This window comes from Klebsiella grimontii, assembly GCF_900200035.1.
GTDB classification, from domain to species: domain Bacteria; phylum Pseudomonadota; class Gammaproteobacteria; order Enterobacterales; family Enterobacteriaceae; genus Klebsiella; species Klebsiella grimontii.
Genome location: NZ_FZTC01000012.1, coordinates 1 through 230686 on the forward strand (window position 1 = coordinate 1; position 230686 = coordinate 230686).

Here is a 230686-nt window from a genome sequence, read left to right on the forward strand (position 1 = left end):
TTTAATTTCGCTTTTCTCTGCCGGTATTCATCGCTGAAGCCCGCTGACCCTGCGGCTTGCGTGCCGTTGTTCCGTGTCAGTGGAGGCGCATTATAGGGAGTAATTCTGAAGTGGCAAGGGGAATTTTAAAAAAAAACCTCACCTGCTTAATTTTCGGCCAAAATATCGGCTGAGATTAAATTATTGCCTGGTTTTTAAACAAAAACGAGCCCAGGGGGCCCGTTTTTGCTGTTTTGTGATTTACTGCACTGCCACTATCCGGTCATTTTTCACGACCAGCTGCACTTCTTTACCTGGTATCAGCTCACCGGAAAGAATCTGCTGTGCCAGGGGGTTTTCGATCTGCTGCTGAATAGCACGTTTCAGAGGACGTGCGCCATAAACCGGATCGTACCCATTTTCGCTCAGCAGCTTCAGCGCCTCATCAGAGAGGTGGACTTCGTAGCCGCGCTCCTCCAGTCGTTTATACAACCGCTGCAGCTGAATCTGCGCAATAGAAGCAATGTGTTTTTCACCTAACGGGTGGAAGACAACCACTTCATCAATACGGTTGATAAACTCCGGGCGGAAGCTTTGACTAACCACACCCAGCACCAGATCTTTCATGTGACTGTAATCCAGCGCACCAAAACGTTCCTGAATGAGATCCGAACCGAGGTTGGAGGTCATAATGACAACCGTATTGCGGAAGTCGACCGTTCTCCCCTGCCCGTCAGTCAAACGTCCATCGTCCAGTACCTGCAGCAGAATGTTAAAGACATCCGGATGCGCTTTTTCCACTTCATCCAGCAGGATGACGGAATAAGGACGACGGCGGACCGCCTCAGTGAGATAGCCACCTTCTTCATAACCGACGTATCCCGGAGGCGCCCCAACCAGACGTGAAACGGAATGTTTCTCCATAAACTCTGACATGTCGATACGTACCATTGCATCGTCGCTGTCAAACATAAAGTTAGCCAGCGCTTTACAGAGTTCTGTTTTACCTACCCCAGTAGGACCGAGGAACAGGAACGAGCCAATCGGACGGTTAGGATCGGATAACCCGGCACGACTACGGCGGATCGCATTCGATACCGCTTCAACCGCTTCGTTCTGACCAATAACGCGGCTATGCAGCTCCTGCTCCATACGCAGCAGCTTCTCACGTTCGCCTTCGAGCATTCTCGCAACCGGAATCCCCGTCCAACGAGCCAACACTTCCGCGATTTCCGCATCCGTGACTTTATTCCGCAGCAGGCGCATCGTCTTGCCTTCAGACTGCGTTGCCGCCGCCAGCTGTTTTTCCAGTTCCGGGATCTTGCCGTACTGCAGCTCGGACATCCGCGCCAGATCGCCGACGCGACGCGCCTGCTCAATCGCGATTTTAGCCTGTTCCAGCTCGGCCTTAATCGTCTGGGTGCCGGAGAGCGACGCTTTTTCAGCCTTCCACTCTTCTTCTAAGACTGAATATTGACGCTCTTTATCCGCCAGTTCCTCATTCAGCATATCCAACCGCTTAATGCTGGCTTCATCAGACTCTTTCTTCAGCGCCTGCTGTTCCAGCTTGAGCTGAATGATGCGTCGATCGAGTCTGTCCAGCTCTTCCGGTTTTGAGTCAATCTGCATACGGATACTGGATGCAGCTTCATCGATCAGGTCAATAGCTTTGTCCGGCAGCTGTCGGTCAGCGATATAACGGTGGGACAGCGTAGCCGCCGCTACAATCGCCGGGTCAGTGATCTGCACGTGGTGGTGCAGTTCATAACGTTCTTTCAGACCACGCAAAATCGCAATGGTATCTTCAACCGTCGGTTCCGCAACGAACACTTTCTGGAAACGACGCTCCAGCGCGGCGTCTTTCTCAATGTACTGGCGATATTCATCCAGCGTCGTGGCGCCCACGCAGTGCAGCTCACCACGCGCCAGCGCCGGTTTCAGCATATTCCCGGCGTCCATGGCACCGTCTGCTTTACCTGCGCCCACCATCGTGTGCAGCTCATCGATAAACAGGATGACGTTGCCTTCCTGCTTGGCGAGATCGTTTAGCACGCCTTTTAAGCGTTCTTCAAACTCACCGCGATACTTGGCACCCGCCACTAGCGCGCCCATATCGAGCGCCAGGACCCGACGCCCCTTCAATCCTTCCGGTACTTCACCATTGACGATCCGCTGCGCCAGTCCTTCAACAATGGCCGTTTTACCTACGCCGGGTTCACCAATAAGCACCGGGTTATTTTTGGTACGACGCTGCAGAACCTGAATCGTTCGACGAATTTCTTCATCACGGCCAATCACCGGGTCAAGCTTACCCTGCTCGGCACGTTCGGTTAGATCGACGGTAAATTTTTTCAAAGCCTGACGTTGGTCTTCGGCTCCCTGATCGTTCACGCTTTCACCTCCGCGCATTTGTTCAATCGCCTGACTCACGTTAGCGGTTGTGGCTCCGGCGGATTTTAAAAGGTCGGTCAGCGTGCCGCGGGATTCAAGTACCGCCAGAACGAACAGTTCTGACGAAATAAAGTTGTCCTTTCTCTTTTGCGCCAGCTTGTCGCAAAGGTTAAGGATACGCACTAAATCCTGGGACGGTTGAACATCGCCACCGGTACCTTCCACCTGCGGCAATCGGCTCAACGCCTGTTCAATATTGGTGCGTAACTCTCCGGCGTTAATGCCAGCCGAAGTTAATAAAGGACGTACCGATCCCCCTTCCTGATTCAGCAAGGCGCTCATTAGATGAAGAGGTTCGATGAATTGGTTGTCGTGCCCAAGCGCAAGAGACTGGGCATCGGCAAGAGCAAGCTGGAATTTATTGGTAAGACGATCCAGACGCATAACTCCTCCCATAACAGGTCAAATTTGCTACTGGAGATTAAATGAGGTCATCCCTCAATTATTCAAGGTTAAAGACCTGAACTATGCAAAAATAAGTTTGCCTTCTGGATCGTCTTAGCTCGGCAGGTTATATCAGCCAGATGAAACTTGCCATACGACCCGTCGTCTTGTCGCGACGATAAGAGAAAAAATCATCTTTTTCGCTGAGGGTGCAGCGGTCGCCGCCAAAAATCTGCTCAACGCCAACGCCCGTCAGACGCTGACGAGCAAGCTGATAGATATCAGCAAAATACTTCTCACCCGCAGGGCGAAATGCGCGCTCCGCTTGAGCATCTTTTGTCACAAAGGCTTCGCGCACTTCCGGGCCGACCTCAAACGCATCCGGCCCGATGGCGGGGCCAAGCCAGGCCATAATGTTTTCCGGGCTATCGGCAAAACAGGCAACGGTTTCTTCCAGCACGCCTTCGCAAAGACCTCGCCAGCCGGCATGAGCAGCCGCAACTTCCGTACCCGCGCGGTTACAAAAAAGCACCGGCAGGCAATCTGCGGTCATTACCGCGCATACCGTACCCGGCACATTGCAGTATGACGCATCCGCGCGCTTTGAAGCGTACGGCCCGCCGTCGAGTTTCAACACTGCCGTACCGTGAACCTGTTCCAGCCACACCGGGTATGACGGCAGACCGCCGGCGGCGAACATGCGCCGACGATTCTCTTCTACGTGCTGCAGATTGTCTCCGCAATGAGCGCCGAGGTTAAGTGAATCGTATGGCGATAAACTCACCCCGCCAACGCGCGTGGAACTACAGGCAGCCACGCCTTCCGGCATCGGCCATTGCGGTACAATCACTTTAGTCATAACCAGTCGATATCGTCTTTATGAGTTTCAAAATCAGCGCGCATGGCATCGATCAAATCAACCATATCCTGCGGAATTGGCGCATGCCATTCCATCTCAATACCGCTGATCGGATGGTATAAGCGCAGCATCGTGGCGTGGAGAGCCTGGCGGTCGAACTTACGCAGAGCAGTGATGAACTCTTCCGACGCACCTTTAGGCGGACGCGGGCGTCCCCCATAAACCTGATCGCCCACCAGCGGATGGGTGATGTGCGCCATGTGCACGCGAATCTGGTGCGTACGACCGGTCTCGAGGCGCAAACGCAAACGAGTATGAATGCGAAAATGCTCCATGATCCGATAGTGCGTCACCGCCGGTTTCCCCATGGGATGTACCGCCATATGCGTACGCTTGGTCGGGTGACGGCTAATCGGTTCTTCAACCGTTCCGCCAGCCGTCATATGACCAATCGCCACCGCTTCATATTCACGGGTAATTTCACGCAGCTGCAGGGATTCCACCAGCCGGGTTTGCGCTGGGATAGTCTTTGCTACCACCATTAAACCGGTGGTGTCTTTATCAAGACGGTGCACGATCCCCGCCCGCGGCACGTCAGCAATGGCCGGATAGTAGTGCAACAGCGCATTCAGCACAGTACCGTCAGGGTTGCCCGCGCCGGGGTGCACAACTAAATCGCGCGGTTTATTAATTACGAGGATGTCATCATCTTCATAAACGATATTGAGCGGAATATCCTGCGGTTGGAAACGGACTTCTTCTTCGATTTCAACATCGATAGCAATCGTCTCTCCCCCCAGCACTTTCTCTTTCGGCTTGTCGCTGACGCAGCCGTTTACCAGCACTCTCTGGTCAAGGATCCATTCTTTTATGCGCGAACGCGAATAATCCGGGAACAATTCGGCCAAAGCCTGATCTAAGCGTTGTCCGAGTTGATTTTCGGACACCGTTGCGTTGAGTTGTACTCGTTGTGCCATATACAGCTTCTTCGTTTTAACGTTGGGTTTTACGGCTTTGCCGTTTAATATAGTGTGCTATTGTAGCTGGTCTTAATCGGGAGCAGGAACAGAGATTCTCCCGCATAAACATTTTGAGGAAGTCAAAACGTCATGACGCGCATGAAATACCTGGTGGCAGCAGCCACACTGAGCCTGGCTTTGGTGGGTTGCTCTGGCTCAAAGGAGGAGGTGCCCGATAATCCGCCGAATGAGATCTACGCGACCGCTCAGCAAAAGCTGCAGGACGGTAACTGGAAACAGGCAATAACGCAACTGGAAGCGTTGGATAACCGTTATCCCTTTGGACCTTATTCCCAACAGGTACAGTTGGACCTGATTTATGCGTACTACAAAAACGCCGATCTACCGCTGGCTCAGGCCGCTATCGATCGCTTTGTGCGCCTGAACCCGACCCATCCTAACATTGATTACGTTATTTATATGCGTGGTCTGACAAATATGGCGTTGGATGACAGTGCGCTGCAGGGCTTCTTCGGCGTCGACCGTTCTGACCGCGACCCGCAACACGCGCGCGATGCCTTTAACGACTTCTCCAAACTGGTTCGTGGCTATCCCAACAGCCAGTACTCTACTGACGCCTATAAACGTATGGTGTTCCTGAAGGATCGTCTGGCGAAGTACGAGCTGTCGGTAGTGGATTACTACACCGATCGTGGCGCATGGGTTGCGGTAGTTAACCGCGTAGACGGCATGCTGCGTAACTATCCGGATACGCAGGCCACCCGCGATGCGCTGCCGAAGATGGAAAACGCCTACCGTCAGATGCAGATGAACGCGCAGGCTGACAAGGTTGCGAAAATTATTGCGGCCAACAGCAAGAACACCTGATAGTCCTTAGATAAGCAAAACGGCAGCCAAATGGCTGCCGTTTTTTTATTCGTTAAATAGCTCAGCTGAAGCGGTTTAGCGCCGAGTTAACTCATCAAATATGGCTCTCTTTCTTCCTTTCCACAAGTAAAATCTCACCTGTTCCTGTCCTGTCTCACAAAACAGATTTGTTGACAAAAAGTGACAATAAAATGTGATTTAAATCACGCATTTTGACATTGGGCGAGGTATGCTGAGTTCACCAAGACGGGAAAGACAAGAGGTAAAATTTATGACAATGAACATTACCAGTAAACAAATGGAAATTACTCCGGCAATCCGCCAGCACGTCGCAGACCGTCTCGCCAAACTGGATAAATGGCAAACCCACTTAATTAACCCGCACATCATCCTCTCTAAGGAGCCGCAGGGTTTTGTCGCTGACGCCACCATCAATACGCCAAACGGGCATCTGGTTGCCAGCGCGCGGCACGAAGACATGTATGCCGCAATCAACGAATTGATCAACAAGCTGGAACGGCAGCTCAATAAAGTGCAGCACAAAGGGGAAGCCCGCCGCGCCGCCACATCGGTGAAAGAGGCAGGCTTTGTGGAAGAAGAAGAGTAATCCTTAACTTAAGCTTGTGTCATGCCACGCGCCTCCGGGCGCGTTTTTTATTGACAGAGTGAAAACAGTACAGGTACTGTAATCCCCACTAACTCAAGGAATTCATCATGCAACCGAACCTGTTCTTCTTCGCATTCTTTTTTACCTTCCCCTGAATGGGAGGCAATTCGTCGTGTGATAAAGAATGCGAAGACGAACAACAAGGCCTCCCAAACGGGAGGCCTTTTTTATTGATAATCAATAACAAGAAAGGCAACACATATGACCGAGGAAAACCCATTACTGGCGCTACGCGATAAGATCAGCGCTCTGGATGAGAAGCTGCTGGCGCTGCTGGCGGAACGCCGCGGCCTGGCCGTAGAGGTAGGAAAAGCCAAGCTGGCATCGCATCGCCCGGTGCGGGATATCGACCGCGAGCGGGACCTGCTGGAACGCCTGATGACGTTGGGAAAAAAACATCATCTCGATGCCCACTACATCACGCGCCTGTTCCAGCTGATCATTGAAGACTCGGTCCTTACCCAACAAACGCTACTGCAGCAGCACCTCAATAAAATCAATCCGCACTCCGCCCGCGTGGCGTTTCTCGGACCGAAAGGTTCATATTCGCATCTTGCGGCCCGCCAGTATGCCGCCCGCCACTTTGAACAGTTTATCGAAAGCGGCTGTGCGAAATTCGCCGATATCTTTGAGCAAGTGGAGACGGGCCAGGCCGACTATGCCGTGGTCCCTATTGAAAATACCAGCTCCGGCGGCATCAATGATGTTTACGATCTTCTGCAGCACACTACTTTATCTATCGTCGGCGAGCTGACTCTGCCTATCGATCACTGCGTGCTGGTTTCAACATCCACCGACGCGCAACAGATTACGACGGTCTACAGCCATCCGCAGCCGTTCCAGCAGTGCAGCCAGTACCTCAGCCGCTATCCGCACTGGAATATTGAATATACCGATAGCACCTCCTCAGCGATGGAAAAAGTCGCTCAGGCTAATTCGCCGACCGTGGCCGCCCTGGGCAGCGAAGCAGGCGGAGCGCTGCACGGTTTGCAGGTACTGGAACATTGTCAGGCTAACCAAACGCAAAATATCACCCGCTTCCTGGTTCTGGCGCGTAAAGCGGTGGAAGTCTCCGATCAGGTTCCCGCAAAAACCACGCTGTTGATGGCCACCGGCCAGCAAGCCGGGGCCCTGGTAGAAGCGCTGCTGGTGCTGCGAAACCATAACCTGATTATGACCAAGCTGGAGTCGCGTCCCATTCACGGTAATCCGTGGGAAGAGATGTTTTATCTGGATATCCAGGCCAACCTGGAATCACTGCCCATGCGTAAAGCCTTAAAAGAGCTGGCCGAGATAACCCGTTCCATGAAGGTGCTGGGCTGTTATGCCAGCGAAAACGTGGTACCGGTCGATCCGGTTTAACGCTCTATAAACGGCAATTTCTTCATCCCTGCCACGCTAACCGGCAGGGTGAAGATGGCCCCGGAAAGCGGATATTTCGCCACTTCCTCAGCATCCATATTCTCCCGCGTGGTGGTGATATAGAGCGTCTTCATATCCGTTCCGCCAAAACAGACCATCGTCGGGCAACGCACCGGTAAACGATGCTCCTCCAGCTGCTCGCCCGTCGGTGAAAAGCGGGCAATACGCCAACCGTCAAACATCGCGCTCCAGTAGCAACCTTCAGCATCGATGGCCGCGCCATCAGGAATTCCCTCACCCGGATGAAAACGGCGAAAGACCTCGCGTTTCCCCGCCTCGCCCCGCTTATCGAGAGGTGTTCGATAGATAACGGCATTCGGCGTATCCGAGGTATACATCCAACGCTTGTCTTCGCTAAACGCCAGACCGTTAGCGCCGTGAATATCGCACTGGATAACCTGCGGGGAGAGATCGCTATCGATGCGCATCAAGAGCGCGCCGTTAAAATCGCCCGGCCCCCAGAAAGTTCCGGCATAAAAACGGCCGTCGCGATCGGTTCCGCCATCATTAAAGCGTGCTAATTGCGGATTGCTGGGGTTATCGCAGACTTTTCGCTGCAGCAGGCCATGCGCATCCGTGAGCCAGATACCGCTACGTAAAGCGACGATAAAACCGCCCTTCGCGCGCAGGGCAAAACAACCGGGCTCCTCGGGAAACTGTAATACCTGATGTTCACCCGTCCGCACGTCGTAACGATGAATCTCGCACTCCATAATATCGGCCCAGTACAAGGCCTGTTCGGCTTCGCTCCAGGTCGGACACTCCGGTAAATGCCCGGTATAATCAAACAGCGGTTGTGGTTCAGCCATCGTTTTCATCCCTATAAAAAAGCCAGCGGGTCACCCCTCTGGCTTTATTGTATACGCGTTTTACGCCTTACTGCCGATTATCATTCGCCTGGCGCAGCAACGTCCGGCTTTCGCTCTGGAAGCGCTGGGCATAGTCCCCGAACCAGTGTTCAACCTTACGGAAGCTATCGATAAACGCCTGTTTATCCCCCTGCTCCAGCAGGCCGATAGCTTCACCGAAACGCTGGTAGTATCGCTTAATCAGCGCCAGGTTATTTTCCGAGGACATAATAATGTCAGCGTAGAGCTGCGGATCCTGGGCAAACAGTCGGCCAACCATCGCCAGCTCCAGACGATAAATTGGCGACGAGAGCGCTAAAAGTTGCTCAAGACGCACGTTCTCTTCGGCCAGATGCAGGCCATAAGCGAAGGTAGCAAAGTGGCGCAACGCCTGAATAAAGGCCATGTTCTGGTCGTGTTCGACGGCGCTGATACGATGCAACCGAGCGCCCCAGACCTGAATTTGCTCAAGAAACCACTGGTAGGCCTCAGGCTGGCGGCCATCGCAATACACCACTACCTGCTTCGCCAGGCTGCCGCTATCAGGACCAAACATAGGATGCAGACCCAATACCGGACCTTTATGCGCAGCCAGCATCGCCTGCAGCGGTTCCGCTTTCACCGAAGCCAAATCGACCAGGATGCAGTCCGCCGGCAGCGGAGGCAGCTGAGCAATCGTCGCCGCCGTGATATGAATCGGCACGCTGACGATAACCATACCGGCATCGGCGACAATCTCGTCCGCCCGCGACCAGTCGTCTTTCTCCAGGATACGAACCTGATATCCGGAAAGCGTCAGCATTTTCTCAAACAGACGCCCCATTTGCCCGCCGCCGCCGACAATAACGACCGGACGCAGGTTCGGATAAAGCGTTTTAAAACCTTTATCGTTTTCGCTGGAATAAGACTCACGCATGACGCGACGCAGGACATCTTCGATAAGATCCGGCGGAACCCCAAGCGCAGCAGCCTCCTCACGGCGGGAGGCCAGCATCGCCGATTCACGCTCAGGGACGTAAATCGGCAGGCCATAATGGCTTTTAACCTCTCCGACTTGCGCTACCAGCTCCAGGCGCTTCGCCAGCAGCTCCAGCAGCGCTTTATCGACTTCATCAATTTGATCGCGTAACGCGGTCAGTTCAGCAACCATACAATCCTCTTACGCCAGACGAGCCGCCAGATGGCCTCGCAGATCCTTATCAAGTTCGCGGAGCAGCGCATCGGTGGTTTCCCAACTAATGCAGGCATCGGTCACCGAGACGCCGTATTTCATATCGCAACGCGGCTGCTCAGAGGACTGATTACCTTCGTGGATATTGCTCTCAATCATCAGACCAATAATGGAACGGTTACCATCTTTGATCTGCGCGACCACGGATTCCGCAACCGCGGGCTGACGGCGGTAGTCTTTATTCGAATTCCCATGGCTGCAATCTACCATCAGGGAAGGCTTCAGTCCCGCCTGAGTCATCTCTTTTTCGCACTTCGCGACGTCTTCCGGGCCATAGTTTGGCGCTTTCCCACCGCGCAAAATGACGTGACCGTTCGGGTTGCCCTGGGTTTGCAGCAGGCACACCTGTCCAGCCTGGTTGATGCCGACGAAACGGTGCGGCATTGCGGCAGCGCGCATCGCGTTAATGGCGGTGGCAAGGCTACCGTCGGTGCCGTTTTTAAACCCAACCGGCATCGACAGGCCTGAAGCCATTTCGCGGTGAGTCTGGGATTCCGTCGTACGCGCGCCGATAGCGGACCAGCTAAACAGATCGCCGAGGTACTGAGGACTATTTGGATCCAACGCTTCCGTCGCCAACGGTAGCCCCATATTGACCAGTTCAACCAGCAGATGACGCGCAATCTTCAGGCCGCCTTCCACATCAAAAGAACCATCCATATGCGGATCGTTAATCAGCCCTTTCCAGCCAACGGTGGTACGGGGTTTTTCAAAATAGACGCGCATGACCAGATAGAGGCTATCGCTGACCTCTGCGGCAAGAGCTTTAAAACGACGAGCGTACTCAATGGCGGTTTCAGGATCGTGAATTGAGCAAGGACCACACACCACCAGCAAGCGCGGATCGCGACCGGCGATGATGTCAGAGATGGTCTGCCGAGAGTGCGCGATCTGCGCTTCCTGCTCAACGCTCAAAGGGAATTCAGCTTTTAACTGATCCGGAGTGATCAAAACCTGTTCATCGGTAATATGTACGTTGTTCAGCGCGTCTTTTTGCATGATTGCGATCCTGTATAGCTCGTTTGCGATAGTTATTGCCTCAGCGAGGATGACGTAACGATACCACACAAAGTAAAGATTTCAATCCATATTCCGTAAATTTTACTTTACACGTGGAAATTAAATCGCGCTAAACTCCCTTTTTATTGTACATTATTATTTACACATGGCGATTTAACGCCCGTTACTCCCTTTTTAAAAGCGATTCTTTTACGAAAAATCCTGGTGAGAATTATCTTAAAGCGGCGAGGCTGGCTAATGACGCTTTTCATCAATAATGCTATTCTTCGCCCGGGTTTCAGCAATCTGCATCCCCCACGCAATGACAACCTGACGGAACCGTAATGACTGTTCTTCACCGTCTCTTTTTGACTTTAGTACTATCACTCGTGGGTATCTCTGCTGTTGCCTCCGGACCGTCTGAAAATGTTCGGACGATCGTTTCGGGGATCGTGACTTATACACGCTGGCCGCAATTATCAGGTCCTCCAAGGCTATGTATTTTTTCGACATCACGTTATATCCATAGCCTGGCCGAAGAAGCACCGGAAATATTGCCTTATAAACCCGTGATTGTTCGTAATACAGAAGAAGCCTTACAGACGACCTGCGATGGTTTTTATTTTGGCAGTGAATCACCGATCCAACAGTCTGAATTTACGGCCAAATATGGAAACCGGCCCCTATTACTTATTGCGGAACAAAACACCGATTGCTCTATTGGCAGCGCTTTTTGCCTGCTTATAAACAATGAGAGAGTCAGATTTTCCGTAAATCTGGATGTACTGACGCACAGCGGCGTTCGGGTTAATCCCGAGGTGCTGATGCTTGCCCGGAAAACATCACATGAATAAGGATTTTTCTCAGGCCCCGCGCCCCACATTTAAAAGAGCGCTGCGCCGTATCAGCATGATAAGCGTGGTGATCTCTATGACACTGGTCTGGCTGTTACTCTGCGCCGCTTCCATATTCACACTTAAGCAATACGCACAAAAAAACCTGGAGCTTACCGCCGCTACCATGGGCCGCAGCCTGGAAGCCGCGCTCGTTTTTGGCGATAGCGCAGCGGCTGAAGATACGCTGGCCACGCTGGGAAGACAGGGGCAATTCTCCAAAGCCATTCTGGTCGATGGCCGACAAAAGCCCTTCGCCTCATGGCATAACGAGCGGCTGGTCAGGCAGGATAAAATCAGCGACGTTATCAGCAAATGGCTATTCCCTGACCCCACGGTACAGCCTATCTGGCACCAGGGGAAAATCATCGGTGAACTCCGTCTGACCGCGCTGGACCGGCTGATTAGCTATTTTCTTGGCATCTCAATTATTGTGCTCACCGGCAGCATTTTTCTTGCTTCCTGCATCGCCTTGCTCCTGACCCACTCGCTGCACCGCGGCATTGTGGCTGCGTTACAGAGCATTACCGAAGTGGTGCATGACATTCGCGAAAATCGCCATTTTTCTCGCCGGGTCCCCGAAGAACGCATTGAAGAATTCCACCTGTTTGCCCAGGACTTTAATAGCCTATTGGGCGAAATGGAGGACTGGCAGCGGCAGCTTCAGGCTAAAAATGCCCAGCTCCTGCGCAGTTCATTGCACGATCCGTTAACCGGTCTGGCTAACAGAGCGGCTTTCCGTAATGTCATTAATGAGCTGATGAAAGACGAAACCGTCCACAGTAGTTCCGCGCTGTTATTTCTTGATGGCGATAACTTCAAGCTTATTAACGATAACTGGGGCCACGCAGCTGGCGATAAAGTGTTAATTGAAGTCGCGAGCCGCCTGATGGCCTTTGTCGGCAAACAGCATCAGGCGTGGCGTCTCGGCGGCGATGAATTTGCCATTCTGCTACGCGATGTGCATTCAGAGACCGAAGTTCAGGCCCTGTGCCGTGCGTTGTCCGAACAGTTTATCCAGCCATTTAATCTCCACAATGGCCACACCACCAGTCTGTCACTGAGTATTGGATACGCTTTAACCTGGGAACATGCCTCCGCGGAAAATCTGCAAGAGCTTGCCGATCAAAATATGTATCGGATGAAACACCAGCGCTTGCAGCAAACGCAAAAATAAAAGGAATCACCATGATTGGGAAATATTTTGCACCTGCTTTACTTGCCGCAATTTTTCTTAGCGGCTGCCAGGCTCCGCAAGGAAAATTCTCTGCAGAACAAATTGCAGCAATGAAGTCATACGGCTTTACTGAAACCAACGGCGACTGGTCATTAGGAATATCTGATACCATCTTATTTGATAAAAATGATTACCACCTGCGTGCCGATAGCAAGCAGCAAATCCGCACGATGGCTTCACGCCTGGCCACCACCGGTATTACCCACAGCCGCCTCGAAGGCCATACTGATAATTACGGCGAAGATGGCTACAACGAAATGTTATCGCTTAAGCGCGCCAACAGCGTTGCGGATGCATGGGCCGAAGGGGCGAATATTCCGCGCGCCAATTTGACTACTCGCGGACTCGGGAAAAAGTATCCGATAGCCAGTAACGATACCGCGAAAGGACGCGCTGAAAACCGCCGCGTCACGGTGGTTATCAGCACGCCTTAAACAACCTATTCGACTGATTTAGCCTCTAACATCGCCGTTGCTGCGCGCCAGCGCAGATAATCAACGGCGAGACATAGCGCGAGACTGCCCCCCATTAACGGCAGCGCTACCCCCAACAACACCGCAATAACGGCAGTCAGCAGACGAGCGGGCCATGCTAATCCAAACCACGCCTGTATCAACGTATTGGCCGGGTTAGCCGCCGCGCGCGCCGGGCGGCGGATCCACCACAAGCGGTATCCCACCACTATCATCACGCAGAGTGCGGTTCCGAACGCGATAAGCAATAGCTGATTAACAAGGCCGAACAAAATTCCCATATGGAAATCAACCCCCCAGCGGGTCAGCTTGGCCATGAGCGGAAAGTCGGAAAAATGCGTACGGTCCACGATCCGCATCGTTGACCCCTCGATCGCGACAGCATCAACCTGGGTTGGCCAGCTTCTGTCGATTTCATTTACCGTCCACGCGCGCCCGGGGCCCGACGGCGGTCGAATCTCCAGCTTGCCGGCATCCAACCCCGCAGCGCGTGCGGCCAGCAGAATCTTGTCAAACTCCTCTACGCGCAGCGGCGATGCCGCCTCGCCCATCATCTTGCTTCCCATATGATGTTCCGCATGCGAATCGTGAACTGCCGGAACGGCGCTTTCCAGCTGCGTATTCACCTGTGGCGTCAGCCAACCAAAGGCGGCGCGCATCTTATCGACGTTACCACCGGCCCATTGTGACCAGGTTAAACCGGTCGCAGAGAATATGAGCATACCGACCAGCAATGCCCATCCGAGAGAGACATGCAGGCGGCGGCTATTCTGCATCTTATTGTTAATGCGACGACGCGGGCGGGTCATCGACCACAGCGCGATCCCACCGAGAGCGGCAACCCACATCCAGGACGCAGCGAGCTCGCTGTACAGGCGGCCAACGCTCCCCAGGAGCAATGAGCGGTGGGCATAATCAATCCACTGACGCAGCGGCAAAATACCGCTGGTACCGTAAACCGGCAGATCTCCTTTCACGCTTAACGTCACCGGATCGACAAAAATTGCCCGCGTTTCCGACTCGCCAAGGTTCGGGTCAATAAACATCACTCGGGTAGTATCGCCAGCCAGTATCCCCGGGCGTACCGCATGCAGGCGCAGGTTTCCCTGTATAGCCTCTGTTGCTACGGTAATTTGCGCGCTGAGCGGCTGTTTTTCTCCACTGAGCGTACCGCGAAGCGCATTCTGATAGAGCCAGCTTTCCAGCTGTGGAGTGGCGACATATAGCGTACCGGTCAGAGCCGCCGCAAAAATAAACGGTCCAATAAACAGTCCGATATAGAAATGAAGACGCCGCAGCAGGTTCAGCCATGCCGCGCGCGAGGTGCAGGTAGTCATACTTTTCCTTTTTTAAAAGCAAAAGAGAACGTTGCGCAGTGCGCAGGTTATTTTTTATGTAAGGGGGAAAGCAGACGGACGCGGCGGCGCTCGGGTAAGAGGATAAAGCCAGGGAAAGTAATGCCAGTGTTTGTGTACTGGTCGGCTAACAGGGACCCGCTGGCGTCGAAGCACCATGACAAGCAGCAGCATCAGCGCGAAAATCAGGCCTGGCACGTGAGCTAACAGCACGCAGTAGCCACAGGCTTCAGCATGATCGAGCGGTACGCCGTGCGAGCGTTGCGGCGTCGAAGCGTCGGCGTGCATCATCGCCATCTGATGTAATGGCGCATCTTCCGCCATCGTCATCATTGCGTGGTGCATCCCGCTCATCGGATCTTTTTGCAAAGCGACTGAGATCAACGGCGCCACCACGATCAGCGCGATCGCAAACAGCGCCAGCCATGCGGCCCGCCGTTGAGATGCTGATTGATGAAGAATATCGCTGACCACCGCCCCTCCGAATAAGGGCCGTATTGTAAATGATTCACAATAAAATGGTTAAAATAAAGATAAAAAAAGGGCCAGCCCATCAGGCCAGCCCTCTCATTCAGGATGTCGCGAAAGCGAATCTTAGTTAAGACGCTCTTTGATACGAGCAGACTTACCGGTACGCTCACGCAGGTAGTACAGTTTAGCTTTACGTACAGCACCACGACGTTTGACAGAAATGCTGTCAACTACCGGAGAGTGAGTCTGGAAGACACGCTCAACGCCTTCGCCGTTGGAAATTTTACGAACAGTGAATGCAGAGTGCAGACCGCGGTTACGAATAGCGATAACCACGCCCTCGAATGCCTGCAGACGTTTTTTGGAACCTTCAACAACCCATACTTTCACTTCCACGGTATCACCCGGACGGAAGGAAGGTACGTCCTGCTTCATCTGTTCTTGTTCAAGTTGCTTAATAATGTTGCTCATAATTTAATCTCTTATCCTGGGTAAACTGATATTGGGGGCTTACGCCATCCCATCATGTTTATGCTGCTGTTGCGCGAGTTCCTTTTTGAACTCCGCCAGCAACCTTGCTTGCTCTTCAGTCAGAGCCAGGTTTTCCAAAAGTTCAGGTCTTCTAAGCCAGGTCCGGCCCAGCGACTGCTTCAGACGCCAGCGACGTATCTCAGCGTGGTTTCCCGACAGCAATACCGGCGGTACTTCCATACCTTCTAACACTTCAGGCCGCGTATAGTGCGGGCAATCCAGCAATCCTTCAGCAAAAGAGTCCTCGATTGCTGAAGCTTCATGACCCAGAACCCCCGGAATAAACCGGGAAACGGAGTCAATCAGCGTCATTGCCGGTAGCTCGCCACCGCTGAGAACGTAATCGCCGATTGACCATTCTTCATCAATCTCGGTCTGAATTACGCGCTCATCTACGCCTTCGTAGCGACCGCATACCAAAATCAGCTTCTGATTGGTTGCCAGTTCGCTGACGCCCGCTTGATCAAGCTTGCGTCCCTGAGGTGAAAGATAAATCACCTTTGCGCCTTCACCTGCCGCGGCTTTTGCTGCATGAATGGCATCCCGTAAAGGTTGCACCATCATTAACATCCCCGGTCCGCCGCCGTAAGGACGATCGTCCACGGTACGGTGCCGGTCATGAGCGAAATCACGAGGACTCCAGCTCTGGATGCTCAGCAGGCCATTTTTTACTGCCCGGCCAGTTACCCCGTAATCGGTAATTGCGCGGAACATTTCAGGAAACAGGCTAACGATACCTATAAACACAAGCCAATCCCCATAGCGCCGTTTTTTTACCGTTTATCCGGAGAATTTAAAAACCAGGATCCCAATCTACTTCGATAGTACGAGTAGCGAGATCGACTTTCTTGATAACCTGCCCATCGAGGAACGGAACCAGCCGCTCCTTGATACCAAATGCATCTTTCAGGTTTGCCTTGATGACGAGAACGTCATTAGATCCAGTTTCCATCATATCGATGACTTTACCGAGACCATAGCCTTCAGTGGTCACTACCTGGCAGCCCATCAGGTCTTTCCAGTAATAGTCACCCTCTTCAAGCGCAGGCAGCTGCGATGAATCCACGACAATTTCGCAATTAGTCAAAAGATTCGCTGCATCGCGATCGTCAATGCCTTTCAGCTTAATGACGATATCCTGATTGTGGTGGCGCCAGCTTTCCAGCTCAACAACCTGCCACTGACCCGCCTTCTGGATAAACCAGGGCTGATAGTCAAAAATGCTTTCGGCGTCTTCGGTGGAGGAAAACACTCTGAGCCAACCACGGATACCGTAGGAAGAACCCATCTTGCCTAATACAATCGGTTCAACAGGTGCTTGTGCGGTGTGTTGCTTGCTCATCATGACCACCGTGACAGATTAAGCTGCTTTGTTAGCGGCTTTGATCAGCGCAGCTACGCGATCGGAAACAGTAGCGCCCAGGCCAACCCAGTGAGCGATACGATCCAGATCCAGACGAGTTCCTTCTTCGGTCGCAGAAGCGATCGGGTTGAAGAAACCAACGCGCTCAATGAAGCGACCGTTGCGTGCATTACGGCTGTCGGTAACAACAACCTGGTAGAACGGACGCTTTTTCGCGCCGTGACGTGCTAAACGAATAGTAACCATAACATCCTCTTGTGTGAATAAAACACCGGGCCCCATCGAGGAACGGAGCCCGGTGTCATATTAAAAGCCCGAAAATTTTACTGATTTCTGGGGAAATTGCAATCAGCAGTTATAAACTCTGCCGTGGAAGGCCCCCTAAATGGGGTAACTGAGCCAGAGCGCGCCAACAATGGATAAAAAAAGAAGCGCGCCCGACAGCAAAATAGCGACGATACTATCGCCCCCCGGGGAACCCAGGCGGCATCATACCTTTCATTCCGCGCATCATCTTCATCATGCCGCCTTTCGACTTCATCTTCTTCATCATGCGCTGCATATCGTCAAACTGTTTGAGCAGACGGTTCACATCCTGCACCTGCATTCCGCAGCCTGCGGCGATGCGGCGCTTGCGCGAACCTTTAATAATTTCCGGTTTCGCGCGCTCTTTCAGCGTCATCGAGTTGATGATGGCTTCCATACGCACCAGCACCTTATCGTCCATCTGCGATTTAACGTTGTCCGGTATCTGTCCCATGCCCGGCAGCTTGCCCATCAGGCTGGCCATACCGCCCATGTTTTTCATCTGCCGCAGCTGTTCAAGGAAATCGGTGAGATCAAAACCGTCGCCTTTTTTCAGTTTGGAAGCCAGCTTTTCAGCCTGCGCACGGTCAACCTTACTTTCGATATCTTCGATCAGCGACAGAACGTCGCCCATGCCGAGAATACGGGAAGCGATACGGTCCGGGTGGAACGGCTCCAGCGCTTCGGTTTTCTCGCCAACGCCAAGGAATTTAATCGGCTTGCCGGTGATATGACGAATCGACAGCGCCGCACCGCCGCGGGCGTCGCCGTCCACTTTGGTCAGCACGACCCCGGTCAACGGCAGGGCCTCGTTAAACGCTTTCGCCGTGTTCGCCGCATCCTGGCCGGTCATCGCATCGACAACAAACAGGGTTTCTACTGGATTGAGAGACGCATGAACCTGCTTAATCTCATCCATCATCGCTTCATCAACGTGCAGACGACCGGCGGTATCCACCAGCAGCACGTCGTAGAATTTGAGCTTCGCTTCCTTCAGCGCGGCATTAACGATATCAACCGGCTTCTGACCTACGTCAGACGGGAAGAAATCAACGCTAACCTGCTCGGCCAGCGTTTCCAGCTGCTTGATCGCCGCAGGGCGATAGACGTCAGCGGAAACCACCAGCACTTTCTTCTTGTGCTTTTCACGCAGGAACTTACCCAGCTTCGCGACGCTGGTGGTTTTACCCGCCCCCTGCAAACCGGCCATCAGCACCACGGCTGGCGGTTGCGCGGCTAAATCCAGCGCCTGGTTCTCTTCGCCCATCGCGGCAACCAGTTCGTTGCGCACGATTTTGACGAACTCCTGGCCCGGGGTCAGGCTTTTGTTGACTTCATGACCTACCGCGCTTTCTTTTACGCGGTTGATGAAGTCACGTACCACAGGCAGAGCAACGTCCGCCTCCAGCAGCGCCATACGCACTTCGCGCAGGGTATCTTTAATATTGTCTTCAGTAAGGCGTCCGCGGCCGCTAATGTTGCGCAGCGTACGCGACAAACGATCGGTTAAATTATCAAACATTGTCTCTCGCCTGAGGTGGAAACGGTCGGTCGCCGCAGCGACACAAAAACGGAATGGGCGCAGTATAACACGACATAAACGCGAATGTGCTGCAACGGTTGGAGCCAGAGTCGCGTGACGCTATACTGCTTCTCTTTACTATTTAGTCAACAGTCGACGCCCATATGCCTGTTTTTGCTCTACTCGCTCTTGTCGCCTACTCCATCAGCCTCGCGCTGATCGTCCCTGGCCTGCTGCAAAAAAACAGCAGCTGGCGGCGGATGGCGATTCTTTCCGCAACTATTGCGTTGATTTGTCACGCCTTCGCGCTAGAGTCACGCATTTTTCCCGGCGGCGAAAGCGGGCAGAACCTCAGTCTATTAAACGTGGGATCGCTGGTCAGCCTGATGATCTGTACGGTGATGACCATCGTCGCTTCGCGTAATCGCGGCTGGCTATTGCTGCCCATTGTCTACACCTTCGCCTTAATCAACCTCGCGTTCGCGACCTTTATGCCGAACGAGTACATCACGCATCTGGAAACCACGCCGGGGATGTTGGTCCATATCGGCCTGTCGCTCTTTTCTTATGCTACGCTGATTATCGCTGCGCTTTACGCTCTGCAGCTGGCGTGGATTGATTATCAGTTGAAGAATAAAAAGTTGACCTTCAGTAGCGAAATGCCGCCGCTGATGAGCATTGAACGTAAAATGTTCCATATCACCCAGATAGGCGTGGTGCTATTAACCCTGACGCTGTGCACCGGGTTGTTTTATATGCACAACCTGTTTAGCGCGGAAAACATTGATAAAGCAGTACTGTCTATTATTGCGTGGTTCGTTTATATCGTCCTGCTTTGGGGCCACTATCATGAAGGGTGGCGCGGACGCCGGGTCGTCTGGTTTAACGTGACTGGCGCAGGGCTGCTGACGCTGGCCTACTTTGGTAGCCGCGTATTGCAACAGTTCATGAGCTAAGTCTTTAAGGAAGCCCAAGTGGAACATATCTCCACCACCACGCTGATCGTGACGCTGATCGTCATGGTGGTTATCTCCGCCTATTTCTCCGGTTCAGAAACCGGCATGATGACGCTAAACCGCTATCGCCTGCGTCATATGGCCAAGCAGGGCAATCGTCAGGCAAAACGCGTCGAAAAGCTCCTGCGTAAGCCTGACCGTCTCATTAGCCTGGTTCTCATTGGCAATAACCTCGTCAACATTCTTGCCTCGGCGTTGGGCACCATTGTGGGCATGCGCCTGTACGGCGATGCCGGCGTCGCCATTGCCACCGGCGTCCTGACGTTTGTGGTGCTGGTGTTTGCCGAAGTGCTGCCAAAAACCATTGCGGCGCTCTATCCGGAAAAGGTCGCCTATCCCAGCAGCCTCCTGCTTGCGCCGCTGCAAATACTGATGATGCCGCTGGTGTGGTTGCTCAACACGATTACCCGCATTCTGATGCGCATGATGGGCATTAAAACCGACATTGTCATTAGCGGGGCATTAAGCAAAGATGAGCTGCGTACTATCGTTAATGAATCACGTTCGCAGATCTCCCGCCGCAATCAGGACATGCTGCTCTCCGTGCTGGACCTCGAGAAAGTCAGCGTTGACGACATCATGGTCCCGCGCAACGATATTGTCGGTATCAATATTAACGACGACTGGAAATCCATTGTCCGCCAGCTGACTCACTCTCCGCACGGGCGCATCGTGCTGTACCGCGACACGCTGGACGATGCCATCAGCATGCTGCGGGTACGCGAAGCTTATCGCCTGATGACCGAGAAAAAAGAGTTCACAAAAGAAGTCATGCTGCGCGCCGCCGATGAAATTTACTTCGTGCCGGAAGGAACGCCGCTCAGTACGCAGCTGGTGAAATTCCAGCGCAATAAAAAGAAAGTGGGTCTGGTCGTTGATGAATATGGCGACATTCAGGGACTGGTTACGGTTGAGGATATCCTCGAAGAGATCGTCGGCGATTTTACGACTTCAATGTCGCCTACGCTTGCTGAAGAGGTGACGCCGCTTAATGATGGCTCAGTGATTATCGATGGAACCGCCAACGTACGGGAAATCAACAAGGCATTTAACTGGCATCTCCCGGAAGATGAAGCGCGAACCATTAACGGTATCATCCTCGAAGCACTCGAAGAGATCCCCGCTCCGGGTACCCGCGTACGCATTGAACAGTATGATATCGATATTCTTGATGTTCAGGAGAATATGATTAAACGGGTGAAGGTGATGCCGGTTAAACCCATTCGCGAGAGCGTGGCTGAGTCATAGCCCCCCCTGCGGACTGGCAGAAGGGAATAGAAAAACGGCCACCTCGCGGTAGCCGTTTCGCTTATTTACTTCGCTTTCGCGACGGTGACCATCGCCGCGCGAATAGTACGACCGTTCAGGGTATAACCCTTTTGCATAACGCCCAGCACGTTGCCTGGCGCGACGTCTTCGGACTCAACCATCGCAATGGCCTGATGGACGTTCGGATCCAGCGGCACGTTCGTATCGCCAATCACTTCCACGCCGAACTTACGTACCACGTCGAGCATGGACTTCAGCGTCAGTTCGATGCCTTCAACCATCGGCGCCATATCCGGGTTAGCTTTATCAGCGACTTCCAGCGCGCGATCCAGGCTGTCGATGACCGGCAGCAGCTCGTTGACGAATTTCTCCAGCGCAAACTTATGCGCTTTTTCGATATCCAGCTCGGTACGGCGGCGCAGGTTATCTTCATCAGCTTTCGCACGCAGCAATACTTCACGTTCGCGCTTCTGCGCTTCAGCAAGCTGAGCTTCCAGATTCGCAATTTTTTCATCGCGCGGATCCACCTGCTCAGCCGAAACCTCAGGCTCTACCGCCTCAACGTCGTCGTGCTGCTCCGTGATAATTTCTTCCGGGGCTTGCCCCTCAGGCGTTTTCTGTTCTTTACTACTCATGAATTTCTCCGCGTTTTTTTCGCATTCATCTCGCTAACTTCGCTTATTATGGGGATCAGTTTCCTGGTTTCAAGGGAACGCGGCCAGATTGTCACTATTCATTTAACGCAAGGACATCCAGATCATGAAGAACCACTTCAAGTGTATAGGCATTGTGGGACACCCTCGTCACCCAACCGCGCTGACCACACATGAAATGCTCTGGCGCTGGCTGTCCAGCAAAGGTTATGAAGTGCTGGTTGAGCAGCAAATCGCGCATGAACTGCAGCTCAGCAATGTGAAGACCGGGACGCTGGCCGAAATTGGCCAACAGGCAGACCTGGCCGTCGTGGTTGGCGGCGATGGCAATATGCTCGGCGCAGCGCGTACGCTGGCGCGCTACGACATTAACGTTATTGGGATTAACCGCGGCAACCTCGGTTTTCTGACCGATCTCGACCCGGATAACGCGCTACAGCAGCTCGCCGATGTGCTCGAAGGCCACTATATCGCCGAAAAACGCTTTCTGCTGGAAGCTCAGGTGTGTCAGCAGGATTGCCAGAAGCGCATCAGCACGGCAATTAATGAAGTTGTCCTGCACCCCGGCAAAGTGGCGCATATGATTGAGTTTGAAGTTTACATTGATGAGGTGTTTGCTTTCTCTCAGCGCTCCGATGGCCTGATTATCTCCACGCCCACCGGCTCCACGGCTTATTCACTCTCTGCCGGAGGGCCGATTCTCACGCCTTCACTGGATGCTATCACCCTGGTCCCCATGTTCCCGCATACGCTCTCGGCACGCCCGCTGGTGATCAATGGTGACAGCACCATTCGCCTGCGCTTTTCTCAACGCTGTAGCGACCTCGAAATTAGCTGCGATAGCCAGATAGCGCTTCCAATTCAGGATGGTGAAGATGTGCTGATCCGCCGCTGTGATTATCACCTTAATCTCATCCATCCAAAAGATTACAGCTATTTCAATACATTAAGCACCAAGCTTGGCTGGTCGAAAAAATTGTTCTGATTTTATAGCCAGCCCCTTTACTGGATAAAAAACCAGATTATACTGTACGAAAACACAGTAATGGTTTTTCATACAGGAAGGCAGCTATGTTGGCACAACTCACTATTAGTAATTTTGCTATTGTTCGTGAGCTTGAAATCGATTTTCACAGCGGTATGACCGCCATTACCGGCGAGACCGGCGCCGGTAAATCGATCGCTATCGACGCGCTGGGGCTGTGCCTCGGTGGTCGGGCGGAAGCCGATATGGTGCGCAGAGGCGCCAACCGGGCTGATCTATGCGCCCGCTTCTCCCTGAAAGACACACCTGCCGCTCAGCGCTGGCTGGAACAGAACCAGCTGGAAAACGGGCGTGAGTGTTTACTTCGCCGCGTCATCAGCGCAGACGGCCGCTCTCGCGGTTTTATTAACGGCACGGCTGTCCCTTTATCCCAGCTTCGCGATCTGGGTCAACTGCTTATCCAGATCCACGGCCAGCATGCCCACCAGCTGCTGACTAAACCCGAACACCAGAAGACGCTGCTTGATGGCTATACCGGTGAGTATGCGCTTACTCAGATAATGGCAGAGCGCTATCGTCAGTGGCATAAAAGCTGTCGCGATCTGGCGCAGCATCAGCAGCAAAGCCAGGAGCGCGCAGCCCGTGCGGACCTGCTGCAATATCAATTAAAAGAGCTAAACGAGTTCAACCCGCAGTCGGGTGAATTCGAACAAATTGACGAAGAGTACAAACGTCTGGCTAACAGCGGTCAGCTGCTGACGACCTGCCAGCATGCGCTGACGGTACTGGCGGACGGCGAAGAATCCAACCTGCAGAGTCAACTGTACGCCGCGAAGCAGCTGGTCAGCGAGCTGGCAGGTATGGACAGTAACCTCTCCGGGGTACTCGATATGCTTGAAGAGGCGTCTATCCAGCTTAGCGAAGCAACGGACGAACTGCGCCATTATCACGATCGCCTCGATCTCGATCCGAACCGCCTGTTTGAGCTGGAGCAGCGTATCTCCCGACAGATCGCCCTGGCGCGGAAGCACCAAATCACGCCCGAAGAGCTTCCTGACCTTTACCAATCACTACTGGAAGAGCAGCGTATGCTGGATGATAGCGCCGGTTCTCTGGAATCTCTTAGCCAACTGGTCGTTGAGCATCATCAGCTGGCGCTGGATACGGCAAAGCAGCTGCATACCCTGCGCCAAAATAGCGCCGATGAATTGACTCGGCTAATTACGGAGAGTATGCACTCACTCTCGATGCCGCACGGTGTGTTCGGCATTGATGTCGCGTTTGATGAACGCCACCTTACGGCTGAAGGCGCGGACCATATCGAATTCCGCGTCACCACTAACCCGGGTCAGCCGCTGCAGCCGATTGCTAAAGTTGCCTCCGGAGGCGAGCTGTCACGTATTGCGCTGGCGATTCAGGTCATCACCGCGCGTAAGATGGAAACTCCGGCGTTGATTTTCGATGAAGTGGATGTCGGCATCAGCGGCCCTACGGCGGCGGTCGTCGGTAAACTGCTGCGTCAATTAGGCGAATCAACCCAGGTGATGTGCGTCACCCACTTACCGCAGGTTGCCGGTTGTGGACATCACCATTTCTTCGTCTGCAAGGAAACGGACGGTGAAATGACCGAGACGCACATGCACCCTCTGGATAAACGCGCTCGTTTGCAGGAACTGGCCCGCCTGCTGGGCGGTAGTGAAGTCACTCGTAATACCCTGGCAAACGCGAAAGAGTTGCTTGCCGCCTAAACTTTTTGATTTTCACAGAGTCATAGTGAACAGCAAATTGCCGATAGACCTGCAGCCGAAGGTTCCCAACCGGGCAAAGGTCTATTATCATCGGCATATTACAGATGAGCCACGTACTGCTCGGGCCCAAAAAGGAATCAAATCACTATGCGCTGTAAAATGCTGACTGCTGCCGCAGCGGTTCTTCTTATGTTGACCGCAGGCTGTTCCACTCTGGAACGAGTGGTTTACCGTCCTGACATCAACCAGGGTAACTATCTGGCACCAACCGACGTAGCAAAAATTCGTGTCGGCATGACGCAACAACAGGTTGCCTATGCTCTTGGTACCCCGATGATGTCGGATCCGTTTGGCACCAATACCTGGTTCTACGTTTTCCGTCAGCAGCCTGGGCATGAAAAAGTTACCCAACAGACGCTTACCCTGACCTTCAACAGCAGCGGTGTGCTGACCAACATTGATAACAAACCTGCCCTGACGGCGGAGTAAGGCTATCAATATGCAAAAAGCGCTCAATGAGCGCTTTTTTTATCTCTGAGCTTTGCGCGAAACGGTTACTTTCCCGCGCTCTTCTCAGCCCGCTGGCGACGCAGCTCTTTCGGGTCTGCAATCAGCGGCCGATAGATCTCTACCCGATCGCCATCGTGGACCCGATCCTGAAGCTTCGCCGGGCGGCTATAAATACCCACCTTGTTCTTCGCCAGATCGATATCATCACGCAGCGCCAGAAGACCGCTGGCCACGATCGCCTGCTCGACCGTCGCGCCCTCTTCCAGCTTAACGCTTTGCAGATACTGCTTTTCCGGCAGCGCGTAGGCTACTTCAACGACGATGTTAGCCAGCACTGTAGACCTCTTTTGCCCGCGTCGTGAACGCCTGCACCATATTCATGGCCAGCTCTTTGAAAATGCGACCAAACGCCATTTCAATCAGCTTATTGGTGAATTCAAAATCGAGATGAAACTCAATTTTGCACGCTTCCGGGCTTAGGGGGATAAATTTCCAACCGCCAATCAGCTTCTTAAACGGACCATCGACCAGACTCATGAGAATACTTTGGTTACTGGTCAGCGTATTTCGCGTTGTGAAGGTCTTGCTGATACCCGCTTTGGATACGTCAACCGCCGCGGTCATCTGCGTCGGCCCGAGCTCCAAAACCCGGCTACCGGTACAGCCCGGCAGAAAATCAGGGTAGGACTTCACATCATTTACCAGTTGATACATCTGTTCCGCACTGAACGGCACCAGGGCGGTACGGCTAATCTGAGGCATAGCAGGTTCCACATATAAACACGGTGCAAATAATATCATTTATCTGCTGCTAAAAAAAACGCTGTACCGCAACTCGTGCTAAGATAGCCCATTACGCCTCGCGGGAAGATTGAGGTACGACTGTTTTAAGACGATGACTTCAGGATATTATGACTAAGAAAAAAGCCCACAAACCTGGATCAGCCACCATAGCGCTGAATAAACGCGCCCGTCATGAATACTTTATCGAAGATGAATACGAGGCTGGTCTTGCCCTGCAGGGATGGGAAGTAAAATCTCTCCGCGCAGGTAAAGCCAACATAGGTGATAGCTATGTCATTTTGAAAGATGGCGAAGCCTATCTGTTTGGCGCCAACTTTACGCCAATGGCCGTTGCTTCCACTCACTACGTCTGCGACCCGACGCGTACCCGCAAGCTCCTGCTCAACCAGCGTGAACTGGATACCCTGTACGGGCGTATCAACCGCGAAGGTTACACTGTGGTCGCTCTTTCGCTGTACTGGAAGAACGCCTGGTGCAAAGTCAAAATCGGCGTAGCGAAAGGTAAAAAGCAGCACGACAAGCGTACCGATATCAAAGACCGCGAGTGGGCGGTAGATAAAGCCCGAATTATGAAGCACGCGGGTCGTTAATTCCCCTTTCCATCAGGGTCAGTTTTGCTGACCCTGACGCTATATCATTGTTGATGCTGATTTTTCACCCAACCTGACGCCATAATCCTCGAAACGAGGGCTGGTAAGCGCATTCATAAATCTGTTATACTCAACGTACACATTGGGGCTGATTCTGGATTCGACGGGATTTGCGAAACCCAAGGTGCATGCCGAGGGGCGGTTGGCCTCGTAAAAAGCCGCAAAAAAATAGTCGCAAACGACGAAAACTACGCTTTAGCAGCTTAATAACCTGCTCTGAGCCCTCTCTCCCTAGCTTCCGCTCTTAAGACGGGGATCAAAGAGAGGTCAAACCCAAAAGAGATCGCGTGGAGGCCCTGCCTGGGGTTGAAGCGTTAAAACTAATCAGGCTAGTCTGGTAGTGGCGTGTCTGTCCGCAGGTGCCAGGCGAATGTAAAGACTGACTAAGCATGTAGTACCGAGGATGTAGGAATTTCGGACGCGGGTTCAACTCCCGCCAGCTCCACCAAAATTCTCCATCGGTGATTACCAGAGTCATCCGATGAAGTCCTGAGAGCCCGCACGGCGCAAGCCCTGCGGGCTTTTTTGTATCTTCAATTCGTCCCGCAAAATCTCAAGAAAACTAATTTAATCTGAACCTTTTAGGCACCTTGTTAGGCACCTCATAAAGCTTTATTGTTTTTGAGGTGCCTAAAACTATGGAAAACCGGCAATGGCAAGACAAACTAAACCCCTATCCGTTAAAGAAATTGAATCCGCTAAACCCAGGGAAGCGGACTACATTCTCTATGATGGTGATGGCCTTGAGTTACTCATCAAATCCAGCGGCAGTAAAATCTGGCAGTTTCGCTACATTCGTCCTGTCACCAAGAAACGTGCGAAGAAGAGCATTGGCCCCTACCCGGCAGTTACCCTTGCCGATGCCAGAAACTATCAGGCAGAGTCTCGTTCTCTTCTAGCGAAACAAATCGATCCTCAGGAACATCAGCAAGAACAACTGCGCAGTTCACTAGAAGCTAAAACAAATACTTTCCAGCTCGTAGCTGAACGTTGGTGGAATGTGAAGAAAGCTAGTGTGACCCAAGACTACGCAGAGGATATCTGGCGTTCTCTTGAGAGAGATGTCTTTCCTGCGATTGGTGACGTGAGCGTTACAGATATTAAAGCCCATACATTGGTTCAGGCGGTACAACCGGTACAGGCCAGAGGCGCGTTAGAAACGGTCCGTCGCCTTTGCCAGCGCATCAATGAAGTCATGATTTACGCGCAGAACACAGGTCTGATTGATGCTGTTCCCAGCGTCAATATTGGCAAAGCCTTCGAGAAGCCCCAGAAGAAGAACATGCCAAGCATTCGTCCCGAGCAGTTACCGCAACTGATGCAGACTATGCGCACCGCCAGCATTAATCTGTCAACCCGGTGCCTGTTTATGTGGCAGCTTCTCACTATTACCCGCCCTGCCGAAGCCGCTGAAGCTCGTTGGGATGAAATAGACTTTGATGCTAACGAATGGAAAATTCCAGCAGCCAGAATGAAGATGAACCGGGATCATACCATTCCGTTGTCCGATGAAGCTCTTGCCATCCTGGAAATGATGAAGCCACTTAGCGGCAACAGGGAATTTATCTTCCCCAGCCGTATAAAACCGAAACAGCCTATGAACAGCCAAACGGTAAATGCTGCGCTCAAACGTGCTGGATTTAGCGGTGTGCTTGTCTCACATGGATTGCGCTCAATTGCCAGTACCGCCCTTAATGAACAAGGATTTCCGCCTGATGTCATTGAAGCCGCGCTTGCGCATGTCGATAAAAACGAGGTACGACGCGCCTATAACCGCAGTGATTATCTTGAGCAACGTCGCCCAATGATGCAATGGTGGGCCGATTTTATTAAAGCAGCAGATAGTGGGAGCATTATTGATGGTGGAAAAAAGGGGTTACGCCTTATTGGGTAACCCCCACCGCTTGGCTACCGGATTAATGGTTATCATTCTAATTGTCAATTCACAGCGTTATTTCATTATGACCTCATTAAAAGCAGCTTTGATCATTTCATCATTTCTTGACCAGTCAGAAATCCTTCTCTGCATTTTATCCCAGGCAGCATAATATTTGAGTTTTTTTCCAGGTCTATACGATTCCAATTCTTGCTGTTCATTTTCCATAAACTTATTAATATCATTCTCGAGAGCATTTATAGCCGATGCTTTACTTTTCCAGCCACCTTTAGGGACTTTTTCTTTAAGAAGTTCAACTATTTTTAGCTTTAGCGGGATATAATTCTCAGCTCGACCTTTCCCTCCCAACTGAGCAGCCTCAATTAGACTTCTTTTATTATTCTCGAACATTCTATTAATATTTAGAACCTTACATCCGCCTATCCATAGGCTTATATAATTTAAAGCATCAAACAAATATTTGCGTCCTTCATATTGCTCATCGTTCTGGTCAAGATTACTTTTATACATCCCCCATCTATGACATATTAAAGATAATCTCAAATACACATCAATATCTATTTTATTGATGTCATACTGCCTTTTTAATAAATCAACGAAATTGAATTTTTCAATCCAATAATGAATATAATCTTGCATTGTGAACTGAGAGTAATTGGCGACCATCTTTTTTAAACTTCTTCGTTTATATTGCTGACTTCCCTTATATTCTATAACATTTCCATTATCATCTATAAGTTCTCCATTGCTATTTATTCGCATACCCTCATAATTTATATTTTCATTATTTTCATTTATATAATCACCTTCGGAGTTTGTTAGCCTCCCATTATTACTTACATATACTCCATTAATAAAATACCTAATAAGCTCTTCTGCATCTTCACGATACTCTTCCAGGGTTGATGCTGAGATATACCCAGAAGTTGCTACATCCTTTACGCGCTCCTCAAACGCTCTATCTAATTCTTCAACCAAAAAATTAAATTCATTATTTTTCATATCTTTACCAAAAAAGTGAATGTGAAGTGCCTTCCGTAAAAAAGTACTCCAGGCACATGGATTGTCGGAAAAATCATACTGTTGTACCTTCTGACGACCCCTTAGCCAATGCGAGAATTTATAATGTCCACACAACCAATTACGATCATACGTTTACCCGGTGTTCTAAAGAGAATCGGTATCGGGCGCTCCACCATTTACGACTGGATGAATCCTAAATCGCCCCGTTACGACCCAACATTCCCCAGACCGATTCAACTCGGTCAAAAAGCTGTTGGTTGGCGCGAGTCTGATTTGAATCACTGGTTATCGTCACGCTGCAATACTGTACATTAAAACCCAAGCCTCCTGGGGGCATTCCCCCAGGGGGCGTTGATAAAAGTCAAATTAATCAATAGATAAATATCAATTCAACTCTCTAATCAGGAATAACGAAAATGACTACGACATGCCCAGAATGCGGTTCTGATCGTGTAAGTGAACGACATATAGGCAGGAAGACGGGAGGTATTGCCGGAGGCGTGGCTGGTGCTCTCAGTGGCGCAGGAGTAGGGGCAGCTATTGGCTCGGTTGTGCCTGTAGTGGGAACAGCTACAGGAACGGTTATTGGTGCTCTATTGGGAAGGTTTGTCGCTGGAGCAACTGCCGGAGCTGTTACCGGTTCGGCTATGGATGGGGTGCTGTTTGACAGGTATGTATGTCGGGAGTGTGAGCATACATTCGACTGATTATACTAATATTTATTATCTTTTCCTCCCTCAGTAATACATCTTTCACGTTCACATTTCTTATGAAGCTCCTTCACTGATTGATCTGTGCCGTCGATCGGTTCAAGCTTTTTAATAGTTAATACTGATTATTAAATTGATTTCGATCGGATTTATCTATTGATATAAACGATCAATTTTTGATTTTCGATCGGTATTAACAATTTTACACATCTTCGTCTTCCTGAAAAGATCACAAAAACCTGCCTTTAATCAGGTTATTCCTACGGGATACCGCTAACCCATTCAGGATTTTTGTAGTGTTGACTGGTCAGCGAAGAGAGAGGGAGTAAATGGAAAACAAAGGCAAGTGGTAACGCCATAGAAGAGGTTGTGAACATTTTTATGGGAGGGTTAGAAAAAATCAATCGGTAGGCGTATGAGCTGTTTGCTATGACATAAACAGAATTCGGAAAAATTCAATTTTTAAGGGATTACAAATGAACATTAATTTTATAGAAAGTATTTACTCAAGGAAGGGGCTTATTGCCTCTATTGCTCTTATCACAGTGATGCTTACTGGTTGCGATTCGCCAGAGAAAAGACAATTTATGACCGGGTGTAAAATTGCAACCCGTAACGGTTCTGTATGTGCTTGTGCCTGGGAGAAAATGAGTGATATTTATCCGCCAAAGTTACTAAAGGCGATTGGCGATCAACAAACAGCGCCCCCCTCCGGCTTTCAGCAAAATATGAGAAATTCCTTACAGCAATGTATACGTGAAGAATGAATTGAATCTCTCGATTAGACACATTTGAGTTATTAAAAAGAGGCATGAAAGTATGCAACATATAGCAATGAAATATTTTATTGTCGCATTCGTACTATCACTGATCATTGTAATTTTTAATCTATTTTCAGCAACAGGAAAGATTTATGGTTTTTGGCATGGTGTAAAAATTTTGTTCTGGCTGACGATTGGCCCTGGAATTGGAATGTTAATAGGTGCTTTTATTCGGCAGTGGTTGATGCCTGATGCTATATATACTCGTGAGGGTGCTATTGGAATATTTAAAGCAAAAATATTCTGGACAGTTGGGCCACAGGCAATCGGCTGGTTACTTGGAACCTTGGCAGTTGCAGAACAATTATATTAGCCCCCCGTAAATTGAGTTTTCCCAAAGGAGATAAAAATGAAAAAATTAAGTAGTACTATTATATTCCTCTCCGGATTTTTATTCGCTACCTCTTCATTCGCAAATGAAACGTATGATTTAAAATGTACGCTCGATGATGGTGATCAGATGATGGTTAGTCATGTCAGCGATACGGTTTACATCGCATTTTTGGCTCCCGGAGACGATCCTGATGAAGGCGGTTCGGTCATTAAACTCGATGTTTCATCAGGTGGTGTTAAGCAAGAATTAACAGAGCCGGGTATGAAATATCCATATTTTACACTAACCGGAACAGATGAAGAGATCGATGGGAAGATCATTGTTGATTATAACACTGATGAAAACTCTAAAATCTCAGCTTCCTTTGCACAAATCGATAGTAAAGGGAATAACATCGCGAAAAATTACTGCAAACCGGACACTATTAAAGCAAGGAATGGACTAACTGAAAAAGGTATTATTGCTGTCAAAAATTCCGCTGATACCGCCAGCACCAATGTCTCCTCCAAAGATTTATTCAAATTATCTGTGTCTCAGAAGTATCGCGACTACAGTTCAGTAAGAGTATATTTCTGGAAGTACCAATTAATTAGCAATGTTGACGATCTTAAAATTCAAAAAATTACCGTTAACAGAGGCCATTGCTTGATTAATGAAAAGAAAATCACTTATACCACAAGAGTTCAAGATCAGAACACTCTTAACCGTATTGTTAATGGTAGAAAAGCCAAACAGATTACGGAGGACAACGAAGTTCCAAGAACCAGTTGGGATCTTAATTATAGCGATGTTTACTACTTTACGGTTACGACTGATAGCGATTATGGAAGATGCAGGCCTCAAGAGGTTGTGATTGAAACTAATAAAGGTAGTTCGAGTTTTACTTGGGATATTTAATCCAGTAAATATTTATCAGTTATGAGAAATTAAGAACGTTCTTGTGCGCTACCTGCCTCCATTGGCAGGTAGCGATGTCTATTAATTATTATTTAATAAAACATATAATCCCTCATCACTTCATAATAAAAAATGCTAGTAGAGACCGCAAATTAATCATTATATATACTTAGATCAGGTTGCTTTACAACACATGTAAGCACTCAAGTTGAGATAACCCTAGAGACCTTTCTAAGTAGTGAAGCCCCTTCTCAGCAAAGATCGAACTTTACACTCTGGCACAATAACCGTAGGGGGAATATCATACCCAAAACATTTGGTGATGCTTACGCATCAGGATGATGTTGTGTCCTCCGAAAGGGAATAATTTATGAGTATTGCAGGCATACGTTCCAATCGCGGTGATGGATATCAAACCTTAGTGGCGTTTGATTGGGCCTTGAAGGTTTTATCAGATCCAGACTTTCTATGGCTGGAAGTCGATTCGATAAGCTACTCCGTTGATGATGTCGTCGTAGGAAAAGCGGATGGAAGCGTGATCGTCTGTCAATGCAAAAAAAATCAAACCGATTTTAAGGCCTGGACGATAGCTGATCTTGGCGATGAGCTGGATAAGGCCTTTCATCTGCTAGCGAACACTCCTACAGCTAATGTTCGTTTCATTTCCCGAAATAACTTTGGCGACCTTGCAAAACTCAAAGAACACAGCTCTTCTCAACCAGACGAAAAGAGTTACCGACTAAGCCTAGGAAAAGCACAACAGCAATTGGATGAAACTTTGTCGAGCCAACTTGCGAAAATTACCTCAAGGCTTTCAACATTTGAATTCTTGCGTCGAACAAATTTTGTGGTTACTGATGAATTAGATCAGATGGAGCAGGAACTGCGGGGACAGTTACGACGTGTAGTGAGTAACCCAGACACTGCTTTCAATGCACTCTGGGTAAGCCTAGATAGGTTGGGTGCGCGTATGGAAGGTCCGAGTGTATCTACTGCTGCGCAACATCGTTTAACGAAAAAAGATCTCCATGCCCTTATCCAGCAAGCTGGGTCTATGCTAGTTCCCCCCATGAATCTTACAGAAGTACTTCGTTCTTTTTCCAGTACTTCTGCTATAGGTAGGTCCTGGCGACGAGATATTGCAGGACAGCGGCTCGCTAACCCTATTCTGGATGAATTATTAGCTGCGATTGATGCCAAAACACGTTCAATCCTACTTACAGGCCTCCCCGGTTCAGGGAAAACCTGTGTGATGCTTGCATTACAAGAAGCATTGGAAAAGCGCGCAATAAGCCGTTCAGATATTGTCCCTTTATTTATTCAGTCACGCGAATTCGCCAGTCTGGCAACATCAGAGGAGCGCCAAGCTCAGGGTTTAGCACAACAATGGGTAGAAAAAGCAGCAAGACTGGCTGAAGACACTCATGTAATAGTACTCATTGATTCTTTAGATGTACTGTCTATAGCTCGTGAACATCGGGTTTTGCAGTACTTTCTTGCACAGATCGACCGTCTGCTCTTGATCCCTAATATTACTATAGTTACCGCTTGCCGCGACTTCGACAGACATTACGACAAACAAATTGCCGAACGGCATTGGGATTGTGAATTAAAGTGCCGACCATTGAATTGGGATACAGAGATTGCACCTTTACTTGATGTACATGGAATTACAACTAATACTATAGACGCTGTTACACGCGAGTTGATACGCAATCCCCGAGAGTTAGCGCTGTTTGTCGAACTGGCCCAACGAGGCGGCAGTTTCAATGTCGTGACCAGCCAGGAATTGGCTCAACGCTATCTTGATACGATTGTGCTTGCTAATGATGAACTAGGGGATGTTGCTATACAAGCGATTGAGGCGATTGCCTCTGAAATGTTGCGCATACGAAGCCTGGTAGTGCCACATCAACGTTTCTCTGCCTCTCAAGATATACAGAGGAAGCTATGTAGCCTTAATGTATTACAGGAAACTCAAGATGGGAAACTAACGTTTGGTCATCAAACTTTATTGGACGTACTTGTCATAAGTAAGGCTATGCGTAATGGCATTACATTGAATGATTTCATAAGCGATTTATCACCAGTTCCATTTGTACGTCCGAGCATACGTAGTTTTATCGCTCAACTAGCGCTGGGAGAACGCCGTGAGTTCAGAAAACAACTCAGGGCTGTATTAACAGGGAACACCGCATTTCACATTAAACGTCTAATAGCCGAGTCTTTTGCAGAACAAAAACCCCAGAATGAAGACTGGCCATTTATTCGCGATTTGCGTGAGAAACAGTATGATGTTTTCCAGGTGATTTACACTGCTGGGCGTTCTATCGAATGGCATCATTTCTGGCTTGACTTCCTTATTCCCCATTTAAAAATGATCAAAGATGCCGAGGGGATGAGGAGGCATGCCTACCGTATTAATCAATGGAACAATATTGACACTAGTGGCGTAGTCTCATTTTGGATAGAAGTACTAGACTTTGATTGGCTTGGTGAAAATGGAATTGCGGATCAACTGTCGATGCGACTGTCAGACATTAATCCTGAGAATATGGCTATTATCATTCCATTATTAGAAAAATTACTTAAAATGCCACGTTCTGAACATAATTCTCTTGGTTGGGTCGTTGCAAACAGTGTAATAGCAGGAGCTGTGGATGATGATTTTCTCTGGAGCTATATTGCGGGCGATATCGAAGATGAGGATGTATTAGAATTTAGATTCAATGGCAAACTACGTTGCCAGCCTCATAAATTTGGGAATGGAAATGAAAAGTTTCTAAATCAGCGCATGGAACAATCCGGTGCTTTACTGGACTTAGCCTTAGGATCTATTGAGCACTGGAGCCAAGTACGCACATCCCGTTACGATAAATCACGATTAAGTTATAGAAATGGGTTTCTAAACAAAACCTCTTACGAAACTACTCATAGCCAGCGAGATATGTACCATACAGACAGTACAGAGGCATTATTTAATGCTGTTGAGGCAGGTATTATTCATCACGCAATAAAAAATTCAGACTGGTGGAGAAAAAACCGTGAACGTCTTTGTTTTAACCACGAAGGTGCATTACTCTACTTCGGTATTATTGCCTGTACGATTGCACCTGACGCTAATATTGATTTAATAGGTCGTATGTTATGCGATCACGATATGCTAGAGTTCAAGCTTTCTTTTGAACTAGGTAAGTTAATACAGTCGGCATTTAATTCCCTACCTACCCGGGTTCAAGATTCAATCATGGATAATATATTAACCATTAGAAATGAATATGTTTCCGGTAAGCCTAGATTATGGAAATTAAGGGCGCAAGCTGAATTTATTGTATCGATACCTTGCTATCTACGTTCCAGTGAATTACAGAAAAGATTGGATGAATATGAAAAAATAACTGGGACGTTCACACGTGAGCCTCATATCCATTCACAAGGTGGTTGGGTTAGAGCCCCCTTCTCATATGATGTTTTTATAGGTGTCAGCAACAAGGCGATACTGAAACTGCTATCTCATTATGCTGGACATACTCAACGAGAATGGGATGACTTTCTTATTGGAGGAGAAGAAGAAGTGGGCGGGGAATTGCGGGAGGCATCGTCACGCCAGCCCTTACGCTTCCTTAACTTTTTATCCAGCTACTGGATTGATATTTCAATAAAATTCCGCGATAACATAATGAGTGGAGTTGCGAATTATCTGGCATATCGCTATGGAAATTTAAATCCCAATAAAACATGGGAGCCTCTTGAAGAACCTAATGCATCACTTCTTGCAAGCAAGATTCTGGATGAATTGGAAAGACATCAAAGACATTGGCGATGCAATGCCTTTGCAGCTAAAGCGCTAGAAGCCTGCGCCAATGTCATACAAGACATACAAGAGGCAGAACGACTAATCTTCCTGACTATTGGCTTTGCAGGACTTAATGAGGTCGACCCAATTGAGGGAGATTCTGTTGATTTGATTGCACTTGGAATTAATATGGTGAAAGGGGACATCACCGAAGCCTTGATGATTCTGGCAAATAATTTTTTAGAGCAAGGAAAAAAACTACCAAAATTGCTAGTTCCTACGTTAAAACGGTTTGCTGGCGATGAGCATCCTGCTATTCGTGCTTTAGTTTTGCAGCATTTACCATTTATGCAAAGCAAGTCTTTTGATCTTGGCTGGAATTTGTTCCACTTAGCGATAAAAGATTTTAGTGGTCTTTGGAGTGTCGCTGAGAGATGTCTTTATTATTCTTACCATGCTCATTTTGAAATTGTTCAACCATTATTGGTTAGTATATACAATGATGGAGATGATAAGGATGTTGAAACATGGGGTCGTATTTCGGCTTTATCAGCAATGACAGGACATACTAATTTTGATAAATTCATAAAAGACCTGAATACTTTAGACAAAAAAGAAGCCTGGTTGGGTGCGGCTCATGTTTGGACAAATAGAGAAAATATTCGTCAACATAATGAGCAGTGCCTAAAAGGAATTGAAGCAGGTTTAAAAACAAATAGTCCACACGCCATCGAGGTAGCGAAGCAATTAGATCATATATTTGATGATAGCGAAGGAGTAATCTATGTACCATTAGAAATAGTAGATCTCTGTTTTTCTGTTTTTAAAAATAATAGTAACACTGATGAGAGCAAACAATATCAGTTCTATAGGTTTCATGAATGGCTTAATGCAATTTCACTACACGATCCAGAACTAGCCTTGTCAGCCACGGAAAAATATCTAACCTTTTCCCGTCATAGCAGACAATATCTGTATGATCACCATAACAGCCTTACTCAGTTGATGACCCGACTTTTCGCTGAAGCAGAAGAACGCGAAGAATCAGATCAAGGAATAATGTTAGAACGCGTAGTGGCAGTACAAGACATACTTCTTGCTCTAGGTGTAGAAGGTGTAGCAGATTGGTTAAAGGCGGCGGAGCGACCATGATGTTAATGGTGCATATTAGAACTCAAATATACACCTGTAAATTGTATTAGCTCAGATTTTACCTAACACAGCTATGGCACAGATCTAAACCTAATCTGACAGGCAGCTCAGTGCCAGGAGCGGAAGTTAACAGGACTGGATCGTAGTAGAGTCACATTAGTAGCAATATTCACTTTTAAAACATGATTTAGCGGAATAACGTGAAAAGGAGTTGTTGATAAAAGCAGAACTGATTAACTATATAAGGGCGGATTGCCTATAGGAAAATATAGTGCACTGAAAAATATTGCCGATGGAATTCTCGCAATTCTCTGTCAGGAAAGGATGATAGAGGATCTTCATAGAGATCAATTAATTAGTTCAAAAAAAGCTATTACTACAGATATTACTTCATCAATCTGCTGATGCCTAGTTAAAATTTGGCAGGGCTTGGAGTAACAAAAAAATGAACACTCTCAAGAATGTTCATAATTCTGCTGCTCGCTATACCCTCGAGTCTGACTACCTTTGCCAAACATTAACTTCGGATGAAACCACTACATTGAAACGAGGAATAGAGCTAAAATATCTCAAAGGATTACGTTTATCGTACATCAATTAGACATTAATTCATCAACTGTGAAGTCGGGGTTATCTTCAAAGTCATCATTATTAATACTTTCTGAATCAATAGCATATTGATTACTATCAATCTCAATATAAAATGCTTGAAATGTATTTACATCACCAGTAGGACTGTTATCATCATCCCAAATTATTTTAAGTGGTGGTTTGTTCTTTGGATTGTATTCATATATAACCCTTGATAGATCATCTATTTTTTCCGAACCCAATGGAATTGCGCCAAAATAATTTTTATAATGTTGTTCTAATGTAACCATTTTTGAATCTTTAACAATTCTATCGATGGCTGACAATGTTAGGCGTTTAACTACCTCCATCTCCTTATCTTCATGTTTCATTATTAATTTGTCATGTTTTCTAACTTTGTATTCACCGACCCTTGAAGGCATATCAAAATATGAACGAAGATTAAGGTTAGGTTGAGTTATTGTATTTAACTCATCAAGATATTGCATATAAAAACGCAGAAGGGTATGCCTACCTGTTGATCTCGAGTACGAAAGATCATTATATTCTTGTGGTAAATCATACTGATTGAAATCTTTTCTAATCCGGCTATTAGGCCCTACAATCCCTAAACCGAGAACTACAACGAAATCCGGTCTCAGATTAATATCATCTAACTCCCTATCTAACTCCTTGACTTGTTTAGCAATAGCTTCGAGACTTCTGTTCGATGCATAGGCAAATATTGCAGTTACAGGAACTACTGGGTGCAAACCTACTCTCATGCCTGGTGATGGCGAATTAGAAAAGCCTTTTGTGGGAACCATTTTTTTCAAACTTGCAATGTTTTTATATGCATCTCTTAACTCTTCGCTATCAAGATGAGATTTCATGCTAATTGCCCCAAAGACACTTTCCCTGGGATATATAGAATGGGAGTCAGATTTTAAAAATAATGGGCAGTGATCCTTGTCAAAAATCACAATATCTAACTCTCCACTTATTTCATTTTCAGGTGAAATAACTTCACCTCGTCCTATACCATACTTTCCGGGAAGATATTCTTTGAGAAAACCTACAAAGGCATCTTCTCTATTATCACCTTTACCGCCATTATGTTTTATTTGAATTGTCTTTTGGAATTTAGCTGATAACTCCAAGCTTATAGCTTCAAATATTTTTCGTATGTCCATGTATAACTCCATAAATTTCGATGAAAGTATTTCATACAGCTATCAAAAATTAAAAATATTGATTCTCTCAAAAACAAAATTATACTCCTCTAATTATTTCATCATAGCCATTTTCAATGTGTAATCCAATTATTTCTTCATGAAAATGGAAGCTAGGGCTAAAAATGAATATCAACATAATGAGAAACGGATTGTAGATACCCAATCCTGGCTCTGTTCCAAGATGCATCGCCAGCACATGTACGATAGCTTTATCCCAGCGGCAAGTTTTTGAACCAGCAGGAGTGTACACCGTTTTTAAGTGGTAAGGTTGCCCCTGAGTAGTGGGTATAAGACCTTCGTTTGTACGTACCTGTAATCCGGCCTCGATCAGTTTTTTATTTACTTCTTGTGCAGATATGTAACCGAAGTAACATCCAATATCGGATGCAGAAAAAAATAGCTTATTTTCCAAGTACGTTTTGTGATCAAACTGATAGAGAGAATCTATATAATTATCTCTCTCTTTCATTGCCTTTTCTTCGGCCTGTTGTATTTTAGTTATGATAGCCAACAGGATTTCGCATTTACCTACGATATCGTAATCGTGCAAAACCATAGCCATTGGCTTAATTTTTTCTATGAAATGTTCGGATGACCATACTGAATAATGAGGTTCTTCGTTTTGCTCTTGTGTCTCAAAGTCGTTATCAAGATCAGTCCCCAAGTTATCATCATCGCTAACGTAATTAGCGTATTCCTTTTCATGGTAGGAGATGAGTTTTGTAAGCTCATGGTCTAGCTGTTGCCTGTAATCCATAGTGATAGTCTTTCTCTATATGTTATCTATCGAATATGAGCATTATGCCAAAGCCAGTAGCAGTTTTGCTATACAATATCAGCCAGTATCGATGCATTTTTCGGTTTGCTCGGCCTGCTGACGGTTGTATCTAATACTGGGGGGCTGGTCACAGCCGCCAGTGCCTTGAGTTTCTTTTCGTTCATAATTTACCTGTTTCGTTGTTGAACTGAACATATCAAAAACAGGCAGATACACAATTTAAATTACAGTCTCTGCTTTAATTCCCAAATTCCAATCCTCCCTGCTATTTACTGCTATTAATAGCAGTAAATAGCAGCTTCCAACTCCCTGAAAAAATCAACTCCGATTTATCTCTATGATCTGATGAACACTCCCATTTACATTCCTCTCCTTGCAAATAGTAATATTCCCATACTCCTCTAGAATCTTTAAAGCCTTATTAAAACGCACACCATCTCTAAGCTGATATGGAGCATAGCGTCTGACATGTGTTTTAGCGACTCGGGTACACATGCCTCTTTGATTTATCGGTCCATTCAATAACCATTGATAGAGATTCCTTGCATCTTCTTCTCCTTTATCCATTCGTACCGTGAGTACTTTAACGACCTGATTATAATAATACTTAATAGCCTGAATGATATGTTCAAGCGTACCCTGACCTATTTCATCACCTTCAAACTCATAAAAGAAATGAATCAGCGTTGCCATTCTGACCGCATTCTCTGGAATTTTAGAAAGTATTCCTGCTAAGGCTGAATGTTTATTTCTGTCTACGACTATTAGATTTTCAATTTCATTCTGAAAGATAGAAAATTTTTTCTCTGCCTCGGGTGAAAAACAAAGTGTCCTCGGTGATGCATTGCTGATAGTTAATTCTAATAGTTCGCTAATTCGTTGATGGAATTTATCTAGATTTAGGTTATCACACTTTATCCCGGAAGATTGCTGACGCTGTCCTTGAGTGGTTGTTGTGACTGACCACAAGCATCGAGCAAAAAATCCATTGCCAATGGCACGCTCACCTCTTTTTTTGAGAAAACCATTCAATTCATTTAACTGTGTTAAAACAAGAATAACAAAGCGGCTGTCATCGATAATCAAGCGATGGTCCTTGCGTTCAACGTCAAAAGGAACACCATCCCACAATTGATTAAATAACGGGGAATTACTCATCGCTCTTCCGTTTAATACTCCACCACCTTCATCAGATACCAGTCCAGCAGACCCAATGTTTTCTGATAGACCTTTGAGTATGGCCTCATGGGTTGCATCGTTGTAAATCAGCTTAGGTAATTTAGGTGGCACTGGTTTCTCCAGGTAATGCTCCCGAAGCCTTTCTTGCTCACAGGTATTGTCTTTCCCTTGTTCTTCCTTCCTTCTGATAAGATTAAGTATTGATTTATTGATTGCCTGCCAGCCCAACAAGTTGGCCTCATACTCCTTGACCTTGTCGGAATACGCTTTCAAAGACTGCTTTTCAAACTTCAGTATGGGCTTCATGACCTGGTTGAAAACCGCCGTTTTTCGTTCTCCTGATTCTGCGATAATCACGTTATACAGGGAGACAGGACTTCTTCGTTCATCCTGATACTGAAACGCCACCAGAGCCTGAGATGCCAGTGACATAGCACTCAGACATGTTCCCATGATCAACTCGACTGGTGCCTGCGTTCTGTCGTAAATGGCTTGCACAGCGTTGTTGAGTTGTCTGGGGAAATGTTGTAGTGGATATTCACTATTTACAGAGGTATTATACATATTAATCTCCTGTTCAATTAATCGACATAAAAAGCGACAGGAGCAACTTACTTTTATTTTTTTACTTTGAGAAGGGCATAACCTTCAATTAGATTTCTTCGGACTTAATTAGTTTCATATTATAATTTCCAGCCTACTGACGTCTCGAATTTTATATAATCCTATCAGTATTGACTACAACCAAAACTACGCTGCCCATCCGAATAGTCTTTTGTGATATTTTTAGCGAGATAACGCAATCTATCGAGAACTAATGGATAGCTTGAAATAAAACTTAGCTGATTCTTATTGAGGTGGAAGTAAAAGTTATCTGCAAAGTTGATGAGCCAGTAATGTTTCTGATAATCGACATCCTTATCGAGTCTCAGTGTTCTTATCCAGGCGTCCATAATCATCAGAGATAAATTATGCGTATACTTACCTTTTTTATCAGGATAGTACGTCCCAGGAAAAGCATAAGTATCTTTATTAATAAATAAAGCCACGTGGTAGTGTTTGCGCCCATCCTGATGGAACTCCCTTACCCATACAAAACGTAAAGTACATGGATGAACACGTACCCCATTATTACTGCGTTTTTGTATATCTGCTGCTATCTGCGCATCAAGGGATGCAATAAATCTGGTCATCAGCGTTGAATCTGGGTTATAGATAGCATCTGGAATACAAAGTTCTATTTTTAACACCAGTGTTCTTGGGTGCTCTTTAAGTGCTTTATTAAGCGTGTCCTTTATCCTCTGTTTGTATCGTTTATTTTCAGTCCATTCAGCATGTTTATCTTTTACCAGATAATCGTTAGTTATCTTTTCATTCATGATGTTTTCCTGAGTTAATCTCTCAGTGATAAGTACGCTATGTTCGCCTATAACATTTATCCTTTTCATTAAATCTAACCCTCTGTATTATTAACCTTATTTTTGGTTATACTATATTATTATAAAACCATTCCGACATGATGAATGCTTTAAAAAAACAAACTGCAATAGAAGAAGGTTTTATCTGAAATCGAGAACTTATTGTGTTATTACATATAATACCAACTCTGAAGTTATTTTATCAGATTGACACTGACTATTACAGACCAGCATTTAACACACACTTTAAAATAGCCAAATATTATCACCGTGAATAGTTAAAACTATTTCAGTTGTTTCATCTGAATCTAAAAACAGCCATTTTATTTTCGTAACTAAACGAAAGACCATGCGCCAAAATGGTGCATGGTCTTTTTATTTATATCCCCTGATAAGGAATTATCCATGAGATTAGCCAGCCGCTTTGGTCGGGTAAACCAGATCCGTCGTGACCGCCCATTAACCCATGAAGAACTGATGCGCCATGTTCCCAGCGTTTTCAGTGAAGATAAACACGAATCCCGCAGTGACCGTTATACCTACATCCCCACTATTACTTTGCTTGATAATCTTCAGCGGGAAGGCTTCCGGCCTTTTTTTGCCTGTCAGACTCACGTTCGTGACGTATCAAAACGTGAACATACGAAACACATGCTGCGCTTGCGCCGCGAGGGGCAAATTACGGGTAAACAGGTGCCGGAAATTATTCTGCTGAACAGCCATGATGGTTCCAGTAGCTATCAGATGCTGCCGGGCTTGTTCAGAGCTATTTGTTGCAACGGGTTAGTTTGCGGTGAGTCTTTTGGCGAAGTTCGCGTACCGCATAAAGGCAACGTTGTTGAAAGGGTAATTGAAGGGGCTTATGAGGTGCTTGGCATTTTCGATAAGGTTGAAGAAAAGCGCGATGCCATGCAGTCGCTAATGTTACCGCCACCAGCACAACAGGCACTGGCTAAAGCGGCGCTGACGTACCGTTTTGGTGAAGATCATCAACCTGTTACCGAAACACAGCTACTGGCTCCCCGACGCTGGCAGGATGAATCCGGGGATCTCTGGACAACCTATCAGCGTATTCAGGAAAACCTGATTAAAGGTGGCTTATCCGGTCGCTCTGCACAGGGTAAACGCGCCAGAACCCGCGCCATTAGCGGTATCGATGGAGATTTGAAGCTCAATCGGGCGTTATGGGTAATGGCTGAAAATATGCTGCAACTTGCATCGTAAATCCCTTTGCTTATCCCACTTCATTTGTCGTGGTGTTTTGTTTTCAAAGGAGTAGTCATGTCTGAGTTTAATTTAACCTCTGCCTTCCCGATAAATGAACAGCGTATTATACGCCGCGCAATGCGTCTGCTGGAGAAATACCAGCGTCAACCTGGCGAGCAGTTTATTGCCACCGGCTTCACTAGAAATTGGCTGCAACTACGTCTTGCCCGACAGGAACGGGAAATATTTATGGCGCTGTATCTCGATAACCAGAACCGTCTGCTGGTGCATGAAACGCTGTTCCTCGGCACGATTAACAATACCGAAGTACATCCTCGCGAGGTTGTTAAATCGGCACTGCGCCACAACGCGGCTGCGGTGATCCTCGCCCATAACCATCCGTCAGGCGTTACAGATGCCAGCAAAGCAGACCGCACTATAACTGACCGGATCGTAAATGCCCTGAATCTGGTAGAAGTACGGGTACTGGATCATTTCATTATCGGTGATGGCGATACGTTGTCTTTTGCTGAGATGGGCTGGCTGTAGCTTCAACCCCACATATTTATCTGCACTGAACAGGAATCTTTATGGAAAAACACGATAACCCTGAATGGGGGCTTCTGTGCGAGGCAATACCTCGCTTTAGCGCAAGGCTGGTACAGGAAGGCAACTGGCTACATTATTTAGCTGACCGTGCCGGGATAACTGGTGCTTTCAATGAGGAAGAGTGCAACCAACTGAATACCGCATTTCCGCACTTTATTGAACAGATGGAGCTGATGCTGCTTTCTGGTGAGCTTAACCCCCGCCATGCACATTGTGTAACGCTGTACCACAACGAACTGACCTGTGAAGCGGATACCCTCGGTTCGCACGGCTACGTTTATATAGCGATTTATCCCACTCAACGTTAATTTCATTTTCCAACGAGAAACTATATGAAAACTCTTCCTGCAAATCAGCGGGTGGCGAAGCCATGCCTGCCACCTGTGCTTGTCTGGCAAACGCTACTTACACACCTGCTGGAGCAACACTATGGCCTGACGCTGGACGACACGCCTTTCAGTGATGAGAACGTTATCCAGCACCATATTGATGCAGCGATACCGCTGGCTGACGCGTTAAACTTTATAGTTGAGAAATATGAACTGGAACGAACAGATTGTGTTAGCTTCAGCACTCAGGAGAAATCGCCGTTCATTACTCAACTTGATCTACTGAGAGCCAGAAAAGCTACAGGCCTAATAAAACAGCCATAACAAGCATTACTTATATGTACTGTTAATCATAAGAATCCTGCCCTACCGCTACCACCAATGGCTTTATCACAATGCTCTCAGGGATGGTTTTATTTTTAGGCCCCTTAATAGGCCCCTTAGAAAAGCCGAACCGCTAATAAAGCTAAATAAAACAATGAATTAAAAGACCAATTCAGACTCCGCCAGCCCACCAAAATTCTCCATTGGTGATTACCAGAGTCATCCGATGAAGTCCTAAGAGCCCGCACGGCGCAAGCCCTGCGGGCTTTTTTGTGCCTTGAATTTGTCCCGCGAAGTCTGATGCCAACTAATTAAATCTGAACCTTTTAATCCCATTGGTAGGCCCAACGCAAAGCTCTATTGTTTTCGTTGGGCCTAAACGCATGGAGACTCCCCATGGCAAGAAAACCAAGCCGTTAACTGATACGGAAACCAAAGCCGCCAAACCTAAATATGATGATTAGCAGCAGTATGATGGTGACGGAATTACCCTATTAATCAAGTCCAGCGGTAGTAAGCTCTGGCAGTTCCGCTACTACCGACTTCTGACCAAACAACAAACCAAACAGAGCTTCGGTGCCTACCCTAACGCCTTTGACTCAAACCTCATATATCTGATGGATTTACTGCAGTTGGAAGCGACCGGTTAAATGCGCGCTGGGTAATAATCTGCCCGCCAGGCGATTGTTACAGAAGCAATATCCGTCCCAGGCGCGTGACTGCAAACATTTCGTATACGGGCAATGACTTTGCGGATGCGTAAATCCGGCCGGAACTCGCTATTTATCGTTTAGGGCATTAACTCGAAGGTGATGGAGATTAAAGTATCAGGATTCACGTCAGCCGGCGTGGTGCTATATAATGAGCCGGCCTGACCATACAGCGTCACCGTTCCGCCTTTAAAACCGGATGATAATACCTTAGCCAGCAGCGGATCGGTTTGTTTATCGTACACCATCGTTGAATTCATCGTATTAAGTATCGGCGTACCATCCAACTTTTTCTCCAGAATATTCAAGGATAAAGTCTCATTCTGCTTATACGGAGCTTTCCCCTTTTTATCAATCACAAAATAGACGCCATTAGGCAAAACCTCATATTTTTTGTTTTTGATTTTAGCCATGATTCTTTTTTCCATATCAACGTACTTAGACGATAGTTTTTCGTTAAGCATGTTGACGATGCTTTCAATTTCGTTTTCCTGCATTCTAAGTTTTTTATTATAGGCATCGTTAAACCCGGAAACCAACGCTGAAGGTGTCAGTTTGACATCATTGTCGGCCATTTTATTCACATCGGATAGCGCCTGAGTCAGGTAGAAAACACCCAGCGCATAGGCATTTTTGTTGCTTTTATCCGCCAGGTTTACATCGCTTTGCTTGATGGCCAGGCTATCGAGCGTAGACTGTAATTCTTTATTTTTATCATTCAACGCAGCGACTGAAGCATCATATTTTTTCTGCGCCGTTTCAGCCGCCGCGATGAGCTCAGCGTTCTTTTTCGACAGCGCGTCAAGAGCGGTTTTTTGCTGGCTTTCGCCCTGCGTGTTCTCAGTTTTCAGCGCGGCAATCTGCGCCGATAGCGTGCGGGTGGTCTCATCCAGCTTTTTCTGCGCCGCGGTTGCTGCTGCGCGAAGTTCCAGATTCTTTCCCATCAGCGTATCAATGGTGGTTTTTTGCAGGCTCTCCCCCTGCTCCTTCTGGGTTTGCAGCGCGGCGATTTGCACCGACATCGTGCGGGTCGTGTCATCGAGCTTTTTCTGCGCGGCAGCAGCAGCAGCGGCCAGCTCGGCGTTCTTTTTCGTTAGCGCATCAAGCGCGGTTTTCTGCCCGCTTTCGCGCTGCGCATACTGAGCCTTCAATGCGCTAATTTGCGCCGACAGGTCGCGGGTCGTGTCATCCAGCTTTTTTTGCGCCGCGTCGGCGGCGGCGGTCAGCTCGGCGTTTTTCTTCATCAGCGCGCTAGCGGCGGCAGGAGCGCCGCTCTCTTGCTGCCCACGCTGCGCTTTCAGCGCGGCAATCTGCGCCGACAGCTGGCGCGTCGTTTCATCGAGCTTTTTCTCCGCCGCTTTGGCCGCAGCGCTCAGCTCCGCATTCTTTTTCCGCAAAGCGCTAAGCGTACTTTCAGTTTTCGTCTGATTCACTCTCTTTCTGACGACGTCCTGCTTTTGCGGTGCTTTTTCATCACGGCTATCGTTATGTTGATTAGCCGACGCCGACTCCCCGCTGGCGGCATCTGAGGCCGGCGGATTGTTGATTTCGAGTTTCGATATATTATCAAGGAAATCTCCTCTCTCAGCACGAGCGGGAGACATCATAATAAGGGTAAAGAGAGACAATAAAATCGCAAGACCGCGAAGATTATATATATTCAATTCCCCCTTATGGTACATCATCTGGCCAGCCCATTCTTAAGTTCGGCTTTTCTTGCCCGGCTTTCGAACTCTTTAATTAATTTCTGCGAAATACTATTACACTTATCATTTATCTTGTATTCAAAAAGTGGAGTAATCGTTGACTTTACGCTGGCCGACGTTTGGCTTGAAACAGAAGCATAAAACTTAGCGTCGTTGATTAAACCATACAGCTCGTTTGAATCCTGCTGAAACTTTTTATCGAGCTTAACTAAAGCATCAACATCCTGGATACACTGCTGTAAGGCAGGAATCTGAGCCGGCTGTTCATTTTGCATCACATCTTTTTTTATTAGCGCGCTCTGTGGTTTTTTAACATTAGCGCACCCCTGTAATAAACCGACAGAAATGCACACCAATGCTAATAATCTATTTCTTATCATTTTCCCATCCATTAGAAAAAAAAGTTCAAAAAATATATTTATCGATTCCAGCAGAAAAAATTTTAACAAACAACGCCAGGCGTTAGATTTGCCATTAATTCAGAAAAAACACACAAAAAGGCTATTTTTTAACCAATTAATAGATGGGAATTATCCTGGTACCTAGCGATATTTTTATCTGAGATTTTACTCAAATCCATATTTTTAATAGCAAACCGCAGTTTATATGCCTGATATTCAACGGGCGTTTGCCAAATCAAATCAGGCATAAGTTTTTTCTAAATCCAGACCAAAAGATCACTCACTCCACTTCGGTCTGGCCACCGTATTCTTCTTCAGAAGATTGCGAAACTCCTTCAGGTAAGGTTCATTGCTGCGCCCGCGTTTGCATATCGCTGAGAAGGGAGATTGAAAGCCAAACTCATTGGGCAGCAGCACGCGCAGGCGATTCTCCTTAATCCAAGGCCAGGCGTAGTGCTCGGGAAGGTAGCCGATATATTTCCCGGACAGGATCAACAGCAGCTGCGCATCGACGGTTTCAACGGTCGCGCTGCCCTTGCTGAAGCCGCGCCGCCGCAGATCGCTGGTATTCCAGTAGCTGCGCGTCACCAGCGGACACTGGCTGATCAGCTCTTTATCGAGCTGTCGGCTAAAGAACATAGGATGCAGGTCGCTGCAGTAGAGCCAGTGCTGCTCGCGGTAGAGCGGTTCGCTAATGATGTTATGCACCCGCGAGTTGTAGCTGCCGATAGCGAGATCGATATGGTTATTCAGTACGCCGTTTAGCTGTTCCGCCGGGGTACGGATAATCAGCTTGATATGCACATTGGGAAACTTATCGCTAAAGCTGCGCAGCACCACCGGCAGCGACAGCGCGGTTTCCGTTTCGATGGAATCAAGCGTTGAGATACAAATCGTACCGCTATGCTCGCCTTTCAGCAGCGCCGACTGGCGCTCCAGCTCGTTCAGTTCACTCAGCACGCGGATCGCCTGCTGTAAAAAATGCTGCCCTTTTTCGGTCAGCGCAAAGCCGCCGCGCCCGCGCTGGCACAGGCTAAAGCCAAGCTGGCCTTCCAGCTGCGACATCGCATTGCTGATTGCGGAAACGGAAATCCCCAGCTCCTGCTGGGCCCGGCCATAGCTCTCAAGACGGGCCACCGCCTCAAAAACCTGGAGCTGTCGAATGTTAAGCGTCGCGTCGTTAAGCATGGCGTTTTAGTTCACTAATAAATGAACTAAGTATTTGCGGCAGACGATTTAAAGTCCAGCGCATCTTTCGCACTATCCCAGTTGTTGAGTTTTGTTGGTCAGATTCAGGAGCTGAAATGGATAACGTCTTTCATCAACCGCAGGGTGGCAACGAAATGCCGCGTTTTGGCGGCCGCGCCACAATGATGCGCCTGCCATTTATTGATAACTTACAGGGACTTGATGCAGCATTTGTCGGCATCCCGCTGGATATCGGGACCTCACAACGTTCCGGAACGCGCTACGGGCCGCGCTACATTCGTACCGAATCGGTGATGATTCGTCCGTACAATATGGCCACCGGCGCCGCGCCTTTTGATTCTCTGTCGGTAGCGGATATCGGCGACGTACCGATTAACACCTACAATCTGCTCAAATCGGTGCAAATTATCGAAGATTACTACACCGGTTTGAATAGTTTTCCGCTTATCCCCCTGACTCTCGGGGGCGATCACACCATTACCCTGCCCATACTGCGCGCGCTAACCAAAAAGCACGGTCCGGTTGGGCTGATTCACATCGATGCCCACACCGATACCAACGATGAAATGTTCGGCGAAAAGATCGCCCACGGCACCACCTTCCGCCGCGCCGTCGAAGAGGGGCTGCTGGACCTCAAACGCGTCGTTCAGATAGGCCAACGCGCGCAGGGCTACGCCGCCGGCGACTTCCAGTGGGGCGTCGATCGCGGCTTTCGTCTGGTCCAGGCGGAGCAGTGCTGGCACAAATCCCTGGCCCCGCTGATGGCCGAGGTTCGCCAGCAGATGGGAGATGGCCCGGTTTATCTCAGCTTTGATATCGATAGCCTCGACCCCATCTGGGCACCCGGCACCGGCACTCCGGAAGTCGGCGGCCTGACATCGATTCAGGCGCTGGAAATCGTGCGCGGCTGCCGCGGCCTGAACCTGATAGGCTGCGACCTGGTCGAGGTCTCGCCTCCCTACGACGTCAGCGGCAACACATCCCAGCTGGCCGCCAACCTGCTGTATGAAATGCTCTGCGTTCTCCCCGGCGTGAAATACCCATAGAGGAAAAACCATGCAGCTTAACGTCTTTCGTACGCTGTGGGGCGTCACCACCCCGTGGCAGCAAACGGTCAACGAACTCAAAAGCGTCGGCTGCTGCGGCATTGAAGCGCGGGTTCCGCTGACGGTGGAAGAGCAGCGGACGCTGGCCCAACGCATCGACGCGTCCGCGCTGGAGTATATCGCCATTGCCTTCAGCGGCGGCGGCGTCATTCCGGCTCAGAGCGAAACGCCCGCGCAGCACCTGGAGCGCTTAAAAGAACGTTTTGCGGCGGCAAAAGCGCTTAATCCGCGCTTCGTAAACCTGCTGGCCGGTAACGACCGCTGGCCGCTGGCGCAGCAGGTGGATTTTCTCGGCAGGGCGCATGAGCTCGCCGCCGAATATGAGCTGTTCTGCAGCTTTGAAACCCATCGCGCCACGTCGCTGTATAGCCCGTGGCTGACGCTGGAGATCGTTCAACAGCTGCCGCAGCTGCGCTTTACCGCCGATATCAGCCACTGGATCGTGGTAAGCGAGCGCCTGCTGGATGACCCCTGCGATGACTTCAGCGCTTTTATCGAACGGGTTCACCATATTCAGGCCCGCGTCGGCTACGACCAGGGACCGCAGGTGCCGCACCCCGCCGCGCCGGAATATCAGTCAGCCCTGCAGTTTCAACAGCGCTTCTGGGAACAGATCTGGCAATCGCAGCGCCGGCGCGGCTACCAGCAAACCACCCTTACGCCGGAGTTTGGCCCCGATGGCTACCTGCATCACCTGCCGTTTACTAACGTTCCGGTCGCCGACCTGTGGTCGCTGAATGCCTGGATGGCCCAGCGTGAACAGCGGCATTTTGTTGAATTCACCTCGCTAACTGAATAAGGAACTGGAGAAATGACCGCTGCAAAAAGTTCTTTTACTGAATTACCGACCATCAATATCAGCGACCTGACCTGCGACGATCTCGCCCGACGCCAGGCGGTGGCCGACGCTATCGGCCAGGCGGCCCGCGAAGTCGGCTTTTTCTACATTACCGGCCACGGCATCGCGCCTGAACTGATTGCCGGGGTCCGCGCGGCGGCCAAAGAGATTTTCGCCCTGCCGATGGAGCGCAAGATGGCGTACTACATCGGACAGTCGAAAAGCCATAAAGGCTACGTTCCGGAAGGCGAAGAGATTTACGGCTCCGGCAAGCCGGATCACAAAGAAGCGTTCGATATCGGCTTTCAGGCCACTGACGACCACCCGTACGTCATGGCGAAAACGCCGCTGATTGGCGCCAACGAGTGGCCGGACGTGCCGGCGTTTAAATCCCGGGTGCTGGCCTACTATGAGGCGGTCTTCGCCCTTGGACATCGCCTGTTTGATGCCTTCGCTCTCGCCCTTGGCCTGCCGGAAGGCTATTTCAGGTCGATGGTCACCTGCCCGCCGTCGAAGCTGCGCCTGATCCACTACCCCTTTGACGCCAGCGCCGAAGACGTTCCCGGTATTGGTGCACATACCGACTATGAGTGCTTCACTCTGCTGCTCGCCGACCAGCCGGGTCTTGAAGTGCTGAACGAAGATAGCGACTGGATCGACGCCCCGCCGCTGAAGAACGCGACCGGAGAAGAGGCTTTCGTGATTAATATCGGCGACATGCTCGAAGTCCTGAGCGCTGGCACATTTGTTGCAACTGCACACCGCGTACGCAAGGTGCCGCAGGAGCGCTACTCCTTCCCGCTGTTCTTCGCCTGCGACTACCACACGCTGATCCGCCCGCTGCCGGGCTTCCTTGAGGCAGGCGAAGCCAGCGAGTATCAAGAACTGAGCATTGGTGAGCATATGTGGAGCCAGGCGTTACAGACCTATCGCTACCTGCGCGAGAAAGTCACCCGAGGCGAGCTCCAGCTCCCTGAACGCGCCCGCGGCACTAACACCTTTGGTCATCTGAAAAAACAAGCACAGCAAAAAACCGTAAATAACCCGTGAGGATAAATGATGAACAAAACGCTAAAAAAACTCTCGCGCCGTGTGGCTTTATCCATCGCCGTCACCGCTTGTTTTTCACCGCTGGCTCAGGCCGCAGAGCTGCTGACCGAGGGCGTATTTAAAGTGGGGATGGAGGTGACCTATCCGCCCTTTGAGTCCTACGACAGCAATAACAACATTGTCGGTATCGACCCGGAGTTCGCGGCGCTGATCGCCGAGCATCTGAAGGCCAAACCGCAGCTTATCGACACGAAGTTCACCAGTCTGATCTTAGGCATCGGTAAAAAATACGATGCGGTGATCTCCGGTATGTACGTGACGCCCGAGCGCCAGAAGCAGGCGGACGCTATCCCTTATGCCCTGTCCGGCGCGTCAATCATTGCGCTAAAAAACAGCACTATTCAGCCGAAAACGGAAGACGAACTGTGCGGCGTGAAGGTGGGACTGCAGGCGGGTACCGCCTGGGTTTCGAGCCTGAAAACGCACTCCGACGAGTACTGTCTGAAAAACGGCAAACCGGCCATTAGTATTCAGGAATTCCCGACCGCGCCGGAAGCCTCCCAGGCCCTGCTGTCGAAAAATATCAACGCCCAGTTAGAAATCGCCCCGGCGGCGCAAATTATCGTCGAAAAAAGCCGCGGTCGCCTGGCCATTAGCTCAAACCGCCTGGTCTATCCGCTGCCGCTGGGAATTTACGTCGCCAAAGGCAATACCGAGTTGGCCGAGGCCATTAAATCAACGTTAGCCACCCTTAAAGCCAACGGCAAATACGACGCCATCATCAAGAAATACAACTTAGAAAGTATCAACTAATACAATAATGAAACGGGAGTCGGTATGGAGTTCGATTGGGGATACTTTTTCTCATTATTTAGCGTTGGGGCATTCTGGCAGGCGTGTGTCACCGTAGTTGTCGTCAGTTCATTGTCCTGGTTTATTGGTCTGATATTAGGTTTTCTTTTAGCCTGCGCTAAGCTCTCCGGCCCGCGCTGGCTGAAGGTTCCCGTCGAACTCTATATTTGGTTTTTCCGCAGCGTGCCGCTGATGGTCCTGCTGGTCTTTGTCTATAACCTGCCGCAGCTGTTTCCGGCCACCCAACCGCTGCTCGGCATTCCGTTTATTGCCGGGCTGGTATCGATGACGGTGACCGAAGCGGCCTATATGGCGGAAATCCATCGCGGCGGACTGCTTTCGGTCGCCAAAGGGCAAAGCGAAGCCGGCCATGCCTTAAGCTTTAGTTTTATCGGCGTTCAGCGCTTAATTATTATCCCGCAGGCGTTTCGTATTTCCCTGCCCACCCTGATTAACGAATACATCACCATCATCAAACTCAGCTCGATTCTGTCGGTGATTTCGCTGCCGGAACTGCTGCTGACCGGCCAGCGCCTGTATGCGCAGAATTTCCTCGTCATGGAGACGCTGCTGGCGGTCGCCGTTTATTACGTCATGGTGGTGACGGTGTTTACCTGGCTGTTCAGGGGGCTGGAAAACCTGCTGGATATTCAACGTAAGCGTCCGCAAACGCTCAATGAGAGTGAATGCGCAACCCTGCGCCAGAACCTGAAGCCGCCGGTACAGATGCAAAAAGCGCAGGCCGCCAGCGGCAACCCGCCGGCGCTGGATCTCCATGCCATCGAAAAATCCTGGGGCCAGCACCACGTGCTGAAAGGCATCGACCTGAAAGTGGAAAACGGCGAGGTGATCAGCATCATCGGCCCGTCCGGCTCCGGCAAGACCACCCTGATCCGCACGATTAACGCCCTTGAGAGCATCGACGGCGGCGAGATCATTCTTTACGGCGAGGATTATCTGAAAGGCGCATCCGTTGTCGATAAACAGCAAATGCGCGCGGGCGTACGCCGCATCGGCATGGTGTTCCAGGGCTTCAACCTGTTTCCCCACCGCACGGTGCTGGATAACGTGATGCTCGCCCCGCTCTATCACAAGCTGCTTGACCGCGCCGCCGCCAGGGAGCAGGCGCTGTGGCTGCTGGATCGCGTCGGTCTGCTGGCGCACGCCGAAAAGTACCCGTACCAGCTCTCCGGCGGCCAGCAGCAGCGCGTAGCCATTGCCCGCGCCCTGGCGCTGAAACCGGACATCATGCTGTTTGATGAACCCACGTCGGCGCTGGACCCTGAACTGGTTGGCGAAGTGCTGAAGGTCATTCAGTCCCTCGCCCGCGAAGGCATGACGATGATTATCGTGACCCACGAGATGGACTTCGCCTTATCAATTTCTGACCGGGTGGTGATGATGGAAAACGGCGTCGTGCAGAGCGATATGCCGCCGCAGCGCATTCGTAACGATGTCGCCGATCCGTCGCTGACCCGCATTCGTGAATTTATGGGAGTGCAATAAATGGCAACTGAACGGGAACTACGCCAGCAGCTGGCCGCCGCCTATCGTCTGGCGGCGCTCTTCGGCTGGGAAGACACGCTGTATACCCACTTTTCCGTACGCCTGCCCGGCGACGGCGAGCCGCGGTTTTTGATTAACCCCTTCGGCATGATGTTTGACGAAGTCACCGCCAGCAATTTAATCGTGGTCGATATGCAGGGTAAGGTCGTCGAAGGCAGCGCCCCGGCGAACTCGGCGGGCTTTACGATTCATAGCGCGGTCCATATGGCCCGCGAAGACGCCCACTGCGTGATCCACACCCATACGCTGCCGGGGATGGCGGTTGCCGCCTGCGCAGACGGGCTGCTGCAGCTTAACCAAATCAGCACCGAATTTTATCAACGCGTCGGCTACCATCCTTATGAAGGCGTGGCGTTCGATCTCGATGAACGGGTGCGGATCCAACGCTCGCTCGGCGAGAACATCGCCATGATCCTGCAAAGCCACGGCCTGCTGTCGGTCGGGCGCACCGTCGCCGATGCGTTTTATATCATGTACTACCTGAACCGCGCCTGCGAGATCCAGATGGCCGCCGCGCAGCTGGCACCGCTCAGCCCCATTCATACGATACCTGAGCCGCTGAGCCGACACGCCTGCGAGCAGCTGATGGGGGTTGAACATGAACGCCAGCTGGTGTGGCAGGCGTGGCTACGCCGCCTCGATCGTCTTGATACTTCTTATAAAAGCTAATGCCTATGACTCAGTTAACCATCGTCGTGGATTGTAACGATCCTCAGTACAGCGAGGAAATTTGCGCCGCGCTCGCGCTGTTTCCGCAAGTGAAAGCGGTTCTGCCAGAGGACCCCGCCGCCCGCGAGGCGCAATACGCCTGCTGCTGGTTTCCCGACCCGCAGCTGCTGGCGCGCTCGCCTCAGCTGAAGCTGATCCAGGCCGCGTCCGCCGGCGTCGACCATTTGCCCGCCAGCGTTTTCGCCAGCGATGTTCCGCTCTGTCGGGTGGTGGATGAAGATTTTCGTCACGGTATGTTTGAATACGCGCTGTGGGGCGTGCTGTGGTTTCAGCGGCGCTTTGACCGGGCGCTGGCCCACCAGCGCGAGCGCGTCTGGAAAATGTATCCACAGCGAGCGGCAGCCGATTATCACGTTGGCGTCATGGGCCTCGGCGAAATTGGCGGCTATATCGCCTCGCAGCTGGCCGGGCTGGGGTATCGGGTTTCCGGCTGGGCGCGTAGCGAAAAAGCCCTTACCGACGTGCGCTGCTACCACGGGGAGGCGCAGGCCGGCGAATTCCTTGGCCAACTGGATGCGCTGATCAACGTCCTGCCGTTAACCGAGCAGACGCGAGGCATCCTCGCCCATCCTTTACTGCAGCAGTTGCCCGACGGCGCGGCGCTGATTAACTGCGGCCGCGGCGAGCATATGGTGAATCGGGACGTGCTCGAGGCGCTGGATAGCGGCAAGCTCTCCGGCGCGCTGCTTGACGTCTTCCCCGTCGAGCCGCTGCCCCAGCAAGACCCGCTATGGCAACATCCGCAGGTGGTTATCACTCCGCATATGGCCTCCATCGCGCAGACGGAGGTGATTGCCCGCCAGCTGCTGGACAACATCCAGCGGCTGCGGCAGGCGCTGCCGCTGAAAAACCTGGTGAACAAACAGAGCGGTTATTAAGCCCGAAAACGTCAATAGTCTCATATCCGCTGCTACGCTTAATGGTCTGTCCGACAAAAAATAAGGCTGTCAGCATGAATATTGATTTATCGGGGAAAGTCGCACTGGTCACCGCCTCTACCGGCGGTATTGGTTTCGCCATCGCCAAAGGTCTGGCGGCCAGCGGCGCGGAAGTGATAATTAATGGTCGCAGCGAGCGTAGCGTGAGCGCGGCCCTCGCCCGTTTGCAAAATGCGGTTCCCGGCGCAACAACGCGTCCGGCGATCGCCGACTTAAGCAGCGCTGAAGGCGTCAATTTGCTGGTGCAGGCGGTGAGCGGGGTCGACATTCTGGTGAATAACGCCGGTATTTACGGCCCGCAGGATTTCTATGAAACCGATGATGCAACCTGGGAAAACTACTGGCAAACCAACGTGATGTCCGGAGTGCGTCTTTCCCGTGCCCTGCTACCGGCTATGGTGCAGCAAGGCTGGGGTCGGGTGGTGTTTATCTCTTCGGAATCGGCACGTAATATTCCGGCGGATATGATTCATTACGGCGTGACTAAAACCGCTCAGCTGTCGCTGGCCCGCGGGCTGGCGAAGTTTGTCGCCGGAAGCGGCGTCACGGTCAATAGCGTGCTGCCGGGGCCAACTATCTCTGATGGCTTTGCTGAGATGATGAAAGATGAAGTCGCGAAAACCGGGAAATCGCTGGAACAGCTGGCAAAAGAGTTCGTGATGGCGAACCGCCCAAGCTCGGTGATTCAGCGCGCGGCCACGGTGGAAGAAGTTGCCAATATGGTGGTTTACGTCTGCTCGACACAGGCTTCAGCGACGTCAGGTGCGGCGCTACGCGTTGATGGCGGCGTGGTGGATGATATTGTCTGATAAGCTGCGCACCATAATATTGGCCCCGGTTTTGGCATAGGGGATCGCATCCGCCTGCCGGGTACGCTCCGGTGTGATATAGCGCGCCGAGGATTAAGCTGCTGAATTTGGTATCCGCCAGCTGTAGCGTCAGGGTGGCGTCCGCCGCATTGGCCGCCGGGACAAGTCCCGATGCCAGAACCAGCGTAGTGGCGAGATAGCGCAATGAGAGATTTCTTTTCATCATAAGGCTCCCTCGTTATTTATAGAGAAATGCGCCAATGATGGGCGTCGGCAAGCTGGCACAAGAGTTCAAACATCATGGTCGCGCCGGTCAGGCTGGTGAGATTGCCCTGATCAAAGGGCGGCGAGACTTCCACTACGTCGGCACCAATCAGATTCAATCCCGCAAGCTGACGAACGCAGCGCTGCGCCTGCAGCGTGGTCATACCGCCAATTTCCGGCGTTCCGGTACCTGGCGCATAGACCGGATCCAGGACATCGATATCGAAGCTGATATAGGTAGGCTGCTCGCCGACAATCGCGCGCGCCCGCTGCATCACCTTGTCAATACCCAGCTCGTCCACCTGCTCCATGCGAATGATGGTGATGCCGTTTTCCTCCGCCCAGCAGTGTTCATCTGCGGAAAACAGCGCGCCGCGAATACCAATTTGTACCGTACGCCGTGGATCGAGAACCCCCTCTTCTACCGCACGACGAAACGGGGTACCGTGGGTAAAGCGCTCGCCGCCGAAATAACTGTCGTTGGTATCCGAGTGGGCATCAAAATGGATCATTCCCAGCGGTTTATCCCGTCCGAGCGCGCGTAAAATCGGCAACGTGGTGAGATGGTCGCCGCCAGCGGTTAAAGGCATCACCTGCTGTTCAGCCAGGGCGCGATACCAGGCCTCAATGCGCGCCAGGCTATCCTGCATATCAACCGGATTGATACGCACATCCCCCAGGTCACCAACGCGGGCGTAATCATAGGGAGAACGGCGGGTAGTCTGGTGGATCCGACGCACCAGGCTTGAGGCATTGCGTAGCTCGCGTGGCCCGTGGCGAGTTCCCGCACGGTTTGTTGTTCCGCCGTCCCACGGCACGCCTACGATGCCGATATCCAGCTCAGCGGCCTGCGGTGCGAAAGGGAGGCGGAAAAAAGTCGGCAATCCGCTAAAGCGCGGGATTTCACCGTCCTGCGGCTGCGGATAGTTTTTTTCTGTTGCGGTAGTCATTGCGGTGTCTCCATGGCTTATTGGGCGATGAAGACATACTGCTGAACGGGGAATAGAGAAAAAATAGTCAAAGCCAAAAAATTAGTTTAGAAAAATAACAACAAAACCGGAGCTTACAGCGGAGTATCCCCTTTATGTCAGTTGGAAAATTTCCCAATCTGCGGCTGTTACACGTGTTTATTACCGTAGCGAAATACCAGGGCTACGCCAATGCGCAGCAGGAGCTCAACCTGACAGTTTCGGCTATCAGCAACTATATGAGCGAACTGGAAGAGAAACTTGGGATCATCCTCTGCCGTCGCGGCAGGGGCGGTTTTTCTCTGACCGAAAAAGGGGAAACCGTACTCCAGCAAAGCATCGACCTGCTGAATTCAATGGAGGATTTTGAGCGCAATACGGCGACGCTACGCGGCGAACAAACCGGGATCTTTAACTTTGGAGTGATCGATTCAACAATTACCGACCCGATGCTGCCGATGAGCGACATCATCGCCACATTTAGCGAACGTTTCCCGCGGGTGCATATCAATTTACAGGTCAAAAGCCCGAACGCGCTTTTGCAGGGCGTACTGAACAATGAACTGGATATTGCCATCGGTACCTTCTCGTTGCAGGCTAATAGCGTGGTGTCCCATCCGCTCTATCGCGAACAAAACTGGCTCTATTGCGGCGACAAACACTCGCTATTTACCCTTAAACATCCGACGGAAGCACTGATTTCCGAGATGCGAATGGTCACCCGCAGCTACTGGAGCAGCAGCGATTTAGGGCGTAAGGGATTTAAGCGGAGCGTCGCAAGCGCGGAAAGTATGGAAGCGCAGCTGATGCTGATTCTGTCCGGCAAATACGTCGGCTATCTGCCGGAACACTACGCTTTGCCATGGGTGCAATCGCATAAGCTGCGCGCACTGCTGCCGACGGAATATGGCTATCAAGCGCCTTTTTCGCTGATTTTCCGCCGCGGCCGCAGCAAAGAACCCCTGATTCGCGCCATGCGCGATATCGTGCGCTTGCGCGTTAAATCACGCAAAAGTTAGACCCTCTGGGCTGCCCTTCCCCCCACCAGTACCGCCGCCAGCGCAACCACAACCGGCGCCAGCGAACCCCACAGCACGGCATTCCAGCCGAAGAGATTCATCAATGCGCCGGAGGAAAACGAGCCAATCATCATGACCCCGAAGACAATAAAATCGTTCAGCGATTGCACCTGAGTTTTCTCTTCCGGGCGGTGAAAATCCATAATCTGCGCCGACGCGCCGGTAAAGCCGAAGTTCCAGCCAATGCCGAGCAGGATGAGCGACAGCCAGTAGTGCATAACGTCGATACCGGCGAGGCCAACCATCACCGACAGCACCAGCAGAATCAACCCTGCGGCGTTAATACGCCGGGCGCCGAAGCGATTAATCAACTTGCCGGTAAAAAATCCGGGGCCGTACATGGCGATCACGTGCCACTGAATGCCCAGATTCGACGCCTGCTGCGAGATACCGTGCATGTGCATGGAAAGCGGCGCGGCGGTCATCAGAAAGTTCATCACCATATAGGAGATTGCGCCGCTGAAGACCGTCCGGGAAAACCCCGGCTGGCGTACGATTTCGCCCAGTGGACGCCCGCCAGATTGGGTCTGCGCCACCGGCGCGGCGGTTTTTACCCCCAGCAAGACCAGCGCCGATAGCGCCGCCACCAGTCCCTGAGCGATAAAGGTCATTGCGAAGGTGTGCGGTGGCCACAGATTCATGGTGCCGGTCACCAGCATCGGGCCGATAACCCCCGCCGCCACGCCGCCCCCCATGACCAGGGAGAGCGCCCGGGCGCGCCGCTCGCCGCTGACGCCGTCGGTGGCGGCAAAGCGGAAAGAAACCGCCACCGCCGCATAGGCGCCGCCGAAAAAGGCCGCGATACAGAATAGCCAGAACGAACCGAGCACCACCGCCAGCGCAGCCAGTACTCCCGTCAACACGCCGGCCCCGGTGCCGGTCATAAAGACCGTTTTGCGTCCGCGCCTTCTGGCCAGTGCGCCAAACGGCAGTATGCAGGCGGCCATGCCCAGCACAAAAATGGTCACAGGCAGCGTTGCCAGCGTCGGAGAGGGCGCGATGGCGTTGCCAACAATCGCGCCGGTGGCGTAAAACACCACCGAGTTTGCCCCCGCCAGCGCCTGTGCCGTCGCCAGGCGAATAATATTCTGGTTTTGCTGCCCGACGGGCAGCGTTATCTCAGCGCTCATGGACTCTTTTTATCCTGAATTCGTTTTCGTTATGCCAATACCCTGACTGACATAATGAACGTAATCAGGCATTCCGACCAGCCATCACGCCGCCATCAATATCCCAAACCGCGCCGGTCACCCAGCGGGTGCTCTCGCTGAGGAGAAAAGCGACGGTCTGCGCGATATCATCAGGCGTGCCGACGCGGCCAATGGGATGGAAGCCGTCAAAGCTATTCATCACCGCCTTCACATCCTCTTCAGGAATAAAGCCTTCATAGATTGGCGTATGCACCACCGCCGGGGATACCGCATTGACGCGAATACCGCTGCCGCCCAGCTCAATCGCCAGGTTTTTCGTCAGCGCATGCAGCCCCGCCTTCGCCATGGAGTATGCCGAGGACGGCGTCGCGCCGATGGCCTGCTGCGCCCACATCGACCCGATATTCACAATCGAGCCTTTGATGCCGTTGGCCAGCATATTGCGCACCACCTCGCGGGTGATAAAAAACGTCGCGCGGTTGAGATGCATATACCGATCGTAATCGGCCATTTCATGTTCGATAAACGGCTTCGGGAAGAAGACGCCGGCGGCGTTGACCAGCAGGCTGATATCCTGATGCTCTGCATTGATGTTCGCCATTACCTGCTGCATACCGGCCTCGCTCGTCAGGTCAGCGACGATAACATCTACCTTCCCCGCTGCCGCCAGCGCCTGGCGCGCCCGTTCGGCCTTTTCCCGGCGATTGCCCACCAGCACCACGCTGCCGCCATTCTCCACCACCCGTTTGGCCGTCGCCAGCCCCATACCGCTGGTTCCGCCAACCACGAGCAGTTTTTTTCCCATAAACGTCGTATTCATCATTCACCTCTTCACGTTTGCTTGTATGGCCTCAGCATGCCTGTCCACAACCGCGCTGACGAATGAGAAGAAATAGTCCTGCAGCAAAGAAAATCTATCTTGATAGCCTATACTGGGGCGAAATTTGACTGAGGGATATCCAGCATGCGATCGCTTAACCGACTGAAATGGCTTCACGCTTTTGAAGCCGCCGCCCGCCACGGCAGCTTTACCGGCGCGGCGCGCGAGCTGGGGGTCACCCCCGCCGCCGTCGGGCAACTGGTCAGGGCGCTGGAAGAGTGGGTCGGCCATCCGCTGCTGCACCGCACCCGTGCCGGTAAAGCGCGTCTGACCCTGGTGAGCGAGGCCCAGGAAGCGCTGCAGGATATTACGCAGGGACTGGATAAGCTGGAGAGCGGGCTGAATAAGCTTCGCGGCCGCCGGGCGCGTTCGGTGGTGGTGATCACCGCCTCGCAGGTGCTGATGATGAACTGGCTGATGGAGCGCTTAAATCGCTTCTCCGCCGCCCATGAAAATATCGACCTGCGCCTCAACGTTACGGAAAAGCTGATGGATGTGGCCCACGGCGAAGCGGATTTAGGCATTCGCTGCGGCCGCGGCGACTGGCCCGGGGTCGATAAAACCTGGCTGATGGATGAGGAGGCGGTGCTGGTGTGCAGCCCGCTTATCGTCCCGGCAGAAAAAATCGCCTGCGGCGACTGGCTGGCGGCGCAAAAGCTAATTCATGATGATACGCCGCATCCCGGCGCCAGCTTTCCCTCATGGGAGGATGTGCTGACCGCGGCTCAGGCCCCGACGGCGCGCGATAGCGGACTGCATATCGACTTAACGTCGGCGGTTATCCTTGCCGCCCTCAGCGGGCGCGGCGTCGCCCTCGTCCGCCGGGCGCTGGTAAAACAGCTCCTCGCCACGGGGCAGCTCGTCCAGCTACAGCCCGCCCGCCGCTGGCCGCTCACCTGGTCCTACTACATCGTGACGCCGCAGCATGCGGTCATGCGTCCGGAAGTGACGGTGTTTTATGACTGGCTGCTTCACGATGTGCTGGCGGAAAACCCGATGCGCTGATTATCTTCCGCCAAACCCGCATAGAAAACCTTTATTGCACTATGGTTTTACCTGGTCATGAATGCGCCACTTCTGCTTAAGCACATTTTTATCCTGGCTGGCCAGCCACTGGTTTACCTTCTCCAGCAGCTGCGGGTTATCTTTATTCATCATGTAGACTTTAAAGCTGGCGGTGCCCGGGAACGGCGTCTCGTTAGCCACGCAGAATACGCCCGGTTCATTGCTCTGGTAATAGACGCCTTCAATCAGGTCGGTCACCATCATATCCGCCGTTTTCTGCCGCAGCGCTTCAAGGTTATCGATATTGTTTTTCACCCGGATAATTTGCGCATGCTTGATATGTTCATCGACAAAGCTTTGGTTGGTTCCCCCCGGATTCACTACCACCTTCACGTTCGGCTGGTCGATTTTTTCCAGGCTACCGAGGGCTGGCGCCGACGCGCAGTTAGCCAGCGCAATCTTGCCGTTCGGCACCACCGGCTGGCTTAACGCGAAATCCTTCGCCCGCGCCGCGGTTTCCGTCACCCCGCCCATGGCGATATCAAACTTATCGGCCTGCAGATCGGCGGAGAGCGTTGGCCAACTGGTCGGCACGAAGCGCACCTTCAGGCCAAGCCGCTTGCCGAGATCTTTCGCCATATCCACATCGTAGCCCAGCAGTTCTCCGGCTTTATTGTGAAACGCCAGCGGCGCGTAGTCTCCCGGCACACCGACTTTAAGTTCGCCGCTTTGTTGGATGCTGTTCATGTCGCGCGCCTGGGCGCCAAAGGCGATGGCGGCAATGATGAAAGCAAGACCTGACTTCAACTTCATCTTTATATCCTTGTCCTAATGTGAACCGCTTTTGATTAAACCGCGCTGCGCAGCGGGTTCTGTTTATTCGCCATAAAATCTTTAATCATGGTCGCCGTCAATACCGGCGGCGAAAAAGCGGACAGCGTCCCTTCGGCGGCGCGCCCGGCGAGCAGCTCGCAAAAGCGTTCAACCTGATTAACCGGACAAGCGGCAATATCCTGGGCAGAGTAACGCCACCAGCGTAGCGCCAGCAGCTGCGCGATAATCGCCTCGCTAAAGCGCATGCGGATGACCTTCGCCGGATTACCACCGACGATAGCGTACGGCGCGACGTCTTTGACCACCAGCGCGTTGGCGGCAATAACGGCCCCATCGCCAATCGTGATGCCCTGCGCCAGGGTGACATTCTGACCAATCCACACATCGTTGCCGATGGTGATTGGCCGGGGTGTTTTCTCAAAAGGGTAAAACTGGTTGGGCCTGCCGCTGTCGGCCGCCAGCGTCGCCATAACGCCGGAGTGATGGGCATAAAAAACCGGGCTGGCGCTGGCCCACTCCAGCGGATGCCGGTCGCCCAGCACCTGGAGCCGATCGGCAATCGAGGTGTAGCGCCCTACCCTGATGAGCGCCGGCAGCAGGGTTCGCGTATAGCTAAAAGCGCCCAGTGAGGCCAGCCGTTCGCCGCAGCGCCCCCAGTAGGTGGTATAGGCCTCGGTAGCTAAATTTTCCGGTACGTCGATCGGCAGATCATCACGGTAAAAGGCGTGGGCGCAGACCAGCTTCTGCCCGCCGACAAAAACGCGCTGCGCCTGCAATAGAGGCTTAAGATCACCAAAGGCGATTTTCATTTTCGATTTTCCCGCACAAAAGTACTCCCGGCCAGCCGCTTAATCTCTCGATCATTGATAGCGTACCGATCCGCTCACCGTGCGAAAAATCGTTATGACATCTCTTTTTTGTGAGCCACAGCGCGAAAGCGACGGTCAGTTATACTCCAGCGCAAACGTCACCATGCTATTGGCGGTGCCGGCGGTTACCGCGTCATCCGTCTGTACGTACTGGGCGTTGAAGTTGATATTTTCCGCCGCGCCGGCGCTGCTGGCGGTAATCCGCTTGAGCACAGGTAAGTTGCTGGCCTCGTTAATTTTGACGCCGGTTCCGGCTGCCGGCGCCGGGGCGCTGTTATTGCCGTAGGTGAGCCTGACGCCCACCCCGCTCGCGGAGGCATTGTCTTTGCTGAGCGCCAGGGTATCCGTTCCCCCGCTTTGCGTCGTCACGCCAAAAAAACCAATACGGATATCGGTCGGCGTGGAGCAGAAGACCGGAATGGAGAAGCTCCTGGCGCTGCCGCCGACGGTATTTTTGCCTTTAAACTCCGCTTTATTTACCGCGCCGAGGCTGACGTGAATATTCGCGGTTGAGACCTGACAGCTGCCGCTGCTGCCGATATCGACATTCAGCGCGGCCATATCGAGAGTGACCGGCGGGCTGGCGACAAAAGCGGCACTGCTGTCGGCCTGCTGCTGAATAGTCAGTTCGCCAATCTGCGGCTGCGCCGGAACGTTAGCGTGGTTACCGCTGGCCAGGGCGACCTCGCCGGTCTTATAAAACGTCACGAAGACTTTCACCACAATCTGCTGCTGCGTCAGCAGGTTAGCTATTTCATTGCTGTCGCAAACCGTCACGGACTCCGCGCTACCGGCCGCATGGCTGCCATCAATCACGCGAATGGCGCCGCCGCTGCACTGAAAACCCAACGTGTAGCCCATGCCGTCCAGCGCGGAGGGAAAAACGTGCTGGCCGCCGATCGACAGGGGCGATGAGGCGGTTTTAAGCTGCCGATACACCAGACGTTTAGCCGCCGCTTTCGGCAGCTGAAGATCGCAGGTGAAATGAATTCCGCTGCCGTTATCCGCCATCACGCTGGTCATCTGCGTATTCAGCGGCAGCGTAGGCAGGTACTTGATATTCTGGACGTTAACGGTCATCTGACCGATATCCACTTTGCAGGTTTCCGCCCACCCGCCGTGGCTATAAATCCCGGCCATTAGCAGCAATAAAAACGATACTATGCGCAAAATCACCTCTGTGCTGACCTACTGGCAGACGCCAGAGACGGTTTTTACCGGACTCTGCCCCTGCTGTACGGTATCGGTAAGATGGAAATGCAGCGCGCATTTCCGCGAGATATTGTCGGCGTTCCAGGCGACATCAAGCGTCCCTTCTTGCGGGATACCGCTCAGATAGACCTGCCCGCCATCGGCCACCATGCCGCCCGGAGCCGCGCCTTGCTCGTCTTCAGCCTTATGCAGGCGAACGCTGGCACCAAACGGCAGCGGGCCGCGGCTGTCGCTGAGCGTAAACAGTACGCGGTTGCCGATATGGGTCTGATAGTTTGCCTGCACCACCGCCCCGCCGCCGGGGATCACCGTCTGTCCTTCCAGCTCAACATCGGCATCGTCGGCCAGCGATTCGGTATCGAGCGTAATGGTGTTTTTGCGATACGCCGTCAGCGAGGGCACCACCGCATACCCCCGCCAGTCGGTGTGCACGTTGCTGCCGTTTTGAATCGCCACATCGGCGGCTCCCGGCGCGCGTACGATGGCAAAGCTTTCGCCGACGGTCTGCCCCAGCGTCACGCCATGAGGATGGGCGACGATGGAGCCCGATGCGCCCCAGGTCAGCTGATGGCTTGCGCTATCCTGGCGATAGCCGAGCTGCGCGGTTCCGTAGCCGCCATGGTAATCTAGCGATGCGCTGCTGTTACTCCCCTGGCCGCCGTTAGCGTAGCCCTGCTGCAGGGAATAATAGAGATTGGGATTACGCGGAATCGAACCATACAGCGACGCCTGCTGCGAGGTGCGTCCGTTATTGCCGGAGGTAGTGCTGTAGCTAATCGCGCTCTCGGCAAGCGGGCCGCCAAGCGGAATGCTCAGGTTGAAGGACCACGAGCGATCGGCTTTTTGGCGATCGGAAGACTGGGTGTAGTAATAACCCACGCCCCACGAAACGCCTCGCCAGGCGCTGTAGAATCCGAGATGGATTGTTTCATCGCGGCTTTGGCGGTGCCAGTATTCCTGCGACCAGGCGGAAATCGCCAGGCTGCTCATACCGCCAAACGCCTGCGATACAGAGATTTCCTCGCGGCTGCGCTTGTTGTCCACGAGACCATTGCGGCTCTCAAGCGCGTTGGCCTCGCTAAAGTCGTAATAACCGCCAGAAGAGTAGCGATAGCTGGCGAGGCTAAATGAGGTGCCGGTTCCGGCAAAATCCTTCTGGTACTGCACGCGCAGCGAGTGGCCCGCCGAGCGCTTTCCCGACGGCGTCGTGGTGTTGGCCCATGTCGCATCGCCCCCAAGCGAGCCCAGCTCGCCAAAGCCGCGTCCGACGCCGAGCGCCCAGGACTGGTAATCCTGCGCCAGCTGGCTACCGCCGTAGAGCGTGAACTCAGCCGGCAGCCCATAAAATAGCGTCCCCTGTAAAAACGTCGGCGATGGCGTCCGGCTCTGCCCCGAATGGTAGCGCCCGGCGCTCAGGCTGAATTTCACCCGTCCTTCGCGCAGCATAAACGGTACGGCTGAAAAGGGTTGGGTAAAGGTCCGCACCGAACCGTCGCTCTCTTTTACCTGGACTTCGAGGTCGCCGCTTTGCGCCGTCGGATAGAGATCGCTTATGGCGAACGCCCCCGGCGAAACGAACGTTTCATAGATAACGTAGCCATGCTGGGAGATGGTGACTTTCGCATTGCTGTGCGCCATCCCGCGGATCGTCGGGGCGAAGCCGCGCTGGCTATCCGGCAGCATTTCATCATCGGACATCAGCTGGACGCCGCGAAACTGCACGCTGTCGAAAACGTCGCCGCTCGTAAAGGTATCGCCCATCCGCAGCAGGCTTTTGAGTGACTTCAGGTCGCGCTGCAGCCAGGTGCTCTGTGAATTCCAGCGCCGGGTCCGGTCATACTCCATCGACGAGACGTTACGCAGTCGCCAGGCGCCAAAGTTCACTCCGCTGCGTAAATTCAGATAGCTGGAGCGGCTGTTGTCATCCGACTGCCGGGTTTGCGACCCGGTCAGGTTGTAGTTAACAAACGCCGCCGGAATCCCCTCATCCCAGCGCGCCGGATCGACGTACCCGCGGCTTTGCACGTTCATTGCCGCCTGGGGAATGCTTAAGTTCAGGCGCTGAGTGGCAAAGTCAAAACGGCTGCTGGCATCGGGGATATAGCGTTCGATGTGGGTGAACGGCTCTCCCTCATGCAGGGTATTAAACGCCGGGAAAGCGCTGACGTTGACGCCATATTCCGCCAGCTGCGCCGGGGTTAACTGCGGCTGCAGCGCGCCGTTGCTGTCGACAAATGTCACCTCGCTCTGGGCTATTTCCTGGTTATTTACCCAGATGCTGACCGGATATGTCCCGGGCTGCTGGCCGCCTGATTTAGCAAAATAGTGTAAATCAGCGGTCTTTTGCTGCGGATTGGCAAATTCTAATGCCGCCGGATCAAAGTAGTCCTCCGCCCGCGCGATACCGCTTTGGCACAGCAGAAAAATCGCCGTCGGCAATAAGAAAATCCCGCCGGTTGGCGCCGCGATCGCCGAATAAACGGAAGTCATATCAGAAGTGTTATTTTTCACAATATCCCGACCAGGCGAAGCAAAATAATTACTGTTGCGCGTAATCCGTAATACCACCGAAGTCATTAATAGCGCGCCATTTAACTACCCCGGAATGAGTAATCGGCCACTCTTTATGGTCAAGGGGGCCAATCATGCCGGGTTCAGGAATGTCTGTCGCGCCAACCGAAATAACAAAAAAGGAGACAAAATAGGGCGTCGGGTTTTGGGCAACCAGTCTGGAACCTTCGATTTTAAACGTCACCTTGCGCCATGCATCGGCAGGCTCCCCCGGGAGACCATTCGGACGATAGAAAATCTTAAATTTTGATTTAATATTAACCTGAAGCTTATTCGCTTCATCTTTTTTCGTGGGCGCAATGCTTTTTACGTTGAGCCAAAAAACGGATTCGCGATCGGTGGGCAGCGTTCCGCCAATATAGTTAATACGCAATACGTTCTGCTGTTCGGGATCGAGACGGAAAAGCGGCGGCGTCACAATAAAAGGCACGCGGCTTTTATTGTTTTCCGCATAGTTTTCCACCCACGATTGCACCAGATAAGGTGAATGAGTATCCGCGTTGGTGACCGATATTGCGGCTTCACGTTTCCCTTCCTGATAAACAACACGGGTTCCTCCCATGACAATACCGGCCTGTGCCGCAGTTGATAGCAATAAAAAGGCTATCGCGGCGATCGTTCGTTTCATAATGACTACCGTCCGGGAATAATAAAAGCGGGTATCACGACCTGAAGCTGATAAAAAATTTGCAGTAATGCTGCAGCCCGTATTTCAGCCAGGCGGCGGCTCGGTCTGGGAAGCCATGAATAACCGCAGCTTTACCCGCTTTTAGGGTATTAGTTGTAAACCATATTGAAGTTGGCCGTACCGTTGGCAGAACCGGCGGAAACCGCGCTGGTTGAGACATAGTCGGCAAAGAATTCCAGATCGGCGGTACCTGTCGCCGCCCCGCTCGCGCCAGCGGTAACGCTGTGGCCGCGTGACACGGCGCCGAGATCAACCGGCGTTGACTTGTCGTCTTCGTAAAGCTTTATCGCCACCCCGCTTGCGGTACCGTTAATCGCCAGCAGATCGCTATTGTTGGTATCGCGGGTACCGTCAAACAGTACCGAGACGGTGGTAACGGTGGAAGGACAATCTTTTACTTTGATGTGGAAGGCGGTTTTCGTCGTTTCAGAACCAGCGCCGGTAAAATAGCTGCTCGCCCATTTCCCCAGATCGACGCTTTGGTTCGCGCTGGTGCTATCGACATTACAGGAGGAGTCAGTAATGGAGCCGGTAAATTCTACCTGGCCGCCCGTGCCCTGGGTTCCCGCATTAGAACCGGGGTTAACGGTCATTGCTGAACTGGCCGGTTGTGAAGGACTGGATAATGCGCTAGCGGAAGCCAGAGCACCGACAAACATTGCCATAATACGAAATTGCGTTTTCATTATTCATCTCATCTCTAACTTATATTTTCGGCAGATTGAGCGCGAGGGCTTAAGCCTCGTACAAATCTGCGTACAGATCCTCCATGTTAATAATATTCGCGTTCCGTCCGCAGGATAGCAGGCAGCAAAAAATCTGAGCTGCTTATTTGACTCTTTTATTAAAAAGAAAGTTACTTCGGCGTAATTGATAAACCATTCATTAAGGGAACAAATAAATACTATCCTTACCCATTACAATTCGCAATATTTTGTTATGTTAATGAAATGCTGTTTTATTTTACATATGAAAATAATATTCAAAACATTGCTCTGTTTGTTAATTAACGCAACCAAAAATCACGAGACAACAACATTAAAAATCAACATCAGACAGTGTAATTTAACAATCACACTTAAATTTACCGCGATTTTTCGGCAATCATTCTGTGAGCGGACCGTGAATTTACACAATATTAGGATAAATCCTAGATTGGTTTTAATCTTATTTTCGTAACCAAATAAACAATAATCACCTGAGTAATTATATATAGGGGATATCAATGGCAAGGGTATTTCATGTGAAAGTAAGGAAGGCAAAACGAATAACAGCACTTTCTTTGTGGAATAATAAACCCGCAATCCGTGCTGAAGATTGCGGGTTTTCCTAAAATAAATAGCTGACGGCGCCGATCAGAACAGACCCAGCGGCGCCGTGCCGTAGCTCACCAGCAGGTTCTTCGTCTGCTGATAGGCGTTAAGCGCCATCTTATGGGTTTCGCGCCCTACGCCGGACTGTTTGTAACCGCCGAACGCGGCGTGCGCAGGGTAAATATGATAGCAGTTGGTCCACACTCGGCCGGCCTTAATGCCGCGCCCCATGCGATAGGCCAGATTGGTATCCCGCGTCCACACCCCGGCCCCAAGGCCAAACTGGGTCTGGTTAGCAATAGACAGCGCCTCGGCTTCATCTTTAAAGGTGGTGACGCCGATAACCGGGCCAAAGATCTCCTCCTGGAAGCTGCGCATATCGTTGCGCCCCTGAATCAGCGTCGGCTGAATATAGAAACCGTTATCCAGTTCGGCAGAGATACTGGCGCGTTCGCCGCCGGTCAGGATCTTACCGCCTTCATCGCGGGCGATCTTAATATAGGAAAGGATCTTATCGAACTGCTGACGCGACGCCTGCGCGCCGATCATCGTGTCGGTATCAAAGGGGTCGCCGCGGCGAATTTGCGCTACCTTATCCATGACCCGCGCCATAAAGGGCTCGTAGATAGACTCCTGAATCAGCGCGCGGGACGGGCAGGTGCAGACCTCGCCCTGGTTAAAGAAGCCCAGCACCAGGCCCTCTACCGCCTTCTCGATATACTCTTCTTCGCCTTCCATCACGTCGGCAAAATAGATATTCGGCGACTTCCCGCCCAGCTCAACGGTACAGGGGATAATATTTTCCGCCGCGCAGGCCATAATATGCCGGCCTACCGGCGTGGAGCCGGTAAAGGCGATTTTGGCGATGCGTTTACTGGTTGCCAGCGCTTCGCCCGCCTCTTTGCCAAAACCCTGCACCACGTTAAGCACGCCCGCCGGGAACAGATCGCCAATAATCTCCAGCAGCAGCGTAATGCTAAGCGGCGTCTGCTCCGCCGGTTTAAGTACCACGCAGTTGCCAGCCGCCAGCGCCGGAGCCAGCTTCCAGGCGGCCATCAGCAGCGGGAAGTTCCACGGAATTATTTGCCCGACCACGCCGAGAGGCTCATGGAAATGGTAAGCCACCGTCGTTTCATCAATCTCCGCCGTGCTTCCCTCCTGCGCGCGCAGGCAGCCGGCGAAATAGCGGAAGTGATCGACCGCCAGCGGCAGATCGGCGTTAAGGGTTTCGCGGATCGGCTTGCCGTTATCCCAGCTCTCCGCCACCGCCAGATATTCCAGATTGGCTTCAATACGGTCGGCAACCTGCAGCAGCAGATTCGCGCGATGCTGAGCCGACGTTTTACCCCAGGCGTCGGCGGCCCGGTGCGCCGCATCAAGGGCGAAGTCGATATCTTTGGCATCAGAACGCGGAAACTGCCCGATGTTGCTACCGTCGACCGGGGAGGTATTCATAAAGAATTCACCGCCGATCGGTTCGACAAATTTACCGTCAATAAAGTTACCGTAGGCTGACTTCAGTGCAACCAAAGCGCCCGGCGTGCCAGGATGTGCATAACGCATCGCGAATCTCCTTCATGTAGGGTTGAAGCGCAGCGGCGTATTAGTTTTGTACGGCTGCTCGCTGCGCCTCTCCTCCATTGCAGGGGTTATGCCATTTTTCCAGGTTTAAAATAATTATTTATTTTCAATTACTTAATAAATTCACTTTTCGTTCTGTCGCACGGAATGTCTCTTATGTGTCGCAAATCGCAACACTACAAAAACCTTATAGCTACAATATTGCAACACAAATAAAACCACGAGGTGTCCCGTGCCAGGAAATCCGTTTGCCCTGACGCCAGAGATCGAAGCGAGTCCGCTGCTGAGCGACTCCTGGTGCCGCAGCCAGCGCTATGGCCTCGACCCCGCCACGGATGACTTCCCTCGCCTGCACGCCAGCGAACTGGCCGAGAGGCTCGCCAGCCACAGCCGCCTGCAAACGCTGGCCCAGCCGGTCGTCAATGCGCTTTCCCGCAAAGTCAACGACCTGCAATCCGTCGTGGTTCTCTCCGACGCCAGCGGTCTGGTTTTGCAAACCTTTGGCGATACGCACGCCATGCAGAAAGCGCAGCGCTTCGCTTTAGCGCCGGGCAATCTGTGGAGCGAAAGCGGACGCGGAACCAACGCCATTGGCACCGCGCTGGCGATTGACGACAGCTGCGAAATCGATGGCCGCCAGCATTTCCTGACCAGCAACCGGGGACTTTATTGCGCCGCCGTGCCGCTGCAAAGCCCCGATGGCAATATCGCCGGGGTGCTGGATATCTCCGGCCCGGCGCACTATCCGCACGCGCGAACGCTGGCGTGGGTGAAAGGCGCCGCGAAGCAAATAGAATATCTGTGGTTTAAGCAGAGTCTGCATCCGCAGCAGTGGCTGATGAGCCTGCATCCTCAGCCGGAGAAACTCGACGGCGTCGACGAACTGCTGCTGGTGTTTACGGACACGGTTCTGACGGCCGCCAACCGGCTGGCGATGCGCGAATTCTCGCTCAACGCAGAACAGTTCGGCCATCTCACCTTCCAGCAGCTTTTTCCACGGCTGCGGCAAACCGCCGTCAGCATACCGCTGCCGCTCGCCGCCGGGGATCGGCACTACTATTACCGTCTGCGCGCGCCCGCTACCGCAAGCGTCGCGGTGACCCCACGCCCAGGTATCGATCTGCCCTTCTCCAGCCAGCGCGAAGGGGAGAAGCTGCTGCGTCTGCTTAACGCCGGGATCGGTTTGTGTATCGAAGGCGAAACCGGCTGCGGCAAAGAGTACGTCAGCCGCACCCTGCACCGGCACAGCCGCTGGAGCGGCGGCAAGTTCGTCGCCATCAACTGCGCCGCCATTCCGGAATCGCTGATTGAATCCGAGCTGTTTGGCTACCAGCCCGGGGCGTTTACCGGCGCAAACAAAAACGGCTATATCGGCAAAATTCGCGAGGCCGACGGCGGCGTGCTGTTTCTTGACGAGATCGGCGATATGCCGTTAACGCTGCAGACCCGGCTGCTGAGGATCTTACAGGAGAAAGAGGTCACGCCGCTTGGCGCCAGCCGGAGCTCGCCGGTTAACTTCGCTGTGATTTGCGCCACCCACCGCAACCTGGCGCAGCGCGTCGCGGAAGGTACCTTCCGCGAAGATCTGCTCTACCGCCTGCGCGAGTTTGCTCTGACGCTGCCGCCGCTGCGCGAGTGGCCTGAACTCCCGGCGTTTATCCAGCGATTGTGGCGCGATCTTGGCGGAGAAAAGCGTCGCGTCGCGCTGGGCCCGGCGCTTGTGCAACACCTGGCGACTCAGCCCTGGCCAGGCAACGTCCGCCAGCTGCAAAGCCTGATGAGGGTACTGCTGGCGCTCGCCGAAGAGGGTGAAACGCTGACAGTGGGTGATTTGCCCCAGGAATACCGAAGTTCGCCCGCCCCCCGCCCGCCGCGTGGGCTTCAGCAGCACGATGCGCAGCTGATTGCCGATACGCTGGCAAGCTATAACGGCAATATCAGTAAGGCCGCGCAGGCTTTAGGCGTCGCGCGCAGCACGCTGTATCGCCGCGCCGCTCGTCGCGGAAGCCGCTTCTGATTCGCTCGCGGCGTGAAGCGCAGCGGCCATATTACCGTCATTACCGTTACCAGGTTTCAGCCGCGCCATTTTGTCACTGCAGCATTCAGTGCTGGCGCACTGCGGCTTTTTATTTTAGACTTCACTAAATTTAGAAAAGACTAAAATAAATGAATACACCCGAACAGCTACAGGCCAGCGCCGGGGAAGCCGCCGCGCTGCTGAAAGCCATGAGCCACCCCAGTAGGCTATTGATTCTGTGCATGCTATGCGATGCGCCGGGCACCAGCGCCGGCGAACTGGCGCGCATCACCGGGCTGAGCCCCTCCGCAACCTCCCAGCATCTGGCGCGAATGCGCGATGAAGGCCTGATCGGCTGCGAACGTCAGGCGCAGCGCATCCACTACTTCATTACCCGGCCAGCGGTTCGGCACATCGTCACCACGCTGAAGTCAATCTATTGCCCTTAAGGAGCGTTTATGACTATTGCTACTCTTTCTCCTGCCGAAGCCCGGGCCCTCATCGACCACGGCGCGCGGCTGATCGATATCCGCGATGCCGATGAATACGCCCGCGAGCATATTCCCGGCGCGGAACTCGTGCCGCTGGCAACCCTGACGAATGGCGCGGCGCTGCGCGCCAGCCCTGAAGAGACGATCGTTTTTCACTGTCAGGCGGGTTCGCGCACGCAGAATAATGCCGCCCGTCTGGCGCAGGCCGCCGCACCGGCGCAGGCAAAGCTGCTGGCTGGCGGAATTCAGGCGTGGAAAGCGGCGGGTCTGCCGGTGAAAGAGGATAAATCTCAGCCGCTGCCGCTGATGCGCCAGGTCCAGATCGTCGCCGGGGTTCTGATCTTGCTTGGCGTCGCTTTAGGTTACGCTTTTAACAGCGGCTTTTTTCTGCTTAGCGCCTTCGTCGGCACCGGATTAACCTTCGCCGGGATCACCGGTTTTTGCGGTATGGCGCGTCTTTTGGCTTTGATGCCGTGGAACCGCCTCTAGCCTCTACCTCTTTTGCTCAGTTGTTGGTAACGCTTTTGCTGAGCTATGGTTATTGTCAGCGAAAGATTTATCAGCACACAGGAGAAGCAGTATGTTTTCAGTCGGTGACCTGGTACAACCGCGCGCGGGTGGGCCAAAACTTAAAGTCGTTGAAGTCGAGGACGATCGCATTATTGCCGTTCAGGCAAGCAACGAGCAGGGCGAGAAATATACGCTGAAGGCAGCCGATGTGACGGCATATAAAGAAGACGGCGATTTTGGCGTATGCTGATTAAGCCGGGTAACGATAACGGTGGGTTTCCCCACCGTTTTAACGATTAGATCAGGAAACTATCAAGGGATTTTCCCTCAGCCACCGCTTTCGCAAGCGGCTTCGGCATACGTCCCTGCCCGGTCCACGTTTTCTCGGCGCCGGTATGATCGGTAAAACGATATTTAGGCGGACGCGGCTGGCGCTTTTTGTTGCCTTTCGAGGAAGCGCTATTGTGGCCCACTAATTGTTCAGGCGTAATACCATCAGCAATCATTAATTCCAGCCAGGTATTTAGTTTCTCCTGATGTTCTGCCCGCAGTGCCTGAGCAGCCTGCTCTTCAGCACGTTTTTCTTCAGTGACGGTCCTTAGCTTTGCCAGCATATCTTCAAGCACGTCAATGGAGAATTCACGGGACATGGCGCGGAGTGAACGGATATTATTCAATTTCTCTAATAGTAATGACATATAATTCAAAAAATTCCCAAATAGCAAATGAAACAAAGATTACGGCGCTAGTTTAATTGATACGATTATTTATTTCCAGCCTTTCACTAATTGCGGATATAGCATCCGCTATATTTGACAATAAATAAGATAAACAAATCGATAAAAGCGAAATTTCACGCAGTGAATAAACCTGGGCGAAAAGAAAAATATCAACCAGCCACTACCTTTAGCTTATTTCCTGCATGCTCAGCAGGTTATCCGTATATCCACGCCAGGCCATCACAAGGCGGCACTGACGCTGGCGGAATAGTCATGCAAAAAATCTGAATGCTCACCCAGCGAATAAATCAGCATATCATGCTGACATTTTGCTTTTTGACGAGTAAAAAATGCCAAAAGTGACGCTACGCCCGCCGCGACGCGATTCTGTCGCGCAATCGCCCTCTCTCGCCCCGGCCTCCCGCCGATCCCTACGGCGCACAAATCAACTATCTATTTGAAATGTATTATAAAAATAAACAATGGCAACAAAAGTAGCGTAACGAACAAAAAACAGCCTGAAGCAGAGTATTTTATCGACCAAAAGCCTTTAAATAAAAATTTATAGCTAGTTGCCTCTTTTAATGCAGAGATATAATCTACGCACATCAAAACAGGCACCCAAAAACGCTGATTTCCCGCCAATCTTCTGGCATTATCGACTTCATTTTCGAGGAGCACACCGATGTTCTCTGCGCAGTCCCGCTTGCGTCATGCGGTAGCAGACACCTTTGCGATGGTGGTTTACTGCACCGTTGTAAACATGATGATCGAAATTTTTCTCTCCGGAATGACTTTTCAGCAGTCGTTATCTTCGCGACTGGTGGCGATTCCGGTGAACATTATTATTGCGGTGCCTTACGGCTTTTATCGCGATTTCGCGATGCGCCAGGCGCGTCGCATCAGCGCGTCCGGCTGGATGAAGAACATTGCCGATGTGGTGGCCTATGTGACGTTCCAGTCACCGGTATACGTGGCGATTCTGCTGGTTGTCGGCGCCGACTGGCATCAGATAGCCGCGGCGGTGAGTTCCAATATCGTGGTATCAATGATGATGGGCGCCGCGTACGGCTATTTCCTCGACTACTGCCGTCGCCTGTTCCGCGTCAGCCCCCTGCCCGCAGGCCAAAGCCTGAGTTGATGCAAAAAAGCGACTGGTTCCGCCAGCCGCTTTTTGTCAGCTATACTGCGTTTCGCCAAACAGGCCGCTCAGAAAACGCTCAAGCGCCATTCGCGAACTGAACCCGTGTGGAATACCATAATGCTGTTGAGCATCCCCCGCTAAATAGAGCGGGAACTGCTCATAATGATCGCAGGTTTTGATATCCGACGCGGGCTCCGCAAGCGTTGTGCTGCGCTCTTTTAAAGCCGGATGAATAATTAACGCGGTACGCCCCATACGAGCTTCACGGTTCACATAAACATAATTATCGCCACGGCGATAGCCGTACGCTTTTTGCGTCACAACATCCATGGTGAAGCCGGCTTTTTCAAGAACACGCGCCACCTCATCGGGTCTTAAATACATACTCATTCCTCATTATCTTTTACCGCACGTTAACCTTACCTTATTCATTAAAGGCAACGCTTTCGGAATATTCCATAAAGGGCTATTTACAGCATAATTCAAAATCTTGTCCTACACTTATAGACTCAATGGAATTAAGGGAGAAACCAATGGCCAACCGAGCAAACCGCAACAACGTAGAAGAGAGCGCTGAAGATATCCATAACGATGTCAGCCAATTAGCGGATACGCTGGAAGAGGTGCTGAAATCGTGGGGCAGCGACGCCAAAGACGAAGCGGAGGCCGCGCGCAAAAAAGCGCAGGCGCTGCTGAAAGAGACCCGCGCCCGGCTTAACGGCAACAACCGCGTCCAGCAGGCGGCGTGCGACGCCATGGGCTGCGCTGACAGCTACGTGCGCGACAAACCGTGGCAAAGCGTCGGCGCCGCAGCAGCCGTTGGGGTATTTATTGGCGTATTACTGAATTTACGTCGATAATAAAACTGCCAGACCCATGAAGATAACAAATACGCGTCGACCCCTGCTCTGCAGGGGTTTTTGTTATCTCTTCGCGTAAAGCGCGGCATCAAGCTTACGCACGGCCTCGTTGGCCATTTCCGCCGACGTCAGATTAGTGAAGCTCATGATCAGCCCCCCATCTCCCCGACTCTCCATCCGCCAGTCGCTCAGCGCCTGGACGGCCAGACCGGCCCGCCTGGCGCGCTGCGCCAGAAGGCGATCGTCACCGGCCACCCTGACCACCATCTGGATCCCCCCCGCTTGAGGCACCACGGTAAAGCCCTGCGCGCGTAGCGCCGACTCAAGCCACAGGCGGCGCTGGGCATAGCTGGCGCGCATTTTCTTCAGATGTCGCCAGAAGTGGCCTTCGCGAATAAAATCCGCCAGCGTCTGCTGCCACAGCGTCGGCACGCTACAGCTCATTAGCGCGGCCTGTTCACGAAACTGCGCCACCAGCGGTTCAGGCACCACCAGCCAGGCAGCGCGCAATGCCGGAAACAAAGACTTGCTGAACGCCCCGGCATAGATGACCCGCTGCGGGGCGTCGAGGCTTTTCAGCGGCGGCAGCGGCTTACCGTGATAGCGGAATTCGCTATCGTAATCATCTTCGATAATCCACGCGTTATTCTGCGCCGCCCATAGCAGGAGCTGTCTGCGCCTGGACAGCGAGAGCGCCACGCCGAGCGGGCTCTGATGAGCCGGGGTCAGCAGCGCGAAATGGGCAGTCGGGTAATGCCGCTGCGCCCAGGCAATATCCATCCCGTCGTCGTCGACCGGAACGGGGTTGATCGCTACCCCCTCGTCGTTCACTACCGGGCGGATCAGCGGAAACCCCGGATCTTCCATCCACATTTGCTGGCCAGGCCGCGCCAGCGTGCGCAATATAAGGCGCATCGAGGCCGCGTAGCTACCGGTGATCAAGACCTGCTCAGGCCGACATTCAATGCTGCGCGACAGGCGCAAATAATCGGCGATCGCCCGGCGAAGCGTCAGTTCTCCGCAGGGATCGCCTGGCGCAAGGTCAAAACGCGTTTGCGTACGCAGACGCCGCCCCATCACGCGCGCCCACAGGCCGCGTGGAAACAGATCCAGCGCGGGCAGCCCCAGCTGAAACGGCAGCGGCGCCGCGGGCTCATCGCCCGCGACGGGCTGAACGGGCGCGTTTTGCTGCGGAATAAGCCGCTCGCTAACAAAGGTCCCCGCCTGTCCGCGCCGCTCCAGCCACCCCTGCGCCACCAGCTCGCCCCAGGCGTTCTCAACCGTCGCCCGCGATACGCCAAGCTCCTGAGCATATACCCGGCTCGCAGGCAGCCTGCTGCCGGGAGCCAGCTCGCCGCGCTCAATCGCCTGCTTAAGCTGCCTGGCAATGCGTCGGTAATGGGGGATTTTTTGGGCGTCCATCATGGTCTGCTTTTTTCATCACAATATGGCTATCTTATGCAGTCCATTATAGTGCTATTTTCCTCGCGTCTTAATGAGGAGAGTAAAATGAACACACTACGTCAGCCGTACAATGAACTGAGCCCGGAAGTCTATAACGCCCTGGTTCAGGCCAAAATTGCGCTGGAAAAAAGCGAGCTGGATGGCGCGCTGATCGAACTGGTGTATTTGCGGGTGTCGCAAATCAACGGCTGCGCCTTCTGCCTGGAGATGCACAGCAAAGCCCTGCGTAAATCCGGTGTGGCGCAGAACAAGCTGGACGCGCTGGCAGGCTGGCGGGTGAGCGCCCATTTCAGCGATGCCGAACGCGCGGCGCTGGCGTGGGCGGAATCGGTCACCCATATCGCCGAAAGCCATGCGCAAGACGATGTTTATCTGCCGCTGCTGGACCATTTTAGCGCCCGCCAGATTAGCGATCTGACCTTCGCCATCAGCCTGATGAATGCCTTTAACCGCCTGGCGGTGAGCATGCGCCTGTAATTTCACGTTACAAAGTCCCGCCCCCCGCAGAATCCTTTTGCGGGGGCTAATCTTTACAAAAACCATATATATTGCGTTGTTGAACTTTTAAATAACTACATCTAGTATTTCCTTTATCGGTAACCCATAGCACGCGACGTCAGTTTTAGCGCCGTACTGCTATTTTAAATGGAAATACGAATCATGCGCATTACTATTTACACTAAAAACGACTGCGTACAGTGCCATGCCACTAAGCGGGCCATGGAAACCCGCGGGTTTGAATTCGACACGATCAATATCGACCACCATCCTGAAGCCGTCGATCTGCTGCGCGAGCAAGGTTTCCGCCAGCTGCCGGTGGTCATTGCCGGAGAGACCCGCTGGTCCGGCTTTCGTCCCGACATGATCAACCGCCTGCGCCCGACAGTTACAGCGGCCAGCGTATGAGCCTGATCGTCTACTTCTCCAGCAGTTCGGAAAACACGCACCGGTTTGTCCAGCGTCTGGGGCTGCCCGCCGTGCGTATTCCGCTTAACGAGCGCGAGCGCATCCAGGTAGACGAACCCTACATTCTCATCGTCCCCAGCTATGGCGGCGGCGGCACGGCGGGCGCGGTCCCTCGACAGGCGATCCGCTTTCTTAACGATCCGCACAACCGCCAGCTCATTCGCGGCGTCATCGCCGCGGGCAACCGCAATTTTGGCGAGGCCTATGGCCGGGCTGGCGACGTCATCAAGCAGAAATGCGGCGTACCGTATCTCTATCGTTTTGAACTGATGGGCACCCCGCAAGATGTCGACAACGTGCGTAAAGGAGTAAGCGAATTTTGGCAACGACAACCGCAGAACGTATAACCAGCGAGGCGCCGGATTTCCACGCCCTCAACGCGATGCTGAATCTCTACGACAGCAACGGCCGCATCCCGTTTGACAAAGACCATCAGGCGGTGGCGGCGTTTATGGCCAGCCACGTCGCGCCCAATACCGTGCCCTTCGCCAGCCAGGACGACAAGCTGATGTGGCTGGTCGCCGAAGGCTATTACGATGCCAGGGTGCTGGCACGCTACGATCGCCAGTTTATTCTCGAGCTATTTGCCCATGCCCGGGACGGCGGTTTTCGCTTCCAGACGTTTCTCGGCGCATGGAAGTTCTATACCAGCTACGCGCTGAAAACCTTCGATGGAAAGCGCTACCTGGAAGACTTTGCCGACCGCACCTGCATGGTGGCCCTGGCCCTGGCGCAGGGTAACGAGACGCTGGCCCATCAACTGACCGATGAGATCCTCTCCGGGCGCTTTCAGCCCGCCACGCCGACGTTCCTCAACGCCGGTAAACAGCAGCGCGGCGAACTGGTCTCCTGCTTTCTGCTGCGTATCGAAGATAATATGGAATCCATTGGCCGGGCGGTGAACTCGGCGCTGCAGCTATCCAAGCGCGGCGGCGGCGTGGCGTTTCTGCTCTCCAACCTTCGCGAAGCCGGGGCGCCAATCAAGCGCATCGAGAATCAGTCCTCCGGCGTGGTACCGGTGATGAAAATGCTGGAAGACGCCTTCTCCTACGCCAACCAGCTCGGCGCGCGCCAGGGGGCCGGCGCGGTCTATCTGCACGCCCATCATCCCGATATCCTGCGGTTCCTGGATACCAAACGCGAGAACGCCGATGAAAAAATCCGCATTAAAACGCTCTCTCTCGGCGTCGTGATTCCGGATATCACCTTTCAGCTAGCGAAAGAAGATGCGCAGATGGCGCTGTTCTCCCCCTACGACGTCGAGCGCCTGTACGGTAAAGCGTTCGGCGATATCGCGGTAAGCGAAATGTATGCGCAACTGGTGGCCGACGAGCGGGTCAGCAAACGCTGGATCCGCGCCCGCGACCTGTTCCAGCGGCTGGCGGAAATTCAGTTTGAGTCCGGCTATCCGTACATCATGTTTGAAGACACGGTGAATCGCGCGAACCCGATTGCCGGGCGCATCAATATGAGCAACCTGTGCTCGGAGATCCTGCAGGTCAACTCGCCTTCTACCTTTGACGAAAACCTGGATTACGCCAGCATCGGCCAGGATATCTCCTGCAACCTCGGCTCGCTGAATATCGCCCACACCATGGACTCTCCTGATTTCGCCCGCACGGTCGAGGTCGCGGTGCGCGGCCTGACGGCGGTTTCCGAGATGAGCGACATCCGTTCGGTACCGTCCGTGGCGGCGGGCAATGCCGCTTCGCACGCCATCGGCCTTGGGCAGATGAATCTGCACGGCTATCTGGCGCGCGAAGGTATTGCCTACGGTAGCGAAGCGGGCCTGGATTTCACCAATTTCTATTTCTATACCATCACCTGGCACGCGCTGCGCACCTCGATGCTGATAGCGCGGGAAAAAGGGACGCGTTTTGCCGGATTCGAGCAGTCGCGGTACGCCAGCGGCGACTATTTCCGCCCCTACCTGGAAGGCGACTGGCAGCCGAAAACGGCGACAGTCCGCGCGCTGTTCGCCCGTGCCGGTATTGTCCTGCCCGACCGCGATATGTGGCGGCAGCTGCGCGATGACGTGATGCGCTACGGTATTTATAACCGCAACCTGCAGGCGGTGCCGCCGACGGGCTCGATTTCCTACATCAACCACGCGACCTCCAGCATCCATCCGATCGTGTCGAAGATTGAGATCCGCAAGGAGGGGAAAACCGGACGGGTTTACTATCCGGCGCCGTTTATGACCAACGACAACCTGGCGCTGTATCAGGATGCTTACGAAATCGGCCCGCAGAAGATCATCGACACCTACGCCGAGGCGACGCGTCACGTCGATCAGGGGCTGTCGCTAACCCTATTCTTCCCCGATACCGCCACCACGCGCGACATCAACAAAGCGCAAATCTACGCGTGGAAGAAGGGCATCAAAACGCTATATTACATCCGTCTGCGCCAGCTGGCGCTGGAAGGTACCGAAATTGAAGGCTGCGTGTCCTGCGCGCTATAAGGAGAACAGGATGACCCATTTATCGCGCATCAGCGCCATCAACTGGAACAAGATTGAAGATGATAAGGATCTGGAGGTCTGGAATCGGCTGACCAGCAACTTCTGGCTGCCGGAGAAGGTGCCGCTGTCCAACGATATCCCCGCCTGGCAAACCCTCACCCCGGCGGAGCAGCAGCTGACGATTCGCGTCTTCACCGGGCTGACGCTGCTCGATACCATCCAGAATACCGTCGGCGCGCCGGCGCTGATGGCCGACGCCCTCACCCCGCACGAGGAAGCGGTACTGTCGAACGTCAGCTTTATGGAGGCGGTGCACGCCCGCTCCTACAGCTCAATCTTTTCGACGCTCTGCCAGACCAAAGACGTCGATGCCGCCTATGCCTGGAGCGAACAAAACGCGCCGCTGCAGCGCAAAGCGCAGCTGATGCTGGAGTACTATCAGGCAGATGAACCGTTGAAGAAAAAAATCGCCAGCGTCTTTCTCGAATCCTTCCTCTTCTACTCCGGTTTCTGGCTGCCGATGTACTTCTCCAGCCGGGGGAAGATGACCAACACCGCCGATCTGATTCGCCTGATTATCCGCGATGAAGCGGTACACGGTTATTACATTGGCTACAAATTCCAGAAAGGACTGGAAATAGTCAGCGCCGAGAAGCGCGAAGAGATGAAAAACTTCGCCCTCGACCTGCTGATGGATCTGTATGACAACGAACTGGCCTACACCCGCGAACTGTACGCCGATAGCGGCTGGATTGAGGAGGTCAACGCCTTTCTCTGCTACAACGCCAACAAGGCGCTGATGAACCTCGGCTACGACGCGCTGTTCCCGGCGGAAATGGCCGCCGTCAATCCGGCGATCCTCGCCGCGCTCTCGCCGAATGCCGACGAAAACCACGACTTCTTTTCCGGTTCAGGTTCATCGTATGTGATGGGAAAAGCGGAAGAAACCGTCGACGCCGATTGGGACTTTTAGCCTTACTTTCACCAGGAATATATCAGCATATTTCCTGGTGATTTATTTCACATTATTTGTTTTCACCTCACTCAATATCTTTCGGTCATCACCGTGTCATATTCAACAACATGCCCTCGATTTTCACCTGAATTAAGGCAACATAACTAAAAAATATCGACCACAAGTCATTCGCGCTCAGCCCTTATATCACGGGGGATGTACCGGAATTCTCTCCCGCGCATTTCCCTGGCAACGCCACATAAAGGGTTGTCACAGATTCTCAGTATGTTAGGGTGTAAAAAAACAATTATCACCACCGGGTACCATATCGATATTAATAAATAACAGGAAACACTCTCTTGCATGGCAATTAAATTAGAAATCAAGAATCTCTATAAGATATTTGGCGAGCACCCGCAGCGGGCTTTCAAATATATCGACAAAGGACTATCGAAAGAACAAATACTGGAAAAGACGGGGCTATCGCTTGGCGTTAAGAACGCCAGTCTGACCATTGAAGAAGGCGAGATATTCGTCATCATGGGACTCTCCGGTTCGGGGAAATCCACCATGGTTCGCCTTCTCAATCGCCTGATTGAACCCACCCGCGGCCAGGTCCTGATCGACGGCGTCGATATCGCTAAAATCTCTGACGCCGAGCTCCGCGAGGTGCGCAGAAAAAAGATTGCGATGGTTTTTCAATCCTTTGCGCTTATGCCGCATATGACCGTGCTCGACAACGCCGGTTTCGGCATGGAGCTGGCCGGCGTGCCGACTCAGGAACGCCAGGAAAAAGCGCTGGAGGCGTTGCGTCAGGTCGGCCTGGAAAATTATGCTCATGCGTACCCGGACGAACTCTCCGGGGGCATGCGCCAGCGCGTTGGTCTCGCCCGCGCGCTGGCGATTAACCCCGATATTCTGTTAATGGATGAAGCCTTCTCAGCGCTCGACCCATTAATTCGTACCGAAATGCAGGATGAGCTCACTAAATTACAGGCCCGGCATCAGCGTACCGTGGTATTTATTTCCCACGATCTCGATGAAGCCATGCGGATTGGCGATCGTATTGCCATTATGCAAAATGGTGAAGTGGTTCAGGTCGGCACGCCGGATGAAATACTCAATAATCCGGCCAATGATTATGTCCGAACCTTCTTCCGCGGCGTCGATATTAGCCAGGTGTTCAGCGCTAAAGATATTGCCCGCCGCAGCCCGGTGGGGCTGATTCGTAAAACGCCTGGTTTCGGCCCGCGCTCCGCGCTGAAATTATTGCAGGATGAAGACCGCGAATATGGCTACGTCATTGAACGCGGGAATAAGTTTGTTGGCATTATCTCCATTGATTCTCTGAAAGCCGCGCTGAGCGAAGGCCAGGGAATCGATGCGGCGTTAATCGACTCCCCGCAGGCGGTGGATGCGCAAACGCCGCTCAGCGAGCTGCTCTCTCACGTCGGCCATGCACCGTGTGCGGTGCCGGTTATCGATGAAGGGCAACAGTACGTCGGCATCATTTCCAAACGCATGCTGCTGCAGGCTTTAGATCGCGAGGGGGCAAACAATGGCTGATCAATCTAACCCGTGGGACACCGCGCCGGCGGCGGATAGCGCAGCGCAATCCGCCGATGCCTGGGGCACCTCTACGCCAGCGCCGACCAACGGCGGCGGCGCCGACTGGCTGAGCAGCGCGCCCGCGCCGCAGCCGGAACACTTCAATATTATGGACCCGTTCCATAACACGCTGATCCCGCTCGATAGCTGGGTCACGCACGGCATCGACTGGGTGGTGATGCATTTCCGTCCGCTATTCCAGGGAATACGCGTACCGGTGGATTACATCCTGAGCGCCTTCCAGCAGCTGCTGCTGGGCATGCCGGCGCCGGTGGCGATTATTATTTTCTCGCTGATTGCCTGGCAGATTTCCAGCGTCGGCATGGGTGCGGCGACGCTGATTTCGCTGATCGCCATCGGCGCTATCGGCGCCTGGTCGCAGGCGATGGTAACCCTGGCGCTGGTGCTGACCGCACTGCTGTTTTGTATGCTGATCGGGCTGCCGCTTGGGATATGGCTGGCGCGCAGCCCGCGGGCGGCGAAAATCATCCGTCCGCTGCTCGACGCGATGCAGACCACGCCGGCGTTTGTCTACCTGGTGCCCATCGTGATGCTGTTCGGTATCGGCAACGTTCCGGGCGTGGTGGTCACCATTATCTTCGCCCTGCCGCCGATTGTCCGCCTGACCATTCTGGGGATTAACCAGGTGCCGGCGGATCTGATTGAAGCATCGCGCTCCTTCGGCGCCAGCCCGCGTCAGCTGCTGTTTAAGGTTCAGCTACCGCTGGCCATGCCGACTATTATGGCCGGGGTCAACCAGACGCTGATGCTGGCCCTGTCGATGGTGGTCATCGCCTCGATGATTGCCGTTGGCGGTCTCGGCCAGATGGTACTGCGCGGCATCGGTCGCCTTGATATGGGCCTGGCCACCGTTGGCGGCGTCGGGATTGTTATCCTCGCCATTATTCTTGACCGTCTGACTCAGGCCGTAGGACGGGACTCGCGCAGTCGCGGCAACCGCCGCTGGTATGCAACCGGCCCACTGGGGCTGATAACTCGCCCTTTCTGTAAATAAGAGCCCATCCCCCCGGCAATCGGGGGGATAGACTCCCCTTCTGATAAGTAAAAGGAACAACGATGCGACATACAGCGATCCTTGCCACAGCGTTAACCGCCCTCATTTCCACCACCGCCTTCGCGGCGGATCTGCCTGGCAAAGGCATTACCGTTAAGCCGATTCAGAGCACTATTTCGGAAGAGACCTTCCAGACCCTGCTGGTCAGCCGCGCGCTGGAGAAGCTCGGTTATACCGTCGATAAGCCGAGCGAAGTGGATTACAACGTCGGCTATACCTCGCTCGCCTCCGGCGACGCCACCTTTACCGCCGTCAACTGGCAGCCGCTGCACGACGATATGTACGCTGCCGCCGGCGGCGATAAAAAGTTCTACCGCCAAGGCGTATTTGTGAACGGCGCGGCGCAGGGCTACCTGATTGATAAGAAAACCGCCGAGCAGTACCACATCAAATCTATCGACCAGCTAAAAGATCCGAAAATCGCCAAACTGTTCGACACCAACGGCGACGGCAAAGCCGACCTGACCGGCTGTACGCCTGGCTGGGGCTGTGAAGCGGTAATTAACCATCAGCTTGATGCCTATGGTCTGAATAACACCGTCACCCACAATCAGGGGAACTATGCCGCCATGATGGCCGACACCATTGCCCGCTATAAAGAGGGCAAGCCGGTCATCTACTACACCTGGACGCCTTACTGGGTCAGCGATGTGCTGAAACCGGGTAAAGACGTCGTCTGGCTGCAGGTACCGTTCTCCTCCCTGCCGGGCGTGCAAAAAAATATCGACACGAAGCTCTCTAATGGCGCCAACTACGGCTTCCCGGTCAGCACCATGCATATCGTCGCCAACAAAGCCTGGGCCGAGAAAAACCCGGCGGCGGCGAAGCTGTTTAGCATCATGAAGCTGCCGATTGCCGATATCAACGCCGAGAATGCCATGATGCACGAGGGGCATGGTTCGGAAGCGGATATTCAGGGCCACGTCGACGGCTGGATCAAAGCCCACCAGCAGCAGTTTGACGGCTGGGTGAACGAAGCGCTGGCCGCGCAGAAATAATCTCCCGCTTTTATCGCGTTTCCCCGGAAAGGCTCCCGCCTTTCCGGGCCATCAGAACGTACAGACTCCACCTTCGCTATCATCGCCCCGCCTTTCCCGTCCGATGGGTTTATATGCAAAAAATGTGCATAACTTTAACCATCAGCCTCTTAGCGGCTGTTAAGCCGCACGGCTCTCTGCTAAGGTAAATCTACCTGTTTAATCATGTGATTTTCACGTGAGTGATTAATAAGCAATTCCTATGGAAAATTCTGACGCATTGACGCATACCCCTCCCGCCGCTGAGGCCACGCTGTCTGAAGGCCTGAAAGACAGCCTGCCTATCGTCATTAGCTATATTCCCGTGGCCTTCGCCTTCGGCCTCAACGCCACGAAGCTCGGCTTCACTCCCCTGGAAAGCCTGTTCTTCTCCTGCATTATTTACGCGGGCGCCAGCCAGTTCGTGATCGTCGCGATGCTGGCGGCGGGAAGCTCGCTGTGGGTCGCCGCGCTCACCGTCATGGCGATGGACGTTCGTCACGTTCTCTACGGCCCTTCCCTGCGCAGCCGCATCCCGCGCGCGCTGAGCAACAAAAAAACCGCGATCTGGGCGTTCGGCCTGACTGATGAGGTGTTTGCCGCCGCCACCGCTAAACTGGTACGCGACGGTCGACGCTGGAGCGAAAGCTGGATGATCGGTATCGCTTTTCTGTCCTGGGCGTCGTGGGTCTTCGGCACGCTGATCGGCGCGTATTCAGGCAGCGGCCTGCTGACCGACTTTCCGGCGGTGGAGGCGGCGCTGGGCTTTATGCTTCCCGCGCTGTTTATGAGTTTTTTACTGGCTTCTTTCCAGCGCAAGCAGTCGCTTAGCGTGACCGCCGCGCTGGCAGGGGCGCTGGGGGGAATGATTCTGTTTTCCATACCCGCCGCCATCCTGGCCGGGATTGTCTGCGGCTGCCTGACCGCTCTGGTACAGGCCAGCCTACAGGGGATGCCCGATGAACAGTGATGTCCTGACGATCGGCGTTGTGGTCGGCTGCGTAAACTATCTGTTTCGCTATCTGCCGTTGCGCCTGCGCGCCGGCAACGCGCGTCCGACGCGTCGCGGTCCGATCGGCGTGCTGCTCGATACCATCGGCATCGCCTCTATTTGCGCGCTGCTGGTGGTCTCCAGCGTGCCGGAAATTCTCCACGACGCCCGCCGCCTGCTGCCTACACTGGCTGGCTTCGCCGTGCTGGGCCTGGCCTTCTGGAAAACGCGCAGCATTATTTTGCCTACGCTTCTAAGCGCCCTAACCTACGGTGTTGTCTGGAAAATCGGCCTATGGCTATAAGCCTAAAGTATCAATTTTTGTCAATAATTCATTTGATTTATTTGTCACAATAGTTATTATATCGACTGTAATTAATGAGGTCATAACCAAAATGGATAGTTCGTTTACTCCCATTGAGCAAATGCTCAAGTTCCGCGCCAGCCGTCACGAAGACTTTCCTTTTCAGGAAATTCTGCTCACCCGCCTTTGCATGCATATGCAGGGAAAGCTGCTGGAAAACCGTAACAAGATGCTGAAAGCGCAAGGGATTAACGAGACATTGTTTATGGCGCTGATCACGCTTGAGTCTCAGGAAAACCACAGCATTCAGCCTTCTGAGCTGAGCTGCGCGCTGGGCTCTTCCCGTACCAACGCCACGCGCATTGCCGACGAGCTGGAAAAACGCGGCTGGATTGAGCGCCGCGAAAGCGATAACGATCGTCGCTGCCTGCATTTACAGCTCACCGAAAAGGGGCATCAGTTCCTGCGCGAAGTGTTACCGCCGCAGCACAACTGCCTGCATCAGCTCTGGTCTTCTTTAAGCACCAGCGAAAAAGATCAGCTCGAGCACATCACCCGTAAGCTGCTTGGTCGCCTCGACCAAATGGAAGAGGATGGCGTGCTTGCGGAGTCTCTGCGCTAAGCGCGGAACCAACCGCTCAACGCTTTTTCTGGATTGACAAGGAAACGAACAGGCCAGCAGATCTTCTGCTGGCCTTTCTGATAAACAGGTCGGCTCAGCCGATGTGAAATAATAAGATCGTGGAGAATAACATGAGCGCAAATGCGGAGAGCCAAACCCCGCAGCAACCGGGCAGCAAAAAAGGGAAGCGTAAAGGCGCCCTGCTGCTGCTGACCTTGCTCTTTATTATTGTTGCCGTGGCATACGGGATTTATTGGTTTTTAGTACTGCGTCACTTCGAAGAGACCGATGACGCGTACGTGGCAGGGAATCAGGTGCAAATTATGGCGCAGGTGTCCGGCAGCGTGACGAAAGTCTGGGCCGACAACACCGACTACGTGCAAAAAGGCGATCCGCTGGTCACCCTCGACCAGACCGATGCCCAGCAGGCGTTTGAAAAAGCGCAGACCCAGCTGGCCGCCAGCGTACGTCAAACGCGCCAGCAGATGATCAACAGCAAGCAGCTGCAGGCCAGCATTGAGGTTAAAAAAACCGCACTTTCCCAGGCGCAGACCGACCTTAACCGCCGTATTCCGCTGGGGGCCGCCAACCTGATTGGCCGCGAAGAGCTGCAGCACGCCCGCGACACGGTTGCCAGCGCCCAGGCCGAACTGGACGTGGCGATTCAGCAGTACAACGCCAACCAGGCAATCGTGCTGGGTACGAAGCTGGAACAGCAGCCTGCTGTGCTGCAGGCGGCCACCGAAGTGCGTAACGCCTGGCTGGCCCTGCAGCGGACAAAAATCGTCAGCCCGATTAGCGGCTACGTATCGCGTCGCTCCGTACAGCCCGGCGCGCAAATCAGCAGCACCACGCCGCTGATGGCCGTCGTTCCGGCGACCAACCTGTGGATTGACGCCAACTTTAAAGAAACGCAGCTGGCGCATATGCGTATCGGTCAGCCGGCCACCGTGATCAGCGATATTTACGGCGACGATGTGAAATACACCGGTAAAGTGGTCGGCCTCGATATGGGTACCGGTAGCGCCTTCTCGCTGCTGCCCGCGCAGAACGCCACCGGCAACTGGATCAAAGTGGTTCAGCGCCTGCCGGTACGTATTGAGCTGGATGAAAAACAGCTGGCGGAGCACCCGCTGCGCATCGGCCTGTCGACCCTCGTTGAGGTGAACACCACCGACCGCGGCGGCGAGATGCTGGCAAGCCAGGTGCGTAGCTCCCCGGTTTACGAAAGTAATGCCCGCGAAATCGGCCTCGAGCCGGTCAATAAGCTGATAAACGACATCATCCAGGCCAACGCCGGATAATTCGGGGTGAGCGTAATGCAACAGCAAAAACCGCTGGAAGGCGCGCAGCTGGTCATTATGACCATTGCGCTGTCGCTCGCGACCTTTATGCAGGTGCTGGACTCCACCATCGCCAACGTGGCCATCCCCACCATCGCCGGTAACCTTGGCTCATCGTTGAGCCAGGGCACCTGGGTTATCACCTCGTTTGGGGTGGCGAACGCTATCTCCATTCCGATTACCGGCTGGCTGGCAAAGCGCGTTGGCGAAGTGAAGCTGTTCCTCTGGTCGACGGTGGCGTTCGCCATCGCCTCCTGGGCCTGCGGCATGTCAAACAGCCTGACGATGCTGATTTTCTTCCGCGTGATTCAGGGGATCGTCGCCGGTCCGCTGATCCCGCTGTCGCAAAGTCTGCTGCTCAGCAACTACCCCCCCGCCAAGCGCTCTATCGCGCTGGCGCTGTGGTCAATGACGGTGATCGTCGCGCCGATTTGCGGCCCTATCCTCGGCGGCTATATCAGCGACAACTACCACTGGGGCTGGATCTTCTTTATCAACGTGCCGATTGGCATCGCCGTGGTGGTGATGACGCTACAGACCCTGCGCAACCGCGAAACCCGCACCGAGCAGCGGCGGATCGACGGCGTCGGCCTGGCGCTGCTGATCATCGGTATCGGCAGCCTGCAGGTGATGCTCGACCGGGGTAAAGAACTGGACTGGTTCGCCTCGAACGAGATCATCATCCTGACCATTGTCGCAGTGGTGGCGATAAGCTTCCTTATCGTCTGGGAGCTAACCGACGACAACCCGATAGTCGACCTGTCGCTCTTTAAGTCGCGAAACTTCACCATCGGCTGCCTGTGTATCAGCCTCGCCTATATGCTCTACTTTGGCGCTATCGTGCTGTTGCCGCAGCTATTGCAGGAGGTATACGGCTATACCGCCACCTGGGCCGGTCTGGCCTCGGCGCCGGTCGGGGTGATCCCGGTTATCCTGTCGCCGATTATCGGCCGCTTCGCGCATAAGCTGGATATGCGTCGGCTGGTCACCTTCAGCTTTATCATGTACGCGGTCTGTTTTTACTGGCGCGCGTGGACCTTCGAACCGGGTATGGACTTCGGCGCCTCGGCGTGGCCGCAGTTTATCCAGGGCTTCGCGGTGGCCTGCTTCTTTATGCCGCTGACGACCATTACGCTTTCCGGCCTGCCGCCGGAAAGGCTGGCGGCGGCATCGAGCCTGTCGAACTTTACGCGTACCCTGGCGGGCTCCATCGGCACCTCGATTACCACCACCATGTGGACGAACCGCGAGGCGCTGCACCATGCTCAGCTTACCGAGTCGGTGACGCCGTATAATCCCAACGCCCAGCAGATGTACGACCAGCTGCAGGGATTAGGGATGACGCAGCAGCAGGCGTCCGGCTGGATCGCGCAGCAGATAACCAACCAGGGGCTGATTATCTCCGCCAACGAAATTTTCTGGTTCTCGGCGGCGATATTTATCCTTCTGCTCGGGCTGGTGTGGTTTGCCAGACCGCCGTTCAGCGCTGGCGGCGGCGGTGGCGGCGCGCACTAAGGTTTGACCTGAAGGGATCTGCGGATCCCTTTTTTTATGGCCGCCGCGCAGGTTGTCCAGTTTGCGCTAGTTTATGTCCAGTTCGCTGGAGATGCCTTTTCGCCTTGTCATGCACGATAAAGACTCGCTTAGAAGGAGAAAATCATGCTGACTCAACCTGGTGAAAAATACCGTCCCTATCCGCCGATTGCCCTGCCCGACCGCCGCTGGCCGGAGCAGCAAATTACCCGCGCCCCGCGCTGGCTCTCCACCGACCTGCGCGACGGCAACCAGGCGCTGGCCGAGCCGATGGACAGCGCGCGCAAACTGCAGTTCTGGGACTTGCTGCTAGAGTGCGGATTTAAAGAGATCGAGGTGGCCTTTCCCTCGGCTTCGCAAACCGATTTCAACTTTGTGCGTCAACTTATTGAAGAACGGCGCATCCCGCAGGACGTGACGATTCAGGTGCTGACCCAGGCGCGGGAAGATTTAATCCTCAGGACCTTCGAATCGCTGCGCGACGCCCACCGCGCCACCGTTCACCTCTATAACGCCACCGCTCCGCTGTTCCGCGAGCGGGTTTTTGGAATGAACAAAGCGCAGGTCGTCGAGCTGGCGACCCGCGCTACCCGGCTTATCCGCCAACGGTGCGAACAGCAGCCGCAGACCCGCTGGCAATACGAGTACTCTCCGGAAACTTTTTGTTTTACCGAGCCGGAATTCGCGCTGGAGATTTGCGAAGCGGTGGCGGAAATCTGGCAGCCCTGCGCCGAACGGCCGATGATTATCAACCTGCCCGCGACGGTAGAAGTGAACACGCCTAACGTTTATGCCGATCAAATTGAGTATTTTTGTCGTCACTTCTCGCGCCGCGCCGATGTGTGCATTAGCGTTCATCCGCATAACGACCGGGGAACCGGCGTCGCCAGCGCGGAGCTGGCGGTGATGGCCGGCGCCGACCGCGTCGAAGGCTGCCTGTTCGGCAACGGCGAGCGCACCGGTAACGTCTGTCTGGTGACGCTGGCGATGAATCTCTACAGCCAGGGCGTCGATCCCCGGCTCAGGTTCGCTGAGATGAACCGGGTGGTCGAAATCGTCGAAAGCTGCAACCAGATCCCGGTTCATCCGCGCCACCCGTGGGCGGGAAGCCTGGCCTATACCGCCTTTTCCGGCTCGCATCAGGATGCGATCAAAAAAGGGTTCGACGCCCGCCGGCCCGGCGATCGCTGGGAAATGCCCTACCTGCCTATCGACCCGCAGGATATCGGCTGTAGCTACGAGGCGGTGATCCGCGTTAACAGCCAGTCCGGCAAAAGCGGGAGCGCGTGGCTGATTGAACAGAATCATGGCCTGAAGCTGCCGCGCGCGCTGCAGCAGGATTTTAGCCTGCACGTCCAGCGCGAAACCGATACGCATGGTAAGGAGATGACCCACAACGCGCTGTGGCAACTGTTTCGCGCACGCTACGGGCTGGTCCCCCAGCCGCCGCTGGCGCTGCTGGATTACCAAAGCGATAGCCAGCAGGACGGCCAGCTTTCTCTGCAGGCTTCCCTGCGCATCGCCGGCGAAACGCGACGTTTGCAGAGCCGCGGCAACGGCCTGCTGTCCGCAGCCGCCAGCGGGCTGAGCGGCCTGTTAAAGCAAAACATCGTGATTAAGGATTATCACGAGCATACCCTCGGCGAACGTAGCGACAGCCGTTCAGTCGCCTATATTCGCTGCGTCTTCCCGAATGGCGACAGCCGCTGGGGGGTGGGAATTGATAACGACGTGGCGCGCGCCTCGCTGCAGGCGCTGTGCAATGCGATGAGCGCAGGCCATTACTCCGGCGAACGGAAGTAGTCGCTGGGGGCGACGCCTGTTACCCGGCGAAACATAGCGCTAAAAGCGCTGTGGCTACCGTAGCCGAGATCCAGCGCCACCCGCAGTACCGACTGCCCCTGCGCCAGGCGAACCAGCGCTTCCATCAGCTTCGCCCGGCGCACCCATTCACTCCAGGTGAGCGTGGTCTGCTGCTGAAAATGACGATTCAGCGTGCGCTCGCTCATGCTGCTCTCTTTCGCCGCCTCGGCGCTGCTCCACGAGTCGCCGGGCGCTTCTCTTACCTTCTGGCATAAACGGCGCAGCGCTTCGCTTTGCGGCTCCGGCAGGCCAAACGGCAGCACCGCCATGACGCGAATTTCATCAAGGATCAGTTCGTAGATGCGTTCATCGCGGCTGCCCGGCGCGTAGGATTCCGCCAGCGTCAGCGACGCGACAATCAGTTCACGCAGCAGCGGAGTCACCTGCACTATCTGGCAGGCAGCGGGAAGATCGGCGCGCGCGAGGGGATCGATAAACAGGGTTCGCGCAGCCGCAGCGCCGGTAACCCGTAGGGTGTGCGGGGTACCGGCGGGCAGCCAGACGCCTCGCCCCGGCGGCACGACCCAGTAGCCATGCGCAGTTTCCACCCGCACCACGCCGCTGAGAATTTGCAGCAGCTGGGCGCAATCGTGCTGATGCCAGGGTTCGCTATCGCCATGAGCGTAATCATGGGCAAAAGGCACCAGCGAACGGTGTTGAAAATTGAAGGTTAAAGTCGTCGACATCGCCGCGGCGTCAGGGAATAGCGGCCCGACGGGGTTCGCCGGGCCGTGGCAGAAGCACTAGATGTGCAGTTCTTGCAGTTTTTCTTTCGGCAGCGCCAGCTCATCGTTGCTATTGACGCGGACATCGCGCTCGATGATATGGCGAGCGATTTCCTGAGCTTCTTCCAGCGAGTGCATGGTGTAGGTTCCGCACTGGTAAACGTTCAGCTCCGGGATCTGGTTCTGATCTTTCACCTTCAGCACGTCGGCCATCGCCGCTTTCCAGGCATCCGCGACGCGCTGCTCGTCCGGCGTACCGATCAGGCTCATATAAAACCCGGTGCGGCAACCCATCGGAGAGATATCGATAATTTCCACACCATTGCCGTTCAGGTGATCGCGCATGAAGCCGGCAAACAGGTGCTCGAGGGTATGAATGCCTCTTTCCGGCATCACTTCCTGGTTTGGCACGCAGAATCGCAGATCGAAAACGGTGATTTCATCGCCGTGAGGCGTGTTCATTTTCTTCGCGACACGCACCGCAGGCGCTTCCATTCGGGTATGGTCGACTGTGAAACTATCTAACAACGGCATTCTTCACCTCCGATAGTGATTTTTTTTTAAAAATAAAATGAACTCTTTTTGAGGCAGCGAGTCTGAGTATATGAAAGACGCGCATTTATTATCATCATCATCCCTGAATCAGAGATGAAAGTTTGGCCACAGTGATGTGGCCGTTTTCTTTTTTACGGCCCGGAAAGCTACGCGTGCCTTGCCAGCAGCGCTTCAAACGGCTCGCTATCCGCCGCTTCCACCTTCTTCTGACGCTGTAGCGATGCTTCACGCTCGGCAACAAAATCCGCCTCGCTTAAAATTTCCAGCGGCTCTTCGCGCAGCATCGTCCGATAGCGATCGGCCAGCTCTCTGCCGGTACCGCCAATCCCCTCTTCAAGCATAGAACGCAGAATGCGCGCCGAGAAGGTTAATTCGGGATTGTCGAAGCAGGCGACCAGCTCATCGCAGGCCTGCTGATAGGCCTGGCATCCGTGGATGCTATCCAGCGTTTGCGCCACGCGGCGTAAATCGCGGAACAGATCTTTACCGACCTGAGCCAGCGGGAACTGCGCGGTTTCGCAGCCAATACCGAGCGTCAGGCCCGGCTTACGGCCTTCCAGAATCACCCGATTCCAGTTGGTGCGCGTACACAGCAGCTCGTCGCTGCTCATCTCCGGCGCATCGGCCAGCACGCACCAGACCATAAACAGATCGAGGAAACGCACCTGCTGCTCGTCAACGCCAATCGGTGAGAACGGATTGATATCCAGGGAGCGCACTTCAATGTATTCAATACCGCCGCGCAGCAGCGCGTCGGAAGGCGTTTCGCCGCTGCGGGTCACGCGTTTCGGGCGAATCGGCGCGTACAGCTCGTTTTCGATCTGCAGCACGTTGCTGTTGATTTGCAGACGCTTCCCGTCTTTCTCCAGCCCGATAGTTTCATACTCTTCGGAAGGCGTTTTAATCGCCCGCTTCAATCCTGCCACATACTCGTAGAGATCGTTAAACGTAATTCCGAGATTGCTTTGCGATTTATTGGTATAGCCCAGATCGCTCAGACGCAACGAGGTCGCGTAAGGCAGGTAGTACATGCCGTTGCTGGCTTCCTGAAAAGGCAGCGACGTCGGTTTGCCCTGCAGGAACGACGAGCAGATCGCCGGGGAAGCGCCGAACAGGTATGGGATCACCCAACCAAAACGGTAGTAGTTGCGAATGGAGCGGAAATAGCCCGCTGAGATCGCTTCTTTACCGCTTTCGGCATCCTCAACGCCGCACTTAGCCTGCCAGAAAGCCATCGGCAGCGAGAAGTTATAGTGCACGCCGGAGATAGTTTGCATCAGCGCGCCGTAGCGATTTTTCAGCCCTTCGCGATACAGCGTTTTCAGGCGGCCAATATTAGAGGTACCGTACTGCGCCAGTTCAATATCCTGGCCGGGCGCGATATAGCAAGGCATGCTCAGCGGCCACATGCGCTCGTCGCCAATATGACGTGCGGTATAGCGATGAACATCGCGCATAAAGGTGAGCATATGCTGGATATCACCATCAACCGGCGTAATAAATTCCAGCAAAGCTTCGGCAAAATCGGTGGTAATCCATTTATGAGTCAGCGCTGAACCCAGTGCCTGCGGATGACCGGTAGTGGCCAGCGTGCCGTCAGCATTGACGCGCAGCGTTTCGCGCTCAAGACCACGTTGAATACCCTGCAGCGCCTGCGGATTTTTTTCCAGCCAGGCCAGCGCCTGTGATACGTCCGGGATCAATTTGACCTCCCGCCTGTCGAAATCGTTTGAATTAGCATAATTGTAATGGTTGAACAATCAGTCCAATTAGTGCCACCACGTCATGCCCTGAAGCGTTATCGCCGCAACGACGATATAGCGTATTGCTTTGCCAAGGCATAAAAAAAAGAGCACTGGTCCCCAGGAAATACGCATCCATCCCGCCAGTAAACACAGCAAATCGCCTATAACAGGCGCCCAGCTTAATAATAGCGCGGCCGCGCCGTAGCGCCTCAGCCAGCCGGACGCCTTCTCCTGCCAGCGCGATGTTTTGCGCAGCGGAAACAGGCGCCCCAGAATAACGTTAGTTACCCCTCCAAGGCTATTACCGATTATTGCTATTAAAACCAGTAACCAGGGCTGGCTCACCCCCGCCAGCAGCATGGCAATCAACACCACTTCCGAATTGCCGGGAAGCAGCGTGGCGCTCAAAAAGCTGCTGGCAAACAGCGATATCAGCGACAGCGAGTCGCTCACAGCAACCGCACGTCCACGGCATCCATTCCGGCGCGCTTCGCCGCCTGCAGACCAAAGTCCGCATCTTCAAAGACCACGCATTTCTCCGCCGCAACGCCCATGCGCTCAGCGCAGAGTAAGAAAGTATCAGGCGCGGGTTTATGGTTGGCGACATGATCGGCGGCAACTACCGCCGAGAAGTAGTGACGCAGGCCCAGATGGGCCAGCAGCGCTTCAGCAACGGCGCTCTCGCTGCCGGTACCGACCGACATCGGACGACGACCGTGCCACTCCTTAACCACCTCAATCAGCGGTAAGGGGCGGACGCTATCAAGCAGCATCGCTTTCACGGCGTCCGTTTTTTCCTGCGCCAGAGAGTGAGGATCTAAATCAGCCTGATTTAATTCGATAATGGCCTGAGCGATCCGCCAGGTTGGAGAACCGTTAAGCGCGACCATGGCCTGCATATCAAAACGCATACCGTAACGTCCCAGAACCTCGTTCCATGCCTTACGATGCGTCGGCTCGGTATCGAGGATCGTGCCATCCATATCAAAAATCAGTCCTGCGTAACGTTCGTACATCGTCTTCTCACCAACCGGTTAAGGAGGAGTTACTGTAACGCAAAAGGTCTGCTTTGTCGCTGCCAGCGGTAGATGCAACAAGGGCGCTCGATGGCGCCCTTGTTGATACAGATGCAGTGTGGTGCGTTTATTTGATTCTTAAATCGTTCTCAACCATACGAACGCCCTGCACTTTACGCGTCACTTCTACCGCTCGTTTAGCGCTATCGGCGGATGAGACAAAGCCGCTGAGCTGTACACGACCTTTAAAGGTCTGGACGCTAATTTCCGAAGACTTAATCTCTTTGTCATTGAAGAGCGCGGTTTTGACTTTGGTGGTCACGACGGTATCGTCAATATACCCACCGGTACTTTCCTTTGTGGATGAACCTGCGCAGCCCGCAAGCGTGGCGGCGACCAGAAGCGTCGCGCAACACGCAGATATTGCTTTGAACCATTTCATGGATTTCTCTCCTTGCACTTATCCCACCCAGGATCAGGTCGGTTAACAGGAATAAATTATAGTGGAAAGAGGGAGTTGCCAATGAAAAAAGTGCTGAAGGACAAGGTGAATTATTGCGTTTAAGAGGTTTTGAGACAAAGAGAGTGGCTGGAGATTATCTCGCAGACCATGAAACAACAGCGTGGCTGCTATCTCGGAGAAGATGGTGCATCCGGGAGGATGACTCACTCGGTTCGCCCTTCGGGCCGTTGCTGAAGCAACGTTATCCTCCCTGGTGCTGGCGATTATCTCGCAGACCATGAAACAACAGCGTGGCTGCTATCTCGGAGAATATGGTGCATCCGGGAGGATTCGAACCTCCGACCGCTCGGTTCGTAGCCGAGTACTCTATCCAGCTGAGCTACGGATGCATCGGGAAACTTGCTTTACTGCCGATATTGATACCGCTGCTGAAGCCGTATCAAGTAAGAGATGGTGCATCCGGGAGGATGACTCACTCGGTTCGCCCTTCGGGCCGTTGCTGAAGCAACGTTATCCTCCCCGGTGCTGGCGATTATCTCGCAGACCATGAAACAACAGCGTGGCTGCTATCTCGGAGAATATGGTGCATCCGGGAGGATTCGAACCTCCGACCGCTCGGTTCGTAGCCGAGTACTCTATCCAGCTGAGCTACGGATGCATCGGGAAACTTGCTTTACTGCCGATATTGATACCGCTACTAAAGCCGTATCAAGTAAGAGATGGTGCATCCGGGAGGATGACTCGCCTTGCGGCTCGCCCTTCGGGCCGTTGCTAAAGCAACGTTATCCTCCCTGGTGCTTGCGGCTAATACCGCCACCTCATCCACATCTTCGTTGCTGAAGGTACGGAGAATATGGTGCATCCGGGAGGATTCGAACCTCCGACCGCTCGGTTCGTAGCCGAGTACTCTATCCAGCTGAGCTACGGATGCATCGGGAAACTTACTTTACTGCAGATTTTGATACTGCTGCTAAAGCCGTATCAAGTAAGATGGTGCATCCGGGAGGATTCGAACCTCCGACCGCTCGGTTCGTAGCCGAGTACTCTATCCAGCTGAGCTACGGATGCAAAATGGCGGTGAGGCGGGGATTCGAACCCCGGATGCAGCTTTTGACCGCATACTCCCTTAGCAGGGGAGCGCCTTCAGCCTCTCGGCCACCTCACCACACGCCTCTTACGAGTGCTTCGAAGAACTTGTTTCTGCTCTTCGTCGCTGCGATGGCGCACATATTACTTTCTGGTACTTATAAGTCAAACCTTTTTTCGAGACCTTTTTTTCGTTTGCACACTTCCCGCGCAATTAGCCTGTGAAAACGGCAAAAAGAGTATTTTATCAACAAGAAATTGGCGATTACGCCGCTGCTAACGCAAAAGATAATTGTCGCGGACGCGGAGAAAGAGACAAAAAAGAGGGGCTATCGTAGAGGAAAAGTGGCAAAAACGGGGGATGGAAGGAGGCGCCTCACCGAATAGCGAGGCGCGAAAACCTTAGTAACTGGACTGCTGGGATTTTTCAGCCTGGATACGCTGGTAGATCTCTTCACGATGCACGGAGACTTCTTTAGGGGCATTAACGCCAATACGTACCTGGTTACCCTTCACCCCTAAAACTGTCACAGTGACCTCATCTCCAATCATGAGGGTCTCACCAACTCGACGAGTCAGAATCAGCATTCTTTGCTCCTTGAAAGATTAAAAGAGTCGGGTCTCTCGTATCCCGGCATTATCCATCATATAACGCCAAAAAGTAAGCGATGACAAACACCCTACGGTGTAAGCAGTCACGGCATCACATTCTGTTAAACCTAAGTTTAGCCGATATACACAACTTCAACCCGACTTTATCGTTATCAGTGCTTCTCGCGCAAGATGCTGTAATCCGAGAATCACAGCATCTATGCAATTATAGTTATTACAGTTTTGCGCTTACCCAGCCTTTCACACTGGCCAACGCAGCAGGGAGAGCAGACGCATCGGTACCGCCGGCTTGCGCCATATCCGGACGACCGCCCCCTTTACCGCCCACCTGCTGGGCGACCATACCAATCAGTTCCCCTGCCTTCACGCGGTCTGTCACATCCTTAGACACACCTGCAATCAGAGAAACCTTACCCTCTGCGACCGTGGCCAACACAACAACCGTTGAACCCAGCTGATTTTTCAGATCGTCAACCATAGTACGCAGCATTTTCGGCTCAACGCCAGCCAGTTCGCTGACCAGCAGCTTAACGCCGTTAATCTCTTCCGCTTTGCTGGAGAGATTTGCGCTCTCCTGCACAGCAGCCTGCTCTTTCAACTGCTGCAGCTCTTTTTCCAGCTGACGGCTGCGTTCTAACGCGGCGCGTACTTTGTCGCCGAGGCTGTGGGTGTCCCCTTTCAGCAGCTGCGCGATATCGCTCAGCTGATCGCTTTGCGCATGCAGCATCGCCATCGCACCTTCGCCGGTGACCGCTTCGATACGGCGCACGCCCGCGGCGGTGCCGGATTCAGAGGTAATGCGGAACAGGCCGATATCACCGGTGCGCGAGGCGTGCGTACCGCCGCACAGCTCGGTGGAGAAATCACCCATGCTCAGCACGCGAACGCGATCGTCATACTTCTCGCCAAACAGCGCCATCGCGCCGGATTCACGCGCAGCGTCAATATCCATGATATTGGTTTCGATCGGCAGGTTGCGGCGAATTTGCGCGTTCACCAGATCTTCTACCGCGCGGATCTCCTCCGGCTTCATCGCTTCAAAATGCGAGAAGTCAAAGCGCAGCGCTTTGTCGTTAACCAGAGAACCCTTCTGCGCAACGTGCGTACCAAGAACCTGGCGCAGCGCCGCGTGCATCAGATGCGTTGCGGAGTGGTTGAGGCGGATACGCTGACGGCGAGCCTCATCAACATCGGCCTGCACGGCGTCGCCGACTTTCAGCGAGCCGCCGGTGACTTTACCGATATGACCAATGGCCTGACCGTATTTCTGCGCGTCGTTGACCTGGAAGGAAAAACCGGCGCCCTTAAGTTCGCCTTTGTCGCCCACCTGGCCGCCAGATTCCGCGTAGAACGGCGTCTGATCGAGAATGACCACCGCTTCCTGGCCCGCGTTCACCGCATCAACCGCTTTGCCATCGATAAACAGCGCGGTGACTTTGCCGTTCAGCTCCAGGCTGTCATAGCCCTTAAACTCAGAGACGCCGTCGACGCGGATCATCGCATTGTAGTCCGCGCCAAAGCCGCTGGATTCGCGCGCGCGACGGCGCTGCTCTTCCATTGCCGCTTCAAAACCCGCTTCATCAACTTTGATGTTGCGCTCGCGGCAAACGTCCGCGGTCAGGTCAACCGGGAAGCCGTAGGTATCGTACAGGCGGAAAGCGGTTTCGCCGTCCAGCGTGTCGCCCTGCAGTTTAGCCAGCTCTTCATCCAGCAGCGCCAGTCCGCGCTCCAGAGTACGGGCAAACTGCTCTTCTTCGGTCTTCAGCACCTGCTCAACCTGAGCCTGCTGCTGTTTCAGCTCTTCGCCGGCGGAACCCATCACGTCAATCAGCGGGGCAACCAGTTTCCAGAAGAAGGTCTCCTTCGCGCCCAGCATATTGCCATGGCGAATTGCGCGGCGAATGATGCGGCGCAGCACGTAGCCGCGGTTTTCATTCGACGGGATAACGCCATCGGCTATCAGGAACGCGCAGGAACGAATGTGGTCAGCGATAACGCGCAGCGACTTGTTAGAGAGATCGGTCGCGCCGGTAACCTTCGCCACGCTCTTAATCAGATCGCGGAACAGATCGATATCGTAGTTGGAGTTGACGTGCTGCAGCACGGCGGCAATACGCTCGAGGCCCATACCGGTATCTACGGACGGCTTCGGCAGCGGCTCCATGGTTCCGTCAGCCTGACGGTTGAACTGCATGAAGACGATATTCCAGATCTCAATATAGCGATCGCCGTCTTCTTCCGGCGTTCCCGGAGGGCCGCCCCAGATATGGTCGCCATGGTCGAAGAAGATTTCGGTGCAGGGGCCGCACGGCCCGGTGTCGCCCATCTGCCAGAAGTTATCGGAAGCAAACGGCGCGCCTTTGTTGTCGCCGATGCGGATAATACGCTCGCGCGGTACGCCAACTTCATTTGCCCAGATATCGAACGCTTCATCGTCGGTTTCGTAAACGGTCACCCACAGTTTTTCTTTCGGCAGGGCGAACCAGCTTTCACCGGTCAGCAGTTCCCATGCGTATTTGATGGCGTCCTGTTTGAAATAATCGCCGAAGCTAAAGTTGCCCAGCATTTCAAAGAAGGTGTGGTGACGCGCGGTGTAGCCGACGTTTTCCAGATCGTTGTGTTTACCACCCGCACGAACGCAACGCTGCGCGGTGGTCGCGCGCGAATAATTACGTTTGTCGAGACCAAGGAAGACATCCTTGAACTGGTTCATCCCGGCGTTGGTAAACAGCAGGGTCGGGTCGTTATGCGGCACCAGGGAGCTGCTCGCAACTACCTGATGTCCTTTACTATGGAAAAAGTCGAGAAACGCCTGACGGATCTCAGCGGTGCTCTTGCTCATAATTATCCTGAAATCAAGCTAACGAAATGTCGCTGGCAGCCACTACCCAGTATCGACCGGCAGGCTACTCACGAAAATAAAGTGGGAATAAGATAAGTTTTCTTCACGGGGAAGTAAAATCCCGGATGGGTCAATCTGCAAAATTTCGCCAGATTTCCTGAATATCTTCCATCAGATAACCGCGATAGAGCAAAAAGCGCTGAATTTTGACTTTTTCGGCAAATACGGTGGGCAGGGGTTCGCCATATTTTCGCTGCGCCTGCTCTTTGGAAAGCTGCGCCCAGTCGATTTCGCACTCGCGCATGGCTGCCTCTATCGTCTCGCGGGAAATCCCCTTCTGCTTTAGCTCCTGGCGGACGCGCGCCGGGCCGTATCCCTTGCGGCTGCGGCTGGCAATAAACTGACGAACAAAGCGTTCGTCGTCCAGATAGCGGTTCTCAATACACCATTCAACGACGTTATCGACCTCTTCCGGCGTCACGTTTAACGCTTCCGGGCCGTTTTTACTCATAACCGGCGCGGCCAGTTTGCGCCTTAGCTCCTGTTCGCTGTGGTCGCGCATTGCCAGAATGCGAATCGCGCGATCCAGCAGCCTGGCGTAGTCAGAGCGGCGGGATGAAGTTTCAGTCACGGGCAGCCTCGCTAATCAAAAAAGCAAAAGGGCCGCGTAAGCGGCCCCTTGTTAGTCTGTTCAGACGATATCAGAAATCCTGTTCGGTTTCCGCTTCGCTGTTGCCATCAACCGCGAAGTCCGGCGTGGCATCCTGATTGCTCAGCAGCAGTTCACGAACTTTCTTCTCAATCTCTTTTGCCGCTGCCGGGTTCTCTTTCAGCCAGGAGATGGCGTTCGCTTTACCCTGACCAATTTTATCGCCGTTGTAGCTGTACCAGGCGCCGGCTTTCTCGATCAGCTTCTCTTTCACGCCGAGATCGACCAGCTCGCCGTAGAAGTTAATACCTTCACCGTAGAGGATCTGGAATTCAGCCTGTTTAAACGGCGCGGCGATTTTGTTTTTCACCACTTTAACGCGGGTTTCGCTGCCGACGACGTTGTCGCCCTCTTTCACCGCGCCGATACGACGGATGTCCAGACGCACGGAGGCGTAGAACTTCAGCGCGTTACCGCCGGTGGTGGTTTCCGGGTTACCGAACATCACGCCAATTTTCATACGAATCTGGTTGATGAAGATCAGCAGCGTGTTGGACTGCTTCAGGTTGCCCGCCAGTTTACGCATCGCCTGGCTCATCATACGCGCCGCGAGGCCCATATGAGAATCGCCGATTTCGCCTTCGATTTCCGCTTTCGGCGTCAGCGCCGCAACGGAGTCGACGACGATAACGTCTACCGCGCCGGAACGCGCCAGCGCGTCACAGATTTCCAGAGCCTGTTCGCCGGTATCCGGCTGGGAGCACAGCAGGTTGTCGATATCGACGCCCAGCTTGCGTGCGTAAACCGGGTCCAGCGCGTGTTCCGCATCGATAAACGCACAGGTTTTACCTTCGCGCTGCGCGGCGGCGATAACCTGCAGCGTCAGCGTGGTTTTACCGGAAGATTCAGGCCCGTAGATCTCGACGATACGGCCCATCGGCAGGCCGCCTGCGCCCAGGGCGATATCAAGGGAAAGCGAGCCGGTGGAGATAGTTTCCACATCCATGGAACGGTCTTCACCCAGGCGCATGATGGAGCCTTTACCGAATTGTTTTTCGATCTGGCCCAGTGCTGCCGCCAACGCTTTCTGTTTGTTTTCGTCGATAGCCATTATTACTCCTCTCATGCCGGGTGTAACCGGGTAGTGAATTCTGTTCTGTTGAAGCAATTATACTGTATAGTCATACAGTATCAAGTATTTTGTAGAAATTGTTGCCAGAGGAGATTTAGCGCATAGGCCGTGGCCTGGCGGCGTACCGACTCGCGGTCTCCAGCGAAGCATTCGCGCCGGGTCACGCCCTGTCCGCTGGCGCTGGCGACGCCAAACCAGACGGTTCCCACCGGCTTTTCCGCGCTGCCGCCATCCGGTCCGGCAATGCCGCTGACCGAAATCGCATAGTCCGCGCGGGCCGCGCGCAGGGCGCCAACCGCCATCTCCACGACCACCGGTTCACTCACCGCGCCATGCTCAAGCAGCGTCGCTTCGCTGACGCCAATCATCTGCGATTTCGCTTCATTGCTGTAGGTCACAAAACCGCGCTCAAACCATGCCGAACTACCGGCGATATCGGTAAGGGTTTTGGCGACCCAGCCGCCGGTGCAGGACTCCACCGTGGTCACCGTCGCGCCGCGCGCTTTCAGCGCCTGCCCCACCTGCTCGCTCAGCTGCATTAATTCGGAATCTGTCATTCGTCGCCCCACGTAAGCTGTACAACCAGGCCATCAAAGATAGCACTTTCAGCAGAGATATGGGGATGAGGTAACGAATTTACGAGTCGGCTTCCGAAAAACATCGACCGCGCCCGACGGCGTATTTTCGGATAGCCGCCAGGGGGCGCCGGTATACAATTCATCGCACGTATAAGGAAGAGTGAAATACGAGGTTACCAGGAATGGCCAAAGCAGCGATGACCTCCGAGCAGAACGTGAATACGCCTGCGTCTGTTTATCTGCGGCGTCGTGTCACTGTTTACCGCGCTACTGCCTATGTTTACCCGCTCATTTAACTCGCTGTACCAAGGCGTACAGATCCTGCTGGGGGTGAGCAGTATTGTCTGTGGATTGACATTAATTAAAAAAATTCAAACAGATACTTGCAGAATAATAAGGTCAGTTAACCGGCCCGCGGCGGGCCGGCTTCATTTATTTCATACTCGCCGCAATCAGCTCCACGTTGTGGCGCAGCATTTTCACGTAGCTGTCCGCCACGCCGCCCGGTTTAGAGAGCGCTTCAGGGTAGAGCTCTCCTCCCGGCTGCGCGCCCGTTGCGCTGGCAATCTGTTTAACCAGTCTTGGATCAAGCTGATTTTCCATAAACCAGGTATGCACATCGTCGGCTTTAATTTGCTTGATTAAGGCCGCCACCTGCGCCGCGCTGGCTTCACTTTCCGAAGACAATCCCTGCGGCGCGAGGAAGGTCACGCCATAAGCGCGGCCAAAATAGCCGAACGCGTCATGGCTGGTCAGCACCTTACGCTTTGCCTGCGGAATGGCGCTGAACCGATCTTTTGCCCAGCGATCGATCTCATTGAGCTGGCTGATATAGCGCTGACCGGAGGCCTCCAGCGCCGACTTATCCTCCGGGTCGGCTTTCACCAGGCCGTTGAGGATATTCTGCGCATACAGCGCACCGTTCGCGGCGCTGTTCCACGCGTGCGGATCGGTTACCGTTGCGCCATCTTCTTCCAGCGTATGGGTTTTTACGCCGCCGGAAGCCACCACCAGCTCGCCTTTAAACCCCGATGCCTTAATCAGCCTGTCCAGCCAGCCTTCCAGTCCCAGGCCGTTCACCACCACCACATCGGCTTTGCTCAGCAGCGCGCTGTCTTTCGGCGAGGGTTCAAAGGTGTGCGGGTCGCCGTCCGGCCCCACCAGCGTATCTACATGCACATGTTCGCCGCCAATCTGCTGCGCCATATCGCCTAATACGGAAAAACTACTCACCACGTTTAGCGTTTTCGCCATCACCCCGTGCGATGCCAGACCCAACGCCAGCGCCAGCCATATCCCGGTACGTTTCATCATGTTCCTTACCCCATTAATTTACGCCAGCCGACAACCAGCCGGCTGCGCGTGCCAAAAAACACCGATATAAAAAAGATACCGCTGGCGGTCAGCACAATAGCGGGCCCGGCTGGCAGGTTTGCCGCCCACGACAGGCTCAGCCCCATCCATGCGCAAAAGCCGCCGATGAGCGCCGCCAGCAGCAGAATGCCCGGCAGCGTCCGCGCCCAGCAGCGAGCCGCGATCGCGGGCAGCATCATGACTCCCACCGCCATCAGTGTGCCGAGCACCTGAAACCCGGCCACCAGATTGAGCACCAGCAGGGCGAGAAACAGGCCGTGCAGCAGCGCAGGCAATCTTCGCGCGTTTACCTGAAGCCAGACGCTGTCGAAGGCTTCGCTGACCAGGCCGCGATAAAACAGGGCGATGCCGATCAGCGTCAGGCTGGCGACGCCGCTCACAAACACCGCCGAATCGCTGTCCACCGCCAGAATCGAGCCGAACAGCAGATGCAGCAGGTCGACGTTAGAGCCGCGCAGCGAGACCAGCGTGACGCCCAGCGCCAGGGAGCCGAGATAAAATCCGGCAAAGCTGGCATCCTCTTTTAAAGGCGTGCGTCGGCTGACCCACCCCGCCACCAGCGCGACCGCGATGCCGGCGATAAAACCGCCGACGGTCATCGCCAGCAGCGACATCCCGTTGAGCAGATAGCCCGCGGCCACGCCGGGCAAAATTGCATGCGAGAGCGCATCGCCCATCAGGCTCATGCGGCGTAAAAGTAAGAAGACGCCGAGCATGGTGGTGCTCAGGGACAACGCCAGGCACACCAGCAGCGCGCGGCGCATAAAGCCAAATTCGATAAAGGGCTGAATGAACGTATGCCAGATCATGCCAGCCTCGCGCCGTGAAAGGCGGGAAGCACATCAGGCGTACTGCCCCAGCGGGCGCGCTGCGGCGTCAGCAGCATCGTTTCCGGGAAATAGTCGGCGACCCGCTGGTTATCGTGCAGCACCGCCAGAATCGTCTGCCCCTGCTGATACATTTCCAGGATCAGCGCCATCAACTCGCGGCAGGTGGCTTCATCGATGCCGGTAAACGGTTCGTCGAGCATCACCAGCGGCGCGCGCTGCACCATCACCCGCGCGAAGAGCATGCGCTGAAACTGGCCGCCGGAGAGCTCCTCAATCGGCGTTTTCGCCAGCGTTAACAGCCCCACCCGCTCTATGGCTGCGACGATGCGCTGACGCACCTCTCCGCCGAGCCCACGCAGCAGCGATACGCGCGGCCAGGCGCCCTGGCTGACGACATCCCGCACCGTGAGCGGAAACTGCGACTCCAGCGCGTGCCGCTGCGCCAGCCAGCCGATAACCGGCCGTCCCTCGCGCCAGTTCAGGCGGCCGCTGACCGGCGGAATAAACCCGGCCAGCGTCTTTAACAGCGTCGATTTCCCACAACCGTTCAGGCCGACGATCGCGGTCATACTCCCCGTTGCAAGCGTGCCGCTAAGCGACGGCGTAATCGCCAGGCCCTCATAGCCCGCCACCAGGTGATCGAGCTCAATCATGGCAGCGATACCGCCCACCAGGTTGCCAGCCACAGAGCGGCCAGCAGCACGCAGGCCATCCCCAGCCGGGCGATGCCTGAAGTCATCAATAAGGAAGTCAATGTTTACGCCTCAATAAAACGTTATAACATAACAATATTAAAGGAGGCGCGAAATGTAAATTGGCGTCAACAAAAGGAAATGCTGCAAAATGTTACAGACTTCTCTCCGGACGGAGAGGAGCGCAGAAGGCGGGATTACTGCATGCGGGCCTGAGAAACCGCCAGACCCAGCTGCCAGACGGCCATCGCGTAATGGGTGCTGTGGTTATAGCGGGTAATGGTGTAGAAGTTCGGCAGGCCGTACCAGTACTGGTAGCCAGTGCCGACGTCCAGACGCAGCAGGCTCGCCTGCTGATGGTTACCCAGCGGCTGAGTCGGGGTAAGTCCTGCCGCCGCCAGCTGCGAGACGCTGTATTTGGTTTTGAACCCATTGTTCAGCCCAGGCGCCTGGCCTAGCGCCTGTACCGCCACGAGATCGCCGCTCACCCAGCCGTGCTGCTTGAAGTAGTTCGCCACGCTGCCGATCGCATCGACCGGATCCCACAGGTTGATATGCCCGTCGCCGTTAAAGTCCACGGCGTACTGCTTATAAGAAGAGGGCATAAACTGACCGTAGCCCATCGCGCCGGCGAAGGAGCCTTTCAGATCGAGCGGGTCGTCCTGTTCGCTGCGGGCCATCAGCAGGAACGTTTCCAGCTCGCTGGAGAAGTACTCGGCGCGGCGCGGATAGTTAAACGACAGCGTCGCCAGCGCATCAAGGATGCGGGTTTTCCCCATCACCCGGCCCCAGCGGGTCTCGACGCCAATAATCCCGACGATAATCTCCGGCGGCACGCCGTATACCTGGTACGCGCGGTTGAGCGCATCCTGATACTGGTTCCAGAACGCCACGCCGTTCTGCACGTTATCCGGGGTAATAAACTGCTTTTTGTAGCGCAGCCAGGCGCCGTTTGGCCCTGACGGCGGCAGCCCGGTGGGCGCCTGACGGTCCATCAGACGCAGCACGTAATCCAGGCGTTTGGCCTGGGAGAGGATTTGATGCAACTGCTGTCGGTCGAAGCCGTGCTTGCTCACCATTTTATCAATGAACTGTTCCGCCGCCGGGTTATTGGCGAAATCGCCGCTCATCTCCATCACATTATGCTGCGGCTCGAGTAAAAAACCGCCCGTACCGCCCGCCATTTCCTTTTCCGCAGGAGTTTGAGGTTTGCTGCTGCAGGCAGCGAGGAGAACGCACAGGGGGAGTAAAGCCAGGGAACGACGCTTCAACATGGGACATCCATTTAACAAATCGGCAAGGGGTAATTATGGTAAAGCATGCGCCCGCTCACAAGGAAGCGGCGGCAATGTAAATTCTTTTTTATCGCTCTTTTTCCTCCCACCCCGCCGGATCCTTCGCTCATTTCAGCCACAATCTTTCAAAATAAAATATTTATCTTTCATTTTGCGATCAATATAACAATTTCAAACCTTTTAAAATGATTAAAATCAGCTGCCAGTTAGCAAGAAAAATAACACGCTGAAGGAGAGAACAATGATTGAAGTCGTTACCCACGGCGCCGAATGGTTTATCGGCCTGTTTCAGAAGGGAGGCGAGGTGTTCACCGGTATGGTCACCGGGATCCTGCCTTTGCTGATCAGTCTGCTGGTGATCATGAACGCGCTGATCAACTTTATTGGTCAGCAGCGGATCGAAAAGCTGGCGCAACGCTGCGCCGGTAATCCGATCTCCCGCTACCTGCTGCTGCCCTGCATCGGCACCTTCGTTTTCTGTAACCCGATGACCCTGAGCCTTGGGCGCTTTATGCCCGAGAAATACAAACCGAGCTACTACGCGGCGGCCTCCTACAGCTGCCACTCAATGAACGGCCTGTTTCCGCACATCAACCCCGGCGAACTGTTCGTCTATCTGGGGATCGCCAATGGACTCACCACCCTCGGTCTGCCGTTAGGGCCGCTGGCGGTGAGCTATCTGCTGGTGGGCCTGGTGACGAACTTCTTCCGCGGCTGGGTGACCGACCTGACCACGTCGATTTTTGAGAAAAAAATGGCCATCCAGCTTGAGCAGAAAGTGCATCTGTCAGGAGCGACATCATGACCCGTATTCGCATTGAAAAAGGCGCTGGCGGCTGGGGCGGCCCGCTCGAACTCGACGCCGTTGCCGATAAAAAGATTGTCTATATCACCGCGGGCACCCGCCCGGCGATCGTCGATAAAATTGCCCGCCTCACCGGCTGGCAGGCGGTCGATGGCTTCAAAGAGGGCGAGCCGCCGGAAGCGGAAATTGGCGTGGCGATTATCGACTGCGGCGGTACCCTGCGCTGCGGTATCTACCCGAAGCGCCGCATCCCGACCATTAATATCCACGCGACCGGCAAATCGGGTCCGCTGGCGCAGTATATCGTCGAAGACATTTACGTTTCCGGCGTCAAAGAGGAGAACATTTTCGCCCTGGAAGAGGGGCACTCCCCGGCCCCGCAGGCCGCGCCTGCCCAGCCGGCGGCCCGCGACTATGACACCAGCAAAAAGATCACCGAGCAGAGCGACGGCCTGCTGGCCAAAGTTGGTATGGGAATGGGCTCCGTCGTGGCGGTGCTGTTCCAGGCCGGGCGCGACACCATCGATACGGTGCTAAAAACCATTCTGCCGTTTATGGCCTTCGTCTCGGCGCTGATTGGCATCATCATGGCCTCCGGCATCGGCGACTGGATTGCCCACGGTCTGGCGCCGCTCGCCAGCCATCCGCTGGGCCTCGTCACCCTGGCGCTGATCTGCTCCTTCCCGCTGCTGTCGCCGTTTCTCGGCCCCGGCGCGGTCATCGCCCAGGTTATCGGCGTGCTGATTGGCGTGCAGATTGGCCTTGGCAATATTCCGCCGCATCTCGCCCTGCCCGCGCTGTTCGCCATCAACGCCCAGGCCGCCTGCGATTTTATCCCGGTTGGCCTGTCGCTGGCGGAAGCGCGCCAGGACACCGTGCGCGTCGGCGTACCGTCGGTTCTGGTGAGCCGCTTCCTGACCGGCGCGCCAACGGTGCTGATCGCCTGGTTCGTTTCCGGATTTATTTACCAATAAGAGGTGCCTGAAGATGACCGTGATTTACCAGACCACCATTACCCATATCGGCGCCAGCGCGGCGATGGCGCTGGACGAGCAGATGCTGATCACCTTCCGCGAAGGCGCCCCGGCCGATATCGAAGAGTACTGCTTTATTCACAACCACGGCGAGCTCTCCGGCGCGCTGGTGCCGGGCGCTGAGCTCCAGCTTGGCGAGCTGCGCTACCCGGTCACCGCCGTCGGCGACGTCGCCGAGCAGAACCTGCGCGAGCTGGGCCATATCACGCTGCGCTTTGACGGTCACCGCGAAGCGGAATTCCCCGGAACCGTACACGTGGCGGGCCCGGTGCCGGAAGGCATCGCCGCCGGCTGCGTACTGAAATTTGTTGCTTAAGCTGTAAGGAGAAAAGTATGAATCAGGTTGCTGTTGTCATTGGTGGGGGACAAACCTTAGGGGAGTTTCTGTGTCGCGGGCTTGCTGCAGAAGGCTATCGCGTGGCGGTGGTCGATATTCAGAGCGATAAAGCGACCCGCGTCGCACAGTCGATTAACGCGGAATATGGCGAAGGAACGGCGTGGGGCTTCGGCGCGGACGCCACCAGCGAAGCCAGCGTCGTCGCCCTCGCCCGCGGGGTGGACGACATTTTTTCCCGCGTCGACCTGCTGGTCTATAGCGCCGGGATCGCTAAAGCGGCGTTTATCAGCGATTTCGCGCTGGGGGATTTCGACCGCTCGCTGCAGGTGAATCTGGTGGGCTACTTCCTTTGCGCCCGCGAGTTTTCCCGCCTGATGATCCGCGACGGCATTAAAGGTCGCATCATTCAGATCAACTCTAAATCCGGCAAAGTGGGCAGCAAGCATAACTCCGGCTATAGCGCGGCGAAGTTCGGCGGCGTGGGGCTGACGCAGTCGCTGGCGCTGGACCTCGCGGAGTACGGGATTACCGTGCACTCCCTGATGCTCGGCAACCTGCTGAAGTCGCCGATGTTCCAGTCTCTGCTGCCGCAGTACGCCACCAAGCTGGGGATCCCGGAGGAGCAGGTCGAGCAGTATTACATCGACAAAGTCCCGCTGAAGCGCGGCTGCGATTACCAGGACGTACTTAACGTGTTGATGTTTTACGCCAGCCCGCAGGCTTCCTACTGCACCGGCCAGTCCATTAACGTCACCGGCGGACAGGTGATGTTTTAAAACGTTGCGCACTGTTTTCCCGGAGGCGATGCTGCGCATCTGTCCGGGCTACCGATTATGCGGCTTTCTGGTAGCCCGGACAGGCGCAACGCGCCGCCTCCGGGGGAATTTTCCCACACTTTAAGGAGATTTTATGGTTACCGCGCTCATCACCGTCGCCGCCATCGCCTGGATAACCCAGCTTGCCTTTGGCGGCTGGCAAATCCGCCAGTTCAATCGCGCGTTCGATCGGCTGTGCCAGCAGGGCCGCGTCGGCGTGGGCCGCTCCTCGGGGCGGTTCAAGCCGCGGGCCGTCGTCGCCATCGCCGTCGACGAAGACGACCGCATCCGCGATACGCTGTTAATGAAAGGCCTCACCGTCTTCGCCAGGCCGCGAAAAATCCCCGCTCTCCACGGCAAACATCTTAAGGAATTGCAGCCTGATGTGATCTTTCCCAATGATCCGCTCTGTCAGAATGCACTATCATTAGCGCTTAATCCGAAACATGGATAATTTCGTTGTGAACGTTAATATCTTGCGAAATTATCATTTCGAAACTTTAAACGCAGGATACAACGCCTATGAAACCACGTCAGCGCCAGGCAGCCATTCTCGAGCACCTGCAATCGCAGGGCAAATGCTCGGTCGAAGAGCTGGCGCAACACTTCGACACCACCGGCACGACCATCCGTAAGGATCTGGTGATCCTTGAGAATGCCGGTACCGTTATCCGCACCTACGGCGGCGTGGTGTTAAATAAAGACGAGGCCGACCCGCCCATCGACCACAAAACGCTGATCAACACCCATAAAAAAGAGCGGATTGCCGAAGCCGCGGTCAGCTTTATTCACGATGGCGACTCGATCATTCTTGATGCCGGCAGCACCGTACTGCAAATGGTGCCGATGCTCAGCCGCTTCAACAACATCACCGTGATGACCAACAGCCTGCATATCGTCAACGCCCTCTCCGAACTGGATAATGAGCAAACCATCCTGATGCCGGGCGGCACATTCCGCAAGAAATCGGCCTCTTTTCACGGCCAGCTGGCGGAAAACGCCTTCGAACAATTCAGCTTCGACCGCCTGTTTATGGGCACCGACGGGATTGATTTAATCGCCGGCGTCACCACCTTTAATGAGGTTTATACGGTCAGCAAAGCGATGTGCAATGCCGCCCGCGAAGTTATCCTGATGGCCGACTCGTCAAAGTTTGGCCGTAAAAGTCCCAATATCGTCTGCGGCCTCGAGAGCGTGGACAAACTGATTACCGATGCCGATATCAGCCCGGAATTTAAGCAGGCGCTGGAAGACAAAGGCATCGAAGTCATTATTACTGGAGAACATCATGAGTAACTTTCTGTTAGAAGCCGGACGCCAGACCCTAATGCTGGAGCTTCAGGAGGCGAGCCGCCTGCCTGAACGCCTGGGCGACGACTTCATCCGCGCGGCGGAAACCATCATCCACTGCGAGGGCAAACTGGTGGTCTCCGGTATCGGCAAATCGGGCCATATTGGTAAAAAGCTGGCCGCCACCTTCGCCAGTACCGGCACCCCGGCATTTTTCGTCCACCCGGCGGAAGCGCTGCACGGCGATCTCGGGATGCTCGACAGCCGCGACGTGATGCTGTTTATCTCCTACTCCGGCAGCGCCAAAGAGCTGGATCTTATCGTCCCGCGCCTGGAGGAAAAGTCGATTCCGCTGCTGGCGATGACCGGTAAATCCACGTCGCCGCTGGCGCTGGCGGCGAAAGCGGTGCTCGATATCGCGGTGGAACGCGAAGCCTGCCCGATGCACCTCGCCCCAACCTCCAGCACCGTCAATACCCTGATGCTCGGCGACGCGCTGGCGATGGCGGTGATGCAGGCCCGCGGCTTTAACGAAGAAGATTTTGCCCGTTCGCACCCGGCTGGGGCGCTGGGCGCGCGGCTGCTGAACAAGGTTCACCATCTGATGCGCCGTGACGGCGACGTGCCGCGCGTAGACGTCGACACCAGCGTGATGGACGCGATGCTCGAACTCAGCCGCACCGGCCTGGGGCTGGTGGCGGTCTGCGATGAGCGCAATCACGTGCAGGGCGTGTTTACCGACGGCGACCTGCGCCGCTGGCTGGTGGGCGGCGGCAGCCTGCAGGATATCGTCAGCCAGGCGATGACCCGCAACGGCGTCACCCTGCAGGCGGAAAGCCGCGCGATAGAAGCCAAAGAGCGCCTGATGAAGCACAAAATCAGCGCCGCTCCGGTGGTGGATGAAAACGGCCAGCTGGTCGGCGCGATTAACCTGCAGAACTTTTATCAGGCCGGGATCCTTTAAGGCCCAGACGCTTCGCCAGCCGGTGCAGGTTGGCGACGTCGAGCCCCAGCGCGCGGGCGGCGGCGGCCCAGCTGCGGCCATTAGCCGCCAGCGCGCTGGCTATCGCTTCGCGCTGGAACGCCTCCGTCGCCTCGCGCAGGCTCACCGCTTCCGCCGCCGGCTGCGGGCTGACGCCCGGCAAGGCAGGCGCTTCCCCGGCCAGCTGAAAATGCTGCGGCTCCAGCACGATGTCATTACCCGCCTGCGTCGCCCGCGCCAGCACCACCGCCCGATGAATCGCGTGCTCCAGCTCGCGCACGTTGCCCGGCCACGGCCAGGCCAGCAGTCTGGCCCGCGTCGCCTCGCTTAAAATCACCTGCGCCAGCCCCATGCGCAAACGGCACTGTTCGCAGAAATAGCCGGCCAGCAGCACCACGTCATTTTCCCGCTCGCGCAGCGCCGGAACCGATAGCGGAAACACGCTCAGACGATGATACAGATCGGCGCGAAAACGCCCCTCCACCACCTCCTGACGCAGGTCGCGGTTGGTGGCCGCCAGCACCCGCACATCAACCCGCAGACTGCGATCGTCGCCGACGCGCTGAATATCGCCATACTGCAGCACCCGCAGCAGCTTGGCCTGCAGCGCCAGCGACAGCTCGCCGATTTCATCGAGGAACAGCGTCCCGTTGTCCGCCATTTCAAATTTACCGCTGCGGTTGCTGATCGCCCCGGTAAACGCCCCTTTAACGTGACCAAACAGCTCGCTCTCCGCCACGCTCTCCGGCAGGGCCGCGCAGTTAAGGTACACCAGCGGATTGGCCGCCCGCGGCGATCCCTGATGGACCGCTTTCGCCACCAGCTCTTTGCCGGTCCCGGTCTCGCCGCTAATCAGCACGTTTAAGTCGGAAGCCGCGACGATGTCGATCTCCTTCTTCAGCTGCAGCATCGGCGCCGACAGGCCAATGATCTCCTGACGTTCGGCTGGCGGATATACGATAGCCTGCTCCGGCAGCACGTTTTGGCTCTCCAGCCGGGCGATCAGCAGCGCGTTATTCAGCGCCCCGGCCACCAGCGCGGCAATCAAGCGCAGCTCCTCGTCGCTGAAGCTGTCAAAACGGTCCGCATCCATGCCGTCGAGGGTCAGCGCGCCGATCAGGGTTTGCCCGGCAAACAGCGGCAGGCCGACGCAGGCGTGCACCTTCAGGCTCTCCTGACCGGGGATCAGCCCATCATAGGGGTCCGGCAGGCTGCTATCCGCCGGGAAACGCACCACGTCCCCCGCGCGGGCAATCGCCTCCAGCCGCGGGTGGCCTTCAAGGGCAAAGCGCCGGCCAAGCACGTCCTGGGCCAGGCCATCAATCGCCAGCGGCACAAACTGGTGCGCTTCGTAACGCAGCAGCGCCGAAGCATCGCAGCCAAGTATCTGCCGCAGGGTGGTAATCAGCCGGGAAAAACGGTCGGCGTGGCCGAGATCGCTTTGTAAATCAATGGCGATTTTCGCCAGGGCCTCGACGGAGAAACTCATTGTCGCCTCATAGTCATTCTGACAATCCACATAGTCATATCGACTATTTTAACCATTGTCATTTTGACATCAACAGATTTATCGAAAAATAAAAAACACATTAAATTCAATAAATTAAAAACATGGCACGCATCTTGATATAAGCAAAATATCTTTTTTGAACAACGCTGAATTAATTGAGGTTGCTATGTCTATTCTGGTTAAAAATAACATTCATTGGGTTGGCCAACGCGACTGGGAAGTGCGTGATTTCCACGGGACTGAATACAAAACGCTGCGCGGCAGCAGCTACAACAGCTATCTCATCCGGGAAGAAAAAAATGTGCTGATCGATACCGTCGATCATAAATTCAGTCGCGAATTCGTGCAGAACCTGCGCGGTGAAATTGACCTCGCCGATATCGATTACATCATTATCAACCATGCGGAAGAGGATCATGCCGGCGCGCTGACCGAACTGATGACGCAAATCCCGGATACCCCGATCTACTGCACCGCCAACGCTATCGACTCCATTACCGGCCACCACCATCACCCGGAGTGGAACTTTAAGGTGGTGAAAACCGGCGACAGCCTGGATATCGGCAACGGCAAACAGCTGATTTTCGTCGAAACCCCGATGCTGCACTGGCCGGATAGCATGATGACCTATATGACCGGCGACGCGGTGCTGTTCAGCAACGACGCCTTCGGCCAGCACTACTGCGATGAGCATCTGTTTAATGATGAAGTTGACCAGGTTGAGCTTTATGAACAGTGCCAGCGCTACTACGCCAACATTCTGACCCCGTTCAGCCGCCTGGTGACGCCGAAAATTAGTGAAATCCTCGGCTTCAACCTGCCGGTAGATATGATTGCCACCTCCCACGGCGTGGTCTGGCGCGATAACCCGACGCAGATCGTCGAAAAATATCTCGAGTGGGCGGCGGATTATCAGGAAGACCGCATCACCATTTTCTACGACACCATGTCCAACAACACCCGCATGATGGCCGACGCGATCGCCCAGGGCATTACCGACGTGGACCCCCGCGTAGCGGTGAAAATTTTCAACGTCGCCCGCAGCGATAAAAACGACATTCTGACCAACGTGTTCCGCTCGAAGGGCGTGCTGGTCGGCACCTCCACCATGAACAACGTGATGATGCCGAAAATAGCAGGGCTGGTGGAAGAGATGACCGGCCTGCGTTTTCGTAACAAGCGCGCCAGCGCTTTTGGCTCCCACGGTTGGAGCGGCGGCGCGGTTGATCGCCTGTCCACGCGTTTACAGGATGCAGGCTTTGAAATGTCCCTGAGCCTGAAGGCCAAATGGCGCCCGGACCTTGACGCGCTGGAATTGTGCCGCGAACACGGTCGTCAGATCGCCCGCCAGTGGGCCCTCTCCCCGCTGCCGGCGAGCGAGGCGCAACCAGCCGCGCCTGAGGCAACGCCCTGCGCCGCGCCCGCGGTAGCCGATCTCGGCCCGAAAATGCAGTGCAGCGTTTGCCAGTGGATTTACGACCCCGAACAGGGCGAACCGAACCAGGACGTTCAGCCGGGTACACCCTGGAGCGAAGTCCCGGATAACTTCCTCTGCCCTGAATGTTCGCTGGGTAAAGATGTGTTTGATGTGCTGGCGTCGGAGGCAAAATGAGTGATGGCATCGTCATCATCGGCTCGGGCTTCGCGGCCCGTCAGTTGGTGAAAAATATTCGCAAGCAGGACCCGAACATCCCGCTGACCCTGATCGCCGCCGACAGCATGGATGAGTACAACAAGCCGGATCTCAGCCATGTGGTCAGCCGCGGGCAGAACGCCGACGATCTGACCCTGCAAACGGCGGGCGAGTTTGCCGAGCAGTACAATCTGCGCCTGTTTCCGCATACCTGGGTCAGCGATATCGACGCCGATAATCAGGTTGTGAAGAGCCAGGACCGCGAGTGGCGCTATGACAAACTGGTGCTGGCCACCGGCGCGACGCCGTTTATCCCGCCGGTGCCGGGCCGCGAGCTGATGCTGACCCTCAACAGCCAGCGGGAATACGGCGCGGCGCAAAGCCAGCTGCGCGATGCAAAAAGGGTGCTGATCGTCGGCGGCGGGCTGATTGGCTGCGAGCTGGCGATGGATTTCTGCCGCGCCGGCAAAGCGGTGACGGTGGTGGATAACTCCGCCAGCGTGCTGTCGGCGCTGATGCCGCCGGAAGCCAGCAGCCGACTGCAGCATCGTCTGACCGACATGGGCGTGGATCTGATGCTGAAGTCGCAGCTGCAAAGCCTGGCGCAGAACGCCGACGGAATTCGCGTCACTCTTGACCGCCAGCGTACGCTGACGGTGGATGCGGTGGTCGCCGCCGCCGGTTTGCGCCCGGAAACGGCGCTGGCGCGGCATGCGGGTCTGCAGACGCACCGCGGCGTGGTGGTGAACAGCCAGCTACAAACCAGCCATCCGGCAATTTACGCCCTCGGCGATTGCGCGGAAATCAACGGCATGGTCCTGCCGTTCCTGCAGCCGATTCTGCTGAGCGCCATGTGCCTGGGGAAAAATCTGCTGACTCAGCAGGGAGAACTGAAGCTGCCGCCGATGCTGGTGAAGGTTAAAACGCCGGATTTACCGCTGCACCTGGCGGGCGATACCCGGCGCGAGGATCTGACGTGGCATATCGTTGCCGCCAAAGACGGCCTGGTCGCGAAAGGCGTTGACGCCGAAAACCAGCTGCGCGCTTTTGTGGTCAGCGAGGATCGTATGAAAGACGCCTTTGCGCTGCTCAAGCAGTTGGTGAGTTAGCCTGTATGAACTGACGTTATTCCCGGGTCGCGGCGTAAACGCCTTACCCGGGCTACCCAGATTCACAGCAGCCTGCGGTCCTGTAGCCCGGGCAGGCGCTTTGCGCCGCCCCCGGGAGCAGCGCGCAGAGTGGCATAATTTCCCGGAGGCGATGCTTGCGCATCTGTCCGGGCTACCGGCCAGCAGATGGCCATTAACCTGTAGCCCGGCTAAGCGCAGCGCGAGCCGGGGAAATGCCCAACCTACCGCGCCAGGTTATCGTATCCGCGCCAGCGGTAGTTGAGTACCGACAGCACCCAGCAGGCCACAAACAGCCCGACCACCACAAAACCGGCGTCGCCGAGATGGTCATTCAATGCGCCGATCCAGCGCCAGACGCCGCCGCTGAGGGAAAACTTATTCATCACCAGTCCCAGCGCTTCCAGGCCGCCGATAAACAGCGCCACCACCACCGAGGTGCCGGTAATGGTCATATTGTAATAGAGCTTACGCTGCGGCTTACTGAACGCCCAGCCGTAGGCGCCGACCATCAGCACGTTATCAAGCGTATCCACCAGCGCCATCCCGCTGGCGAACAGCGCCGGAAAAACCATAATCGACCAAATCGACATCCCGCTCGACGCGCTGGCGGCTGAGATCCCCAGCACGCCGATTTCCGTCGCCGTATCAAAACCGAGGCCAAACAGAAAGCCCACCAGATACATCTGCCAGCTGCGGTTAATCAGGCGGAAGGTTTTCCCGAACACCCAGCTCATCATGCCGCCGCCGGTCATGACCTCATCGCTCACCTTTTCGCCCTGCTTCCACGCCCGAAAGCTGCGCCAGACGCTGCGCAAAATGACCAGATTGATAAACGCCATAGCCAGCAGGAACAGCGCCGACACGGCAGTGCCGATAACGCTGCCGGTCTCGTGAAACCAGCTCATCTGCTGGCCAAACGCGGTGGCGGTCGCGGCAATCGCCGCCGACGCCAGCACCACAATCGACGAATGTCCCAGCGAGAACCACGCGCCAACGGCAAAAGGCCGCTTCCCCTGCTGCATCATTTTGCGGGTCACGTTGTCGATCGCCGCGATATGGTCGGCGTCCACCGCGTGGCGCAGACCGTAACCCCAGGCCAGCAGGCTGGCGGCCATCAGCGCGCCGCTGCCGCCGAACGCCGCAAACGCCCAGCCCCAGGCCAGCAAATTGGCGGCAATCAATGCCAGCACCAGCGCCGCTGCGCGCGGCTGCTGACGCAAAATCGTCACTATCATGTCGGTGTCCTTTAAGCCTGCAGGCGGGCCGCAGCGATAACCGCCTGGCCGAGGGCAATCGCGCCATCGCCTGCGGGCAGCTGCTGCGGAAGGAGCAGAGTAAAATCGGCCAGATAAAAGGTCAATCGCGCCGTCAGCAGGCGGTTGTGCAGTACCCCACCGCCGAAGGCGAGCGTGTGAATATTGCGCGCGTTCGCGTAATCGCGCATCATCGCCGCCAGCCCGCGGGCCAGCGCATCATGAAAGGCCCAGGCTTTTTGCGCCGGACTCGCCTGCCAGCTCAGCCACCGCTGCCAGAACGTCGCCAGATCCAGTTTTCCATCGCGCCACGGCAGCGTCGCCGGATGATCAACCCCTTCGCAGGTCGCCGCCAGCGTTTCCAGACGGCACGCCGCTTCCCCCTCATAGCTCAGGGTGAGCGGGGCGCAGCCCAGCGCGCAGGCGACGGCATCAAACAACCGTCCGCACGACGACGCTTTGGGCGCATTTATGCCGCGCTCAATCGCTCGCGCCAGCAGCGGCCAGTTTTGCTGACGCAGTGCGGCGGTTGCAGGATAATCTTGCCAGTCAGGGACAAATGCCAGGCAGTGGGCGAGCAGATTGCGCCACGGCTGACGCGCCGCGAGGTCGCCGCCGGGCAGCGCCACCGCCGGCAGCCCGCCAAGACGCTCGCACTCGCGATAGTTGACCCGCAGGCATTCGCCGCCCCACAGCTCGCCGTTCTCCCCCATCCCGATGCCGTCGAGGGTCAGGGCAATCACGTCGCCGCCGTCCAGCGGCCAGCGATGCTCGGCCAGGCAGGCGGCAGCGTGGGCATGATGATGCAGCACGCGCTCCACCGGTAGCGCCAGCGACGCCGCCCACCGCGAAGCGCGGTAGCCGGGATGGGCGTCAGCCACCACCCGCTGCGGGGTAAAAGCGTAAATCTCCTGCATCAGACGCAGCGCCTGTCGCCACTGTTCTTCGACGCCCTCGTCGTCGAGATCGCCAAAATGCTGGCTGAGCACCGCTTCATCGCCGCGCAGCAGGCAGAAGGTATTTTTCATCTCCGCGCCGAGGGCCAGCAGCGGCGGCGCGTCGCAAAAGCCCGGCGGCAGCGCCAGCGCGTCCGGCACGTAGCCGCGGGCGCGGCGCAGCATCTCGCCGCTTTGCCGCACCACCGAATCATCCATCCGCTGCACAATCTCGCGGTTATGCAGCAGAAAACCGTCGGCAATCGCGGCTAAATCCGCCAGCGCGTCTTCATTAGTCAGCGCTGGCGGGCGGCCGCTAAGATTGCCGGAGGTCATCACTAATGGGCGCGCCAGCGCCTGCGAAAGTAAATGCTGCAGTGGATTAGACGGCAGCATCCCCCCTACTTCCGCAAGCCCTGGCGCAATCAGGTCGCACAGGCCAGCCACCTGCGCTTTGTCCAGCAGCACGATCGGCGCGGCGGGAGAGGTCAGCAGCGTCACCGCTGGTCCGCTGAGCCCTGCCGTCGTCGCCAGCATCACCGCCAGCGGTTTCGCCGGGCGATGCTTGCGCGCCCGCAGCGTCGCCACGGCAGCGCGATTTCCGGCATCGCACACTAGATGAAAACCGCCCAGCCCCTTCACCGCCACGATATCGCCCGCCCGCAGGCGAGCAATCGCCGCGTCTAAAGCGGCCTCACCAAATAAATGCCCCTTCGGGCCGCGCCACTCCAGCCGCGGGCCGCACTCGGCGCAGGCCACCGGCTGCGCGTGAAAGCGGCGATCGGCGGGATGGCGATACTCCGCCGCGCAGGCGGGGCAAAGAGGAAACGGCGACATAGCGGTCAGCGGGCGGTCGTAGGGCATGGCGCGAATAATGGTAAAGCGCGGCCCGCAGTGGGTGCAGTTGATAAACGGATAGCGGTAGCGGCGATCCTGCGGGTTGTTCATCTCCGCCAGGCATGCCGGGCAGGTGGCGGCATCGGGCACGATCTGCGTGCGCATGCTCCCGGCCCCGCTCTGGCGGATGGTGAAATCCAGCGGCGCGACGGCCCAGACAAACGGCTGAGTTTCGGTGCTATCGATACGCGCCAGCGGCGGGCAGCGGCGGGTTAACGCGCTGAGAAAGGCCGCATCATCGCCGACAAGGCGCACCAGCACGCCGTCGCCGTCGTTGCACACGTCGCCGCGCACTCCCAGCTGCTGCGCCAACTGCCAGACGAAGGGGCGGAATCCCACCCCCTGCACTTTACCGCGAATGCGGATCTGCACCCCGTTCATTGCGCGGCCGGATTACCAGGCCAGCGCGGTGCGGCGGCGTTTTTCGATATTCATCTGTTCGAGCCTGTTGCGGTCGACGCAAATCAGCGCGTGGGTCGGACAGGCGTCCATACATGCTGGGCCTTCCTCACGGTGATAGCACAGGTCGCATTTGTTGGCTTCGGCTTTTTCCGCTATCACGTTCAGCCCCGCGCCGCTGTGGCGAATAACCGGGCGCACCACCACTTCCATGGCGCCGTACGGGCAGGCCACCACGCAGGTTTTGCAGCCGATGCAGCGCTCCTGCATCACGTGGACGAAGCCCTGGTCGCGGCTGATGGCGCCGTTCGGGCAGACGTTGGCGCACGGGGCGTCCTCGCACTGACGACAGGCGGTGGCCGTCGACACGTTGACGCCTTTGATCACGTGAATACGCGGTAAAAAGGTTTTTGGCGTCAGCGCGGCGCAGTCCTGATTTTCCTGATGAGAGACCACGCAGGCCACTTCACAGGTGCGGCAGCCGATGCATTTGCTCGCGTCGGCGATAATGAAACGGTTCATCCATTTCTCCAGCTGTAAGAAGGTTACGCGCCGGAGTATGCATAATGCGTTCCAACTTTTATCATACTGATATTAAAGGGGGTAATTACGGGAGAGACTGTCATCGTCAGTTGTGACGATGACAGCTGACGACGTCAGGCGTGCGGGCCGGGCACCATTGAGTCGCGTTCGATCAGCTCGCCGGGGAAGGTTTGCTGAAATTTTAAATCGCCGCCGTCGAGCATAAAGATCAGCCGGTTGATGCTCTCTTTGATCATCTCCGTCACCGGCACTTTGACGCTGGAGAGCGCCGGCACCATATACGGCGCCAGCACGATATCGTCAAAACCCACCACCGAGACCTGCTCCGGAACCTTAACGCCGAGCTGATGCAGCTGTTTCATCGCGCCAACCGCCATATCGTCGTTGCTCGCCACCAGCGCGCTGTAGCCGACGCGGCGCTGGCGCAGCGTTTCGACCCCCGCCGCGCCGGTTTCCGGCGTCCAGCGCCCTTCGACGATCAGATCGTTATTCACCGCAATGCTGTGGCGGGCCAGCGCGTCTTTATAGCCCGAGAGCCGCTCAACGCCGGTTGGCGAATCCAGCGAACCGGTAATAAACGCGATATCGCGATGGCCGAGCGCGATAAGCTTTTCCACCGCCATCGTCGCCGAGGCCTTTTGATCGGACCAGACGCAGTGGCTGGCGTTGCGGCGCAGGCGGCGGTTGAGCACCATGATCGGCCGCTCATGATTTTCGATAATCTCGTCCATCTCATCAACGCTGAGAAAGCGCGGATAGATAATAATCGCATCGCAGCGCAGATCGAGCAGATACTGAATCGCCTCGCGCTCCTCCTCCGCGCTGTGCTTGCCGTCGGCGAGGATCAGCTGCCGCCCTTTGTCTTCTGTCATCCGCGCCACGTGGTAAAGCAGTTCGCTGAAATAGACGCCGTGATAAAGGGTGTTGGTCACCACCAGCCCGAGGGTCTGCGTCTTTTTCGTCGCCAGGTTGCGCGCCAGCAGATTCGGCCGGTAGCCGCTTTCGGCCACCGCCTGGAAGACGCGATCTTTGGTCTCCTGACTGACATAGCCGTTACCCGACAGCACCCGCGAAACGGTGGCCTTCGACACCCCCGCGCGCTTCGCTACCTCCAGCATCGTTGCCATGTGGTTATTCCTGTTGCCAATGTTGCCCGCAGTGTACTGCACGCGCGGCGCTTTTTCAGCATTTGCGCGTATCCCGCGCTGACGCACACTCCGCGATCAAAATCACAAAATCGAGATCTTATTTTTTTATTTCTTGTATACACTCATGAAACTAATCATGATTTTGTGGAACCGGTTTCCTATATATGCATCATGCCGCTCCGCTTTCCGGCGCGGTGACAAGCCAGTACCCCATTGATAAACAGGATAAAATCCGATGTCTAAAAATTATGCAGCTCTGGCGCAGCAGGTTGTGGCGGCAATTGGCGGCGCAGATAACGTGGCCGCCGTCACCCACTGCATGACCCGCCTGCGTTTTGTGGTCAAAGACAACGAGCGGGTCGACAGCGCCACCCTCAAAGGGCTGAAAGGCGTACTCGGCGTCGTGCGTAGCGATAACCAGTGTCAGGTCATCATCGGCAATACCGTCTCCCAGGCCTACCGCGAGGTGGTCGCCCTGCTGCCGGGGGATCTGCGCCCTGTCGAACCGCAGGGGAAACCGCCGATCACCCTGAAGCGCATCGGCGCCGGGATCCTCGACGCGCTGATCGGCACCATGTCGCCGCTGATCCCGGCGATTATCGGCGGATCGATGGTCAAGCTGCTGGCGATGATCTTAGAGATGACCGGCGCGCTGCCGAAAGGCGCGCCAACGCTGACCATCCTGACGGTTATCGGCGACGGCGCGTTCTTCTTCCTGCCGCTGATGGTCGCGGCCTCCGCGGCGGTGAAATTTAAAACCAATATGTCGCTGGCGATTGCGATTGCCGGGGTGCTGGTGCACCCGAGCTTTATCGAGCTGATGGCCAAAGCCGCCCAGGGCGAGCACGTGGAGTTCGCCTTTATTCCGGTGACGGCGGTGAAATATACCTATACCGTGATCCCGGCGCTGGTGATGACCTGGTGCCTCTCTTATATCGAACGCTGGGTCGACCGTATCACCCCGGCGGTGACGAAAAACTTCCTTAAACCGATGCTGATCGTGCTGATTGCCGCCCCGCTGTCGATTCTGCTGATTGGCCCGCTCGGTATCTGGATCGGTAGCGCCATTTCCGCGCTGGTCTATACGATCCACAGCTACCTCGGCTGGCTGTCGGTGGCGATTATGGGCGCCCTGTGGCCGCTGCTGGTGATGACCGGGATGCACCGCGTCTTCACGCCGACTATCATTCAGACCATCGCCGAAACCGGCAAAGAGGGCATGGTGATGCCGTCGGAAATCGGCGCCAACCTGTCGCTGGGCGGCTCATCGCTGGCGGTGGCATGGAAAACCAAAAACCCTGAGCTGCGCCAGACGGCGCTGGCGGCCGCGGCTTCCGCGATTCTGGCGGGGATTTCCGAACCGGCGCTGTACGGCGTGGCGGTGCGGCTGAAGCGACCGCTTATCGCCAGCCTGATCAGCGGCTTTATCTGCGGCGCGGTGGCCGGGATTGCCGGGCTCGCCAGCCACTCGATGGCGGCGCCGGGCCTGTTTACCAGCGTCCAGTTTTTCGACCCGGCCAATCCGATGACCATCGTCTGGGTCTTTGGCGTCATGGCGCTGGCGGTCGTGCTGTCGTTTGTTCTGACGCTGATGCTCGGCTTTGAAGATATACCGGTTGAAGAAGCCGCCGCCGACGCCAGACAGCGTCAGGCCGGCGCCCAGGCTTCTCACGCCTGAACACCATTTTATTAACGAGGTAACGCATGGCGACTTTTCCACAGGGATTTTTATGGGGCGGCGCACTGGCCGCCAACCAGTCCGAAGGGGCCTGGCTGGAGGGCGGCAAAGGGCCGACCACCGTCGATATGATTCCCCACGGCGCGCACCGCCTGGCGGTCAAGCTGGGGCAAGAGAAACGCTTCGCGCCGCGCGACGATGAGTTCTACCCGAGCCACGAGGCGATCGATTTTTATCATCGTTATAAAGAAGATATCGCCCTGATGGCCGAGATGGGCTTTAGCGTTTTCCGCACCTCTATCGCCTGGAGCCGCCTGTTTCCAAAAGGTGATGAACAAGAGCCGAACCCGGAAGGGATCGCCTTCTACCGCTCGCTGTTCGAGGAGTGTAAAAAGCATAATATCGAGCCGCTGGTGACGCTGTGCCATTTCGACGTGCCGATGCACCTGGTCACCGAGTACGGCTCCTGGCGCAATCGTAAAATGGTGGAATTTTTCACCCGCTACGCCCGTACCTGTTTTGAAGCCTTTGATGGGTTAGTGAAATACTGGCTTACCTTCAATGAAATCAACATCATGCTGCATAGTCCATTCTCCGGCGCCGGTCTGGTGTTTGAAGAGGGGGAAAATCAGGAGCAGGTGAAATACCAGGCCGCCCATCATGAACTGGTCGCCAGCGCCTTAGCGACCAAAATCGCCCACGAGGTGAATCCGCAAAATCAGGTCGGCTGTATGCTGGCGGGCGGCAATTTCTACCCTTACTCCTGTAAGCCGGAAGACGTGTGGATGGCGCTGGAGAAAGATCGCGAGAACCTGTTCTTTATCGATGTCCAGGCGCGCGGCGCGTATCCGGTGTGGGCGGCGCGGGTATTCCGCGAGAAAGGCGTGACCATCGCCAAAGAAGCGGGCGATGATGAAATCCTGCGCCATACCGTCGATTTCGTCTCCTTCAGCTACTACGCTTCGCGCTGCGCGTCGGCGGAGATGAACGCCGGCAACACCAGCGCCGCCAATATCGTTAAGTCGCTGAAAAACCCGTACATCAAAGCCAGCGAATGGGGCTGGGGCATCGACCCGCTCGGCCTGCGTATCACCATGAATATGATGTATGACCGCTACCAGAAACCGCTGTTCCTCGTGGAGAACGGTCTCGGCGCGCGCGATGAGATTGACGCTAACGGCGAGATCAACGACGACTACCGTATCAGCTATCTGCGCGAGCATATTCAGGCGATGGGCGACGCCATCGAAGATGGCATCCCGGTGATGGGCTATACCAGTTGGGGCTGTATCGATCTGGTGTCCGCCTCCACCGGCGAGATGAGCAAGCGCTACGGCTTTGTCTACGTTGACCGCGACGATGCCGGTCACGGCACGCTGGCGCGCAGGCGCAAGAAGTCGTTCTGGTGGTATAAGAAGGTGATTGCCAGCAACGGGGAAGATTTGGCGTAGAAATTTTCCCGGCTCGCGCTGCGCTTAGCCGGGCTACAGGTTCATCAACGCCCGCGGACCGGTAGCCCGGACAGATGCGCAGCATCGCCTCCGGGAATGATAAACGCTACGGGTGACAAAAGTAGCCGTAGCCCGGGTAAGGCGTTTACGCCGCGACCCGGGAAAAAAGTACACTTGCTCCCTCCTGGCCGAACTCCCGGCTCGCGCTGCGCTTAGCCGGGGAACGCCGGCTCCTCTGCCGCTTCCAGCGCCGCGAAACCGCCCTGCCCCTGCCAGCCATCAAGCCGCGCGTACACCGTCGCGACCGCGTCCTTGATCGGCTGGGTCATCGGGTAATAAAAGCCGACGATATCCGGCTGAATGCCTAAGAAAATCACCTCGCCGACATCCTCTTTTAGCTGATCGATCAGATAGTTGAGCGGCATATTGTGGGTGGTCATCATAAACATCTCGGCGATATCGTCCGGGTCGACGATACGGATCTCGCCGGGGTTCAGGCCCATATCGGTAGCATCGACGATCAGCAGGCGCTCGGGGCGCAGCTCGCGAATGGCGACGATGTCGTTTTCCGGCGCGCTGCCGCCGTCAATCACCACCCACTCGCCGACGGGATTAGCCGCGCACATCTCCGCCAGCAGCGGGCCGGCGCCGTCGTCGCCCATCATACTGTTGCCGACACAGAGTAAAACGTCAGTCACGGAGTCTCCTCACCATCAGATAGATGGCGCTTTCCTGGTGAATATCATGCAGCATGCTGAGCAGGGTTTTGCTCCATGCCTGCTGCTCGGGGGTCTGCCGGGCCTGCGCTTTATCAAACGCGTTGGCCAGCATCGCCACATGATTGCTATCGATGACGATCTCGCCGTACTTCGGCACGCCTTCCATTTTGCGCCGCGCGGTGCTGCCCTCTTCGAGGGTCGCAATCCACGCCAGATACGCCTGCCACGGGCAGCTCAGCGCCGCCTCAAGGCAGTCGATCACGCCGAGGTGGTGGCCAATCGCCAGGCTGTAATAGACCACCTGCTGCGCCTGGTCGGGCGTGGCGTCGTTCTCATCAATAAATTTACGGCTCAGCTGACTGAACACCACCGTCTCGCTCATCGGATACGCGCTCCCTCGACCACCTGGTTCAGATGGGTGACGATCTCGGTCAGACGCGGATCTTTTTCCGCCTCCAGCCAGCGCACCACCTGGCTATCGCCCTGCGCCAGCAGGCGCATATAGTCGTCGGCAATCTGGCGACCATAGCGATAGCCCGCCAGGCGACGCGCTTCGCGGTCAATGCGCACCCGCAGCGGCTGTACCATATCCGGGTGCAGAAGCTCGGTCGGCCGTGCATCCTGTTCCCCCGGCAGACGGGCGTGGATTTTCTGCTCCAGCAGGCCCAGCGCCATCGCGAAGCCATACAGCGTCGCGGCAGGCGTCGGCGGGCAGCCGGGAATATAGACGTCTACCGGCACGATTTTATCGGTCCCGCCCCACACGCAGTAGAGGTCGTGGAAGATGCCGCCGCTGTTGCCGCAGGCGCCGTAGGAGATACAGATTTTCGGGTCCGGCGCGGACTGCCACGCGCGTAGCGCGGGAGAACGCATCGCCCGGGTCACCGCCCCGGTAAACAGCAGAATATCGGCGTGACGCGGCGACGGCACCACTTTGATACCAAAACGCTCGGCGTCGAACAGCGGCGACAGGGTAGCGAAAATCTCGATTTCGCAGCCGTTGCAGCCGCCGCAGTCCACCCGATAGACGTAGGCGGAACGCTTAATTTTTTTCAGCAGCGAGGCCTTCATGCTGGCGATGGATTCATCCACCGTCATCGGCAGCGGAATGCCGTTTTCATCGCGCGGGCCTAATAAATTGCTCATCAGCTGGCCTCTCTCATATGGCGAGTCAGTTCAATACGGTCGGACGGCACCAGGCACTTCTGGCGTTTACACTCCGGGCAGGTCTCAAAGCTTTCGCGATGCAGCTCGGCGCGGCTGTCGCCGTTGTGTTTGAGCAGCGCGATGGCGTAGTCGATCTCTTTCTGTACGGCGAATGGCCGTTCGCATACCCGACAGTGGCAGATGGCAAAACGCGACTGCTGGAGGAAATCCTCTTTTTTCCACACCGCCAGCTCGTACTCCTGAGAGAGCCTAATCGCCGCCGTCGGGCAGACCTCTTCGCAGCGCCCGCAAAAGATGCAGCGCCCGAGGTTGAACTGCCACCCCAGCTGGTTGGCGGCCAGATCGGTCTCCACCGTCAGGGCGTTCGACGGGCAGGCGTTAACGCAGGCGGCGCAGCCGATGCACTGCTGCGGATTATGCTCCGGTTTGCCGCGGAAGTTTTTATCCACCGGCATCGGCTCCAGCGGGTATGAGTGCGTCGCGGTGCCGGTTTTGATGACTTTTTTAATAAAGGTAAACATGGCGATTCCTTATTTCAGCGGCGAGTTCTTACGCTCGATGCTGTAGCGCTCCAGCTCTTTGTACGGCACCACTTTGCTTTTCTTCTTGCGCACGTCGACCACGGTCATGCGGTCGGTACAGGAGTAGCACGGGTCGAGGCTGCCGATAATCAGCGGCGCGTCGGAAACGGTATTGCCGCGCAGCATATAGCGCAGGGTCGGCCAGTTGGCGTAGGTCGCCGCCCGGCAGCGCCAGCGGTACAGCTTCTGGTTGTCGCCGGTCATGCTCCAGTGGATATCATCCCCGCGCGGCGCTTCCGAGAAGCCGAGCGCGAAGCGGTGCGGAATATAGGTGAAGCCCTCCACCATCAGCGGGCCGCCCGGCAGGTTATCAAGGCCGAAGTCGATCATATTCAGCGCGGTATAGACTTCGTTGATACGCACCTTGAGGCGCGAAATCACGTCGCAGCCCTGCTCGCTGTGGACGGTCATCGGCAGCAGGCCGTAGCCGACAAACGGGTGATCGGCGCGGGTATCGCGGGCGTGGCCGCTGGCGCGCACCATCGGGCCGACGTTGCTGAAGTCGCGGGCGATTTGCGGGTCGAGACGACCGATTCCGACCGTGCGCTGTTCCATATTCGGCGTGCTGAGCAGCATGTCCACCAGCTCCTGCACGTCGCGGCGCATCTGCTGCGCCAGCTGGCGGGTCTGGATCATGTCCTCTTTCAGCAGATCGCGACGAATGCCGCCAATCAGGTTCAGGCCGTAGGTTTTACGCGCCCCGGTGAGAATTTCCGCCATCTTCATCGAGGTTTCGCGCACGCGGAAGAACTGCATAAACCCGGAGTCGAAGCCGGTGAAGTGGCAGGCGAGGCCGAGGTTCAGCAGGTGCGAGTGCAGGCGCTCCACCTCCAGCAGAATGGCGCGGATCATCTGCGCGCGCTCCGGCACCACGATGCCCATCGCGTTTTCCACCGAGGTGGTATAGGCGGTGCTGTGGGCGAAGCCGCAGATGCCGCACACGCGGTCCGAGAGGAAGGTGACTTCGTTGTAGCCCATGCGGGTTTCCGCCAGCTTTTCCATCCCGCGGTGGACGTAGAACAGGCGATAGTCGGCGTCGATAATATTCTCGCCGTCAACGAACAGGCGGAAGTGGCCCGGTTCGTCGGAGGTGACGTGCAGCGGGCCAATCGGCACCACGTTGTTCTTTTTAGTCCCCAGCTCGTTGATAAACTCGTAGGTTTCGGCGTCGGTGGTCGGCGCCGGACGCTGGCGGTAGTCCATGCTGTCTTTACGCAGCGGATAGAGTTCATCCGGCCAGTCGTCCGGCAGCACCAGCCGGCGCTCGTCCGGCAGCCCCACCGGCACCAGGCCGTACATATCGCGCACTTCGCGCTCGCCCCACACGGCGGCAGGCACGCGCGGCGTCACCGACGGGTATTCCGGTTTGTTGGCGTCCACCTCCACGCGCACGGTGATCCAGCATTTCGTGCCCTGCTCCATCGACAAGACGTAATAGACGGCGTAATGACCGTTCAGCTTGCGTTCGTCATTGCCGAACAGCACCGACAGCCAGCCGCCCTGCTTGTAATACAGGAACTCGACCACTTCCGGCAGATAGTTGACCTTTACCGTGACCGTCAGCTGGTCTTTGGTCTGCCAGGCTTCATCCAGCACCACGCCCGGAAAGGTTTGGTGCAGCGCGGCGAGATAATGTTGACCGATTTTTTCTTCAGACATGCTCAAACTCTCTTAAATCACGCCACCAGCAAGGAGACGAAGGCTAAAAAGGCAAAACCAAACCCGGCCCAGGTGACGCGGGAGGTGGCGCAAAAGCGCAGACGCGCCATGCTGTTTTCGAACAGCGCAATCACCAGCACGCCAAGCACCAGCTTGACGACGGCAACCACCAGCGCCAGCAGCAGACCGCCGACGCTAAAGCTGGTCATCTGTCCCCACGGGATAAATACGCCGACGAACATCTGCAGGACCACCAGCTGCTTGAGGCTGATGCCCCACTTCAGCACGCCGAAGCCGCTGCCGCTGTATTCCGAGAGCGGACCTTCCTGAAGCTCCTGCTCCGCTTCCGCCAGGTCGAACGGCAGCTTGCCCATTTCGATAAAAGTAGCGAAGGCGCAAGCGCACAGCGCCAGAATCAGCGGAAGAGTGCGGGCGGTGGGCCAGTGGTAAATGGTGTCGGCGATGCTGCTGATATGGGTGGAACCGGCGACCTGCGCCGCGACCCACAGGCCGAGCAGCAGGATAGGCTCGACCAGCACGCCGAGCATCGCTTCGCGGCTCGCCCCGATAGCGGTAAACGGACTGCCGGTATCAAGGCCGGAGATAGCGAAGAAGAAACGGGCAATGGCGAACAGGTAGATCAGAGTGATCAGGTCCCCCAGCCCCGCCATCGGCGAGTCAACGGTCACCACCGGCAGCGCGGTGGCGATGGTCAGCATCACGCCGACCATCACGTACGGCGTCAGGCGGAAGACCCAGCCGGAAGCATCCGGGCCAACGCTCTGACGGCCCAGCAGCTTCAGGATATCCCGGTACTCCTGCAGCACACCCGGGCCGCGGCGGTTATGCAGACGCGCGCGGGCGACGCGGGTCACCCCGGACAACAGCGGCGCGACGGCGAACAGCACCAGCGCCTGCAACAATGCAATTAATACGCTCATTCTCAGGCTCCTCGGGAAATCACAATCACCACCAGTACCGCCAGCTCCACCAGCGCCACGCCGCGAAACAGCGCGGGCACGGAAGCGTTCTGCCAGCCGGGCACCAGGCGTACCGGGTTCAGCCAGTGGCGCAGCTTGAGAATCGGTGCAAAGGCTTCTTTCACCGGCATGGCGAAACCGTGGGCGGTCACCACCATGGATTTTTCATGGTCGTAACCGCAGACCCAGGCCGCGCCGCGGGAGCGCGCTGGCAGGCGATCGCCCTTGAAGAGGATCATCAGCAGCAGCGGCAGCAGCGGGCAGGCAATCAGCAGAATGGCGATCAGCGGCTGGGAGACCACGCTGGAGACCTCCGCCTGCACCGGAAACGCCCCGCTCACCAGCGGCAGCAGCCACGGCGCGGCAACCCCGCCAATCACGCAGCAAACGGCAGAAAGCACCACGCTAAAAGTCATCAGCCCCGGCGCGCAGGTAGCGTTTTCCGCCTCTTTACTGCGCGGCGCGCCGAGGAAGGTGACGCCGTAGACTTTCGCCATACACATCACCGCCAGGGCGCCGGTAATCGCCAGGCCCACCGCCAGCAGCGGCCCCAGCAGGCGGCCAACAAACGCGTCGCCGGTGCTCAGCTTGAAGAAGGACTGATAGATCACCCACTCCCCGGCAAAACCGTTCAGCGGCGGCAGCGCGGCCATCGCCATCAGGCCCACCAGCATGGAGAGCGAAATCAGCGGCATTTTCTTGCCGATGCCGCCGAGCTTTTCGATATCGCGATGACCGGTGCGGAACCACACTGCCCCCGCGCCGAGGAACAGGGTGGTTTTAAACAGGCTGTGGTTGATCAGGTGATACATGCCGCCGATAAAACCCAGCACCATCAGGGTCGGGTTATGGGTCGCCACGCCGGTGACGAACGCCCCGAGGCCGAGCAGGATAATGCCGATATTTTCCAGGGTGTGGTACGCCAGCAGGCGCTGAATATTGTGCTCCATCAGGGCGTACAGTCCGCCGACGAAGGCGGTGATCATCCCCAGCACCAGCAGCATCACGCCCCACCACAGCGGCGGTACGCTACCGGCCAGCGACACCGTCAGGATGCCGTAGAGACCGACCTTCATCACCACCGTGGAAAACAGCGCGGCGGCCGGCGCGCTGGCGCCGGAGTGAGCCTGCGGCGCCCAGCCGTGCAGCGGAATGACCCCGGCCAGCAGCGCAAAGCCGATCAGGCCTGGCAGCCACAGCAGCGCGTTTTGCGGTACCGCCAGCGCCAGCTGGTTAATCTGCGCCAGCTCAAGGGTGCCGTAGGACGACCACACCAGCCAGCAGCTCCACGCCATCAGCAGCGTACCCAGACGCCCTAGCGCAAACCACAGCTTGCCGGACTGCGCGCAGCCGGTAAGAAACGCGGCGCACAGGGCCATAATCTCCGCCATCACCACCAGCGCGCCGAAGTTCGTCACCACCACCGCGCAGACGGCGGCGGCCAGCAGCAGATTCACCAGCAGGCCGTTGGCTTTGACCTGCGAGTGGCGATGCCAGGCGATATTGAACAGCGAAATCGGCAGCGCCGACAGGCCGATCGCCAGCAGCCACAGCGCGTTGACGCCGCCCACGCGCAGGGTCAGGTGCAGCATCTGCAGCATACCGCCGCTGACGCGCTCCGGCATCAGCAGCGCCGTTCCGCCCGCCAGCACCAGCATCGCGCTGGCGACCGCGCCGCCGATCCCGGCGATCGCCCCGCTCAGCGGTTTGCGCAGGGCGAACAGAAACGCCAGCACCGCGCTGGCGGCGTACCAGGCCACCGCCTGATTCACTAAGGAAATCACACTCATTTCACGTCCCCTTGTTGCGCCTGGAACAGCGACAGATCGCCGAGGTCGGTATTAAAAGTCAGCTGCCGCTTACGCTTGCTGGCCTGGGCGATATCGCGGATATCCACCAGCAGCAGCGCGTTAGTCGGGCAGGTGCGAACGCACGCCGGGCCCTGCTCGTCGAAGTGGCACAGGTCGCATTTAACGGCGATAGCGCGCACGCCCGGCACCCAGTCGAGCAGCGAGCTGACGCGCGCCGGGGCCGGCGGCGCGGCGGGGGCCAGGGGGGTATTGGCGTTAGCCGGTATATCCAGCGGACGGCTGCCGGAAAACTCAATGGCGCCGAACGGACAGGCGATGCCGCACAGCTTGCAGCTTACGCACAGGCTCTCATTAAGCTGCACCGCGCCATCGACGCGATTAATGGCGTTAACCGGGCAGACGGCGGCGCAAGGCGCATCTTCACAGTGGTGGCACATCTGCGGCGCGGATTCTTTTTCATTGCGCATTAAATGCAGCCGGGGCATGGCTTGCAGGCCATGCTGGCGGTGAGTCTCAGCGCAGGCGGCTTCGCAGGTGCGACAGCCGATACAGACGGTGGAGTCAGCAATTACAAAACGGTTCACCGGGTCATCCTCGGGTGAAAGTCATTTTTGACGAAAACAGGTTGCGCAGGTGTCAGCTTCGACACTTGTCGACACCTGACGATTAACGGGCCAGCGTCAGGTGGCTTAAATCCACCGGCTGGTCTTGTTCGATAGCCTCATAGAGACGGTCGTAAACGCTGGCGATAGTCGCCAGATAGTGCTCGAGAACCTGCTCGCGGTCGCGGTTGCTGATCCGGCCATCGATAGTGCCATCCGAGCCCAGCGTGGCCTGGGCGATCAGACGCCTGTCGTCGCCGTTTTTGGTTTCCACGTAATACTCGATGGTGTGGCTGTTAAACCCTTCCGCCAGCGCGACGTAGACCTGAAAATGGCCAAACAGGACGAAGCACAGTTCTTTATCCGGCGCGCAGCTCATGGCGTGATGCAGACGCGCTTTCGACAGGGTTATTCCCTGTACCAGGGAGTTGCAATAGGTGTGCCACTGCTCCTGATGCTGGCGGTGACGATCGGCGATGTAGTCCGCCTTTTCACTTAATTCCCAAATAGTCATCCCGGATCCCCCGTTGTATGAGATGCACCGGTTAAGCATTTTCCATGCCAAAAATTAATTTATTGATTTTAAATGAATTTATTAAATACCGGACGGCAGAAAGACATGTCGATGACGATATCTGACGCGCGTCATCGACATTTCCGTGACATTACCTGTGACCTGGCATCGTTATTGCATTAAAGGGCCATCGCGATACGGAGGCACCATGCACGAAATCACCCTTAGCCAGCGGGCGCTGGAAATTATCGAACAGCAGGCGCAGCAGGCCGGCGCGCGTCGGGTCACCGGCGTGTGGCTGAAGGTCGGGGCGTTTTCCTGCGTGGAGGCCAGCGCGCTGACCTTCTGCTTTGAGCTGGTGTGCCGCGGCACGCTGGCGGAAGGCTGCGAGCTGCATATCGCCGAGCAACAGGCTGAATGCTGGTGTGAAACCTGCCAGCAGTACGTGCATCTCATCTCGCAGCACGTGCGCCGCTGCCCGCAGTGTCAGAGCGACCGGCTGCAAATTGTGGCGGATGACGGCTTACAGATTCAGCGAATAGAAGTAACTCAGGAGTGACATATGTGTACAACCTGCGGCTGCGGTGAAGGCAACCTTTATATAGAAGGCGATGAGCATAACCCGCATTCGGCGTTTCGCAGCGCCCCCTTCGCGCCTGCCCCGCGCCAGATGATGAATATTACCGGCGTGAAAACCGATAACTTTTCCCCCACCCACTCGGCGGCGGGCGACCTGCACTACGGTCACGGCGAGGCGGGTACCCACGCGCCGGGCCAAAGCCAGCGGCGGATGCTGGAAGTGGAAATCGACGTGCTGGATAAAAACAACCGTCTGGCCGCCCGCAACCGCGCGCGCTTCGCCGCTAAAAACCAGCTGGTGCTGAACCTGGTCTCCAGCCCGGGCTCCGGCAAAACCACCCTGCTGACGGAAACCCTGCTGCGGCTGAAAGCGAAAACCGCCTGCGCGGTGATTGAAGGCGATCAGCAAACGGTGAACGACGCCGCGCGCATCCGCGCCACCGGCACCCCGGCGATTCAGGTCAACACCGGTAAAGGCTGCCATCTCGACGCGCAGATGATCGCCGACGCCGCGCCGCGCCTGCCGCTGGATGACCGCGGGATCCTGTTTATCGAAAACGTCGGCAACCTGGTGTGCCCGGCGAGCTTCGACCTCGGCGAACACCATAAAGTGGCGGTGCTGTCGGTCACCGAAGGCGAAGACAAACCGCTGAAGTATCCGCATATGTTCGCCGCCGCCAGCCTGATGCTGCTCAACAAGGTCGACCTGCTGCCGTATCTCAACTTTGACGTGGAGAAATGTCTGGCCTGCGCTCGCGAGGTGAACCCGGATATTGACATCATCCTGCTCTCCGCCACCAGCGGCGAAGGCATGGACCAGTGGCTTAGCTGGCTGGAGGCGCAGCAATGTGCATAGGCATTCCCGGACAAATCTGCGCCATTGACGGCAATCTGGCGAAGGTCGAAGTGTGCGGCATTCAGCGCGAAGTCGATCTCACCTTAGTCGGCGCGGTCGACGACCGCGGTCAGCCGCGTCTCGGCCAGTGGGTGCTGGTCCACGTGGGTTTCGCCATGAGCGTAATCAACGAAGCCGAAGCCCGCGACACCCTCGAAGCGCTGCAAAATATGTTTGAAGTCGAGCCGGACGTCGGCGCGCTGCTGTACGGCGAGGAGCGGTAAATGCGTTATGTCGATGAATACCGCGCGCCGGAACAGGTGATGCAGCTGGTGGAGCATCTCCGGCAGCGGGCGCGCCTGCTGCCGCATACCGCCGACCGTCCGCTGCGCATTATGGAAGTGTGCGGCGGCCATACCCACGCCATTTTTAAATTCGGCCTCGACCAGCTGCTGCCGGAAAATATCGAGTTTATTCACGGCCCCGGCTGCCCGGTGTGCGTGCTGCCGATGGGACGCATCGACGCCTGTATCGATATCGCCAGCCGTCCGGGGGTGATTTTCTGCACCTTTGGCGACGCCATGCGCGTGCCGGGAAAAAACGGCTCCCTGCTGCAGGCGAAATCGCGCGGCGCCGACGTCCGCATCGTCTATTCGCCGATGGACGCCCTGAAGCTGGCGCAGCACAATCCCGAACGTGAAGTGGTGTTCTTCGGCCTTGGTTTTGAAACGACGATGCCCGCCACCGCCCTGACCCTGCGCCAGGCCCGCGAGCGCGGCGTCGCCAACTTCTACTTTTTCTGCCAGCACATCACCCTGCTGCCGACCCTGCGCAGCCTGCTCGACCAGCCGGATAACGGTATCGACGCTTTTCTCGCCCCCGGTCACGTCAGCATGGTGATTGGCACCGACGCCTACGGCTTTATCGCCAGCGACTATCATCGTCCTTTAGTGGTGGCCGGATTCGAACCGCTTGATCTACTGCAAGGCGCGGTGATGCTGGTTGAGCAGACAATAGCGCGGCACAGCGACGTGGAGAACCAGTATCGCCGGGTGGTGCCCGATGAGGGTAATCCGCTGGCGCAGTCGGCCATCGCCGAGGTGTTTTGCCTTAGCGGCGATAGCGAGTGGCGCGGGCTGGGGGTGATTAGCGACTCCGGCGTGCATCTGACGGCGGCATACCAGCGCTTCGACGCCGAGGCGCATTTCCGCCCGGCGCCGCAGCGGGTCAGCGACGACCCGCGCGCCCGCTGCGGCGAGGTGCTGACCGGCCGCTGTAAGCCGCACCAGTGCCCGCTGTTCGGCAAGACCTGCAACCCGCAGAGCGCGTTCGGCGCGCTGATGGTCTCATCGGAAGGCGCCTGCGCCGCCTGGTATCAATATCGCAGTCAGGAAATCGAAGCATGAAAAGCGTTCAGTTAGCCCACGGTAGCGGCGGTCAGGCGATGCAGCAGCTGATCGGCGACCTGTTTATGCAAGCTTTCGCCAACCCCTGGCTGGCGGAGCAGGAGGATCAGGCGCGTCTCGATCTCACCCAGCTTAGCGCGCAGGGCGACAGGCTCGCCTTCTCCACCGACAGCTACGTCATCGATCCGCTGTTTTTTCCCGGCGGCAATATCGGCAAGCTGGCGGTGTGCGGTACGGCCAACGATGTGGCGGTGAGCGGCGCGCTGCCGCGCTATCTCTCCTGCGGGTTTATTCTCGAAGAGGGGCTGGAGATGGCCACCCTCGAAGCGGTGGTGAACAGCATGGCGCAGACCGCCCGGGAGGCCGGTATCGCCATTGTCACCGGCGATACCAAAGTGGTGCCGCGCGGGGCGGCGGATAAGCTGTTTATCAATACCGCCGGGATCGGCGTGATCCCCACCGGTATTCGCTGGGGGGCGCAGCAGATTAGCGCCGGCGACGTGCTGCTGGTCAGCGGTACGCTTGGCGATCACGGGGCGACTATCCTCAACCTGCGCGAGCAAATGGGGCTGGACGGCGCGCTGTCCAGCGACTGCGCGGTGCTGACGCCCTTGATTCAGACGCTGCGCGACGTCGCTGGCGTGAAAGCCCTGCGCGATGCCACCCGCGGCGGGGTTAACGCGGTGGCCCACGAGTTCGCCGCCGCCAGCGGCTGCGGGATTGAGCTGTATGAGAATAAGCTGCCGGTGAACGAGACCGTGCGCGGCGTGTGCGAGCTGCTGGGGCTGGACGCGCTGAATTTTGCCAACGAAGGCAAGCTGTTGATCGCCGTCGCCCGCGAAGCGGCGGAAAGCGTACTTGCGCATTTACGGTCTCATCCGTTAGGCCGCGATGCGGCGATAATCGGCGACGTTGTGGCGCGCGCGGGCGTGCGCTCCATCGGCCTGTACGGCGTCAAACGTACGCTGGATCTTCCTCACGCCGAGCCGCTGCCGAGAATTTGTTAACGAGATTCAGGAGCTTTCCCGGAGGCGGCGCGATGCGCCTGTCCGGGCTACCCTAACCCGGATCGCACGAACCTGTAGCCCGGACAGATGCGCAGCATCGCCTCCGGGGAAAAATTAGGATCTCTGCATGATTATCCCGCCCAAACCCGCGGGCAACTGCGGATGGGTGGACGGCGGTCACAACCGCTTTATAAACAGACTATTATTTGTGTCATCACTTTCTTCTGCGCCGCTTTGCGGCGCTTTTGGACTTAAGCAATGTCGTATACACCGATGGGCGATCTTGGGCAGCAGGGTCTGTTTGATATCACCCGCATTTTATTACAGCAGCCGGATCTGGCCGCGCTGAGCGAGACGCTGACCGGCCTGGTGCAGCAGTCCGCGCTCGCCGACCGGGCGGCGATTATTCTGTGGCATTCCGGCAACCATCGCGCGACAAGGCACGCCTGCGACGATGCCGGGCATCCGGTGAGCTATGAAGATGAAACCGTCCTCGCCAACGGCCCGGTTCGTCGTCTGCTGTCCCGACCGGATGCGCTGCATTGCGATAGCGCCACCTTTGCCGAGACCTGGCCGCAGCTGGCCCGAAGCGGACTCTATCCCACCTTTGGCTATTACTGCCTGCTGCCGCTGGCGGCGGAAGGCCGCATCTTCGGCGGCTGCGAATTCATCCGCGATGACAACCGGCCATGGACTGAAAAAGAGTACCAGCGGCTGCACACTTTTACGCAAATCGTCGCCGTGGTGACCGAGCAGATCCAGAGCCGGGTCAGCAATAACGTCGATTACGACCTGCTGTGCCACGAGCGCGATAACTTCCGCATCCTCGTGGCGATCACCAACGCCGTGCTCTCGCGGCTGGATATCGACGAGCTGGTCAGCGAAGTGGCCAAAGAGATCCACCGCTACTTCCGCATCGATGCCATTAGCGTAGTGCTGCGCAGCAACCGCAAAGGCAAGCTCAACATCTACTCCACTCACTACCTCGACGCCAGCCATCCGGTGCACGACCAGAGCGAAGTGGATGAAGCCGGCACCCTGACCGAGCGGGTCTTCAAAAGTAAAGAGATGCTGCTGCTCAATCTGCACGAGCATGACCCGCTGGCGCCGTACGAAAAAATGCTTTTCGAGATGTGGGATAACAAAATTCAGACCCTGTGCCTGCTGCCGTTGATGTCCGGCAATACCCTGCTCGGGGTGCTGAAGCTGGCGCAGTGCGATGAGAAAGTGTTCACCACCACCAATCTTAAGCTGCTGCGGCAAATCGCCGAGCGCGTCTCGATCGCCATCGACAACGCTCTCGCCTACCGCGAAATTCAGCGCCTGAAAGAGCGGCTGGTCGATGAGAACCTCGCCCTGACCGAACAGCTCAACAACGTGGAGAGCGAGTTTGGCGAAATCATTGGCCGCAGCGAGGCGATGAACAGCGTGCTCAAGCAGGTGGAGATGGTGGCGCACAGCGACAGCACGGTGCTGATCCTCGGCGAAACCGGCACCGGTAAGGAGCTGATTGCCCGCGCTATTCATAATCTGAGCGGCCGCAATAGCCGGCGGATGGTCAAAATGAACTGCGCGGCGATGCCCGCCGGGCTGCTGGAAAGCGACCTGTTTGGCCACGAGCGCGGCGCCTTCACCGGCGCCAGCGCGCAGCGTATCGGCCGTTTCGAACTGGCAGACAAAAGCTCGCTGTTTCTCGATGAAGTGGGCGATATGCCGGTGGAGCTGCAGCCGAAGCTGCTGCGCGTCCTGCAGGAGCAGGAGTTCGAGCGTCTCGGCAGCAATAAGCTGATTCACACCGACGTGCGCCTGATCGCCGCGACCAACCGCGATCTTAAGCAGATGGTCGCCGATCGCGAATTTCGCAGCGATCTCTACTATCGGCTGAACGTCTTCCCGATCCACCTGCCGCCGCTGCGCGAGCGGCCGGACGATATTCCGCTGCTGGTGAAGGCCTTCACCTTTAAAATCGCCCGCCGTCTGGGACGCAATATCGACAGCATTCCGGCGGAAACGCTGCGCCTTCTCAGCCGCATGGAGTGGCCGGGCAACGTGCGTGAGCTGGAAAACGTCATTGAGCGCGCGGTGCTGCTGACCCGCGGCAGCGTGCTGCAGCTCTCCTTGCCGGAGATGAGCATCGAGCCGCAGCCGCTGGCGGCAGAAGTGCTGCCGGAGGAAGGCGAAGATGAATACCAGCTGATTGTCCGGGTGCTGAAAGAGAGCAACGGCGTGGTCGCCGGACCAAAGGGCGCGGCCCAGCGTCTGGGATTAAAGCGCACCACTTTGCTTTCGCGCATGAAACGGTTGGGCATTCATAAAGACCAGCTGCAGTAGGTGTATCTTCAGAACGCTGTTTCATTTTGATTTTAATGAAACAGCGTTCTGTGAAGCAACTCGCGTTACCCGCCGCTCATCGATGATAAATAAGCCTTTTCCTTAATGGAGATGCTTATGACGCGTTTACCTCTGGCCGCCGCCATCGCTTTGCTGTTCTCTTCTCAGGCGGCATTTTCCTCTCTGCCCACTTTTTCTGTCTGGCCCGGCGGTGAAGCGCCCGGCGCGAAAAACAGCCCGGCGAGCGAATCGCTGGTGGAGCGCAGCAAAGACCCCTCGCTGCCCGATCGCGCGGTCACCGGCGTTCGCGCTCCGACAATTACCATTTACGCGCCGGAGAAGCCCAACGGTATCGCGCTGCTGGTGACGCCGGGCGGCTCTTATCAGCGGGTGGTGCTGGATAAAGAGGGCAGCGATCTCGCCCCGGTGTTTAACGCCCGGGGCTATACCCTGTTTGTGATGACCTACCGGATGCCCGCGGACGGTCATGCGGAGGGCAGCGATGCGCCGCTGGCCGATACGCAGCGCGCGCTGCGTACCCTGCGGGCGCGGGCCGCCGAGTGGCATATCGACCCGCATAAAATCGGCATTATGGGCTTTTCCGCCGGGGGGCACGTGGCGGCCAGCCTGGAGACCCGCTATAGCGAACCGGCTTACGCCGCCGTGGATGCCATCGACCAGCAGAGCGCGCGGCCGGACTTCGCGGTGCTCGGCTATCCGGTGATTTCGATGGATCCGGCGATTGCCCATCCCGGATCGCGCAAGGCGTTGATTGGCGAAACGCCGACGGCGGAGCGGCAGCATCGTTATTCACCGGAGCAGAACGTCACGCCGCAGACGCCGCCGACCTTTATTTTCCACGCGGTAGACGATCCTTCGGTGCCGGTGGATAACGCGCTGGTGATGTTTAACGCCCTGCGCGCGCATCAGGTGCCGACCGAGCTGCATCTGTTCGCCGAGGGGAAACACGGATTTGGCATTCGCGGGACCCGGGGCCTGCCCGCCGCCGAGTGGCCGCAGCTGGCGATGAACTGGATAGCTTCGCTGGCGGAAATGAACAAATAGCGCCGATAATCCCCGGCTCGCGGCTGACGCCTTAGCCGGGCTACCTGTCCGCAGACGGCGGGGACCTCGTAGCACCGGTGGGTACGGCTTCCCGGAGGCGATGCTGCGCATCTGTCCGGGCTACAAGTTCGTGCGGTTTGGTAGCCCGGGCCCGGACAGGCGCGTCAAGCGCCGCCTCCGGGGGATTTTGCAGAGCTATTTATCAGAACCAAAACCGTTGCTGGTCGCCAGCTCGGCAAACCACAGCGCGTTGCGCTTTATCTGCCGCTCTCCGGTTTGCAGATTAAGCCGCCAAAAACCGTAGCGCCGCTTGAACGAATTAATCCACGACCAGTTATCGATAAACGTCCACTGATGCACGCCAAAACAATTCGCGCCGTCGGCTATCGCGCGATGCAGCTGCACCAGATGCTCTTCCATCAGGCCGATGCGGAACGAATCGTCAATCACCCCGTCTTCGCCCGGTTCGCCTTCCGACTCAATATCCATCGCGATGCCGATTTCCGCGAGGAACCACTTTTTATTGCCGTAGTTATCGCGAATATTGGCGGCAATGTCATAAATCGCCTGCGGTAGAATCTCATTATTATCGCGATAAGGATTAAAGCGCCCTTCTGGATTCACGTAGTTTTCGAAATAGAACTCCGGGGTGAAATAGTCCAGCGTATAGTCGCTTTCGCGTGCCTTGACCCGCCGCGGAACGTAATAGTTAACGCCGAGAAAATCGACGCGCGATCCGCTAATCAGCTCCACGTCGGCTTTTGTCACCTCCGGCAGGCAGTCGTGCGCGGCCAGAATTTCGCACAGCTCTTTCGGGAACTGATGCTTCACCAGCGGATCGAGAAAGCTGCGGTTGAAAAACAGATCCGCATACCACGCCGCTTTTTTATCCTCAGCGCTGTCGTTACGGGTATAGGAGGGCGTCAGGTTCAGCACCACGCCAATCTCGCTCTCCAGCGCCAGCGCGCGAAACTCGCGCACCGCTTTGGCGTGGGCCAGCATAATGTTAAATGCCACCTGCGCCGCCAGCCTGCCGTCTTTCTTGCAGGGATAGTGGAAGTCGTACAGATAGCCGCCCTCAACCGGCACAATCGGCTCGTTGAAGGTGATCCAGTATTTCACTTTGTGACCAAACAGCTCGAAGGCGGTGCGGGCAAAACGCGCGAAGAGATCCGTCACGTGCGCCGACTCAAAGCCGCCGTACTGCTTTTGCAGCGCTTCCGGCATATCAAAGTGATAGAGGTTAATCATCGGCTCAATGCCGTTTTCGATCATCTCATCAAGGTAGGCATGATAGAAACGCACCGCGTCCGGATTGGGCGCGCCGGTTTCGAAATCGTCAATCAGCCGCGACCACTGAATCGAGGTGCGAAAGGAGTTGAATCCGGTCCGCTTCATCAACGCCACGTCCTGAGGATACTGATGATAGGTATCGCAAACGGTTTGCGGCCCAATCTGCTGATAAAAACGTTCCGGCTGTTCGGCAAACCAGCTGTCCCAAATAGAACGGTGCGGCTTGTTGCTGATGCCTTCCGTTTGCGGACCGGATGCCGCCGCGCCCCAAAAAAAGCCTTCCGGAAACTGATACCGGGTCATAACGCCTCCTGTAAGTTAAAAAAGGCCGCACCCGACGGGCGCAGCCAATAAGCACTACTCTGCAACCACTTCAATCGATTTGATAAACATATAGCCCCAGTCGCCGGCGAATTTACCGAAGTCGATGCGGTTATCGCCGGCCTTCAGCTCGACCGGCACCAGTTGCTGCTGGCCCTGTTCATCGGTCTGCGGGAACTCAACCGCGATTGGCGCGCCGCCGTTGACAATAAACGAGTTTTTCTTGCCGCCCCATTTGCCGCTGAACGTTACCCGCAGCAGATACTTGCCGGCCCACGGCGCGGAAACCTGCCAGTTCACCTTATCGCCGTCGTTGGCGAACGGCCCGAGGAAGCCGTCTTCGTCAATCGTCAGCGCGTCTTTCTCGCTTTTCGCCGCCTCAATCTTGCCCTCGGTCACGTGCAATACCCCACCGCCAAAACGGCAGTAGTCGGCGGGGACTTTACCGGCGGCTTCCGTCACCGTGACCTTTACGGTTTTGCTGCTTTTGAGCAGGCCGTCATCGGCGCTAAAGGTCAGCGCATATTCACCGGGGGCGCTGAACCAGGCGCGGGTTTCGGCTTTATCCGTCGCGCAGAAATGAGCCTGCGCGCTGCCGCCGTTGCTCCAGTTCACCTTTACGTCGCGGTCCGGGAGCCCGTCATCGCGCCAGCTCGCGCTCAGCTGCACGCCCTGATCCTGGCTGGTGGTGAGCGTCTCCGCCAGCGCGACTACCGGCGCCTGATTCGCCTGGGTGTGCTTCACGCTAATCACGTTCGAAGGCGCTGAGCTGCCGCTCTCGTTCTTAGCGATGACGCGGTAATAGTACGTATTCCCCAGTTGCAGACTGCGATAGTCATCGCGGAACAGATCCATCGTCTGCGGGTTCCACTCGTTAACGCCATCGGAAATATCGCGCCCCACCACTTTCCACGGCCCGGATGCCGAATCAGCGCGCTCGACATCATAAGCGCGCCCTACCGCCGCCCCCAGCCAGTTGATAGCAAACGGTGAATCCGTCGCCCGCAGCGTCGGCGCATCCGGTTTCGGCAGCGGCGGCGCGTTCTCCTGCCCGTTCATCTGCGCCGCGGCGGTCCGCACCAGGTCGACCACTTCCATTTCCTCATTGGCCTTACCTTCCATCGGGAAGCCCGGCAGATGGTAGCTGTAGTGGCCGGTGGACTCTTTATGCCAGTAGAAACCGCCATCGTGACGATGACCGCGGAAGCCCCAAATCAAGCCGCCCGCCGCCTGCGCGCCGTTGACTTCGCTATGCACGATCGACTGCATAATGGCGTTAAGCTGCTGCGCGTCCAGCAGGCCGAATTCGCCCACCATATAGACTTTTTTACCCGCTGCCGCCGTCAGGTCTTTTTTCACCTGATCGGGATGGTTGTTATCGGCATTGGTGTAGTAGTGGTTGCTGACGATATCGACATTAGGATCGTTGAGCGCAAACCCGTTAATTTTCTTGTAGGTGCCATCGACCACCAGCTGATGCGGCGCCCACTTTTTGATCCACGCGGCGGTCTGCTGAAGGAACGCCGCGTTGGTGTCTTCCAGTTCGTTGCCGGTCTCCCAGGCCATAATCGCTTTTTCGTCGAAATAAGGACGACCGGTCACGCTGTTGGTACGGGTGATAACCTGGCGAATCACGTCAAGATAGGCCTTGAAGGTTTTACTGTCGGTACGGTAAAAATCCTCCGGCTTTTCGTGGTAGAACGCCGCCAGCTGCTCGCGACCGCCCCACCACCACCAGTGATCGATAAACGGCAGGATCAGGCGCAGCCCCTGTTTGTCCGCCTCGGCGATCATGTTGTCGTATACCCGCATCGCCTTTTCGTTCAGGCGCGGCATGCCGTCGGTGGTTTCCGGGGCCAGAATATGGGTTTCGCGACCGCAGGCCTCGTCAAACGTCTGCTGCACCGAGAGCACGTATACCCGCTGCGCCCTGGCGCCGGTTTGCACCATCGCCTTAATCCAGTTTTCCTGCTCTTCCGCCGTCGGCCAGCGGAAGTATTGCCCCCAGCCGCGCGTGTCGGCCTTACAGGTACCGCGCGCATCGTCCTCGATACGGTGCAGCTCCGGCGCGTGGATGCCCGCAAAGCGGAAAACCTTGTCGCCGTCTTTTAGCGTCGCGCCGTCGCGGGTAATAAAGTGTTCAAAGTGCGAGCGCTCTGCGGCCATCGCGCCTGCGCTTCCCAGCGCCGAAAGCAGCGCGACGAGCATCAGTTTTGTCACCGGCTTAATCATCGTTATCTCTCCTTAGAACCAGACTTCGGCCTGCACGCCAAAGTTCAGCGTGTCGGTGTCGCCGCTGCGCGAGTAGCCGCCTGCGGAAATAGTATTGGTGTCCCAGTTATAGTTGCCGTCCAGCGCGTCGGACACGCCTTTGTCCCACTTCGCGTAAGTGACGAAGAAGCGCAGCTGCGGGCGGGTCCAGAAGCCGGAATCAAAGGTCAGGGTCGGCGCGATGGTCACTTTCGTCAGGCCGCCTTTGCCTTTACCGTCCACGCCTTTGTAGTTTTTATCGTTGAGATATTCGTAGCCCAGCTCGTACTGCATGGCGAAGTTTTTGGTGATCTGCTGGTACGGGCGGATCCCCGCCACCCAGCTGGTGCGTCCCCAGCCGTCGGCATCTTCCGTCCACCAGCGGTAGTTTTTGTCTTTCTGATAGTAGGCAAACGTGGAGATTTCCCAGTCGCCGAGCGAGGCCATGTTATCCAGCACCACGCGCCAGGACTGGGTATCGTCGAGGTTTGCCCAGCCCCAGCCGTTTTTACCCAGCGAGTCCCCCGCCGCCAGGCCGCGCCCGTACTGGAAGACCACGCGAGAGTAGCCGCCGGTCAGGCCGTAAAAACCGTCAAAGTTGTAGACGCCGGTTACGCCGTAGCCCTTTTCCGCCGAGGTCGGGTGCTTCTCATTGCGGTTCATGTGGTGGCCAATCAGCTCAAGGTCGAAGCCGGTTCCGCCGATCTTTTTCAGCCACAGGTTGAGCGAGTAGTCATCCGGATAGCCCTGATCGCCTTTGTCGACCGGGTAGGCTTTGGTTTCGTCGGTTGGCGAGAAGGCGTAAACCCCGGCATCGAAGCGCGCGAAGCCAAGATCCATATTGTCGAAGCCGCCGCCGGTACCGTTGTACTGAATGTACTCCCAGTCGAACTGGTGGCTGGAGGTGTTGGAGCTGCTGTAGCGCTTACCGGCCCAGAAGGTCATTTCCGGCGCGAAGTCGAGGTTTGACAGTTCGGCGAAACCTTCGCGGAACTGCACATCATGCCCGTCGTCATCCTGACAGTTCCAGTCGGAGGTGCATTTCGACTGATGGGTAATGTTGGCCTGGACTTTAGCCACCACGCCGCTGTCCGAGGTTAACGTCACCGTCGGGATCAGTTCGATCTTGGTATCCTCTTCGTTGCCCAGACGCCACTTGCCGTCCGGCATCAGGCCAACGGAGTCGGCGCGGTTGCCGTCGGCGTTGGCGAGGATCCCCGAACGGATGTAGCCGTGGAGCATAAAATCGTACTTCGGATCGGCGATGGCTCAGTCGCTCATCACCGCGAGGGCGAGTAAAGACAGAGGTATTGAATGATTTAGCCTGATCATTTTTATTCCTTGGTTATTTTTTTATTAACACTGCCTGAGAACGGGAGGAAATTTACGGATCAAAATTGGAAATGTACATCCATTAACGGAAAGCGCTTTCCGTAATTGCCGGATGAGTTCACAATTTTAACGAGAGCGGGCGAATATTCGTGATGAGGTTCACATAATCCGGCAGAAATAAAAAAGCCCGCGCGCGGCGGGCTGTGGCAGGCAGGCGAAAAGCTTAGCGTTCGGCGTCGGCGAGCTGGCGTTCGTAGACCTTGAAGAACGGACGATAGAGCATCCAGGCGTTAAAAATGGCAAACAGGCACATGCATAAGTTTTTCCAGCTGCCGTTGGCTGACCACGCCGCGCCGAGCGGCGCCGGCATCGACCACGGCAGCATCGCCACCGCCCGATCGAGAATCCCCAGTTGGGTTAAATACCAGGCGATACAGGCATTTATCAGCGGCACAAACAGAAACGGCAGCAGAAAGACCGGGTTCATGATAATCGGAAAACCAAACAGTATCGGCTCATTGATATTAAACAGCGAGGGGAGCAAGCCAATTTTCCCCACGCTTTTCAGCTGCCGCGAACGGCTGCGCATCGCCATAAACACCAGCGGCAGGGTGGAGCCGATGCCGCCGATCAGCAGGTAAAAATCCCAGAATCCCTGCAGGTAAATATGCGGCAGCGTGGCGGAACCGGCGGCCAGCGCCTGCTGGTTTTCAAACAGATAGGTCATCCAGAATGGGTTCATAATCCCGGTGATAATCAGCGCCCCGTGAATGCCGACAAACCAAAGCAGGTTACAGATAAACAAAGAGATTAATACCGCGGTTAAGGTGTCGGACGCCACCACCAGCGGCCGCACCGCTTCGCTAATCAGCTCCGGTAAAATGCGCCCGGTGCTCTGCAACAGCAGCGCGTTGATGACGCTGATAGAGAGCATCACCACCAGCAGCGGGATCAGCAGCTGAAAGCCGTTGCGGGTCATCACCGGCACCTCTTCCGGCAGGCGGATGCACCAGCCTTTTTTGTAGAAGAAGCGCACGATCTCAATGGAGTAAGTACTTGAAATCAGCGCGGTAAAAATCCCCATCCCGCCAAGATAAAGATTGGCCGCGCCGTTGCCGCGAAAGCCGATAAACAGCAAGAACGCCAGGCAGCCGGTCAGCCCGCAGAGCCGCTCCGGCAGCCGGTACTGCTTGGCAAGACTGGCGCTGGCGCCGAAGGCCACAATCAGCGCCACCAGCCCGATGGTCAGTTCGAAAGTCGGCAGCAGAATGGGACGCAGCTGGAAATAGAACTGGCCGAAAAACGATGCGCCGTCGATGGAAACGGGCGGAAACAAAATCGGCACCAGCAAACTTCCGACAATCACAAACGGCATCGCCAGCGCAAAGCTGTCGCGCATCGCCGTGATGTGGTTATTGCGCGTCAGAACGTTGGCCAGCGGCGCCAGACGCTGCTCGATGATGTCGACGGCAACATTCATCAACTGAATGTTCATAATCCTGCCTTTCAGAATAGGTTGGTCGCCAGGATGATCGCGCACTCCCGGGTAAAGTAAAAGCCCGCCATAGGTGATCGTGGTCACAATAAATAAATCCACAACTGGAAAGCGCTTTCCGTTTTATATCCGTTATGACTATAGTCGGCGCATCCATCTCATCAGGAGCGATATATGAAAAAGATAATGTTGTGCTGTTCCGCGGGCATGTCCACCAGCCTGCTGGTGAAAAAAATGATCGCCGAAGCCGAGCAGCGCGGTCTGCCGGTGGAGATCAACGCCTTCGGCGTCGCGGAATTCGATCGGCAGGTCGGCCATTACCAGGTGGTCCTGCTGGGGCCGCAGGTGAAATACATGCAGAAAGATCTGCAAAAACAGGCGGATAAATACGGGATCCGCGTGGAGCCCATCAACATGATGGATTACGGCATGCAGAAAGGCGGCGCCGTGCTGGATTTCGCGCTTTCCCTTATCGATAACAAAAATTAAGGAAAGATCATGAGCTCTCTGTACGCGAAGCTGATCGCCGTGATTGAACAGAAGATCACCCCTATGGCGGGGGCGATCGGCCAGCAAAAATACGTCACCTCCATCCGCGACGGTTTTATTACCGCCCTGCCCTTTATGATCGTCGGCTCGTTTTTGCTGGTCTTTATTTTCCCGCCTTTTTCTCCGGATACGACGTGGGGTTTTGCCCGCGCCTGGCTGCAATTTTCCCTCGATCATCGCGATGCGCTGATGCTGCCATTTAACTTCAGCATGGGGGTGATGACGCTGTTTATCGCCGTCGGGATCGCCGCCAGCCTGGCGAAACACCACAATCTGGACTCGCTGACCGCCGGGATGCTGTCGCTGATGTCGTTTCTGCTGGTGGCCGCGCCGCTGAAGGATGGCCAGATCTCCACCGCCTACTTCTCGGGTCAGGGGATCTTCACCGCGATTCTGGTGGCGATTTACTCCACCGAACTGTACGCCTTCCTCAAGCGGCACAACATTACGATCCGTCTGCCGCCTGAAGTTCCGGCGGGCGTGGCGCGCTCGTTTGAAATTCTGATCCCGGTACTGGCGATCGTGCTGACGCTGCATCCGCTGAATCTGTTTATCGAAGCGCAGCTGGGAATGATTATCCCGGAAGCGATCATGTCGCTGGTGAAACCGCTGGTGGCGGCTTCCGATACCCTACCGGCGATTCTGCTGTCGGTGCTGGTGTGCCAGGTGCTGTGGTTTGCCGGGATCCACGGGGCGCTGATCGTCACCGGGATCATGAATCCATTCTGGATGGCGAACCTGTCGATCAACCAGGCGGCGATGGCCGCAGGCACCGCGATCCCGCATATCTACGTCCAGGGCTTCTGGGATCACTACCTGCTGATCGGCGGCGTCGGATCCACCCTGCCGCTGGCGCTGATGCTGCTGCGCAGCAAGGCCGTGCATCTGCGAACGATTGGCCGGATGGGCGTGGTGCCGGGCGTATTTAACATCAACGAGCCGATTCTGTTTGGCGCGCCGATCATCATGAACCCGCTGTTCTTCCTGCCGTTCGTGCTGGTGCCGATGATCAACGCGACCCTGGCCTACTTTGCGCTGAAGCTGGACCTGGTGAGCCGCGTGGTGTCGATGACGCCGTGGACGACGCCTGCCCCTATCGGCGCCTCATGGGCGGCGAACTGGAGCTTTAGCCCGGTGATCATGTGCCTGATCTGTATGGCGACGGCGATGGTGATGTACCTGCCGTTCCTCAAAGCCTACGAAAAACAGCTGCTTGAGCAGGAGCACGCTAACGCGGCCGCCCAGGCCGAAAGCGCGCAGCAGTCCGCATAATTCATACTATTCAGAGGGTTGTCATGGAATTAGAAGAACAGGTGATGGGTATCATCATCAACGCCGGCCAGTCGCGTAGCCTGTGCTACGAAGCGTTGAGCTGCGCTAAAGCGGGGGATTTCACCGCCGCCGACGAAAAAATGAAAGAAGCGGCGCATTTCGCCCGCGAGGCGCATCGGGTGCAGACCCAGCTGATTGAGGCCGACGAGGGAGAGGGTAAAACCAAAATGACCCTGGTGATGGTTCACGCTCAGGATCATCTGATGACCTCAATTCTGGCGAAAGAGCTGATCGGCGAACTGATCGCCATTTACCGCTCGCGACCGCTGCACGCGTAGAGTTCCTCCTCTCGAGGGGAGAGGAGATGACGTAGCCCGGGTAAGGCGTTTACGCCGCGACCCGGGAAAACGGTAAATTCTCATGTCATCTGGCTGACTTCCCGGCTCGCGCTGCGCTTAGCCGGGCTACCTGGACTGCACGCGTAGCCTCCTTCCGGAGAAAACCGGCTGGCCCCGGGAAACCGTCTACCACGATTAAGGACAACCATGCTACATCTCGGTTTAGACATCGGCGGCACCAAAATGGAAGCCGTCCTGCTCAACGCGGCGGGCGAATGCGTCTATCGCCAGCGCCGTCCGACACATAAAGAGAGCTACGACGCGTTTATGCAGCAGCTGCTCGGGCTGATTGAGAGCGTCCGCGCCTGGAGCGAGCGTCCGTTTACCCTCGGTATCGGCCTGCCGGGGGCTATCGACCCGCAAAGCGGCCTGATTAAAAACTGTAACTGTCTGGTGCTTAACGGCCACGACCTACGCCACGACCTGATGCGGGAGCTCGGTCAACCGGTATGGATGGCGAACGATGCCGACTGCTTCACCCTCTCTGAAGCGGTGGACGGCGCGGGCGCCGGGGCGACGACCGTATTCGGCGTCATCATCGGCACCGGCTGCGGCGGCGGCGTCGCGGTGAACCAACGGCTGCTCAGCGGGCCTAACGCCATCGCTGGCGAATGGGGCCACAACCCCCTTCCGGGCTATCGTCCCGAGCGCGACGGCCCGGCGCAGCCCTGCTACTGCGGAAAAGAGAACTGCATCGAAAGCTTTATTTCCGGCACCGGCTTTGCCCGCCGCTACGGCGCGCAGGCGCGATCCGAAGCGATTATCGCCGCCGCGCAAAACGGCGATCCCCAGGCGCTGGCCCACTGGCGGCATTTTATCGACGCTTTCGCCCGCAGCCTGGCGTCGGTAATCAATATCCTCGATCCGCAGGTGATTGTGCTGGGCGGCGGGCTCTCCAACGTCGGGCAAATCTATGAGCAGCTGCCGTCGGCAATCGTCCCGTATCTCTTCTCCGATAGCTGCCGGACGCAGATCAAACAGGCCCGCTTCGGCGACGCCAGCGGCGTGCGCGGCGCGGCCTGGCTACCGGTTCTGGACAGCGCTGAAGGCCGCAGGCGGTAGACACTTTTTTCAGCAGGTATGCTAAGCTAGGCGAAAATATTCAGACAGAAAATGCCATGCCAACCATTGATGATGTTTCAAGATTAGCGAATGTCTCCCGAGCGACGGTATCCCGCGTGCTGACCGGCACCAGGGGCGTGCGCGAAGAGAGCCGGGAAGCGGTTCTGCGCGCGGTAGAAGAACTTAACTACCGCCCGAGCTTTGCCGCGCAAAACCTCGCCAGTCAGACATCCAATCACGTGGGGCTGGTGATCCCGGCGAACGATGACAGCAGCGGCGCGCGCCTGCTGCCGATGCTCTCATTAGCGCTAAAGGGGCTGAATAAAAACCTGATTGTTCAGTACGTGACGGATGCGGCGGAACAGGCGGCGGTGGTTGACGATTTACAGCGCCAGTGCGTGGCGGTGGTGGTGCTCGGCGCCGTCCCGGCGGAGGCGCCGCGCAACGTGATCTCCTTTGACCGTTTCAGCATTGCCGGAGTCAATAATCAGGGCTACGACTACGCTTTCGCCACCGAAAGCGCCTGCCGCTACGTGATCGGCAAGGGCCATCGCAATATCGCGCTGCTCGTTGATAACGACAGCGATGACGCCAGCCGCCAGATGCTCGAAGGCTATCGCAACGTTCTGCAAAACTACTCCATCCCTTTTAACCGGCAGCTGATGCTGGCGGCCAACGATAACGTTGAACAGGCGCTGCTGACGCTGATTAACAGCTTCAGCAAATACTCGGTGATTATCGTGAAACGGGACCGCTACGCCGCCGAAGCGATGCGCCTGCTGCGCGAGTTCAACGTTGCCGTACCGCAGGAGGTCTCGCTGCTGAGCCTGGAGGATTCCCCCCTCGCCTCGCTGCTCAATCCGCCGCTCACCTGTATCTCCTGGCCGCTGGAGCAGCTGATGGAGAACTGCCTGCAGCGTATTCGTAATCTGATTGACGAGCGCCCCACCTTCTCCGCCGAAGGGCGTACGCTGGCGGGGCGCCTGATCCCGCGCCAGTCGGTGGCCGATCTCTCCTGATTCTAGCGTCCGGCCTTCCGCGTGGCCGGGCCTTTCCTCTCGCGCCGCTGGTTCCCACGCTAATCATTCGCCTCACATCTAAATAAGAATTATTTTCATTTATAAATAGCGTGTGCTATATAACATAGCAATGGCTATAAATGATGATTAATTAATCGCAACGTTGTGAGGGACCTTATGCTGCACCTGCCACCCCTGAAGCATCTGATGTTTGCCGCCACGCTGGCGCTGTTGGCCGTCGCCCCCGTCCAGGCAAAAGAGAAATTTAAAGTGATCACCACCTTCACGGTAATCGCCGACATGGCGCAAAACGTCGCGGGCGACGCCGCCGACGTCAGCTCCATCACCAAACCGGGAGCCGAGATCCACGAATATCAGCCAACGCCCGGCGATATCAAACGCGCGCAGGGCGCGCAGCTGATCCTCGCCAACGGACTGAATCTTGAACTGTGGTTCGCCCGCTTTTATCAGCACCTGAACGGCGTGCCGGAAGTGGTGGTCAGCAACGGCATTCAGCCGATGGGCATCAGCGAGGGGCCGTATAACGGTAAGCCCAACCCGCACGCGTGGATGTCGGCGGACAACGCGCTGATCTATGTCGATAACATTCGCGACGCGCTGGTGAAGTACGATCCTGAAAATGCCGACGCCTATCGCCATAACGCTGAGACCTACAAAGAGAAGATTCGCCACACCATGACGCCGCTGAAGGCGGAACTGGCGAAACTGCCGCAGGACAAGCGCTGGCTGGTAACCAGCGAGGGGGCGTTCTCCTATCTGGCCCGCGATAACGGCCTGCAGGAGCTCTATCTGTGGCCGATCAACGCCGACCAGCAGGGCACTCCGCAGCAGGTGCGGAAAACCATCGACACCATGAAGAAAGCGCATATCCCGACTATCTTTAGCGAAAGCACCATTTCCGATAAACCGGCGCGTCAGGTGGCAAGAGAAGCAGGCGCCCACTACGGCGGTGTCCTGTACGTCGACTCCCTGAGCGCCGCCGATGGCCCGGTGCCGACCTACCTCGACCTGCTGCGCGTCACCACCCAAACCATCGTCCAGGGCATCAACGACGGACTAAGGAAACAGGCATGAGTAACGAGCTGCCGGGCCTCGCGGTCAACAACGTCAGCGTGACCTATCGCAACGGTCATACCGCCCTGCGCGACGCCTCGTTCCGCGTGCCGCGCAGTTCCATCGCCGCGCTGGTTGGGGTGAACGGTTCGGGCAAATCAACGCTGTTTAAAGCGCTGATGGGCTTTGTGCGCGTCGGTAAGGGCGATATCGCGATCCTCGGCCAGCCGGTTAACCGCGCCCTGCGCCAGAACCTTGTCGCCTACGTTCCGCAGGCGGAAGAGGTGGACTGGTCTTTCCCGGTGCTGGTGGAAGATGTGGTGATGATGGGGCGCTACGGCCATATGGGCTGGCTGCGGCGGGCTAAAGCGCGCGACCATGAGATTGTCGATGCCGCCCTGGCGCGGGTCGGCATGAGCGAGTACCGGCAGCGCCAGATCGGCGAACTCTCCGGCGGGCAGAAAAAGCGCGTGTTTCTGGCCCGCGCTATCGCTCAGCAGGGGAAAGTCATTCTGCTGGATGAGCCCTTCACCGGCGTCGACGTACAGACCGAAGCGCGCATCATCGAACTGCTGCGGGAGCTGCGCGACGAAGGCTGCACCATGCTGGTTTCCACCCATAACCTCGGCTCGGTGAGCGAGTTCTGCGACTACACGGTGATGGTCAAAGGCACCGTGCTGGCCAGCGGCCCGACGGAAAGCACTTTTACCGCCGAAAACCTCGAACTGGCGTTTAGCGGCGTGCTGCGCCACGTGGTGCTGAGCGGCGCGGAAGAGCGGATTATTACCGACGATGAGCGGCCGTTTATCAGCCGCCGGGCGGCGGGAGGCGAAAGATGAGCTGGCTGCTGGAGCCGTTTGGTTATCAATATATGCTGAACGCGATGTGGGTGTCGGCGCTGGTGGGCGGAGTGTGCGCGTTTCTCTCCTGCTACCTGATGCTCAAGGGCTGGTCGCTGATTGGCGACGCCCTCTCCCACTCTATCGTGCCGGGCGTGGCGGGCGCTTATATGCTCGGCCTGCCCTTCGCGCTGGGGGCGTTTCTTTCCGGCGGGCTGGCGGCGGGCAGCATGCTGTTTCTTAATCAGCGTTCGAAGCTGAAGGAAGACGCGATTATCGGCCTGATCTTCTCCTCTTTTTTCGGTATCGGCCTGTTTATGGTGTCGCTGAACCCGACCTCGGTGAATATCCAGACCATTATTCTCGGCAATATTCTGGCCATCGCCCCGGAGGATATTATCCAGCTGGCGGCCATTGGCTTTATTTCGATGGCGATTCTGCTGCTGAAGTGGAAAGACCTGATGGTGACCTTTTTCGATGAGAATCACGCCCGCTCGATTGGCCTCAATACCAGCGGGCTGAAGCTGCTGTTCTTTACCCTGCTGGCGGCCTGTACCGTGGCGGCGCTGCAAACCGTCGGCGCGTTTCTGGTGATTTGCCTGGTGGTGACGCCCGGCGCTACCGCCTGGCTGTTGACCGACCGCTTCCCGCGCCTGCTGGCCATCGCCGTGGCGATTGGCAGCCTGACCAGCTTTTTCGGCGCCTGGCTGAGCTACTATCTGGACGGGGCGACCGGCGGAATTATCGTCGTCGCCCAGACGCTACTGTTTTTAACCGCGTTCGTTTTCGCGCCGAAGCACGGCCTGCTCGCCAGCCGTCGTCGCGCCAGGGAGGCCTCATGCTGAGCGCGCTGCTTGAACCTTTCCAGTTCTCTTTTATGGTCAACGCCATGCTGGTGGCGGCGATCGTTGCCGTCCCCTGCGCGCTGCTGTCGGTGTTTTTGGTGCTAAAAGGCTGGGCGCTGATGGGCGACGCCATGAGCCACGCGGTTTTCCCGGGGGTGGTGGTGGCGTATATCCTCGGTATCCCCTTCGCCATCGGCGCGTTTATCGCCGGGTTGTTCTGCGCCATCGCCACAGGTTATCTCGACGATAACAGCCGTATTAAGCGCGATACGATCATGGGCATCGTGTTTTCCGGGATGTTTGGCGCGGGCCTGGTGCTGTACGTGTCGATTCAGTCGGAGGTGCATCTCGATCATATTCTGTTTGGCGATATGCTGGGTATTTCCGCCAGCGATATTGTACAAACGTCGCTGATCGCGCTGGCGATTGCGCTGATTATCGGCCTGAAGTGGCGCGATTTTCTGCTGCATGCCTTTGATCCGCAGCAGGCGAAGGCCAGCGGATTGCGCTGCGGGCTGCTGCATTATGGGCTGCTGTGCATGATTGCGCTGACCATCGTGGCGACGCTGAAAGCGGTGGGGATCATTTTGTCGATTTCGCTGCTGATAGCGCCGGGGGCTATTGCGCTGCTGCTGACGCGGCGTTTTGTCAGCGCCCTGCTGCTGGCGGTGGCGATAGCGTTAAGCTGTTCGCTGGGCGGCGTGTGGCTGTCGTTTTATCTCGACAGCGCCCCGGCGCCGACCATCGTGGTGCTGTTTACCGTTCTGTTCGTTATCGCGTTTGTCTGGACCTCGGTTCGCGATAGCCAAACCACAGCCCATTCCGGCGAGGCCCCAGGTCGCGGCTGACGCCTTACCCGGGCTACCTTGACGGGCATTATTCCCGGAGGCGGCGCGTTGCGCCTGTCCGGGCTACCTCTCCCCCAGGACGTAGCCCGGACAGATGCGCAGCATCGCCTCCGGGGGAAATTCGCTATTTTTTAGGCCGGTACTTTTCCGGCAGTTCCGGCACCGGACGTTTGTCATCGATCAGATGGCGAATCGTCAGGATCGGGTGCCGCCAGAGCATCCGCGGCCCCGCCCAGCGCATAATCCGCTTCATCTCTTCGCGTTTCGCGGGCTGGTAGCAGTGCACCGGGCACTGCTTGCAGGCGGGCTTCTCTTCGCCAAAGACGCATTTATCCAGCCGCTTGTCGGCATAGTCGTTAAGCGCCTGATAGTGTTCGCCGTCGTCGCGGGCATCCGGGCAGCGGCGCTGGTAGAGCGTTATCATGCTGCTAATGGTCTTTTTTTCCCGCGCAATACGTTTGCCCGCCATCGCCTGTCCCCCCGAAAAGATGCATTCATAATACACATTCATAGAGGGCGATGCAGCCCCATACTCCCTGAGGATTATGCCGGTTTATCCACGTGCCCCAGCGGTTTTTCCGGGAAGCATACGTCGCGCACCCGGCGCTTGAGTTCCGCCGCGTCGGGGAAACCGCCATCCTGCTTGCGCTCCCAGATTTGCACATCATCAACGGCCACCACGAAGATCCCGCCGGTTCCCGGAATCAGCGTGACCGAGGCGATGTCGGTGCTAAAGCTGTGCAGCAGTTCCTGGGCCATCCACGTGGCGCGCAGCATCCAGTTGCACTGCGAACAGTAGGTAATGGTAATCGCGGCTTTGTGGCTCATCGGCGTCTCGCTGTCGGTCAAAGGGCAAATTGTAAACAACTTGCAGATTAATTGAGGAATACATGATTATTTTGTTGCAAACGATAATACCTATCATTACCATTCGCAATCAATAAGCATGGAGAAAAAACGTCCAGTAACGGAATAACCGGACACACCTGCACTCTGGAAGTAACGCGTGAGCCAATACTAATAATGATTAAGGCGTGGCTACTATGTATAACTCCACTCAATCAACAGCATGGTTCAAGAAAAGCCTGCTGGTGACTTCTTTGCTTACAGCAATTTATCAAACTTCCGCCGGGGCGGCTGATACCACCGCGAAAACCACCAGCAGCGCATCTTCTGATGACAGCTCGGAACGGATGACCGTTACCGCGCCGGCGCCGTTGCTGAAAGCGGGCAGCGAACATTCGATCAGCGCTCAGGAGCTGCAGGATAAAGGGGCCAACGACTTTGGCTCCATCATGCGCTACGAGCCGCTCATTAGCGCCACCGGCGCCAGCGGCGGTTCCGGCAACGGCAAAAGCGGCTTCGACCGCGGCGGCTATACCGGCTACAACATACGCGGCATGGAGAGCAACCGCGTCGGGATCGACGTCGACGGCATCGCCCAGCCGAATGCCACCGGGCGCAGCTACGCCAGCCGCGCGGGCCTCAATACGTTCGGTATGGGCCGCGACTACATTGACCCCTACATGTACGGCAGCATCGATATTCAGTCCGGGGCGACCTCAACCGATACCGCCAACAGCGCCATCGGCGGCAACGTCTCTTTCCGTCCGAAGTCCGCGGATGACTACCTGCATCCGGGCAAAACCAGCGCCTTCGGCTACCGCAGCGGCTACGACTCATCCGATCGCAGCTGGCACAACGGCGTCACCGTTGCCGGCGGCGATGAAACCCTGCGCGGGATCTTCGTCTACAGCCGTCGCGACGGCCAGGAAACGGAAAACAACAGCGGGACCGTTGATTCATACCCGGCAAACTGGCACTCCAACGCCTTTATGGCCTCGGGGATCTGGCAGCCGAATGACGAACATAAGCTCACCAGCACCTTCGATTATTACCATAAAACGAACCACACGCATTATGACGCCTGGGACTCCAGCGGCAACAGCGTTATCGGCACGTCAAACCAGACCAGCCAGACCCGCCGCTGGGGCCTGAGCCTGAAAGACGACTGGACGCCGATGAACGACTATATCGACAGCGTATCGACCAAGGTCTACTACCAGCATACCGAGGCCCATGATTGGACATATATGCCGGACAGCGTCACCCGCGCGATGCAAACGGTGAGCTCCGACTACGATACCGACACCTGGGGCATTCAGAGCGCGCTGGCGAAATCGATAGGCCGCCACGATTTGAGCGCCGGTTTTAACGCCAGCACGACGAAAACCCAGCGCCCGTTAACCCAGTCGCCAACCCCGAGCGCCTTTAGCCAGATCATGCAGCCGGACGCCGACAGCCGCGGCTATATCGTCGCCGGCTTCCTGCAGGACAAAATTAACTTCGACCTCGACGAGCATAACTTTGCGGTTATCCCGGGCATTCGCGTGATGCATCAGTCGACCAGGCCGGAGAACGTCTCCGATCTGGCCAACAACAGCAGCGTGCTGACCGGTTCCGACGTGTCAAATCTGTACGGTAAGAACGCTGATACCCAGGCGCTGCCGTCGCTGGTCTTGCAGTACGATATCACCCCGCGCCTGATGACTTATCTGCAGTATCAGCGCGGCGCGCAGTTCCCGAACGCCAGCCAGCTGTACGGTTCGTGGAACCTCGGCTCCAGCTACGCCGGACGCGCCCAGTATGCGCTGATCGGCAACACCGATCTGAAAACCGAAACCAGCGATAACGTTGAGTGGGGGATGAAGGGCGAAGTGGCGGAAGGCATCACTATGCGCACCGCGCTGTTCTACAACACCTATAAAAACTTTATCGCCTATACCCGCTACACCCGCGCCAATAATCCGGTGCAGTTCACTAACGTACCGTCGAACATCTACACCATTTACCAGGCGGAAAACCGCGATAAAGCGTACATCTACGGCGGCGAAATCAGCGCTAAATTCAACTTTGGCACCTGGTTTGAAGAGGTTAACGGCCTGAGCGCTACCCTCGCCTACGGCTATAGCGAAGGGCAATCGAAATCGAGCTACAGCGGCGATAAGTACGTCGACCTCGATAGCGTCGCGCCAATGAAGGCCATCGTCGGCGTGGCGTGGGACGATCCGGCAAAAGTGTACGGCACCGCGCTGACCGCCACCTTTGTTAAGGGCAAGCGCGCCACCGCCACCAGCCGTGAAAGCTATACCAACACCGGCTCCGCGATTACCGATTCGACCAGCGAATATATGCGCGTTCCGGGCTACGGCATGCTGGACTGGACCGCGTACTGGCAGGTCGCGAAGAACGTACGCGTCAACGGCGGCGTATACAACATTACCGATCGTAAATACTGGGATTATCTGAGCAGCCGCAATATCGAAATGTCCACCAATCAGGACGCCAACGACCGGGCGCTGGCGGTGATGCCTGGCCGCACCTGGCAGCTGGGCGTTAACGTCGATTTCTGACCGGCTAATAATAAGAAACCTGCTCCCCGGCCGCGAGCCGGGGAAACTCATCGTAGAGAAGGATGTGAATTATGCACAACACCCAACCGCAACATACCCCGCTGTGGCAGCGCTATCTGGCCACGAAAGCGCAATCTTCCGCGAAATACGCCCGCGATATCGCCGCCGAAATGGGGATTAGCGAAGCCGAACTGACCGAAGCCCGCCAGGGCTACGATGCCGTACGTCTGCAGGACGACGCCCGCGCCATTCTGACGGCGCTGGAAGCCGTGGGGGAAACCAAATGCATCTGCCGCAACGAATATGCGGTGCATGAGCAGGTCGGCGAATTTACCCATCAGCATCTGAGCGGCCACGCCGGGCTGGTGCTCAATCCGCGCGCCCTCGACCTGCGCCTGTTTCTCAGCCAGTGGGCCAGCGCTTTTCACCTGAGCGACAACGGTCGCCAGAGCATTCAGTTCTTCGATCCGCACGGCGACGCGCTGCTCAAGGTTTACACCACCGGAAATACCGACATGGCGGCCTGGGATGCGCTGATTGCCGCGCATACGCAGCAATCGCCTGCCCCGCTGGCGATTCGCCCGGCCGATCCGCTGAAATATGCCGATGCCGCCGACGGCGAGGCGCTGGAAAACGAATGGCGCGCCATGACCGACGTTCACCAGTTCTTCGGCCTGCTGAGAAAATATAACCTGTCGCGCCAGCAGGCTTTCCGCCTGGTCAGCGACGATCTCGCCTGCCGCATTGACACCCAGACGCTGCCGGGGCTGCTGGAAACCATCCGCCAGGATGGCAACGAGATCATGATCTTCGTTGGCAACCGCGGCTGCGTACAGATCTTCACCGGCGCGCTGGAAAAGGTCGCCCCGATGCGCGGCTGGCTGAATATCTTCAACGCCGCGTTTACCCTGCATCTGCGCGAGGAGAGCGTGGATGAGATCTGGGTGACCCGCAAACCGACCTCCGACGGCCACGTCACCAGCGTCGAGCTGTTCGCCAAAGACGGCACGCAGATCGCGCAGCTGTACGGCCAACGCAGCGAAGGCCACCCGGAGCAGGCGCAGTGGCGTGCGCAGGTCGATGGTTTGACCACCGAAGGGCTACTGGCATGAAGCGCTGGCTGATATTACTTGCGGCGTTTCCACTGTTGGCCAGCGCCGCCGCCGAGCGGATTGTGTCGCTCGGCGGCGACGTCACGGAGGTGATTTACGCCCTCGACGCCCAGCGGCAGCTGGTGGCGAAAGACAGCACCAGCACCTGGCCTGCCGCCGCGCAGAGCCTGCCGGATGTGGGCTATATCCGCCAGCTGAACGCCGAGGGGATCCTTTCCCTGCGCCCGACGCTGGTGCTGGCCAGCGCCCAGGCGCAGCCCTCGCTGGTGCTGAAAAAGGTTGAAGAGAATAAGGTTAAGGTGATCAACGTACCGGGCGGCTACGACCTGCCGGCAATCGAGGCAAAAATTGCCGTGATTGCCGACGCCCTTGGTAAGCAGAGCGAAGGTAACGCCCTACGCCAGAAGGTTCATCAGCAGATCGCGCAGATTCCTTCGCAGCCGGTGAACAAGCGGGTGCTGTTTATTCTCAGCCACGGCGGCATGAATACCATGGTGGCCGGGAAACAAACCGCGGCGGATGGCGCAATCAGGGCGGCCGGGCTGCAGAATGCCATGCAGAGCTTCGACCATTATCGCAGCATGTCGCAGGAGGGCGTTATCGCCAGTAAACCGGACCTGGTGGTGATCTCCGCCGATGGGCTGAAAGGCATGGGCGGCGAAGCCGGGCTCTGGAAGCTGCCGGGGCTGGCGCAGACGCCTGCGGGACGCCATAAGCAGGTACTTGTGATCGATGATATGGCCCTGCTCGGCTTTGGCCCGCGCACCCCGCAGGAAGTGCTCGCGCTGCGGCAAAAAGCGGAGCAGTTGCCCTGATGCGCTCCCACCCTGCCCGTCATCTGTGGTTAATGACGCTGCTGCTGATTGTCCTGACGCTGCTCGCCACGACCCTGGGCGCGATGCGCCTGCCGTTGACCAGCCTGCTGCCCGCCGGCGATGAGATCCTGAGGAACATCTGGCTGACCATTCGCCTGCCGCGAGTGCTGCTGGCGCTGCTGGTCGGCGCCGCGCTGGCGCTCTCCGGCTGCGTGATGCAGGGGCTGTTTCGCAACCCCCTCGCCGATCCGGGACTGTTAGGGATCAGCGGCGGCGCGGCGCTGGCGGTGGCCTGCTGGCTGGTGCTGCCCCTGTCGCTGCCGGCGCTCGTGGCGCTGTACGCGCCGATGCTGGCGGCGTTTATCGGCAGCACGGCGGTGATGGTGGTGATTTTTATCCTCAGCCGGGCGGGAGACGCCTCGCTGTCGCGCCTGCTGCTGGTCGGCATCGCCATTAACGCCCTCTGCGGCGCGCTGGTCGGGGTACTGGCGTGGATCAGCAACGATACTCAGCTGCGCCAGCTTTCGCTGTGGGGTATGGGTAGCCTCGGGCAGTCGGAATGGTCGACGCTGCTGGTGGCGGCCACGTTGATGATCCCGGCCTCCCTCGTGGTGTGGGCGATGGCTTCGCGGCTTAACCTGCTGCAACTGGGTGATGAAGAGGCGCACTATCTCGGCGTCAACGTTCGCGCCCTGCAGCGTCTACTTCTGCTGTGCAGCGCATTGCTGGTAGCGTCGGCGGTGGCCATCAGCGGCATTATCGGCTTTATCGGCCTGGTCGTGCCGCATTTGATGCGGATGTGGCTGGGGCCGGACCATCGCGGCCTGGTTCCCGGTTCGCTGCTGTGCGGCGCGATTCTACTGCTGCTGGCCGACACGCTGGCGCGCACCGTTGCCGCTCCCGCGGAGATGCCGGTCGGGCTGTTGACCAGCGTGCTTGGCGCGCCGTGGTTTCTGTGGCTGATTTTTCGTCAGGAGAAAGAGACGCATGGATAATCGCTATAGCGCGCGTTCGCTGACGCTGCGTCTGGGTCACCGGCAGATCGTTAACGATGTCTCGCTCCAGCTCCGCGGCGGCGAGATGGCGGCGCTGATTGGCCCCAACGGCGCCGGTAAGTCGACCCTGCTGCGCCTGTTGACCGGTTTTTTAACCCCCGACGCCGGCGAACGACTGGTGGAAGGCCGCCCGCTGGAAAGCTGGTCAGCAGAAGCGCTTTCCCGCCGCCGGGCGGTGATGCTACAGCGCACCCAGCTGCACGCCGACTGGCCGATCGAAACGGTTATCGCCATGGGCCGCTCGCCGTGGGGCGGCGCGCCAAACGAGGAGATAATCCGCCGGGTGATGAAGGAGACCGGCTGCGACCATCTGGCCGGGAGACGCTACCCTTCCCTCTCCGGCGGCGAACAGCAGCGGGTGCAGCTGGCCCGCTGTCTGGCGCAGCTGTGGCGCGATGGCGCGCCCGAGGGCTGGCTGTTTCTCGATGAGCCTACCTCGGCGCTGGATCTCTATTATCAGCAACATCTGCTGCGTCTGCTCAAACGCCTGACCCGCAGCAGCCGGCTGCACGTCTGCGTCGTACTGCACGACCTGAACCTCGCGGCGCTGTGGGCAGACCGGATTCTGCTGCTGCATCAGGGGAAACTGGTGGCGCAGGGCACGCCGCAGGAGGTGATTCAGCAGCCGATCGTCAGCCGCTGGTACGGCGCGGAGGTCAGCGTGGGCGAACATCCCGATACGTCCGTTCCGCAGGTCTATCTGGCGCCGTGAGTCGATGACATTATTTTGCCGGGCGGTGGCCTACCAAAACGTTACTTTCTGAACGGCGAAGCCGATATTGCTACCGGCTTCGCTGCGATTGCTAAATTAGAAGATCTGCCGATACAGCGTTTTAATCTCCTCCAGATTAGTGTCACGCGGGTTACCGCCGGTGCACACGTCCGCCAGCGCCGCCGCCGCAAGCGCGTCAATATCCTCTTCTTTCATACCGACATCGCGCAGACGCGCCGGGATATTGACGTCGCGATTCAGCTGCGCCACCGCCTCTATCGCCGCCTGACGCGCTTCGGCAATCGGCATCGTTGCCGCCGACTTGTTACCAAGCGCAACCGCGATGTCGCGATACTTCTCGCCGGTATATTCGGCGTTATAGGCCATGATATGCGGCAACAGCACCGCGTTAGCCACGCCGTGCGGCGTACCGTAAAATGCGCCCAGCGGGTGGGCCATACCGTGGACCAGCCCCAGACCAACGTTAGAGAAGCCCATCCCGGCAATATATTGCCCCAGCGCCATGCCTTCCGCACCCTGCGCGTCGCCCTGTACCGAAGCACGCAGCGAGCGGCCAATCACCTCAATGGCCTTCAGATGCAGCATATCGGTGAGTTCCCATGCGCCTTTGGTTATGTAACCTTCGATCGCATGGGTCAGCGCATCGACGCCGGTCGCCGCTTTCAGGCTGGCTGGCATGCTGGCCATCATTTCGGCGTCAATAATCGCCACCAGCGGGATATCGTGCGGGTCATAGCAAACAAATTTGCGGCGGTTCTGAACATCGGTAATCACGTAGTTGATGGTCACTTCCGCCGCCGTACCGGCGGTGGTTGGGATCGCGATCATCGGTACGGCGGCGTTTTTGGTATCGGCCCCGCCTTCGAGACTGCGAACGTCGGCGAACTCGGGGTTATTAATAATAATGCCTATCGCTTTACAGGTATCCTGCGGTGAACCGCCGCCGATGGCGATCAGGTAATCGGCGCCCGACTGCTTAAACGTCTCTACGCCCTGCTGCACAACCTCAATGGTGGGGTTCGGAACAACGTCATCAAAAATGCTGTAAGGCAGCCCGGCTCCGTCGAGAATAGCCAGGACTTTTGTCGCAACGTTAAAACGGATCAGATCCTTATCAGTGACCACCAGCGCTTTTTTGAAGCCGCGTTTTTTGACTTCATCGACAATACAGCTAATCGAGCCGGGGCCAAAATAAGAGGTTTCGTTTAAAATCATTCTGTAAGCCATGCGTGCTTCCCTCAATCTGAGTGTTTGATAACCATAATATTTAGCCCTACAGTAACGTGACTGACGTAGCCGTTTTATTATTTAATATCAAATAACGCCCTAATTGCCCTGCACGCAATCGCAGTTAATTAACCCATCGCACAGTTGTCATCAAGTTTGTCCAGCATACTGGACATCATCCGCAAATTTAATGAGATTGCTAAACCTCACCACAATATAAGCTGGCGAAGAACGTTAACTCACGGTAAATATTATTGAAGTTGATCACATTATTTTTCTTCTACCGCCAGTATTCGTTCGTATGGCAAAAAAGCCGTTTATGCCGGGACGAAAAATGAACAGGATAGCGTCGTACGGCCGAAGTCAATATTTCATGACCACACTCTGCGATTATTCTGCACATCCGTTGCTTACCCCTCAGCCTTATCCGTACGCTCCCGACGTACGCCGTCGCAGATTGCATACCGCAAATTTAACACCTAGTTAACAAAAAGGTCATTTACTCAACAAAAGCGGCTATCCCCGGTGCTGGCCACCGCTTAAAAACATCGCATAAGAATTATCTGTCATTATGGATAATTGCTTATCGCCCTACGGATAGCGCAAGGGATTTTTTAAGAGCTGGGAAATTTTCATTATTAAGAATATTCTCTGTTATTTGCGAGATATTAATTCTCAAAATTCATGAAAAATTAGAAAAAACGCCTAAGAGATCTATATTTATTGCAAACATCATAGCCTCTTGTTAGTATGACTATTAGTCAATATTTTTATTATAAAAATACCATTTATGATGCTTATTAACTTTTATTCTGTTCACCTGACCATACTTTTCCAACGGCAGTAGCAAATGTCTGACTTTATATATTGACATTTCGCACCTGTCCGCTAATTCCCGAGTAAGCAACCCCTCAGGTCCATGTTCTTTTAAAACATAAAGAATATACTCCTGCTCTGGCACGACGACCCCGGAGAATTTATTGATGCCCATTGAGCTCATCAATGAGCGCAAACTCTCAACTGCGGTTACAGAATTTTGATTTGAATGTGGGGTACAGGATGAAAATGAAATCTTCATGAGTCAGCTCCTTCTGTCATTCAGTACCCGGCAGTATGGATTGCCCCCACGAAAACGGCAACATTAGCTTTAAATTTCAACTTAAACAGTACATTTATCTGAAATTCACTTTTTTTTATGATAAAAACCCTGATATAAAGAGTGAATTTTTAATTCCGTGCGGAGATAAAAATGCGGTTCGATATAGAGGGATTTATTACATTTGATACTGAGGAAGCATCCCTGGTCAATCTGTTGACCGGTGATTGTATTGAACTCTCTGCGACTTCCACTCGCCTCCTAACCAATCTGTTACAATACCGAGGGGATATTATTTCTCGCGTTGATATTTTTCAGTCGGTGTTTGAAAAATATGGCGCCAGGCCCTCAAATAGCAATCTTAATCAATACATCTCAACGCTGCGGCGTAGTCTTGCCGATCTCGGCATTGAGAAAAATGTGATTATTACGGTACCGCGAATCGGCTTTAAGATTTCTGAGGAAGTCATTATCACCAGCGATAATGATTATTCATCCTCCTTCACTCTGCCGGTTCTTACCGCCGACCTTCCCCAGCGAAGTTTACTATGGCAGCACCGCAAAGCGGCCATTTTTTTTATCCTGCCGTTGATAGGTTTGCTGCTGCTTTTACCTTTTTTTATGTATAAAAAACAGCCTACTACGTTAGTTTTCACCCAGGATAAATGTACTATTTATGGCTCTGGCGCTCAGCGCGCGCGCGAAATCCTCAGCAATAAAAAGCTGTTCCCCTCTGGGCTTGATTGTTCGACGCCTAAGAAAATCTACCTTTTCAACCGACAATTAAATCAGCCACAAGGCTTAGGTATTTATATGGATATATTCATCCTCAAATGTGATATGAAGGACCAGCAGTGCCACAGTTACTACTATAAGGAAATAAAAAATGCGTAAATACGCTATAATATTCCTCGCCACTGCCCTGACGCTGGTAGTCGCTGCGTTCCTCTATATAGATATCCGCAGCCATGACACCTTTTCCTGTAAATCACAGTACGACCTCACAGAGGATATAAATGAGAATATTCTCCGCTCACAGGGTTTGCTATCCGCTCAGCTTGCTAATAACCGTCTTTTAATCAGTCTTGAGGGATTGCTCACCAGCAATGGCGATAAATACATTGTCTCCCGCACCATTGCTATCACATTAAAAAGAACCACTGCGACCAGTCATCTCTTTTATATCATTGATTCGCAAATCACTCGCCATCACGCTGACAATACGCCTGAAAATATCGCCCGGCAAAATCTCTTTGGCAACCAAAGTAATGATCGAATCATCTATATCAATCACGTTAATGATGATACTATTTTATTCGGTAATCAAACGTTCCCACAATATGGTTGCCAGCGTCAGAATACAATCATTGATTGAGATTCATCTCATTAATTTTAATTATGCTGATATCATGACGATACATTTACTACCGACCTTAGGCAGCATCGCGAATATCATTGATATGATTAACCCCCGGCTCAATCTGCACCATGTCAGAACGGCGTTTATCGCATCGCATCTGGCTAAGTTAGTCAATTTTTCTGCGGCCCAGCGGCGTAAAACCATTCTGGCGGCGCTCATCCATGATGTCGGAGGATTAAATGAAAAATCGCGTCTTGAACCGCTTAACTATATTGATAACGAACATAACCATCATGCGCTCATCGGCAGCGAATTACTTAGCCGCATTCCGCTGTTTCGTCCGCTCAACAAAATCGTTCGCTATCACCATACCCACTGGCGCAACGGTCTCGGGCATTATAGTGAAGGCGAGCGGGTGCCCGAAGAGAGCCATTTGTTATTCTTTGCGGACCGACTGGATGTTCTGTATTGCCAGCACCGTACCGAACATATCCCATTATTAAGCAAAAAGCTGGTCGACATCGCCGCCGCCGGCGCCCCCATTCTCTATAAGCAAGAGTATATTCAGGCCTTCCGAATCCTCTCCGCCGATGACCATTTCTGGTCGGTCATGGCGTCCACCGACTATCGCGATTACATTAAAGCGATCTCCGGCGTGCATAACGACACACTCTCTTTGCACAACCTTCGCGACATTGCCGAGCTGGTCTCTTTTATTATCGATCAGTTCAGCCAGCAGACGCCTTGGCACTCCGCGGCCGTCGGCCATATTGCCGGTTATCTGGCAACAAAAATGGAGATGAGCGCCACGCAAGCGCTAAAAGTAGAGATTGGCGGATTACTGCATAATATTTCCTGTCTGGATCACAGCCCGCCGCCAAAGCGCGTGGGTTTATCGGATAAAGCCCAGCGTTATTTTTATCCCATTGAAGGTATTGATGATATTTCTGAGTGGCTGGCCATGCAAAATGATCCCGCGTCGGCGCAATGGCATAATAAAACTCTGCAACCGGAAGCCATGCTTATCGCGGTAAGCCGACGGGTGGTCCATGCGCTCAATGGGCCAAAAGCGGAAGAGAAATCGCTGGCGCAGTTAATTAAAAATAATCCGGGGGAGGAAATTCCCCCGTTGATGCTGGCTCTGATTGCGCAATATTCTTCACAGATTATTCAGATCCACCGTGCTACCGCGGGCGAAATAAAAAAGTTAGTGAATCGCATTGCGCAACTCACTCACTCTGTTTAAAGGCTAACCCGGCCTGATCGCACGACTCAGGCGCTCAATCCGCCGTCCAGAACCAGGGTTTGCCCGGTCATATATTGACTCCCCTCACCGATTAAAAACGCCACCGCCTGCAGCACATCGTGGGTTTCGCCCAATCTGCGCAGCGGTATCGCCTGGCGCATCTCTTTTAATTTTTGCGCGGGTATCTCTTCGAGCATTTCCGTGCGAATCAGGCCCGGCGCCAGGCAGTTGACGCGAATGCCGAAGCGCCCAACCTCCAGCGCCAGCGAGCGCGCAATGCCGCTCATCGCCGCTTTACTCGCGGCATACGCCGTCTGGCCGACGTTGCCCTTTACCGCGCTGACCGACGACATCATCACGATGGAGCCGCGCCGCTGCATCAGCATCGCCGGCAGCAGCACCCGGTTCCAGTTAAGCATTGAAATCACATTGGTGTCCAAAACCTCGCGCCAGAGCGCGGCGTTCTGGCGAATATGCAGGCCGTCGCGAGCGATCCCGGCATTGTGGATAATCGCTTCCGGCGCCCCCCGCTCGGCCAGCAGCGTCTGCGCAAGCTGCGCCACCCGCGATTCGTCGTTGCCGTCGCAGGCGTATCCCCGCACTTGGTGGCTTGAATTTTCACACTCCGCCAGGGTGGCGTTCATCGCCTCCTCATCGCGTCCGGTAAATACCACGTTCCAGCTTTGCGCCAGGCCTGTGACCAGCGCCCGACCGATGCCGCGGCTGCCTCCGGTAATCAGTATCCATTTTTGTGCCATATCAGCTGCCTGACTCTTTACTGATGTGCTGGCAGAGTTCGCCAAGAGTTATCCCTGGATTGTGAATAAACCAGTCCGCTTCCAGGGTAATGTTGAATTCACGCTTTGCCAGCACCATCAGTTCGACGTAGTCGAGGCTGTCCAACTTCAGCCGAACCAGCGGCGTATTCTCCTCCACCTCATCGGGCTCAAGGTCTTTCGCGTCGCAAATCATTTCGCATACTTTTTGCAGAACATCATCATAGGCAATCATAAATTATCCTTAATTATCAATTGGTCATTGGGCCAACTTTGAGCGTGACCACATTGGTCATTATCAGGTTATCCAGCTGCGCCGCCGCCGCGATGCGCACCAGCGCGCCCTGCTCAACCTGGCCGACCACCAGCGAGGGCAGCAGCCAGAGCGATAGCGATTCGGGCCAGATCGGCGTCACTTTGCCCGCGAGATGAACATCAAACACCACCTCCTGGTGGGTTTGCAGCACCGGATAGCGGGTAAAAATTTGCTGCAACGAGGTTTCCCCCGCTCCGAGCAGAGTCGCGATATTCGCCTGGCGCAGCAGCGCGGGATCGCTAATAAGCTGGCGGAACAGCAGCGCGTCAAGAAACTGCCACTGCGCCAGGTCGGGCCAGGCGCTATTGAAATGGGATTGCAGCGCAAGCAGCGTCTTTGGTGCAAGTTCGCTGGGCTGTTTTCCCGTTAGCGATTCCGGCCCGGCGGCGAGGCTCATCTGGCATGACAAACAGACTTCATCATCCTGCGAGCTGCTGACCGACGCGGCGGACAAGACGCGATTTTTCGCGGCGCCGGGAGTGAGCAGCCAGTCGCTATCGCACCATAGCGGCCTGCGCAGGCGAACCACGCATTTCAGGTAGCGTTCAGAACCGGTGAGCGGGTTCGTCAGCCGCGACTGGACGTCGCGCTTCACGTCGAGCAGCGCGCGCATCCCGTGGACGCTCAGCCGGCCGTCGCCCATCGCGCGCGCTGCCGCGAGGTCGAAGTGAATGGGGTTATCGTCGCCGGAAAACGCCGCCCACTGCCGGGCGTCCGCAAGGGTATAGCGCAGCCGCTTCACCCGTGCTTCTCCAGTACCAGCGCGGCGTTCGCGCCGCCGAAACCAAAACTCAGATTTAGCGCCCGGCGGATCTCTCCCTGACGATGCCCTTCGGCGATATAGTCGAGATCGCACTGCGGGTCTGGCTGCGTCAGATGCGCCGTCGCCGGCATGATCCCCGCCGCCATCGCCTGCAGGCAAACAATGGTCTCGAAGCTCCCCGCGGCGGCGATCAGATGCCCGGAGTAGGCTTTGGTGCTGGAGACCGGGATGCGATACGCCTCGTCGCCCAGCGCCTTTTTCAGCGACCGCGTTTCGTTAATATCGTTGAGCGGCGTGGAGGTACCGTGGGCGTTGATATAGTCGAGGTCGGCGGGCTGGAGATCCGCGGCGCGCAGCGCCCAGCGGATAGTTTGCTCGCGGGCCACGCAGTCTTCGGCCGGGGAGGTAAAATCCACCGCGTCGGAAAAATTGGCGTAGCCGGTGACCTCCGCGAGGATTGTCGCGCCCCGCGCCAGGGCGCTCTCGCGCTCTTCCAGACACAGCACCGCTCCGCCCTCTGAAAGCACAAATCCGCTGCGCTGCAGGCTGAACGGGCAGCTGGCCCGCTCCGGCGATGACGTTTCCCGGCTCAGCGCGCCAAGCACATCGATATTCCAGATAGCGCAAACGCTGTTTAACGACTCCCCGGCGCCGGCGAGCATCATGCTGGCGCGGCCAAAGCGAATCGCATCATAGGCTTCGCCAATGGCGATAGTGCCGGTGGCGCAGGCGGCGACCGGAGTGTTCTGGTAGCCGCGCAGATTCCACAGCTGGCTACAGGCCGCGGTGGTCACGTTCGGCATCGAAAAGAAGCAGCTGAAGGGCGAAGAGACGCCCGTTTTCTCAAATTCCGGTACCGCCAGATAGCTTTCATCCAACCCTGCCCAACCGGAGCCGATGATGGCGCCACACCTCAGCGGGTCATGAGAATCGCTGGGTGGTTCACCAGCAAAGGCCATCGCCACCGCCTCCCGCGCGGCGGCCAGCGCCAGGCGAGCGTGACGCGGCAGACGCCGACGAATGGCGGCGGGAACCCCCTTGAGGCTGGGTTCATTCTCCACCTGACCGATAAAATGGGTGTGGATGCCGTTAGCGGAGAGATCCACATAGCGGTAACCGCGTCGATAATCCATAATCGCCTGCCAGCTTTCGGCAGCGCTATCGCCAAGGGGAGTCACCGCGCCATAGCCGGTTATCACCACGCGATAAGGGGGTTTACTGTGACTCATTCTGGGAAGTCCTCTGTTGCGGGTTATTGCCTCCCTGCGCCAGCCAAAGCTGCAAAGTGGCATAAAGATAGTCGTACTGGTTCTGCGCCAGGCTGTTCTGTACGTCGAGCAGCGCGTCCTGCGCGTTCAGCAGGGTCTGGTAGTCCACCGCGCCCGCCTGATAGCGGCTTTCGGTGAGCGCCAGGCGCTGCTCGCCCAGCAGCAGCGATTGCAGCAGGCGTTCGCGCTGCTCATCGGCGTTAAGCCGCTTCTCCATTGCGTTGTCCACCTCCGACAGCGCGGTATAGGCGGTGCGGCGAAAGTTAACCGCCTCCTGCTGCACCTTCACGCTGGCCTGCTCCACGGTGAGCTGTACCGTGTTCCACTGGATAAAGGGCGCGGAAACGCTGCTGCCCACGGTGCGCAGCGGGTCGTTAAACCACTGGTGAAAGAGCTGGCTCCCGGCGCTCAGCGTTCCCTGCAGCGACAGCGTGGGATAGAAGCTCAGCCGCGCTGCATCGGAACCCGCCAGCGCCGCGCGCAGCCGCGATTCCGCCGCCTGCAGGTCCGGCCGGCTGGCGAGCGCGGCCAGCGGCGTGGCGCTGGCAATGGCGATATGCTGACGCACATCCAGCGCGGCAGATTCATCGGTGTGCTGAGCTGGCGGTCTGTTGAGCAGCAGCGCCAGCGCGTTGCGGGAGATAGCCCGCTGCTGCTTGAGGCTCAGCAGCTGATTCTGACGGCTGATGACCGTCTGCCGCGCCTGCAGCACATCGAGCAGGCCCACTTTCCCCGCTCGCTGCCAGGACTCAATCTGCGCCAGCGTCTGCCTGGCGATATCGAGACTCGTTGCCTGGTAAGCCATTTGCTGATTCAACAGCGCAATGTTCCAGTAGAGCTGCGCGGTGGTATCAATCGTCGACAGGAGCGTAGCCCGGTAATCCTGTTCGCTGGCTACCGCCTCCCATTCGCTCTGTTCGCGGATCCGCGCCAGCTTGCCCCACAGATCCAGCTCATAGCTCAGGGACAGTGAGGCGCTGTAGCTCTCCTGCGACCCGCCGCTGTTTAGCGGTTTTGAGTTATTGCCGGTGCCGCTCAGGGTCGCGTCGGGGCTGATATTGGTCTGGGTTAATCCGGCGGCAAGGCGCGCCTGTTTAAGCGTTAAGGCGGCAGCGGCCAGATCGTTGTTGCTTTCCAGCACCTGTCCCACCACCCGCGACAGGCGTTGGTCGCCGAAACGATCCCACCAGCGCGGCGCGTTCTCCGGCGCGAGCGCGTTGCTTTGCCCCTCCGTTCGCTGCCAGCTTTCCGGCACCGACAGCAGCGGGCGCTGATAGTCGCTGCGGGTCAAATTGCCGCAGCCCGTTAGCAATACAATGAATGGTAATAAAGTCAGCGGTCTCATTCGCGGGCCAGCGCCTCCGTCGGGTTTAGCCGCGCCGCACGACGCGCCGGGAAATAGCCAAACGTCAGGCCAATCAGGGCGGAAAAGCCGCAGGCCATCGCTACCGGCAGCCAGGTGAAGACCATAGAAAACTCCTGCGTCAACAGGGCGAACAGGTTACCGGCGGCCCAGGATCCTAAAACGCCCGTTAGTCCGCCGAGGGCGCAGATCATCACCGCCTCAATTAAGAACTGATGCATGATGTCCGAGGGGCGCGCGCCGACCGAAAGCCGGATGCCAATCTCATGGGTACGTTCGGTTACCGAAACCAGCATGATGTTCATCACCCCGACGCCGCCGACCAGCAATGAAATAGCGGCAATCGCGGTGATCAGCAGCGACATGGAGTCGGAGGTTTTTTGCAGCGCTTTGGCCAGCTGCTCATCGGTCTGGACAAAGAAATCTTTTTTGCCGTGCTCGCGGATAAGGTGCCTTTCCGCACGGCGCGCCGCGTCCTGCGGCGACAGCGTTTCCTGAAAGCGCAGCGTCAGCGCCTCCAGCGGCTTATCGCCGGAAATCCGCTGCAGTAGCGAGGTATAGGGGATCCACGCCGACATAAATCCGCTGACCACCTTCGGCCCGGGCTTGCTGGCAATGCCGATTACCCGCCACGGCGCGCCGGCGATTTGCACAATTTTGCCTAGCGGATCTTCATTGCCGGGAAACAGCGTCTCCCTGCTGGTTTCATCCAGTACCAGCACCGGTTCGCGATCCTCGACATCGCGGTGGGTAAAACCGTTGCCCTGAATAAAACGCATCCCCTGCAGTGAGAAGTACTCAGCGGAAACGCCGGAGAGAATTATCGAGGAATCAAAGCCCTGACGTACCGCGGTGGTCATGCTGGAAACAATCGGCGATACCCCCTGTACCCAGGGCTGCCTGCCGAGGCTGGCGATATCATCCAGCGACAGCGCCCGCTCCATATCCGGACGCTTGCTGCCCCAGCCGGTACCCGGGCGGATTTCCAACGTGGTATTACCGAGCTTACCAATCTCGTTCATGATGCTCTGCCGGGCGCCTTCCCCCACCGCCATTGAAGAAACCACGGACGAGATACCGATGATGATCCCCAGCATCGAAAGAAAGGCGCGCATCCGATGTCCCAGCAGTGAGCGCCAGGCCATGCGCACCGACTCGCCGATACTGCGCGATAGCGAAGCCCGGCCGTTATCCTCTACCGCGGGCAGCCGCTGGACGTCACGATTATCCCGCGCGCTATAGGCGTGGTCGGCGACTACCTGCCCATCGCTGATCTCGACGATCCGCTGCGCCTGCTGCGCCACCTCGCGATCGTGGGTCACGATGATCACCGTGTGCCCGTCGGCGTTCAGCTGGTGCAGAACGTCCATCAGCGCCCGGCCGCTGACGCTATCCAGCGCTCCGGTGGGTTCATCGGCGAGAATAATTTGCGCGCCGTTGATCAGCGCTCGACAGACGCTGACCCGCTGCTGCTGGCCGCCGGAAAGCTGCGCGGGTTTATGCTGTAAGCGCCCATCAATGCCCAACTTTTCTGCCAGCAGCGCAATGCGCGCCTGGCGTTCAGCGGCGGGCATCGCGGTATAGAGCGCGGGGATGGCAATATTCTCTTCCGCGGTCAAATAAGGCATCAGGTGGTAGCGCTGAAAAATAAACCCCAGCCAGCGGCTGCGTAGCTCCGCCAGCGACGCGCTATCAGCCTGATGAATGGCGATGTCGTTGATATACACCTCGCCGCTGCTGGGCTTATCCAGACAGCCGATAATGTTCATCAGCGTCGATTTACCCGAGCCGGAAGCGCCCATAATCGCCACCATCTCGCCGGGCATAATGGTCAGGGAGACGGATTTCAGCACCGGAATAATCTGCGTCCCGGCGGTAAAATGACGCGTGACGTTGTGCAGCACGATCAGCGGCTCAGCCATCAGACAGACCCCGCGTCCTGGGGGATCACCACCCGCTCGCCGGGCCGCAATCCTTCCAGCACCTGCGCATACTGACGATCGTTAATCCCGATGCGGACGGTACGCTCCTCGCTGCCGCTCGCCGTTTGTACCATCACAATGTAACGCTCATCGCCGAGCGAACGTCCCAGCGCGGCGACCGGCACGCGCAGCACGTCTTTTACCTGCGCGATGCGGATAAACACCTGAGCGGTCATCGAGGTTTTCAGCAATCGCTGGCGGTTATCCACTTCAAAGGTGCCGTTATAGTAAATGGCGCTACTCTGCTGATTACCGGCAGAAGCGCCGGCGTTTTGCTCTTCCAGCGCCTCCTGCGGCGCGGGCTGGACATAGCCAAGCTCCCCTTCGTAACGCGTCTGCGGATCGGCAATAACGTAAAACCACAGCGGCTGTCCCGGATGGATTTTCTGGATATCGGCTTCGGAAATGCGGGTCTGGACCTGCATTTTATCGAGATCGGCGAGCACCAGAATGGTCGGCGCGATTTGCGAGGAGACGATGGTTTGCCCTTCACGGGTGACGATGCCCAGCACTTCGCCATCCATGGGCGCGAGAATGCGGGTATAGCCGAGGTTGGCGTTGGCGGACTGCACACTCATTTCCGCCTGCACTATCTGCGCCTCATTGACCGCTATCTGCTGAACCTGTGCGGCATACTGCGCCTGGGCCTGCTCAAGATCGCTGCTCACCCCTGAGCCATCGCGATTCATCGCCCGCTCGCGCGCCAACGCTTTGCGGTACTGCACCAGCGTGGCCTCGGAGGCCAGCTTTTGCGCTCTGGCGCTGGCCAGCTGCGCGGTGGCGTTGCGTAAGTCGGAAAGCTGCAGCGTCGGGTCGATTTCGGCGAGCAGCTGCCCTTTGCGCACCCGCTCACCCTGACGTACGTATAACTTGCGTAGCTGGCCGCTGACCTGCGCGCCGACGCTCACCTGGACGGCAGGTTTAATAATCCCGCTCGCCAGCACCACTTTTTCGATATCCCCCCGTTCGAGCGCAACGGCGTAGAGCGACTCGGCCTGGGCCGGAAGCGCGCGCGGGTAAAAAACGGCGGCGATAGTGGCCAGGATCGCGACTAGCGCAAGTAGCCACGCTTTACGGCGGCGTAAAAATTGTCGCCTCATTGGCCCAGCGCTCCTTGGGCGATATCGCGCAGCTCGCCTTCATCCAGACGATATACCCGCGTGAAGTGATGCAGAATGGGCGCACTGTGGGTCACCACGATCAGCGTTTTGCCTTGTTCGCGACAGTGCTGGCACAGCGCGGCGATCACCGTTTCCGCGGTTTCGTCATCAAGATTGGCAGTCGGTTCATCGCAGAGCAAAATAGGCCGGTTACTGTAGAGCGCCCGCGCCAGCATCAGCCGCTGACGCTGGCCTAACGAGAGCGCCGAATGGCTCTCGCGGATCAGCGCTTCCATCCCTCCCGGCAGCGCCTGAACCACCGGCCCCAGCGCCATTTTATCGACCAACGCCTCTACTCGCCCACGATCGCTGTCGCTATACCACGGATCAAACAGGGTGATGTTTTGCAGCACCGAGGCGTTAAACAGGATGTCTTCCTGGCTCTGCAGCCACACCTGCGAGGCCAGCTGTCGGGCGGTCGCCTCTTCGCCGTCCAGCAGAATGCGCCCATGCTGTGCGGAAAAAAGCCCGGCCATCAGCCGTAGCAGGGTACTTTTTCCGGCGCCGGAATCGCCGACAATCGCCACCCGATCGCCGGGTTCCAGCCGGAGATCAACGTCATTCAGCACCGGGCTTTGCGGAGCATAATGAAAGCTCACCGCCTCAAACGCCAGCTGTGGAACCGCCTCCCCACGCAGCGGAGATAACTGAGGAGTCGCAGGTTCCTCACGGGTAAACAGGCCCTGCGCGCGGGTATCAATCACGTGCAGCTGCGATTTACGGATCACGGCATAGAATATCCGCGTGACGTAGGAGGTAAAAATCTGCCGTAAAAAGCTATAGGCAAAAAAGTCGCCCAGCGAGATAAGCTTTGCGCTCACCAGCGGCAGCACCACCAGCATAAAGACCACCATCTCGAGGCTGCCGGTGAGCTGATACAGACCTTCTTTTACCTGCTGGTAAACTTTCTGCCGCTGAAGGCAGGTGAAAAGGTCGTGTGACAAACGGGCAAACTGCGCTTTACGCTGCGTTTCCAGCCCGGCGGTTTTAATGGTTAATACCCCCTGAAGGGTTTCCATGAAAAAGTCATTCAGCGTCGCGCTTTTTAGCTGCAGCTGCTGCGTATACCAGCGGTCGCGGAAGATGGCCCAGACGCTAATCAGCCCCATCGCCACAATGCCCACGGCGGAAATCAGCGCCAGCACCGGTGAGATCCAGAACATAATGCCGATAGCGATAACGCAGATGATCCAGTCCGAGCGGAGGCCGTTATCAAGCTCGATTTTTTGCAGCATCCCGCCCTGCCAGGCGATAAAGCGGCTGAACACATCCCCCGGCGCGCGTTTTTCAAAAAAACGCAGCGGATTATTCAGCAAGCGGGAAAAACCGATATCGCTCTTCAGCAGCACAAAGCGGCGGATAAAACGCTCGCTAATGACCCTCACGCCCAGCGCCAACAGCGTGGAAATGACAAAAGCGAGGATGAACCACAAATAGGGAAACGACGTATTCTGAACGTCAGAGAAAGCCTGATTGATCGCCCGGCTGACCATCGTCGGCATTAAAAACAGCGTGAGCGACACCAGGAAGGTCAAGAGCATCAGTTTATAAATGCCCGGCACCGCCGCGGTCTCCTTCAGGCTCATCGCCCGCGGCATCTCCTGCTGTGCGCCGGTAATAACAGGCGCCTGCTGGTCAATAACGCCGGGAGACTCTTCAAGGATCAGCGCGTAGCCGCTAATCTCTTTTTTCAACGCCGAGAAAGGCAGCCACTGCTGGCCAATCGCCGGATTCATCACGCAGACGTAATCCCCTTTGCGCCAGGCCAGCAGGACATAGTGGCTGGCGCCGTAGTGCAGAATGGACGGAAACGGCAGCGCATGGAGTTCTTCGTGATCGAACAGCACCGGCGCGGTGGCGATGCCAATCTGTTGCAGAATAAGAGATAAGTCGCTTAACGAAGTCCCGTGATCGGATGCCGGGAAAATTTCCCGCAATGCCGGAAGAGAACACTGAATATTCTGGGTTTGCGCCAGCATCGCAATACAGGAAAGGCCACACTCATTGGTCTCTTCCTGGAAAACCATATCAGGGATAATCTTTTTCATTATTATGCGTCAGTGATTAATAAAGTAGAGCGAATGGCTATGCCATAAAAGCCAATCCTGCGGATAATCACGCAGGGTGTTTTCAATCATCGACGGCAGATTCGCCGCGACCTCTTTTGGCGTCAGTGGGGAATAGATTTTTATTTTGATCCCCTGCTGGTAATAGAGGTGATAAAAAACCACCTTTGCCGAGACAATGCGGGAAAAACGCTGTACGCCGCTATGTAATTTCGCCGGGCGGCCAAATAGCCGACAGCTTATTTTCCCGGACTGCGCCTCATGGGTCTGCACGGTATAGTCGGCAGGAATATCGGGGAAAATAATCATATTTTCCCGCCCTTCCGAGACGTTGCTCATTAGCGCCATCAGCTCGCTGGCAAGCGACGTATTATCCTGATGGATGGAGCAATAAGAGAGCGCGACGCCGCCCATTTTGCGGCTGGCGACGGTATAGCTTTCCGCGCTGGAAGAGACCACCACGCTGGCTTTACCCGGCGTTACCCTCGCTCCAACCATCGCTGCAAGGATATCCGACACGCAGTGCAGCGGTGCGAGAACAACCGGCGTTCTCTGCGCCGCCAGCGGAGCGACTACGGCATCAAGCGCTCGCGTGCACGCCTGCATCTGGGCCAAAGTGGCCGGATGCTGTCCCCAGGTCGCACCCATCTCCAGCAGCTGGCGGCGCATGGCTATCCATGCGGCGTCAATTCGCCCATCGGCGCCCGTCAGGCAGCGGTAGTTTTGCGTCGCCACGGCGGTGCGTCCGCGATATTGTCGCCCCAACAGCCGCAGCCGGCACAACGCCCGAGCCGCCGCCAACAGCAGCGGCATAGGGGTAAAACGCATAATCCCACGCACCGCCTTTTGACCGTAGCCAGTAAACGGGCGACTGCGCCAGCTCAGCTGCGCGGACCATTTTCTTACGCTGAAGACGCTCCAGACAATCAGAAAGCGCGTCACGCTTACTCCTTGTCCTGAGTTAACAGCTGGCGCATATAGTCAGCAAATTCAGGAAACTGGCGATCTTTCGCCACCACGTATTTTTTATTCACAATAAATAGCGGCGTGGCGTTTATGTCATAGAGTTCGGTAATTTTCGCCATATATTCAAGGCGTTCAGTAACGGCTTTGCTTTGGCGTACCTGATGGTATTTTTCGACATCAATATTGTTCTTTTTCAGCCAGCCGTTGAGCGCTTCATCGTCGGCTAAATTGATACCGCGGGTCATTACCGCGTTAAAAGCCTGGTCGCGCATCTGGCGCTCAAGCCCCATGACTTCGAGGGTGGCAAAAACCGGCGCATAAATTGCCAGACCGTTTCTTTCGGCGGTGATATGGATAACTTCAAAGGTACTCTCCGCAGGCAATGTGCCGGCGAATTTCTCGATATCTTCCTCGTTCGACGCGCAGTAGTGACAGCCGTAGGACATCACTTCAATAATGCTGCTGTCATGTTTTATTGGGCTACTGGCAACGATTGCGCTGTCAATTTCCCGCAGGGCCGAAGGCTCGCTGCTGTTCGATGCAAACGTATTAAATACAAAAACGTGATAGCACAGCACGGTAATCAGCGACGAAATTAACGCCACCAGAAACGTATAGCCAACAGCGGTAATAGGTTTTATCTTCATTTGATACCAGGCTCGCGAATATGGCGGAGAAATATATGGAGGGTTTCCCCTCCATATACCACAACAGAAATTACTGACGGATGCGATTCGGCACGACGCACATACCGTCGGACGCATCTTTCATGGTCACGGTTGAGTTGCCGTGCTTATCCGTACAGGTAGTCACTTGTTTACAGGTTGAAACACCGCCCACCACCACGGTCTCGTAAGAGCTGGTGCAAGTTTCCTTGCAAGTTCCGCCAATAATAGCTGATGCTTCAATCATACTTAATTTTTGCATTTGTTAGATCCTTAACAATTTATATTGAAATATGTTTTTCTTGCACTTACCTACTGGCTAAGTAACCTGCCAGTAATTCTTTTGATGTCATATTTATCCGCTGTTATACGCAGGGGGTAGCTACGATGCACTTGAAAATATTAAACAGCTCTACGTTGTTTTTAACGTTTAACTTTTTCATTAGCCCCCGTTTACAGCGGCTCAGGCGACGAACATCTATTTTTTGTTCAGAGGAAATTTGTGATAATGACTTCCCTTTGAATATTTCTTCCATTAACCACCAGTCATCACTGGAGATACTATTATTAAAATCCCTGGCTAACCATTTCTGCCGGGTATAATTAATCAAAGAGCGACTGAAAAATATTTTTTCCGCTGGCATAGAATCAGCACCTTCGATGAACTTAAAAAAGTTATCCAGGGACTCATTCTTCAAAAGCCAGCTTGCTTCCGGGAGAAGTGAATGCAGCGCAAAGAATAACGAAATATTATTCTCGCTTAATAAAATAACCAGCTGCTGATTTTCCCGGCAGTAGTGCTCTTTAATGGTGTAAAGCGCGTTAAAACGCTCGTCCGGCAAGCTGTCGACATCGCAGAGGACCCAGCGCAGTTCATCTTTCTGTTTAGGCAGACGCAGGGTGTTGATCAGTTCAGAGAAATGGTCGAGCCTTGTGAACGCGCAGTCACCTTCATGCATGGCAAGATCGTCAACCACTGAACGTACGCCTTCCGCGAAAAAGATGTTTTTATCGTAGAGAAAGAAACGACGGCTCATTTATCATCATCCTTGATCTATTCTACTGGTAATTAAGGGTATAATTCGCTGTTGCCTGGAAGGCGCCGGTTTCCAGGGTTTTGTTACTCAAGGCGTCCGGTTCACCTTCAACAAAAGCTTTAAAATTTAACTGCATGTTGGCATCGGAAATAGCGACGGCGGTGGTCGGCGTATTGAGCAAAATCGCCGTGCCGTTACTCTCTTCAAAACCTATACCAATACCGCTGGCGGTTTGAGGCGCGACCGGCGTAATCGCCAGACGGTCGCTCATATTGGTATTTTCCGTCCCGCTAAAGGTCACGGTGACGGAATTAAAAACATCGGTGCTGCAATCCTGGAGTTCAATAACAAACGCTTTGGGCTGCGATTTTCCCTCCGCATAAAGCGTGCGGGTTGAAATCTGGCCAAAATCTACGGTGATGTTTTTTGACGAAGGCACGATACTGCAACCGTGGGAAATGACGGTTCCCTTGAATTTTAAATCGCCGCCGATCAGCTCTCCGATGGCATGCGCCGGAGCAGCTGCGGATAGCGAACCTATGAGTATCATTGATGCGATGAGTTGACGCATGCTGTCCCCTTACTGAAACTCAGCGACCACGGTGGCCGATGCCTGGAAATCCCCTTCGAGAACGTTAGTTCCGGCATTGGCAATTGGCGCGGCGGTCAAATTCCAGGTTCCCTGATTGTTATTAAAACCCGGCACGTCATAAAACTTATTCGCGGCGACTAAATTGCCGCCGGAATCTTTCAGGATAATGCCAAGATTGGAGCGGTCGACGGCGCCGGTGGTGCCTAAATAGTCGCTGTTAAAACTGGCGGTATTGGCCTGCTGAATTCCCAGGCGAATATTTAAATTTCCGGTGGCGAAACTCCCCCCTTCGCACTTCACCTGAATCGGCACGGACTGGCTGTAATTATTGCCGTTAAGCAGCGAGCCCGCGCTGGGGATGGTATTAAAATCAACGACGATCGGCGATCCTGAGTTGACAATACATTTATCCGGAACGGTAATGACCCCGGAATTAATCGAGACAATCGACATGGGAGTGCTGCCCATCCCTGCGCTGTAATTCCCAAGGCGACCATAAAGCTTGGCAATTTCAGTACCCAGCAGGTTAACGCCGTTGACAATCGGCTTGGTGATCATAAACGTTACCCGCCCCTGAGCGCCGGACTCAAAGTTGTTAAACTGGGTAGTTGGCGGTACGCATTTATTTTGATGAGCCTGGTTTGACTCATTATTAAAAGGCACCGGAAGATATTCCATGCGCTGGCCACGGATATATATCTCAATTTTCACATCCATATAATCATTAAGTTTTAAATACCCCGGTGTGCTTCCCTGCTGCAGCAGCGAAGCGGTCGCAGAGTAATAAATCGCCTCGTTTTCCATAGGAATAGTGCAGCTGGCGATACCAGAATATTGTCCGCCCAATGAAAAGACATAAGGGATCGTCGCCCCAATGCTATTGTTGGTAATATCCTGATTGGCGACGTCGATATTGTACATTTTAGGTCCGCCAACCGGCGTAATTTCCCCTTCCACCGCCGCGCTGGCGTCGAGAGTGAATACGCCGCCGCAGAGTAATAGCGTGATACAAGATTTCCGCCCGATAACCCTCGTCGCCATCAGAGATACTCCATTTTTAAACGCAGCAGGCCGCTAAAGTTTCCTGCGGTCACGTTTCGCCCGGTCGATTCCAGCACGGCAATAAACGTCAGGCTGCTGTCGCCGGTTTTCACGATAAACGGCGGCTGCGTTTGATTAATATCCAGCGCCCGCTCTTTGACATCCAGCAGGCGAATACCGGCTCCTGAGATGCTGCCGGTCAGGCGCAACAGCTGGCGATTATGCTCATCCGACTCGCCGATGAAGGTGAGCTGAACCGCCTGCTCGCCGGTGGTATAGAGATGCTTGCTACTGCCCGTCGTCCGTGAGGCGATGCTGTCGCGCGCCTGCGACGCGCCTTTCAGGCAATCCCTGAGTTCGACGCGAACCAGCACCGGCTGGCTACGGTCGCCCGCCTGGTGAAAACGCCGGGCGCTGATTTCGCCCATCTCAATAATCTGCAGGCGGCTTTGCGGGGCAAGCACGCAAGGCGAGGCATACACAGAGCCATTGAATATCACGTTACCGCCATCCTCCCCCTGATGATCCCGGTTATAGTGCTGCGGCTGTAGCGGAATATCAGCGTCGGCCAGCGCTGGCATACTGATACCGAATACAAACAGTGCTAATAGCGATAGGCGCGTTTTCATCATCAGGTTCCTCTTTAATTACCCTTGCTGCGATGGCGGCAGCGCTTTACAGGTGTTTCCTTCACAGCGGTATTTCAGCTCTGGATGTCCGCCATAATCATTCACGTACATCATCGCAAACTCTCTAACGCCGCCATCGGTCACGCTGAACTCCAGACTGGACTTCGGCGCAATCATAATTCCCGGGAACTTAGTGATTTTTTCACCTTTAACGCGGGACAGGCTAATAATGGTGATGTAGTAAGGCGTCGGGTTTTGCGCGGTCATCTTATTGCCGCTCTTTTGAAAGACGACCTGGTCCTGCCATATTTCGCTTTTGCTTTTGGGAATAATGGCGGTCGGGCGGAAAAATAATTTAATCCGCGACTGCATGGCCAGCTGCAGGACGTTCGCTTTATCTGGCTTAGGCGGAATTTCCCGCACGCTTAAATAAAACAGGCTTTCGCGGTCCTGCGGCAGCTGGTTGATACCATCTGTTTTTGTGACCCGCGCCACCCCTTTTTGCCCGCCGTTAATCCGCTGCAAAGGCGGTAAAACCACCAGCGGAGAGGTGATCTTGTTGCCCTTGCTGTCTTCCACCCACGATTGCGCCAGGAACGGAATATCCGGGCTTGTGTTGGTTAGATTGGCGCTCGCCGAGCTATCTTTACCGGTGATGATAAGACGCGTGCGATCCAGCGAAACCCCCGCCTGCGCGGTACCGCTTACCGCCGCCAGCATCAGAATGCCCATCCAGCAGAGTTTGTTGCTTGTTATGCTCATTTTTGGCCTTTTATTACTGTCACTGTCATTTACACGGCAATAGCGCGGCTGTCGAACGACGCTCTATGGTCGGCGGGATGGCAATCTGACACTGCTTTTTCCCGCTCCACACTACGCTTAGCAGCTCATGAGGATTCACCCCTGCCAGCCATCCCTGCCCACCTTCCATAATCATCGATACGCTCACGCCATCGCCGTTGATAACCTCGGCGCCGAACGGCGGATAGGTACCGTCAGCCAGGCGGATAATGCCCATCATTTTTTCGCCCTGCGCCATGCCAAAGGTCTGATAACCAATAGCGCCTTCGGTCAGCGTGGCGGTGCTGATGGCTTTTGCCGGTTCAATGGATTCCGACATCGCATCAACGTCAACCCGGGTATCAAAGCTGTTGTAGCTCACGATGTCCGGAATAACGGCGATGCCGAAATTATTGGTTCTTGATTTACCGTCATTGAGCGGCACGTCGCCGATGCCGTTGGTGTTCACCATTACGCGCGCCGTATTGAGCGTCGCGCCGCTGTTGTGGATCGCCGCCCCGTGCCGGGTCGCGGTAAAGCCGCCGCGCAGGGTGCTGCTCAGAGAGAGATAGTGATCCTGCTGATAGCTGGCGTTGCTGTTGATTTCAGCGTACTGCGAGCGGCGCTGATAGTAGCCGTCGACGTTGGCATAGCCGCTCTGGCTCGCTCCGGCACGCAGACGCCACAGGTTGTTGTAGTCGCTGCTGTCGGTATAGGAGAGCATCGGGCTGGTTTTGCCGTTATTGGTCTGCACGTCGAGGCCGCTCCATTTACTATCGCCAACCGGAATGGAAAGCGAGAAAGCAATAGAGTCGTCTTTCCGCCCTTCGTAATCCGAACGGTAGGCCGAAATATTGGTGGTGATCCCGCGAATATTACCGACGTTAAACGAGCGCCCTAGCGAGATGCCGTAGCGATCCTGGCTGCTTCGGTTCCAGTAATTCTGATGGGTGTAGGTCAAAAATACCGTGGTCGCTTTACCAGGCTCATCGGCCCAGAACGTTTTATTGCCGGTGATGATATAAACTTCTTTTTCACGCCCAAGGCTGTCGTAACCCTCATAGCGCTCGTTGAGATATTGCGAGAAAGAGCGGAAGTCCTCCTGCGAGAAGCGATATCCGGCGAAGGTAATGGAACTATTATATTCGTCGAACGTTTTCGCATAGCTCAGCTTAAACGAGGTCCCTTTAAGCCGCTTCTGGTTTGACTGCTGACTGTAGGATTCCGTAGCGTCCAGCGAGAGGGCGCCAAGTACGCTGAGATCGCGGCCAATACCGGCGGAGACCGCGGTATATTCGGCCCCTGCGCTTTGTAAACCGCCGTACAGCGACCAGGCGTTGGTGATCCCCCAGGAGAAATCGCCGGAAGCGAAACCGGGTCCCTGAATTTTATGGCTATAGCGGGACGGCGCGCCGATCGCCACGTTGTAGCGCACGTAGCCGGGACGCGTAAGATAAGGAATATTGGCGGTGTTAACCTGGAAAGTCGAAATTGAGCCATCCTGCTCTTCCACCTGCACATCCAGCGTACCGCGCACCGAGCTGCGTAAATCCTGAATATTAAACGGTCCGGCGGGCACCGTCGTTTCATAAATGATGCGTCCGCTCTGCTTCACCGTCACTTTGGCGTTGGTCTTGGCCAGACCGCGAATTTCCGGCGCATACCCCTGCAGGTTTGGCGGCAGCTGACGCTCATCGCTGGCGAGATTAAGCCCGGTAAAGCGCACGGTGTCGAAGACCTGAGAATCAAGATAGATCTCCCCCGCCGTCAGCTTTGCCGCCATCATCGGCAGCGGGCGGTAGGCGTAGATCTGATTCATATCGAAATCAAATTGATGCGTCGCGCTGTAATAACTGGTCTGATATTCGCCGCGCAGGCGCCAGCCGCCGAGGTTGACCCCGGTCTGACCGTATCCGCTCAGGGTGCTGTAATCTTCATGCATATCCAGCTGGCGGGTATATTGCCCGGTCAGGCTATAGTCGAGCAAAAATCCGCCGATCCCCTGGTCCCAGCGCTCCGGCGGCGTCCAGTTCGGATCGTTGTATTTCATCCACGCCTGCGGGACGGTGATGTCCAGCACCCCGGCGTAGTTACTGAGGGTGGCGCCAGGAAGGCTCAGCAGGTCATAGCAGTCAGCAAACGGCTGTGCGACCTTTTGCTGCGCATCCTCTTTCAAAGCCAATCTGGCAAGAATTTCGCCGTTGATGCAGGCCTGGGTATGCTTCTGATCTTTAGAAGCCAGATAGCGAACCTTTTGCTGCCCGACCGCCTGGCCATTTATTTTAATATCTAATAAGTACTCGCCCGGCGGGACATAGTTGTCGGTGGCGAAACGGGTTAAATCGATATTGTCGCGATCGGCCGCATCCAGTACGTCGGTATTAAATTCCACGTCGGTTGAGGCGTAAGCCATAGAGGTACAGCAGAAAAAAAGCATCTGAGAGAGGATTATTTTTATTTTTTGTTCTGCTGACATGACTATTCATCCCGAATCATTCAGTAAAATATCGTGTGCGACAAACAAGCTCCAACAGCAATCACTGGCTTGTTTCTAGTTGTAATCCATAAAAAAACGAGTGACGGCGTAAAAATCCCCGGCTTTAATATGCTGCTGAACCGGCACCAGCGTAGCGGTAAATTTCAGCGTATTATTCTCATCACTCAGGAGATATCCCGATGAAGGTTCTCCAAACGTTAAAATTTCCCCATGGCGATCGCGAATCTGGATACCAAATCCCTTTCCTTCACCATCCGGAATTAATACTGTTGGGTCCTGCGATGAAGCATTGCCGGTAAACGTAATGGTGGCATAAGCCCCTGGCGTTGATTGATTTACGCTGCCGAAAGAGGTGCAGCCAATTAAGCGTACTAAAAAAGGCCGGATCAGCTTACCTTCTTGATCGCTATTAATATCGCGAGCGGAAATGTTACCGAAATCTACCCATAGCTCCCGCGAATTAGGGTCAATATCGCATGCGGCAGCCACTAGCTCCCCCGAAAGCGCCAGCTGGCCAGGCGTAAAACTAGTACTCGAAGCATGTCCGGAAAAGAGTAATCCCGATACCAATAACGCCATCAGTCTCTTTTTCTCTGTATCCTTAACCATACTCAGAATTCCATATTATCTGGCACCTACTCCAATATCGCGGGGAGAGAGATCTCTCCCCGCGAGCGATAATTCAAAATCGATTATTGATAATCGATGGTGAAATTGATCGTTGACTGGAATGCACCTGCGGTTACGGTAGTGGTAGAACCGCTCGCTGCCGCTTCCGCTTTCAGGAACGCCACGAAAGGAATGGTGTTAGTACCATCAACCAGGGTGACCGGAGTGGTCTGCGCGCCCCAGGTTACAGTCTGGCTAGCGCTGTCTTTCAGGCCGATACCTGCACCGGATGCAGTACCAGAAGTAAATGCAGCCAGAGTAGGATCGTTCGGGTTAACCGAAGTCGGGGTATAGGAAACAACGGCGCTGCTGGCAATAGTGGTATCGCAATACTGCAGCTCGATGTTTTTGGTTTCAGTTGCCTGACCACCGCCTTGCAGCAGGGAAACTGGAACCTGACCAAAATCAACGGTTACCGGGCTGGACGACGGGGCTAAACCACAAGCGGTATTCACCAGCTCACCCTGAAGCTCAATCTGGCCATTCGTGGTATCAGCCAGTGCAGACATTGAGCCGAGAGCAGCAGTTAATGCCACAGCCATAGCAACTTTATTCAGTTTCATAGAAAATTCCTGCGTTATAAATTTTTATCCTAAAAGAGTAAGGAGCTATAAAATTGCCGAAGTCTATTTACCCAACAATTTCCAGCCCTCCGCATCACCGAAAAATCCGTTTCAATAATTAGACTATTAATTAATATTAATAATTTAATTAAAGCCAGATCCCCTGGTCGACAAAAATACTAACAAATCATTTTTTAGGTAAAAAGAGATACATTTACAGAGGAATTAAAAAAAGATTTAACCTCGCGAACAATGCCACCATAGGAAATTAACTCGCAGAGCGCTGAGATATATCCTAAAAACAAATTGCGTCAGGTAATTAATAAATGATAGTGGGCAGATATTCATAGTAAAATAATTGTAACATAGATCACATTTTATTAACAAATAGCTTTTCCTGATATAAGGATAGTCAAAAGCAGCCCGAGCAATGGACATTACGCAGCGGCTAAGAGGAGGGGGAAGACGATTCATGGGCCCGCCGCGCCTTCTTGTTTTCCTGACCTGAAGACTCCGTTATCATGCGGCCTATGAGTCAATGAAAAGAAATGCACAATGTCACGGGAACCGATGAGCAATAGCGCGACGTCATGAAAACAATAAACTCCGCTAACGCGTTAAAACGTAAGAAAATGGACATCAAAAACAGATGAGTACATTAGAGAATCTCGACGCCCACACCCCCATGATGCAGCAGTATCTCAAGCTGAAAGCCCAGCATCCGGAGATTCTGCTGTTTTACCGGATGGGTGATTTCTACGAACTATTCTACGACGATGCGAAACGCGCGTCGCAGCTGCTGGATATCTCGCTGACGAAGCGCGGCGCTTCCGCGGGCGAACCGATTCCGATGGCCGGGATCCCGCACCACGCGGTGGAAAACTATCTGGCCAAACTGGTTAATCAGGGCGAGTCGGTGGCCATTTGCGAACAGATTGGCGATCCGGCAACCACCAAAGGGCCGGTGGAACGCAAAGTCGTCCGTATTGTGACGCCCGGCACTATCAGCGATGAAGCGCTGCTGCAGGAACGCCAGGACAATCTGCTGGCCGCCATCTGGCAGGACGGCAAAGGTTTTGGCTACGCCACCCTTGATATCAGCTCCGGACGTTTTCGCCTGAGCGAGCCCGCCGACCGCGAAACGATGGCCGCCGAGCTCCAGCGCACCAACCCCGCCGAGCTGCTGTATGCGGAGGATTTTGCCGAGTCGTCGCTTATTGAGGGGCGCCGCGGCCTGCGCCGTCGTCCGCTGTGGGAATTTGAAATCGACACCGCGCGCCAGCAGCTCAATCTCCAGTTCGGCACGCGCGATTTGGTTGGTTTCGGCGTTGAAAACGCCCCGCGCGGCCTGTGCGCCGCCGGCTGCCTGCTACAGTACGTCAAAGACACCCAGCGCACGTCATTGCCGCATATCCGCTCCATCACGATGGAGCGCCAGCAGGACAGCATCATTATGGATGCGGCCACGCGTCGCAATCTGGAGATAACCCAGAACCTGGCCGGCGGCTTTGAAAATACGCTGGCCTCGGTGCTCGACTGCACCGTCACCCCGATGGGCAGCCGTATGCTGAAGCGCTGGCTGCATATGCCGGCGCGCGACACCGCCGTGCTGGTAGAGCGCCAGCAGACCATCGGCGCGCTGCAGGAACATTACACCGAGCTGCAGCCGGTGCTGCGTCAGGTCGGCGACCTCGAACGTATTCTGGCGCGCCTGGCGCTGCGCACCGCCCGCCCTCGCGATTTAGCGCGTATGCGTCACGCTTTCCAGCAGCTGCCGGCGCTGCGCGCCATGCTGGCCGACGTCGATTGCGCGCCGGTGCAGCGGCTCCGGGAAAAGATGGGGGAATTTAGCGAACTGCGCGAACTGCTGGAGCGGGCGATTATCGATGCGCCGCCGGTATTGGTTCGCGACGGCGGGGTTATCGCCCCCGGCTATCACGCGGAACTCGATGAGTGGCGCGGCCTGGCCGATGGCGCTACCGATTACCTCGACAGACTGGAAGTTCGCGAGCGCGAGCGTCTGGGGCTGGATACGCTGAAGGTGGGCTACAACGCCGTCCACGGCTACTACATCCAGATTAGCCGTGGTCAGAGCCAGCACGCGCCGATCCACTACGTCCGTCGCCAGACCCTCAAAAACGCCGAGCGCTATATTATTCCTGAGCTGAAGGAGTATGAAGACAAAGTCCTGACCTCCAAAGGGAAAGCGCTGGCGCTGGAAAAGCAGCTGTACGATGAGCTTTTCGATATGCTGCTGCCGCATCTTGGCGACCTGCAGCAGAGCGCCAGCGCGCTGGCGGAGCTCGATGTGCTGGTGAACCTCGCCGAGCGCGCGGAGACCCTCAACTACTGCTGCCCGACCTTTAGCGATAAGCCGGGCATTCGGATTAGCGAAGGCCGCCATCCGGTGGTTGAGCAGGTGCTGAAAGAGCCGTTTATCGCCAACCCGCTGCATCTCGCCCCGCAGCGGAGAATGCTGATTATCACCGGTCCGAATATGGGCGGTAAAAGTACCTATATGCGCCAAACCGCGCTGATTGCCCTGCTGGCGTATATCGGCAGCTACGTTCCGGCGGAAAAAGTCGACATCGGCCCTATCGATCGTATTTTCACCCGCGTCGGCGCGGCGGATGACCTGGCCAGCGGCCGCTCAACCTTTATGGTAGAGATGACCGAAACCGCTAATATTCTGCATAACGCCACCGAGCATAGCCTGGTGCTGATGGATGAAATTGGCCGCGGCACCTCGACCTACGATGGCCTGTCGCTGGCGTGGGCCTGCGCGGAAAATCTGGCGAATAAGATCAAAGCCCTGACCCTGTTTGCCACCCACTACTTCGAGCTGACCCAACTGCCGGAGAAAATGGAAGGCGTGGCCAACGTCCATCTTGATGCCCTGGAGCACGGCGATACCATCGCCTTTATGCACAGCGTGCAGGATGGCGCGGCCAGTAAGAGCTACGGCCTGGCGGTTGCCGCGCTGGCCGGGGTGCCGAAAGAGGTGATCAAGCGCGCGCGGCAGAAGCTGCGCGAGCTGGAAAGCATCGCGCCGAGCGCTGCCGCCACGCAGGTGGACGGTACCCAGATGTCGTTGCTTTCCGCGCCGGAAGAGACCTCGCCCGCGGTTGAAGCGCTGGAGAATCTCGATCCGGATTCGCTGACTCCGCGCCAGGCGCTGGAGTGGATCTATCGCCTGAAGAGCCTGGTGTAGTTCTCGTTTAACGTGAAAAACGGCAGCGCCCTGCGGTGCTGCCGTTTTAACAAATGCAAAATGGGTGCGAGAGAATGCATCCTGACAACCAATACGCGGGGTCGCCCCCGCGCTGATGCTATTTCTTCGATTCGTAAGCGAGAACAGCTTTAAACTCCATACTACGCTCTTTAATACTTAGCTCGCACAGCGAGCTGCACACCAAAAGCGTCAATCCCAGTACCGTAAAACACAGTACGATGATTGCCACAAGGGCATATTTTGTTAGCATGTCTTGCCTCCCTGCAAAGAAGAGACTAACATCTGAATTGTTCAGGTTCATTCGTCAGCCTCAGTTGATAGAAATATCTCCTGGGGCTTTCGTCTATCTGAATCCTTGTCAATGCTCAAAGCCAGATAGCCTCAAGCACCCGCCGCTATTCTATATTTTCCCGGCCGCGAAGCTTATCGGTAATTTATCAAACCCGTTGATTTTATTATAAACTGGAAGATGGCTCGCAAACGTATCTGCTCTATTAACCTTTTTTCATATTTAAAAATTTAATGGCTACAGATTTCTCATTGATTCATTAAATATAAAAAAGGCCCGACTGCGCGGGCCCGTTTATTTTATCGTTTATCCTCCGCCAGCAGCGGCGGAATATGCGGCACCATCGGCGCGTCATCAATATCCTTCTGGGTCATGCGGAACGCTTCAGGATAATGTTCGCGGCTGGTGCGGCGTAGCGGTTCCGTATCACGCCAGGTGTAGAAACAATGCTGGCACTGGAATACCGTCCAGACATCTTTTACCGGCGATGTTGCCAGCACTTCAATATGTTCATCGGCGCAGCGTGGACAAATCATCTTTTTCTCCTTATTTACGGTTAGCCAGCATGGCGGTCAATTTTTCAGCCCAGGCTTTCGTTTCAGGGAGATCCTGTACCGGCTGGCTGTAGTGGCCGCGAAGGTCCGGCGCAACCGGGGTGGTGGCGTCGATAATCAGTTTGTCGGTGATCCCCGCCGGGCTGGAGCCTGGATCGAGCTCCAGTACCGACATATTCGGCAGCTGCACCAGGTCCCCGGCCGGGTTAACCTTCGACGACAGCGCCCACATCACCTGCGGCAGGTTGAACGGGTCGACGTCCTCATCAACCATGATCACCATCTTCACGTAGCCCAGACCATGCGGCGTAGTCATCGCCCGCAGGCCTACCGCACGGGCAAAGCCGCCGTAGCGTTTTTTGGTGGAGATAATCGCCAACAGACCGTGGGTGTACATCGCGTTGACGGCCTGTACCTCGGGGAACTCGGCCTTCAGCTGCTGATACAGCGGCACGCAGGTGGCCGGGCCCATCAGATAGTCGATCTCGGTCCACGGCATGCCGAGATAGAGAGACTCGAAGATCGGTTTGCTGCGGTAAGAGACTTTATCGATTCGTACCACCGTCATATTACGGCCGCCGGAGTAGTGGCCGGTAAATTCGCCGAACGGGCCTTCGATTTCGCGCTTGCGGCTTTCAATCACCCCTTCGAGGATCACCTCTGAGCCCCACGGCACGTCAAAGCCGGTCAGCGGCGCGGTGGCGATAGGATACGGACTTTCGCGCAGCGCGCCGGCCATCTCATATTCCGACTGATCGTATTTCAGCGGCGTAGCGCCCATCAGGGTAATAATCGGATCGTTTCCCAGGGTAATGGCGATCGGCAGATCTTCACCGCGCTCTTCCGCTTTGTGCAGATGCAGAGCGATATCATGCATCGGTACCGGCTGCAGGCCGAGCTTACGTTTACCCTTCACCTCCATACGGTAAATGCCGACGTTTTGCTTGCCAAAATTGTCCGGGTCGAGAGGATCGCGAGAGACCACGCAGGCTTTGTCGAGATAAAAGCCGCCGTCGCCGTCGTTGAGACGGAACAGGGGCAGAATATCGAACAGATTAATCGCCTCGCCGTCGACGGTATTTTCCGCCCACGCCGGGTTTGCCCGCCGCTCCGGCGTCACCGGGAATTTATCCCAGCGACGAATAAATTCGTCGATCTGATTTTTCACCGGCGTATTCGGCGGCAGACCCAGCGAGATAGCGTGGTTCTGCCAGGAGCCGATGGTGTTCATTGCCACGCGCGCATCGGTAAAACCGCGAATATTGTCAAACCACAGCGCGGGAGCGCCATCGCCGATGCGCCCGGTGGCGTTTGCCGCCGCGGCCAGATCCGGCTCCGCGTTCACTTCTTCGCTAATTTTCAGCAGTTGCCCCTGGTCGTCCAGCGCCTGCAAAAAGCTGCGCAAATCATCAAAAGCCATTATTCATTCTCCTGTGAAATACTCTCTACCGCCCGTAACCCGCTCCAGCGGCGCGCTTTGTGATACTCCAGACCGAACTGATCCAGCACCCGCGTGACAACGTGGTCAGTGACGTCCTCAATGGTTTTGGGATGGTTGTAATAGGCGGGCATGGGCGGCACCATCGCCACGCCCATGCGCGACAGAGCCAGCATGTTTTCCAGATGGATAGTGCTCAACGGCATTTCGCGCGGTACCAGCACCAGCTTACGCCCCTCTTTCAGCACCACGTCCGCGGCCCGCCCCACCAGCCCCTCGGCATAACCGGCACGGATACCGGCCAGCGTTTTCATACTGCAGGGGATAACGATCATGCCGTCGGTACGAAATGAACCTGATGAGATGATGGCGGCCTGATCCGCCGGGCTATGCGAGAAATCGGCCAGCGCCGCCACTTCACGGGCGCTGTACGGCGTTTCCAGTTCAATGGTGGTTTTGGCCCACTTTGACATCACCAGATGCGTTTCCACTTCCGGCATCTCACGAAGCGCTTTCAGTAGCGCAACCCCCAGCGGAGCGCCCGTCGCTCCGGTCATCCCGACTATTAGCTTCATCATCGCCTCGCAAATCGTTCGTGTACGAACATTTTTATTAAAGCTACGCTTGATACGCTTTTCTTGCAAGTTCGTTCGTACACGGCCGCATTTTTCATCAAAACAGGAAAAATGCTCAAACGCCCTCCGAACGGCTATCATAGAACCGACGGTTTTTTTATGGAGTGGTCATGGAGTTAAAAAACGAGGCGTTCCACCTGCTGCGCCAGCTTTTTCAGCAGCACACCGCCCGCTGGCAGCTTGAGCTGCCGGACCTCACCAAACCGCAGTATGCGGTGATGCGTTCCATTGCCGAGCATCCCGGCATTGAACAGGTGACGTTAACGGAAGCGGCGGTCAGCACCAAAGCGACGCTGGCGGAGATGCTGAGCCGAATGGAGAGCCGCGGTCTGGTTCGTCGCGAACACGACCCGGCGGACAAACGCCGTCGGTTTGTCTATTTAACCGCAGAAGGCGAAGCGCTACTGGCAAGCTCAATGCCGCTGGGTCACGCCGTCGACGAAGAGTTTTTAGGTCGGCTGAGCGATGAGGAGCGCCAGCAGTTTTCGCAAATCATCCACAAGCTGATGGCGCAAGAACAGCAGCGTTAACCCACGCGTTCGCGTAAAAAATCAATAAACGCCCGCACTCTGGCAGGGATATGCTGCGCGTCCGGGTAAACCGCATATACCCCCTGGGGCGGAAAGCTAAACTCCGGCATCACCTTCACCAGTGCGCCGTCCGCCAGCGCAGCGGCCACCAGCCACTCGGGTAGCAGCGCGATGCCGCTGCCCGCCAGCGCAAAAGCCATCAGCGCGCTGGCGCTATCCGCCGACAGCCGCGGCGCCGGTTTAATCTCGAAGGCAATGCTCTCGTCATGGGGCCCGCTAAGCTGCCAGCGGAGCGGCGCGGTCAGACGTTCATGAATAATCCACGCCGATTGCGCCAGATCTTCAAGCGTCTTCACAGGATGCTGTGCCAGCCATGACGGGGCTGCAACCGGGACGATGGCAAAGCGTGATATCAGCGCCGCGCGGTAGCGCGAATCCGCCAGCGTGCCGAGACGAATCGCCACGTCAAACCGCTCGGAGATTAAATCCGCGTGGTGAGAAGAGGAAACATGGCGTACGCGGAGCGCAGGATGCCGCAGGCTGAACTCCGCCAGTGCCGGAATAATCACCTGCGCGCCATATTCAGGCGTCGTCGTGATCCGCAGCTCGCCGCTCAACCCCACGTGGCTGCCCCGGACGTCGTCCTGCAGGTTTTCCGCCGCTTTCAGCAGCGCGACCCCGCGATGATAGAACAGCGAACCGGCTTCGGTAAGCGTCAGGCGACGGGTCGATCGCAATAGCAGCGTGACCCCCAGTTCGTTCTCCAGCTGGCGGACGTTGAAACTCACCACCGCCTTGGTCTGCCCCAGAGCCGCCGCCGCTGCGGTAAAACTCCCGCTATCGACTACCGCCACAAACATGTTCATCCGCTGCAGGTTCAGCATCGCGCCGCCCATTGTCAAAAAATTTCCGACAGTATATCTGCGAATGTCGTGTTTATTCGCCCTGATATTGAGGTTTACAGTAGCGGCCTTCACGGGGGATTTCATCAATGACGTATCGCAGCAAGGTCGCAACCGTTTTTCTGCTGGGTTTCTTTCTCGACTTAATCAATATGTTTATCGCCAGCGTCGCCTTTCCGGCGATGGGCCGGACGCTACACGCGTCGGTGGGCGAGCTGGCGTGGGTCAGCAATGGCTATATTGCCGGGCTCACCCTGGTGCTGCCGTTTAGCGCCTGGCTCAGCCAGCAGTTTGGGGCCCGGCGGGTATTCCTGCTTTCGCTTAGCTTGTTTAGCCTCGGGGCGCTGGCTGCCGGGATGGCCGACTCGTTGATAAGCCTCGTCATGTGGCGCGCCCTGCAGGGGATGGGCGGCGGGCTGCTGATTCCACTAGGACAGGCGTTAACCTGGCAACAGTTCAAGCCTCACGAACGGGCGAAACTTTCCGCCGCGGTGATGCTGGTTGGGCTGCTGGCGCCGGCGTGCTCTCCGGCGCTCGGCGGAGCGCTGGTGCAATCGCTGAGCTGGCGCTGGGTTTTCTTTGCCAGCCTGCCGATAGCGCTGCTGACTTTCGGGCTGGCCGCGCTGTGGCTCAGGGATGAGAAGAGCGTCGCGCGGTCGGGCGGCTTTTTACATCTCTCGTTACTGCGCGACCCGCTGCTGCGCTTTTCTATGCTGGTCTATCTCTGCGTGCCGGGGACCTTTATTGGCATCAATGTCGTCGGGATGTTTTATTTGCAAAGCGTGACGGGGATGGCGCCCTCCGCCATCGGCTCCCTGATGCTTCCGTGGTCGCTGGCCTCGTTTGTGGCGATCGCGACGACCGGCCGCTATTTCAATCGTCTCGGCCCCCGCCCCCTGATTGCGCTGGGCTGCCTTCTTCAGGCTGCCGGAATACTCATCCTGGCTGGCGTCAATGCGCATACCGCCAGCAGCGCGCTGATCGCGGCGTTTATCCTGATGGGCGCAGGCGGCAGCCTGTGCAGCAGTACGGCCCAGAGCAGCGCGTTTCTTAACGTGGCGAACCCCGATATGCCGGACGCCAGCGCGCTGTGGAACCTCAATCGCCAGCTCAGTTTCCTGATAGGATCTGCGCTACTGGCAGCTTTACTGAGCGCTTTTTTACTTTACTGGCCCACCCCGCTGGCGTGGCGCGGCGTATTTATCGCCGCCGCCGTTTTGACCCTGGTGCCGCTGCTGGGCTGCCTTAAATTCGATAACCGGGCGTTAATCATGCGCCTGCACGGTAAAATGGAGAACAAATGAATCGCTATATTGCGGAAGTTATTGCGGCCCACGTGGCTATAGAACACTGGCTGAATCAGGGGGAAGGGAGCGCCGAAGCGCTGCTGCATCGCTTTAGCCCGGAATTTAGCATGATCCCGATAAACGGTATGCGCATGGACCATCAGTCGGTCAGCGCTTTTTTTCACGGAGCTCGCGCCAGCCGCCCGGGCTTGAAGATTGTCATCGACAATACCGCCATACTTGCCGAATGGCACGATGGCGCAGCGGTGCTCTATCGGGAAACCCACGCTTTACCCGGCAAAGCGGACACCGCACGCTGGTCAACGGTTCTTTTCCGTCTGCAGGAAGAGAAAATCATCTGGCGGCACCTCCACGAGACGGCGCTCGCATAAGCGGCGGAGACACAAAAAAGAAAAAGGCCCAATCAAACGATTGAGCCTTTTTTAAGAAAGGTATCTTACTCGCGGAACAACGCTTCGATATTCAGCCCCTGGCTTTGCAGAATCTCCCGCAGGCGGCGGAGGCCTTCTACCTGGATCTGGCGCACGCGTTCGCGGGTCAGGCCAATTTCGCGGCCCACATCCTCAAGCGTCGCGGCTTCATAGCCCAGCAGGCCAAAGCGACGAGCCAGCACTTCACGCTGCTTGGCGTTCAGTTCGAACAGCCATTTGACGATGCTTTGTTTCATATCATCGTCCTGCGTGGTGTCTTCCGGGCCGTTGTCTTTTTCATCGGCCAGAATATCCAGCAGCGCTTTTTCCGAGTCGCCGCCCAGTGGGGTATCCACCGAGGTAATGCGCTCGTTCAGACGCAGCATCCGGCTCACGTCATCAACTGGCTTATCCAGCTGTTCGGCTATCTCTTCCGCGCTTGGCTCGTGGTCCAGCTTATGGGACAACTCGCGTGCGGTACGCAGATAGACGTTCAGCTCTTTGACGATATGAATTGGTAAACGGATCGTACGGGTTTGGTTCATGATCGCCCGTTCAATCGTTTGACGAATCCACCAGGTCGCGTAAGTCGAAAAACGGAACCCACGTTCCGGGTCAAACTTCTCAACTGCGCGAATCAGCCCCAGGTTACCTTCTTCAATCAGATCCAGCAGAGCCAGACCGCGATTGCCGTAACGGCGGGCTATCTTGACGACCAGACGCAGGTTGCTTTCGATCATCCGGCGGCGTGACGCAACGTCACCACGCAGCGCGCGACGCGCAAAATAAACCTCTTCTTCGGCCGTCAGCAGCGGGGAATAACCAATCTCTCCAAGATAAAGCTGCGTCGCATCGAGCACCCGTTGGGTTGCTCCCTGCGAAAGAAGCTCTTCCTCAGCCAGATCGCTATCACTGGGTTCCTCTTCAACTAAGGCTTTCTCATCAAAAACCTCGACTCCGTTCTCATCAAATTCCGCGTCTTCATTTAAATCATGAACTTTCAGCGTATTCTGACTCATAAAGATGGCTCCTACCCGTGATCCCTAAGCAAAGCACCTTCGCTAAACATCACTCAAAAGACGCCAGGACGATAACCTTTTCTGCCCCGGTGAAGAAGGCATCGCGGCCGCCCTGGCGCCTTTGTTAGCGATACTGAGCTTATCCGTACTTTGCCAAATTATCGCTGCGGTAAATACTGCAGCGGGTTGACGGATTTCCCCTTGTAACGAATTTCAAAATGCAAACGTGTAGAGCTAGTACCTGTGCTACCCATGGTAGCGATTTTCTGCCCCGCCTTGATATCTTGTTGCTCTTTTACGAGCATCGTATCGTTATGTGCGTAGGCGCTCAGGTAATCATCGTTGTGTTTGATGATAATAAGATTACCGTAACCGCGCAGTGCGTTACCGGCATAGACGACGCGCCCATCTGCGGTCGCGACAATAGCCTGTCCTTTACTGCCTGCGATATCAATACCTTTATTGCCGCCTTCGGCACCACTAAAGTTCTCGATAACCTTGCCATCAGTCGGCCAGCGCCATGAAGAGATCGGCGAACTGGTTGACGTACTGCTTGCAGTCGATTGGGTTGTGCTGACAGCTGGGGCCGTAACTGGCGCGACGGCAGTTGTCGTCGCAGGCTTGTTATTCGGCAACATCTTATTAGCACTCTGTTCACCTGAAGATTCAGAATACGTAATAGTTGGTTGGGACGCAACCACCGCGGTGGATTTTTGTGCAGAATTTGCGGTTAACATCCCGCCATTACTGGCCTTCACGCTGGCCTGGGCGACAGGGTTATCACCGGTGATTGGCTGGCCGGACGCGTTGCCAACCTGCAGCGTCTGACCGACGTTCAGACCGTACGGCGCCGGGATATTATTACGCTGCGCCAGGTCGCGGAAGTCGTTCCCGGTGACCCACGCAATATAGAATAGCGTGTCGCCGCGTTTAACAGTATAGGTACTGCCGCCGGTATAGCTACCTTTCGGAATATCCCCATATTTACGGTTGTAGACAATTTTGCCGTTTACCGTTTGCACCGGCTCCTGGGCCATCGGCTGAATCTGAGCGGGCTGCGTCTGCACCGGTTGCGTTTGTACCGGGCGCGCCTGCGGAACGTTATTTGACGGAGGCGTGATCAGCATTCCGGAATTCGTACTGGAAGACGAAGCCCCGCCAGCCGAGCTGACCGGCGCAGGCGGATTGTTGGAGCTGCTGCAGCCTGCCAGCCAGAGTGACACCAGTGACAAAGCCGCAATGCGGCTTAAGGTAAATTTTGGGCTTCCCGCGCTCATTTATCCCCCAGGAATATGTTAACTACCAATATCTTGCTCACCGGACGGCGCCCGGCCAGGACACGAAAAATGCGTCCACCCTATGCCTAAATGCAGGCAAAAAAACCTGGAATAATCCGGGTTCAGGCCAACTCCCCTTTCACGAGGGGTACAAAGCGCACGGCTTCGACAGTATCAATGACAAACTCGTTGCCGCGCCGACGGATTCGCTTCAGGAACTGGTGCTCTTCGCCTACCGGCAGCACCAGTACGCCGCCATCGTCCAGCTGCGCCAGCAGCGCGGCCGGAATTTCCGGCGGCGCGGCGGTAACGATGATCGCGTCGAACGGCGCGCGTGCCTGCCAACCCTGCCATCCATCGCCGTGACGGGTTGAAACATTATGTAAATCAAGTTGTTTAAGGCGACGGCGCGCGTGCCACTGCAAACTCTTAATGCGCTCAACCGAGCACACGTGATGCACCAGATGCGCCAGGATCGCCGTCTGATAGCCAGATCCGGTGCCAATTTCCAGCACCCTTGACTCCGGCGTTAGCGTCAGAAGCTCGGTCATCCGCGCCACCATGTAGGGTTGCGAGATGGTTTGCCCCTGGCCAATCGGCAGCGCCGTGTTTTCCCACGCCTTATGTTCAAAGGCTTCATCAACAAACTTTTCTCGCGGCACCAGCGCGATCGCGTTCAGCACGCGCTCGTCAACAATGCCCTGCGTGCGGAGCTGATTGAGAAGACTTTCAACACGTTTATTTACCATTGCGTATCAACCCCAACGCGATCCAGCCAGCCGCTCACCACCTCATGTGCGCCGTGGGCGGTTAAATCGACATGTAGCGGAGTGACCGACACATAGCCTTCATCCACGGCGGCAAAATCGGTATCCGGCCCGGCGTCGTACTTCTCGCCCGGAGGTCCAATCCAGTACAGCGTATTGCCGCGCGGATCTTTTTGCGGGATCACCTGATCGGAAGGATGCCGGCTGCCGCAGCGGGTCACGCGGATACCTTTAATCTGCTCAAGGGGCAGATCCGGCACGTTGATATTCAGAATGCGTCCGGTACGCAGCGGCTCGCGGCTTAAAGCCCGCAGAATCGAGCAGGTAACCGCGGCGGCGGTATCATAATGCTGATAGCCGTTTAGCGAGACGGCCAGCGCCGGAAAGCCGAGATGACGGCCCTCCATCGCGGCGGCAACGGTGCCGGAATAGATGACGTCGTCACCGAGGTTGGGGCCGGCGTTAATGCCGGAGACCACAATATCCGGACGCGGCCGCATCAGGGCGTTCACGCCGAGGTAAACACAGTCCGTCGGGGTGCCCATCTGTACGGCGATATCGCCGTTATCAAAAGTGAAAGTACGTAGCGAAGATTCCAGCGTCAGGGAATTCGACGCTCCGCTGCGGTTACGATCGGGTGCAACTATCTGAACCTCAGCGAATTCTCGTAAGGCCTTTGCCAGGGTCTGAATGCCCGGCGCATGAATCCCGTCATCGTTACTCAGCAATATTCGCATAGTCACCCGTTGTATTGATAAGCTCCCTTACTACGCTGGTGGCGAAGCTGCCTGCGGGCAGCCAGAAACGCAGTTCAACGGTAACGTCATCCCACCAGTTCCAGCTCATCTGCTGGGGATAAAGCAGCATCGCCCGGCGGGCGGCCTCTACTTTTTCACGCACCAGCAGCGCCTGTAGCTGCGTCTCTTCGACCACTGCCGCCTGTTCAGCGGCCAGCGCGCCCCGTTGGCTTCCCCAGTCGCCGCTGCCCACAAGCGCAGCGGTAATCATCAGCTCGCGGTTATCTACCCGCGCCTGGAGTGCCGTCAGTTCTTCAGAGTCCGCAACGAACCAGCTTCCGCGCCCCGCTAATTGTAGCGCATCGCCATCAACAACCTGATTAAATTCCGGTTTTTTTAATCTAATACCAACCTGTTGATTAAACAATGCGCTGCGGGCCGCCGACAACCAAAAACTGCGTTTATTGCGATCGCGCACCGGCGCGCCGCTCTCGGCCCAGCGCAGCGCCCCCTGCAGGTTACTGCCGCCGATACCGAAGCGCTGGGCGCCGAAATAGTTGGGCACGCCATGCTCGACGATCGCCTGTAAACGCTTTTCGACATCGTCGCGGGCGCTGACTTCGCGCAGTACCAGAGTAAACTGGTTCCCCTTCAGCGCCCCGAGGCGCAGCTTGCGCTTATGGCGCGCGTACTCCAGAACCTGGCAACCCTCGAGCTGAAATTTGCTCAGGTCGGGCATCTCTTTGCCCGGCACTCTGGCGCACAGCCACTGTTCAGTCACCGCGTGTTTGTCCTTCTGCCCGGCAAAGCTCACTTCACGCGCATGAATTTTAAGGAATTTTGCCAGCGAGTCAGCAACAAAACGGGTATTGCAGCCGTTTTTCAGAATTCTCACCAGCACATGCTCGCCTTCGCCATCGGGGGAAAAGCCGAGATCTTCCACCACCAAAAAGTCCTCCGGACTGGCTTTTAGCAGCCCCTGGCCCAGCGGTTTTCCATGCAGATAGGTGAGTTCGTCAAAAGCGATCATTTCTCCGCCTTACGCAGCAGCGCCACCGCTTCACAGGCGATGCCTTCGCCGCGGCCGGTAAAGCCCAGTTTTTCCGTGGTGGTGGCTTTGACGTTCACATCATCCATATGGCAACCGAGATCTTCGGCGATAAAGACGCGCATCTGGGGAATATGCGGCAGCATTTTCGGCGCCTGGGCGATGATGGTGACGTCTACGTTGCCAAGGGTATAGCCTTTCGCCTGAATCCGCCGCCACGCTTCGCGCAGCAGTTCGCGGCTGTCGGCGCCCTTAAAGGCCGGATCGGTATCCGGAAACAGCTTGCCGATGTCGCCCAGCGCCGCCGCGCCGAGCAGCGCATCGGTCAGCGCATGCAGCGCGACGTCGCCGTCGGAGTGCGCCAGCAGCCCTTTCTCGTAGGGCACGCGCACGCCGCCGATAATGATTGGGCCTTCACCGCCAAAAGCGTGTACGTCAAAACCGTGTCCAATTCGCATTAAGCCTTCTCCTGGTGTCGGGGACGGGTAAGGTAAAATTCGGCCAGCGCCAGGTCTTCCGGGCGCGTCACTTTTATATTATCAGCTCGTCCGGCGACCAGTTCAGGATGGAAGCCGCAGTACTCCAGCGCCGAGGCTTCGTCGGTGATAGTCGCGCCTTCATTAAGCGCCCGCGTCAGGCAATCAACAAGCAGTTCGCGAGGGAAAAATTGCGGCGTCAGCGCGTGCCATAAATCATTACGCTCAACGGTATGGGCGATGGCCGCCCTGCCCGGCTCCGCGCGCTTCATCGTGTCGCGAACCGGAGCGGCCAGAATGCCGCCCGTACGGCTGGTTTCGCATAATTGAAGCAGGCGGCTGAGGTCATCCTGGTGCAGGCAGGGGCGCGCGGCATCGTGCACCAGCACCCAATCAGCCTCGCCAAGCACCTTCAGGCCAGCGAGAACGGAATCCGCGCGTTCTGTCCCGCCATCAACGACGGTAATTTGAGGATGGTTCGCCAACGGCAGTTGGCTAAAGCGCACGTCGCCCGGGCTGACGGCGATGACCACCCGCCGTATACGCGGGTTTGCCAGCAGCGCGGCGACCGCGTGCTCGAGAATCGTTTTGTTACCGATTGAGAGATATTGTTTAGGGCATTCCGTTTGCATGCGGCGGCCAAAACCGGCTGCCGGCACCACGGCGCAAACGCCCGGAAAAGTGGCTGCCATGTTGTAATCCTGGGCCTGTTTATCGATTATTCTGCTGTTGCCCCGCGGCCTGGTTGCGTTTTGACGCATCCGGCACCAGACGATAAAACGTTTCGCCCGGGCGGGTCATACTGAGTTCATTGCGTGCGCGCTCTTCGATAGCTTCCTGACCGCCGTTGAGGTCGTCAATTTCGGCGAACAGCTGATCGTTGCGTGCTTTTAATTTAGCGTTAGTTGCCTGCTGCGCGGAGACATCGTCATCAACCCGGCTATAGTCGTGCAGGCCATTTTTGCCGAACCACAGCGAATACTGTAGCCAGACCAGCAAAGCCAATAACAGCAGCGTTAGTTTACCCATCCTGCCCCCTGAAAAACGGCATCATCATCCCATAACTCGCCCGAGTTCTCTACTCTGGCGCGCGGACGACGCCGCGTAACGCGGGGACTGTACCACATTTTTACCGTTGATACCCAGGCTAGATTCATTCGTAAAAAGACTACCCCAGTAGCCAGAGGAACAGCAGACCGAACATCAGTCCGACGGTCAAAATCGTCGCGCAGACGCTGTATTGAAGTTTTCCGTCCATCAGCGAATGCAGCGCGATGCCAACCACGACGGCAACCGGCATTAATGCCAGAAAGAACGGCCAGGTATAGAGGAGGACAAATAGCGTATTACTGCCATAGATCAGGAAGGGAATACCCAGCGCCAGCAGCCATGAAATAAAGCCAACGGCAGCGCCCGACAGAGACCAGGTGGTCTCGTCGCTGACTGTCGGCGGCGGTTCTGAACGAATAATACTGATGTTCTGGGTATTGCGCATATCGAATCCTGTTGACCTGGCGATCGGCATCCTGTGATGATGCCGCTGCCGTTTCAGGATCTGATAATATCGCTCTGTCGTAGCAGGTCTAATAATTGGTGCACCAAATTTGTTACCAATTGTTCACCGTCGAGGTGAATTTCAGCGCGCTCCGGGGATTCATACACTGAATCTATTCCGGTAAAGTTGCGCAGCTCTCCGGCCCGCGCTTTCTTATACAGGCCTTTCGGATCCCGCGCTTCGCAGATCGCCAGCGGCGTATCGACAAAGACTTCGATAAAACGTCCTTCGCCTAAACGCTCGCGTACCATCTGCCGTTCTGCGCGATGCGGAGAGATAAACGCGGTCAATACCACCAGTCCGGCATCCACCATCAGTTTCGCCACTTCACCCACCCGGCGAATGTTTTCTTTGCGGTCGTCGTCGCTGAAGCCAAGATCGCTGCACAGGCCGTGACGCACGTTATCGCCATCCAGCAAATAGGTGCTCACGCCGAGCCGATGCAGCGCCTCTTCCAGCGCGCCGGCAACGGTGGATTTCCCCGAGCCCGAAAGCCCGGTGAACCACAGCACCACGCCGCGATGGCCGTGATGCTGTTCGCGCTGCTCCTGAGTGACAGGATGCGCATGCCAGACAACGTTTTCGTCATGCCGGGCCATTACTTGCCTCCCAGCAGGTCGCGAGCGTCCCAGTGCGGGAAGTGCTTACGAATAAGCTGATTCAGCTCAAGCTCAAACGCGCTGTACTGGGAAGCGCCCGCCTGCGCCTGTTCGTTCGGCTCGCGTACCATGCCCGCGCCAACGGTAACGTTGGTTAAACGGTCAATAAAGATAAGCCCCCCGGTGACCGGGTTATCCTGGTATTTATCCAGCACCAGCGGCTCGTCGAAAGTCAGATCTACCAGTCCGATGCCGTTGAGCGGCAGCGATTCTACTTCGCGCTGGGTCAGATTGTTGATATCAACCTGGTAGCGTACGCCATCCACGCGGGCGCGGGTTTTCTTACCAGCGATTTTAATGTCGTAGCTCTGGCCGGGCGCCAGCGCCTGCTCCGCCATCCATACCACATCAACGCTGGCGCTTTGTACCGCAGGCAGAGAGACCGCCGCGTCCACCAGCAGGTCGCCGCGGCTGATATCAATTTCATCCTTCAGCACGAGCGTGATCGCCTCCCCGGCCGCCGCTTCCGGCAGGTCGCCGTCAAAGGTGACGATGCGCGCCACGGTGGATTCCACCCCCGACGGCAGCACTTTCAGACGCTGTCCTACGCTCACGCGGCCGGCGGCAACCGTCCCGGAAAACCCGCGGAAGTCGAGATTAGGGCGGTTAACGTACTGCACCGGAAAGCGCAGCGGCTGGCTTTCCACCACGCGCTGAATCTCAACGGTTTCCAGCACTTCCAGCAGCGTCGGGCCGCTGTACCACGGCATTTTCTCGCTCTGGCTGGCGACGTTGTCCCCTTCCAGCGCGGAGAGCGGGACAAAGCGAATGTCGAGATCGCCTGGCAGCTGTTCAGCAAAGGTCAGATACGCTTCACGAATAGTGTTAAAAGTCTCTTCGCTAAAATCGACGAGGTCCATTTTGTTCACCGCCACCACCAGGTGTTTGATCCCCAGCAGCGTCGAGATAAAGCTGTGGCGGCGAGTCTGATCGAGCACGCCTTTGCGGGCGTCGATCAGCAGGATCGCCAGGTCGCAGGTGGACGCGCCGGTCGCCATATTACGGGTGTACTGCTCGTGTCCCGGGGTGTCGGCGATAATAAATTTGCGCTTCTCAGTAGAGAAGTAACGGTAGGCGACGTCGATGGTAATCCCCTGCTCGCGCTCAGCCTGCAGACCGTCCACCAGCAGCGCCAGATCGAGTTTTTCGCCCTGCGTGCCGTGACGTTTGCTGTCATTATGCAGCGAGGAGAGCTGATCTTCATAAATCTGGCGGGTATCGTGCAGCAGCCGGCCAATCAGCGTACTTTTACCGTCATCGACGCTGCCGCAGGTCAGAAAGCGCAGCAAGCTTTTGTGCTGCTGGGCGTGCAGGTAGGCTTCTACGCCGCCTTCATTGGCAATTTGTTGTGCAATTGTGGTGTTCATGGCGGCTCCTTAGAAATAACCCTGACGTTTCTTCAGCTCCATGGAGCCTGCCTGGTCGCGGTCAATCACGCGCCCCTGTCGTTCGCTGGTGGTCGACACCAGCATCTCTTCGATAATCTCCGGCAGCGTTTGCGCGTTGGACTCCACCGCGCCGGTCAGCGGCCAGCAGCCGAGGGTGCGAAAGCGTACCATTTGTTTTTTGATCATCTCGCCGGGCTGTAAATTGATGCGATCGTCATCGATCATCATCAGCATCCCGTCGCGCTCCAGCACCGGACGTTCTGCCGCCAGGTACAGCGGAACAATTTCAATATTTTCCAGATAGATGTACTGCCAGATATCCAGCTCGGTCCAGTTGGAGAGCGGGAAGACGCGGATGCTTTCGCCCTTGTTAATCTGGCCGTTATAGTTGTGCCATAGCTCCGGGCGCTGGTTTTTCGGGTCCCAGCGGTGGAAGCGGTCGCGGAAGGAGTAAATACGCTCTTTGGCGCGGGATTTCTCTTCATCGCGACGCGCGCCGCCAAACGCGGCATCGAAGCCGTATTTGTTCAGCGCCTGCTTGAGACCTTCGGTTTTCATGATATCGGTATGCTTGGCGCTGCCGTGAACGAACGGGTTAATCCCCATCGCCACCCCTTCCGGGTTTTTATGCACCAGCAGCTCGCAGCCGTAGGCTTTAGCGGTACGGTCACGGAACTCATACATTTCGCGGAATTTCCAGCCGGTATCGACGTGCAGCAACGGGAACGGCAGGGTGCCCGGATAAAACGCTTTACGCGCCAGATGCAGCATCACGCTGGAGTCTTTACCGATGGAGTACATCATCACCGGGTTAGAGAATTCGGCGGCCACCTCACGAATGATATGGATGCTTTCAGCCTCCAGTTGCCGCAGGTGAGTGAGTCGTTTTTGGTCCATAACCGTTCCTTAAGCCAGATTTACTACAGAAGCCTTAAAGGCCTCTGAGGATGAGGTGTGTTGATACCAGGCGAGCTGTTGATGTAATTGCACCACGTCTCCTACCACGATCAGGGCGGGCATCGGGGCGTCTTTCGCCAGGCTTTCAAGCTGTTGTAATGTGCCGGTCTTCGTTTGCTGATCGGCGCGGGTGCCGCGCGAGATCACCGCTACCGGGGTATCGCCCTCGCGGCCGTTGGCAATCAGCTGCGCGCTGATTTCCGCCGCTTTCAGGCTGCCCATATAAATCGCCAGGGTCTGGCCGCTTTGCGCCAGCCGCGCCCAGTCGAGCGGCGAGTTTTCCGCGCCGAAGTGGCCAGTAATAAAGGTTGCGCTCTGGGCATAATCACGATGCGTCAACGGAATTCCGGCATAGGCCGTTGCGCCCGCCGCCGCCGTCACGCCCGGGACGACCTGAAACGGAATGCCCGCTTCGGCCGCGGCCTGCAGCTCTTCGCCGCCGCGGCCAAAAATAAACGGGTCACCGCCCTTCAGGCGAATCACCGTTTTGCCCTCTTTCGCTGCGTCCACCAGCAGACGGTTGATCTCCTGCTGCGGTACGGATATGCCGGAGGCGCTTTTACCGACGCAGATTGTCTCCGCGTCCCGGCGCACCAGTTCGCGCACCTCCGGGGTGACCAGGTTGTCGTAAAACACCACGTCCGCCTGCTGAAGGGCCTGCAGGCCGCGCAGAGTCAGCAATCCGGCATCGCCCGGCCCTGCTCCGACAAGAATAATTTCACCGGGGCGCTTTTCCGGCTGCCGAAGTTCATCTTCCAGCGCTTTTTCCGCTTCGGCTTTGTTGCCCGCCAGCATCAGGCTGGCAAAACGACCGGTAAACACGCGCTCCCAAAAGCGGCGGCGTTCGGCGGTGGTTTTCAGATGGGTTTTAATATGGTGACGCCAGTAGCTCGCCGTTTCAGCCAGCCGCCCCAGGTTGGTGGGCAGCAGGGCTTCGATTTTTTCGCGCAAAATCCGCGACAGCACCGGCGCTTTGCCGCTGGAAGAGATGGCCACCAGCAGCGGAGAGCGATCGACAATTGATGGAAAGACAAACGAGCACAGCGCTTGATTATCCACGACGTTGACCAGCCGATAACGCGCGTTCGCCGCGACGTAAACGCGTTGGTTCAGCTCGTCATCTTCGGTGGCGGCAATCACCAGAAATACGTCATCAAGCTGCTGCTCTTCAAAAACGGTTGCCCGCCACTGAATTTCCTCGCGCTCGACCTTTTCGGCAAGTTCCGGCATCAACGTTTCGGCGACAATGTGCACCTTCGCTTCAGCGCGCAGCAAAAACGTAATCTTACGCGCGGCTATCTCGCCGCCGCCGATCACCAGCACAGGTCTGTCTTTCACTTCGGCAAATATCGGCAAGTATTCCACTGCGCAACAACTCTCTTACAATCAGCAATAGAGCGACTATAGGGTGCGGTTTAGAGCAAATGAAATTACGAAATGGAATGAGTTGTTACTCAAAAGAATAACGACCTGGGAAAGCAAATATCAAAAAGTGCTTAACACGCGGTTTTTCCACCATTTAAGAGCGATTGAAATTGTTTAACCCCGGTCACAGTTTCATACTACGCGGGTGAAATTGTTTTAAGTGCTAAAGGACCCCCTATGTTTTCCGCATTGTGCCGTCGCCTGCTCCCCCTGGCGTTGGGCGCAGGATTTGTCTTCTCCGCCGCCCCGGCATTCAGCGCCCCGGGCGAAACCGCCAATGCCCAGGCTCGTCATATCGCCACCTTTTTTCCCGGAAGAATGACCGGTACGCCGGCCGAGATGCTATCAGCCGATTACCTCCGCCAGCAGTTCGCCCAGATGGGTTATCAGAGCGATGTGCGCAGCTTCAATACCCGCTACGTCTATACCGATAGCAGTCAGCGTAAAAACTGGCATAACGTCACCGGCAGTACGGTGATCGCCGCTCATGAAGGCCAATCTCGCCAGCAGATCATTATCATGGCGCACCTGGATACCTACGCGCCGCAGAGCGATAAAGATGTTGAAAATAACCTCGGCGGCCTGACCCTACAGGGGATCGACGATAACGCGATGGGGCTGGGCGTCATGCTGGAACTTGCTGAACAGTTAAAGAACGTTCCCACCCGTTACGGTATTCGCTTCGTTGCCACCAGCGGCGAAGAAGAAGGCCGGCTGGGGGCACAGAATCTGCTTAAGCGCATGAGCGATGCGGAAAAGAAAAACACCCTGCTGGTGATTAATCTCGATAATCTGGTCGTGGGCGATAAGCTGTACTTTAATAGCGGCCGCAGCACGCCAGCGTCGGTGCGCAAGCTCACCCGCGACCGGGCGCTGTTTATCGCCCGCAGCCACGGCATCGCGGCCTTCATCAATCCAGGGCTGAACCGGGACTTCCCGAAAGGCACCGGCTGCTGTAACGATGCCAGCGTTTTCGATAACGCCGGGATCCCGGTACTGTCGGTGGAAGCGACCAACTGGTCATTGGGCAAGAAAGACGGTTATCAGCAGCGGGGCAAATCACGCAGCTTTCCGGACGGCACCAGTTGGCACAACCTTCAGTTGGATAACCTGCAGTATATTGATAAAGCGCTGCCGGGGCGGATTGAGCATCGCGGACGCGATGTGATGAAAGTGATGCTGCCGCTGGTGAAAGAGCTGGCGAAGGCGGAGAAGAAGCCCACCTCAAAATAGACTAACGATAAAATCTGGCAACAAGGACTGTCGCCATGATGCGTTTTCGCTTTTTAATACCGTTGTTTCTACTACTGGCTGCCAGCGCGCGGTCCATCGCCGACAACCAGGTTTATATCTGGCAGCGCGTCTGGCACGACGGGTTGGATTTGGGCTCAGAACCCAGCATCGGTAAAACGTCTGTATAAGCGCTATGTTAAAAACGGCGCACTGTTCCCATGAGCCAAAAATTTTGGCAAGTATTGACTGGAACTGGACTTTGCCACACTAAATAATGACGTAAAAAAATAAAGTACAGGATAATAAGAATGGCGGCGCGGGGAACATTCCCTGAATGCGGAGCGCGTATGGGAAAAAACCGGTTAACCCCCGCTGACGCGGGCAACACATTCGCAGACATGTCGAAGCGTCCAGCGGGAGCTGGTTTATCCCCGCTAGCGCGGGGAACACGCTAGTGTCTGATGTCTGACGTCAACGGCAGGCGGTTTATCCCCGCTAGCGCGGGGAACACTTCTTTTTGCTCTGCGGTGAGAAAGTGGATCGCGGTTTATCCCCGCTAGCGCGGGGAACACGCTGCCTTCTGAATCTCAGTTGGCTGCGTTGTCGGTTTATCCCCGCTAGCGCGGGGAACACTGCCGTCATTTCTCCCGGCGTTAATTCTTTCACGGTTTATCCCCGCTAGCGCGGGGAACACCCAGGCGTGTTTAACAACGCCGCTGGCGGTCGCGGTTTATCCCCGCTAGCGCGGGGAACACATGGCGACCTATATGCTCAGGAAACGGAAGCGCGGTTTATCCCCGCTAGCGCGGGGAACACGAGACTGAGCCAGCGTCGGAAAAAATCAACGGCGGTTTATCCCCGCTAGCGCGGGGAACACACTAACTGCGTGCCGTGAATGATGAGAATGGTCGGTTTATCCCCGCTAGCGCGGGGAACACTAAGCCTGTTCAGTTTTACCCAGGCAAGCACCCGGTTTATCCCCGCTAGCGCGGGGAACACTAACCTCCTAATGGGGTTTTTTCTGAACAAGTCGGTTTATCCCCGCTAGCGCGGGGAACACCGCAATGGCATTTGCTGCGTATGCCTGGCCAACCGGTTTATCCCCGCTAGCGCGGGGAACACTCGGCTTTCCTGGCCACATTTTCATTCGTGGTCGGTTTATCCCCGCTAGCGCGGGGAACACGCTGACCCTGAGGTTGATTTTGGTTCTATGGTCGGTTTATCCCCGCTAGCGCGGGGAACACATTCTGACACTACACGCCTCTGTCCTCAGTGCCGGTTTATCCCCGCTAGCGCGGGGAACACACGACCAGCGCGTCGGCAATCTCGAGCAGTCGCGGTTTATCCCCGCTAGCGCGGGGAACACTCACGATATGCCGGGATAAGCTCGGGGCGATGCGGTTTATCCCCGCTAGCGCGGGGAACACGGCATCACGATCCCGGTTTTGACTTTGATCGGCGGTTTATCCCCGCTAGCGCGGGGAACACCGTGATCAAGCTATGCGCCGCGTTTGCGGTAACGGTTTATCCCCGCTAGCGCGGGGAACACACGGCAGCGCCCCGACCTGGCGCAGGAGTCAACGGTTTATCCCCGCTAGCGCGGGGAACACGGGCTGAATGCCGACCCGAAAAACGCCAGCCACGGTTTATCCCCGCTAGCGCGGGGAACACGGGGCTTCACTGGTGGCCTCCGTGCTGGCGAACGGTTTATCCCCGCTAGCGCGGGGAACACTCTAAATATATATATTTGTTTTCTATTACAATTTTCAGAGAGCAACAATTTACCAACTTATGTTCTACAATTCCTTTTTATTAAAGAACTTATAACTTACTGATTTTCAATGGGAAGGAAAGAAACCAATCTCAGGCCGTCCAAATCTACCGGACTACGTCGATTTTCTCCCCAAGTTTGAAACTCAAAACCGGACTCTGTATTCGTCGCCCAGGCCATAACAACATTTCCAGCGCCGCCTAATTGCGTAATCTGTTGCCAAATCATCTCCCGCACACGTTTTGAAACATCGCCGACGTAGACGCCAGCCCTAATCTCTAACAACCATATGGCAAGCCGTCCTCGCAGGCGCGGCGGCACGTTTTCCGTAACAACAACTACCATACTCATCAGCCATGCCCCCGATGCCCGCCGTCGCCGAGTCGCTGTGGCTCTGGTATCGCCGGCGGCAACATATCTGGCGCTGGCTTAGGCGGCTCAATCTCACCAGCAGCTAGCACGTCCTCAATCAAAGGAATGAGTTTTCCAGTCAGCTTAGTACTACGGAAAATATCACGGCAGGCCAGTCTAACTTCTCGATCGGGTTCAGCCGGTGCGCGAGCGGCAATTTCAAATGCCTTAGGAACGACGGCTTCAAATTTGATGATGTCCGCGATGTCATAAACAAATGAAAGAGGTTTGCCGCTATGTATAAAACCAATCGCAGGCGCGTAGCCAGCCGCCAGCACCGCTGCTTCTGATATTCCGTAAAGACAAGAAGTCGCCGCGCTGATGCACCGGTTAACTACATCACCCTTTTCCCAGTCTTTAGGATCATAATTACGCCCATGCCACTTCACGCCGTACTGTTTAGCCAATAACAAGTAAGTCTGACGGACGCGGGCCCCTTCAATACCGCGCAGTTGCTCAACAGAACGTCGCGCTGGAGGGGGTTCCCGAAACCGCAGCTCATACATTTTTCTCACTACTTTCAGACGTAAATCATCATCCAACGCTAGCTTCGCCTGATAAAGAAGTTTATCAGCACGCGCCCCGCCGGGCTGGCCGGAAGAGTAAACGCGTACTCCCGCTTCCCCCACCCATACCAGTAACGTACCAACCGTCGATGCCAGGCGTACCGCCGCATGAGAAACCCGCGTTCCCGGTTCCAGCATTATGCAAGCTACAGACCCAACCGGAATATGAGTACGTATCCCCGTCTTATCGATCAACACAAACGCGCCATCGAGTACGTCTACCTGGCCATACTGGAGAAAAATCATCGACGTACGGTCTTTCAATGGGATTGGGCTTAGCGGAACAAATGTCACTCGTCATCTCCGGGTTTAATCAACATTAACCCACAGCCAAACGCCCGGCTTTTCCCGTATCCCTGAATCAAACGTTGCAGGAATAACGTGGGTTCGTTAACCACCAGCACGCCGGAGTAATCCACGCTACTGAACTGGATCATCTGGCGCGATTTCACCCGCACAACCTGCTGTTGCCGATAGGCATCAACATTCACTTCACGCAGTGAAAACCCATTTTGCTCCCCCTGACGCGCCAGCCAGCCCTGCGCCGCCTGCTGCTGATGCAGCCACATATCCGGGCCATTAACCTGCCCCCTTACCTGGCGCTTCGCCTCCATCAATAGATCGTGACGTTTACCGCCTTTACAAATCGTTGGGTTAGCACGCAGGCTAAAACACAGGGTCTGTCCTGCGATCAACGTTGGTGCAAATGGTCGATACTGAATATCAAAAATCTCACTTTCAGCGGGAGGCTCAAGGGAAAGAACAAAGAAACGAAACGCCCCCTGAAGCTCCTCCCGGCGATAAAGAAACTGCCGCTCCGGCCCTTCTGGAAATAACTCCCAGAGCCACTGGTGCATCGCATATTCACCGCGATCCACCAGTTGTAATAGCTGTGATGGTAATAGCTGGCTGGTATGCAGCGTTATTTTTGCAAGGTACACGGTTCCTCCTTGATGAGCAGCGGCCCTTGATTAACGGTACGCTCGCCAAACGTCCAGTGCTTGCGGCTCATCGGGCTGTCACGACGACGTAAGACTTTATTAGCATTCAGACCGACATGCTCGCCTTCCCACCAGCACTCAGGTTGCAGTTCTGCTAGTCGGATATTTATCTTGTTGAACTTCTCCCGATACTGTCGATACGCCTCGTTCAACACATCCGGTGCGGCACCCTCCAGCAACAACGGCGCAAGTGGCAAAGCCAGCGGGTGACTTTTTCGCCCCAGATACAGAGGAAAAACAGGGTGCTGTAATGCATCCCGCAGTTGTTCCAGCGAATAAGGCGCATCCGTCGTTTGCGTAAGCGCCACCATCCACCAGGCATCAGTGTAATAGTCCCGCCGCGAGATCAGCGCGCTGAGCAGTTCTGGATCGCTCAACTCTTCACGACGACAGAAATAACGGGCTTTACGCACTTCTTTCGGCATCTGGACCGTGTGATAGTCTCGCGCCCAGCGCGGTTCCTGACTGGCGCACAGCAGAAAAGAGTAATGCTGATTGAACGCGTTCAAGCGAGCTTCTTCATCGCGCCGGATACCCAGTGCTGCTGCCAGGAAACCTAGCAGTGCCGAACGCGAGGGTAGCTCGTGGCTATGGCGCACTTCGCCGGGCGCATCAACGCCCCAGGAGGCCATCGGCCCATGTAGCTGAAAAACCAAATATTGGCTCATAGCCGCCCCTTACGCGCAGATAAAGTCCAGTACGTCTTTGATACTTCCCTTCTTTTTCATAACGTCAAAATCGACACATGATGTCTGCTGTTCGTAAACGGTATTCATATTTTCACGCAGTTCAGTAATGCGTTTTACCGCAGCATCCAGCTGATTGGTGCCGTTGATCGGATTGTAAAATGCCGCGGCCAGCGAACGCGGTTGATCGGTGCCTTTTTCCGCCAGCGCCCAGGACGCATAGGCGCGGCTGGCGAAGCTGTTTTGCTTACCGGTTGGCGAGACTTTCAGCGCTGCCTCAGTAAAGGCACGTAGCGTTTTGTTCACCAGTTCCTCATTACCGTTCAGATTTTTCACCAGCAGATCTTTGTCGATGCAGATATAGGTATAAAACAGCGCCGAGCCAAATCCGGCTTCACCGAGGTGTCCGGCACCGGCATCCTCTAGCGAAGTCTTCCGGAGATCATCAACAGCGGTAAAGAAGTCATCTTCCACAATCGTTTCACTAACGCCGAAGGCGTGCGCAACCTGGCAGGCAGCTTCAACATTGAATTCCGGTTTATTGGCCAGCATGCGGCCAAACATGGCAATATCGACAGCCATACGATCGTGACGCAATAAATCCAGCTCGTCTTCGTTTGGCGCACGCTTTACTTCCGCCAGACGGTGCGTCAGGGCCATGACCGCATCAAACTCAGCCGGACTGATATGCACCAGTTGTTCGGTCTCGGTGTTGGTCAGCGGATCTTTTGCTTTTTTATCTGCTTTTGCCTTACCTAAGTAATCCGCAATTTTTGCCGCCCACTCGATGGTCTTTTTGTCATCAATACCTTTTTCAATAAGGATCTTCGCCGCTTCACGAGCAATACGTCCGCTACGGATACCGATATTTCCGGACAGCGCCTGTTCAAAAAGTTCGGAGGTCCGCCATGCGCGCTTCAGGCTTTGCGAAGAAACGCGCAGACGCGTCGCACCGCCAAGCACCACAGTTTTCGGTGAACCGGTGTCGTCGCGGTTCAGGTTGGCGGCTGGATAAGCGGTGAGTAAATGCAGCTGAATAAATGTGGTCATCTGATAGTCCCTTACTAATCGTCGTTGTTAGCTTCACCGGCCTGGTAATATTCCAGCGCCCAGCGGATACGGATAAATTCAGTCGGCCGCTGCTGGCGGCGGGTATGATTAAGCAGTTCGTCGTATTCACGACACCAGTGGAAGACATCGTCCGCCAGTGAGGGAAAGTTCACCGCGCCGTTAAGCAGCCGAACGGCACGGAGTAGCTGACGTAGTAGCTCATCAGGCGTTTTTACCGCAGACAGCCGGGAAAAACGCAGTTCGGACATGACCTGGTTATTGCCCGTCGTCTGGCCTAGCTGCGTGGCAAATTTCTGCCGTTCATCGATAGATTTAACGTGTGCGGCCAGCGACGCGGTTATCGCCAGCGCGGTAAAACGCCACTGTTGCCCTTCGACTTTCCATAACGTGTGAGTCTGCATCAGCAATGAACGAAATCCTTCCGACAGGCAGGCTTCATTGACCGTTTTGCTGCGCCGCAGGCTGGCACGCAGGCCGCGTTTTTCCTGTAAATCTTTGTGCCATCTGCGCAGCGTGGCCCTATGGTCGTCCTTCACAATACTCATTCAGCAGCCTCCTGCTTTTTCGCTTTGGCGGCTTTCGCGCTCTGCTTCTCCGCCGATTTGGTGAAATATTTTTTACGCGCCAGCATGATGCGTTTGAGATCGACGCCCTCATAAGGGTTGGTAAAAACATGGTCATCAAAGTAGCTGCGGGTAAACAGCCAGATATTCGTTTGCCACCGGTTCAGCCTTTCGTCTGCGTTCAGGCCGTTTTCAAGATCGCGAATAAGCTCAAGAAAGCGTTCCTGCGACAGATGCCAGAAGTCGATATCAATAAAGCTGAAGTCGCCGCGCGCGCCCTTGGCATCGGAATACCAGGCCTCTTTTAACGCGCTGCGCAGCAGGCTAAGGTTGCGCGATGCCGTTAGTGCCGCCGTGCGTAGTTCGGGGATAATATTTTCGGTTAATAGCAATGGGAAGTGATGTTCATACCAGCAGCGGGCTTTCATCTTTTCGAAATCGTAACCAAAACCCCACAGCCCAATCTTTACATCCTTCAGGCTACGCGCACCGGTTGTTTTGACGATCAGCGCCGGATATTCGGTGTTATTTTCCGAATCCTCTTCTTGATTCAACCCCAGCCAGTCGCGCCAGATAAGCCCGCCGGGCGGCGGTTTGACTGAAATGAAGCCACTACCCTCTTTACGGGGAAGACGGTAGGGTGTTAACGGGTGTCTCCAACCCACATAATTAACACCGTAGTTCTTCATGATCATCCAGCTAAGTAATTCATCGCTTTGCGTTTCACAGAGATCGCAGCGACCTGAATGGGTAGTATTAAAATCGAGGCGAATACGCCGCGGCATTCCCCAATAGGCTTGGAGAACATTCACTTGTTCTGGCGTCGTGTTTACACCTGTTGAAGGTTCACTAGAACGAGTGTTGGTCAGCCAAGGAAAAATAGCACCGTCATAATGGGCGGGCAGATACATCCCAGCAGTATCCTGTGGCATAACGTTCACCCATAATTTCCGCCACAGAGATGTTTGCCGGTTCTCCTGATACTCCAGTAACTCGATCAACGTAGTCATAGGACCACCGTCACGCAATCCAGTGCGATGTCCTTGGCCACCTGATGGAGCATTAAGCTGTAACGAGAATAACGCCAGCGCCGCGCAGTGCGGACAAAATCGCTCCGTGATGCCGCGCTTAACAAAGTGGTCTTTATTAAGTTTAATGGTTTGTGCGCCTGGGGTTTCCGGCAACAATGACGCAATAGAGACTTTTTCTCCGGTTAATGCTTCGAAATCCTGCATAAAAGAGGGCGTATCAGCGCCAAACTGGAACGCAGGCTCCAGCGGTTCCAGCGCTCGCTGAAGCACATCTGCGCTTAGCCCTTCGAACCAGACATCTTCCCAGCGAGAATGATTTTTCGGCGCCATGCTGCACTGCAATAAACCCAGCAGAAATTGCCAGGCCGCGCCCTGTAAATCCGCCCGCGCGGCGGCGATATCCACCACGTTTTCATCCGCCAGATTAACCGGCGCCAGCTTGCCCGTAGAACCGTCTTTTAAACGTACGGGGAGCCAGGGGGTAGTCAAAAGTGAGAAACTATCCATGCGAGTATCTGCTATACCTCCATCTTTCCAATCAACCCTTCATGCGCTGAATAGCCGCACGTTTCCAGATCCGATACTACAATTACTAAGGCAAACTCCTGATTCTGATGCTGCTCCGCGCACCACTGCTGGAGTCGCTTACCGTCAAGCAGAACGAAATCTCCACGGTGCTTATCCCACCAGCCCTGACGTACCCGCAGCGCACTCATTTCCCAGGCGTGCTCTCCTGGGGCATAAGGCATAACTGCTCCATCGACAATTTTCGCCAACCACAATGAAACCGACTCTTCGGCCAGACGCGTCGAAAGTTTCTCTGGCAGATAATCACTGCATTCAGGGCTGTAGCCCGGCGCAAAGTTGATAATGTTTTGCTTAGCAAATGCCCGGTCACAGTAGAATTTCCCCTCCTGCAACTGCTCCGTCTTCACGAACCCCGGTGGCATATCAACTTCTTCGCCATAGACAGACTCAATCAGCAATCGGGCTGACTGCGGCATTCGAATTTCCCCTTGTTCGCGCAGCACACGCTGGGTTAGCCACAGGCGCCCATGATCGGGGTAGACGTAGGCGCTGTTGCGCATAGCGTTTGAGAACCAATCCTCTTGCGGTTCGTCATCCCATTCTGGGGCGAAGATCAGCAGCTCTGGCGGGTTACGTTCGTCTCTTCCAGAAGCTTTCAATAAGCCATTACGATCGCGGATATGGCGCTGTAAACGACCGGCTCGCTGAATCAACAAATCCACTGGCGCTAAATCAGAGATCATTTCATCGACATCGATATCCAGACTTTGCTCAATGACCTGTGTGGCAATCAGAACCTGTCCGCAACGCTTCGCAACACCTTGTTTACCAAACTGCGCCAGCGCCCGGTTTTCAATGCGCTGACGATCGTAAAAGGCGAAACGGCTATGGAATAACAAGAGGCTTTCGGAAGGTACAACGCCTCGGGTTAGAAGCTGGCGATAAATACGAATTGCGTCATCAACGGAGTTGCGTATCCATGCAATACATTTTCCCTGGCCTATCGCTTGCTCAATGCGTTCAAGACACTCCTGTTCGCCGTGCGTCCAGTTAACTTTGACGCTGCGCTCAACTTCTTTACGGGTCTCCACATATTGAGAAACCACCTTCGAACCGGTCACCTGCGTGAGCCAGGGATAATCGTCATGGCCTAATAACGGTGCTTCTACCCGCCCCTGTGCGCCCTTAGCAAAAGCAGCAACCAGCCTGTCCCGTTGCTGCTGTGATAGCGTGGCGGAAAGCAGAATCGTGGTATTGCCATCGCTTGCCTGCTTCTCAACCAGGCACTCAAGGATCCGCGACATGTAGCTGTCATAGGCGTGAATTTCATCCGCCAACAGAATTTTATGGCTCAGCCCCAGCATCCGTAAATTACTGTGTTTAAACGGCATCACCGCCATCATTGCCTGATCAAGCGTACCAACGCCCACTTCAGCTAACAGCGCTTTTTTATTACTGTCGGCAAACCAGGCGGCACCCCCCTGGCTGGAAGGCAGAAGATCGTCAGGCTCTTCTGAACCTGATAAATCTCCCGACCAGAGAGACTGCGTGAAACGATCCATTAATCCACGCGCGCTATGAGCCAGGACAAGACTTGGCCGAGAACCCGGTTGATACAGCGCCAGCCAGCTCTCCAACATACGATCGAACATGGCATTCGCCGTCGCCATCGTCGGCAGACCAAAATAGAGCCCCTGCGCCTTTCCAGTAGCCATCAGACGATGCGTCAAAATCAACGCGGCCTCCGTTTTTCCAGCGCCAGTCACATCTTCAAGAATAAATAATTGTGGACCTTCTTTATCAATATCCAGTTCAAGCGCTTTTTTCTGCAAAGGTGTTGGCTGTTGAATAAAAGGGAATAACGCTTTTATTCCGGAAAAAGGGGCAACGCCAGAGGAAGGAGGGAAAACGGTTATAGCTACTTTCGCTTTAACCAGCGCATGCTGCTGCCAGTATTCCTCGACGCCCATTGGTTTAGCGATTCGAGGGAAATACCGGATTGAAGAACCGACCCAGTCAGCCAGTACTATCGCAGCGGAAATAAACCATGAGAGATGTTTAAAAAGCGCAATACCGTCATCATCATCCCAAAAATCAGGAACCTCAATCAGTGGAAATAATGATTTAACCCTGATAAGAAAATCACGAGCCGCTTCTTTATCCTGCTGACGAAAATTTTTTAGTTCTGTTACTGAAGAAGGCGGTCGACCATGATGGCCTGTCGTAAGGGGCATCCAAAGCGCAATGGCGCGCTTTAACTTACGGGCAGAAAGAGAGGATTCAGGAAAAAGTTCAGAGCACTCGCTTAAAAAAGCATTCCAGAGCCAATATCCCAGAGTCGCATGCGGGATGGCTTCATAATGTTTTATATATTCGTCCTGCGCATTTAACTCTTCATGACGATAAAGCTGCTGAAAAGAGTGGGCAAACTTTCCAATATCATGCCAGCATAATAGCCATGCAAAAAATTGTGCCGCCTGTTCTCTATGATGAAGCCCCAGTTTATTAAGATAATCATTAATACTATGGATATTATCCTGCACCATCCAATAACCTACAGCGGCAACATCCAGAGAATGCCAACATAGCAAGTGATAATCATCACCGCCATCATCATCTCCGCGCAGGGATTTCCCCCAATAATTGAACATTCTCTATATTATTCCATTTAGCAGGCATATTTATTCAAGTATTATCACACTGCCAAATAAGAGATGTGATTTACATCAAAAATATTTTATCTTTGCGATGGAATTGATAATAATATCAATTATTAATAATTATAAAGACATCAATAATTAACAATTCAGGAAAAAATCCCGGCAGCGCCGGGACTCATCTCAACCTTCGTGCAGTCCGCACTCTCTTTTCAGGCCAAAGAAGCGCGTTTCTTCCTCCGCCATCCCCGGCTCCCATTTACGGGTGGTGTGGGTATCCCCTACCGACAAATAGCCCTGATCCCACAGCGGGTGATACTTCAGGCCGTGCTTTTGCAGATACTGATAGACGGTACGATTATCCCAGTCGATGATCGGCAGCACCTTAAACACGCCGCGCTGGATCGCCAGCACCGGTAAGTGGGCGCGGCTGCCGGACTGCTCGCGGCGCAGTCCCGCAAACCAGGTTTGCGCGTTCAGCTCCTGCAGCGCCCGGTTCATCGGCTCGACCTTGTTGATGTCATTATATTTTTCAATGCCCTCAACGCCCTGCTCCCACAGCTTACCGTAGCGCGCCTCCTGCCATGCAGCGCTCTCCTTCGCCCGATAGACCTTCAGGTTCAGATTGAGTTTGTCCGTTAACTCGTCGATAAACTGGTAGGTTTCCGGGAACAGATAGCCGGTATCGGTCAGGATGACCGGAATATCCGGGCGCACCTGATTGACCAGATGCAGGCTCACCGCCGCCTGGATACCAAAGCTCGAAGAGAGCACGTATTCGCCCGGCAGGTTTTCCAGCGCCCACGCGACGCGCGCTTCCGCGCTCAGCTTTTCCAACTGGCTATTGGTTTCCGCCAGCTGCAAAACACGATCGACCTTCGGTAATGCGTTCAGCGCGTTTAGATCGAGTATGGACATAAGGACCTCGTTTGTCTGTTTCGCCGGGCGGTACTGCGTTTGCCCGGCCTACAAAACCCACAGCCCCGGTAAGCGAAACGCCACCGGGCAGCTGGATGTTTATTCCCAGAAATCACGGGCTGGGTCGAGCACCGGGCGAATGATGCCCGCACGCACCGTAAAGTCGCCGAAGCCTTCACCCGCTTCGCGCTCTTTCGCCCAGCGCCCTACCAGTTCGTCGATCGAGTCGAGGATTTCCGACTCGGTAATATTTTCCCGATACATACGCGGAATACGCGTCCCGCTGCGGTTGCCGCCCAGGTGCAGGTTGTAGCGGCCCGGCGCCTTACCGACCAGCCCCACTTCCGCCAACATCGCCCGGCCGCAGCCGTTCGGGCAGCCGGTGACGCGGGTGACGATATGCTCGTCGCCAACGCCATGTTTGCTCATCACCGCCTCGACTTTATCGGTAAACGACGGCAGGAAACGCTCGGCCTCCGCCATCGCCAACGGACAGGTCGGGAACGACACGCAGGCCATCGAGTTTTCGCGCTGCGGCGTAACGGCGTTCATCAGACCATGATCGCGCGCCAGCTTCTCGATCTTCGCCTTCTGATCTTCCGGTACGCTGGCAACGATCAGGTTCTGATTCGCCGTAATGCGGAATTCGCCTTTGTGGATCTTCGCGATCTTCAGCAGGCCGGTTTTCAGCGGACGCCCCGGATAATCAAGAATACGACCATTTTCAATAAACAGCGTCAGGTGCCAGTTATTGTCGATACCCTTCACCCAGCCGATACGATCGCCGCGGCCGGTGAACTCGTACGGACGGATCGGCTCAAACTTGATGCCCGCCCGACGCTCCACTTCCGCCTTAAAGGTCTCAACCCCTACGCGTTCGAGGGTGTATTTGGTTTTCGCGTTTTTACGATCGGTACGGTTACCCCAGTCACGCTGGGTCGTCACCACCGCTTCTGCCACCGCCAGGGTGTGCTCCACCGGCAGATAGCCAAACTCGCTCGCCGTACGGGCGTAGGTTTTCTTATTGCCGTGCTCAATCGATAAACCGCCGCCAACCAGCAGGTTAAAGCCCACCAGCTTGCCGTTTTCAGCGATGGCCACGAAGTTCATATCGTTCGCGTGCAGATCGATATCGTTCTGCGGCGGGATCACCACGGTGGTTTTGAACTTACGCGGCAGGTAGGTCTGGCCGAGGATCGGTTCTTCATCAGTGGTGGCGACTTTCTTCTGATCCAGCCAAATTTCGGCATAAGCGCGCGTGCGCGGCAGCAGGTGCTCGGAGATCTTCTTCGCCCATTCGTAGGCTTCAGCATGCAGCTGAGACTCGTACGGGTTAGAAGTACACAGCACGTTACGGTTCATATCGTTGGCGGTCGCCAGCGCGTCCAGCCCCACCGAATGCAGCATCTGGTGCACCGGCTTGACGTTCTTCTTCAGAATGCCGTGGAACTGGAAGGTCTGACGGTTGGTCAGACGGATGCTGCCGTAAATGGTGTTATCGCCGGCGAATTTATCGATCGCCTGCCACTGTTTAGTGGTGATCACCCCGCCCGGCAGGCGGCAGCGCAGCAGCATCGCGTGACGCGGCTCCAGCTTCTGCGCCGCGCGCTCGGCGCGGATATCGCGGTCATCCTGCTGATACATACCGTGGAAACGGATCAGCAGAAAGTTATCGCCTTTAAAACCGCCGGTCAGGCCGTCGTTCAAATCTTCCGCAATGGTGCCGCGCAGGTAGTTGCTTTCGAGCTTCATGCGCTCGGCGTCAGTCAGTTTACCTTCGACCACCAGCGGGCCTGGATGTTTTTCGCTCATTAGTAGACATCTCGCTGATAACGGCGCTCAACGCGCAGCTCACTTAAAAATTCGTCCGCCGCTTCGGCGTCCATCGCGCCGTATTCGGCAATCACTTCCAGTAGGGTCTGCTCAACGTCTTTTGCCATACGATTGGCATCGCCGCAGACATAAATATGGGCGCCGTCGTTAATCCAGCGCCACAGTTCGGCCCCCTGCTCGCGCAGCTTGTCCTGAACGTAGACTTTTTGTTGTTGATCGCGGGACCAGGCCAGGTCGATGCGGCTCAGCACGCCTTCTTTGACGTAGCTCTGCCACTCCACCTGATAGAGGAAATCTTCGGTAAAGTGCGGGTTGCCGAAGAACAGCCAGTTCTTGCCTTCCGCGCCTTCCGCCGCGCGCTGCTGCATAAAGGCGCGGAACGGCGCGATGCCGGTGCCGGGGCCAATCATGATAACCGGCGTCTGAGGGTTAGCGGGCAGACGGAAGTTATCGTTATGCTCGATAAAGATGCGCACTTCGCCATCTTCTTCGACGCGGTCAGCCAGGAAGCTGGAGGCGCCGCCGGCGCGGGCGCGGCCTTCGATGTCATAACGCACCACGCCAACGGTGACGTGGACTTCGCTTTCCACTTCCGCCTGCGAAGAGGCGATAGAGTACAGGCGCGGCGTCAGCGGACGCAGCAGGTCGACCAGCGCCTGAGCATCCATCTGCGCCGGGGAGAAACGCACCATATCGACAATCGGCGTGGTCGCGGCGTAATGCTGGAGCTGCGCCTTATCGCCCACCAGCGGCAGCAGAGACTCGCTGCGGGTTAAGGTGGCGTAGTTCTCCACGATGTTGCCGGTGTTAACCGTCAGCTCGAAGTGCCACTCCAGCGCTTCGGCGAGCGGCAGCGTTTTGCCGTCAACCGTGACCGGTTCCGCGCCCGTCAGCCACAGCAGCTCCACCAGCTCTTTCACCAGAGCCGGATCGTTCTGGTACCAGACGCCCAGCGCATCGCCCGGCTGATAGCGCAGGCCAGAGTCGCCGAGGTCGATTTCAATATGGCGCACGTCTTTTTCAGAATCGCGGCCAGTGATTTTTTGATTCACCGCCAGCGTCGCGGTCAGCGGCGCTTCTTTGCTATAGGGGCTGGTGTGGATCTCGTTCACCGACCCGCTGGCGAGCAGCTGAGACGGCGCAGCGGCAGGCGCGCGCGCTTTCAGTACCTCAACCACCCGAGCGCGCCATTCGGCGGCGGCGGCCTGATACTCGACATCCGCGTCAACGCGGTCGAGCAGGCGTTCGCCGCCCAGTTCGGCCAGCTTGTTGTCAAAATCTTTGCCGGACTGGCAGAAGAATTCATAGGAGGTATCGCCGAGGCCAAACACGGCAAATGCGGTATCGGTCAGCTTCGGCGCTTTCTTCGAAAACAGGAACTTATGCAGCGCAACGGCTTCTTCCGGCGGCTCACCTTCGCCCTGCGTCGACGTCACCACGACCAGCAGCTTTTCGGAGGCAATTTGTTTGAATTTATAGTCGCCTGCGTTAACCAGCTTCACGTTCAGCTGCGCGGCCTGCAGATCGTCGCGCAGCGCTTCAGCCACGCGGCGGGCGTTGCCGGTTTGCGATGCCGAAATCAGGGTGATGGACGGAACTTCCGCCGCCTGGGCTGGCGCGACAGCCGCCGCGCCGGGCTGCTGATTCAGCGCGCCCCAGAAGTAACCAGAAACCCAGGCCAGCTGGGTGGGCGTGAAGTCGGTCGTGGCCGCCTGAAGGCGCGCCATTTGCTCCGGACTCAGCGGTAGCAAATTGGAAGGTGGGGCCTGTGTCGTCATGCGTCGTTATGTTCCAGTAAGCAAAGCTGTGATTCACGCCCTGTCAGCGCGATAAAACAGAAGAAAATGTATTTACTCTAAATAATTCGAGTTGCAGGCTGGCGGCGACACAGCGCATCCCCGGGAACTTACCGAAGTAAGTGGCCGAGTATTGCCAACGCACATGCGGCTCGAAGTATGACGAGTTGGTAGGTTAACGGTGCAAATAGTAACAACTAAATAAGGGATGGAAATAACAAATAACCAAATGAACTAACCTGTTTTAGTTATAGTTATTAACAACAAAATCGATTAAATAAGCACATGAAATATAAGCACTTAATTTGTATAAGTTGGATCAATACGTCTATTTTGTGTTCAGGGCCGTTTTAGTTAATGCGAAAAAAGGTGCTTTCCGGTACCCTACGGCGGTTTTTTGCCATATTGAGAATAAAAGATGTCCACCACGCTGTTTAAAGATTTCACCTTCGAAGCCGCTCACCACCTGCCGCACGTGCCGGAAGGCCATAAATGCGGTCGTCTGCACGGCCATTCATTTATGGTGCGCCTGGAGATTACCGGTGAAGTCGATCCCCATACCGGGTGGATCATGGATTTTGCCGAGCTGAAGGCCGCGTTTAAACCCACCTACGATCGCCTCGACCATTACTATCTGAACGATATTCCGGGGCTGTCCAATCCGACCAGCGAAGTGCTGGCCAAATGGATCTGGGAGCAGATGAAACCGCGGGTTCCGCTGCTGAGCGCGGTGATGATCAAAGAAACCTGCACCGCGGGCTGCGTCTATCGCGGCGAGTGAGAGCGCCTTTCGCTGAAGAAAACCCTGGTAGCCTTGCGCTATCAGGGTTTTTTATATCACGCGATATTGAGATATTTATGCGTCTGCATCGATAAGCGCCAGTTGCGGGCGATACAGGTTTCAATGCACAGGCGCGTCGCGTCATCTTTCTGGCTAATCGGCTGAAGGGCGATAATGCGCGGCTTTTCATCAGCCAGCGTTGCCAGCAGTTCATCCAGCGCTTCGATATCGCGCACGCGTCCAACCGGATGTTTAATTTCATCAGCCCGCTGTAGCGCCTGCGAGAGCACATCATAGCCGCCGCGCATGTTCACCTTTGGCGACACCGTCACCCAGGTATGAGGCGTGCAGCGAACTTCATGGGTGCCGCTGGTTTCTATCTGGCAGCTAAATCCGTTTTGCTCCAGTAAAGAAGTTAACGGCGTTAAATCATGAATACAGGGCTCGCCGCCGGTAATGACCACGTGGCGGGCCGTCCAGCCCTGACGCCCGATGATGGCCAGCAGATCTTCGCTGCTTGCCGGGCCCCATTTATCGCTCTCTTTAGTTTTCGCCAGTATGCTGAACAGCGACACTTCCCGATCGGCAAGCTTATCCCAGGTATGTTTGGTATCGCACCAGGCGCAACCAACCGGGCATCCCTGTAAACGAATAAAAATGGCGGGAACGCCGGTGAAGTAACCTTCGCCTTGCAAGGTCTGGAACATCTCGTTAATCGGGTACTGCATAATCATCTCTGCTTAAGGTTGTGAGCGCGCATTATCGCAGATTTGCCCGCGCAGATCTTGTCCCGCGCTGCGCCGAGTGATTGATTAAAAATACGCCAGGACGATACTCTTCTGGCGACGGACAGATAATATTATTCAGCGACGGTTTTTTAATTAGCCTGATAATCATCAGGCGACTATTAAGCGGCATGGCTAAAATTTTTGGTGTAACAAAACATGTATAACCCTGAACGCTAAAAATAAAAAAGCAAAATTAAAAATAATAAATTTCAACGATGTACAAATGGATACATGAAATAATGAATTTATGGGATGAGCTCGGGGTCAAATTCGATCCACTGCGACGCCTTTCCTTAAAATAACCTTAATAAACCGCACGTTATGTTCATCCCCCATTGAATATCCGTTTAATTTTCCGCGCCTAGAATCCAGTCAACCAATACTAATGAGACTGCATTCATGAATACATTATTAATTACTGGCGCGACCGGGTTTCTGGGTGGAGCAGTGTTAGAAAGCATTCTTAATAAAATGAATGCGCCTAATCTATTACTGTTAGTTCGTGCTGATAATAGTGTAGCCGCCGTAGAACGGATTAAGGATAACCTGCGAAAATTCAATATTAGTGAAGCGAGATTAACGGCCCTGACGCCCCACAACATCCTGCTGGGCGATCTGGCCAATCCGCAGCCTTTTCTCCAGGATCCGCGCCTGAATCAGGTCACCCACGTGCTCAACTGCGCCGCCGTCGCCTCATTTGGTAACAATCCGCTTATCTGGAAAGTCAACGTCGAAGGTACGCTGCAGTTTGCCCGGCGGATGGCTCAGGTCAGCGGCCTTCAGCGCTTTCTGCACGTGGGCACCGCGATGTCCTGCTCACCAGACCCCGATTCGCTGGTAGCGGAAAGCACGGCGTTCCGTGAACGCGCCGAGCATCTGGTCGAGTACACGCACTCTAAATCAACAATTGAACGTCTTATGCGGCAGGAATGCCCGACGCTACCGCTGGCGATCGCCCGCCCCTCGATTGTTGTTGGCCACACTCATCACGGCTGTCAGCCCTCCAGCAGCATCTTCTGGGTGTTCAGCATGGGGCTGATGCTGCAAAAATTTATGTGTTCAATGGAAGACCGCATCGACGTGATCCCCGTCGATTATTGCGCCGACGCCCTGATGATGCTGCTTATCAGCCCGCTGGCGCGCGGAGAGGTGGTGCATATTTCAGCGGGAGAGGAAAACAGCGTAAGGTTTGCGGATATCGATAACGCGATGGCCTCCGCCCTCGAACAGGCGCCGGTCGGCGATAAATACGCGCAGGTCAGCTATGAAACGCTGGTCAAAATGCGCCGTGAGCTGAAGACTATTTTTGGCCCCTGCAACGAGCGGCTGATGCTAAAGGCCATGCGTCTGTACGGCGCCTTCGCCACGCTCAACGTGCGGTTCAGCAACGACAAGCTGCTCAGCATGGGCATGCCGAAACCGCCGCGCTTTACCGATTACATTGACCGCTGCGTACAAACCACGCGCGGGCTTTCTATTCCGCAGCAAATGGCGGTAGATTTTAAGTAGTTACCGGTTTCGGGGCAAAAAAAAGCCAGCCCGAAGGCTGGCTTTTTCATATCAGAGAAAGACGGGCTTATGCCTGACCTTTGATCTCTTTACGACCGTTGTACGGTGCTTTTTCGCCCAGCGCTTCTTCGATACGAATCAGCTGGTTGTATTTAGCAACGCGGTCAGAACGGCTCATAGAACCGGTTTTGATCTGGCCTGCAGCGGTACCCACAGCCAGGTCAGCGATGGTAGCGTCTTCAGTTTCGCCTGAACGGTGAGAGATAACGGCAGTGTAGCCAGCGTCTTTCGCCATTTTGATCGCAGCCAGAGTTTCGGTCAGAGAACCGATCTGGTTAAATTTGATCAGGATGGAGTTAACGATGCCTTTCTCGATACCTTCTTTCAGGATCTTGGTGTTGGTTACGAACAGATCGTCACCAACCAGCTGGATTTTGTCGCCCAGTACTTTAGTCTGGTATGCGAAACCGTCCCAGTCAGATTCGTCCAGGCCATCTTCGATGGAGACGATCGGGTACTGTTTGGTCAGCTCTTCCAGGAAGTGGGTGAATTCTTCAGAGGTGAACGCTTTGTTGCCTTCGCCGGCCAGAACGTATTTACCGTCTTTGTAGAATTCAGAAGCCGCGCAGTCCATCGCCAGAGTGATGTCTTTGCCCAGCTCGTAGCCAGCAGCTTTAACCGCTTCAGCGATAACAGCCAGCGCTTCAGCGTTGGAGCCCAGGTTCGGCGCGTAGCCGCCTTCGTCGCCAACAGCGGTGTTCATACCTTTAGCTTTCAGAACTTTAGCCAGGTTGTGGAACACTTCAGAACCCATACGTACGGCTTCTTTCAGGGATTTAGCGCCAACCGGCTGAATCATAAATTCCTGGATGTCGACGTTGTTGTCAGCGTGCTCGCCGCCGTTGATGATGTTCATCATCGGAACCGGCATGGAGTATTTGCCAGGGGTGCCGTTCAGCTCAGCGATGTGCTCATACAGCGGCTGACCTTTAGAAGCAGCGGCAGCTTTGGCGTTAGCCAGAGAGACGGCCAGGATAGCGTTCGCACCGAAGTTAGATTTGTTTTCAGTACCGTCCAGGTCGATCATGATTTTGTCGATGCCAGCCTGATCTTTGGCGTCTTTGCCAAGGATTGCCTGAGCGATCGGGCCGTTAACAGCGCCAACGGCTTTCAGTACGCCTTTACCCATGAAACGGGATTTGTCGCCATCGCGCAGTTCCAGCGCTTCGCGGGAGCCAGTAGAAGCACCTGACGGAGCAGCTGCCATACCGACGAAACCACCTTCCAGGTGTACTTCGGCTTCAACAGTCGGGTTACCACGGGAGTCGATGATTTCACGACCGATGACTTTAACGATTTTGGACATTAGGTTTTCCTCAGTACAAGTTAAACTAAAACTCCAGACAAACAATGCACCCGGATGGGTGCATTGCCGTTCTAACTCTTTTACTTCGCCTGACGCTTCTGGTACTCGCTAGCGGCTTTCACAAAGCCTGCAAACAGCGGATGGCCATCACGCGGCGTCGAAGTAAACTCCGGATGGAACTGACAGGCGACGAACCACGGATGGTTAGGCACCTCGATGATCTCGACCAACTGATCATCCCCGGAACGGCCCGCAATACGCAGGCCCGCATTTTCAATCGGTTTCAACAGCATATTGTTGACTTCGTAGCGGTGGCGATGGCGTTCGGTAATGGTTGGCTCACCGTACAGCTGGCGCACCAGGCTATCTTCGCCCAGCTGGCACTGCTGTGCGCCAAGGCGCATCGTGCCGCCGAGGTCGCTCTTATCAGAGCGCACTTCGACATTACCGTCTTCATCACGCCATTCGGTAATCAGGGCCACAACCGGGTACTTACAGTCTGGCACAAATTCCGTTGAGTTGGCGTTTTCCATCCCGGCTACGTTGCGCGCGAACTCAATCAGCGCAACCTGCATACCCAGGCAAATACCCAGATAAGGAATGTTGTTTTCACGCGCATAGCGCGCGGTGGCAATCTTACCTTCAACGCCGCGATAGCCGAAGCCACCTGGGATCAGGATAGCGTCTAAATTCTTCAGAATTTCGACGCCGCGCGTTTCCACATCCTGCGAATCAATCAGCTTGATGTTGACGGTAACGCGATTTTTCAGACCGCCGTGTTTTAGCGCTTCAATCACCGATTTGTAGGCGTCCGGCAGTTCAATATACTTGCCGACCATACCAATGGTGACTTCGCCTGCCGGGTTCGCTTCTTCATAGATAACCTGTTCCCATTCGGCCAGGTTCGCTTCCGGACAGTTTAAGCTGAATCGTTTACAAATATAATCGTCCAGCCCCTGCGATTTCAACAGGCCCGGAATTTTATAAATGGAATCGACATCTTTCATCGAAATAACGGCTTTTTCTGGCACATTGCAGAACAATGCAATTTTGGCACGTTCGTTCGCCGGAATGGCGCGATCGGAGCGGCAGACCAGGATGTCAGGCTGAATACCGATGGAAAGCAGTTCTTTAACGGAGTGCTGGGTCGGCTTGGTTTTGACTTCACCCGCGGCGGCCATGTATGGCACCAGGGTCAGGTGCATAAACAGCGCGTTTTCACGACCGATATCCACCGCCAGCTGGCGAATCGCTTCAAGGAACGGCAGCGACTCGATATCGCCAACGGTGCCGCCGATTTCTACCAGCACCACATCATGGCCTTCGCCGCCCGCCAGCACGCGCTCTTTGATCGCGTTGGTGATGTGCGGAATAACCTGAACGGTGGCCCCCAGATAGTCGCCGCGACGCTCTTTGCGCAGGACATCAGAGTAAATACGGCCCGTGGTGAAGTTGTTGCGACGGGTCATCTTGGTGCGAATGAAACGCTCATAGTGACCCAGGTCCAGATCGGTTTCAGCGCCGTCTTCAGTAACGAACACTTCCCCGTGTTGGATTGGGCTCATGGTGCCCGGATCGACGTTGATGTACGGATCCAGTTTCATCATGGTCACGTTAAGCCCGCGGGCTTCGAGAATGGCTGCGAGGGAAGCTGCGGCAATGCCTTTACCCAGAGAGGATACGACCCCGCCGGTCACAAAAATATAGTTCGTTGTCATGCTGAACCTGAGAAGTTAGGTTTAAAAGACGATGGAATAACCAGGACGGGAAAGCAGTATACCCGATCATGACTGACGCCACAAACTTTCATTATCCCTCCTTTTCATCAGGCCCACACAAACGCAGGGAGTGAGAAAATAGCCGCTTTTGGCGAAATGTTTTTGACGTAAATCAAGCGCTTGTTATTTAAAAAATCACACAAATAGCGCTTGATCACGAAAACTCTTTAGAGATCAGTTTCCTGGCGTTTTACTTCCTGCCACACCAGCTCCATGGTATCGAGGTCAACGCCGGTCATTTCCAGGCCCCGCGCGGCGACAATCCGCTCTACTTCGCGGAATCTGCGCTCAA

General features: G+C 55.4%; 219 protein-coding genes, 5 tRNA genes, 1 other RNA gene, 3 pseudogenes, 1 CRISPR repeat array and 1 other annotated feature (1 of these 230 cut by a window edge). Of the genes and pseudogenes, 96 read left to right on the plus strand and 132 right to left on the minus strand.

The features are described from left to right. Nucleotides 1–240: 240 nt before the first annotated feature. The 3 genes from clpB to rluD form a co-directional block, all read right to left on the minus strand. Nucleotides 241–2814 carry an ATP-dependent chaperone ClpB gene (clpB, locus tag KOSB73_RS04260; RefSeq protein ID WP_024358389.1) on the minus strand — a complete coding sequence of 858 codons (2574 nt, stop codon included), beginning with the start codon at nt 2812–2814 and terminating at the stop codon, nt 241–243. A 127-nt stretch (nt 2815–2941) separates the two neighbouring features. Beyond that, nucleotides 2942–3673 (minus strand): purine nucleoside phosphorylase YfiH, encoded by a 732-nt coding sequence (yfiH, locus tag KOSB73_RS04265; protein ID WP_004136947.1) that lies wholly within the window; start codon nt 3671–3673, stop codon nt 2942–2944. Then, nucleotides 3670–4650: a 23S rRNA pseudouridine(1911/1915/1917) synthase RluD gene (gene rluD, locus KOSB73_RS04270; protein ID WP_004123738.1), complete on the minus strand. Its 981-nt coding sequence runs from the start codon at nt 4648–4650 to the stop codon at nt 3670–3672. Before rluD ends, yfiH begins: the two co-directional genes overlap by 4 nt. Nucleotides 4651–4782: 132 nt before the next feature. Between rluD and bamD the strand changes: the two genes are divergently transcribed. The 3 genes from bamD (at nt 4783) to pheA (ending at nt 7549) form a co-directional block, all read left to right on the plus strand. After that, a complete protein-coding gene (bamD, locus tag KOSB73_RS04275; protein ID WP_004123741.1) occupies nt 4783–5520 on the plus strand; it encodes an outer membrane protein assembly factor BamD in 738 nt (245 codons plus the stop codon). Between the two features lie 271 nt (nt 5521–5791). Next, the gene (raiA, locus tag KOSB73_RS04280) at nt 5792–6127 is read left to right on the plus strand and encodes a ribosome-associated translation inhibitor RaiA (RefSeq protein ID WP_004104616.1); all 336 of its coding nucleotides are present in this window, start codon (nt 5792–5794) and stop codon (nt 6125–6127) included. A 106-nt stretch (nt 6128–6233) separates the two neighbouring features. Beyond that, nucleotides 6234–6358: a sequence feature (Phe leader region), on the plus strand. Nucleotides 6359–6388: 30 nt separating this feature from the next. After that, nucleotides 6389–7549: a bifunctional chorismate mutase/prephenate dehydratase gene (gene pheA / locus KOSB73_RS04285; RefSeq protein WP_064410925.1), complete on the plus strand. Its 1161-nt coding sequence runs from the start codon at nt 6389–6391 to the stop codon at nt 7547–7549. Here the strand turns inward: pheA and KOSB73_RS04290 are convergent. The 3 genes from KOSB73_RS04290 to aroF form a co-directional block, all read right to left on the minus strand. Then, nucleotides 7546–8418 (minus strand): SMP-30/gluconolactonase/LRE family protein, encoded by an 873-nt coding sequence (locus KOSB73_RS04290; RefSeq protein ID WP_004136936.1) that lies wholly within the window; start codon nt 8416–8418, stop codon nt 7546–7548. The two genes, pheA and KOSB73_RS04290, sit on opposite strands and share 4 nt — an antisense overlap. A gap of 67 nt (nt 8419–8485) precedes the next feature. Continuing rightward, entirely contained in the window at nt 8486–9607 is a 1122-nt protein-coding gene (gene tyrA, locus KOSB73_RS04295) for a bifunctional chorismate mutase/prephenate dehydrogenase (protein ID WP_004136934.1), read from the minus strand. A gap of 9 nt (nt 9608–9616) precedes the next feature. Then, entirely contained in the window at nt 9617–10687 is a 1071-nt protein-coding gene (aroF, locus tag KOSB73_RS04300; RefSeq protein WP_004136932.1) for a 3-deoxy-7-phosphoheptulonate synthase AroF, read from the minus strand. A 344-nt stretch (nt 10688–11031) separates the two neighbouring features. Here aroF and yfiR point away from each other — a divergent pair, with 344 nt between their 5' ends. Genes yfiR through KOSB73_RS04315 form a run of 3 tightly spaced genes read left to right on the plus strand, consistent with a single transcriptional unit; the run spans nt 11032 to nt 13251 of the window. Then, complete coding sequence (gene yfiR, locus KOSB73_RS04305; RefSeq protein WP_049250678.1) at nt 11032–11541, plus strand: regulatory sequestration protein YfiR; 510 nt, start codon at nt 11032–11034, stop codon at nt 11539–11541. After that, nucleotides 11534–12757 carry a diguanylate cyclase DgcN/YfiN gene (gene dgcN / locus KOSB73_RS04310; RefSeq protein ID WP_004136930.1) on the plus strand — a complete coding sequence of 408 codons (1224 nt, stop codon included), beginning with the start codon at nt 11534–11536 and terminating at the stop codon, nt 12755–12757. Before yfiR ends, dgcN begins: the two co-directional genes overlap by 8 nt. 11 nt (nt 12758–12768) lie before the next feature. Further along, nucleotides 12769–13251 carry an OmpA family protein gene (locus tag KOSB73_RS04315; protein WP_004136929.1) on the plus strand — a complete coding sequence of 161 codons (483 nt, stop codon included), beginning with the start codon at nt 12769–12771 and terminating at the stop codon, nt 13249–13251. A gap of 5 nt (nt 13252–13256) precedes the next feature. Here the strand turns inward: KOSB73_RS04315 and KOSB73_RS04320 are convergent, their stop codons facing one another. From KOSB73_RS04320 to ffh, 7 genes are all read right to left on the minus strand, one after another. After that, complete coding sequence (locus KOSB73_RS04320; protein WP_049086776.1) at nt 13257–14627, minus strand: PepSY-associated TM helix domain-containing protein; 1371 nt, start codon at nt 14625–14627, stop codon at nt 13257–13259. A 54-nt stretch (nt 14628–14681) separates the two neighbouring features. Then, nucleotides 14682–15119: a DUF2946 domain-containing protein gene (locus KOSB73_RS04325; RefSeq protein ID WP_049086775.1), complete on the minus strand. Its 438-nt coding sequence runs from the start codon at nt 15117–15119 to the stop codon at nt 14682–14684. A 120-nt stretch (nt 15120–15239) separates the two neighbouring features. After that, on the minus strand, nt 15240–15587 hold the full coding sequence (gene rplS, locus KOSB73_RS04330) for a 50S ribosomal protein L19 (RefSeq protein WP_004104634.1): 348 nt from the start codon (nt 15585–15587) through the stop codon (nt 15240–15242). Between the two features lie 39 nt (nt 15588–15626). Further along, nucleotides 15627–16394, minus strand: a complete 768-nt coding sequence (gene trmD, locus KOSB73_RS04335; RefSeq protein WP_004104636.1) for a tRNA (guanosine(37)-N1)-methyltransferase TrmD — start codon at nt 16392–16394, stop codon at nt 15627–15629. Between the two features lie 46 nt (nt 16395–16440). Beyond that, nucleotides 16441–16989 carry a ribosome maturation factor RimM gene (gene rimM / locus KOSB73_RS04340; protein WP_004123774.1) on the minus strand — a complete coding sequence of 183 codons (549 nt, stop codon included), beginning with the start codon at nt 16987–16989 and terminating at the stop codon, nt 16441–16443. A gap of 18 nt (nt 16990–17007) precedes the next feature. Continuing rightward, nucleotides 17008–17256, minus strand: a complete 249-nt coding sequence (gene rpsP / locus KOSB73_RS04345; protein ID WP_004123777.1) for a 30S ribosomal protein S16 — start codon at nt 17254–17256, stop codon at nt 17008–17010. Between the two features lie 214 nt (nt 17257–17470). After that, nucleotides 17471–18838 (minus strand): signal recognition particle protein, encoded by a 1368-nt coding sequence (ffh, locus tag KOSB73_RS04350; RefSeq protein WP_004123779.1) that lies wholly within the window; start codon nt 18836–18838, stop codon nt 17471–17473. Nucleotides 18839–19002: 164 nt separating this feature from the next. On the opposite strand from ffh, the gene KOSB73_RS04355 reads away from it, so the two are divergent. Further along, nucleotides 19003–19794 carry a cytochrome C assembly family protein gene (locus KOSB73_RS04355; RefSeq protein ID WP_004123787.1) on the plus strand — a complete coding sequence of 264 codons (792 nt, stop codon included), beginning with the start codon at nt 19003–19005 and terminating at the stop codon, nt 19792–19794. Nucleotides 19795–19812: 18 nt separating this feature from the next. After that, a complete protein-coding gene (locus tag KOSB73_RS04360) occupies nt 19813–21102 on the plus strand; it encodes an HlyC/CorC family transporter (protein ID WP_004853327.1) in 1290 nt (429 codons plus the stop codon). A gap of 65 nt (nt 21103–21167) precedes the next feature. Here the strand turns inward: KOSB73_RS04360 and grpE are convergent, their stop codons facing one another. Next, nucleotides 21168–21758, minus strand: coding sequence for a nucleotide exchange factor GrpE (gene grpE / locus KOSB73_RS04365; protein WP_004123793.1), 591 nt, complete (start codon nt 21756–21758; stop codon nt 21168–21170). Nucleotides 21759–21882: 124 nt separating this feature from the next. On the opposite strand from grpE, the gene nadK reads away from it, so the two are divergent. The 3 genes from nadK (at nt 21883) to bamE (ending at nt 24998) form a co-directional block, all read left to right on the plus strand. Continuing rightward, a complete protein-coding gene (gene nadK, locus KOSB73_RS04375; protein ID WP_004104646.1) occupies nt 21883–22761 on the plus strand; it encodes an NAD(+) kinase in 879 nt (292 codons plus the stop codon). 86 nt (nt 22762–22847) lie between these two features. Next, a complete protein-coding gene (recN, locus tag KOSB73_RS04380; RefSeq protein WP_064343108.1) occupies nt 22848–24509 on the plus strand; it encodes a DNA repair protein RecN in 1662 nt (553 codons plus the stop codon). Between the two features lie 147 nt (nt 24510–24656). After that, nucleotides 24657–24998: an outer membrane protein assembly factor BamE gene (bamE, locus tag KOSB73_RS04385; protein WP_004123807.1), complete on the plus strand. Its 342-nt coding sequence runs from the start codon at nt 24657–24659 to the stop codon at nt 24996–24998. Nucleotides 24999–25063: 65 nt separating this feature from the next. On the opposite strand, the gene KOSB73_RS04390 is transcribed toward bamE, so the two are convergent. Continuing rightward, nucleotides 25064–25354, minus strand: coding sequence for an RnfH family protein (locus tag KOSB73_RS04390; RefSeq protein WP_024358398.1), 291 nt, complete (start codon nt 25352–25354; stop codon nt 25064–25066). Further along, entirely contained in the window at nt 25344–25781 is a 438-nt protein-coding gene (locus KOSB73_RS04395; protein WP_004104653.1) for a type II toxin-antitoxin system RatA family toxin, read from the minus strand. Before KOSB73_RS04395 ends, KOSB73_RS04390 begins: the two co-directional genes overlap by 11 nt. A 149-nt stretch (nt 25782–25930) precedes the next feature. On the opposite strand from KOSB73_RS04395, the gene smpB reads away from it, so the two are divergent. From smpB to KOSB73_RS04410, 3 genes are all read left to right on the plus strand, one after another. Beyond that, complete coding sequence (gene smpB / locus KOSB73_RS04400) at nt 25931–26413, plus strand: SsrA-binding protein SmpB (RefSeq protein ID WP_004104655.1); 483 nt, start codon at nt 25931–25933, stop codon at nt 26411–26413. A gap of 144 nt (nt 26414–26557) precedes the next feature. Then, nucleotides 26558–26921, plus strand: a transfer-messenger RNA (tmRNA) gene (ssrA, locus tag KOSB73_RS04405). Nucleotides 26922–27125: 204 nt separating this feature from the next. Further along, nucleotides 27126–28367, plus strand: coding sequence for an integrase (locus KOSB73_RS04410; RefSeq protein ID WP_098140260.1), 1242 nt, complete (start codon nt 27126–27128; stop codon nt 28365–28367). A 57-nt stretch (nt 28368–28424) separates the two neighbouring features. Here the strand turns inward: KOSB73_RS04410 and KOSB73_RS04415 are convergent, their stop codons facing one another. Continuing rightward, on the minus strand, nt 28425–29372 hold the full coding sequence (locus KOSB73_RS04415; RefSeq protein WP_098140261.1) for a hypothetical protein: 948 nt from the start codon (nt 29370–29372) through the stop codon (nt 28425–28427). A 123-nt stretch (nt 29373–29495) separates the two neighbouring features. On the opposite strand from KOSB73_RS04415, the gene KOSB73_RS04420 reads away from it, so the two are divergent. The 5 genes from KOSB73_RS04420 to KOSB73_RS04445 all read left to right on the plus strand — a co-directional run bounded on the left by KOSB73_RS04420 (nt 29496) and on the right by KOSB73_RS04445 (nt 37103). Beyond that, a complete protein-coding gene (locus KOSB73_RS04420) occupies nt 29496–29708 on the plus strand; it encodes a helix-turn-helix transcriptional regulator (RefSeq protein ID WP_098140262.1) in 213 nt (70 codons plus the stop codon). Between the two features lie 871 nt (nt 29709–30579). After that, nucleotides 30580–30870 (plus strand): hypothetical protein, encoded by a 291-nt coding sequence (locus KOSB73_RS04430; protein ID WP_098140264.1) that lies wholly within the window; start codon nt 30580–30582, stop codon nt 30868–30870. A 52-nt stretch (nt 30871–30922) separates the two neighbouring features. Then, nucleotides 30923–31237 carry a hypothetical protein gene (locus KOSB73_RS04435; RefSeq protein WP_098140265.1) on the plus strand — a complete coding sequence of 105 codons (315 nt, stop codon included), beginning with the start codon at nt 30923–30925 and terminating at the stop codon, nt 31235–31237. A gap of 36 nt (nt 31238–31273) precedes the next feature. After that, nucleotides 31274–32155, plus strand: a complete 882-nt coding sequence (locus KOSB73_RS31000) for a hypothetical protein (RefSeq protein ID WP_207762610.1) — start codon at nt 31274–31276, stop codon at nt 32153–32155. 370 nt (nt 32156–32525) lie between these two features. Then, the gene (locus tag KOSB73_RS04445) at nt 32526–37103 is read left to right on the plus strand and encodes an AAA family ATPase (RefSeq protein ID WP_098140266.1); all 4578 of its coding nucleotides are present in this window, start codon (nt 32526–32528) and stop codon (nt 37101–37103) included. 593 nt (nt 37104–37696) lie between these two features. Here KOSB73_RS04445 and KOSB73_RS04450 read toward each other — a convergent pair. The 4 genes from KOSB73_RS04450 to KOSB73_RS04465 all read right to left on the minus strand — a co-directional run bounded on the left by KOSB73_RS04450 (nt 37697) and on the right by KOSB73_RS04465 (nt 42244). Further along, nucleotides 37697–38866 (minus strand): DUF6602 domain-containing protein, encoded by a 1170-nt coding sequence (locus tag KOSB73_RS04450; RefSeq protein WP_098140267.1) that lies wholly within the window; start codon nt 38864–38866, stop codon nt 37697–37699. Nucleotides 38867–38945: 79 nt separating this feature from the next. Then, on the minus strand, nt 38946–39665 hold the full coding sequence (locus tag KOSB73_RS04455) for a hypothetical protein (RefSeq protein WP_098140268.1): 720 nt from the start codon (nt 39663–39665) through the stop codon (nt 38946–38948). Nucleotides 39666–40004: 339 nt separating this feature from the next. Next, the gene (locus tag KOSB73_RS04460; protein ID WP_098140269.1) at nt 40005–41429 is read right to left on the minus strand and encodes a YfjI family protein; all 1425 of its coding nucleotides are present in this window, start codon (nt 41427–41429) and stop codon (nt 40005–40007) included. Nucleotides 41430–41593: 164 nt separating this feature from the next. Then, nucleotides 41594–42244, minus strand: a complete 651-nt coding sequence (locus KOSB73_RS04465) for an inovirus Gp2 family protein (RefSeq protein ID WP_098140270.1) — start codon at nt 42242–42244, stop codon at nt 41594–41596. Nucleotides 42245–42688: 444 nt separating this feature from the next. Here KOSB73_RS04465 and KOSB73_RS04470 point away from each other — a divergent pair, with 444 nt between their 5' ends. The 5 genes and pseudogenes from KOSB73_RS04470 to KOSB73_RS04490 form a co-directional block, all read left to right on the plus strand. After that, on the plus strand, nt 42689–43507 hold the full coding sequence (locus KOSB73_RS04470) for a DUF932 domain-containing protein (RefSeq protein WP_098140271.1): 819 nt from the start codon (nt 42689–42691) through the stop codon (nt 43505–43507). Between the two features lie 57 nt (nt 43508–43564). After that, a complete protein-coding gene (gene radC, locus KOSB73_RS04475) occupies nt 43565–44038 on the plus strand; it encodes a RadC family protein (RefSeq protein ID WP_098140272.1) in 474 nt (157 codons plus the stop codon). A gap of 41 nt (nt 44039–44079) precedes the next feature. Then, nucleotides 44080–44406, plus strand: coding sequence for a type IV toxin-antitoxin system YeeU family antitoxin (locus KOSB73_RS04480; RefSeq protein ID WP_098140273.1), 327 nt, complete (start codon nt 44080–44082; stop codon nt 44404–44406). Nucleotides 44407–44430: 24 nt separating this feature from the next. Further along, nucleotides 44431–44751 (plus strand): TA system toxin CbtA family protein, encoded by a 321-nt coding sequence (locus KOSB73_RS04485; protein ID WP_098140274.1) that lies wholly within the window; start codon nt 44431–44433, stop codon nt 44749–44751. A gap of 383 nt (nt 44752–45134) precedes the next feature. Next, nucleotides 45135–45338: pseudogene (locus tag KOSB73_RS04490) on the plus strand (integrase arm-type DNA-binding domain-containing protein); the annotation flags it as partial. A 203-nt stretch (nt 45339–45541) separates the two neighbouring features. On the opposite strand, the gene KOSB73_RS04495 reads toward KOSB73_RS04490, so the two are convergent. The 3 genes from KOSB73_RS04495 to KOSB73_RS04505 form a co-directional block, all read right to left on the minus strand. Further along, the gene (locus tag KOSB73_RS04495; RefSeq protein WP_224253837.1) at nt 45542–46894 is read right to left on the minus strand and encodes an FKBP-type peptidyl-prolyl cis-trans isomerase N-terminal domain-containing protein; all 1353 of its coding nucleotides are present in this window, start codon (nt 46892–46894) and stop codon (nt 45542–45544) included. A 248-nt stretch (nt 46895–47142) separates the two neighbouring features. Further along, nucleotides 47143–47547 carry a hypothetical protein gene (locus KOSB73_RS04500; RefSeq protein WP_098140301.1) on the minus strand — a complete coding sequence of 135 codons (405 nt, stop codon included), beginning with the start codon at nt 47545–47547 and terminating at the stop codon, nt 47143–47145. Between the two features lie 297 nt (nt 47548–47844). Next, nucleotides 47845–48756, minus strand: a complete 912-nt coding sequence (locus KOSB73_RS04505; RefSeq protein ID WP_004135102.1) for a LysR family transcriptional regulator — start codon at nt 48754–48756, stop codon at nt 47845–47847. 116 nt (nt 48757–48872) lie between these two features. Here KOSB73_RS04505 and speB (KOSB73_RS04510) point away from each other — a divergent pair, with 116 nt between their 5' ends. From speB (KOSB73_RS04510) to KOSB73_RS04545, 8 genes are all read left to right on the plus strand, one after another. Beyond that, on the plus strand, nt 48873–49823 hold the full coding sequence (gene speB, locus KOSB73_RS04510) for an agmatinase (protein WP_004135100.1): 951 nt from the start codon (nt 48873–48875) through the stop codon (nt 49821–49823). Nucleotides 49824–49833: 10 nt separating this feature from the next. Further along, complete coding sequence (locus KOSB73_RS04515) at nt 49834–50682, plus strand: sugar phosphate isomerase/epimerase family protein (RefSeq protein ID WP_098140276.1); 849 nt, start codon at nt 49834–49836, stop codon at nt 50680–50682. A 12-nt stretch (nt 50683–50694) separates the two neighbouring features. Next, nucleotides 50695–51771, plus strand: coding sequence for an isopenicillin N synthase family dioxygenase (locus KOSB73_RS04520; protein ID WP_098140277.1), 1077 nt, complete (start codon nt 50695–50697; stop codon nt 51769–51771). Nucleotides 51772–51780: 9 nt separating this feature from the next. Then, on the plus strand, nt 51781–52584 hold the full coding sequence (locus tag KOSB73_RS04525; RefSeq protein ID WP_024358401.1) for an ABC transporter substrate-binding protein: 804 nt from the start codon (nt 51781–51783) through the stop codon (nt 52582–52584). A 24-nt stretch (nt 52585–52608) separates the two neighbouring features. Next, nucleotides 52609–54129 carry an amino acid ABC transporter permease/ATP-binding protein gene (locus KOSB73_RS04530; RefSeq protein ID WP_004135091.1) on the plus strand — a complete coding sequence of 507 codons (1521 nt, stop codon included), beginning with the start codon at nt 52609–52611 and terminating at the stop codon, nt 54127–54129. Continuing rightward, entirely contained in the window at nt 54130–54858 is a 729-nt protein-coding gene (locus tag KOSB73_RS04535; protein WP_004135089.1) for a class II aldolase/adducin family protein, read from the plus strand. Between the two features lie 5 nt (nt 54859–54863). Next, nucleotides 54864–55796 (plus strand): 2-hydroxyacid dehydrogenase, encoded by a 933-nt coding sequence (locus KOSB73_RS04540; protein WP_024358402.1) that lies wholly within the window; start codon nt 54864–54866, stop codon nt 55794–55796. A gap of 74 nt (nt 55797–55870) precedes the next feature. Further along, entirely contained in the window at nt 55871–56665 is a 795-nt protein-coding gene (locus tag KOSB73_RS04545) for an SDR family NAD(P)-dependent oxidoreductase (protein ID WP_004135085.1), read from the plus strand. 12 nt (nt 56666–56677) lie between these two features. Here KOSB73_RS04545 and KOSB73_RS31465 read toward each other — a convergent pair. Together KOSB73_RS31465 and speB (KOSB73_RS04555) are read right to left on the minus strand one after the other, a co-directional pair. Next, nucleotides 56678–56888: pseudogene (locus KOSB73_RS31465) on the minus strand (ABC transporter substrate-binding protein); the annotation flags it as partial. A 19-nt stretch (nt 56889–56907) separates the two neighbouring features. Further along, complete coding sequence (gene speB / locus KOSB73_RS04555) at nt 56908–57879, minus strand: agmatinase (protein WP_004135083.1); 972 nt, start codon at nt 57877–57879, stop codon at nt 56908–56910. A 134-nt stretch (nt 57880–58013) separates the two neighbouring features. Here speB (KOSB73_RS04555) and KOSB73_RS04560 point away from each other — a divergent pair, with 134 nt between their 5' ends. Beyond that, nucleotides 58014–58916, plus strand: coding sequence for a LysR family transcriptional regulator (locus tag KOSB73_RS04560; RefSeq protein ID WP_004135081.1), 903 nt, complete (start codon nt 58014–58016; stop codon nt 58914–58916). Here KOSB73_RS04560 and KOSB73_RS04565 read toward each other — a convergent pair. Then, nucleotides 58913–60106: an MFS transporter gene (locus KOSB73_RS04565; RefSeq protein ID WP_098066947.1), complete on the minus strand. Its 1194-nt coding sequence runs from the start codon at nt 60104–60106 to the stop codon at nt 58913–58915. The two genes, KOSB73_RS04560 and KOSB73_RS04565, sit on opposite strands and share 4 nt — an antisense overlap. Nucleotides 60107–60170: 64 nt before the next feature. Further along, nucleotides 60171–60947 carry an SDR family NAD(P)-dependent oxidoreductase gene (locus tag KOSB73_RS04570; RefSeq protein WP_004135077.1) on the minus strand — a complete coding sequence of 259 codons (777 nt, stop codon included), beginning with the start codon at nt 60945–60947 and terminating at the stop codon, nt 60171–60173. 144 nt (nt 60948–61091) lie between these two features. Between KOSB73_RS04570 and KOSB73_RS04575 the strand changes: the two genes are divergently transcribed. Continuing rightward, a complete protein-coding gene (locus KOSB73_RS04575) occupies nt 61092–62012 on the plus strand; it encodes a LysR substrate-binding domain-containing protein (protein WP_098140278.1) in 921 nt (306 codons plus the stop codon). 39 nt (nt 62013–62051) lie between these two features. Here the strand turns inward: KOSB73_RS04575 and KOSB73_RS04580 are convergent, their stop codons facing one another. The 7 genes from KOSB73_RS04580 to exaC form a co-directional block, all read right to left on the minus strand. Beyond that, complete coding sequence (locus tag KOSB73_RS04580; protein ID WP_004135074.1) at nt 62052–62825, minus strand: transporter substrate-binding domain-containing protein; 774 nt, start codon at nt 62823–62825, stop codon at nt 62052–62054. Between the two features lie 35 nt (nt 62826–62860). Further along, nucleotides 62861–63655 carry a CatB-related O-acetyltransferase gene (locus KOSB73_RS04585; protein ID WP_049085033.1) on the minus strand — a complete coding sequence of 265 codons (795 nt, stop codon included), beginning with the start codon at nt 63653–63655 and terminating at the stop codon, nt 62861–62863. Nucleotides 63656–63790: 135 nt separating this feature from the next. Further along, nucleotides 63791–64855, minus strand: a complete 1065-nt coding sequence (locus KOSB73_RS04590) for a fimbrial protein (protein ID WP_241185142.1) — start codon at nt 64853–64855, stop codon at nt 63791–63793. A 48-nt stretch (nt 64856–64903) separates the two neighbouring features. Continuing rightward, nucleotides 64904–67438 carry a fimbria/pilus outer membrane usher protein gene (locus KOSB73_RS04595; RefSeq protein WP_098140303.1) on the minus strand — a complete coding sequence of 845 codons (2535 nt, stop codon included), beginning with the start codon at nt 67436–67438 and terminating at the stop codon, nt 64904–64906. Nucleotides 67439–67466: 28 nt separating this feature from the next. Beyond that, entirely contained in the window at nt 67467–68126 is a 660-nt protein-coding gene (locus KOSB73_RS04600) for a fimbrial biogenesis chaperone (protein ID WP_032710963.1), read from the minus strand. 149 nt (nt 68127–68275) lie between these two features. Next, on the minus strand, nt 68276–68872 hold the full coding sequence (locus tag KOSB73_RS04605) for a fimbrial protein (RefSeq protein ID WP_098140279.1): 597 nt from the start codon (nt 68870–68872) through the stop codon (nt 68276–68278). A 669-nt stretch (nt 68873–69541) separates the two neighbouring features. Then, nucleotides 69542–71062, minus strand: coding sequence for an acetaldehyde dehydrogenase ExaC (gene exaC, locus KOSB73_RS04615; RefSeq protein ID WP_004123921.1), 1521 nt, complete (start codon nt 71060–71062; stop codon nt 69542–69544). 250 nt (nt 71063–71312) lie between these two features. Between exaC and KOSB73_RS04620 the strand changes: the two genes are divergently transcribed. The 4 genes from KOSB73_RS04620 to KOSB73_RS04635 all read left to right on the plus strand — a co-directional run bounded on the left by KOSB73_RS04620 (nt 71313) and on the right by KOSB73_RS04635 (nt 74348). Beyond that, nucleotides 71313–73097: a sigma-54-dependent Fis family transcriptional regulator gene (locus KOSB73_RS04620; protein ID WP_098140280.1), complete on the plus strand. Its 1785-nt coding sequence runs from the start codon at nt 71313–71315 to the stop codon at nt 73095–73097. A gap of 149 nt (nt 73098–73246) precedes the next feature. Further along, complete coding sequence (locus KOSB73_RS04625; protein WP_004135065.1) at nt 73247–73546, plus strand: ArsR/SmtB family transcription factor; 300 nt, start codon at nt 73247–73249, stop codon at nt 73544–73546. A 9-nt stretch (nt 73547–73555) separates the two neighbouring features. Next, the gene (locus KOSB73_RS04630; protein WP_098140281.1) at nt 73556–74077 is read left to right on the plus strand and encodes a rhodanese family protein; all 522 of its coding nucleotides are present in this window, start codon (nt 73556–73558) and stop codon (nt 74075–74077) included. Between the two features lie 91 nt (nt 74078–74168). Next, complete coding sequence (locus tag KOSB73_RS04635) at nt 74169–74348, plus strand: YodC family protein (protein ID WP_004123934.1); 180 nt, start codon at nt 74169–74171, stop codon at nt 74346–74348. Nucleotides 74349–74394: 46 nt separating this feature from the next. Here KOSB73_RS04635 and stpA read toward each other — a convergent pair whose 3' ends face one another. Continuing rightward, on the minus strand, nt 74395–74796 hold the full coding sequence (gene stpA / locus KOSB73_RS04640) for a DNA-binding protein StpA (RefSeq protein ID WP_004135062.1): 402 nt from the start codon (nt 74794–74796) through the stop codon (nt 74395–74397). A 706-nt stretch (nt 74797–75502) separates the two neighbouring features. Here stpA and alaE point away from each other — a divergent pair. Continuing rightward, nucleotides 75503–75958: an L-alanine exporter AlaE gene (gene alaE / locus KOSB73_RS04650; RefSeq protein WP_004123939.1), complete on the plus strand. Its 456-nt coding sequence runs from the start codon at nt 75503–75505 to the stop codon at nt 75956–75958. A gap of 36 nt (nt 75959–75994) precedes the next feature. On the opposite strand, the gene KOSB73_RS04655 is transcribed toward alaE, so the two are convergent. Further along, a complete protein-coding gene (locus tag KOSB73_RS04655; protein ID WP_004123942.1) occupies nt 75995–76345 on the minus strand; it encodes a DUF2002 family protein in 351 nt (116 codons plus the stop codon). 149 nt (nt 76346–76494) lie between these two features. On the opposite strand from KOSB73_RS04655, the gene KOSB73_RS04660 reads away from it, so the two are divergent. Then, the gene (locus KOSB73_RS04660; protein ID WP_004123945.1) at nt 76495–76821 is read left to right on the plus strand and encodes a DUF883 family protein; all 327 of its coding nucleotides are present in this window, start codon (nt 76495–76497) and stop codon (nt 76819–76821) included. A 63-nt stretch (nt 76822–76884) separates the two neighbouring features. Here KOSB73_RS04660 and pdxR read toward each other — a convergent pair whose 3' ends face one another. After that, a complete protein-coding gene (gene pdxR / locus KOSB73_RS04665; protein ID WP_049089879.1) occupies nt 76885–78243 on the minus strand; it encodes a MocR-like pyridoxine biosynthesis transcription factor PdxR in 1359 nt (452 codons plus the stop codon). A gap of 87 nt (nt 78244–78330) precedes the next feature. Between pdxR and KOSB73_RS04670 the strand changes: the two genes are divergently transcribed. The 14 genes from KOSB73_RS04670 to leuA all read left to right on the plus strand — a co-directional run bounded on the left by KOSB73_RS04670 (nt 78331) and on the right by leuA (nt 92965). Continuing rightward, the gene (locus KOSB73_RS04670) at nt 78331–78762 is read left to right on the plus strand and encodes a carboxymuconolactone decarboxylase family protein (protein ID WP_024358417.1); all 432 of its coding nucleotides are present in this window, start codon (nt 78331–78333) and stop codon (nt 78760–78762) included. A gap of 183 nt (nt 78763–78945) precedes the next feature. Continuing rightward, a complete protein-coding gene (gene nrdH / locus KOSB73_RS04675) occupies nt 78946–79191 on the plus strand; it encodes a glutaredoxin-like protein NrdH (RefSeq protein WP_004135058.1) in 246 nt (81 codons plus the stop codon). Then, nucleotides 79188–79598 carry a class Ib ribonucleoside-diphosphate reductase assembly flavoprotein NrdI gene (gene nrdI, locus KOSB73_RS04680; RefSeq protein WP_004104769.1) on the plus strand — a complete coding sequence of 137 codons (411 nt, stop codon included), beginning with the start codon at nt 79188–79190 and terminating at the stop codon, nt 79596–79598. Before nrdH ends, nrdI begins: the two co-directional genes overlap by 4 nt. Beyond that, nucleotides 79571–81715: a class 1b ribonucleoside-diphosphate reductase subunit alpha gene (gene nrdE / locus KOSB73_RS04685; RefSeq protein WP_098140282.1), complete on the plus strand. Its 2145-nt coding sequence runs from the start codon at nt 79571–79573 to the stop codon at nt 81713–81715. Before nrdI ends, nrdE begins: the two co-directional genes overlap by 28 nt. 10 nt (nt 81716–81725) lie before the next feature. Continuing rightward, a complete protein-coding gene (gene nrdF / locus KOSB73_RS04690; RefSeq protein ID WP_004132940.1) occupies nt 81726–82688 on the plus strand; it encodes a class 1b ribonucleoside-diphosphate reductase subunit beta in 963 nt (320 codons plus the stop codon). Nucleotides 82689–83033: 345 nt separating this feature from the next. Continuing rightward, entirely contained in the window at nt 83034–84236 is a 1203-nt protein-coding gene (gene proV / locus KOSB73_RS04695) for a glycine betaine/L-proline ABC transporter ATP-binding protein ProV (RefSeq protein WP_024358419.1), read from the plus strand. Further along, a complete protein-coding gene (gene proW / locus KOSB73_RS04700; RefSeq protein WP_024358420.1) occupies nt 84229–85293 on the plus strand; it encodes a glycine betaine/L-proline ABC transporter permease ProW in 1065 nt (354 codons plus the stop codon). The genes proV and proW overlap by 8 nt, the downstream gene beginning before the upstream one ends. 62 nt (nt 85294–85355) lie before the next feature. Further along, nucleotides 85356–86351, plus strand: a complete 996-nt coding sequence (gene proX / locus KOSB73_RS04705; protein ID WP_004132934.1) for a glycine betaine/L-proline ABC transporter substrate-binding protein ProX — start codon at nt 85356–85358, stop codon at nt 86349–86351. Between the two features lie 241 nt (nt 86352–86592). Then, nucleotides 86593–87339 (plus strand): AzlC family ABC transporter permease, encoded by a 747-nt coding sequence (locus KOSB73_RS04710; RefSeq protein ID WP_024358421.1) that lies wholly within the window; start codon nt 86593–86595, stop codon nt 87337–87339. After that, nucleotides 87329–87664, plus strand: coding sequence for an L-valine transporter subunit YgaH (gene ygaH / locus KOSB73_RS04715; RefSeq protein ID WP_024358422.1), 336 nt, complete (start codon nt 87329–87331; stop codon nt 87662–87664). The genes KOSB73_RS04710 and ygaH overlap by 11 nt, the downstream gene beginning before the upstream one ends. Before the next feature lie 91 nt (nt 87665–87755). After that, nucleotides 87756–88286: a transcriptional repressor MprA gene (gene mprA / locus KOSB73_RS04720; protein ID WP_004104785.1), complete on the plus strand. Its 531-nt coding sequence runs from the start codon at nt 87756–87758 to the stop codon at nt 88284–88286. Nucleotides 88287–88417: 131 nt separating this feature from the next. Next, on the plus strand, nt 88418–89590 hold the full coding sequence (gene emrA, locus KOSB73_RS04725; protein ID WP_004123983.1) for a multidrug efflux MFS transporter periplasmic adaptor subunit EmrA: 1173 nt from the start codon (nt 88418–88420) through the stop codon (nt 89588–89590). 15 nt (nt 89591–89605) lie between these two features. Next, the gene (emrB, locus tag KOSB73_RS04730; RefSeq protein ID WP_004123984.1) at nt 89606–91144 is read left to right on the plus strand and encodes a multidrug efflux MFS transporter permease subunit EmrB; all 1539 of its coding nucleotides are present in this window, start codon (nt 89606–89608) and stop codon (nt 91142–91144) included. A gap of 144 nt (nt 91145–91288) precedes the next feature. Beyond that, nucleotides 91289–92965: a 2-isopropylmalate synthase gene (leuA, locus tag KOSB73_RS04735; protein ID WP_004132925.1), complete on the plus strand. Its 1677-nt coding sequence runs from the start codon at nt 91289–91291 to the stop codon at nt 92963–92965. On the opposite strand, the gene KOSB73_RS04740 is transcribed toward leuA, so the two are convergent. The 20 genes from KOSB73_RS04740 to mltB form a co-directional block, all read right to left on the minus strand. Beyond that, complete coding sequence (locus tag KOSB73_RS04740; RefSeq protein WP_064362647.1) at nt 92944–93711, minus strand: AraC family transcriptional regulator; 768 nt, start codon at nt 93709–93711, stop codon at nt 92944–92946. The two genes, leuA and KOSB73_RS04740, sit on opposite strands and share 22 nt — an antisense overlap. 57 nt (nt 93712–93768) lie before the next feature. Beyond that, on the minus strand, nt 93769–94284 hold the full coding sequence (luxS, locus tag KOSB73_RS04745) for an S-ribosylhomocysteine lyase (RefSeq protein ID WP_004104795.1): 516 nt from the start codon (nt 94282–94284) through the stop codon (nt 93769–93771). A 167-nt stretch (nt 94285–94451) separates the two neighbouring features. Further along, entirely contained in the window at nt 94452–96008 is a 1557-nt protein-coding gene (gene gshA / locus KOSB73_RS04750; protein WP_064362649.1) for a glutamate--cysteine ligase, read from the minus strand. A 66-nt stretch (nt 96009–96074) separates the two neighbouring features. Then, complete coding sequence (locus KOSB73_RS04755; protein ID WP_004123993.1) at nt 96075–96503, minus strand: YqaA family protein; 429 nt, start codon at nt 96501–96503, stop codon at nt 96075–96077. Continuing rightward, nucleotides 96500–97066: a fructose-1-phosphate/6-phosphogluconate phosphatase gene (gene yqaB / locus KOSB73_RS04760; RefSeq protein ID WP_004123996.1), complete on the minus strand. Its 567-nt coding sequence runs from the start codon at nt 97064–97066 to the stop codon at nt 96500–96502. Before yqaB ends, KOSB73_RS04755 begins: the two co-directional genes overlap by 4 nt. Before the next feature lie 127 nt (nt 97067–97193). Then, nucleotides 97194–97508, minus strand: a complete 315-nt coding sequence (locus tag KOSB73_RS04765; RefSeq protein ID WP_004132919.1) for a BON domain-containing protein — start codon at nt 97506–97508, stop codon at nt 97194–97196. Nucleotides 97509–97841: 333 nt separating this feature from the next. Beyond that, nucleotides 97842–97918: transfer RNA gene (locus KOSB73_RS04770), tRNA-Arg, on the minus strand. A gap of 192 nt (nt 97919–98110) precedes the next feature. After that, nucleotides 98111–98187: transfer RNA gene (locus KOSB73_RS04775), tRNA-Arg, on the minus strand. 196 nt (nt 98188–98383) lie between these two features. Continuing rightward, nucleotides 98384–98460, minus strand: a tRNA-Arg gene (locus KOSB73_RS04780). A 60-nt stretch (nt 98461–98520) separates the two neighbouring features. Then, a tRNA-Arg gene (locus KOSB73_RS04785) sits at nt 98521–98597 on the minus strand. Between the two features lie 4 nt (nt 98598–98601). Next, nucleotides 98602–98694, minus strand: a tRNA-Ser gene (locus tag KOSB73_RS04790). Between the two features lie 323 nt (nt 98695–99017). Further along, on the minus strand, nt 99018–99203 hold the full coding sequence (gene csrA, locus KOSB73_RS04795; protein WP_000906486.1) for a carbon storage regulator CsrA: 186 nt from the start codon (nt 99201–99203) through the stop codon (nt 99018–99020). Between the two features lie 238 nt (nt 99204–99441). Next, the gene (gene alaS, locus KOSB73_RS04800; protein ID WP_024358428.1) at nt 99442–102069 is read right to left on the minus strand and encodes an alanine--tRNA ligase; all 2628 of its coding nucleotides are present in this window, start codon (nt 102067–102069) and stop codon (nt 99442–99444) included. Nucleotides 102070–102199: 130 nt separating this feature from the next. After that, the gene (gene recX / locus KOSB73_RS04805; protein WP_098140283.1) at nt 102200–102700 is read right to left on the minus strand and encodes a recombination regulator RecX; all 501 of its coding nucleotides are present in this window, start codon (nt 102698–102700) and stop codon (nt 102200–102202) included. Nucleotides 102701–102770: 70 nt separating this feature from the next. Continuing rightward, complete coding sequence (recA, locus tag KOSB73_RS04810) at nt 102771–103829, minus strand: recombinase RecA (protein ID WP_024358430.1); 1059 nt, start codon at nt 103827–103829, stop codon at nt 102771–102773. A gap of 80 nt (nt 103830–103909) precedes the next feature. Next, nucleotides 103910–104407 (minus strand): nicotinamide-nucleotide amidase, encoded by a 498-nt coding sequence (gene pncC / locus KOSB73_RS04815; protein ID WP_098140284.1) that lies wholly within the window; start codon nt 104405–104407, stop codon nt 103910–103912. Between the two features lie 453 nt (nt 104408–104860). Beyond that, nucleotides 104861–105739, minus strand: coding sequence for a metal ABC transporter substrate-binding protein (locus KOSB73_RS04825; RefSeq protein ID WP_004132219.1), 879 nt, complete (start codon nt 105737–105739; stop codon nt 104861–104863). An 8-nt stretch (nt 105740–105747) separates the two neighbouring features. Beyond that, nucleotides 105748–106611: a metal ABC transporter permease gene (locus tag KOSB73_RS04830; protein WP_049087227.1), complete on the minus strand. Its 864-nt coding sequence runs from the start codon at nt 106609–106611 to the stop codon at nt 105748–105750. Then, nucleotides 106608–107318, minus strand: a complete 711-nt coding sequence (locus KOSB73_RS04835) for a metal ABC transporter ATP-binding protein (RefSeq protein WP_165774983.1) — start codon at nt 107316–107318, stop codon at nt 106608–106610. Before KOSB73_RS04835 ends, KOSB73_RS04830 begins: the two co-directional genes overlap by 4 nt. Nucleotides 107319–107521: 203 nt before the next feature. Then, nucleotides 107522–108598 (minus strand): lytic murein transglycosylase B, encoded by a 1077-nt coding sequence (gene mltB / locus KOSB73_RS04845; protein WP_024358434.1) that lies wholly within the window; start codon nt 108596–108598, stop codon nt 107522–107524. A 262-nt stretch (nt 108599–108860) separates the two neighbouring features. Between mltB and srlA the strand changes: the two genes are divergently transcribed. From srlA to gutQ, 7 genes are all read left to right on the plus strand, one after another. Next, nucleotides 108861–109424, plus strand: coding sequence for a PTS glucitol/sorbitol transporter subunit IIC (gene srlA / locus KOSB73_RS04850; RefSeq protein WP_004104818.1), 564 nt, complete (start codon nt 108861–108863; stop codon nt 109422–109424). Then, the gene (gene srlE, locus KOSB73_RS04855) at nt 109421–110398 is read left to right on the plus strand and encodes a PTS glucitol/sorbitol transporter subunit IIB (RefSeq protein ID WP_004132226.1); all 978 of its coding nucleotides are present in this window, start codon (nt 109421–109423) and stop codon (nt 110396–110398) included. The genes srlA and srlE overlap by 4 nt, the downstream gene beginning before the upstream one ends. 13 nt (nt 110399–110411) lie before the next feature. Then, complete coding sequence (gene srlB / locus KOSB73_RS04860) at nt 110412–110774, plus strand: PTS glucitol/sorbitol transporter subunit IIA (RefSeq protein WP_004132227.1); 363 nt, start codon at nt 110412–110414, stop codon at nt 110772–110774. Between the two features lie 17 nt (nt 110775–110791). Further along, nucleotides 110792–111571, plus strand: a complete 780-nt coding sequence (gene srlD / locus KOSB73_RS04865) for a sorbitol-6-phosphate dehydrogenase (RefSeq protein ID WP_004132228.1) — start codon at nt 110792–110794, stop codon at nt 111569–111571. Between the two features lie 133 nt (nt 111572–111704). After that, on the plus strand, nt 111705–112064 hold the full coding sequence (gene gutM, locus KOSB73_RS04870) for a transcriptional regulator GutM (RefSeq protein ID WP_024358436.1): 360 nt from the start codon (nt 111705–111707) through the stop codon (nt 112062–112064). Between the two features lie 68 nt (nt 112065–112132). Then, nucleotides 112133–112906 (plus strand): glucitol operon DNA-binding transcriptional repressor SrlR, encoded by a 774-nt coding sequence (gene srlR, locus KOSB73_RS04875; RefSeq protein WP_049088690.1) that lies wholly within the window; start codon nt 112133–112135, stop codon nt 112904–112906. Then, nucleotides 112899–113864, plus strand: a complete 966-nt coding sequence (gene gutQ, locus KOSB73_RS04880) for an arabinose-5-phosphate isomerase GutQ (RefSeq protein WP_004132895.1) — start codon at nt 112899–112901, stop codon at nt 113862–113864. The genes srlR and gutQ overlap by 8 nt, the downstream gene beginning before the upstream one ends. Here gutQ and norR read toward each other — a convergent pair. Continuing rightward, on the minus strand, nt 113827–115371 hold the full coding sequence (norR, locus tag KOSB73_RS04885) for a nitric oxide reductase transcriptional regulator NorR (protein ID WP_024358438.1): 1545 nt from the start codon (nt 115369–115371) through the stop codon (nt 113827–113829). The two genes, gutQ and norR, sit on opposite strands and share 38 nt — an antisense overlap. Nucleotides 115372–115558: 187 nt before the next feature. Here norR and norV point away from each other — a divergent pair, with 187 nt between their 5' ends. Both norV and norW read left to right on the plus strand, forming a co-directional pair. Further along, nucleotides 115559–117004, plus strand: a complete 1446-nt coding sequence (norV, locus tag KOSB73_RS04895) for an anaerobic nitric oxide reductase flavorubredoxin (protein WP_049087231.1) — start codon at nt 115559–115561, stop codon at nt 117002–117004. Beyond that, a complete protein-coding gene (gene norW, locus KOSB73_RS04900) occupies nt 117001–118134 on the plus strand; it encodes an NADH:flavorubredoxin reductase NorW (protein ID WP_064410898.1) in 1134 nt (377 codons plus the stop codon). The genes norV and norW overlap by 4 nt, the downstream gene beginning before the upstream one ends. A gap of 242 nt (nt 118135–118376) precedes the next feature. Here the strand turns inward: norW and KOSB73_RS04905 are convergent, their stop codons facing one another. The 4 genes from KOSB73_RS04905 to KOSB73_RS04920 all read right to left on the minus strand — a co-directional run bounded on the left by KOSB73_RS04905 (nt 118377) and on the right by KOSB73_RS04920 (nt 123309). After that, complete coding sequence (locus KOSB73_RS04905; RefSeq protein WP_082237716.1) at nt 118377–119390, minus strand: HoxN/HupN/NixA family nickel/cobalt transporter; 1014 nt, start codon at nt 119388–119390, stop codon at nt 118377–118379. Nucleotides 119391–119401: 11 nt separating this feature from the next. Further along, nucleotides 119402–121621, minus strand: coding sequence for a carbamoyltransferase HypF (gene hypF / locus KOSB73_RS04910; RefSeq protein WP_098140285.1), 2220 nt, complete (start codon nt 121619–121621; stop codon nt 119402–119404). Between the two features lie 12 nt (nt 121622–121633). Beyond that, a complete protein-coding gene (hydN, locus tag KOSB73_RS04915) occupies nt 121634–122161 on the minus strand; it encodes an electron transport protein HydN (protein ID WP_004124065.1) in 528 nt (175 codons plus the stop codon). A 134-nt stretch (nt 122162–122295) separates the two neighbouring features. After that, a complete protein-coding gene (locus KOSB73_RS04920; RefSeq protein ID WP_024358443.1) occupies nt 122296–123309 on the minus strand; it encodes a LacI family DNA-binding transcriptional regulator in 1014 nt (337 codons plus the stop codon). Nucleotides 123310–123565: 256 nt separating this feature from the next. Between KOSB73_RS04920 and ascF the strand changes: the two genes are divergently transcribed. Continuing rightward, nucleotides 123566–125008, plus strand: coding sequence for a PTS cellobiose/arbutin/salicin transporter subunit IIBC (gene ascF / locus KOSB73_RS04925; RefSeq protein ID WP_004134349.1), 1443 nt, complete (start codon nt 123566–123568; stop codon nt 125006–125008). A gap of 26 nt (nt 125009–125034) precedes the next feature. Then, on the plus strand, nt 125035–126459 hold the full coding sequence (locus tag KOSB73_RS04930; protein WP_024358445.1) for a 6-phospho-beta-glucosidase: 1425 nt from the start codon (nt 125035–125037) through the stop codon (nt 126457–126459). Nucleotides 126460–126671: 212 nt separating this feature from the next. Here KOSB73_RS04930 and hycI read toward each other — a convergent pair whose 3' ends face one another. The 9 genes from hycI to hycA all read right to left on the minus strand — a co-directional run bounded on the left by hycI (nt 126672) and on the right by hycA (nt 134492). Further along, on the minus strand, nt 126672–127157 hold the full coding sequence (gene hycI, locus KOSB73_RS04935; protein WP_024358446.1) for a hydrogenase maturation peptidase HycI: 486 nt from the start codon (nt 127155–127157) through the stop codon (nt 126672–126674). Beyond that, a complete protein-coding gene (locus tag KOSB73_RS04940) occupies nt 127150–127560 on the minus strand; it encodes a formate hydrogenlyase maturation HycH family protein (protein ID WP_024358447.1) in 411 nt (136 codons plus the stop codon). Before KOSB73_RS04940 ends, hycI begins: the two co-directional genes overlap by 8 nt. Further along, nucleotides 127557–128324, minus strand: a complete 768-nt coding sequence (locus KOSB73_RS04945; RefSeq protein WP_004134342.1) for an NADH-quinone oxidoreductase subunit B family protein — start codon at nt 128322–128324, stop codon at nt 127557–127559. Before KOSB73_RS04945 ends, KOSB73_RS04940 begins: the two co-directional genes overlap by 4 nt. Next, nucleotides 128324–128866: a formate hydrogenlyase complex iron-sulfur subunit gene (locus KOSB73_RS04950; protein WP_004134341.1), complete on the minus strand. Its 543-nt coding sequence runs from the start codon at nt 128864–128866 to the stop codon at nt 128324–128326. The genes KOSB73_RS04945 and KOSB73_RS04950 overlap by 1 nt, the downstream gene beginning before the upstream one ends. Before the next feature lie 9 nt (nt 128867–128875). Beyond that, nucleotides 128876–130585: a formate hydrogenlyase subunit HycE gene (hycE, locus tag KOSB73_RS04955; RefSeq protein ID WP_024358448.1), complete on the minus strand. Its 1710-nt coding sequence runs from the start codon at nt 130583–130585 to the stop codon at nt 128876–128878. 17 nt (nt 130586–130602) lie between these two features. Beyond that, nucleotides 130603–131526, minus strand: a complete 924-nt coding sequence (locus KOSB73_RS04960) for a respiratory chain complex I subunit 1 family protein (RefSeq protein ID WP_024358449.1) — start codon at nt 131524–131526, stop codon at nt 130603–130605. 2 nt (nt 131527–131528) lie between these two features. Further along, nucleotides 131529–133355, minus strand: a complete 1827-nt coding sequence (gene hycC, locus KOSB73_RS04965) for a formate hydrogenlyase subunit 3 (protein WP_049099401.1) — start codon at nt 133353–133355, stop codon at nt 131529–131531. Next, nucleotides 133352–133960, minus strand: coding sequence for a 4Fe-4S dicluster domain-containing protein (locus tag KOSB73_RS04970; protein ID WP_049099400.1), 609 nt, complete (start codon nt 133958–133960; stop codon nt 133352–133354). Before KOSB73_RS04970 ends, hycC begins: the two co-directional genes overlap by 4 nt. A gap of 82 nt (nt 133961–134042) precedes the next feature. After that, complete coding sequence (hycA, locus tag KOSB73_RS04975) at nt 134043–134492, minus strand: formate hydrogenlyase regulator HycA (RefSeq protein ID WP_004134329.1); 450 nt, start codon at nt 134490–134492, stop codon at nt 134043–134045. A 208-nt stretch (nt 134493–134700) separates the two neighbouring features. On the opposite strand from hycA, the gene hypA reads away from it, so the two are divergent. The 7 genes from hypA to KOSB73_RS05010 all read left to right on the plus strand — a co-directional run bounded on the left by hypA (nt 134701) and on the right by KOSB73_RS05010 (nt 141715). Beyond that, on the plus strand, nt 134701–135051 hold the full coding sequence (gene hypA / locus KOSB73_RS04980) for a hydrogenase maturation nickel metallochaperone HypA (protein ID WP_004134327.1): 351 nt from the start codon (nt 134701–134703) through the stop codon (nt 135049–135051). 3 nt (nt 135052–135054) lie between these two features. Then, the gene (gene hypB / locus KOSB73_RS04985) at nt 135055–135927 is read left to right on the plus strand and encodes a hydrogenase nickel incorporation protein HypB (protein WP_064362653.1); all 873 of its coding nucleotides are present in this window, start codon (nt 135055–135057) and stop codon (nt 135925–135927) included. Further along, the gene (locus KOSB73_RS04990) at nt 135918–136190 is read left to right on the plus strand and encodes a HypC/HybG/HupF family hydrogenase formation chaperone (protein WP_004104861.1); all 273 of its coding nucleotides are present in this window, start codon (nt 135918–135920) and stop codon (nt 136188–136190) included. Before hypB ends, KOSB73_RS04990 begins: the two co-directional genes overlap by 10 nt. Continuing rightward, complete coding sequence (hypD, locus tag KOSB73_RS04995) at nt 136191–137312, plus strand: hydrogenase formation protein HypD (RefSeq protein WP_049099312.1); 1122 nt, start codon at nt 136191–136193, stop codon at nt 137310–137312. Then, nucleotides 137309–138319, plus strand: coding sequence for a hydrogenase expression/formation protein HypE (gene hypE, locus KOSB73_RS05000; RefSeq protein WP_004134322.1), 1011 nt, complete (start codon nt 137309–137311; stop codon nt 138317–138319). The genes hypD and hypE overlap by 4 nt, the downstream gene beginning before the upstream one ends. A 258-nt stretch (nt 138320–138577) precedes the next feature. Further along, nucleotides 138578–140650, plus strand: a complete 2073-nt coding sequence (flhA, locus tag KOSB73_RS05005; protein WP_049131979.1) for a formate hydrogenlyase transcriptional activator FlhA — start codon at nt 138578–138580, stop codon at nt 140648–140650. Nucleotides 140651–140767: 117 nt separating this feature from the next. Further along, the gene (locus KOSB73_RS05010; protein ID WP_049099310.1) at nt 140768–141715 is read left to right on the plus strand and encodes an alpha/beta hydrolase; all 948 of its coding nucleotides are present in this window, start codon (nt 140768–140770) and stop codon (nt 141713–141715) included. A gap of 195 nt (nt 141716–141910) precedes the next feature. On the opposite strand, the gene KOSB73_RS05015 is transcribed toward KOSB73_RS05010, so the two are convergent. The 4 genes and pseudogenes from KOSB73_RS05015 to KOSB73_RS05030 all read right to left on the minus strand — a co-directional run bounded on the left by KOSB73_RS05015 (nt 141911) and on the right by KOSB73_RS05030 (nt 148406). Next, nucleotides 141911–143311, minus strand: a complete 1401-nt coding sequence (locus KOSB73_RS05015; protein ID WP_049099309.1) for a glycoside hydrolase family 1 protein — start codon at nt 143309–143311, stop codon at nt 141911–141913. Between the two features lie 54 nt (nt 143312–143365). Beyond that, on the minus strand, nt 143366–145561 hold the full coding sequence (locus KOSB73_RS05020) for a CBM35 domain-containing protein (RefSeq protein ID WP_098140286.1): 2196 nt from the start codon (nt 145559–145561) through the stop codon (nt 143366–143368). Between the two features lie 12 nt (nt 145562–145573). Beyond that, a pseudogene (locus KOSB73_RS05025) lies at nt 145574–146911 on the minus strand (carbohydrate porin). Between the two features lie 223 nt (nt 146912–147134). Further along, nucleotides 147135–148406 carry a PTS sugar transporter subunit IIC gene (locus KOSB73_RS05030; protein WP_024358455.1) on the minus strand — a complete coding sequence of 424 codons (1272 nt, stop codon included), beginning with the start codon at nt 148404–148406 and terminating at the stop codon, nt 147135–147137. Between the two features lie 174 nt (nt 148407–148580). Here KOSB73_RS05030 and KOSB73_RS05035 point away from each other — a divergent pair, with 174 nt between their 5' ends. From KOSB73_RS05035 to sitD, 9 genes are all read left to right on the plus strand, one after another. Continuing rightward, entirely contained in the window at nt 148581–148895 is a 315-nt protein-coding gene (locus KOSB73_RS05035) for a PTS sugar transporter subunit IIB (protein WP_004134312.1), read from the plus strand. A 9-nt stretch (nt 148896–148904) separates the two neighbouring features. Further along, nucleotides 148905–150227 carry a PTS sugar transporter subunit IIC gene (locus KOSB73_RS05040; protein WP_098140287.1) on the plus strand — a complete coding sequence of 441 codons (1323 nt, stop codon included), beginning with the start codon at nt 148905–148907 and terminating at the stop codon, nt 150225–150227. A 23-nt stretch (nt 150228–150250) separates the two neighbouring features. Next, the gene (locus KOSB73_RS05045) at nt 150251–150565 is read left to right on the plus strand and encodes a PTS lactose/cellobiose transporter subunit IIA (RefSeq protein WP_004134302.1); all 315 of its coding nucleotides are present in this window, start codon (nt 150251–150253) and stop codon (nt 150563–150565) included. Between the two features lie 207 nt (nt 150566–150772). Continuing rightward, nucleotides 150773–151687: an ROK family protein gene (locus KOSB73_RS05050; protein WP_049135026.1), complete on the plus strand. Its 915-nt coding sequence runs from the start codon at nt 150773–150775 to the stop codon at nt 151685–151687. Between the two features lie 56 nt (nt 151688–151743). After that, on the plus strand, nt 151744–152706 hold the full coding sequence (locus KOSB73_RS05055; protein ID WP_024358458.1) for a LacI family DNA-binding transcriptional regulator: 963 nt from the start codon (nt 151744–151746) through the stop codon (nt 152704–152706). Between the two features lie 177 nt (nt 152707–152883). Then, nucleotides 152884–153801, plus strand: coding sequence for a metal ABC transporter substrate-binding protein (locus tag KOSB73_RS05060; protein WP_024358459.1), 918 nt, complete (start codon nt 152884–152886; stop codon nt 153799–153801). Then, nucleotides 153798–154619: a manganese/iron ABC transporter ATP-binding protein gene (locus tag KOSB73_RS05065; RefSeq protein WP_004132184.1), complete on the plus strand. Its 822-nt coding sequence runs from the start codon at nt 153798–153800 to the stop codon at nt 154617–154619. The genes KOSB73_RS05060 and KOSB73_RS05065 overlap by 4 nt, the downstream gene beginning before the upstream one ends. Beyond that, a complete protein-coding gene (gene sitC / locus KOSB73_RS05070; protein WP_004132182.1) occupies nt 154616–155464 on the plus strand; it encodes an iron/manganese ABC transporter permease subunit SitC in 849 nt (282 codons plus the stop codon). Before KOSB73_RS05065 ends, sitC begins: the two co-directional genes overlap by 4 nt. Then, nucleotides 155458–156312 carry an iron/manganese ABC transporter permease subunit SitD gene (gene sitD, locus KOSB73_RS05075; RefSeq protein ID WP_024358460.1) on the plus strand — a complete coding sequence of 285 codons (855 nt, stop codon included), beginning with the start codon at nt 155458–155460 and terminating at the stop codon, nt 156310–156312. The genes sitC and sitD overlap by 7 nt, the downstream gene beginning before the upstream one ends. 124 nt (nt 156313–156436) lie before the next feature. Here sitD and KOSB73_RS05080 read toward each other — a convergent pair whose 3' ends face one another. Both KOSB73_RS05080 and KOSB73_RS05085 read right to left on the minus strand, forming a co-directional pair. Further along, nucleotides 156437–156781: a nitrous oxide-stimulated promoter family protein gene (locus KOSB73_RS05080; protein ID WP_024358461.1), complete on the minus strand. Its 345-nt coding sequence runs from the start codon at nt 156779–156781 to the stop codon at nt 156437–156439. Between the two features lie 74 nt (nt 156782–156855). Next, complete coding sequence (locus tag KOSB73_RS05085; protein WP_004137407.1) at nt 156856–157140, minus strand: Rdx family protein; 285 nt, start codon at nt 157138–157140, stop codon at nt 156856–156858. Between the two features lie 215 nt (nt 157141–157355). Between KOSB73_RS05085 and KOSB73_RS05090 the strand changes: the two genes are divergently transcribed. From KOSB73_RS05090 to KOSB73_RS05110, 5 genes are all read left to right on the plus strand, one after another. After that, entirely contained in the window at nt 157356–159725 is a 2370-nt protein-coding gene (locus tag KOSB73_RS05090) for a TonB-dependent receptor domain-containing protein (RefSeq protein ID WP_004137401.1), read from the plus strand. A gap of 71 nt (nt 159726–159796) precedes the next feature. After that, nucleotides 159797–160837 carry a hemin-degrading factor gene (locus tag KOSB73_RS05095; protein ID WP_024358463.1) on the plus strand — a complete coding sequence of 347 codons (1041 nt, stop codon included), beginning with the start codon at nt 159797–159799 and terminating at the stop codon, nt 160835–160837. Beyond that, complete coding sequence (locus KOSB73_RS05100; RefSeq protein WP_049088670.1) at nt 160834–161652, plus strand: heme/hemin ABC transporter substrate-binding protein; 819 nt, start codon at nt 160834–160836, stop codon at nt 161650–161652. The genes KOSB73_RS05095 and KOSB73_RS05100 overlap by 4 nt, the downstream gene beginning before the upstream one ends. Then, on the plus strand, nt 161652–162647 hold the full coding sequence (locus KOSB73_RS05105; RefSeq protein ID WP_098140288.1) for a FecCD family ABC transporter permease: 996 nt from the start codon (nt 161652–161654) through the stop codon (nt 162645–162647). The genes KOSB73_RS05100 and KOSB73_RS05105 overlap by 1 nt, the downstream gene beginning before the upstream one ends. Beyond that, nucleotides 162640–163419, plus strand: a complete 780-nt coding sequence (locus KOSB73_RS05110; RefSeq protein ID WP_024358466.1) for a heme ABC transporter ATP-binding protein — start codon at nt 162640–162642, stop codon at nt 163417–163419. The genes KOSB73_RS05105 and KOSB73_RS05110 overlap by 8 nt, the downstream gene beginning before the upstream one ends. A gap of 96 nt (nt 163420–163515) precedes the next feature. Here the strand turns inward: KOSB73_RS05110 and fucO are convergent, their stop codons facing one another. Both fucO and KOSB73_RS05120 read right to left on the minus strand, forming a co-directional pair. Continuing rightward, a complete protein-coding gene (fucO, locus tag KOSB73_RS05115) occupies nt 163516–164667 on the minus strand; it encodes a lactaldehyde reductase (RefSeq protein WP_004137392.1) in 1152 nt (383 codons plus the stop codon). Nucleotides 164668–165424: 757 nt separating this feature from the next. Further along, the gene (locus KOSB73_RS05120) at nt 165425–165745 is read right to left on the minus strand and encodes a FaeA/PapI family transcriptional regulator (RefSeq protein WP_004137390.1); all 321 of its coding nucleotides are present in this window, start codon (nt 165743–165745) and stop codon (nt 165425–165427) included. 171 nt (nt 165746–165916) lie between these two features. Here KOSB73_RS05120 and KOSB73_RS05125 point away from each other — a divergent pair, with 171 nt between their 5' ends. Genes KOSB73_RS05125 through KOSB73_RS05135 form a run of 3 tightly spaced genes read left to right on the plus strand, consistent with a single transcriptional unit; the run spans nt 165917 to nt 168369 of the window. Continuing rightward, a complete protein-coding gene (locus KOSB73_RS05125; protein WP_098140289.1) occupies nt 165917–166657 on the plus strand; it encodes a winged helix-turn-helix domain-containing protein in 741 nt (246 codons plus the stop codon). Then, a complete protein-coding gene (locus KOSB73_RS05130; RefSeq protein ID WP_004137386.1) occupies nt 166650–167138 on the plus strand; it encodes a FidL-like protein in 489 nt (162 codons plus the stop codon). The genes KOSB73_RS05125 and KOSB73_RS05130 overlap by 8 nt, the downstream gene beginning before the upstream one ends. Then, complete coding sequence (locus KOSB73_RS05135) at nt 167104–168369, plus strand: HD domain-containing protein (protein ID WP_082237713.1); 1266 nt, start codon at nt 167104–167106, stop codon at nt 168367–168369. The genes KOSB73_RS05130 and KOSB73_RS05135 overlap by 35 nt, the downstream gene beginning before the upstream one ends. Before the next feature lie 26 nt (nt 168370–168395). Here the strand turns inward: KOSB73_RS05135 and KOSB73_RS05140 are convergent, their stop codons facing one another. The 19 genes from KOSB73_RS05140 to KOSB73_RS05230 all read right to left on the minus strand — a co-directional run bounded on the left by KOSB73_RS05140 (nt 168396) and on the right by KOSB73_RS05230 (nt 187502). Beyond that, entirely contained in the window at nt 168396–169127 is a 732-nt protein-coding gene (locus tag KOSB73_RS05140) for an SDR family NAD(P)-dependent oxidoreductase (protein ID WP_098140290.1), read from the minus strand. A 1-nt stretch (nt 169128) separates the two neighbouring features. After that, the gene (locus tag KOSB73_RS05145; RefSeq protein ID WP_004137379.1) at nt 169129–169380 is read right to left on the minus strand and encodes an acyl carrier protein; all 252 of its coding nucleotides are present in this window, start codon (nt 169378–169380) and stop codon (nt 169129–169131) included. 16 nt (nt 169381–169396) lie between these two features. After that, a complete protein-coding gene (locus tag KOSB73_RS05150) occupies nt 169397–170203 on the minus strand; it encodes a MaoC family dehydratase (RefSeq protein ID WP_098140291.1) in 807 nt (268 codons plus the stop codon). Then, a complete protein-coding gene (locus KOSB73_RS05155; protein WP_064343137.1) occupies nt 170200–171453 on the minus strand; it encodes a beta-ketoacyl-[acyl-carrier-protein] synthase family protein in 1254 nt (417 codons plus the stop codon). Before KOSB73_RS05155 ends, KOSB73_RS05150 begins: the two co-directional genes overlap by 4 nt. Beyond that, a complete protein-coding gene (locus KOSB73_RS05160; protein WP_098140292.1) occupies nt 171440–172837 on the minus strand; it encodes a TolC family protein in 1398 nt (465 codons plus the stop codon). Before KOSB73_RS05160 ends, KOSB73_RS05155 begins: the two co-directional genes overlap by 14 nt. Further along, on the minus strand, nt 172834–174777 hold the full coding sequence (locus tag KOSB73_RS05165; protein ID WP_024358474.1) for a MacB family efflux pump subunit: 1944 nt from the start codon (nt 174775–174777) through the stop codon (nt 172834–172836). Before KOSB73_RS05165 ends, KOSB73_RS05160 begins: the two co-directional genes overlap by 4 nt. Continuing rightward, the gene (locus KOSB73_RS05170; protein ID WP_024358475.1) at nt 174777–175937 is read right to left on the minus strand and encodes an efflux RND transporter periplasmic adaptor subunit; all 1161 of its coding nucleotides are present in this window, start codon (nt 175935–175937) and stop codon (nt 174777–174779) included. Before KOSB73_RS05170 ends, KOSB73_RS05165 begins: the two co-directional genes overlap by 1 nt. Beyond that, on the minus strand, nt 175934–178045 hold the full coding sequence (locus KOSB73_RS05175; RefSeq protein WP_004137372.1) for a peptidase domain-containing ABC transporter: 2112 nt from the start codon (nt 178043–178045) through the stop codon (nt 175934–175936). The genes KOSB73_RS05170 and KOSB73_RS05175 overlap by 4 nt, the downstream gene beginning before the upstream one ends. A 9-nt stretch (nt 178046–178054) precedes the next feature. Continuing rightward, entirely contained in the window at nt 178055–179005 is a 951-nt protein-coding gene (locus KOSB73_RS05180) for a lysophospholipid acyltransferase family protein (RefSeq protein WP_024358476.1), read from the minus strand. Between the two features lie 2 nt (nt 179006–179007). Then, nucleotides 179008–179676, minus strand: a complete 669-nt coding sequence (locus KOSB73_RS05185; RefSeq protein WP_024358477.1) for a DsbA family protein — start codon at nt 179674–179676, stop codon at nt 179008–179010. A gap of 70 nt (nt 179677–179746) precedes the next feature. Continuing rightward, nucleotides 179747–179956, minus strand: a complete 210-nt coding sequence (locus KOSB73_RS05190; protein ID WP_024358478.1) for a DUF4762 family protein — start codon at nt 179954–179956, stop codon at nt 179747–179749. A gap of 103 nt (nt 179957–180059) precedes the next feature. Then, nucleotides 180060–180731: a transcriptional regulator gene (locus KOSB73_RS05195; protein WP_024358479.1), complete on the minus strand. Its 672-nt coding sequence runs from the start codon at nt 180729–180731 to the stop codon at nt 180060–180062. Between the two features lie 22 nt (nt 180732–180753). Further along, a complete protein-coding gene (locus KOSB73_RS05200) occupies nt 180754–181302 on the minus strand; it encodes a fimbrial protein (protein WP_024358480.1) in 549 nt (182 codons plus the stop codon). A gap of 9 nt (nt 181303–181311) precedes the next feature. After that, complete coding sequence (locus tag KOSB73_RS05205; RefSeq protein WP_098140293.1) at nt 181312–182364, minus strand: fimbrial protein; 1053 nt, start codon at nt 182362–182364, stop codon at nt 181312–181314. After that, entirely contained in the window at nt 182364–182993 is a 630-nt protein-coding gene (locus KOSB73_RS05210; protein WP_004137363.1) for a fimbrial protein, read from the minus strand. Before KOSB73_RS05210 ends, KOSB73_RS05205 begins: the two co-directional genes overlap by 1 nt. A gap of 18 nt (nt 182994–183011) precedes the next feature. Then, the gene (locus KOSB73_RS05215; RefSeq protein WP_024358482.1) at nt 183012–183755 is read right to left on the minus strand and encodes a fimbrial biogenesis chaperone; all 744 of its coding nucleotides are present in this window, start codon (nt 183753–183755) and stop codon (nt 183012–183014) included. 25 nt (nt 183756–183780) lie between these two features. After that, nucleotides 183781–186249 carry a fimbria/pilus outer membrane usher protein gene (locus tag KOSB73_RS05220; RefSeq protein WP_098140294.1) on the minus strand — a complete coding sequence of 823 codons (2469 nt, stop codon included), beginning with the start codon at nt 186247–186249 and terminating at the stop codon, nt 183781–183783. 75 nt (nt 186250–186324) lie between these two features. Then, nucleotides 186325–186879, minus strand: coding sequence for a fimbrial protein (locus KOSB73_RS05225; protein ID WP_024358484.1), 555 nt, complete (start codon nt 186877–186879; stop codon nt 186325–186327). An 83-nt stretch (nt 186880–186962) separates the two neighbouring features. Beyond that, nucleotides 186963–187502 carry a fimbrial protein gene (locus KOSB73_RS05230; RefSeq protein ID WP_004124241.1) on the minus strand — a complete coding sequence of 180 codons (540 nt, stop codon included), beginning with the start codon at nt 187500–187502 and terminating at the stop codon, nt 186963–186965. Between the two features lie 649 nt (nt 187503–188151). Between KOSB73_RS05230 and mutS the strand changes: the two genes are divergently transcribed. After that, nucleotides 188152–190713, plus strand: coding sequence for a DNA mismatch repair protein MutS (mutS, locus tag KOSB73_RS05235; protein WP_064343142.1), 2562 nt, complete (start codon nt 188152–188154; stop codon nt 190711–190713). 118 nt (nt 190714–190831) lie between these two features. On the opposite strand, the gene KOSB73_RS05240 is transcribed toward mutS, so the two are convergent. The 4 genes from KOSB73_RS05240 to KOSB73_RS05255 all read right to left on the minus strand — a co-directional run bounded on the left by KOSB73_RS05240 (nt 190832) and on the right by KOSB73_RS05255 (nt 193590). Next, nucleotides 190832–190984, minus strand: coding sequence for a Hok/Gef family protein (locus KOSB73_RS05240; RefSeq protein ID WP_004137356.1), 153 nt, complete (start codon nt 190982–190984; stop codon nt 190832–190834). Between the two features lie 338 nt (nt 190985–191322). Further along, nucleotides 191323–191559 (minus strand): non-oxidative hydroxyarylic acid decarboxylases subunit D, encoded by a 237-nt coding sequence (locus tag KOSB73_RS05245; RefSeq protein ID WP_004124248.1) that lies wholly within the window; start codon nt 191557–191559, stop codon nt 191323–191325. A 10-nt stretch (nt 191560–191569) separates the two neighbouring features. Beyond that, on the minus strand, nt 191570–192997 hold the full coding sequence (locus KOSB73_RS05250; protein ID WP_004853598.1) for a non-oxidative hydroxyarylic acid decarboxylases subunit C: 1428 nt from the start codon (nt 192995–192997) through the stop codon (nt 191570–191572). Continuing rightward, nucleotides 192997–193590 (minus strand): non-oxidative hydroxyarylic acid decarboxylases subunit B, encoded by a 594-nt coding sequence (locus tag KOSB73_RS05255; RefSeq protein WP_004137351.1) that lies wholly within the window; start codon nt 193588–193590, stop codon nt 192997–192999. The genes KOSB73_RS05250 and KOSB73_RS05255 overlap by 1 nt, the downstream gene beginning before the upstream one ends. A 170-nt stretch (nt 193591–193760) precedes the next feature. Here KOSB73_RS05255 and KOSB73_RS05260 point away from each other — a divergent pair, with 170 nt between their 5' ends. Further along, nucleotides 193761–194180 carry a MarR family winged helix-turn-helix transcriptional regulator gene (locus KOSB73_RS05260; protein WP_004137348.1) on the plus strand — a complete coding sequence of 140 codons (420 nt, stop codon included), beginning with the start codon at nt 193761–193763 and terminating at the stop codon, nt 194178–194180. Here the strand turns inward: KOSB73_RS05260 and KOSB73_RS05265 are convergent. Beyond that, complete coding sequence (locus tag KOSB73_RS05265) at nt 194177–195064, minus strand: LysR family transcriptional regulator (protein ID WP_049099314.1); 888 nt, start codon at nt 195062–195064, stop codon at nt 194177–194179. The two genes, KOSB73_RS05260 and KOSB73_RS05265, sit on opposite strands and share 4 nt — an antisense overlap. Nucleotides 195065–195171: 107 nt before the next feature. Between KOSB73_RS05265 and KOSB73_RS05270 the strand changes: the two genes are divergently transcribed. Both KOSB73_RS05270 and KOSB73_RS05275 read left to right on the plus strand, forming a co-directional pair. Beyond that, the gene (locus tag KOSB73_RS05270; RefSeq protein WP_049086725.1) at nt 195172–196386 is read left to right on the plus strand and encodes an MFS transporter; all 1215 of its coding nucleotides are present in this window, start codon (nt 195172–195174) and stop codon (nt 196384–196386) included. Next, nucleotides 196383–196760: a hypothetical protein gene (locus tag KOSB73_RS05275; RefSeq protein WP_004137343.1), complete on the plus strand. Its 378-nt coding sequence runs from the start codon at nt 196383–196385 to the stop codon at nt 196758–196760. Before KOSB73_RS05270 ends, KOSB73_RS05275 begins: the two co-directional genes overlap by 4 nt. A gap of 65 nt (nt 196761–196825) precedes the next feature. Here the strand turns inward: KOSB73_RS05275 and rpoS are convergent, their stop codons facing one another. From rpoS to cysG, 13 genes are all read right to left on the minus strand, one after another. Then, nucleotides 196826–197818: an RNA polymerase sigma factor RpoS gene (rpoS, locus tag KOSB73_RS05280; protein WP_004104962.1), complete on the minus strand. Its 993-nt coding sequence runs from the start codon at nt 197816–197818 to the stop codon at nt 196826–196828. Between the two features lie 158 nt (nt 197819–197976). Beyond that, a complete protein-coding gene (gene nlpD / locus KOSB73_RS05285) occupies nt 197977–199095 on the minus strand; it encodes a murein hydrolase activator NlpD (RefSeq protein ID WP_004137339.1) in 1119 nt (372 codons plus the stop codon). A gap of 122 nt (nt 199096–199217) precedes the next feature. Beyond that, nucleotides 199218–199844, minus strand: a complete 627-nt coding sequence (locus KOSB73_RS05290; protein WP_024358491.1) for a protein-L-isoaspartate(D-aspartate) O-methyltransferase — start codon at nt 199842–199844, stop codon at nt 199218–199220. After that, a complete protein-coding gene (surE, locus tag KOSB73_RS05295; protein ID WP_004124266.1) occupies nt 199838–200599 on the minus strand; it encodes a 5'/3'-nucleotidase SurE in 762 nt (253 codons plus the stop codon). The genes KOSB73_RS05290 and surE overlap by 7 nt, the downstream gene beginning before the upstream one ends. Beyond that, nucleotides 200580–201629, minus strand: coding sequence for a tRNA pseudouridine(13) synthase TruD (truD, locus tag KOSB73_RS05300; RefSeq protein ID WP_004137335.1), 1050 nt, complete (start codon nt 201627–201629; stop codon nt 200580–200582). Before truD ends, surE begins: the two co-directional genes overlap by 20 nt. Then, nucleotides 201626–202105, minus strand: coding sequence for a 2-C-methyl-D-erythritol 2,4-cyclodiphosphate synthase (ispF, locus tag KOSB73_RS05305; protein WP_004124268.1), 480 nt, complete (start codon nt 202103–202105; stop codon nt 201626–201628). Before ispF ends, truD begins: the two co-directional genes overlap by 4 nt. Further along, on the minus strand, nt 202105–202815 hold the full coding sequence (gene ispD / locus KOSB73_RS05310) for a 2-C-methyl-D-erythritol 4-phosphate cytidylyltransferase (RefSeq protein WP_098140295.1): 711 nt from the start codon (nt 202813–202815) through the stop codon (nt 202105–202107). The genes ispF and ispD overlap by 1 nt, the downstream gene beginning before the upstream one ends. Before the next feature lie 19 nt (nt 202816–202834). Then, nucleotides 202835–203152: a cell division protein FtsB gene (ftsB, locus tag KOSB73_RS05315; RefSeq protein ID WP_004124270.1), complete on the minus strand. Its 318-nt coding sequence runs from the start codon at nt 203150–203152 to the stop codon at nt 202835–202837. 139 nt (nt 203153–203291) lie between these two features. Continuing rightward, nucleotides 203292–203618: a DUF3561 family protein gene (locus KOSB73_RS05320; protein ID WP_004137329.1), complete on the minus strand. Its 327-nt coding sequence runs from the start codon at nt 203616–203618 to the stop codon at nt 203292–203294. 53 nt (nt 203619–203671) lie between these two features. Next, entirely contained in the window at nt 203672–204277 is a 606-nt protein-coding gene (gene cysC, locus KOSB73_RS05325) for an adenylyl-sulfate kinase (RefSeq protein ID WP_004124289.1), read from the minus strand. Then, nucleotides 204277–205704, minus strand: a complete 1428-nt coding sequence (gene cysN / locus KOSB73_RS05330) for a sulfate adenylyltransferase subunit CysN (RefSeq protein ID WP_004137327.1) — start codon at nt 205702–205704, stop codon at nt 204277–204279. The genes cysC and cysN overlap by 1 nt, the downstream gene beginning before the upstream one ends. Nucleotides 205705–205713: 9 nt before the next feature. Continuing rightward, nucleotides 205714–206622: a sulfate adenylyltransferase subunit CysD gene (cysD, locus tag KOSB73_RS05335; RefSeq protein ID WP_004104981.1), complete on the minus strand. Its 909-nt coding sequence runs from the start codon at nt 206620–206622 to the stop codon at nt 205714–205716. Nucleotides 206623–206631: 9 nt separating this feature from the next. Further along, nucleotides 206632–208038, minus strand: coding sequence for a siroheme synthase CysG (cysG, locus tag KOSB73_RS05340; protein WP_162685338.1), 1407 nt, complete (start codon nt 208036–208038; stop codon nt 206632–206634). A 246-nt stretch (nt 208039–208284) separates the two neighbouring features. On the opposite strand from cysG, the gene KOSB73_RS05345 reads away from it, so the two are divergent. Then, nucleotides 208285–209340, plus strand: coding sequence for an aminopeptidase (locus KOSB73_RS05345; protein ID WP_004137323.1), 1056 nt, complete (start codon nt 208285–208287; stop codon nt 209338–209340). 359 nt (nt 209341–209699) lie between these two features. Continuing rightward, nucleotides 209700–211072: direct repeats of the CRISPR family, unit length 29 nt; unit sequence CGGTTTATCCCCGCTAGCGCGGGGAACAC. Between the two features lie 96 nt (nt 211073–211168). Here KOSB73_RS05345 and cas2e read toward each other — a convergent pair. The 11 genes from cas2e to cysJ all read right to left on the minus strand — a co-directional run bounded on the left by cas2e (nt 211169) and on the right by cysJ (nt 224154). After that, a complete protein-coding gene (gene cas2e / locus KOSB73_RS05350) occupies nt 211169–211462 on the minus strand; it encodes a type I-E CRISPR-associated endoribonuclease Cas2e (RefSeq protein ID WP_004137319.1) in 294 nt (97 codons plus the stop codon). After that, complete coding sequence (gene cas1e / locus KOSB73_RS05355; protein ID WP_004137317.1) at nt 211462–212382, minus strand: type I-E CRISPR-associated endonuclease Cas1e; 921 nt, start codon at nt 212380–212382, stop codon at nt 211462–211464. The genes cas2e and cas1e overlap by 1 nt, the downstream gene beginning before the upstream one ends. Further along, nucleotides 212379–213029, minus strand: coding sequence for a type I-E CRISPR-associated protein Cas6/Cse3/CasE (gene cas6e, locus KOSB73_RS05360; RefSeq protein ID WP_004137315.1), 651 nt, complete (start codon nt 213027–213029; stop codon nt 212379–212381). Before cas6e ends, cas1e begins: the two co-directional genes overlap by 4 nt. Further along, nucleotides 213011–213757 (minus strand): type I-E CRISPR-associated protein Cas5/CasD, encoded by a 747-nt coding sequence (gene cas5e / locus KOSB73_RS05365; RefSeq protein ID WP_004137313.1) that lies wholly within the window; start codon nt 213755–213757, stop codon nt 213011–213013. The genes cas6e and cas5e overlap by 19 nt, the downstream gene beginning before the upstream one ends. 9 nt (nt 213758–213766) lie before the next feature. Then, nucleotides 213767–214825, minus strand: coding sequence for a type I-E CRISPR-associated protein Cas7/Cse4/CasC (gene cas7e, locus KOSB73_RS05370; protein WP_004137311.1), 1059 nt, complete (start codon nt 214823–214825; stop codon nt 213767–213769). Between the two features lie 14 nt (nt 214826–214839). Next, on the minus strand, nt 214840–215391 hold the full coding sequence (casB, locus tag KOSB73_RS05375) for a type I-E CRISPR-associated protein Cse2/CasB (RefSeq protein WP_004137309.1): 552 nt from the start codon (nt 215389–215391) through the stop codon (nt 214840–214842). After that, entirely contained in the window at nt 215388–216947 is a 1560-nt protein-coding gene (casA, locus tag KOSB73_RS05380; protein WP_004137307.1) for a type I-E CRISPR-associated protein Cse1/CasA, read from the minus strand. Before casA ends, casB begins: the two co-directional genes overlap by 4 nt. An 11-nt stretch (nt 216948–216958) precedes the next feature. After that, the gene (locus KOSB73_RS05385) at nt 216959–219619 is read right to left on the minus strand and encodes a CRISPR-associated helicase/endonuclease Cas3 (RefSeq protein ID WP_098140296.1); all 2661 of its coding nucleotides are present in this window, start codon (nt 219617–219619) and stop codon (nt 216959–216961) included. A gap of 189 nt (nt 219620–219808) precedes the next feature. Then, nucleotides 219809–220543 carry a phosphoadenosine phosphosulfate reductase gene (cysH, locus tag KOSB73_RS05390; RefSeq protein WP_024358494.1) on the minus strand — a complete coding sequence of 245 codons (735 nt, stop codon included), beginning with the start codon at nt 220541–220543 and terminating at the stop codon, nt 219809–219811. Between the two features lie 99 nt (nt 220544–220642). Further along, nucleotides 220643–222355 (minus strand): assimilatory sulfite reductase (NADPH) hemoprotein subunit, encoded by a 1713-nt coding sequence (gene cysI / locus KOSB73_RS05395; RefSeq protein ID WP_004137301.1) that lies wholly within the window; start codon nt 222353–222355, stop codon nt 220643–220645. Continuing rightward, on the minus strand, nt 222355–224154 hold the full coding sequence (gene cysJ, locus KOSB73_RS05400) for an NADPH-dependent assimilatory sulfite reductase flavoprotein subunit (protein ID WP_004137299.1): 1800 nt from the start codon (nt 224152–224154) through the stop codon (nt 222355–222357). Before cysJ ends, cysI begins: the two co-directional genes overlap by 1 nt. Before the next feature lie 436 nt (nt 224155–224590). Here cysJ and queD point away from each other — a divergent pair, with 436 nt between their 5' ends. After that, the gene (queD, locus tag KOSB73_RS05410) at nt 224591–224953 is read left to right on the plus strand and encodes a 6-carboxytetrahydropterin synthase QueD (protein WP_004137297.1); all 363 of its coding nucleotides are present in this window, start codon (nt 224591–224593) and stop codon (nt 224951–224953) included. A 56-nt stretch (nt 224954–225009) separates the two neighbouring features. On the opposite strand, the gene queE is transcribed toward queD, so the two are convergent. Continuing rightward, on the minus strand, nt 225010–225681 hold the full coding sequence (gene queE, locus KOSB73_RS05415; RefSeq protein WP_004124321.1) for a 7-carboxy-7-deazaguanine synthase QueE: 672 nt from the start codon (nt 225679–225681) through the stop codon (nt 225010–225012). 459 nt (nt 225682–226140) lie between these two features. On the opposite strand from queE, the gene KOSB73_RS05420 reads away from it, so the two are divergent. Further along, nucleotides 226141–227250: an SDR family oxidoreductase gene (locus tag KOSB73_RS05420; protein ID WP_004137295.1), complete on the plus strand. Its 1110-nt coding sequence runs from the start codon at nt 226141–226143 to the stop codon at nt 227248–227250. Between the two features lie 67 nt (nt 227251–227317). Here the strand turns inward: KOSB73_RS05420 and eno are convergent, their stop codons facing one another. The 3 genes from eno to mazG form a co-directional block, all read right to left on the minus strand. Then, the gene (eno, locus tag KOSB73_RS05425) at nt 227318–228616 is read right to left on the minus strand and encodes a phosphopyruvate hydratase (protein WP_004124327.1); all 1299 of its coding nucleotides are present in this window, start codon (nt 228614–228616) and stop codon (nt 227318–227320) included. 80 nt (nt 228617–228696) lie between these two features. Then, nucleotides 228697–230334 (minus strand): glutamine hydrolyzing CTP synthase, encoded by a 1638-nt coding sequence (gene pyrG / locus KOSB73_RS05430; protein WP_004124328.1) that lies wholly within the window; start codon nt 230332–230334, stop codon nt 228697–228699. 227 nt (nt 230335–230561) lie between these two features. Then, nucleotides 230562–230686, minus strand: the end of a protein-coding gene (gene mazG, locus KOSB73_RS05435; protein ID WP_049085091.1) for a nucleoside triphosphate pyrophosphohydrolase. The gene runs 667 nt beyond the window's last position; 125 of the gene's 792 nt are visible here — the last part of the coding sequence; its start codon lies beyond the right edge, outside the window; it ends in the stop codon at nt 230562–230564.

Bases quoted from the DNA above. Each gene is read 5' to 3' on its own strand.
- KOSB73_RS04415 (WP_098140261.1), bottom strand. From the start codon at position 29,372: ATGAAAAATAATGAATTTAATTTTTTGGTTGAAGAATTAGATAGAGCG.
- nrdH (WP_004135058.1), top strand. From the start codon at position 78,946: ATGCGCATTACTATTTACACTAAAAACGACTGCGTACAGTGCCATGCC.
- srlB (WP_004132227.1), top strand. From the start codon at position 110,412: ATGACCGTGATTTACCAGACCACCATTACCCATATCGGCGCCAGCGCG.
- KOSB73_RS05080 (WP_024358461.1), bottom strand. From the start codon at position 156,781: ATGGCGGGCAAACGTATTGCGCGGGAAAAAAAGACCATTAGCAGCATG.
- KOSB73_RS05085 (WP_004137407.1), bottom strand. From the start codon at position 157,140: ATGAGCCACAAAGCCGCGATTACCATTACCTACTGTTCGCAGTGCAAC.
- KOSB73_RS05060 (WP_024358459.1), top strand. From the start codon at position 152,884: ATGCTGCACCTGCCACCCCTGAAGCATCTGATGTTTGCCGCCACGCTG.
- KOSB73_RS04315 (WP_004136929.1), top strand. From the start codon at position 12,769: ATGATTGGGAAATATTTTGCACCTGCTTTACTTGCCGCAATTTTTCTT.
- sitC (WP_004132182.1), top strand. From the start codon at position 154,616: ATGAGCTGGCTGCTGGAGCCGTTTGGTTATCAATATATGCTGAACGCG.
- fucO (WP_004137392.1), bottom strand. From the start codon at position 164,667: ATGGCTTACAGAATGATTTTAAACGAAACCTCTTATTTTGGCCCCGGC.
- KOSB73_RS04530 (WP_004135091.1), top strand. From the start codon at position 52,609: ATGGAGTTCGATTGGGGATACTTTTTCTCATTATTTAGCGTTGGGGCA.
- emrA (WP_004123983.1), top strand. From the start codon at position 88,418: ATGAGCGCAAATGCGGAGAGCCAAACCCCGCAGCAACCGGGCAGCAAA.
- nlpD (WP_004137339.1), bottom strand. From the start codon at position 199,095: ATGAGCGCGGGAAGCCCAAAATTTACCTTAAGCCGCATTGCGGCTTTG.
- KOSB73_RS05130 (WP_004137386.1), top strand. From the start codon at position 166,650: ATGCGTAAATACGCTATAATATTCCTCGCCACTGCCCTGACGCTGGTA.
- KOSB73_RS04395 (WP_004104653.1), bottom strand. From the start codon at position 25,781: ATGCCTCAGATTAGCCGTACCGCCCTGGTGCCGTTCAGTGCGGAACAG.
- KOSB73_RS04905 (WP_082237716.1), bottom strand. From the start codon at position 119,390: ATGATAGTGACGATTTTGCGTCAGCAGCCGCGCGCAGCGGCGCTGGTG.
- KOSB73_RS05255 (WP_004137351.1), bottom strand. From the start codon at position 193,590: ATGAAGCTAATAGTCGGGATGACCGGAGCGACGGGCGCTCCGCTGGGG.
- KOSB73_RS04765 (WP_004132919.1), bottom strand. From the start codon at position 97,508: ATGAAATGGTTCAAAGCAATATCTGCGTGTTGCGCGACGCTTCTGGTC.
- KOSB73_RS04435 (WP_098140265.1), top strand. From the start codon at position 30,923: ATGCAACATATAGCAATGAAATATTTTATTGTCGCATTCGTACTATCA.
- norV (WP_049087231.1), top strand. From the start codon at position 115,559: ATGTCTATTCTGGTTAAAAATAACATTCATTGGGTTGGCCAACGCGAC.
- KOSB73_RS05215 (WP_024358482.1), bottom strand. From the start codon at position 183,755: ATGAGCATAACAAGCAACAAACTCTGCTGGATGGGCATTCTGATGCTG.
- proW (WP_024358420.1), top strand. From the start codon at position 84,229: ATGGCTGATCAATCTAACCCGTGGGACACCGCGCCGGCGGCGGATAGC.
- KOSB73_RS05385 (WP_098140296.1), bottom strand. From the start codon at position 219,619: ATGTTCAATTATTGGGGGAAATCCCTGCGCGGAGATGATGATGGCGGT.
- KOSB73_RS04580 (WP_004135074.1), bottom strand. From the start codon at position 62,825: ATGAAGTTGAAGTCAGGTCTTGCTTTCATCATTGCCGCCATCGCCTTT.
- proX (WP_004132934.1), top strand. From the start codon at position 85,356: ATGCGACATACAGCGATCCTTGCCACAGCGTTAACCGCCCTCATTTCC.
- rpsP (WP_004123777.1), bottom strand. From the start codon at position 17,256: ATGGTTACTATTCGTTTAGCACGTCACGGCGCGAAAAAGCGTCCGTTC.
- emrB (WP_004123984.1), top strand. From the start codon at position 89,606: ATGCAACAGCAAAAACCGCTGGAAGGCGCGCAGCTGGTCATTATGACC.
- KOSB73_RS04710 (WP_024358421.1), top strand. From the start codon at position 86,593: ATGGAAAATTCTGACGCATTGACGCATACCCCTCCCGCCGCTGAGGCC.
- bamE (WP_004123807.1), top strand. From the start codon at position 24,657: ATGCGCTGTAAAATGCTGACTGCTGCCGCAGCGGTTCTTCTTATGTTG.
- KOSB73_RS04525 (WP_024358401.1), top strand. From the start codon at position 51,781: ATGAACAAAACGCTAAAAAAACTCTCGCGCCGTGTGGCTTTATCCATC.
- smpB (WP_004104655.1), top strand. From the start codon at position 25,931: ATGACTAAGAAAAAAGCCCACAAACCTGGATCAGCCACCATAGCGCTG.
- KOSB73_RS05095 (WP_024358463.1), top strand. From the start codon at position 159,797: ATGCACAACACCCAACCGCAACATACCCCGCTGTGGCAGCGCTATCTG.
- KOSB73_RS05140 (WP_098140290.1), bottom strand. From the start codon at position 169,127: ATGGCACAAAAATGGATACTGATTACCGGAGGCAGCCGCGGCATCGGT.
- KOSB73_RS05210 (WP_004137363.1), bottom strand. From the start codon at position 182,993: ATGAAAACGCGCCTATCGCTATTAGCACTGTTTGTATTCGGTATCAGT.
- KOSB73_RS04430 (WP_098140264.1), top strand. From the start codon at position 30,580: ATGAACATTAATTTTATAGAAAGTATTTACTCAAGGAAGGGGCTTATT.
- cysJ (WP_004137299.1), bottom strand. From the start codon at position 224,154: ATGACGACACAGGCCCCACCTTCCAATTTGCTACCGCTGAGTCCGGAG.
- queE (WP_004124321.1), bottom strand. From the start codon at position 225,681: ATGCAGTACCCGATTAACGAGATGTTCCAGACCTTGCAAGGCGAAGGT.
- dgcN (WP_004136930.1), top strand. From the start codon at position 11,534: ATGAATAAGGATTTTTCTCAGGCCCCGCGCCCCACATTTAAAAGAGCG.
- KOSB73_RS05045 (WP_004134302.1), top strand. From the start codon at position 150,251: ATGGAATTAGAAGAACAGGTGATGGGTATCATCATCAACGCCGGCCAG.
- alaS (WP_024358428.1), bottom strand. From the start codon at position 102,069: ATGAGCAAGAGCACCGCTGAGATCCGTCAGGCGTTTCTCGACTTTTTC.
- recN (WP_064343108.1), top strand. From the start codon at position 22,848: ATGTTGGCACAACTCACTATTAGTAATTTTGCTATTGTTCGTGAGCTT.
- KOSB73_RS05345 (WP_004137323.1), top strand. From the start codon at position 208,285: ATGTTTTCCGCATTGTGCCGTCGCCTGCTCCCCCTGGCGTTGGGCGCA.
- KOSB73_RS04585 (WP_049085033.1), bottom strand. From the start codon at position 63,655: ATGAAAATCGCCTTTGGTGATCTTAAGCCTCTATTGCAGGCGCAGCGC.
- KOSB73_RS04630 (WP_098140281.1), top strand. From the start codon at position 73,556: ATGACTATTGCTACTCTTTCTCCTGCCGAAGCCCGGGCCCTCATCGAC.
- KOSB73_RS05420 (WP_004137295.1), top strand. From the start codon at position 226,141: ATGAATACATTATTAATTACTGGCGCGACCGGGTTTCTGGGTGGAGCA.
- KOSB73_RS05190 (WP_024358478.1), bottom strand. From the start codon at position 179,956: ATGCAAAAATTAAGTATGATTGAAGCATCAGCTATTATTGGCGGAACT.
- stpA (WP_004135062.1), bottom strand. From the start codon at position 74,796: ATGTCATTACTATTAGAGAAATTGAATAATATCCGTTCACTCCGCGCC.
- surE (WP_004124266.1), bottom strand. From the start codon at position 200,599: ATGCGAATATTGCTGAGTAACGATGACGGGATTCATGCGCCGGGCATT.
- KOSB73_RS05035 (WP_004134312.1), top strand. From the start codon at position 148,581: ATGAAAAAGATAATGTTGTGCTGTTCCGCGGGCATGTCCACCAGCCTG.
- norR (WP_024358438.1), bottom strand. From the start codon at position 115,371: ATGAGTTTCTCCGTCGAGGCCCTGGCGAAAATCGCCATTGATTTACAA.
- yqaB (WP_004123996.1), bottom strand. From the start codon at position 97,066: ATGTACGAACGTTACGCAGGACTGATTTTTGATATGGATGGCACGATC.
- KOSB73_RS04445 (WP_098140266.1), top strand. From the start codon at position 32,526: ATGAGTATTGCAGGCATACGTTCCAATCGCGGTGATGGATATCAAACC.
- KOSB73_RS05065 (WP_004132184.1), top strand. From the start codon at position 153,798: ATGAGTAACGAGCTGCCGGGCCTCGCGGTCAACAACGTCAGCGTGACC.
- cysC (WP_004124289.1), bottom strand. From the start codon at position 204,277: ATGGCCCGGCATGACGAAAACGTTGTCTGGCATGCGCATCCTGTCACT.
- rluD (WP_004123738.1), bottom strand. From the start codon at position 4,650: ATGGCACAACGAGTACAACTCAACGCAACGGTGTCCGAAAATCAACTC.
- KOSB73_RS04420 (WP_098140262.1), top strand. From the start codon at position 29,496: ATGTCCACACAACCAATTACGATCATACGTTTACCCGGTGTTCTAAAG.
- casB (WP_004137309.1), bottom strand. From the start codon at position 215,391: ATGAGTATTGTGAAGGACGACCATAGGGCCACGCTGCGCAGATGGCAC.
- KOSB73_RS04565 (WP_098066947.1), bottom strand. From the start codon at position 60,106: ATGAGCGCTGAGATAACGCTGCCCGTCGGGCAGCAAAACCAGAATATT.
- KOSB73_RS05160 (WP_098140292.1), bottom strand. From the start codon at position 172,837: ATGAGACCGCTGACTTTATTACCATTCATTGTATTGCTAACGGGCTGC.
- KOSB73_RS05175 (WP_004137372.1), bottom strand. From the start codon at position 178,045: ATGAAAAAGATTATCCCTGATATGGTTTTCCAGGAAGAGACCAATGAG.
- KOSB73_RS04410 (WP_098140260.1), top strand. From the start codon at position 27,126: ATGGCAAGACAAACTAAACCCCTATCCGTTAAAGAAATTGAATCCGCT.
- nrdI (WP_004104769.1), top strand. From the start codon at position 79,188: ATGAGCCTGATCGTCTACTTCTCCAGCAGTTCGGAAAACACGCACCGG.
- KOSB73_RS04930 (WP_024358445.1), top strand. From the start codon at position 125,035: ATGGCGACTTTTCCACAGGGATTTTTATGGGGCGGCGCACTGGCCGCC.
- KOSB73_RS04485 (WP_098140274.1), top strand. From the start codon at position 44,431: ATGAAAACTCTTCCTGCAAATCAGCGGGTGGCGAAGCCATGCCTGCCA.
- hycA (WP_004134329.1), bottom strand. From the start codon at position 134,492: ATGACTATTTGGGAATTAAGTGAAAAGGCGGACTACATCGCCGATCGT.
- KOSB73_RS05120 (WP_004137390.1), bottom strand. From the start codon at position 165,745: ATGAAGATTTCATTTTCATCCTGTACCCCACATTCAAATCAAAATTCT.
- bamD (WP_004123741.1), top strand. From the start codon at position 4,783: ATGACGCGCATGAAATACCTGGTGGCAGCAGCCACACTGAGCCTGGCT.
- cas5e (WP_004137313.1), bottom strand. From the start codon at position 213,757: ATGAGCCAATATTTGGTTTTTCAGCTACATGGGCCGATGGCCTCCTGG.
- cysN (WP_004137327.1), bottom strand. From the start codon at position 205,704: ATGAACACCACAATTGCACAACAAATTGCCAATGAAGGCGGCGTAGAA.
- srlR (WP_049088690.1), top strand. From the start codon at position 112,133: ATGAAACCACGTCAGCGCCAGGCAGCCATTCTCGAGCACCTGCAATCG.
- tyrA (WP_004136934.1), bottom strand. From the start codon at position 9,607: ATGGTTGCTGAACTGACCGCGTTACGCGATCAAATTGATGAAGTCGAT.
- KOSB73_RS05090 (WP_004137401.1), top strand. From the start codon at position 157,356: ATGTATAACTCCACTCAATCAACAGCATGGTTCAAGAAAAGCCTGCTG.
- norW (WP_064410898.1), top strand. From the start codon at position 117,001: ATGAGTGATGGCATCGTCATCATCGGCTCGGGCTTCGCGGCCCGTCAG.
- KOSB73_RS05270 (WP_049086725.1), top strand. From the start codon at position 195,172: ATGACGTATCGCAGCAAGGTCGCAACCGTTTTTCTGCTGGGTTTCTTT.
- pyrG (WP_004124328.1), bottom strand. From the start codon at position 230,334: ATGACAACGAACTATATTTTTGTGACCGGCGGGGTCGTATCCTCTCTG.
- KOSB73_RS05240 (WP_004137356.1), bottom strand. From the start codon at position 190,984: ATGCTAACAAAATATGCCCTTGTGGCAATCATCGTACTGTGTTTTACG.
- aroF (WP_004136932.1), bottom strand. From the start codon at position 10,687: ATGCAAAAAGACGCGCTGAACAACGTACATATTACCGATGAACAGGTT.
- cysH (WP_024358494.1), bottom strand. From the start codon at position 220,543: ATGTCCATACTCGATCTAAACGCGCTGAACGCATTACCGAAGGTCGAT.
- hypF (WP_098140285.1), bottom strand. From the start codon at position 121,621: ATGAACGGGGTGCAGATCCGCATTCGCGGTAAAGTGCAGGGGGTGGGA.
- cysD (WP_004104981.1), bottom strand. From the start codon at position 206,622: ATGGACCAAAAACGACTCACTCACCTGCGGCAACTGGAGGCTGAAAGC.
- KOSB73_RS04450 (WP_098140267.1), bottom strand. From the start codon at position 38,866: ATGGACATACGAAAAATATTTGAAGCTATAAGCTTGGAGTTATCAGCT.
- mltB (WP_024358434.1), bottom strand. From the start codon at position 108,598: ATGTTGAAGCGTCGTTCCCTGGCTTTACTCCCCCTGTGCGTTCTCCTC.
- KOSB73_RS05155 (WP_064343137.1), bottom strand. From the start codon at position 171,453: ATGAGTCACAGTAAACCCCCTTATCGCGTGGTGATAACCGGCTATGGC.
- hycC (WP_049099401.1), bottom strand. From the start codon at position 133,355: ATGAGTGTGATTTCCTTAGTGAATCAGGCGGTGGCCTGGTACGCCGCC.
- KOSB73_RS05020 (WP_098140286.1), bottom strand. From the start codon at position 145,561: ATGATTAAGCCGGTGACAAAACTGATGCTCGTCGCGCTGCTTTCGGCG.
- KOSB73_RS05230 (WP_004124241.1), bottom strand. From the start codon at position 187,502: ATGAAACTGAATAAAGTTGCTATGGCTGTGGCATTAACTGCTGCTCTC.
- KOSB73_RS05010 (WP_049099310.1), top strand. From the start codon at position 140,768: ATGACGCGTTTACCTCTGGCCGCCGCCATCGCTTTGCTGTTCTCTTCT.
- KOSB73_RS04470 (WP_098140271.1), top strand. From the start codon at position 42,689: ATGAGATTAGCCAGCCGCTTTGGTCGGGTAAACCAGATCCGTCGTGAC.
- exaC (WP_004123921.1), bottom strand. From the start codon at position 71,062: ATGCGTTATGCACATCCTGGCACGCCGGGCGCTTTGGTTGCACTGAAG.
- KOSB73_RS04990 (WP_004104861.1), top strand. From the start codon at position 135,918: ATGTGCATAGGCATTCCCGGACAAATCTGCGCCATTGACGGCAATCTG.
- KOSB73_RS05105 (WP_098140288.1), top strand. From the start codon at position 161,652: ATGCGCTCCCACCCTGCCCGTCATCTGTGGTTAATGACGCTGCTGCTG.
- KOSB73_RS05100 (WP_049088670.1), top strand. From the start codon at position 160,834: ATGAAGCGCTGGCTGATATTACTTGCGGCGTTTCCACTGTTGGCCAGC.
- proV (WP_024358419.1), top strand. From the start codon at position 83,034: ATGGCAATTAAATTAGAAATCAAGAATCTCTATAAGATATTTGGCGAG.
- nrdF (WP_004132940.1), top strand. From the start codon at position 81,726: ATGACCCATTTATCGCGCATCAGCGCCATCAACTGGAACAAGATTGAA.
- KOSB73_RS04740 (WP_064362647.1), bottom strand. From the start codon at position 93,711: ATGTCGACGACTTTAACCTTCAATTTTCAACACCGTTCGCTGGTGCCT.
- KOSB73_RS04960 (WP_024358449.1), bottom strand. From the start codon at position 131,526: ATGAGCGTATTAATTGCATTGTTGCAGGCGCTGGTGCTGTTCGCCGTC.
- KOSB73_RS05055 (WP_024358458.1), top strand. From the start codon at position 151,744: ATGCCAACCATTGATGATGTTTCAAGATTAGCGAATGTCTCCCGAGCG.
- ffh (WP_004123779.1), bottom strand. From the start codon at position 18,838: ATGTTTGATAATTTAACCGATCGTTTGTCGCGTACGCTGCGCAACATT.
- speB (WP_004135083.1), bottom strand. From the start codon at position 57,879: ATGACTACCGCAACAGAAAAAAACTATCCGCAGCCGCAGGACGGTGAA.
- cas7e (WP_004137311.1), bottom strand. From the start codon at position 214,825: ATGACCACATTTATTCAGCTGCATTTACTCACCGCTTATCCAGCCGCC.
- hycE (WP_024358448.1), bottom strand. From the start codon at position 130,585: ATGTCTGAAGAAAAAATCGGTCAACATTATCTCGCCGCGCTGCACCAA.
- rpoS (WP_004104962.1), bottom strand. From the start codon at position 197,818: ATGAGTCAGAATACGCTGAAAGTTCATGATTTAAATGAAGACGCGGAA.
- luxS (WP_004104795.1), bottom strand. From the start codon at position 94,284: ATGCCGTTGTTAGATAGTTTCACAGTCGACCATACCCGAATGGAAGCG.
- KOSB73_RS04575 (WP_098140278.1), top strand. From the start codon at position 61,092: ATGCGATCGCTTAACCGACTGAAATGGCTTCACGCTTTTGAAGCCGCC.
- pdxR (WP_049089879.1), bottom strand. From the start codon at position 78,243: ATGGACGCCCAAAAAATCCCCCATTACCGACGCATTGCCAGGCAGCTT.
- KOSB73_RS04540 (WP_024358402.1), top strand. From the start codon at position 54,864: ATGACTCAGTTAACCATCGTCGTGGATTGTAACGATCCTCAGTACAGC.
- mprA (WP_004104785.1), top strand. From the start codon at position 87,756: ATGGATAGTTCGTTTACTCCCATTGAGCAAATGCTCAAGTTCCGCGCC.
- KOSB73_RS04480 (WP_098140273.1), top strand. From the start codon at position 44,080: ATGGAAAAACACGATAACCCTGAATGGGGGCTTCTGTGCGAGGCAATA.
- nadK (WP_004104646.1), top strand. From the start codon at position 21,883: ATGAAGAACCACTTCAAGTGTATAGGCATTGTGGGACACCCTCGTCAC.
- queD (WP_004137297.1), top strand. From the start codon at position 224,591: ATGTCCACCACGCTGTTTAAAGATTTCACCTTCGAAGCCGCTCACCAC.
- csrA (WP_000906486.1), bottom strand. From the start codon at position 99,203: ATGCTGATTCTGACTCGTCGAGTTGGTGAGACCCTCATGATTGGAGAT.
- KOSB73_RS05265 (WP_049099314.1), bottom strand. From the start codon at position 195,064: ATGCTGAACCTGCAGCGGATGAACATGTTTGTGGCGGTAGTCGATAGC.
- KOSB73_RS05110 (WP_024358466.1), top strand. From the start codon at position 162,640: ATGGATAATCGCTATAGCGCGCGTTCGCTGACGCTGCGTCTGGGTCAC.
- KOSB73_RS05245 (WP_004124248.1), bottom strand. From the start codon at position 191,559: ATGATTTGTCCACGCTGCGCCGATGAACATATTGAAGTGCTGGCAACA.
- KOSB73_RS04455 (WP_098140268.1), bottom strand. From the start codon at position 39,665: ATGGATTACAGGCAACAGCTAGACCATGAGCTTACAAAACTCATCTCC.
- KOSB73_RS04465 (WP_098140270.1), bottom strand. From the start codon at position 42,244: ATGAATGAAAAGATAACTAACGATTATCTGGTAAAAGATAAACATGCT.
- flhA (WP_049131979.1), top strand. From the start codon at position 138,578: ATGTCGTATACACCGATGGGCGATCTTGGGCAGCAGGGTCTGTTTGAT.
- cas2e (WP_004137319.1), bottom strand. From the start codon at position 211,462: ATGAGTATGGTAGTTGTTGTTACGGAAAACGTGCCGCCGCGCCTGCGA.
- clpB (WP_024358389.1), bottom strand. From the start codon at position 2,814: ATGCGTCTGGATCGTCTTACCAATAAATTCCAGCTTGCTCTTGCCGAT.
- KOSB73_RS04830 (WP_049087227.1), bottom strand. From the start codon at position 106,611: ATGATCTGGCATACGTTCATTCAGCCCTTTATCGAATTTGGCTTTATG.
- KOSB73_RS04940 (WP_024358447.1), bottom strand. From the start codon at position 127,560: ATGAGCGAGACGGTGGTGTTCAGTCAGCTGAGCCGTAAATTTATTGAT.
- KOSB73_RS31000 (WP_207762610.1), top strand. From the start codon at position 31,274: ATGAAAAAATTAAGTAGTACTATTATATTCCTCTCCGGATTTTTATTC.
- KOSB73_RS04320 (WP_049086776.1), bottom strand. From the start codon at position 14,627: ATGACTACCTGCACCTCGCGCGCGGCATGGCTGAACCTGCTGCGGCGT.
- eno (WP_004124327.1), bottom strand. From the start codon at position 228,616: ATGTCCAAAATCGTTAAAGTCATCGGTCGTGAAATCATCGACTCCCGT.
- KOSB73_RS05225 (WP_024358484.1), bottom strand. From the start codon at position 186,879: ATGGTTAAGGATACAGAGAAAAAGAGACTGATGGCGTTATTGGTATCG.
- ispD (WP_098140295.1), bottom strand. From the start codon at position 202,815: ATGGCAGCCACTTTTCCGGGCGTTTGCGCCGTGGTGCCGGCAGCCGGT.
- recA (WP_024358430.1), bottom strand. From the start codon at position 103,829: ATGGCTATCGACGAAAACAAACAGAAAGCGTTGGCGGCAGCACTGGGC.
- KOSB73_RS04570 (WP_004135077.1), bottom strand. From the start codon at position 60,947: ATGAATACGACGTTTATGGGAAAAAAACTGCTCGTGGTTGGCGGAACC.
- KOSB73_RS04290 (WP_004136936.1), bottom strand. From the start codon at position 8,418: ATGGCTGAACCACAACCGCTGTTTGATTATACCGGGCATTTACCGGAG.
- KOSB73_RS05040 (WP_098140287.1), top strand. From the start codon at position 148,905: ATGAGCTCTCTGTACGCGAAGCTGATCGCCGTGATTGAACAGAAGATC.
- speB (WP_004135100.1), top strand. From the start codon at position 48,873: ATGGATAACGTCTTTCATCAACCGCAGGGTGGCAACGAAATGCCGCGT.
- hypE (WP_004134322.1), top strand. From the start codon at position 137,309: ATGAAAAGCGTTCAGTTAGCCCACGGTAGCGGCGGTCAGGCGATGCAG.
- ygaH (WP_024358422.1), top strand. From the start codon at position 87,329: ATGAACAGTGATGTCCTGACGATCGGCGTTGTGGTCGGCTGCGTAAAC.
- hydN (WP_004124065.1), bottom strand. From the start codon at position 122,161: ATGAACCGTTTCATTATCGCCGACGCGAGCAAATGCATCGGCTGCCGC.
- srlE (WP_004132226.1), top strand. From the start codon at position 109,421: ATGACCCGTATTCGCATTGAAAAAGGCGCTGGCGGCTGGGGCGGCCCG.
- KOSB73_RS05220 (WP_098140294.1), bottom strand. From the start codon at position 186,249: ATGTCAGCAGAACAAAAAATAAAAATAATCCTCTCTCAGATGCTTTTT.
- KOSB73_RS04500 (WP_098140301.1), bottom strand. From the start codon at position 47,547: ATGATAAGAAATAGATTATTAGCATTGGTGTGCATTTCTGTCGGTTTA.
- KOSB73_RS05050 (WP_049135026.1), top strand. From the start codon at position 150,773: ATGCTACATCTCGGTTTAGACATCGGCGGCACCAAAATGGAAGCCGTC.
- KOSB73_RS04355 (WP_004123787.1), top strand. From the start codon at position 19,003: ATGCCTGTTTTTGCTCTACTCGCTCTTGTCGCCTACTCCATCAGCCTC.
- yfiR (WP_049250678.1), top strand. From the start codon at position 11,032: ATGACTGTTCTTCACCGTCTCTTTTTGACTTTAGTACTATCACTCGTG.
- sitD (WP_024358460.1), top strand. From the start codon at position 155,458: ATGCTGAGCGCGCTGCTTGAACCTTTCCAGTTCTCTTTTATGGTCAAC.
- KOSB73_RS04625 (WP_004135065.1), top strand. From the start codon at position 73,247: ATGAATACACCCGAACAGCTACAGGCCAGCGCCGGGGAAGCCGCCGCG.
- KOSB73_RS04600 (WP_032710963.1), bottom strand. From the start codon at position 68,126: ATGAAACGAACGATCGCCGCGATAGCCTTTTTATTGCTATCAACTGCG.
- KOSB73_RS04535 (WP_004135089.1), top strand. From the start codon at position 54,130: ATGGCAACTGAACGGGAACTACGCCAGCAGCTGGCCGCCGCCTATCGT.
- rplS (WP_004104634.1), bottom strand. From the start codon at position 15,587: ATGAGCAACATTATTAAGCAACTTGAACAAGAACAGATGAAGCAGGAC.
- KOSB73_RS04560 (WP_004135081.1), top strand. From the start codon at position 58,014: ATGTCAGTTGGAAAATTTCCCAATCTGCGGCTGTTACACGTGTTTATT.
- srlA (WP_004104818.1), top strand. From the start codon at position 108,861: ATGATTGAAGTCGTTACCCACGGCGCCGAATGGTTTATCGGCCTGTTT.
- alaE (WP_004123939.1), top strand. From the start codon at position 75,503: ATGTTCTCTGCGCAGTCCCGCTTGCGTCATGCGGTAGCAGACACCTTT.
- KOSB73_RS04945 (WP_004134342.1), bottom strand. From the start codon at position 128,324: ATGAGCAATTTATTAGGCCCGCGCGATGAAAACGGCATTCCGCTGCCG.
- gutM (WP_024358436.1), top strand. From the start codon at position 111,705: ATGGTTACCGCGCTCATCACCGTCGCCGCCATCGCCTGGATAACCCAG.
- KOSB73_RS05165 (WP_024358474.1), bottom strand. From the start codon at position 174,777: ATGGCTGAGCCGCTGATCGTGCTGCACAACGTCACGCGTCATTTTACC.
- hypA (WP_004134327.1), top strand. From the start codon at position 134,701: ATGCACGAAATCACCCTTAGCCAGCGGGCGCTGGAAATTATCGAACAG.
- KOSB73_RS04590 (WP_241185142.1), bottom strand. From the start codon at position 64,855: ATGGCCGGGATTTATAGCCACGGCGGGTGGGCGGAAACCTGCAAAGTG.
- KOSB73_RS04825 (WP_004132219.1), bottom strand. From the start codon at position 105,739: ATGAAACGTACCGGGATATGGCTGGCGCTGGCGTTGGGTCTGGCATCG.
- KOSB73_RS05030 (WP_024358455.1), bottom strand. From the start codon at position 148,406: ATGAACATTCAGTTGATGAATGTTGCCGTCGACATCATCGAGCAGCGT.
- cysI (WP_004137301.1), bottom strand. From the start codon at position 222,355: ATGAGCGAAAAACATCCAGGCCCGCTGGTGGTCGAAGGTAAACTGACT.
- rimM (WP_004123774.1), bottom strand. From the start codon at position 16,989: ATGAGCAAGCAACACACCGCACAAGCACCTGTTGAACCGATTGTATTA.
- KOSB73_RS05290 (WP_024358491.1), bottom strand. From the start codon at position 199,844: ATGGTAAATAAACGTGTTGAAAGTCTTCTCAATCAGCTCCGCACGCAG.
- KOSB73_RS05135 (WP_082237713.1), top strand. From the start codon at position 167,104: ATGGTTGCCAGCGTCAGAATACAATCATTGATTGAGATTCATCTCATT.
- pncC (WP_098140284.1), bottom strand. From the start codon at position 104,407: ATGACAGATTCCGAATTAATGCAGCTGAGCGAGCAGGTGGGGCAGGCG.
- KOSB73_RS04670 (WP_024358417.1), top strand. From the start codon at position 78,331: ATGAACACACTACGTCAGCCGTACAATGAACTGAGCCCGGAAGTCTAT.
- KOSB73_RS04660 (WP_004123945.1), top strand. From the start codon at position 76,495: ATGGCCAACCGAGCAAACCGCAACAACGTAGAAGAGAGCGCTGAAGAT.
- KOSB73_RS04605 (WP_098140279.1), bottom strand. From the start codon at position 68,872: ATGAAAACGCAATTTCGTATTATGGCAATGTTTGTCGGTGCTCTGGCT.
- KOSB73_RS05260 (WP_004137348.1), top strand. From the start codon at position 193,761: ATGGAGTTAAAAAACGAGGCGTTCCACCTGCTGCGCCAGCTTTTTCAG.
- KOSB73_RS04505 (WP_004135102.1), bottom strand. From the start codon at position 48,756: ATGCTTAACGACGCGACGCTTAACATTCGACAGCTCCAGGTTTTTGAG.
- grpE (WP_004123793.1), bottom strand. From the start codon at position 21,758: ATGAGTAGTAAAGAACAGAAAACGCCTGAGGGGCAAGCCCCGGAAGAA.
- KOSB73_RS05015 (WP_049099309.1), bottom strand. From the start codon at position 143,311: ATGACCCGGTATCAGTTTCCGGAAGGCTTTTTTTGGGGCGCGGCGGCA.
- raiA (WP_004104616.1), top strand. From the start codon at position 5,792: ATGACAATGAACATTACCAGTAAACAAATGGAAATTACTCCGGCAATC.
- KOSB73_RS05185 (WP_024358477.1), bottom strand. From the start codon at position 179,676: ATGAAGATAAAACCTATTACCGCTGTTGGCTATACGTTTCTGGTGGCG.
- KOSB73_RS05200 (WP_024358480.1), bottom strand. From the start codon at position 181,302: ATGCGTCAACTCATCGCATCAATGATACTCATAGGTTCGCTATCCGCA.
- KOSB73_RS04520 (WP_098140277.1), top strand. From the start codon at position 50,695: ATGACCGCTGCAAAAAGTTCTTTTACTGAATTACCGACCATCAATATC.
- yfiH (WP_004136947.1), bottom strand. From the start codon at position 3,673: ATGACTAAAGTGATTGTACCGCAATGGCCGATGCCGGAAGGCGTGGCT.
- KOSB73_RS04655 (WP_004123942.1), bottom strand. From the start codon at position 76,345: ATGTATTTAAGACCCGATGAGGTGGCGCGTGTTCTTGAAAAAGCCGGC.
- KOSB73_RS05275 (WP_004137343.1), top strand. From the start codon at position 196,383: ATGAATCGCTATATTGCGGAAGTTATTGCGGCCCACGTGGCTATAGAA.
- ftsB (WP_004124270.1), bottom strand. From the start codon at position 203,152: ATGGGTAAACTAACGCTGCTGTTATTGGCTTTGCTGGTCTGGCTACAG.
- ispF (WP_004124268.1), bottom strand. From the start codon at position 202,105: ATGCGAATTGGACACGGTTTTGACGTACACGCTTTTGGCGGTGAAGGC.
- KOSB73_RS04515 (WP_098140276.1), top strand. From the start codon at position 49,834: ATGCAGCTTAACGTCTTTCGTACGCTGTGGGGCGTCACCACCCCGTGG.
- KOSB73_RS05145 (WP_004137379.1), bottom strand. From the start codon at position 169,380: ATGATTGCCTATGATGATGTTCTGCAAAAAGTATGCGAAATGATTTGC.
- KOSB73_RS05205 (WP_098140293.1), bottom strand. From the start codon at position 182,364: ATGGCGACGAGGGTTATCGGGCGGAAATCTTGTATCACGCTATTACTC.
- KOSB73_RS05320 (WP_004137329.1), bottom strand. From the start codon at position 203,618: ATGCGCAATACCCAGAACATCAGTATTATTCGTTCAGAACCGCCGCCG.
- radC (WP_098140272.1), top strand. From the start codon at position 43,565: ATGTCTGAGTTTAATTTAACCTCTGCCTTCCCGATAAATGAACAGCGT.
- truD (WP_004137335.1), bottom strand. From the start codon at position 201,629: ATGATCGCTTTTGACGAACTCACCTATCTGCATGGAAAACCGCTGGGC.
- KOSB73_RS04950 (WP_004134341.1), bottom strand. From the start codon at position 128,866: ATGTTTACCTTTATTAAAAAAGTCATCAAAACCGGCACCGCGACGCAC.
- KOSB73_RS04545 (WP_004135085.1), top strand. From the start codon at position 55,871: ATGAATATTGATTTATCGGGGAAAGTCGCACTGGTCACCGCCTCTACC.
- mutS (WP_064343142.1), top strand. From the start codon at position 188,152: ATGAGTACATTAGAGAATCTCGACGCCCACACCCCCATGATGCAGCAG.
- KOSB73_RS04920 (WP_024358443.1), bottom strand. From the start codon at position 123,309: ATGGCAACGATGCTGGAGGTAGCGAAGCGCGCGGGGGTGTCGAAGGCC.
- srlD (WP_004132228.1), top strand. From the start codon at position 110,792: ATGAATCAGGTTGCTGTTGTCATTGGTGGGGGACAAACCTTAGGGGAG.
- hypD (WP_049099312.1), top strand. From the start codon at position 136,191: ATGCGTTATGTCGATGAATACCGCGCGCCGGAACAGGTGATGCAGCTG.
- gutQ (WP_004132895.1), top strand. From the start codon at position 112,899: ATGAGTAACTTTCTGTTAGAAGCCGGACGCCAGACCCTAATGCTGGAG.
- casA (WP_004137307.1), bottom strand. From the start codon at position 216,947: ATGGATAGTTTCTCACTTTTGACTACCCCCTGGCTCCCCGTACGTTTA.
- KOSB73_RS05125 (WP_098140289.1), top strand. From the start codon at position 165,917: ATGCGGTTCGATATAGAGGGATTTATTACATTTGATACTGAGGAAGCA.
- hypB (WP_064362653.1), top strand. From the start codon at position 135,055: ATGTGTACAACCTGCGGCTGCGGTGAAGGCAACCTTTATATAGAAGGC.
- KOSB73_RS04460 (WP_098140269.1), bottom strand. From the start codon at position 41,429: ATGTATAATACCTCTGTAAATAGTGAATATCCACTACAACATTTCCCC.
- KOSB73_RS05250 (WP_004853598.1), bottom strand. From the start codon at position 192,997: ATGGCTTTTGATGATTTGCGCAGCTTTTTGCAGGCGCTGGACGACCAG.
- pheA (WP_064410925.1), top strand. From the start codon at position 6,389: ATGACCGAGGAAAACCCATTACTGGCGCTACGCGATAAGATCAGCGCT.
- leuA (WP_004132925.1), top strand. From the start codon at position 91,289: ATGCTGACTCAACCTGGTGAAAAATACCGTCCCTATCCGCCGATTGCC.
- KOSB73_RS05170 (WP_024358475.1), bottom strand. From the start codon at position 175,937: ATGAGGCGACAATTTTTACGCCGCCGTAAAGCGTGGCTACTTGCGCTA.
- ascF (WP_004134349.1), top strand. From the start codon at position 123,566: ATGTCTAAAAATTATGCAGCTCTGGCGCAGCAGGTTGTGGCGGCAATT.
- KOSB73_RS04635 (WP_004123934.1), top strand. From the start codon at position 74,169: ATGTTTTCAGTCGGTGACCTGGTACAACCGCGCGCGGGTGGGCCAAAA.
- KOSB73_RS05195 (WP_024358479.1), bottom strand. From the start codon at position 180,731: ATGAGCCGTCGTTTCTTTCTCTACGATAAAAACATCTTTTTCGCGGAA.